Genomic DNA, 230,686 nt, shown 5'->3' with positions numbered 1-230,686 from the left:
CGCCCTGCTCGACCGTCTGCTCGCGCAGGACGACCTCAGCGTCGGGCACCGCGCGCAGGCGCTGCAGACCCGTGCGCGGGTACGCGGAGGCGGCGAGGCCTTCACCGAGGGCGCCGCGGATGCCGACGAGGCCTGCCGCCTGCTCGCCGGACTCGGCGCGACGAAGGCCCTCGCCTCAGCGCACCTGCTCGCCGGAGCCCTGTGGGAGGACGCCGGAGACCCCGAGAAGGCCGTCACGCGCTATCGCGTCACCTCTCGACTCGTCGCCCAGGAGGGCGGAGATGCGACCGGCGCGGACTTCCGCCTCGCGCGCGCCATGCTCGCGGCCGGCGACGCCGAGGAGGCGGCCGAGCTGTTCGGTCGCGTGCTCGAGCGCGAGGAGCAGTCCGAGGTCTCCGCCGCATCCCGCGGCATGACCGTGTCGCTGCTGGCCCGCGCGCTCGCCTCGTCCGGAGAGTTCGGCCAGGCCGTGGGCGCCTTCGGCTACGCCGCAGAGCTGTTCGGCGAGGCCGAGGAGCACGCCGACCACGCGGTCGCACTGACCGAGCGCGCCAAGATCCTCGCGCGGTTCGACGAGCACGACGACGCGATCGAGTCGCTCGAGGCGGCGACCGAGATCGCCCGCAAGGCTCCCGACGCCGTGGGCGCGCTCGTCGACGTGCTGCACAACCTCGGTCAGGCATACGGCGCACGCCAGGACGAGCGGGCCTTCGCCCTCTTCGACGAGGTGTCCGCTCTCGCTCGGGAGCACGAGGCCGGATGGCTGCTCGCCGACGTCACCGACTCCCGTGCGCGCGCGTTCGCCGAGTTCGGACGCACGGACGAGGCCGTCGCCGCGGCGCTGACGGCGGCCGACGGCTTCGCCGCCCTCGGCGATGCAGGTTCGGCGGGCGGGTCCGAGCTCTTCGCGGCGCGTCTGCTCGCAGGCGGCGACCGTGCCGCCGACGCGGTGCCGATCTACCGCTCGGCGATCGAGCACGCCGAGGCGCACCCGCCGCTGCGACAGGTGTCGGCGCTCGAGCTGGGCGACGTGCTCGAGGCGCTCGGCCGCCATGTCGAGGCCGCCGAGGTGCGGGCGCTCCTCGAGAGCTGACGTACTCGGGCCGCTCGGTTCGCCGCCGCAGCCGCTCCGCATCGGAAGGGCCGCACCGCGTCGGGCGGAGAACACCGCGTCGGGCGGAGAGATCGGACGGATTCCTCCTCCCGAGCGGGTGTTCTCCTCCCGGGCGGGTGCCGCGGCGAGCGCCTCAGAGGAACTGACGCCAGTTGGCGCGTGCGAGGTCGAGCAGCTCATCGCCCTTGCCCGACATGACCGTGCGGATCGCGTAGAGCGCGAACCCCTTGACCTGCGCGGCCTCGATCGCGGGCGGCATCGACAGCTCCTGGCGCTCGGTCACGACGTCGAGCAGCGCGGGGCCGTCGTGCTCGAGCACCTCGCGCACGGCATCCGGCAGATCCTCGCTGTTCTCGACTCGCCGCGCGAAGATGCCCATGGCCTCGGCGATCGCGGCGAAGCTCGGGTTCGTCAGGTCGGTGCCGTAGTTCACGAAGCCGGCGGCCTTCATCTCGAGCTCGACGAAGTTCAGCGACGAGTTGTTCACCACGATCGTCTTCACGGGCAGCCTGTTCTGCGTGAGGGTGAGCAGCTCGCCCAGCATCATCGCCAGCCCGCCGTCGCCCGCGAGCGCCACCACCTGGCGATCGGGGTGAGAGACCTGCGCGCCGATGCCGTGCAGCAGCGCGTTTGCCATCGACCCGTGCGTGAACGACCCGATCAGACGCCGCTTCTCGGTCATCGACAGGTAGCGCGCGGCCCACACCGTGGGTGAGCCGACATCGGCGGTGAAGATCGCGTCATCCGCCGCCTGCTCGTTCAGCAGCCGGGCGAGGTACTGCGGGTGGATGGGGCGGCCCGCCTTGGTCGGCGTCGCGAGGTCGTCGAGCTTCGCGCGCGTCTTGCGGTAGTGCGCGGTCGAGTCGTCGAGGTGGTCGCGGTCGCTCTTCTCGGCGAGGCGCGGCAGCAGAGCCGCGGCGGTCGCGCCGACATCGCCGACGAGGCCGAGGTCGAGCGGATGCCGCTTGCCCAGCTGCGAACCGCGGATGTCGACCTGGATGGTCGTGGCGTGCTCGGGATAGAACTGCTCATAGGGGAAGTCGCTGCCGAGCACGAGCAGCGTGTCGGCGGCCTCCATCGCGCGGTAGCCCGAGGCGAAGCCCAGGAGGCCCGTCATCCCCACGTCGAAGGGGTTGTCGTACTCGATGAACTCCTTGCCGCGCAGCGCATGCACGATCGGCGCTCCGAGCCGATCGGCCAGGGCGAGGACCTCATCGTGCGAGCCCTCGACACCCGCCCCCGCGAGGATCGTGGTCTTCTTCGAGGCGTTCAGCAGGGTCGCGGCGCGCTCGAGCTCGTCGCCGCGCGGCACCACCACCGGACGGGCGCGCTCGATGACCACGGCACGGTCGTCGGCGATCTCCGCGAGGGCCACATCGCCCGGGATCACGAGCACCGCGACGCCGCGCTGCTCGATCGCCGCACGCATCGCGATCTCGAGCAGACGCGGCATCTGCTTCGGATCGGCGACGTACTCGACGTACACGCTGCACTCGCGGAACAGCTCCTGCGGATGCGTCTCCTGGAAGTACCCGGTGCCGATCTCGGTCGTCGGGATGTGCGCGGCGATCGCGAGCACGGGCACGCGCGAGCGGTTGGCGTCGTACAGACCGTTGATGAGGTGCAGGTTGCCGGGGCCGCAGGAGCCGGCGACGACAGCGAGATCGCCGGTCAGCGCCGCATCGGCTGCCGCCGCGAAGGCCGCGGATTCCTCATGCCGCACATGCACCCAGCGGATGCTCCCGTCCTTGCGGAGCGCGTCGGTGAACCCGTTGAGGGAATCACCCGGAAGACCGTAGACACGGTCGATCCCGTTGGCGCGGAGGGTCTTGACGATGTTCGCTGCGACGGTTGCCATGCCTCCAACCTACGCCCGGGTTCCCGGGTCGGGATCGACACCGCGAGGGCAGTATTACGGTTTTCCGCACCAGGGACGACGGGCACCCGCAGTGACGGCATCCGTGCGTCTGCGTAGCGTCGGGAGCATGGCGGCCTCTGACAACCTGAACGTGTTCGCGGACTGGGCCATCGGCCTGATGGAGGCGCTCGGCAGCGTCGGCGCGGGCGTCGCCGTCGCGATCGAGAACCTGTTCCCGCCGATCCCGAGCGAGGTCGTGCTCCCCCTCGCGGGCTTCACGGCGAGCCAGGGCACGATCGTGCTGTGGGAGGTGCTCGTGTGGACGACCGTCGGCTCGGTCGTCGGTGCCCTCGCGCTCTACGGTCTCGGCGCGTGGCTCGGCCCCCTGCGCCTGCGCCGCATCGTCGACCGGATGCCGCTGATGAAGGTCAGCGACGTCGACCGCACCGAGGAGTGGTTCGCGCGGCACGGCATGAAGGCCGTGTTCTTCGGCCGCATGATCCCGATCTTCCGGAGTCTGATCTCGATCCCCGCCGGGGTCCAGCGGATGCCGCTGGCGAAGTTCACCCTGCTCACCGCCGCGGGCAGTGCGATCTGGAACACGGTGTTCGTCATGGCGGGCTTCCTGCTCGGCGAGCAGTGGCACCGGATCGAGCAGTACGCCGACGGACTGCAGGTGCTCGTGATCGGCGCCGTGATCGTGGCCGTGTCGCTGTTCGTGGTGGCGCGGGTGCGGCAGCGGGTGCAGGGAACGGATGCCCACGCCGTCGATGCCCCTACGGAGCAGGACTCCGGATCGGGCGAGGCGCACGGCGCGGAGATCGCGGCACCGCGCGGCACAATGGAGAGATGAGGTCCCCCACCGACGCCGCGGCAGCTCCGCGCTCGATCACGCGCGATGCGGTGCGGATGCTGGGTGGCACGGCCGCAGGGATCGCGATGCTCGTGCCCACGCTGATCGCCGTGGTCACCGCGCCGCGGCGGCCGGCGCCGGCGGTGGTGCGGTCCGTCGCCGCACGCCTGACCTGGATCGACGGCATCCCCCGCCGCACGCCCCCTCGCGCCCCGCGGCTCCGCGGGCTGCTCGCCCTGTCGGCGCTGCTGCAGCTCGTCGTGCTGTGCATCCTCATCCTGATCGGCGCCGGCATCGTGGTCGGCGTCCAGATGCTCGTCGCGGCGGCGACCGGCGGCCCCGTCGCCCTCTTCAGCGCACGCCCCGGCCGCGTCACGTGGACCACCGTGGGGCTCTTCGTGATCCCGGGTCTCGTGCTCCTGTTCCTCGCGCTGTCCGGCATCGGCGGCATCGCCTGGCTCGAGCGGCGGGTCTGGCAGTCGTTCCAGCGGCCGGGCGCCGGCGAGCTCTCCCAGGAGGTCGTGCGGCTGCACACCACCCTCGACGAGGTCGTCGACGCGGTGGATGCCGAGCGGCGCCGCATCGAGCGCGACATCCACGACGGCGTGCAGCAGCGGGTGGTCGCGCTGTCGATCCTGCTGGCCCGTGTCGAGCGTGCCGCCCCCGACGAGGCGCGTCGTCTGCTGAGCGGCGCGCGCGACGAGACGCAGCACGTCCTCGACGACCTGCGCGACGTCGCCTGGCGGACGTACCCCGAGATGCTGCAGCGCGACGGTCTCGCCGTCGCGCTCGAAGCCCTCCGCGACCGCGTGGCGATGCCGGTGACCCTCGAGGTCGAGGGCCCGGTGGTGGCCGATCGCGCCGCGGAGACGGCCGCCTACTTCGTGGCGAGCGAGGCCGTCACGAACGCGATCAAGCACGCGCGGGCCAGTGCGATCAGCATCCGCGTCCGCACCGGGCCCGACAGCCTCACGATGACGGTCGAAGACGACGGAGTCGGCGGCGCGGATGCCGCGGGCACCGGACTCTCGGGCATCGCGTCTCGCGTCGCCGCGCGCGACGGACGACTGCACGTGCACAGTCCTGCGGGGGGCCCGACCGTGATCGAGGCGGTGATCCCGTGCGGATAGCGATCGCCGAGGACTCCACCCTGCTGCGAGAGGGCATCGTGCAGCTGCTCGTCGCCGAGGGGCACGAGGTGAGCGCCTCGGTGTCCGACGCGGACGCGCTCCTGACGGCCCTGGCCGCCGAGGAACCCGACCTCGTGATCGTCGACGTGCGGATGCCGCCCGACTTCGTCGACGAGGGCATCCGCGCGGCGCTGCGCATCAGACATCTGCATCCCGATGTCGCGGTGCTGGTGCTCTCGCAGCACGTCGAGCGCCGGTACGCGAGTGAGCTGCTCGACGGGCGCGGCGGTGTCGGCTACCTGCTCAAGGACCGCATCTCGGACATCGCCGGCTTCCTCGACGCGATCGTGCGCGTGGCCGAGGGCGGGGTCGCGTTCGACCCCGAGGTGATCCGCCGTCTCATCGCCGACCGGTCGGGACCCGACCCGCGCATGGCCGAACTGAGCGAGCGCGAAGGCGCCGTGCTCGAGCTGATCGCCGAGGGCCACAGCAACGCGGCGATCGCCGAGCGTCTCTTCGTGAGCCAGAGCGGCGTCGAGAAGCACATCAACACGATCTTCACGAAGCTCGGCGTCGCCTCGGGGTCGGGCGTCAACCGCCGGGTGCTCGCCGTGCTCGCCTACCTCGACCAGACCGCGGGCTGACCGCGGGCTGACCGCAGGCGCCGCGACTCACCGCGGGCGCACGGCCGACGAACGAAGGGGGCGGATGCCGATGCATCCGCCCCCTCGTCGTGCCTGCCGCTCAGCCGATGCGGATGAGCTTCTTGTTGACGAACTCGTCGGCCGCGAGGTGACCCAGCTCGCGCGAGGTGCCGCTGCGCTTGATGCCGCCGAAGGGGAGCTCCGGGCTGTCGGCCAGCACGAGGTTGACGTAGACCATGCCCGCCTCGATGTTGTCGGCCACGCGCTCGGCCTGCTCCGCATCCGTCGTGAAGACGTACGAGCCGAGGCCGAAGGTGGTGTCGTTCGCGAGAGCGACCGCGGCGTCCTCGTCGGCGACGCGGTAGACGACCGCCGCGGGGCCGAAGAGCTCCTCGCGGTAGACGTTCATCTCGGGCGTCACGTCGGCGAGAACGGTCGGAGCGAAGAACGCCCCGTCGCGGGTGCCTCCGGTCAGCAGCGTCGCGCCCTGCTCGACGGCCTGGTCGATCTGCTTCTGCAGGTTCTCCGCCGCCGTCTCGGACGAGACCGGGCCGAGCACGGTGTCGTCGAGCATCGGATCGGTCGCCGTCACCGCGGCCATCGCCGCGGTGAACTTCTCGACGAACGCATCGTAGAGACCGTCGACGATGATGAACCGCTTGGCGCCGTTGCACGCCTGGCCGTTGTTGTCGAGACGCGCGTCGACGCCGGCCTGCACGGTCGCGTCGAGGTCGTCGGTCGACAGCACGATGAACGGGTCGGATCCGCCGAGCTCGAGCGCGACCTTCTTGAGGTTGCGGCCGGCGATCTCGGCGACGGCGGCACCGGCACGCTCGGATCCGGTGAGCGAGACGCCCTGCACGCGCGGGTCGGCGATCATGTCGGCGATCTGCTCGTTCGTCGCGAGCACGTTCTGGTACGCGCCCTTCGGGAAGCCGGCGTCGTGGTAGATCGCCTCGATGGCGGTCGACGACTCGGGGCACTGCGGAGCCGGCTTGAGCAGGATCGTGTTGCCGACGATCAGGTTCGGCGCCGCGAAGCGGACGATCTGGTAGGCCGGGAAGTTCCACGGCATGATGCCGACGAGCGGTCCGAGCGAGGAACGGCGGATGATCGCCGAGCCGTCGCCCAGGATCGCGATCGGCTGGTCGGCCATGATCGCCTCGGCCTGGTCGGCGTAGTACTCGGCGATGTCGGCCGCGAAGTCGACCTCCCCGAGGGCGGCCTCGCGGGGCTTGCCCATCTCGCGCACGAACACGTCGGCGAGCTCTTCGCGACGCTCGCGGTGCAGCTCGGCCGCGCGGCGCAGCAGCGTGGCGCGCTCGGCGACGGTCGACGAGCGGGACCACTCGCGGTGCGCCTCGTCGGCGGCCGCGACCGCCTCCTCGATCTGCGCATCCGTGAAGGTGTCGAAGGACGCCAGGGTCTCTCCGGTGGCGGGGTTGATGACGGCGTAATCGGTCATGTTCTCTCCTCCTCTGGGCCGACCGGTCAGGAGACCGGGATCAGCGTGTACTTGGTGGACAGGTACTCGTGGATGCCCTCGGCACCGCCCTCGCGTCCGACGCCCGACTGCTTGACGCCGCCGAACGGTGCTGCGGCGTTCGACACCACGCCCACGTTGAGGCCCATCATGCCGGTCTCGAGCTTGTCGATCATCCGCTGTCCGCGCTGCAGGTTCTCGGTGAACACGTACGAGACGAGCCCGTACTCGGTGTCGTTCGCGAGGCGCACGGCGTCGTCCTCGGTCTCGAACGTCGCGATGGCCAGCACCGGTCCGAAGATCTCCTCGCGGAGGATCGCCGATCCGGCGACGACGTCGGTGAGCACGGTGGGCTCGTAGAACGTGCCGGTGCCCTCGAGCGCCTTGCCGCCCGCGAGCAGCGTCGCGCCGCGCTCGACGGCGTCATCGACCAGCTCGCCCGCCTTGGCGACGGCATCCTCGTCGATGAGCGGACCGATGGCCACGCCCTCTTCCGTGCCGCGGCCGATCTTCATGGCGTTCACCCTCTCGGTGACGCGCTTGGCGAACTCGCCGGCGACGTCCTTGTGCACGATGAAGCGGTTCGCCGCCGTGCAGGCCTGTCCGATGTTGCGGAACTTCGCCGCGAGCGCGCCGTCCACGGCCTTGTCGAGGTCGGCATCGTCGAACACGACGAACGGGGCGTTGCCGCCGAGTTCCATCGAGACGCGCAGCACGCCCTCGGCCGCCTGGGCGATGAGCTTGCGGCCGACCTCGGTCGACCCCGTGAACGACAGCTTGCGCAGGCGCGGGTCGGCGATGATCGGAGCGGACAGTGCCGACGACTTCGAGGTCTGCACGACGTTGACGACGCCGGCGGGAAGGCCGGCCTTCTCGAGCAGCGACGTGAAGAAGATCGTCGTCAGCGGCGTGAGCGCCGGGGGCTTGATGACCACGGTGCATCCGGCGGCGAGCGCGGGAGCGATCTTGCGGGTCGCCATCGCGAACGGGAAGTTCCACGGCGTCACGAAGAACGACGGGCCGACGGGGCGCTGCGAGACCACCATGTGGCCGGTGCCCTCGGGGTTGATGCCGTAGCGGCCGCTGATGCGCACCGCCTCCTCGCTGAACCAGCGCAGGAACTCGCCTCCGTAGGCGACCTCGCCGCGCGCCTCGGCCAGGGGCTTGCCCATCTCGAGCGTCATCAGCAGCGCGAGGTCCTCCTTGTGCTCCTGCACGAGGTCGAACGCGCGGCGCAGGATCTCGCTGCGGGTGCGCGGGGCGGTGGCCGCCCACGCATCCTGCGCCGCCACGGCCGCATCCAGAGCGCGGATGCCGTCGGCCGGGGTCGCGTCGGCGATCGTGCGGATGACCGCACCGGTGGCCGGGTCCTGCACGTCGAAGGTGCCGCCGGTCTCACCGTCGATCCACTCGCCGCCGATGAAGAGTCCGGTGGGGATGCTGTCGAGCAGCGCCTGCTCTGTCTGAGTGCTCATGGGTTCTCTTTCTGTGAGGATGTACGGCCGGGTTCGGGAGGCTTCGGTCCGTCAGCGACGGCGGGCGCTCGGCGGGGCGTCGACGCCGAGCGTCTCGCCGCGGAAGAACGCGGGGCGCTTGACCGCCTGCCAGATCATCACGACGATGCCGACGCCGATGATGCCGACGCCGAGCACGAAGACGAGTCCGACGCCGCCGATGCTCGATCCGCTGCCGTAGGCGGGGTCCATCGAGTCGATCAGGGTCGTGACGAACAGGACCGCGAGGATGGCACCGCCGACCAGGGGGAACAGGAACGTGAAGAAGAAGCTCCGCGCCGAGTCGAACCACTGCTTGCGGAAGTACCACACGCACGCGAACGCGGTGAGTCCGTAATAGAAGCAGATCATCATGCCGAGCGACAGGATCGTGTCGGTCAGGACGTTCTCGCTCACCAGTCGCATCACGGCGTAGAACACGGATGCGACCACGGCCGACACGATCGTCGCGTAGCCGGGGGTGAAGAAGCGCGGGCTGACCCGGGCGAACTTCTTGGGCAGCGCGCCGTAGTGGCCCATGGCCAGCAGGGTGCGGGCGGGACCGACGGCCGTCGACTGCAGCGATGCCGCGGAGCTCGACAGCACGGCCAGCGAGACGAGGAAGGCGAGGGGGCCAAGAACCGGGTCGGACAGGGCGAAGAACACGTTGGCCGAGATGTCCTCGTTCGCGAGGCCGTACTCTCCCGAGCCGACGCCGGCGAACATGATGAGTCCGATCGCGAGCAGCAGGTACAGGGCGACGACGACCACGACGGTGACCATCGCGGCTCGCCCCGGGGTCTTCGCCGGATCCTTCGTCTCCTCGTTCATGGTCAGGACGACGTCCCAGCCCCAGAAGATGAAGATCGAGAGCGAGAGCCCGGCGGCGAAGGCGCTGAAGGTGGGCACCTCGAACGGGTTGAACCACGACCAGGAGAACGCCGTGGGCTCGGGCGCGTCACCCGAGACGGCCTTGACGATCGCGACCGTCGCGAACACGACGAGCACGAGCACCTGGAAGCCGACGAGGATGTACTGGAACTTCTGCGTGGTCTGCATGTCGCGGTACGACACCAGCGTCGCCCCCAGCATGAAGAGCAGACAGACGACCACGTTGATGATCGGGTTGAATGCCAGATCCGCGATGGCGGCATTGCCGGTCAGCTGCGCGATCAGGAGGAACAGGAACTCGACGGCGATGCCCGCGAGGTTCGACAGGACGATGACGGTGGCCGCGATGAGGCCCCATCCCGTCATCCAGCCGATCCACGGGCCGAAGGCCCGCACTCCCCAGGTGAACGAGGTGCCGGAGTCGGGCATCATGCGGTTGAGCTCGCGATAGCCGAACGCGGTCAGCAGCATCGGGATGAAGCCGACGAGCATGATCGCGGGGACCTGCGTGCCGACCTCGGCCACGGTCGGTCCGAGCGACGCGGTGAGCGTGTACGCCGGGGCGATGGTCGAGACCCCGATGACGACGGCCCCGAGAACGCCGACGGCCCCTGCGCTCAGTCCCTTCTGGGAGATGCCGGTCGTGACACCGGACACGGGCTCCGTCGCCCGATTCGAGCTGCTCATCAGCGGTCTCCTGCTTCGGCGCGGGTGCGCGGGACGACGATCATGGGGACGGGCAGCTCGTGCAGCATCTTCGCCGCGGTGGAGCCGAGGAACAGCCGGCGCGGCTGCGCCAGGCGGCTGGATCCGACGAGGACGATCTCGCCGGGCTGCCACGAGAGGTTCGAGACCGCGTCCTCGACGGTGTCGCCGGGAGCCTCCTCGATCTCTGCACCGAGCTCGTCCGGGAGGATCTCCTGGGCGACAGCGAGCACCTCGTGCGCGTGGGTCTCGCCCACGACGCGGATGGCTCCCGTGTCGAGCCCCGGCGGGACGTCGAACGGGACGAGCGACACGAGGCGCAGACCCACGCCGGCATCGCCCGCGAGCGCTGCGGCCTCGTCGAGCAGGTTGTCGGCACCGGGACGCGTGCCGATCGCGGCGGTCACCCGGGGCAGCACGTGATCGTCCTGCTCCGCCGTGCCCGCGGGCGCCAGGGCCACCGGGATCGTCGAGGAGTGCAGCAGTTCGGAGGCGACGCTGCCGAGACGGTGACGTCCGAACAGGCTGCCGCCCGCGGCGCCGACGACGATCAGCCGGGCGCCGAACTCCTCACCCGCGGCGATGAGCCCCTCGGCGAACGACTCCGCGAAGCGCACGTGGCCGCTGCGCACCAGCTCCTGCGGCAGACCGACGACGGCCTCTTCGAGCCACTGCTTGGCCTGACGGCGGAGGTGATCCTCGTAGGCGCGCTCGGGCGGCACGGCCGCGCTGCGGGTGCCCTCGAACGGGAGCACGATCACGAGATGCAGCACCGCATGCAGGCTGCGAGCGAGCCGGGCGCCGAGCGCCGCGGCATCCGCCCCCGAGTCCGTCGCCGTGTAGCCGACGACGATCGACTCGGTCATCAGCCGGCCTCGACCGCAGTGCCCGCGGCGCGGGCCGACTCGACGATGTTCTCGGCGGCGAGATGACCCATGCGGATCGCCCCGTCGACGTGCTGGTAGCCGGCGCCGGCCATGTCGCTGCACGCGAAGTGGATCGGACCGACCGCGGTACGCAGATCGGCGCCGTATCGGTGCAGTCCACCCATGTCGAAGCTCGCGGCGTACGCGCCGCGGGTCCACTCCTCGGTGCCCCAGTCGCTCTCGTAGTAGACGACCGGGTTCTTGGCCTCGGGTCCGTAGTAGTGCGACAGCGACTCGAGGATGCGCTCCTTGCGCTCCTCCGCCGAGAGGGCGAACACGTCGTCGGCGTTCTGGTCGCTCACGAATCCGACCAGGGTGCCGCGCTCGTCGCCGTGGTTGGTGTTGTCGTAGGCCTCGTGCGACAGCTCGTAGGGGCTGAACGCGGTGCCGCTGAGTCCCTGCTCGCGCCAGAAGGGACGGTCGTAGACGGCGTGCACCTTGATGACGAAGCCCATCGAGAGGTGCTGGTGCAGCTGGTGCTGGCGGCGCGGCAGCGGCGGCACGAACGAGATGCGGTCGTACAGGACCGGTGCGTGGGCGAGGATCGCGAAGCGGGCGCGCACCGTGAGGTCGTCGGTGGTCGCGACCACCGAGTCGGTCGCCGCACCGGTCGAGGGGTCTCCCCATTCGAGGGTGCGCACGGGCTGGTTCAGGAACACGTCGTCGCCCAGACGCTCGGCGAGGAGGATCGGTACCTGCTGCAGGCCGCCGACGACGCGCTTGTCGAGGATGAAGTCGGCGTCGACGAGGTTCGAGTACGAGCCGGCGGACGCCGCCATGAGCAGAGACTGCAGGAGCGAGAAGGTGTGGGTCGGCTTGGTGAGCATCGCCGAGCCGGTGGCGAACGCGAGGTTGCGCACGGCCTCGTCGTCGTCGGTCTGCTGACGCAGCCAGGCATCCCACGTGACGTGATCCCACTCCTCGGCGCGCGGGTGCTCCCACGGGCGGTCGGGGTCGATCTCGGCGACCATGGCGTCGAGACGCTCGGTGACCTCGGCGATGATCGCCTCGGTCTCGGCGGACACGGGGAACATCTCCCCGGTGAAGCGATGCACGGTGCCGTCGGGGCCGACGTAGACGCTGTCGCCCTCGCGGTAGCGGCTGTACGTCTCGAGCCCGAGCTCGGCGACCGTGTCGATGAGAGCATCCTGATCGGGCGAGACCCACTGTCCGCCGATCTCGAGCATCGCGCCCTCGATGACGTCGGTCCACAGCCGGCCGCCGACGCGGTCGCGCGCCTCGAGCACGGCGACCGACAGGCCGGCCTTGCGCAGGTCGTTCGCAGCCGTGAGCCCTGCGGCTCCCGCTCCGATGATCAGCACGTCGCGAGTGATCTCAGCCATCTGCATCCCCTTCGTTGGAAAAGTGTGCCGGTCGCGACTCGAAATCCCCCGATACGAGTCGCGACCGGACGTCTGTGGTGGCCGCCTCGGTCAGCGGCCGGTGGTCAGCGCGTGGACGCTGCGAGCGCCTCGGCGACGACGTCGAGGCCCTCGTTGAGCAGGTCGTCGCCGATCGCCAGCGGAGGCAGGAACCGGATGACGTTGCCGTACGTGCCGCAGGTGAGCACGATCACTCCCTGCGCGATCGCCGCCTTGGCGACGGCCGCCGTGAGCGCGGCGTCCGGCGCCTGGGTCTCGGGGTCGACGAACTCGGCGGCGATCATGGCACCGTGGCCGCGGATGTCGCCGATGCGGGCGTCGCCCTCCTGCATCGCGGTGAGGCGCCGCGTGAGGATCTCGCCGATCTCGCGGGCGCGCTCGATCACGCCGTCGTTCTCGAACACGTCGATCGCGGCGAGGGCCGCGGCGCAGGCGATCGGGTTGCCGCCGTACGTTCCGCCCAGTCCGCCGGCGTGCGACGCGTCCATGATCTCGGCACGGCCCGTGACCGCGGCGAGGGGCAGACCTCCGGCGATGCCCTTGGCCGTCGTGATCAGGTCGGGCTCGATGCCGAAGATCTCGCTCGCGAACATGTGTCCGGTGCGGGCGAAGCCGGTCTGCACCTCATCGGCGATGAACACGACGCCGTTCGCGCGGCACCAGTCGAGGATCGCCGGCAGGAAGCCCTCGGCCGGGACGATGAATCCGCCCTCGCCCTGGATGGGCTCGATGATCACGGCGGCGAGGTTGTCGGCGCCGATCTGCTTCTCGAGCTGCAGGATCGTGCGGGCAGCGGCCTCGGCGCCGTCGAGTCCGTCGCGGAACGGGTACGACATCGGCGCGCGGTACACCTCGGGGGCGAACGGGCCGAAGCCGCTCTTGTACGGCATCGACTTGGCGGTCAGCGCCATGGTCAGGTTGGTGCGGCCGTGGTATCCGTGGTCGAAGGCGACGACGGCCTGGCGGCCGGTGTGCTTGCGGGCGATCTTGATCGCGTTCTCGACCGCCTCGGCACCCGAGTTGAACAGCGCGCTCTTCTTGGCGAAGTCGCCGGGAGTGATGCGGTTGAGGGCTTCGGCGACCTCGATGTACGACTCGTACGGCGAGATCATGAAGCAGGTGTGCGTGAACTGCGCGGCCTGCGCGGCGACGGCGGCGGCGACCTTCGGGTGGGCGTTGCCCACCGTGGTCACGGCGATGCCCGAGCCGAGGTCGATGAGCGAGTTGCCGTCGGCGTCGACGACCACGCCACCACCGGCGGCGACGGTGGCGACCGGGACGGTGTGCCCGACGCCCGCAGGCACCGCGGCGGCCTTCCGCGCCAGGATCTCCGCCGACCGGGGGCCGGGGAGCTCGGTGACCAGGCGTCGCTCCTGGGGGAGCTCCGGTCCGCCGAGGGGAACTGCAACAGCTGCGGTGTCGAGGAGTGCCATGTCCGCGAGCGTACGGCCGCCGAACGACCGCTCGCACTCGCCGTTCTGTACAATCTGATCGAGATCATCGCCGGGTTGTACACGCTCCCTCCGGCGACGGCGCCCCGCCACGACCCGTGAGGAGACGCGATGGATGCCACAGAGCAGCCCACGCTGCGCGCCCTGCTCGGCCGCCGCGATCTGGGCCTGCGCCTCGTCTCCGATGACTCCGACCTCCCCCCGGGTGCCCTCGATCGTCCGCTGCGCTGGGTGCACAGCTCCGACCTGGGCGACCCGACGCCGTTCCTCGCCGAAGACCTCGCCCTGCTGACCACGGGCACGCAGTTCGATGCGGACGCGGATCTCGACGTCTACGTCGGGCGTCTGTCGGACCGCGGGGTGCTCGGCCTCGGCTTCGGCACCGACGTGCACCGCGCCGGCATCCCCGACGACCTGATCACCGAGTGCGCGCGCCGTGGGATGCCGCTCTTCGAGGTGCCCTACCGCACGCCGTTCATCGCCGTGGCGCGCGCGCACTCCGAGGCGATCGCAGCGCAGGCCTACGCACGCAGGTCATGGGCGCTCGACACCCAGCGCGCCCTCGCGCTGGCCGCACTCCGCCCCCGCGGCCTCGATGCGACGCTCGCCGAGCTCGGGCGCCGCCTCGGCGCGTGGGTCGGCATGTACGACACCGCCGGCATCCTGCAGATGTCGCATCCCCGCTCGGAGCTGCCGGCCAGCAGCCTGTCATCGCTGGGCGAGCGCGCCACCGAGGTGCTCGCCCGCGGCCTCGAGGCCGGCCAGTCGCTCACGATCGACGACCAGACCTTCATGCTGTTCACGGTCGGACGCGGTGGCAAGCTCCGCGGCGTGATCGCGCTCGCCGTCGACGCGCTCGACCCCGAGGCGCGCACCGTCGTGACCTCGGTCATCGCGATGGCCGGTCTGGCCCTCGAGCAGAGCGACCAGCTCGCCCGTAGCCGCAGGCGACTGCACTCGCAGCTGCTCGGCTCTCTGCTCGACGACGATCCGTCGTTGGCACGACGGGTCCTCGGCAGCATGCCCCCGGCGCCGGTCGTGGTCGCGGTCGCGGCGGATGCCCCGGCCGGACCGCTGATCGACTGGTGGGAACGGCGGCGGTCCGAGCACGGCACCGCCAGCTTCCTCGCGGAGTCGCCCGACGGCGTCGTCCTCTGCGTGGCGATGGCCGACGAGGCGCTGCTCGACGAGGTCGCCGTGCGCTTCGGCATCCGCATCGGAGCGTCGGGATCGGAGTCGTACGACGCGTTCTCGCGTGCGCACGCGCAGGCCGTCGCGGCGCTGCGGCAGCAGACGGACACCGGCGTCGCGCATTACACCGACACGGTGGGGTCCAGCATCCTCAGCGCCCTGGCCACCGACGAGGCTCGCCTCGTCGCCGAGTCGCGCCTCGCTCCGCTGCGCGATCACGATGCGCGATCGGGCGCCGACCTCGAGGGCTCGCTGCGCGTCTGGCTCGAACACGACGCCAAGGCGGAGCCGGCCGCCGCCGCGCTCGGGGTGCACCGCCACACGCTGCGATCGCGCATCGCACAGGCGGGCACGATCCTCGGCGCCGATCTGTCGACCTTCCCCGCTCGCGCCGAGCTGTGGACTCTGCTGCAGACCGCGCGCGACTGAGCGGGGTGGGCCGCCCGGGGCTACGCGCCCTCGCCGAGGTTGTCGGAGACGACCTCGAGCGCGTGGGCCCGCGCCGTGACGGCATCGGCGCCGCGTTCGGCGGTGACGGCCGCGGCGAACACCTCGGCGAAGACCAGGTACGCCACGCGCGAGGTGTGCTCGAGCTCGTCGCGGAAGCTCACCCCGGTCGGCGCGATCACGAGCGACAGCGTCGCCGCCTCGGTCAGCGCCGACGAGGCGAACGACGTCAGCGCGATGACCGTCGCCCCGCCGCGCGCGGCCGCGGTCGCGACGCGCAGGCTCGCCTCGTTCGCCCCCGATCCGCTCACGACCAGGCACACGTCCTCCGCCGTGAGGTGCCGAGCGGCGATCTGCTGCGCGATCGCATCCGCGATGAACTCGGCCGACCGGCCCGAGGCCGTGAGCCGCATGGCCAGATCGTTCGCGATGGGCGACGACAGTCCGTTCGCGAGCACGAGCAGACGGCGGGCGGATGCGGCGAGACGCACCGCCTCGTCCACCGCGTCCGCATCGAGCAGGCTCGCCAGCGCCGGGAGGGATGCCGCAAGGCGATCGATCTCGCCCCGCATCCGCCCGAGCACCCCGGGCCCGTGATCGATCGCGGCGTCTCCCCCGCCGCCGCCCAGTTCGGCGGCGAGCGCGACGCGCAGCTGCGGATACCCGCGGTAGCCGACCGTCTGACAGGTGCGCACGACCGTCGCCCGTCCGACCCCCGCCCGCTCCGCGAGCTCCTGCGCGGTCCACTCGACGACGGCGTCGGCCGACTCGACGATCAGCTCGGCGACGCGGCGCTCGGCGGGCTGCAGGGTGTTGAGCACCGCGGCGATGCGGGCGGTGGGCGGCGCGCTAGGCGAGAACACGGGCGCGGGCTCCCTCCATGATGCGTCGACGGATGGCACCCGACGCCCCGTCGATCAGCATCGTCACGACGACGACCACGATGAGCAGGACACCCACCGTCGACCACTCACGGTACTGGGTGTACGAGGTCAGCATGTCACCGATTCCGCCGACCCCGATCAGGCCGAGCACGGCCGAGGAGCGCACGTTGATCTCGAAGCGATACAGCCAGAACGACCAGAAGGCCGGTTCGGCCTGCGGCCAGACGCCCCAGCGGAGCACCTGCAGCGTGCCGCCGCCTGCGGCACGGGCGGCCTCGATCGGGCCGCGCGGCACGGCCTCGACCGCCTCGTAGCCCCACTTGCCGAGCGTGCCGACGCCGTTGATCGCCAGCGCGAGCGCACCCGTGAACGGGGTGAGGCCGGTGACAGACAGGATGACGATCGCGATGATGATCTCGGGCACGGCGCGGATCAGCGAGAACAGGCCGCGCAGCAGCGCACGCAGCCACGCCGGACCGAAGCCCCGCGCGGCGAGCAGGCTCAGCGGGGTGGCGAGCAGGATGCCGAGGATCGTGCCGACCCAGGCCATCTCGATGCTCCGCCAGGTCTGCCACAGCGCCTCGGGCAGCTTCTCCCAGTTCGGGGCGCCGAACATCAGCACCGCGTATCGCACGATCTCGGCCGGGAGGTCGGCCAGGCGACCCCAGTTGATGTCGATCGACCAGAACGCCAGCACCACGATGCCGGTGACGATGACCCAACCGGCGAGGAGCCACGGGCGCCGCGGCCTGTCGGGGACGACCGTGATCGCCGCGGACGGGGTGAGCAGGGTGGTCATACGAGCCTCCGGCGGATCGCGTCGGAGACGAGATCGATCACGATGACGACGATGAGGATCTCCAGGATGATGAGCGAGAGCTGGTCGTAGCGGTAGAAGGTGCGCACGGCGTCGATGAGCAGACCCATGCCGCCCGCGCCGACGAGCCCCAGAACGGTCGAGGCGCGCACGTTCAGCTCGAACACGTACAGCGTCTGATTGGCGAACGCGGGCCACGCGTCGGGAAGGGCCAGTGTGCGGTTGATCTTGGCCTGGGTCGCGCCGACCGCGCGGCCGGCCTCGAGCGGACCGCGGTCGTTCGTGTCGATGGCCTCGGACACGAGCTTGACGATGATGCCGACGTTGAACAGCAGCAGCGCCAGGATGCCGGGCAGCGCGCCGACGCCGACCATCGCGACGAGGATCGCGGCGTACAGCAGATCGGGGACGCTGCGGATGACGTTGAGCAGGCCGCGGACCGCGATCCGCGCCGGCGCGTTCGGATTGGTCGCGCGCGCGGCCCAGAAGCTGAGCGGCAGAGACACCGCCGCGCCGATCGCCGTCGCGATGACCGCCATCTGCAGCGTCTCGATGAGCGGAGGGAGGGTGCGCGGGAAGAAGCTCCAGTCCGGCATCAGCAGCTGGACGATCTTGTCGGCGCCGTTCTGCCAGTTGCGCGCGATCGCTCCGAGGTCGACGCCGATCCCGATGCCGGGCAGGCACATGACGACGGTCACCGCGATCACGGCCACGACGATGACGGGGCCCTTCCACGCGCCGCGGGGTCGAGCGGGGACGTCGAGGGCTCGCACACCGCGCGAGACGGGAGGAGTGCTGTCGGTCACGCGTCCAACCGGTCTTCCGGGGTGAGCGAGCGACCGTAGATGCTCTCGAAGTCCGCATCCGTCGCGCCGGTCGCCGGACCGTCGTAGACGACCTCCCCGGCGCGCATGCCGATCATGCGCGCGCCATACTCGCGGGCGAGGTCGAGCAGGTGCAGGTTGACGAGCACCGTGATGCCGAGGTCGCGGTTGATGCGTCGCAGGTCGTTCATGACGCCGTGTGCGGTCGGCGGGTCGAGGCTCGCGACCGGCTCGTCGGCGAGCACGATGCGCGGTTCCTGGGCCAGCGCCCGGGCGATCGCGACGCGCTGCTGCTGGCCGCCCGAGAGATCGGATGCCCGTGAGTGCAGCTTCTGCAGGATGCCGACGCGATCGAGTGCGTGATAGGCGAGCTGGCGGTCGGCGTCGGGGTAGGCCCCGAGCAGAGTGCGCCACAGCGAGGTGTGCGCGAGGCGTCCGACGAGCACGTTCTGCAGCACGCTGGCGCGCCCGGCCAGGTTGAAACCCTGGAACACCATGCCGATGTCACCACGCAGCCGCCGCAGGGTGCGGGGCGAGGCGCCGCTGACCCGGTGCTCGCCGACGTCGAGCGTGCCGCTCGTGACGGGCACCAGGCCGTTGATCGTGCGGATGAGCGTGGACTTGCCCGACCCTGAGAGACCGACGACCACGACCATCTCGCCCGCGGCGATGTCGAGCGACACGCGGTTCAGGCCGACCGTGCCGTTGGGATAGCGCACCGTGACCTCGTCGAGGCGGATGGACCACGGCGTGGACGCCGCAGCCGGAGCTGCGACGTCCACGTTCCGGATGAGATCGGACAACTTACTGGAGCCCCAGGGCCTGAGCGGCACGCGCGACGACGTCGAGCGACTCGGGGTCGGCCGGCGCGAGCTTGGTGATCGAGTAGATGCTGGTGAGGATCTCGGAGCCCTCCTCGGTGTTCGAGAAGTCCTCGAGCGCCGCCGTGATGCGGTCCTGCAGCTCGGGCGACAGGTCGGCGGACACCGCGACGCCGTCGTTCGGGATCTCCTCGGTCATCGCGAAGACGACGACCTTCTGCCCGACATCGGGGGTGTCCTTCTGCACGATCGTGCGAGCATCCCAGAAGCTGAAGCCGACCTCGGCGTCGCCGTTGTAGACCGCGAGCACCGAGGCGTCGTTCGCCGTCACGGGGATCTGCTGGATGTCGGTGTCGGTGTCGAGGCCGGCCTCCTGCAGAGCGAGGATCGGGTAGATGTAGCCGGCGGGCGAGCCGGGGCCGAGCACGGCGACCTTGGCGCCCTCGACCTTGTCGATGCTGTCGAGGCCCGCGGGGCCGGTCATCGCGTCGGCGCCGTTGCAGAACAGCATCCCGTCGCGCTCGACCGGCTCGTCGTCGCAGTACTTGTCGGGGTTGTTCGTCATGAACTGCGCCGGGTAGGTGATGTTGCCGTTGCGCTCGGTCTGCAGCACGACGGACGCGTCGTACATGTCGTTGGCCTGCCACAGCTGCAGCGACGGCAGGAAGCCGATCTGCGCCTGCCCCGCGCCCATGGCCTCGACCGCGGCCTGGTAGTCCTTCGACACGACACCGGTGACCTCGATGCCGAGCTCCTCGGTGAGGTAGTCGGTGAGGGGCGCGGCGGTCTCGACGAGGCCGTCCTGGTCCTGCGAAGGCACCAGGGCGAGCACGAGGGAGTCGGGGTCGGCGGCGGGGGCCGCCGAGTCCTCGGGGGCGGCCGTGCTGGCGGAGCAGCCCGTGAGGACGACGGTCAGCAGCGCGCCGGCGGCGACGAGGCCCGCGGCGGTCCGGCGGAAGGGGGAGGTAAGCATTTTCATCCTTCGATGGGTGGGGAGGTGAGGAGGGGCGGGAGGTGGGTTCAGGGGCGCAGCCACGCGTCGAGCTGAGGGATCAGCGTCGCGAAGTCGGCAGCGCGGTAGGTGGGGGTCGCGGCAGGGTCGGGGAATCCTCCGATCAGCGCCGTCGCGTGCCCCCGGGCGTGGGCGGGAGCGAGGTCGTTGTGCCAGATGTCGCCGATGCTCAGCACGCGGGTGTCGGCAGGCAGAGCGGCGAGGAAGGCATCGAGACCGGCGGGCTTGCCCGCACTCGTGACGATGCGAGTGAAGAGTCCCGCCAGACCGAGCGCGTCGAGCGCCTCGTCGATGCGGATCGCCGGGGCATTGGTGACGAGCACGAGCTCGGCGAGCGGTGCGGCCGCGCGGAGGAAGTCCGCGAGACCGTCCGGAGCGTCGACGGGGGCGTCCGCCGTCGCGAGCTGCGTGCGGCTGGCGAGGTACGCGCGGCTGAGGAGCCGGGAGTCCGCTCCCCTCGCGACCGCCGCGCGTCGCACGGCGTCGTAGCCGTCGAGCACTTCGCCGTCGGCGGAGGACAGCACCTCGCGGAGGGCGTCGACGAAGCCGTCTCGGTCACCGAGGGCGGCGCCCACCTGCGAGGCGTACGCGAGGACCGGACCGTCGCCGAGCGCGATCGTGCCGTCGAAGTCGAAGAGGAGAAGGGAGTTCACGGTGTTCTTTCCGCGTCCGCTCTCTGTGCATGCGGACGCTTCGTCCAGCATGCTGTTCGATTGTGGACAGAAAGTCCCGATCGTGTGAACGCCGTGTGAACAATCCGTCCACGCGCGTCTTGTATCGTGAGCGCCGTGTCCGAACTCGACGACCTCACGACCTCCGCGACTCGAGCCGAGGCCGACTCGGCCGAGGCGGCCCGCGCCGCCGTCGAGAGCCTCCCCTGGCTGACCACGGCGATCGACGACGACCGTGCGCACGCGCGCTTCGGCGTCTGGGGGCGATCGACCGTGATCGACGAGAACATCGGCACACCGGTGATCTCGCGGGCGCTCTTCGACGAACTGCACCGCCGCGCCGGCGCCGACGGGTCATGGCCGCACGGCAACGCCGGCCTCCTGCACTGCTACGGCTACCTCCTGTCACTCGCCGAGACGCCGTACGGGCTGAAGCGCGAACGATGGATCGGCACAGATCTCGCACACGCGTGCGGACTCGCGTCGGATGCATTCGTCCCCTGGTCGGGCGCGACGACGCTGCTCGCGCGGGCCACCGCAGCCGCCGCCGGCCTCCTCGCCGCGCCAGCGACCTCCGCCACCGGGATCGTGCACGACCGGCGCACCCGCGTCGCACTCAGTGCGCAGGAGGGACCGGCGGCCCTGGCCTACGAGGTCGCCCCCTCACCGGTCGGGCCGCCCCTGCTGATCACACTCTTCCCCGTGACTGACGCGTCATCCGTCCTCCGCGAGTTCGAGGACGAGGACGCCCCTCGCCTGCGCTGGAACGCCGCCTGATCGCGCTCAGTCGATGCGCCGCAGATCCAGGGCATCCAGCAGATCGGCCGCAGTCCCCGCGAACTCGGGTCCGTGCCCGGGGAAGATCCTGGCCTCGGGCAGCCCCCGCAGCTTCTCCAGACTGACCCTCGTTCGCGGGGCGTCATCGCTGAACGGCGCGAGTCGTGCACCCTCCGCGCCCGTGAGCACGTGCCTGGTGGTGATCGCGTCCCCGAGGAAGAGCGCACCGACGGCGCTGACGCGGATGGCGGCCGAGCCGCGCGTGTGACCGGGGATCGCGATGATCTCCGGCCTGCCGGGCAGATCGAGCACGTCGCCGTCGGCCATCGCGACGACGGCCGACGGACGCGGCGAGCGCAGCGCCCCGCGGCGCAGCCCGGTCCAGAGGAACCGCAGCGTCGGCCCGATCCGCCAGGCATCGGCCTTCACACCGCGCGCCGGCATCGCCCCGGTCGCGAGATCGGCGTCGGCCTGCAGGATGTACACCGGCACGCCGTGCCGCGCGCGAAGCGCCTCGGCGATGCCGATGTGATCGGTGTCGCCGTGCGTCAGCACGACTCCGCGGATGTCGGCGGGCGAGCGGCCCACTCCGGCGAGCGCCGCGGTGAGGATGCCGAGGTCGCCCGACAGGCCGGCGTCGATGAGCGTCACGCCCTCGTCGGTCACGATCGCGTGGATGGCGATGATGTCGTCGCCGATGCGGAGGAGGTGTGCGGTCATGTTGGCTACAGTACATAGCCTTGATGGCTACAGTCAATAGCCATATGCTGAGAGCATGCCTGCACCGCAGAGAGTGAGCACCCCCGCGCTCGTCGCCGCCGTCCGCACGATCGCCGAGCGCGACGGAGTGGATGCCGTCACCATGAGCGCGGTGGCGGCGGCCGTCGGCGTGCGAGCGCCCAGCCTCTACAAGCGCGCGGCGAACCGTCACGACCTGCTGCGGCTGGCGGCCGACGACGCGGCGGCGGAGTTGGGGACCCGGATCGACGCGGTCGTCGACGACGCGACCGACGCCCGCGAGGTGCTCGCCGGCGTGGCCCGCGCTCTGCGTGACTTCGCGACTCGATCGCCCCGCGTCACCACACTGCTGTTCAACGCGCCGACCCCCGAGGCGACGCCCTCGCCGGAGACGCTCGCGCCGCTGATGACGACGCTGCTGGGCGCCGTGAGCGCACTGACGTCAGCTGACCCGCTACCGGTCGCTCGCACCCTGACGGCATGGGCGTACGGCTTCTGCATGATGGAGCAGAACGGCGGATTCCGTCAGGGCGGCGACGTCGACGAGGCGTTCGATCGCGGGCTCGAGATCGTCCTGCGCGGCATCGAGGCCTAGACGACCCGACCGCAGCCAGGCGCACCCGGCCTCAGCGAGGCGCGTGCGCCTCGAGGAACTCGTACACGTCCGTGGTGTCGACCCCGGGGAACGCGCCCGTCGGCAGCGTGGCCAGCAGGGTGCGCGGCGTCTTCACGTTCGGCCAGGAGTTCTCGCGCCACCGCCCCTCGAGCTCGGCGGGTGCGCGACGGCAGCACACCTCGACAGAGTGCTTCGACACCCCTCGGTGCGTCGTGTCGCGCCCGACGAACCACTTCGTGTCGTCGAAGCGCACGCCCACGCTCACCGAGTGCAGTCCTTCGCTCGACGCCTCGACGCGGGCCGTGCACCAGTACGTGCCGTTGCCCGTGTCGGTGTACTGGTAGTAGGGGTTGAAGCGGTCGTCTTCGTCGAACACGACGCGCGAGGTCCACCGGCGGCAGCACATCTGCCCCTCGATCGCACCGAGGCGGTCAGTCGGGAAGTTCACGTCGTCGTTCTCGTACGCCTTCGTGATCGTGCCCGACTCGTGCACCTTGAGGAAGTGCACGGGGATGTCGAGATGGCGCGTGGCGAGATTCGTGAACCGGTGCGCGGCCGTCTCGTACGAGACCGAGTAGGCGTCGCGCAGGTCCTCGATCGAGATGGCTCTGCGCGCCTTGGCATCCTTCAGCGCCGGAACCACGTGCGACTCCGGGATCAGCAGCGCCCCGGTGAGGTAGTTGGTCTCGACGCGCTGGCGCAGGAACTCGGCATAGCTGCGCGGCTCGGAATGCCCCAGGATGCGGCTCGACAGCGCCTGCAGCACGGCCGTCCGCGCATCGCCCTTGGCGGGGACGCTGCTCGACAGGTACAGCCGACCGTTGGCGAGGTCGGCCACGCTGCGGGTGGTCTGCGGCAGATCGGGCGCGTAGTGCAGGGTGAACCCCAGGTAGGCGGCGATCTCCGACGCGGTCCGCTGGGTGAGCGGACCACCCGGATGCCCGACCGCCGCGAGGATCTCGGCGGCCTTCGCCTCGAGGTCGGCGAAGTGGTTGTCCTGCCGGCGCATCAGGTGGCGCAGCTCGACGTTCGCTCGTCTGGCCTCCTCCGGTGTGGCCGCCCGTTCATCCTTGAGCCGATCGATCTCGCCGTGCAGCGCGAGCAGCGCCTTGAGAGCATCCGTCGGCACGCTCTTGGCGATGCGGAAGGGCTCGATCCCCAGTGCCTGGAACGTCTGCCCCTTCATGGCCCGTTCGAGGGCGATCTCGATCGCGCTGCGCTCATCGAGCGGCTCTCCCTCGAGCAGCGCATCGATCGTGACGCCGAGCGCCCGGGCGATCGCCTGCAGCTGCGTGAGCTTCGGCTCGCGCTTGCCGGTCTCGATCATCGACATCTGGCTCGGGGCCCGATCGACGGCAGCGGCGAGGTCGTCCAAGGTCATCCCGCGCGCCGTGCGCAGCTGACGGATGCGACGTCCGATCGTGAGGGCGTCGGCGTCTTCTTCGACCACGGAGGTGCTCATGCCGCCGATTCTGTCACAGAAACAGAATTTCCGGCGATCTTCACACCCGGATCGGTCGGTCGAGCCCCGCTTCTTCACCCACAGTGGAAACACGCCACCCGGCTTCACGGTCCGGGCATCCAACGGAGGAGACACCATGACGAACGCTCAGAACCACACACCCCGCCCCGCCGGTCTGCGCGCCGGCGACCAGGTTCAGACGGCCGCCGAGCTCCGGGAGATCTGGGAGACGGATCCTCGGTGGGACGGCGTCGAGCGCACGTACTCGGCCGAAGACGTCATCCGCATCCGCGGATCGGTCCGCGAGGACTCCACCCTCGCGCACCGCGGGGCCGAGAACCTGTGGAACCTCCTGCACACCGAGGACTACGTGCGGGCGCTCGGCGCCTACACCGGCGGCCAGGCCGTGCAGCAGGTGCGCGCCGGTCTCAAGGCGATCTACCTCTCGGGCTGGCAGGTCGCGGCCGACGGCAACCTCGCCGGTCAGACCTACCCCGACCAGTCGCTCTACCCGGCGAACTCGGTGCCGGCGGTCGTGCGGCGCATCAACAACGCGCTGATCCGTCAGGACCAGCTCGAGCACGCCGAGGGCGAGGTCACCCAGGACTGGCTGGCCCCGATCGTCGCCGATGCCGAGGCCGGCTTCGGCGGGCCGCTCAACGCGTACGAGCTCGCGCAGTCGCTGATCCAGGCCGGCGCCGCGGCCATCCACTGGGAGGACCAGCTCGCGAGCGAGAAGAAGTGCGGTCACCTGGGCGGCAAGGTGCTCGTGCCGACGCAGCAGCACATCCGCACGCTCAACGCGGCCCGCCTGGCGGCCGACGTGGCCGGGGTGCCGACCGTCATCATCGCCCGGACGGATGCTCTCGCCGCCGACCTGCTCACGAGCGACGTCGACGAGCGCGATCAGCAGTTCACCACCGGCGAGCGCACGACCGAGGGCTTCTACCGCATCCGCCCCGGCATCGAATCGGTCATCAGTCGCGGGCTCGCCTTCGCGCCGTACGCCGATCTGCTGTGGGTCGAGACGGGTGAGCCCGACATCGAGCTGGCCCGCGAGTTCGCCGCCGCCGTCCACGCGCAGTTCCCGGGCAAGCTGCTCGCGTACAACTGCTCACCGAGCTTCAACTGGAAGCGCCACCTGTCGGACGCCGAGATCGCGACGTTCCAGCAGGAGCTGGCCGACCTGGGCTACAAGTTCCAGTTCATCACGCTCGCCGGCTTCCATGCCCTGAACCACTCGATGTTCGACCTCGCCCGCGGGTACGCCGAGCGCGCCATGAGCGCGTACGTCGAACTGCAGGAGGCCGAGTTCGCCGCCGAGGCGAACGGCTACACCGCCACCAAGCACCAGCGCGAGGCGGGCACCGGCTACTTCGACGTCATCTCCACCGCGCTCAACCCCGACAGCGCGACCCTCGCCCTCGCCGGCTCCACCGAAGCCGCGCAGTTCCACTGAACCTCTTGTGAAGGACACACGATCATGACCACTCCCACCGCTCCCCCGACCACCGCTCCGATCCAGACGGCGCAGCAGGGCCCGGCGATCACCGTCACCGGCCCGCTGCGTGAGCGCTACGACGAGATCCTCACCCCCGAGGCGATCGCGTTCCTCACCGAGCTGCACCATCGCTATGCCGCACGTCGCCACGACAGGCTGGCCGACCGCATGCGCCGCCGGTTCGAGATCGGCAACGGTCACGACCCGCGGTTCCGTGACGACACCGCGCACATCCGCCAGGATGCCGAGTGGCGCGTCGCGGGCCCCGGGCCCGGCCTCGAGGACCGCCGCGTCGAGATCACGGGGCCGACCGACCCGAAGATGACGATCAACGCCCTGAACTCGGGCGCTCGGGTCTGGCTCGCCGACCAGGAGGATGCCACGAGCCCCACCTGGAAGAACGTCATCGAGGGGCAGCTGTCTCTCCGCGACGCGATCCGCGGAGAGCTCTCCTTCACGGGTCCGTCGACCGCGTCGGGCCCCGGCAAGGAGTACCGCGTCACCGCCGAGCGCACTCCCACGATCGTGATGCGCCCGCGCGGCTGGCACCTGCCCGAGAAGCACCTGCAGTTCACCGATCGCGCAGGTCGGCGCACCGCGGCATCCGGCTCGCTCGTCGACTTCGGGCTGTACTTCTTCCACAACGCGCAGCAGCTGATCTCCGCCGGCCGCGGCCCGTACTTCTACCTCGCGAAGCTCGAGTCGAGCGAGGAGGCGAAGCTCTGGGACGACGTGTTCTCGTTCAGTGAGGAGTACGTCGGCATCGCGCACGGAACGATCCGTGCGACCGTGCTGATCGAGACGCTGCCGGCGGCGTTCGAGATGGACGAGATCCTCTACGAGCTGCGCGACCACTGCGCCGGCCTCAACGCCGGGCGCTGGGACTACATCTTCTCGATCATCAAGAACTACCGCGGTCGCGGCGCACGGTTCGTGCTCCCCGACCGCAGCGAGGTCACGATGACGGTGCCGTTCATGCGGGCGTACACCGAGCTGCTCGTGCAGACCTGCCACAAGCGGGGCGCCTACGCGATCGGCGGCATGAGCGCCTTCATCCCCAACCGGCGCGACCCCGAGGTCACGGCGCGGGCGATCGAGAAGGTGACGGCCGACAAGAAGCGCGAGGCCGGCGACGGCTTCGACGGCACCTGGGTGGCGCACCCCGACCTCATCCCCACCGCGCAGGCCGAGTTCGACGCCGTGCTCGGCGATCGTCCGAACCAGGTCGACCGTCAGCGCCCGGAGGTCACGGTGACCGCGGCGCAGCTGCTCGATCTGCACATCGGACGTCCGATCACGGCTCGGGGCGTACGCGACAACGTGTCGGTCGCGATCCGCTATCTCGAGGCCTGGCTGCGCGGCCTCGGCGCCGTCGCGATCGACAATCTGATGGAGGATGCCGCCACCGCCGAGATCAGCCGTTCGCAGGTGTGGCAGTGGATCCATCAGGACCGCACCACCGAAGACGGCACGCCGATCACGCCCGAATACGTCGAGGGCCTGATCGTCGAGGTGCTCGACGAGGTGTCGCGTCACGATGGCGATCGCTTCGACGACGCGGCATCCGTCTTCCGCGAGGTGGCGCTCCGCGAGGAGTTCCCCGCCTTCCTCACCCTCGGCGCCTACAGTCGCTTCCTCGTCGAGGAGGGCTGAGTCCCCGAGAACGCGATGACGCCCCTCGGTGCCGAGATCCGGACCGAGGGGCGTCGTCGCGTCAGGCGGGCGTAGCCTGGGACGATGAGCGACGTCTGGACCGACATCTCCTCGGAATTCCTGCACCTCTACCCGCGCGGACGACGGCTGCTCGTCGTCGCGGGAGCCGATGCCGAGCGCTCCCGCCGCGCCGCGGACGACCTCGCGGCGGCGTTGACCTCGGCCGATCAGCACGTCGAGCGCGCACACAGCGCCGACGGCTCAGAACAGCAGCTCCGCGACGAGATCGTCTCGCCGTTCCGTCAGCGCGAGGACTCGGGGTCGGTGCTGATCGTGTCGGGCCCCGCCCCGCTGCTGAGCGAGTCCACCCGAGGGATCTGGAACTACATCCTGTGGCAGCTCGCGGGCGATGAGCCTCCGCACTCGATCGCCTCCGCGATCGTCGACGTCTCGGATCCCGCGAATCCCCGCCGTCGCTTCGCCGATTACTGCGCACTGCCCGCATCGTTCGGCGCCTGACGCCCGCGACCGGCCACGGGCACGGGTCCCGCCCCGAGCTTCCGGACGGGCGTCTCCGCCACGTCCGGAAGCCGTGACCGGGAACATCGAGAGTGCCGCGGCGCCTCTCTCCTCCCCCGCCATGGCCCGTCTGGGGGCACGGGCAGGTCCAGGTTATGCAGCGGGCGAGACGCCCGGAACGGACGGGATCGGTCCTGTCACCGGACGCGCGCACGCAGGCACTCCAGAGCATGTCTGGCACCGGATCCGCGCCCGCGTGGCACCGGGGCGCGCGATCCGCGCAGCGTGTCACGCCCTCGCGCGGTCGCTCCGGTCAGGACGGGCTGCGCTCCTGCTCGTCGGAGAGCAGCATCGCCTCGGCGAGACGCGGCGGAGATGCTGCCGCCAGCCGGTACGCGCTCGGGCTCACGCCGACGTGGCGCGCGAACTGCGCACGCAGGGCGGCGGCATCGAGGAATCCCGACCTCGACGCGACCGTCGCGAGGTCCTGCATCGGGGTCGCCGCCAGCTCGTCCCTCGCGGTCTCGAGCCGACGACGCAGCAGCCTCGCCGCCAGGGTCTCGTCGGTGCCTGCGAACAGACGGAACAGCTGGCGACGACTCATGTGCAACTCCGCAGCCAGCATCTCGATCCGGAACCCGGCATCTCGATGGCGGGCGTCGATGACCCTCATCGCCTCGGCCCGGAGCTCGCTCGCCCGATCCATCTCGCCGTCGCCGGGAAGCTGCCGGAAGAGCCCGCGTACCAGCGCGACGAGGGTCGACTCCGTACCCGCGACCGTTCCGACGCCCTGGTCGGGGTCACGCATCCACTCCGAGAGCATCCGCGAGAACGCCACTCCGGCAGCCCTGGTCAGCGGGGTGTCGGGGAACACGTCCGCCCCTCTGGCCAGCACCTTCCGGTGCCCCGGGAGCGCTGAGACCGGCACGACGACACCCGTCGTCTCGCTGACCCCCCGATGCTCGACCGCCGAGGTCCCCAGGCTCGACATGAAGCCCATGCGCCCGACCGCCAGAGCCTGGACTCCGGTCGCGGTGCGCAGACGCTGCCCGCCCTGGTTCGCCATGCCGACGATCACGATGTCCTCACCACCCGGTGCGCCGCGGTCGTAGCTCACCGTGTGCGGCGTCTCGAGGGTGCTGTAGAGCATCGTCGACCCGATCGATCGGCGCAGCAGCGCCGCTTCGAACGCCGCGGGATCGTCGGCGCTCATCGTCCCGAAGTTCGACAGCTGCATCATGCCCCTGTGTCCGTCGAGTCTGATCACGTTCGCGGCCAGCCAGCGCGGGACCCCGGGTGCTCCCGCGCACTCACCCGCGCCGCCATCGCCGCCCGCCAGTCGTCGCGCCCAGGCAGTCAGCTGCCCCTCGTCGAGCATGCGCACCATCGCGTCCCCCAGAACTCCGCGCGCTCTCCCGCGACATCGCGGCCGAGCCCCGGGCTCACCCTAGACACCGCACTGAGTCGCGTGCAATATCCTGCTCAGGCGGGGGTCGGCCCCCCCCCACTGCACGCGCGTCTGCCGGGACTCAGCGGAAGGACGCGGCCACCGAATTGCGGTGGTAGTCGAAGACGATGCTCGTGCGCGTCGAGGCCACGCTGCTCTGTGCCGAAAGGTGCTCGAGCACGAACTCGCGCATCTCCGACGAGTCGGCCACCGCGATGTGCAGCAGGAAGTCGTCGTCCCCTCCGAGGAAGAAGACCTGGATCACCTGGGGCAGCCCTCGCACCCGGTCGGCGAACTCGACGATGCTCTCTCGGCGAGCGCTCGGGCGCAGGCTCACGCCGATGATCGCCTGCAGTCCGGCACCCAGCATCCGCTCGTCGACGCTCGCGTGGAATCCGGTGATGACGCCACGCTGGGTGAGCGCCCGCAGGCGCGCGTGCGCGGTGGAGGGCGCCACGCCCAGATGACCCGCGAGCTCGGCGTTCGTCATCCGCCCGTCGGCGCTGAGCAGCTGCACGATCTTGGCATCGACCGCGTCGAGGGCCGGTGCCCGAAGGGTGTTCGATGACGGGGCCTCGGGCGCTGTCTCCATGTGAACGATTATGCAGGATGATGCGGATCATCGAATCTTCTTCAGTGATTGTGGTGCTGAATCGACGTTTCTGCGATTCTGTACTGCACTGAGCTGCACTGAAAGAACTGCACGGCGCCGCACGAACTGCAGTGCGCCGCGCTGCGCCCCTGCGAGCTGTCACCTGGAGGATCGATGAAGATCGGCGTGCCGACCGAAGTCAAGAACAACGAGAACCGCACCGCGCTCACCCCCGCGGGCGCCGATCGGCTGGTTCACGAAGGGCACCGCGTCCTGGTGCAGTCGGGCGCAGGAGTCGGCTCGGGCATCTCCGACGACGCGTACCGGGCCGCCGGTGCCGAGATCGTCGCCACGGCCGAGGAGGCCTGGGGCGAGGCCGATCTGCTCATCAAGGTGAAGGAGCCGATCGCGCAGGAGTACGGGTTCCTGCGCTCCGACCTCACACTCTTCACGTACCTGCACCTCGCGGCCGACCGCGCACTCACCACCGCACTGGTCGAGGCGGGCACGACGGCCGTCGCCTATGAGACCGTGCAGCTGCCCGACCGCAGTCTGCCGCTGCTGATCCCCATGAGCGAGATCGCCGGGCGGCTCTCGGTCACCATGGGCTCGTACTCCCTGATGCGTTCGGCGGGCGGACGGGGGATGCTGCTCGGCGGCATCGCCGGAACCCCGCGCGCCGAGGTGGTCGTGATCGGCGGCGGTGTCGCCGGCGAGCATGCGGCGGCCAATGCCCTGGGCCTGGGGGCGAAGGTCACGGTCGTCGACATCTCCCTCCCCCGCCTGCGCGAGCTCGAGCACCGCTACGGCGGTGCCCTCGAGACCCGCGCGTCGAGCCGCTACGACATCGCGCACGAGCTGCTGACGGCCGACCTCGTGATCGGATCGGTGCTGATCCCCGGCGCGGCCGCCCCGAAGCTCGTGACCGATGACATGGTCGCGGCCATGAAGCCCGGCTCGGTGCTCGTCGACATCGCGATCGACCAGGGGGGATGCTTCGAGGGGTCCCGCCCGACCACGCACGACGACCCGACCTTCGCGGTGCACGACTCGATCTACTACTGCGTCGCGAACATGCCTGGCGCCGTACCCGAGACGGCGACGCGGGCGCTCACGAACGCGACACTGCCCTACGTGTCGGCGATCGCGGGCACCGGCTGGGAAGCCGCCGCCGCGGCCGATCCCGCGCTGGCGAAGGGCCTGAACGTGCAGGGCGGTCGCATCACGCTCGACGCCGTGGCCGCGGCGCACGGCTTCGCCACCGCCTGACGGCGACACAGGAGGGCGAGAACGGCAAGAATGGCCGTTCTTGATGACCGCCGCCCCCTCACGGCGCACGCTCGGCCGAGTACGCTCGTAGTCGTGACCGAACGCGCTCCTCTCTCTCGCAAGCTGTCCGCCATCGCCGAGTCGGCGACCCTCAAGGTCGATGCCAAGGCGAAGGCCCTCAAGGCCGAAGGCAAGCCCGTCATCTCGTATGCCGCCGGCGAGCCCGATTTCGCGACGCCGCAGTTCATCGTCGACGCTGCGGCCGAGGCCCTCGCCGACCCGGCGAGCTACCGGTACACGCCGGCACCGGGACTCCCGGCGCTGCGCGAGGCGATCGCCGCGAAGACGCTCCGCGACTCCGGCCTCGAGGTCTCGCCGAGCCAGGTCATCGTGACCAACGGCGGCAAGCAGTCGGTGTATCAGGCCTTCCAGGCCGTGGTGAACCCGGGCGACGAGGTGCTGCTGCCGGCACCGTACTGGACGACCTACCCCGAGGCGATCCGTCTCGCCGACGGCACCCCCGTCGAGGTGTTCGCGGGAGCCGACCAGGACTACAAGGTCACCGTCGAGCAGCTCGAGGCCGCCCGCACCGAGCGCACCACCGTGCTCGTCTTCGTCTCTCCGTCGAACCCGACCGGCTCGGTGTACACGGCGGAGGAGACCGCGGCCATCGGCGAGTGGGCTCTCGAGCACGGCATCTGGGTGATCTCCGACGAGATCTACCAGAACCTCACCTACGAGGGCGTGAAGGCGACCTCCATCGTCGAGGCCGTTCCCGCTCTCGCCGGGCAGACGATCCTCGTCAACGGCGTGGCCAAGACCTATGCGATGACCGGATGGCGCGTGGGCTGGATGGTCGGACCCGCTGATGCCATCAAGATCGCCGGCAACCTGCAGTCGCACCTGTCGAGCAACGTGAACAACGTCGCCCAGAAGGCGGCGATCGCGGCGCTGAACGGCCCGCAGACCGAGGCCGAGCAGTTCCGCGAGGCCTTTGACCGCCGCCGTCGTCTGATCGTGTCGGAGCTGTCGAAGATCGACGGCCTCGTCGTGCCGAACCCGCTCGGCGCGTTCTACGTGTACCCCGACGTGCAGGGTCTGCTCGGCCGCACCTGGGGCGGCGTGACGCCGACCACCTCCCTCGAGCTCGCCGATCTGATCCTCGACCAGGCCGAGGTCGCGGTCGTGCCGGGTGAGGCCTTCGGCCCCTCGGGATACATCCGGATGTCGTACGCGCTCGGCGACGACCAGCTCCTCGAAGGGGTGCAGCGCCTGCAGCGCCTGTTCCGCTGACGACCGGCGGGGCGCCGACGACCGCGATCAGTCCTCGTCGTGGAATCCGATGAGCCAGCGGATGCCGTAGCGGTCGACGAGCGTCCCGTCGTAGTCGCCCCACGGCCGCTTCTGCAGAGCATCGATCACGCGGCCGCCTGACGACAGCCGATCGAACCAGCTCGTCAGCGTCGTGGCGTCCGCCGTGCCGAGCAGCGACAGGAACATGCCGCTCATCTGCACCGCGTCGTCGTCGGCCCCGGCATCCGCTCCGGCCAGCTCGACGGCGCCGGACAGCTGCCCGTGCGCGATGGAGTCCCCCGGCCCGTCGTGCCGCCCCGCGGTGGCGTAGTCGAGTGTCTGCAGCTCACCGCCGAAGACCGACCGGTAGTGCTCGAGCGCCTCCGCGGCGTTGCCGGGGAACAGCAGGTAGGGGATCAGTCCGCTCATGCCGCGAGTGTACGACGCTCCGGCGCCGCTGTCAGGGTCTGCGCCGAGTGCGGACTCAGTCGGGTACGCAGCTGCGGTAGCGCCGGGGCTTGCCCTCGCCGAGATCGCTCACCCGGGCGACCCTCCGCAGCTCGACCGGCTCGCCGAGCAGGGCGGCGAGCGCGGCGCGGGCGCCGGCCTCGTCGCCTCGCGCGATCACGGCGAGGACCCGGCCGTCGGGCCCCTGACGGACCGACCACCCCTCGGCACCGTGCGCCTGCAGCTGCTGCGTGAGTTCGACGCAGGGCACGAGCGCACCGTCGTCGGCACGGAAGCGCGTGTTCTCCCGCCCCTCCAGGTCGGCGATGCCGATCGCTCCGTCGTCGAGGGTGACGAGCCGCCCGTGGTCGCCGGTGCGGTAGCGCACGAGCGGCAGCAGGGGGTTCTCCCCCGCGGTCACGACGATCTCCCCCATCTCCCCCTCGGGGACGGCGACGTCGCGGTGGGGATCGAGCACCTCGACGTGCACGCGGCGGTCGAGCACCCGGAAAGGCCCGTCATCGACGCGCACCGCGATGGGCCGCGTCTCGTGCAGGCCGTACACGTCGAACACCGGGCAGTCGAACGCCGCCTCGATCCGCGCCCGCAGTGGCCCGGACAGGGCCATGGCCCCCGAGAACACGACCCGGGGATGCAGCACGGCGTCGAGTCCCGCGTCGAGCAGCTCGGCGAGGCTCGTGGGGTGTCCGCTCAGGATCTGCGGGTCGGCGTCGGCGAGGAAGCGCTCACGGGCGTCGGGTCCGGGCCACGCCGACGGATGCAGGTTGAGCCGGGACATCGCGCGCTGGGCGAAGCTCGAGACGACCGAGACGTAGGTGAAGGCCTGGCGCTGGAACACGAGGTTGGCCACGGCCATGCGCTCGCCCTCCGCGACGATCGGGACTCCCGCCGATGCGGCGAGCGCCACGAGCAGGTGGAAGCCGCGCGCCACCTCCTCGACGTCGTCGGGGATCAGCAGCGCCGCGCCGGTCGAGCCGGAGCTGGTGCCGTGCAGCATGCGGGAGAGGTCGGCGTCGAGCGGCACGAATGCTGCCAGGTCGTCGACGAGGTCGCGCCGGGCGATCGTGGGAAAGTCGTCGAGCACGGCGTGTGCGGGCATGCCGCGATAGCGCAGCGTGCGCCGGGCGGCGTCGAGGTGCTCGGCGATCCAGCCGTCGAGGGGCAGCGGATGCCTCACCCGCTCGGCCTGCTCAGCGGTCAGGCGATCGCCGGTCGCATGCGTCCACTGCGGTGCGTCGGGGTGGGTGCGCCATCGCGCCAGGCGAGCAGCACCCGCCGGATCGAGGGTCGGCCAGCGTTCGGCATCGCTCAGCACCGCCGCCTCGCCGGGCGCGTACTCGGCGAGCGCGAGTCCCCCGAGCAGATCGGGATCGGCCGCCGTGCGAGCGTCACTCACTGGAGTACCGCGCCGCCGCCTCTCTGCGGCGCGCCTCGTCGAGCTTGCGGGCGATCTCGGCGCGATGGCGGTGACCCTCGTAGGCGTCGGCGAGCGCACGGTCGCGCGCGAGCGAGTCGCACGCGGCGAGGAGCGACGCGGCCGTCGCCGCATCCTCCCCCGCGGGAAGGTACCCGCACCAGAGCAGGAAGGTGCGCGCCGCCTCGATGCGGCGCTCGTCGTCGGAGGTCCAGGCGGCGGGATCGGCGACGGGTGCCACCCGGAGCGCCAGCGCATCGACGGCGAGTGCGGTCCGTCCGTGCGCGAGCGCGGGTTCGAGGGGTTCGATGACTCCCTCGCTGGCGACGAGCCAGAGCGCGATGCCGGCTCCTCGGCGCACCCGCGGGTCGTCGTCGAACCGCTGCGCGGCGATCGGCCCGCCGACGATGTCTCCGGCGAGCGCCCGGAGCGAAACCCGCTCGTCGAGGAACTCCTGCGGGACGCGGGAGATCCGCGCGGCGACCGATTCCAGCGACGGTCCCGTCCTCGCACGCGCCCAGGCCTCGGCCTCTCCACCCGATCTCTCGCTCCAGGCTGCGAGCAGCGCCTCGGTCTCAGCCATGCAGCGTCGCCGCCAGGGCCGCGCATGCCGCGGGAGCATCGGCCATCGTCTGCAGATAGACCACGTCGTACCCGTCCCGCTCGGCGAGCTGGGCGACCTGGCGACGGGGATCCATGAGCACGAGCGTACCGGTGGTGAGCACCGCGCGAACCGCGCGGGCGACGCCCGCGTAGGGCTCGTTGCCGACCCCGAACATCGAGACGAGACCGTCGTCGGAGAGCACGACCACGTGCCGCTGGGTGTCGTCGTCCGCCGGCGGGAGGTTCGCATACCGGGCGGCGTACAGGTCGAGCGGGAACGACGTCGACCGGCCGAAGAACAGCGAGATCGCCGCGATGATCTCCTCCGGATCGCGCCCGAACCGCGGCATCCCCGCGACCTCGCCGGTGCCCGAGAAGCTCGTGACCCGCACGCGTCCGCCGCCGCGCAGGATCGACAGCGCGAGGATCGTGCCTGCCAGCACGGCGGGCGAGCCGCGATGCGGATGAGTCATCGAACCAGAGGAGTCGATGTAGAGATCGAGCTCGAGACTCGTCTCCCGCACGAGCGGCTCGTCGTCGAGTTCGGAGCGGCGCCGCGTGGTCACCCCGGGGATCACCGCGCCCGAGCGCATCGTGACGGGCCAGTCGATGTCGCCGAGGGCGTCGCCGACCTCCCACAGCTCGAGCGGCCCGGGGATGCCCCCGGTCGGGATCGACGGCGCGGGCCGGGTGTACGGCCGCACCCACGCGGAGGCCTCGGTGCGGTACCACGCGGCGACGACGGCATCCTTCCCACTGTCGCGGTACAGCTGCAGTGTGCGTGCGAGGGTGAGATGTTGCCCGGCGCTCTTCTTCTCCCCGTCGATTCCGTCATCGGGATCGACGCTGTCGTTGCTGTCGCGCACCGTGCCCGGATGCCGCGGCAGATCGCCGCGCAGTCGCTGATCGGCGAGGAGGCGACCGAGTTCCGCGGCGGTCGCGGGCCGGTCGTCGACGCCGCACCCGACGGGAGGCTCGAGGGGCCAGCCACCGGCGGCGTCCTGCTCGGCGAGATACGGTGCCGCGATCACTCCGAACAGCGCGGCTCCCGACACCGGGTCGGTGCCGAACGTGCGCACGGCGTCGGCGACCAGGGCCGCGTCGACCGGTGGATTCGTGGCGGTCGCCCCCGCGAGCTCCGCGGCGACGCGCTCGCGCTCGGCACGGGCCTCGCGCAGCAGCCGCTCCTTCTCGCGGTGTTCCTCGGGGATCTCACTCATCGGGACCGGCCGTTGAGCCACGGGCCTGGCGACCGGACGAGCCGGCGGCTCAGGCGCGCACAGAGTGCCCTGCGGCAGCTGCCACAGCAGCTCGTACGCACGGCAGTAGACCCACCAGAGACGGTCGGCGCTGTCGGCGGGCGCGGGATACAGCGCACGTCCGAGCCGGACGATGCCCAGATCGCGCGTCGGGGTGGAAGAGCCTCCGGCCTCGGCGCGCTGCAGCTGCGCGAGACGGGTGTTCACGAGCAGATCGCTCCACAGATTGCCGAGCCGCCGCGCCCCGTCGCCGGCGTCGCGATGAGGCGACACGGTCATGATCGCCCTGGCCATCTGGTGGTCGATCTTCAGCGCGTCGATGCGGGTGCTGGGGGCGAGCACGTGGTGACCGATCTCGTGCGCGAACATGCTCCACAGCTCGTCGGCGAGTCCTCGTTCGGCGAGGTAGTGCGGATCCACGGTGACCGAGGGCGGGAAGCGGAACCAGGCGGGCGCCCCGTGCCGGGCGGCGGCACCCGGGTGCATCCGGGGGTCGTCGAGACGCACGCGCCACAGGGCGAGCGCCCGCTCCCAGGCTGCTCGCGCCTCATCGCTCAACGGCACCGTCTCCGGCGCCGGCTGCGCGCGCTGCTCGGGCTCCGCGCTCACGCGGCCTCCCGCACGTGCACCCACGCGAGGTGCGTGTCGGGGCCGATCACCACCGTCACGCCATCCTGCACCGTCACGCGCTCACCGCTCGCGAGTGCCGTGGCCGGCTCCTCTGCGAGCACGGCGAGTCGCGAGCCCCACACATCGGCGTCGAGACGCCACCAGACGCCTCCGACGAGGAAGGCGAAGGCGCCGGGGTCGGCCAGGCGCTCCACGCGCTCGGGCGGACGGATCCACGCACCGCCGATGCCGCGGAACCCGCCGACGGCCAGCACGTATCCTCGCTGATCGGCACGGCCCGGCCACCAGAAACGGTCCGTCCCCTGGCGCCGTATGAAGACGTCGAGCTGGTCGACGCCGATTCCGAGCACGGCTGCCGCCGCCACGCGCGTCTCGGCGGTCGGCAGCGCGGCGAGCCTGGTCAGTGCATCGGCACGCAGGCCGAGCGCGCCGGCGCGCCATCCGGCGATCGCGACGAGGTCGAGCGCCCGGTCACGGTCGTCGCGGGATGCCGCATCCGCCGCGACCCCTGCGGCGAGCGCCCGGGTGAACAGCTCGGCGTCGCCGTGCGCCTGCGACACCGACCTCGCCGCGAGGGCTGTGTCGAGCCCCACGGACGAGAAGTCCGGGAGCGCCGCGGGGGCGAACGGGGCCGGCGCGTTCGCCAGCTGCACGGGCAGGCGATTCACCCGCGCAGCTCCTGCCAGCGCACGTACGCGGTGTAGCGCTGATGCAGGTACTTCAGCGCAATGACGTCATCGAAGTCGCGCCCGTACAGCTTGCCGACCGTCGCGATGCGGCGCAGCTGCGCCTCGACGGCCGTGACCCGCCGCGACGCCTCGAGTGCCGAGACGCCGTCGAGTCCACGATCGAACTCGTCGAGCAGCGCCGCGACCTCGTCATCCGCATCACGTCCGAGCGAGTCGTACTGCCGGCACGACTGGGCGAACAGGTCGGCGAGCCAGCTGACCGTGTCCGTGCTCAGCTCCCGCTCCGCACCGACGTCGAAGCGAGGATGGGTGGCGTTGGCCAGCAGCTTGCCGCGCAGCACGAAAGGCAGCACCGCGGCGACGTCGTCGAGCTCGACCGCATCCACACCGCGGAACCACGCCATCGCCTTGGCGTACAGGATGAGGGTCTGCAGCGCCCGCACCGACAGTCCGTTGCGGGTCTGAGCACCGAGGTCGACGTCGAGGTCCGCGCCGCTGTTGGCCTCGATGACCTCGCCGACCCGGCCGCCCGCGGTCGTCACGACGTCCTTCGTGCGGTACTCGAACCGGCGTCCGCCGTGCTGCACGAACTCGAAGTGGCTGAGGAAGAAGCGCAGGCGGTCGCGCACGGCATCCGGGATCGGCACCGCGCGGATGGACGCGCGCATCTCCGACCGCTGCGCCGCGTCGAAGGCGAGCTCGGCGGGCAGATGCTCCTCGGGCTTCTCCCCCGCCTCGACCCGCGTGATCAGCTCGTCGAAGAAGCGGCTGTTGAATCCGGCGGCCTGCACCGTGACGTCCATGCGATCGCGCAGGGCCTGGATGACCGGGAACGTGCCGCCGCCGGCATCGTCGTTCGCGGTGAAGAACCAGCTCTCGACTCCCCCGTCCGGTGCCGTGCGGCGCATCTGGTCGTGGCTCTCGACGTAGCCCTCGGCCACCATCGTCAGCAGCGCGGACTGGGTCTTGGTCGGGATGCGGTTGTACTCGTCGATGATCTTGACCGGCAGGCCCAGCCAGTCGCGCCACGCGATGCGGATGTCCGACAGCCGCTCCGCCCCCACCAGATCACGGGGCAGCGGGATGCCCACGAGGTCGCTGACCGTGAGCTGCGGCTGCCCCTGCTGCACGGCGCGCCGCACGTCATCGGATGCGGTCCCGGCGAGCACGCCCATGAGCACCGCCACGGTGGTCTTGCCTCGGCCGGGGCCGCCGATCAGCAGGCACTTGCCTCCGACCGCGAAGGTGAGCAGGGGCACGAGCACGTTCGACGAGAACGACGCCTGCGTGGGCAGCGACACCGTGGCTCCGGCGTCGCCCAGCTCGATCGACAGCGGCTCGCCGTGGGAGAACTCCATGTCGTAGTAGGGCGAGATGACGGCCCGGTTCACGATCCAGTAGTAGACCTGGCGCAGCCGCTCGTCGAGAGGCGCGGTGCGGGCCTCCGCGGGGCGGAACAGGTCTTCCGCCGTCAGCTCGCGGACGCCGAGACCGGTGCCGGGATTCGTGGGCGAGGAGGACACTCTGTTCCACCGGTCCGGCTGGTTCCCGCGGTCTGACATGCGATTCATCCTAACGACGAGCTCTCGGCGTCCCGCTGCAGCGCGCGCTGCTCGTCGACGGGCCGCGCTTCGAGGGGCAGAGCGAACCGCAGGTGCTCGGCCAGCAGCGGCGCGAGGGCGGATGCCGCGGCGTCCACCCGCTCCGGCACGCCGCCGCGCACCTCGATCCACGGCACCGGCTGCCCGGCGAGCACGTCACGGAAACGCTGCTGCATGTCGTGACGGATGTGCTCGCCGTCTCGCATGCCGTCCTGCTCGAACGGGATCTCGTCACCCGTGAGCACGTAGAGCAGCGGTCTGTGCGCCGCGGCGGCGTCGAACAGGCGCTGCGCGGTCGTGCCGACGTAGCGCTCGTGCCACAGTGCGGTCGCCAGGACGTCGGTGTCGCACACGAGCACAGGCAGGGGCACATCGCGCAGCGCCTGCGTCTCGAGGGCGATCTGCCGGTCGACGATCAGATCGAACTCGGGGCTCTGCCACGGCGCGGTGAGTCCGCCCTCACGCGTGACCGAGTGCTCGCGCCCGTACTCCGGCACCCAGAGCGTGCCGATCCTCTCGGCGAGAGCCGCGGCGAGGGTCGTCGATCCCGTCGACTCGGCGCCCAGCACGACGACGCGCGCGGTGAGCCAGGCGCGCACGGCCGGAGCGAGCTCATGCCAGTGTCCGGCGACATCGGCGCGGATCGCGGTGCCCGACACCGGATTGATGCGCCGTCCCTCGTCGATGCGCACCCAACGGGCGTCGAGCCGCCGGGCGAGCTCGCCGCCGTAGGCGTCGCACGAGAACACCGTGTCGACGGGACCGTCGAGCAGCGCCTCGATCACGGCCATGTGCTCATCCCACGCGGACTCCGAGTCGAAGTCGACGGGGGCGTCGTCCATCGCCGCCGCGACGCGCACACCAGGGTGCGACTCGCGGATCCAGTCGGCTCGGACGTCGAGCGGGATGGATTCGACCGAGGCGCCGAGCACCTGCACCGTGACCCGGTCGCTCTGCCTCTGGGCCTGGCGGATCAGGTGCGAATGGCCGCTGTGGAAGGGGTAGAACTTGCCGAGGACGAGGCCGTGACCGCTCATGCGCGTGCGGTCGCCGTATCCGGCGCTGCGACGCGCTCCTCGCCGGCGGCCCGCCGCCAGGACCGGTAGCCGATCACGCACAGTCCGATGAAGAGCAGATACAGCGCCGCGATGACCCACAGCCCCGCGGCGATCGAGAGGCCCACGAAGGCGATGTCGACGCAGATCCAGACGAACCAGTTCTCGATCCACTTGCGGTTCAGCATGTACTGCGCCACGAGGCTCGCGGCGGTCGTGGCGGCGTCCGCGATCGCCACCTGCGAGTCGGTGAACGTGGTCAGCACCCAGACGAGCACCACGGTGCCGACGAGTGCGGCGAGCGCGAGCCACGGCCACGCCCGGCTCGGCGTGCGTGCGACGTAGGTGCGACTCTGCTCGGCGCCGCGGGTCCACCGCCACCAGCCGTGCAGGCCCATGAGCAGGTACACGACCTGCAGCGCCGACGAGGCGTAGAGACCTGCCCCGACGAACACGACGAACAGCACGACGTTGTTCGCGATGCCGATCGGGTAGTTCCACACGTTACGGCGACCCGCCAGCCAGACGCACACGGCACCCGTGACGAAGCCGAGCACCTGCGGCCATTCGGCCTGGAGCCAGTCGAGCACGAGGCGGCCTACAGCTCGACGCCGAGCAGCACCGGCTCGGGCTGCAGCACCAGGCCGAACTCGGAGTGCACCCGGCTCTGGATGAATCGTGCGAGCTCGGCGACCTCGGCGGCGGTCGCTCCGCCCCTGTTGGTCAGCGACAGTGCGTGCTTGGTCGACACCGAGGCACGGGAGCGGGGCAGCTTGAACCCCTTGCGGATGCCCGCGTGCTCGATGAGCCAGGCGGCGCTGACCTTGACGTCGGGCGCCTCGACCTTCGAGGTCGGCACGAGACCGTCGTACGACGCGAGGGGGATGACGGTGACGGCGTCGAGGTCGGGGGCCACGGGCCAGCGCGGGCACTCGGGCGGCAGCGCGCGGGCCACCGCCTCCGGCACGATCGCGTTCTGGAAGAACGAGCCGACGCTGTGCGTGTCCGGGTCGTCGTCATCGAGCAGCATCCCCTTGGATGCGCGTGTGGCGAGGATGCGCTCGCGCACCCAGGCGAGGGGCACGGGAGCGTCGGAGTCGAGAGCGAGGGCGCGCCGCAGCTGCTCTCCGCGCACGATGCGCTCGCCGGCCACGAGCAGATCGACCGTGACCGAGAGGATCACCGCACGCCGCTCGGGAACGCTGCCGTAGTGGTGCTTCAGCACCGAGGTGCGGAAGCCGAGTCCCAGCTCGGATGCCGGGGCCACCGAGACCTCTCCCGTCGCCTCGTCGATGAGCTCGACCTCGACCAGCGTCTCCTGGATCTCCTGGCCGTACGCCCCGATGTTCTGCACGGGCGATGCGCCGACGGTGCCGGGGATGCCGCTCATGGCCTCGAGCCCTGCATAACCGTGCTCGACGGCGTAGGCGACCAGATCGTCCCAGCCGTGCCCTGCCTGCACACGCAGCCGGATGCGGCCCGCGTGCGGCGACGGCAGCTCCTCGATCCCCCGCGTGAGCACCCGGATCACGGTGCCCTCGAACGTGTCGTCCCCGATGAACAGGTTCGAGCCGCCGCCGAGGACGAACCACTCGTCTCCGCGTGCCCAGACATCGCGCAGCGCGGTGACGAGCTCGTCGGTCGTCGTGGCGTCCAGCATCCGCTCCGGCGCACCGCCGGTGCGCAGCGTCGTCAACGCCGACAGCCGCAGCGGCTCGACCTCGTGCAGCACGGCGTCACCCATCAGGCGGCGATGCGCAGCTGCGCCTTGACGAGCACGGTCGTCTCGCCGAACGTGACCTTGAGGTCGACGCGCGTGGCCGTCTCGTCGACGGCGCCCACCGTCGCGATCACGTGCAGGTCGGCGCCGTTCTCGGGGTCGACGACGACCGGCTTGGTGAAGCGGACGCCGTAGTCGAGGATGCGGGCGCTCGGCTCGAGGGCCGCGACGACCACCGATGAGGCGATCCCCATCGTGAGCATGCCGTGCGCCAGCACGCCGGGGAGCCCCACGGCGGCGGCGACGTCGTCGCGGTAGTGGATCGGGTTGAAGTCGCCCGACGCCCCCGCGTAGCGGACGAGCGACTCGCGGGTCAGGTGGACGGTGCGCTCGGCGATCACGTCTCCGACGGCGTACGGCATCACGCGGCTCCCTCTTCTGCGCCGACCAGCAGCACGCTGGTCGCCGTCACGACGTGCTCGCCCGCGGCGTCCGCGATCTGGGCCTCGCTCGTGATCATGGCGTTGCCGCCCATCATCCGGATGCCGGTGACGCGCAGCCGACCCGTGAGCTCGTCGCCGGCCACGATCGGCCGCGTGTACGAGAACTTCTGCTCGGCGTGGATCGTGCGCGCCAGGACGATGCCCGAGTCGGGTTCGGCGAGCAGCTGCTGCAGCGTGTGGTCCTGGATGACCATCGCGAAGGTCGGCGGCGCGACGACGTCGTCGAAGCCCGCGGCGCGCGCGGCCTCGACGTCGGTGTGCTGCGGGGCGTCCGCGAAGACGGCGCGCGCGAACTCGCGCACCTTCTCGCGTCCGACGAGGTAGGGGGTCGTCGGCGGGAACTCCCGGCCGACCAGATCTTGGTTCACTGCCACCCCTCGATCCTACTTTCTCGGCCGAGGGGCGCGGGGCAGAGAGGGCCGGATGTAAGTCGGTCGACGCCCGGACGCGGTGCGTCAGGCCGTGTGGCGGCCCTTGACCGCCTTGATCGCCATCTGCACCGCGATCACCACGAGATATGCCGCGAACAGCATGTTGCCCACGAGCGGGTCGATGAGCGTCGCGAGCCACGCGCCCAGTGCCGTGGTCGCGCACGCCGAGATGCCGACGAACGCGGCGGCCACGAGATCGACGTTGTGATTGCGCAGATTGCCGATCGTGCCCGAGATGGCGGTCGGGATCATCATGAGCAGCGACGTCCCCTTGGCGACCAGGTCGCTCGTGCCGAAGGCCAGCATCAGCACCGGCACCACGATCACACCGCCGCCGACGCCGATGAGGCCCGCGAGGACTCCGGTGCCGACACCCACCACGAGCAGCGCGAGGCCGTTGAGCAGCTGCAGCTCGAACTCGGCGTCGCGCGAGGGGATCACGAGGAACAGGCTGACGATCACGACGATGAGGAAGCCGACGAAGAACCACCGCAACACCGTCTGGGAGATCTTGGGGAGCAGCCGGGTGCCGATCTGGGCGCCCACCACGGCGCCGGCCGCGAGGATGAGCGCGGGGATCCACGCCACCGCCCCGTTGATCGCATACGAGACCACGCCGACGGTCGCCGTCGGCACGATCGCCGCGAGCGAGGTTCCGGCGCCGAGACGCTGGTTGAAGTGCAGGAACAGCACGAGCAGCGGGACGATCACGGTGCCGCCGCCGACGCCGAACAGGCCGGAGAGGAGGCCTGCGAGCAGGCCGATCCCGATGAAGGCGGTGTAGGCGCGAGGCCCTCTGCTCAGGGTCTCTGCGTCAGTCACCCGTCCACCCTACTCCTCGGGGAGCATTCACCTCTGGGACGCAGTCCCGGAGTATGCGACACTGGATCGCACCGACGACGACGATGTCGACCGGATCGAAGGAGATCTCCATGGTGCGCAGTTCCTATCCCGACGTCGAGATCCCCGCGGTCTCCATCCACGAGTTCCTGTTCGGCGACGTCGACGAGGATCGCCTCGACGCCGTCGCTCTCATCGACGGCGTCAGCGGTGCGACGACCACCTACCGGCAGCTGATCCGGCAGATCGACCTGTTCGCGGGGGCGCTGGCCGCTCGCGGAGTGGGCGTGGGCACCACGGTCGGCGTGCTGTGTCCGAACGTCCCCGCGTTCGCGACCGTGTTCCACGGCATCCTCCGCTCCGGTGCCACCGCGACGACCATCAACTCCCTCTACACGCCGGAGGAGATCGCCAACCAGCTGACCGATGCCGGTGCGACCTGGCTCGTCACCGTCTCGCCCCTTCTTCCCGGCGCGAGAGCGGCGGCGGACTCCCTCGGCATCGATGCGGATCGCATCATCGTGCTCGACGGCGCCGACGGACATCCGTCGCTCCCGGCCCTGCTCGGCGAGGGCCGTGCCGCACCGGAGGTGTCGTTCGACCCGGCGACCCATCTCGCCGTGCTTCCGTACTCGTCGGGCACCACCGGTCGCCCGAAGGGCGTGATGCTCACCCACCGCAACCTGATCGCGAACGTCAGCCAGTGCCGCTCCACGATCTCGCTCGGCGACGACGACCGTGTTCTCGCCGTGCTGCCCTTCTTCCACATCTACGGCATGACCGTGCTGCTGAACTTCGCCCTCCGTCAGCGCGCGGCGCTCGTGACGATGCCCAAGTTCGACCTCGCCGAGTTCCTCCGTGTCGTGCAGGAGCATCGCACCACCTGGGTGTTCATCGCCCCGCCGATCGCGGTCGCTCTGGCGAAGCATCCTCTCGTCGACCAGTACGACCTGTCTGCCGTCAAGGTGATCTTCTCGGGCGCCGCCCCGCTCGACGGATCACTCGCGTCGGCCGTCGAGACGCGCCTCGACTGCACCGTGTGCCAGGGATACGGAATGACCGAGACGAGTCCCGTGACGCACGCGATCCCCTACGACCGGGCCGACATCGACCGCTCGTCGGTCGGGATGCTGCTCGCGAACACCGAGGCCCGGCTCGTCGCGGAGGACGGCACCGACATCGAGGCACCCCGCGACGGCGCGAGCGACCCCGGCGAACTGCTGATCCGCGGACCCCAGGTCATGAAGGGCTATCTCAACCGGCCCGACGCGACGGCCGAGATGCTCGACGCCGACGGCTGGCTGCACACCGGCGACGTGGCGACGGTCACTCACGACGGCGTCTTCCGGATCGTCGATCGCCTCAAGGAGCTCATCAAGTACAAGGGCTACCAGGTCGCGCCCGCCGTGCTCGAGGCGGTGCTGCTCGAGCATCCCTCGATCGCGGATGCCGCGGTGATCGGCGCGCTCGACGACGACGGGCAGGAGGTGCCCAAGGCCTTCGTAGTGCGGCAGCAGGGTGCCGACCTCGATGCGGATGCCGTCATCGCCCACGTCGCGGCGCACGTCGCTCCGCACGAGAAGGTGCGGCAGGTGGAGTTCATCGACGCGATCCCGAAGTCGGCGTCGGGGAAGATCCTGCGAAAGGACCTGCGCGCTCGGGTCTGATCCGCCGCCCTCCCCCGTCGGGAACGACGAAGCCCGCCACCCCGGAAGGGGCGGCGGGCTTCGTCGTGAGCGAGGTCCTTACTCGGACTTCTTCTCCACAGCTTCCTCGGCGGCGGCCTCAGCAGCCTCGCCCTCGGCCTGCGACTCGGCGCCGGCGTCAGCCGCGGGAGCCTCCTCGACGGGAGCCTCCTCAGCCGGAGCCTCCTCGACGACCTCGGCGGGCTTGTCAGCCTTGGCAGCCTTCTTGGTCGACTTCGCCTTGGGGGTGACGGGCTCGAGAACGAGCTCGATCACGGCCATGGGAGCGTTGTCGCCCTTGCGGTTGCCGACCTTGGTGATACGGGTGTAGCCACCCTCGCGGTCTGCGACCAGCGGTGCGATCTCGGCGAACAGGGTGTGCACGACATCCTTGTCACCGATGACCGAGAGAACGCGACGACGAGCGTGCAGGTCTCCGCGCTTGGCGAAGGTGATCAGGCGCTCGGCGAGCGGACGCAGGCGCTTGGCCTTGGTCTCGGTCGTCTTGATCGACTTGTGGGTGTACAGCGCAGCCGCGAGGTTGGCAAGCAGCAGGCGCTCGTGTGCGGGGCCGCCTCCGAGGCGGGGACCCTTAGTGGGCTTGGGCATAATCGTCTAGCTCCTGGTCAGAAAGGTCGGGTATCAGAAGGACTCGTCTTCGCTGCCGCCGTAGAAGTGGGCGCCGTCGAAACCGGGCACCGAATCCTTGAGCGACAGACCGAGCGAGATGAGCTTGTCGCGCACCTCGTCGACCGACTTCTGGCCGAAATTGCGGATGTTCATGAGCTGCGTCTCCGACAGGGCGACGAGCTCAGAAACGGTGTTGATGCCCTCACGCTTCAGGCAGTTGTAAGAGCGGACCGACAGGTCGAGGTCCTCGATCGGCATCGACAGCTCGCTGGAGTTCACAGCCTCCACCGGCGCCGGGCCGATCTCGATGCCCTCGGCCTCGACGTTCAGCTCGCGTGCGAGGCCGAACAGCTCGGTGAGCGTCTTGGCAGCCGATGCGACGGCGTCGCGGGGGCTGATCGCCGACTTGGTCTCGACGTCGAGGACGAGCTTGTCGAAGTCGGTGCGCTCACCCGCACGGGTGGCGTCGACGCGGTAGCTGACCTTGAGGACCGGCGAGTAGATCGAGTCGATCGGGATCTGACCGGCCTCGGCGTACTCGTTGCGGTTCTGCGTCGCCGAGACGTAGCCACGGCCACGCTCGATCGTGAGCTCCAGCTCGAACTTCGCGGTCTCGTTGAGGGTCGCGATGACGAGCTCGGGGTTGTGCACCTCGACACCGGCCGGAGCCGAGATGTCAGCGGCGGTCACTTCGCCCGATCCGGTCTTACGGAGGTAAGCGGTGATGGGCTCGTCACGCTCGCTCGAGACCACGAGCTGCTTGATGTTGAGGATGATCTCGGTGACATCCTCCTTCACGCCGGGGATCGTGCTGAACTCGTGCAGCACGCCGTCGATGCGAACGCTGGTGACCGCGGCGCCGGGGATCGACGACAGCAGGCTGCGACGAAGCGCGTTGCCGATCGTGTATCCGAAGCCGGGCTCCAGAGGCTCGATGATGAACCGGCTCCGGTTCTCGACGATCTTTTCCTCGGTCAGTGTGGGACGCTGTGCAATAAGCACTCTGTGTTCCTTTCGATCACATGCCCGCTATATGACATGTGGTGGGGTGAGGTCTTGAGTTGTGGAAGTCGATGCCCGCTGGCGGGCGTCGAGCCGCTCGCACCCTGAGGCACGAGCGGCTCAACAAGCCGTGTCAGACGCGACGACGCTTCGGCGGGCGGCAGCCGTTGTGCGCCTGCGGGGTGACGTCCTGGATCGAGCCGACCTCGAGGCCAGCGGCCTGGAGCGAGCGGATCGCGGTCTCGCGGCCGGAGCCCGGACCCTTCACGAGGACGTCGACCTTCTTGACGCCGTGCTCCGCTGCCTGGCGGGCTGCGGACTCGGCAGCCATGCCGGCGGCGTACGGGGTCGACTTGCGGGAGCCCTTGAAGCCCACGCCACCCGACGATGCCCAGGCGATGACCGCGCCGGACGGGTCGGTGATCGAGACGATCGTGTTGTTGAACGTCGACTTGATGTGGGCCTGGCCCAGCGCGATGTTCTTCTTTTCCTTGCGGCGCGGCTTGCGCGCGGCGGCCTTGGGTGCAGCCATGAAAGTGTTCTCCTAGTCCCTGGGGCCGCTGCTTAGCGGGCCTTCTTCTTGCCGGCGACGGTGCGCTTCGGGCCCTTGCGGGTACGGGCGTTGGTCTTGGTGCGCTGACCGCGGACCGGGAGACCACGACGGTGGCGGATGCCCTCGTAGGAGCCGATCTCGACCTTGCGGCGGATGTCTGCGGCGACCTCGCGGCGCAGGTCACCCTCCACCTTGTAGTTGCCTTCGATGTGGTCGCGGAGGGCGATCAGCTGGTCGTCGCTGAGGTCCTTCACGCGGATGCTCTCGTCGATCTCGGTCGCCTTGAGGATCTCGACCGAGCGGGTACGGCCGACGCCGTAGATGTAGGTAAGGGCGATCACCACGCGCTTGTCGCGCGGGATGTCAACGCCGGCAAGACGTGCCATGCGGTTCTCCTGAGTGTTGTGGAGGTGTGGAGCAGGATCGGTGCTCGGGCCTCCGCCCCGAGGTGTCCCCCACTCGCGTGGGATCTGATCCTGCCGTTGTGTATTGAGTTGTGAGTCAGATCCGAAGAGTCCTGTCGGCGTGGCCGACAGGGATTCAGCCCTGGCGCTGCTTGTGGCGCGGGTTGCTCTTGCAGATCACCATGACGCGGCCGTGACGGCGGATCACCTTGCAGTGATCGCAGATGGGCTTGACGCTGGGGTTGACCTTCATGATGATTCCTGTTCGCTGTCTTCGTACCGCCCCGAGCTGGGGCAGGCCGTTACTTCTCGACCGATCAGCGGTAGCGGTAGACGATGCGGCCGCGGGTCAGGTCGTAGGGGCTGAGCTCCACGACCACGCGGTCCTCGGGGATGATGCGGATGTAGTTCTGCCGCATCTTTCCGGAGATCGTCGCCAGGACCTTGTGTCCGTTGGTGAGCTCAACACGGAACATCGCGTTGGGCAGAGCCTCGGAGATCACACCTTCGATCTCGATGACACCGTCTTTCTTAGCCATAGCCTCGCTGACGCTTCTGCAGACCGGTCGATCTGCGGTGGGTGATTGGGATTGCGGTACCGCGCCGATTCAGACACGCCGAATCAGGGCGCAAGGCACCAAAGATCTATGTTAGACGACGAAAGGAGTTCCGGCAACCTGAGCAGGATGCCGGAACTCCCGTCGATCTCAGCTGATCAGGTCAGTGAACGTCTTGAAGTCAGCCTGATTCTGCAGGTCCAGGCGCGTTCCGTTCACCTCGACAGTCGGGGTGCCGGAGATCTCGTGCTTATCGGCCTGCGCCTTGCCGAACTTCCGATACGTCTCGTCCGTGATGCAGGAGACTGCGTCGTCCGCACCGACCTGCGTCGCGAAGTCCGCAAGCTGCTCGGTCGTGAGACCGGAACCGTTCTCGGCGGGCTGGTTGTCGAACAGTGTCTTCGCGTAATCGAGGTACAGCTCGGGGGTCGACTCGGCGACGCACACCGCCGCGCCTGCAGAGCGCGACGAGTACTCGGTGCCCTGCGAGTAGCGATCGAGAATCGCGATGGGGTGGTAGTTGAGCGTGATGCGGCCGTCGGCGGCAGCGGTCTCGAGAGCTTCGCCGTACTGCTCCTCGAAGCTCTTGCAGACGGGGCACTGGAAGTCGACGAAGATGGACACCTCGTCCTCGCCCTCGCCGAACGAGATCGCGCCGGTCTCGGAGTTGAACGAGTCGTTTGCCGTGGGCGTTGCTCCCGGGTCGTTCGCCTGGTTGTTCAAGAGCACCACGACGGTGGCGAGCACGGCCAGCACGACCACGACCGCCGCCGACACTCCGATCACGAACCAGTTGGTGTTGCTCTTCGCGGCTGCCATGGGTTTCCGTTTCTGTCGGGGTCCGCGAGACGGCGGACCCGGCGTGAAGTCTGCGGGTGCATGCGCACCCATACACCCATTGTGCCCGGAGATTCCTATGTGCGCGTTGTGACTATCGCCCGACGGCGCACACGGGGCGCAGCGGCGTCGAGTCAGGCGATCGGAACCGGCACCACGCCGAAGGGCGCGAGGCCCGCTGCTCCCCCGTCAGGGGCCGTGAGCACCCAGATGCCGCCGGCGTGCAGAGCGACGCTGTGCTCCCAGTGCGATCCGTCGGTGCCGTCGACCGTCGAGACGGTCCAGTCGTCGTCCTCGACGAACGTCTCATCGCCTCCGGCGGTGACCATCGGCTCGATCGCGAGAACGAGTCCGGGCTTGACCTCGGCTCCGGGGTCGGGCGTGCGGTAGTTGAACACGCTCGGCGCCTCGTGCATCTTGCGGCCGATGCCGTGTCCGACGTATTCGCGCAGGATGCCGTAGGTCTTCCCCGAGACGGCAGAGGGACCCTGAGCCTCGATGTACCCCTGGATCGCGGCTCCGAGGTCACCCAGGTGGGAGGCGGACGCCATCGCGGCGATGCCGGCCCACATCGACCCCTCGGTCACGCGCGAGAGCTCGAGGCGCTGGGCGACGAGCTCCGGGCGGCTGTCGTCCGGGACGACGACCGTGATGGCGCTGTCGCCGTTCCAGCCCTGATACTGCGCGCCGCAGTCGATCGACACGATGTCACCGGCCTGGAGCACGCGCTCACCGGGGATGCCGTGAACGACCTCCTCGTTGACGGAGATGCAGGTCGTGTGCCGGTACCCGCGTACGAGCTGGAAGTTCGACTCCGCACCGCGCGCCAGGATCACCCGGTTCGCCTCGGCGTCGAGCTCGAGGGTCGTGACCCCCGGGCGGATCAGCGGTCGCACGGCATCCAGCGCCGCAGCCGTGATGAGACCGGGCTCGACCATGGCTCGCAGCTGAGCCGGCGTCTTGTAGATCGACTTGCGGAACATCGAACTGATCAGGCGGCGAGACGCAGGCCGCGCGCCGTGAGCGCCGCGAAGACGCGTTCGGTGATCTCGTCGAGGGAGCCCACACCGTCGATGCGGTCGACGATGCCACGGGCGCCGTAGACCTCGAGGATCGGAGCGGTCTCCTTCTCGTAGATGTCCAGACGGTGCGCGATCGCCTCGTCGGTGTCATCGGACCGGCCCTGCTCGGCAGCGCGCAGCTTCAGGCGCTCGATGCTCTCCTCGCGGGGGACGTCGAGCAGGATGACGGCATCCAGCGACTCGCCACGACCGGTGAGGTACTCCTCGAGGTGAGCGACCTGCGCGGTGTTGCGCGGGTAGCCGTCGAGGAGGAACCCGTTCGCCGCATCGTCCTGGGCGAGGCGATCGCGAACGATCTCACTCGTGAGCTCATCGGGAACCAGGTCGCCCTTGTCGAGGATCGCCGTGACCTGCTGGCCGAGGGGCGTGCCCTCCTTGATGTTCGCGCGGAAGATGTCTCCCGTCGACACCACCGGGATGCCGTACGACTCGGCGATGCGAACGCCCTGCGTGCCCTTGCCGGAACCCTGCGGGCCGACGATGAGAAGACGAGCGGATGCGGTCATCGGAGGAGCCCTTCGTAGTGACGCTGCTGCAGCTGTGCATCGATCTGCTTGACCGTCTCGAGACCGACACCCACGATGATGAGGATCGATGCGCCACCGAACGGGAAGTTCTGGTTGGCGCCGACGGTGGCGAGTGCGATCAGCGGGATGAGCGCGATCAGACCCAGGTAGATCGAGCCGGGCAGCGTGATGCGCGTGAGCACGTAGTCGAGGTACTCGGCGGTCGGACGACCGGCACGGATGCCGGGGATGAATCCGCCGTACTTCTTCATGTTGTCGGCGACCTCGACCGGGTTGAACGTGATCGCGACGTAGAAGTAGGTGAAGCCGATGATCAGCAGGAAGTACGCGATCATGTAGATCGGCTGGTCGCCGGTCGTGAAGTACGTCGAGATCCAGGTCACCCACGCGGCCGGCTCGGAGCCGTCCTGCGGAGTGTTGAACTGCGCGATCAGAGCGGGGATGTACAGCAGCGACGAGGCGAAGATCACGGGGATCACACCCGCCATGTTCACCTTGATCGGGATGTACGTGTTGGTGCCGCCGTACGTGCGACGACCCACCATGCGCTTGGCGTACTGCACGGGGATGCGTCGCTGCGACTGCTCGACGAACACGACGAGCCCCATCACGATGATTCCGACGGCGAGCACCATGAGGAAGACCTCGAAGCCGCGGCTCTCCCAGATGAGCCACATGGCTCCGGGGAACGTCGCCGCGATCGACGTGAAGATGAGGAGCGACATGCCGTTGCCGATGCCACGCTCGGTGACGAGCTCGGCGAACCACATGATGAGGCCGGTACCGGCGGTCATCGCCATGATGATGAGCAGCTGCGCCCACCAGACGTCGTTCGTGAGGAGGTTCTGGCACGCCGCGATCTCGGTGGTGCCGAAGAGCTGACCGCTGCGGGCGACCGTCACGAGGGTGGTCGACTGCAGCAGCGCGAGAGCGATGGTGAGGTAGCGCGTGTACTGGGTCAGCTTGGCCTGGCCGGCCTGACCCTCCTTGTGCAGCGCCTCGAAGTGCGGGATGACCACGCGGAGGAGCTGGGTGATGATCGTCGCGGTGATGTACGGCATGACGCCGAGGGCGAAGATCGAGAGCTGGAGGAGAGCGCCACCCGAGAAGAGGTTGACGAGTCCGAGAAGTCCCTCGGTGCCTGAGTTGAGAGCGAGGCACTCCTCGACGTTCGGGAAGTTCACGAACGGAGCGGGGACGTTGGAGCCGAGTCGGTAGATCGCGACGATGGCGAGGGTGAAACCGATCTTTCGACGCAGGTCTGGCGTGCGGAAGATCCGCGCGATGGCGCTAAACAAGGACGTGCCTCCTGAAAAGGTTGCCGATCCTGAGGGACGGCTGAAAGAACAGGCTAACCCATAAGAGGGGCCGGAGAATCTCCGACCCCTCTCATGACGTGGTTACTTGACGGATCCGCCGGCCGCCACGATCTTCTGCTCGGCAGAACCCGAGACCTTGTCGACCGCAACGGTGAGCTTCACGGCGATGTCGCCGTTTCCGAGAACCTTGACCTTCTCGTTCTTGCGAACGGCACCCTTGGCGACCAGGTCGGTGACGGTGACGTCGCCGCCCTGCGGGTACAGCTCCGCGAGCTTCTCCAGGTTCACGACCTGGTACTCGACGCGGAACGGGTTCTTGAAGCCGCGGAGCTTCGGGGTGCGCATGTGCAGAGGCATCTGCCCACCCTCGAAGCCGACGCGGACTGTGTTGCGAGCCTTGGTGCCCTTGGTACCGCGACCCGCGGTCTTACCCTTGGAGCCCTCACCGCGACCGACACGGGTCTTCGCGGTGTTGGATCCGGGGACCGGACGCAGGTGGTGGACCTTCAGCACGCCGGGGCGGGATGCCGGAGCATCCTTCTTCGGCGCAGCCTTCTTGGCAGCGGGCTTCTTGGCAGCAGCCTCCGTCTTGGTGCCTGCAGCAGCTGCGGGCGCCTTCTTGGCGGCGGGCTTCTTCTCGGCGGCCGCCTTGGGAGCAGCTGCCTTCTTCGGGGCCTTCTCGGCCTCGACGGCTTCGTTCTTCTCAGCCATTAGTCGATCTCCTCAACCTTGACGAGGTGCGCGACGGTCTTGACGTAGCCGCGCGTCTGCGCGTCGTCGGGGCGAACGGTGCTGTCACCGATGCGCTTGAGACCGAGCGAACGCAGCGTGTCGCGCTGGTTCTGCTTCTCACTCACCTTGGACTTGATCTGCGTGACCTTGAGCCGGGCGGCCATCAGGCACCTACCTTCTGTGCGGCGATGGCCTCGGCCTCGGCGCGGACAAGACGCGCGGGGGCGACCTGGTCGAACTCGAGGCCACGACGTGCGGCGACCGCACGGGGCTCCTCGAGCTGCTTCAGAGCCTCCACCGTCGCGTGCACGATGTTGATCGTGTTCGACGAACCGAGCGACTTCGACAGCACGTCGTGGATACCGGCGCACTCGAGCACGGCGCGGACCGGACCACCGGCGATGACACCGGTACCGGCAGCGGCCGGACGAAGCAGGACCACACCGGCGGCCGCCTCACCCTGCACCGGGTGCGGGATGGTGCTGCCGACGCGCGGAACGCGGAAGAAGTTGCGCTTGGCCTCTTCGACACCCTTCGAGATGGCCAGGGGCACCTCACGGGCCTTGCCGTAGCCGACGCCCACCAGGCCGTTGCCGTCGCCGACGACCACGAGAGCGGTGAAGCTGAAGCGACGACCACCCTTCACGACCTTCGAGACGCGGTTGATGGTGACGACGCGCTCGAGGAACTGGTTGTCCCCACGGTCACGCGAGTTGCGGTCACGACCACCCTGGTTGCGGTCACCACGGCCACCGCCGCGGCGGTTGTCGCGCTGAGACGGCTCTGCCTGCGTGGTGCCGGCGGCAGTCTCGGAAGTGGCAGCAGCCGCTTCGGTCACTTCGTTCTCCTTGTTGTCACTCACAGTGCCAGACCCCCCTCGCGGGCGCCGTCGGCGATGGCGGCGACACGACCTGCGTAGCGGTTGCCGCCACGGTCGAACACTGCCTCGGAAACGCCTGCAGCCTTCGCACGCTCGGCGAGAAGCTCGCCGACCTTGCGGGCCTTGGCGGTCTTGTCACCCTCGAGCGAGCGCAGGTCGGTCTCGAGCGTCGATGCCGACGCGACGGTGTGACCCTTGCTGTCGTCGACAAGCTGCACGAAGACGTGGCGAGCCGAACGGTTGACGACGAGGCGCGGACGCACCTCGGTGCCGACGACCTTCTTGCGAAGGCGGGCGTGACGACGCGCGCGGGCGTCAGACTTTGACTTGAGAGCCATGGTTACTTACCACTCTTTCCGGCCTTGCGACGCACGTTCTCGCCGGCGTAGCGCACGCCCTTGCCCTTGTACGGCTCGGGCTTGCGGATCTTGCGGATGTTGGCAGCTGCCTCGCCGACAGCCTGCTTGTCGATCCCGCTGACGGTGAGCTTGTTGGTGCCCTCGACCGTGAGCGTGATGCCGGCGGGCGGGTCGATCAGGACCGGGTGCGAGAAGCCCAGGGCGAACTCGACCGAGCTGCCCTTCTGAGCCACGCGGTAACCGGTGCCGACGACCTCGAGACCCTTGGTGTAGCCCTGGGTCACGCCGATGATGTTGTTGTTGATGAGAGTGCGGGTCAGGCCGTGGAGCGACCGCGACTCGCGCTCGTCGTCGGGGCGGGTGACGAGAACCTGGTTCTCCTCGACCGCGACCTCGATGGGGTTGGCGACCGTCAGGGTGAGCTCACCCTTGGGGCCCTTCACCGCGACCTCACGGCCGGTGACCGAAACGGTCACGCCCGCGGGAACGTCGATGGGAAGTCGTCCGATACGCGACATGTTCGATTACCACACGTAGGCGAGAACTTCTCCGCCCACGCCCTTCTGCTCTGCCTGACGGTCGGTGAGAAGACCGGAGGAGGTGGACAGGATGGCCACGCCGAGGCCGCCGAGGACCTTGGGGAGCTCGGTGGACTTCGCGTAGACGCGGAGGCCGGGCTTCGACACGCGCTTGATGCCCGCGATCGAACGCTCGCGGTTGGGGCCGTACTTCAGCTGAAGCGTGAGGTTCTGTCCCACGCGAGCCTCGGAGGTCTCCCAGCCGGCGATGTAGCCCTCCTGCTGGAGGATGTCGGCGATGTGCGTCTTGAGCTTGCTCGACGGCAGCGTCACGGAATCGTGGTGCGCCGAGTTCGCGTTGCGCAGACGGGTCAGCAGATCTGCGACCGGGTCTGTCATTGTCATTGGTGTTTTCCTTTGTTCATACGGTTCCGGCTGCCGTTACACGACAGACGGCCTGCGATGAGCACGCAATCTTCGATTGTACGTGCAATTCGACGGGCTCAGTGACCACTGGCCGCTGAGCCCGTCGAAGGTGCTACGCCTGGGCGTCTTCCGACCGGAACGGGAAGCCGAGGTGACGCAGCAGAGCGCGACCCTCGTCATCCGTCTTCGCGGTGGTCACGACGGTGATGTCGAAACCGCGAACCCGGTCGATCTTGTCCTGGTCGATCTCGTGGAACACGCTCTGCTCCTGGAGACCGAAGGTGTAGTTGCCGTTGCCGTCGAACTGCTTGGCCGACAGTCCGCGGAAGTCGCGGATGCGGGGCAGTGCGAGCGAGACCAGGCGGTCCACGAACTCCCACGCACGGTCACCGCGGAGGGTGACGTGCGCGCCGATGGCCTGACCCTCGCGCAGCTTGAACTGCGCGATGGACTTGCGAGCCTTCGTGACGATCGGCTTCTGGCCGGTGATCTTGGTGAGGTCGTCGACCGCACCATCGATCACCTTGCTGTCACGAGCTGCCTCGCCGACACCGGTGTTCACGACGACCTTGACCAGGCCGGGGATCTGCATGACGTTGGCGTAGCCGAACTCGTCCTGCAGAGCCTTCTTGATCTCGGCGTTGTACTTCGCCTTCAGGCGGGGCTGGATCTTGCCAGCCACCGCAGCGTCGGTCGATGCCATCAGAGGTCCTTACCGCTCTTCTTCGCGTAGCGCACGCGGACGGTGCGCTTGACGCCGTCCTTGGTCTGCTCCTCGACCCGGTGGCCGACCTTGGTCGGCTTCTTGGTCGAGGGGTCGACGAGTGCGACGTTCGAGATGTGGATGGACGCCTCGACGGTCTCGAGGCCTCCCGTCTTGGTGCCACGCTGCGTCTGACCGACGCGCGTGTGCTTGGTGACGTAGTTCACGCCTTCGACGATGACGCGGTTCTTCTCAGCAAGGACCTCGAGGACCTTGCCCTGCTTGCCGCGGTCGCCGCCACGCTCCTGCGTGGCTCCGGTGATGACCTGAACCAGGTCACCCTTCTTGATCTTCGCCATGACTTAAATAACCTCCGGCGCGAGCGAGACGATCTTCATGAACTTCTTGTCGCGAAGCTCACGACCGACCGGTCCGAAGATACGGGTGCCGCGGGGCTCCCCGTCGTTCTTCAGGATGACGGCGGCGTTCTCGTCGAACTTGATGTACGAGCCGTCGGGACGACGCGTGGACTTGACCGTGCGGACGATGACGGCCTTGACCACATCGCCCTTCTTGACGTTTCCGCCGGGGATCGCGTCCTTGACGGTCGCGACGATCGTGTCACCCAGACCGGCGTAACGACGACGCGAGCCGCCGAGAACACGGATGGTGAGCAGCTCCTTCGCGCCGGTGTTGTCGGCGACCTTGAGGCGAGACTCCTGCTGAATCACTTGGCCTTCTCCAGAATCTCCACCAGACGCCAGCGCTTCGTGGCGCTCAGCGGGCGGGTCTCGTTGATCAGGACGAGGTCGCCGATGCCGGCGGAGTTCGCCTCATCGTGCGCCTTGACCTTCGAGGTGCGGCGGATGACCTTGCCGTAAAGCGGGTGCTTCACGCGGTCCTCGACCTCGACCACGATGGTCTTGTCCATCTTGTCGCTGACGACGTAGCCACGACGCGACTTGCGGTAGCCACGGGCGTCCTCGTCGCGGACGTCGTGTGCGGCGTGCTCAGCCTCGACTGCGGCTTCCTTCTTGGTGGCCATCACTCAGCCTCTTCCTTCACGGCGTCGTCGGCGGCATCCGCCTTCTTCGCCTTCGACTTGGACGCCTTCTTGGCCGGGACCTCGACCGGAGCGGGCGTCGCACGGATGCCCAGCTCGCGTTCGCGGATCACGGTGTAGAGACGCGCGATGTCGCGCTTGACGGCGCGGATGCGGCCGTGGCTCTCCAGCTGGCCGGTGGCCGACTGGAAACGGAGGTTGAACAGCTCCTCCTTGGCCTTACGCAGCTCCTCAACGAGGCGCTGGTCTTCGAACGTGTCGAGCTCTGCCGGAGCGAGCTCCTTGGTGCCGATCGCCATTACGCGTCGCCCTCCTCGCGCTTGATGATGCGTGCCTTGAGAGGCAGCTTGTGAATGGCACGGGTCAGTGCCTCGCGAGCGAGTTCCTCGCTCACGCCGGAGACCTCGAAGAGGACGCGACCCGGCTTGACGTTGGCGACCCACCACTCGGGGGAACCCTTACCGGAACCCATGCGGGTCTCAGCAGGCTTCTTGGTGAGGGGACGGTCGGGGTAGATGTTGATCCACACCTTGCCGCCACGCTTGATGTGACGCGTGACCGCGATACGAGCGGACTCGATCTGACGGTTCGTCACGTAGGCAGGCGTGAGCGCCTGGATGCCGTACTCGCCGAAGGAGACCTTCGTGCCACCGGTCGCCTGGCCGCTACGGCCGGGGTGGTGCTGCTTACGGAACTTGACCTTGCGGGGAATAAGCATCAGGCAGACGCTCCTTCTGCGACAGGGGCCTCGTTACGCGGCGCGCGGCGGCGGTCGCCACCACGGTCGTCACGACGGGACTTCGGTGCGTTGGCCTGCTCGCGAGCAAGCTCCTTGTTGGTCAGGTCGCCCTTGTAGATCCAGACCTTCACGCCGATGCGGCCGAAGGTGGTCTTCGCCTCGTAGAAGCCGTAGTCGATGTTCGCGCGCAGCGTGTGCAGCGGCACACGACCCTCGCGGTAGAACTCCGAGCGGCTCATCTCGGCGCCGCCGAGGCGGCCGGAGACCTGGATGCGGATGCCCTTGGCACCAGCGCGCTGCGCGCCCTGGAGACCCTTGCGCATCGCACGACGGAACGCCACGCGAGCAGACAGCTGCTCGGCGATGCCCTGTGCGACGAGCTGAGCGTCGGCCTCGGGGTTCTTGACCTCGAGGATGTTCAGCTGGATCTGCTTGCCCGAGAGCTTCTCGAGGTCGCCGCGGATGCGCTCGGCCTCGGCGCCACGACGACCGATCACGATGCCCGGACGGGCGGTGTGGATGTCGACGCGGACGCGGTCACGGGTGCGCTCGATCTCGATGTTCGAGACACCGGCGCGGTCGAGCTGCGTCTTCAGCAGGTTGCGGATCTTGATGTCCTCGGCGACGTAGTCGGCGTAACGCTGACCGGGCTTCGTCGAGTCCGAGAACCAGCGCGACACGTGGTCCGTGGTGATGCCGAGGCGGAAGCCGTACGGGTTTACCTTCTGTCCCATTACTTGCTCGCCTTCTTGTTGCTGTCGCTTGCGGCAGCCGGGGCTGCAGCAGGCGTCGAGAGCACGACCGTGATGTGGCTCGTGCGCTTCTTGATCTGGAAAGCGCGACCCTGTGCACGGGGCTGGAAACGCTTGAGCGTCGTGCCCTCGTCGACGTAGGCGTTAGCCACGTACAGGTCCTGCTCGTCGAGGTACTCGCCGTCACGATCCGCCTTGACCTGCGCGTTGGCCATGGCCGACGCGACAAGCTTGTAGATCGGCTCACTGGCGCTCTGCTGTGCGAACTTCAGGATCGCCAGAGCCTCCTGGGCCTGCTTGCCCTTGATGAGCGCGACGACACGACGAGCCTTCTGAGGGGTCACGCGGATGTGTCGCACGCGTGCGATGGACTCCACCATTTCTCTCTCCTCTATCGCCCCCGCGTCAGCGGCGGCGGCCCTTCTTGTCGTCCTTCTCGTGGCCGCGGAAGGTGCGGGTGGGCGCGAACTCGCCCAGCTTGTGGCCGACCATGGTCTCCGACACAAACACGGGGATGTGCTTGCGACCGTCGTGGACCGCGATCGTGTGTCCCAGCATGGCCGGGATGATCATCGACCGGCGGGACCAGGTCTTGATGACGTTCTTCGTGCCGGCTTCGTTCTGCACGACCACCTTGCGAAGCAGGTGATCGTCGACGAAGGGGCCCTTCTTAAGACTGCGAGGCATCTTCTCTTACTCCTACTTACGCTTCTTGCCGGCGTTACGACGACGCACGATGTACTTGTCGCTTTCCTTGTTGGCGTGACGGGTGCGACCCTCAGCCTGGCCCCACGGGGAGACGGGGTGACGTCCACCGGACGTCTTGCCCTCACCACCACCGTGCGGGTGGTCGACCGGGTTCATCGCGACACCACGGACGGTCGGGCGGACGCCCTTCCAGCGCATGCGGCCGGCCTTACCCCAGTTGATGTTCGACTGCTCGGCGTTTCCGACCTCGCCGATGGTCGCGCGGCAGCGCGCATCGACGTTGCGGATCTCGCCCGAGGGCAGACGCAGCTGAGCGAAGTTGCCATCCTTGGCGACGAGACGGACGGATGCACCGGCCGAACGTGCCATCTTCGCGCCGCCACCGGGACGGAGCTCGATCGCGTGGATGACGGTACCCGTCGGGATGTTCTTCAGCGGGAGGTTGTTGCCCGGCTTGATGTCAGCGCCGGCACCCGACTCGACGACGTCGCCCTGCTTCAGCTTCGCCGGCGCGAGGATGTAGCGCTTCTCGCCGTCGAAGTAGTGCAGCAGCGCGATGCGCGCGGTGCGGTTGGGGTCGTACTCGATGTGAGCGACCTTGGCGTCCACGCCGTCCTTGTCATTGCGACGGAAGTCGATGACGCGGTACTGGCGCTTGTGGCCACCACCGATGTGACGGGTCGTGATGCGGCCCTGGTTGTTGCGACCACCGGTCTTCGAGAGCGGGCGCAGCAGCGACTTCTCCGGCGTCGATCGAGTGATCTCGGCGAAGTCAGCCACCGACGAGCCGCGACGGCCCGGGGTCGTGGGCTTGTACTTGCGAATAGCCATTATTGTCCTTATCCCCCGGATCAGCCGATTGCCGTGAAGATGTCGATGGTGCCCGACTTCAGGGTGACGATGGCGCGCTTGGTGTCCTTGCGCTTGCCGGTGCCGAAGCGGGTGCGACGAGCCTTGCCGACGCGGTTGAGGGTGTTGACCCCTGCGACCTTGACGCCGAAGATCTTCTCGATGGCGAGCTTGATCTCGGTCTTCGAAGCGCGCGGGTCCACGAGGAAGGTGTACTTACCCTCGTCGATGAGACCGTAGCTCTTCTCGGACACGACCGGCTTCAGGATGATGTCGCGCGGGTCCTTGTTCAGGGCCGTCTGGAGAACAGATGCCTGCTCGCTCATGCGGAGACCTCCTGGTTGGCGCCGGACTTCGAGGCGATGAAGCCCTCGAGCGCGGCCTGGGTGAAGACGATGTCGTCGGAGACGAGCACGTCGTAGGCGTTGAGCTGGTCGAACGTCAGCACGTGCAGGTTCGACAGGTTGCGGATGCTCTTCAGCGTCACGTCGTCGTTGCGCTCGATCACCACGAGCACGTTCTTCGACGAGACGACGTTGGTGAGGAAGTTCACCGCGGTCTTGGTCGAAGGCGTGCCGTCGATGCCGAACGACTCGATGGCGTGGATGCGCTCACCGCGGAAGCGGTCGCTGAGCGCGCCCAGGAGGGCGGCGGCGATCATCTTCTTGGGGGTGCGCTGCGAGTAGTCGCGCGGCTTGGGGCCGTGCACGATTCCACCACCGGTCATGTGCGGCGCGCGGATGGAGCCCTGACGGGCGTTACCCGTGCCCTTCTGCTTGAAGGGCTTGCGGCCGGCACCCGAGACCTCACCGCGACGCTTGGTCGAGTGGGTTCCCTGGCGAGCCGCCGCGAGCTGCGCGACGACGACCTGGTGGATGAGCGGGATGTTCGTCTTGGCGTCGAACAGCGCGGCGGGAAGCTCGATCGAGCCAGCCTTCTTGCCGTCTGCCTTGAGGACGTCAAGCGCGAGAGTGGAGTCAGCCATGATCAGGCACCCTTCACTGCGTTGCGGACGTAGACGATGCGGCCACGAGCACCGGGGACGGCGCCCTTGACGAGCAGCAGACCCTTCTCGATGTCGACGGCGTGCACCGTGAGGTTGAGGACGGTCACGCGCTCGCCACCCATACGGCCGGCCATGCGCATGCCCTTGAAGACGCGGCTCGGGGTCGACGATGCGCCGATGGAGCCGGGCTTGCGGTGGTTGCGGTGCGAACCGTGCGATGCCGAGACGCCCTTGAAGTTGTGACGCTTCATGACACCGGCGAAGCCCTTGCCCTTGCTCGTGCCGACGACGTCGACGAGCTGTCCGGCCTCGAAGGTTCCGTCGACCGTGAGCTCCTGGCCCAGGGTGTAGTCGCCGGCGTCCGCGGTGCGGATCTCGGTGACGTGACGGCGCGGCGTGACGCCGGCAGCCTCGAAGTGAGCGGAGAGCGGCTTGTTCACCTTGCGGGGGTCGATCTGACCGTAGGCGATCTGAACGGCCTTGTAGCCGTCCTTCTCGGGGGTACGGATCTGCGTGACCACGTTCGGCGAGAGCTCGATGACGGTGACCGGAACGAGCTTGCCGTTCTCGGACCACACCTGGGTCATGCCGAGCTTGGTGCCGAGCATGCCCTTGGAAATCTTTGCGTTGATGTCAACCATGTCGAACCTCAGAGCTTGATCTCGATGTTGACATCGGCAGGCAGGTCGAGACGCATCAGCGAGTCGACGGCCTTGGGCGTCGGGTCGACGATGTCGATCAGACGCTTGTGGGTGCGCATCTCGAAGTGCTCGCGGCTGTCCTTGTACTTGTGCGGCGACCGGATGACGCACACGACGTTCTTCTCGGTCGGAAGGGGCACGGGACCGACGACAGTTGCGCCCGCACGGGTCACGGTGTCGACGATCTTGCGTGCGGACGTGTCGATGACCTCGTGGTCATACGACTTCAGGCGAATGCGGATCTTCTGTCCCGCCATTGTCTGCTCTCTCTCTTTAGGCGTCTTACCGTCCGGGGCCGGGTGACCCTGGGGCATTGGACGCACGTCGGCGCTGTTCGCGCCTCGGCACTCGAACGACTCTCGCGAGCCGATCTGCTGCACCACTGTTCTGCTGTCATCCCGCTCGCCTCTCAGCGAGCGGATGTCCGACCTCCGCCGCGCACGGCGAAGCCCTCGTGATGAAGATGTCGGGATCGTTCTGCCACCCGCGGCCTAGGTCCCTGCGCGTCTGCGCCGCCTATGCACTGTCGTGATGGTGATCCGGCCCACGCTGAGCGCGCCGGAATGTCGAACCTGTCTATTCTGCCATGGCGGATTTCCCTTGTGCAAACCCGGGCGTGTCGCGTTTGCTGAGCATCCGTTGGGCATGCCCCCGCGGCCCCGGGCTGAGTGCCTCGGAACCACGCCTCCGACCGTCAGAGAGTCGGAGAGAGCGGGGCGAGGCATCCCCATGCCTCGCCCCGCTTGGGGAGGGCGTTCGGTGCGAGGGGGCACACCGAACGCGAGGAGTCCGGCGTGAAGGGACGCCGTCTTCCTCGATCGAGGGCGCGGCGGAGTGACCGCCGCGCAGGCGGGAAGACGCTCAGGCGCACAGAGTGCGCGCGTCGCATGATGATCCCCAAAATCATTTCCCCAGTTTGTCGCGGCGAACCGCGTGATTCGGGAGGTCGAACCCCTTCGACGTCCCTGACCGCGCATTCCCCAGGCGGTCGTTCCAATCCTAGGGGATGGGAAGGCTGAAACGCGATACCGCCGAGCCGAATACCGGGTACCGGATGCAGAAGGGCGGCGACTCCCCGGTGGGGAGCCGCCGCCCTCAGACTGCCTATCGCGTCAGAACCGTTCTCGAAGAGCATCCGAGAGCTGATCGAGCTTTCCTTCTCCCCCACCGCTGTAGCTGCCATGGATGCTCGTCCCCGTGCCGATTTCATCCCAGTTGAACGGATTGACATAGTGATTCACGTCGCAGACGAGATCCCGTTCGTCGCACAGCTCGATCGTCGCGGATTTCAGGGATTCGGGATATCCCATGGCTGCGGCGTGCTGCCCGGCCTGATACCCCTCGTATGCACCCTTGAGGCTCTTGGTCATCCATGCGAAGAAAGCGGCTCCGAGAACCCCGAGCGCCAGAGTGGCCACCCCCTGACCGCCCGATGGAGCCGACCCCAGGTTCGTGAACTGCAGCTTCGGCGTGCGCAGTGGGTCGGCGATGAGTCCCACCGTCTCCACCGAGTCGAGAAGCGGTGAGTCGATCGCGCCGAGGAACTGCAACGCGGCGTGCAGCGCCCATGCGCCCTGCGAGTATCCGGCGAGGACGATCTTCTGGTCGGCCCCGCACTTGTCAAACGATGCTTCGAGCTGCTGGATCAGCATCGCGGCCCCCAGCCAGACGCTCGCCGGGTATGTCGCGAGATCCTTCACGCCCTCCCAGAAGCCGTGACCGGCGAAGAACGGCACGGCGTTGGCCGGGTAGAGCACGGCATCCCTCTGCACGTAGTGCACCTCCGTGTCGACGACCTCGCCCTCCTCTGCCGCAGCCTGCAGGCGTTCGATCTCATCTGCCTGCAGCCCCGAGTCGAGCGAGGAGAAGAGCGTGGAGAGCATCCCTCCCAGCGGTGCGGACTCCCCCGACCCTCGCAGACCTATCAGGAGGTACTTCTTGCAGGCAGGGAGCGGAGCCGGAGCGGGGATGTTCTCGACCACCGCCGGCACCACGGTGCCGACCCAGGGGAACACCTCGACCTGACCTTGGATCGCGGGGTTTCCGTCGACACCAGGTCCGAAGTCCCCGCCCCACTGCACGTCGCGCGCGTCGAAATAGCTCTGCGCCGAGACACCGGTGATGCAATCGCGTACCGCGCCGTGGAAGAAGCCACCGCCGGCAACGGTCAGACACGTGTCGGTGGTCTTCTCGATCGTGGTGGCGTCCAGCGACACCGCTGCGCCCGCTTCGCCATACAGGCCGTACTGTCCGTAGCGCAGCGTGAAATGCTCTGCTGTGATCGACCCACCGGCCGAGACTGTGAGGCCGTACCACTCCGATGAATAGGGCGCAGTGTCATCGCCGTCGGCGTTCGTGTCGCCACCGACCGAGTCATCAGTGAGAGTGGTGATGACGACGGGCGCCGCCGCCGTGCCGTTCACCACCAGTGACCCCGCCACCGTCATCCCCGCTCGGTAGTCGGTCCAGGATGAGAAATTCGCGACCTTGATCACGACGCCGGCCGGCACCGTCATCGTGACAGAAGCGGCGATCGTGAGACCGGTGTCCCAGCGGTTGCGGTCGTCGATCACGATCGGGGCTCCTGTGAACGGAACGGTCCAGTTCTCGACGAGGGTGCCCGACACGGCGAACACGTTGATCCTGTTGCCCGTGATCATGTTTCCGCCGAGGTTCGACGGGCGCAGCATGACATCGGTGACCCGCAGCGGAGAACCGTCCCCCTGGTACCCCGAGATCGCGTTTCCCGAAACCCTGAGCGCCGGTGCCGTCGTGCTGTCGTTGTCGGAGAGAACGTCCACCGCTCCGCCCTGCACGGTGTTGTTCATGACCGAGACCCCGAAGGCGTGGTCGGAACCCGCGGCGCGGGTCACGGTGATAGAGCCGCCTCGAACGGTATTGCCCGTCACCGTGACGGCGCTGTTGCCGACACCGGCGTCGATCCCTCCGTCGATGATCGACGAGGTCACGCTCAGCGCATTGCCGAGGCCCGACACGCCTCCGGCATACAGCACCCGCGCCTGAGTGAGGGTGGCAGAGCCGCCCTCGACCACGCTGATGCCGTACCACTGCGAGGTGCGCGGAGCGGTGTCGTCGCCGTCGCCGTTCGTGTCACCTCCGATCGTGTCGTCTTCGAGAGGTGTGAAGACGACGGGTGCTGTGGCCGTGCCGTTCACCTTCAGCGTGCCCGCCACCATGATGCCGCCGCTGTAGTCCGCCCACGAGATCGAGGCGTCACCGACCTTGATCACCACTCCTGCGGGCACGGTCATCGTCACTCCTGCCGCGACCGTGAAGCTGCCACCCCACTCGTTGCGGTCATCGAGCACGAAAGGAACACCCGTGGTCGGCACTGTCCAGTTCTCGACCAGAGTTCCGGCCAGCGCGACGACATCGACGCGGTTGCCCGAGATCGTGTTGCCGGTCAGGTTCGACGGTCGTAGCTTCGCGTCCCACACGCGCAGCGGGAATTCCGCAGTGTCCTGGCCGGAGATGGAGTTGCCGGTGACGGTGATCGGGGGTGCTGAGCTGCTCTCGTTGTCGGACGAGACGCGGACCGATCCGCGCTGCACCGTGTTGTTCGTCACAGTGACGCCGAACGCGCGTGCGGAGCCGAACGGGCGGTACACGGAGATCGAGCCTCCGCGCACCGTGTTGCCCGACACGGTGATCGCGCTCGTACCGACGGCCGCATCGATACCGCCGTCGATGATCGACGAGACGATCGTCGTCGCTGCCCCCTGCCCCGACACTCCGAACGCGAACAGCACCCGCGCCTGCGTCAGGGCGATCGAACCTGCGTTCACGGCGTTGATGCCGTACCACTCCCGGTCGACCGGCGCGGAGTCGTCGCCGTCACCGTTGGAGTCGCCACCGAACGAGTCGTCCGCGATCGACGTGAACACCGCCGGTTTCGCCGCCGTGCCGTTCACCACGAGAGATCCTTCGACGAACACCGTCGCGCGGACGACCTTGATGACGGCGCCGGCAGGCACCGTCATGGTGACACCGGCCGATACCAGAAGGCCTCCGTACCCCACCCCGACCCCGCTGTCGGCGCCGGCGATCGGCGGCCCCGCCGAAGGGACCGTCCAGTTCTCGACGAGCGCCCCTGCGAGGGCGAACGCGTTCACGCGGCTTCCCGTGATCGTGTTCGCGGTCAGATTCGACGGTCGCAGCTTGACGTCGCTCACCGACAGCGGGAAGGCAGCGTCAACGAAGCCGGACACGGCATTGCCGGAGACCCTGATCGGCGGCGCCGAGCTGCTCGTGTTGTCGGAGGCGACACGCACCGCGCCGCCCTGCACGGTGTTGTCGGTCACCGTGACCGCGAACGCACGCGCCGAGCCCGCAGGTCGGTAGACGTCGATCGAGCCGCCTCGCACCGTATTGCCCGTGATGGCAACCGCACCGGTGCCGACTGTGCCTGTGACGCTGCCGTCGACGATCGACGCGGCAACAGTGAGTGATGCTCCCTGCCCCGACACTCCTCCGCCGAAGAGGACGCGAGCGTGCGTCAGGCTGGCGGTTCCGCTGTCGACCACGCTGATCCCGTACCACTCGAATGCGTGCGGAACGGTGTCATCGCCGTCGCCGTTCGTGTCGCCTCCGAACGAGTCGTCGGTCAGTGATGTCAGGGCCACGGGTGCCGCTGCCGTGCCCTGGACGATCAGCCTGCCCGCGACAGTGATCCCGAGGCGCGTCTTGATCGTCGCCTTACCGCCGACGGTCAGCGTCGCTCCTTGCGCGACGGTGACAGCGTCGTCGATGACGTAGACGGTCGGCTGCGTGGGTGACCAGGTCGTGTCGACCGTGATGTCGCTCGTCACGTGGATCGTCGCGATGTCGACGGTGACCACCACACCGACGCTCTTGGTCGTCGCGGTCGTGTAGCCGGACTTCTTCGCCGTAGCCGTCACGGTGATCGTCGCCCCGGCATCCGCGGCGACGAGCCGGTAGGTAGATGAGGTCGCCCCGGCGATCGCAGTGCCGCCGCGCATCCACTGATACGAGAGCGTCGTCGGCGCGGGCGACCACGCACCGGCCCCTGCGGTCAAGGTCGATCCCACCTTGGGCGTGCCCGAGACGGTCGGCGCCGGCGCGGTCGTGAAGATCGACTCGACGGTCACGACGGCGCTCGTCTTCGTGGTCGTCGTGTACGTGGCTCGGGTGGCGGTCGTCGACACGGTGATCTTGGTGCCGGCATCCGCCGCGACCAGCTTGTAGGTGCTCGCCGTCGCACCCGCGATCGCGATGCCGTTGCGCTTCCACTGGTAGGTGAGTGACGAGGGAGCCGGCGCCCAGGTGCCGGCCGCAGCCTTCAGGGTCGACCCGGCCGCGGGCGTACCGGAGACCGTGGGGAGCGGTGCCGTGGTGAAAGGAAGCGTTGCGATCCCCTTCGCCGCGCTCGTGGTCGCGCCGTTCGAGTACCCACTCTTGGAGGCCGTGACCGTGACCGTGATGTTCGCCCCGGCATCCGCGGACATCACCTTGTAGGTCGTCGCTGTCGCTCCCGCGATCGCGGCTCCGTCTCGCTTCCACTGATACTTCAGCGTCGTCGGCACCGGAGCCCAGGTGCCCGATCTGACCGTCAACGTCGATCCGACGGAGCCTGTGCCCGAGATCGTCGGTGTCGGTGCGGTCGCGAAGATCAACGGGATGCTCTTGGCGGCACTCGTGCGTGTCGTCGGCGTGTAGCCGGCTGCGGTCGCCGTCACCGACACGGTGAGGCTCGTCCCTGCGTCCGCCGCCGTGAGCTTGTAGGCGGCAGAGGTGGCTCCGGAGATCGTTGATCCGCCCCGCTTCCACACGTAGGTTACCGTCGTGGGGGCAGGAGTCCAGGTGCCGAGAGTCGCCGTCACCGTCGACCCCACTGCTGCGGTGCCTGTGATCGTCGGCACCGGCGCCAGCGTGAACTCGAGCGTGGCTATAGCCCTCACGGCACTGGTCTTCGTGACGCTCGTGAACCCGGGGCGTGCTGCGGTCGTGCGCACCGTGATGCCGGCTCCCGCGTCGGCGGCGACCAGCTTATACGTGCTCGCGGTGGCTCCTGCGATCGGCGAGCCTGCTCGCAGCCATTGGTAGCCGATGGATGCAGGAGCCGGCGCCCATGCCCCGGCCGCGGCCGTCAGCGTGGAACCGACCTTCGCTGTTCCGGAGATCGTGGGCACGGGCGCAGTCGTGAAGATCGACGGGACTGCGGCTGGGGCGCTGGTTCGCGTCGACGTGCCGTTGCCGCTGCGCGAGGCGCGAACCGTCACGGTGATCTGCTTCCCTGCGTCCGCCGCGGTGAGCCCATAGGTCTGCGCGGTCGCTCCGCTGATCGGGATGCCCGCACGAGACCACTGGTACGTGAGAGTCGTGGGCGAGGGTGCCCACACCCCCGGGGCGGCGGTGAGCTTCGACCCGACGGCAAGCGTGCCTGACACGGTGGGAGCAGGAGAAGAAGTGAACGCCGCCCCCACGGCGGCAGCGGCACTGGATTTCGTCGTGTTGACGTACCCCGGCTTGGCAGCGGTGACGACGACCGTGATCGCGGCGCCGGCATCCGCTGCGACCAATATGTACTTGTTCGCGGTCGCGCCCGGGATGGCCGCGGCTCCGCGCTTCCATTGATAGGTGAGGCTCGCCGGGGCCGGCTGCCAGTCGCCGACCGCGGTCGTCAGCGTCGACCCCACGACGGCGGAACCGGTGATCATCGGCGCGGGGGCCGCGGCGAACGGAAGGTCGGCAGCGTAGGCGGGCGAGGCCACCAGAGACCCCGCGATCAGAGACAGGCAGGCCACCAGAGCGAGGGAGAGTCGCCGGATCCGATCGCGCGCGTGCGGTCGTGTCGGGCGCACCCGCTCGGTTCGAGGCGAGGACGAGTTCTGAGTGCGCACGAGGCTCCTGTCGCGATGTCGGGTCGACGATCAGCGGTCACCGGCGTACGGGCACGCTCGACGATCGCTATGTCTCGAACCCTTCCCATCGGGTGCGAGGCGGTAGTGCGATGCGCGTAGCTGTCCCCTGATCGAGCGGCTTTCAGATGCCCAAATGTCGACCTGCTCTGCGCTAATCGACACGATAGAGCCAACGCGCCCCAGCGAACAAGCTTTCAGATGAATATTTCGCGAGGCCCGATCCCATGCGAAAGGCGGCGACTCCCCCGGTGGGGAGCCGCCGCCCTCAGACTGCGCGATGCGTATTACTGGTTGCCGACTGCCTTGTCGGCCTGGTCGCGGATCTCGTCGATCTTGTCTGCAGCACCCGGTGCGATCTTCTTCGCGAAGTCAGCGACACCGTCGAGGACCTTGTCGCTGATGTCCTCGGCCTGCTCGCTCTTGACGGCCTCGGCGATCTTGTCCTTGTTCTGCTCGTACAGGTCCTTGCCCTTGTTGACGGTTTCCTCGATACCCATGGCGGGCCCCCTTTTCTGCGAGCGAACGCGCCCGATGCGCGACGCACGTACATTCTGCACGGAACGGGAGTGCGGGGGAAGATCGCCGTCGCAGGGCGTCTCAGGCGGATACGCCGTACGCGGACGGGCACTACTCCAGCGGGACGATCCCTGCCACCGCCTCGCGCAGCACCGGCCCCAGCATCTCGGCGTAGAGCTTGGACGTATGCACATCGTCATGCTTCAGCGCGACACTGCCGACGAAGGTTGGGCAGCCGTTCTCCGCGCAGTACCACTCCTCGGTCTCCACGTACGGGACCCCGGCGGTCTGCGCGGCAGCTCTCTCCGCCTCGTAGACCGCGTCGTAGATCTCGTCGGGCGCCATCTCGCACGCCTCCGGGGACTTCCCGGGAACGGCGCACTCCGCCAGCACCGCTCCCTTCGGCGGCGACTGGACGAGGATCACCGTCCCCGCGTGCTTCTGCAGTTCGGCGAGCAGCTCGGAGGTGGCGAGAGCCCATTCCACCGCGGCTCCCTCCTCAGGCTCGGCGTCCGAGTTCGCGCGCGTCACGTGACGGTAGATGTCCTGCACGAACACGACATCGGGGCGCTCCTCGGCGACGAGCTGGAGAGCGGCATCCTGGTGCGCTGCGCAGCTCTCCCCCTCCGCCTCCGTGGGGAACCACATGTCGAACTCGACCTGCGGACACGCGGGCTTCGTGGTCCCTCGAACATTCCAGTCGTCACCCAGCGCGTGCCGCACGGTGGAGATGAGAGTGATCGCGGTGGAGTCCCCCATCACGAAGGCCGTGTGCTCGGCCCCGTCGGAGGGGAACCAGCAGCTCTCCGGGTCCCGCACGTCGGCGGGCGAGCACTCCGTCTTCTCGTCGACCCGTGCACGCTCGCTGAGGTCGCCGGGAGCCGGGTCGAGTGCGGGCCATTCCTCCGCCTCTCCGGCGTCAGCCAGGACCTCGGTGAGCTCCGCCTGAGTGTCCGGCGTGTCCGACACGGCGGGACTGGACGACGCGCTCACCTCTGCCGGGCGAGCGAAGGTCACCACTGACGTCGCCGCGATCAGGGAGACGACGACGACACTGGCCGCGAGGGTGAAGAGATGCGAGGGGCGTCCGGCTCCCCGCTCGAGCCAGGCCGACCTGCGGATCGGGTCCTCGACGAGGTGGTAACTCGCGATCGACAACAGCGCGGTGATCGCGAGGACCGACAGCAGGAAACGACGCTCGTGGTGAGCGAAGTACGGCCCGAGGAAGACGATGACGGGCAGGTGCCACAGGTAGAGCGAGTACGAGATGTCGCCGATATAGCTGCTGACGCGGTTCGACAGCGGCCACACCGCCGATTCGTCATCCGAGCCTGTGCCGGCGGCGATGATGAGTGCGGTGGCGAGCACCGCGACGATCGCGCCGGGGACCGGCATCCCGTCGCTCTCGCTCACAGTGACGAGCGCGTAGCCGAGCGCTGCGATCCCGACCCAGGCGAGGTACGGCCGCAGGGCCTGAGGGATGCGCCCGAGCTGGGACGCGCCCACGGCCACGAGCGCGCCGACCGCCAGCTCCCACGCGCGGGTCAGCGTGGAGAAGTACGCCCACATCGGAGCCGCGTCCGTCTCGTGCGCCGCCCACAGAACCGACGCTCCGGCGATGAGCAGCAGCACCACCGCGAGAACGGGCTTGAGCGCACGACGGCGGTGCAGGATCAGCGCGACGAGTGCGATCAGCAGGGGCCAGACGATGTAGAACTGCTCTTCCACTCCGAGCGACCAGTAGTGCTGCAGCGGCGACGTCGTGCCGTCGTCGGCCCAGTAATCCGTGCCCGCCGCCGCGAAACGCCAGTTGCTCACGAAGAACGTCGCCGCAAGGGCATCGCCGGCGATCTGGCGTGCGCGCTCGCCGCCGATGAGGATGTAGCTCGCCACCACGGTGACGATGAGGACCAGGGTGGCGGCCGGGAGGATGCGCTTCACGCGACGCTTGTAGAACCCGACGAAGGAGATGCGCCCGGTGCGCTCCACCTCGCGGATGAGGAGCGCGGTGATGATGAACCCGGAGATCACGAAGAAGACGTCGACACCGAGGAAGCCACCGGTGAGCGCCCCCACCGCGTGGTTCACGATCACGGCGAGGACCGCGACAGCGCGCAGCCCCTGGATGTCTCTGCGGAACCCGGGCTTCCTCACGCCGCCCGAGACCGGAGTACTGGTATTTTGCACTCGCATAACACTAGGGCGAACGGGCACCGCTCCGGAACCGTCACGGAGTCACAGGCGGCCGGAGAGGATCATCCCCGGCCCGACGATCAGGACTGCCAGTAGTTCTTCTTGACGATGACCTGCTGAATGGTGGTGCCGGCATTGAGCGCGCGCACCTCTGCGAACAGCCGGATCGATCCGGAGAGGAAGTACGGCAGCGTGTAATGCCCGAACGTCGATGCGTTCGCCGCCGACGCCGAGGTCGCGGGTATCTCCATCACCGGCTGGGGAGATGTGCTGACGACGCCGCCGGCGTAGTTGAACACTTCGGCGACCGCGCGCACCTGGAGACCGCGCGTCACGCCGAGCGCCTTGAGGTAGATCGTGAGGTCTCCTGTCTCCCTGTTGTTCCCGGCGCTCTGGGCCAGGTAGATCTGACTCGAGCTCACCTGGATCTTCGTCCACACGTTCGCGGGCACCGGGGCGTTCCAGAAATAGGTCGACGACTGATGGATGGGCACGGGATCCTCCGGTTGGACGTAGTTCTCGAAGTCGACTGAATTGGTGAATCCCAGCTGCAGCGGCGTACCGCCGATCCACAGCGAGACATGGACGTGGGCGCCGTACCCGGCCTCGCTTCCGAAGCCCGAGGCCCCCGATACGGCGATGACCTGCCCCCGCGTCACTCGCGTCCCCGGGAGGACGGCGCTCGACTGCAGGTGGAGGTAGCGGATGTAGTTGCCGTCGTCGGCACGCAAGGCCAGATACCGGCCGGTCGCCGTCGTCGTGGAGTCCTTGCGGTCGACGATCACCCCGTCGGCGGCGGCACGGACCGGCGTGCCGGTGGGGACCGCGTAGTCCGTCCCCGGCTCGCCGGACGGGGGCGTCCTGTTCCTGTGCCCCTGCCAGCTGCTCGAGATCTGCGAGTCTCCGCAGGGCCGCAAGTACGTCCCTGCGGCCGTCGCGGTGAGGTCCGGGGAGACCAGATCCCACCCGATCGCGGCCGCTCCGAGCGCGGCCCCGGCCCCGATCAGCAGTGCTCGACGCGAGAAGAACGGGTTCGCGTGGTGATCGGACGAGGGCTCGGCGTCCCCCGCGTCGCACACTAGCGATCGCCCCCCTCGTTCTCGCCGCGGATCAGGTTCTGGATCTGCTCTTCGGGAAGCTTCTCGATCGACCCCGAGCTGAGCTCGATCTGCGGGTCGGCCGGCGTTCCCCCGATGGTGCACACCGACTGCCCCTCGTATCCGGACGTCGTGACCGGAACCAGCACGAGCCATTCCGGCTCCACGAGCCGCTGCTCGATCCGGGTGCCCTCCGTGTCGAAGACGACGTCCGGCGCGTAGTTGGAGGTCGTCACATCGACGCAGATACTCGTCAGATCCTCGAAGCTGAAGGCGCCGTACTCCGGCGCGGGGGCTTCGGTGGGCTCGGCGGTCGGCGATGGCTCAGCCGTCGGAGCGTCGGTGGTGGGCGTCGGATCGGGGGTCGACGTGGCCGTGGAGGTGGGGACGGGGTTCGACGCTCCCGCATCCGCCGCGCACCCGGCTGCTCCTGCGAGGACGCCGATGGCCAGAGCACTCGCAGCGAGACGCGTCGCAAGGGGGGATCTCATGATCTTGAATGTACCCAGACAGCTGCCGCGGACGCGGTTACCGCTCGGTCAGTCGCGGGGATCGTTACCGAGATGACTCAGTGCGCGCTCGCACCCGGGGCGACGACGGCCCGGATGGTGCGGAAGAGGATGACGACGTCCTGAGTGAGCGACCAGTTCTCGACGTAGTACAGGTCGAGGCGGATCGTCTCCTCCCACGACAGGGTCGATCGCCCGCTGACCTGCCACAGGCCGCTCATGCCGGGCTTGACGGCGAGACGACGCAGAGCGATGTCGTCGTAGAGAGCGACCTCCGCCGCGCGCTGCGGTCGCGGGCCGACGAGGCTCATCTCGCCGCGCAGCACATTGATGAGCTGCGGGAGCTCGTCGATCGAGTGCTTGCGCAGGAACCGACCGATCTTGGTGATGCGCGGGTCGTCCGACACCTTGAAGAGCGGTGTCTCGCTCGACCCCTGCAGATCGAGCAGGCTCGCGAGCTGGTCGTCGGCGTTGGCGACCATCGACCGGAACTTGCGCATGCCGAAGGTCCGCCCACCGCGGCCGATGCGCTCCTGGTGGTAGAACACCTTGCCCGGTCCATCGATCTTGATGGCGATAGCCGTGACGAGGAAGACCGGTGAGAAAAGCAGCAGAAGCCCCGCCGAGCCGATCAGGTCGAAGACGCGCTTGAGGAATCGGCTCGATCCCTCCATGCGCGGGAAGTCGACGTGCACGAGGGGCAGGCCCGCGACGGGGCGAGAGTGCAGGCGGGGGCCGGCGACGTCGGTCAGGGCCGGGGCCATGATCATCTGGATGTCGCGATCGGCGACCGCGTAGCCGAGGCGGCGCATGGTCTCGGGGTCCATGTCGTCGGACCCGACGATGATCAGCGCGTCGATGTTCGCCGCGTCGAGCGCTTTGTCGGCGCTGCGGATGTCGCCGAGAACCTCGAGCTGAGGCATTCCCTCGGACGGAACGCCGTCGGTGATCACGCCGACGATCGTGTAGCCGCTGTCCTTGCTGCGACGGATCTGCTGCGCGACGTGCTTGACCTTGCTGCGCTCGCCGATGATGACGGAGCGATGCGTGTAGTCGCCCCTGCGCTGACGTCCTCGCAGCCACTGACGCCAGATCCACCGCGAGACGAGAAGGAGGATGAGCCCGACCGGGAAGATCACGGCGAGAAGGAGGCGGGAGATCTCCATACCGAGGAAGAAGGCGACAGCGACGGTGAAGGCGAACACGGCGATCGTCGCGTCGACGAGCCGTCGATACTCGAGCACCCCGTGCCCGACGATGTGGTGGTCGCGGGTGTCGATCGCGTCGAGACCGATCAGCCAGGACACGCCGATGATGGCGAGGACCACGACGTAGCTGACCTGGGGGCCGTCGCGCCAGGAGACGTCGTCGGTCATGCTCGGACCGGCGAGAAGCCATGCGGACACGATGGTGACGGCGAGCACGAAGACGTCACTGTAGAAGAGTCGACTGGCGTACCTCCTCGGCCACTCACCGCGGCGACGTCGATGCGCCTGAGGACGGGCGACCGTCGCCTGACGACCGTTCGACTGCCTTGGTACAGCGTCCACAGCTATGCCGACCACCCCTGTCCCTCCGATATGAATCCACTGGTTCTCAGCGGATTCACCAAATCGGCAGTCAGTTTACTCCAGTCAGTGTGATTTCCGGTTCACCGGCATATCACCCGCAGGAATCCTGCAGGGTGGGCTGCACCGTGTTGATCATCGGGTTGGTCTGCACGGCCAAGGGACCGAAGTCACCGGTTCCGGTGAATGCGGCCGCGACCTCCACTCGGCCCTCCGGCTCGAACCACGCCTCGAAACGCGCCGTCGGCCGCCCGAGATCGTCGATTCCGTGCGACAGGATGTCGACACGCTCACCGTTGACCGCCACGTTGGAGATCGTCGTTCCGGGAGGGCCGTAGATGTAGATCCAGTCGCGGAATGTCGTGCCGAACGTCATGCTCTGCACATAGCGGGGAAGGTCTTCGGCCTGAGCCTGACTGATCGGGAGCGCCAGAGCGGCATTCACGGTGAAGGTCGTGGCGTCGGCCTCGCAGACCGCGTCGACGGTGACGGCCGTGCGCGTGTAGTAGTCGATCTTCGACCCGTTGCTGTTGTTGAAGTACACGCCGATGGTGGTGGAGTCCTCGTTGTCCGTCGGCAGCACCCCGCTCACACGCTGACCGTCGATCGCCTCGGTGACCTTCGCGTCTTCGCTCCAGACGAGGATGCTTCCCTGCTCGGCGCTCTCTGCCAGCGCCGTCGCCATCTCCTTCAGATCGAACTGGCCGGACGACACCTTCTCGAAGACGGCACCGGCCGCGGCCGCGAAGAAACCGTCGACGAGCTCGGGGTGCTTGTAGCTGTCCCAGCGCTGATAGACATCGCTCAGCAGCAGCGAGACCGCGTTGTCGGCACTCAGCACGTCACCGGTGACGAGGGTGATCGGTCCGGTCGCGACCAGGATCTTGGAGAGCGCGAGAGGGTCGATCGAGATGACGCCGTCGATCTGGTCGGGGGCGATGTCACGCTGCCACCATGCCCTCATGATCTGCGCCGCCGTCGGGAAGTCGGGGCGGCTCATGCTCGTGTTGACGTGATCGACGAGGTAGCTGGAGTAGAGGTCGATCGCACTCTGGTCGACCGGGACATCGACGGCCACCCCGTTCTCGTAGCTGCTGCTGCTGCCCTGGGTCCCCATCGCGATCGCGCCGTTGTCGACGTGGATCAGGGTCTGCGAGGCGGCGCTGCCTCCCAGCGCGAGCGACTCCGCGTTGTTCTGGAAGACGAGCAGGTAGTTCCGCGGACCGTCGGAGCCGAGGAGAGTCGGAAGCAGATCCACCGCGGGCGCCGCGGCCTCCATGACCTCGGCGACCTGATCGACGCCTCCGCGCACGGGGCCCACGAGCGCCGTGGACTTCTTCACCTCGGAGATCTCGTCGGCGAGCTGGCCGATGCGAGACGCCTGCCCCTTCGCCACGTCGAGCACCTGGGTGATGAGGGAGCCGCTCGCGGGATCGGCGGCGAGCACCGGAATGGCCACGTCGTTGACGAGCACGTCGAGCGACTGGGCCGCGAGCCGCACGCCGCGGAGGTTCTCACCGGCGACCGGGATCCACTCGAGCGCACCCCACACCGGATCGGATGCGGCATCGGCGGCGCTCTGTGCGGGCTCGGCGATCTTCTGCACGGTCTCCTTCGGATCCGCGCCGTTCTGCAGCTCCCCGATCAGCTGCTGGCTCTCTTCGAGCCCGTTCTTCACCGTGAGCGCCTTGAGCGCGACCCAGCAGGCGACTCCGAGCAGCACGATGACGACGATGGCGACGACGAGCCACGTGATGCGCGCACGCCTGCGTCGACGGTGAGTGACGTCGGGGGCGGTGGTCTGCCGCCCGGCGGCCTCGCGCTGTTCTTGCTGCTTCTGTGCAGCTTCGCGGGCTGCTCTACGGGATTCGTGGGGCACGACTGGATCTTAGCGTCGCGACGCTGAGCGGACGCTGACCCGGGCACGTAGGGGAGACTGGACGCGTATGGGAGAATGACGATGGTCGACACGACGGGGGACGGTCGACCTCACGTGATGGGCCCCCGAGGCGATGAAGGAGTTACCGACTTGGAGCCGAGCATCCTGGTCGTTGCACCATGGCTTCAGGGCGGCGGTGGACAGAAGGCTCTTCAGGGAATCCTGGCGGCGATGCCTCGCGAACGCATCCGCTTGGTGGTCCTCTTCACCGGCAACAAGAACTCCGAACCGCTGCACGAGCATGTGGCGGAGGCCGTCTATCTCGATGCGCCGAGGACGCCGCTGGGTGTGCTGGAAGCGCGTCGCAGGCTGGCTCCCTACCTCACGGCCGCGACGAGCGTGTACTCCCTCATGCGTGCCAGCCACGTCGTGCTCGGGATCGGATCCACCCGCGTCCTGAAGAGCCGCCGCTTCGCGGCGACGTTCCACCAGCTGCCCTCCGAAGACGACTCCGCACGAATCGGGCGCGTCGAGAACGTCTTCGTGCGACGTGCGGTGCGTCATGCCGGCCTGGTAACGGCGCCGAGCCCGCGTGCCGTCGAGGAGATCGCCGACCGGCGTTTCGCGGCGAGGGAGCGGATCCGCTTCGAGGCGAACGCCAGCGACGCGACCTCCGAGGGCTCCGTGGCACCCCGCGACGGCGAACTGGGAACCGTTCGGCTGCTCTTCGCCGGGAGGCTCACCGAGCAGAAGGGCCTCGATCGCATCGCCGATCTGCTCGCCGCGAGCCGACTCCCCATCCATCTGAAGATCGCCGGCGACGGCGAGCTCCGCTCCTCTGTCGAAGCCCTCGCGGGTGCCGCGCCCGCCCCTCACCGCATCGACTACATCGGACACACGGATGATCTGCCCGCAGAGCTCGACTGGGCCGACGCCCTCTTCATGCCGAGCCGGTGGGAGTTGAACCCCATGACCGTCTGGGAATCGTGGGCACGCGGCCGCCCCGTCATCGCTTCCTCCCTCGACGTCTTCCACGACCTCTCGACCCAGGGTCCCGTGCTCGTCTTCGACGACGCGCACGACTTCGCAGAGCAGGTCGTCGCCGTGAGCGCCGACTCCCCACTGCGGACCCGCACCTTCGAGGAGGCACTCGTGGCCTTCGACCGACATTCGAACGAAAGGCGAGAACTTGCCGCCTACCTCGCCGGCTGACCGGGCACCACGCGTGCTCATCCTGCACGCATACAGTCCGTCCAACTCCGGAGACGGTCTCCTCGTCGATCTCGCGATCGATCTCGTGCGCCGGGTCTCCCCGAACGCCACCTACCTCGTCGTCGCCTCCGACGCCGCGGGTTTCGACGACCCCCGCTATCTGCAGTGGACGTCTCCGCTCCCCCTGCCTCGCGCCCTCCGCCGTGTCGCGATGGCTCTGACCGGTGTGCTCGGCCCGACCAGGGGCATCCGACGCGCCGCTGCCGAGGCCGACCTCATCGTCGCCGTCGGCGGTGCCTATCTTCGGGGCGGCGGCGCCGTCGAGTCGTTCAAGAGCTGGGGAGCGCACCACGGCCAGGTCAGGCTCGCCGCGCGCCACGGCGCCAAGAGCGTGTACCTCCCGCAGAGCATCGGCCCATACGGCGCGAGCTACGGCAGACGCACACGAGAACTCCTCTCGCGGATGCGCCGGGTGTACGTGCGCGACGATCGGACGGCGAGTGATCTGAGCGAGCTGCCCAACATCGACCGGGTCCCCGACATGGCGATCCTCGAATGGGCGAGGAACGACCGGCAGCCTCTCGACGGGGAACTCGGACGTCCGGTGTTCGTCGCGCGGAACCTCGGCGAACCGCGCCGATACTACGAGCTGCTCGCCGAGGTGCGCGACTCGGGCGCCTTCGACTGGGCCGTCCAGGCCACGGGCAGCTCGAACAACGACGCCCCCGTGACGGCACGCTACGGAGGGCCGGATGCGCCGCTGCTCTCGACCGTGCTGGCGACGCGATCCCCCCGCATCGTGGTGAGCACGCGACTGCACGGATCGCTCTCGTCGCTCATCGCGGGATATCCGACGATCCACCTGAGCTACGAGAGAAAGGGCTACAGCGCCTTCGCGGACCTCGGCATCCCCGACTTCGCGATCTCGGCACGGGATGCGACCGTCGAGCAGATCGACGCCCTCATGCAGCGGATCATCGACGATCCTGAGGCCTACTGGGCCGCGATCGACGCGAAGCGCACGGAGATCAGCGCCGCCGAACGACGGATCGAAGCGGACGCCGCCGCTGTGCTGGCCGCCGGGTCCCGATGAGCGTCGCGGCGATTCCGCGGGTCCTCCATGTCACCGAGGCACTCGGCGGCGGTGTCCAGTCGGCGATCGCCCATTTCGTCGATCAGACTCCCGGCGCCGAGCACACGATCTACGGACGCGTCAGGGACGGCGAGGAGACGAAGACCCCCGCCGGCGCGGCGACGATCCCGCACACCGGGTCGTTCCTCGACTTCTCCCGGGGTCTGCGCAGGGTGATCGCGGAGGTCGACCCCGTGGCCGTGCACTTCCACTCCAGCCTCGCCGGCGCGCTGCGCCCCTTCGCGGGCGGAGCGCGCGTCATCTACTCCCCGCACTGCTTCGCGTTCCGGCGCTCGGATGTCAGTGGTCTGCAGCGGACGGTGTTCCGCACCGTCGAGAGGCTCATGGGGCGGTTCACCGACGGCATCGTCGCGGTGAGCCCGTATGAGGCGGAGGATGCCGCCCGCTTCGTCGCACCGTCGAAGGTGTCGATCGTGTCGAACCTCGCCCCGATCGACACCTTCGAGCCGGCGCCGGTGCACGGACGACGTGTCGTGACCGTCGGCAGGATCGCCCCGCAGAAGGATCCCGGGTTCTTCGCCGAGGTCGCCAGGAACACCCCTGACACGCTGTTCACCTGGGTGGGCGACGGCGATGCGACGGCGCGCCGTCAGCTGGAGGATGCCGGGGTGGAGGTGACCGGTTGGCAGTCGCCCGACCAGATCGACGCCACCCTCAGGAAGTCGGACCTCTACCTCCACACCGCCGCCTGGGAGGCCTCGCCGATGTCTCTCGTCGAGGCGCTCGCGGTCGGGCTTCCCGTCGTCTGCCGGGAGGAGCCGTCGCTGCGGTCGCTCGGCTACCTCTGTGTCGAGGACTCCCCCGCCCGTGTGGCGACCACGGTGCAGTCCTTCTTCGACGACGCGCCCGTCGCGCACCAGGTGACCGAGCGCGCTGCGGCGGTCGTGGAATCGCTCAGGCACATTCCCAGTGGAGAGCGGCTGATGCACGCCTACCTGGGCGACACGGAGGTGACGAAATGACCACCGCTGTCGATGTGATCATCGCTGCATACAACGCCGAGCCCACGATCCGCGCCGCGGTCGAGAGCGCGCAGAAGGTCGACGGCGCCGCCGTCACCGTGGTCGACGACGGATCGACGGACGGCACCGCGGATATCGCCCGCTCCCTCGGCGCGACTGTCATCGAGCAGCAGAACAGCGGCGCATCCGCCGCACGGAGCAGAGGGCTCGCCGCATCGACGGCGCCCCTCGTCGTCTTCCTCGACGCGGACGATGAGCTGGTCGCGAACGGTGTGCACCGTTCGATCGCGCTTCTCGAGGACTCCCCGACGGCCGTCGTGTCGGCGGGCAGGGTCGAGGGTTTCACCGCGGCGGCGTCGACCGTCGGTGTTCTCCCACGCCGCTACGACTCGGTCACGACGACCTCGCTGATCCGCACGGGGTTCGGTCCGTGGCCGCCGGCGGCGTCGGTGATCCGACGCGCGGCGCTGGTCGAGGCGGCCGACCTCGAACCGTCGGCGCTGAGCACCCGCTACGCGGAGGACTACGAGATGATCATCCGCCTCTCGCTCCTCGGAGACGTCGTCATGCACGATGCCGTCGCGATGCGCTACCGAATGTACGATGGCAAGTCGAGCAACGCGGCGGAATCCGCTCTCCGCGACAAGGAACGGATCCGTCGACACTACGCTGATGCGCTTCGCATCGACGCGGACCTCATGGACGAAGGGCAGCTGCGCGCCGCCACTCGAATCCGCATGGCGAGGGTGGCGTTGTCGCGGAAGCGCTACGTCAACGCTCTCGCACTCGTCGCACGTGTCATCGTGACGAACCCGATGTTCATTCTTCGAAAGGTCATGAGATGACCCCGGGCACCTCATCCCTCCCCACGCCCTCGCGCAGGTTCCGATCGTCCTCGCTGTGGATCACCGGGCAGGACGACAACATCGGCGACTCCCTCCTCCGACGCCCCTACGCACGCGCCTTCGCCGAGCGCGCGCCTCTCGCCGTCTGGGTGAGAGAGGCCTCCGACGACTTCATCACCGGCCTGCGGCTCGACGAGCACGCGACCGTCGATCGCTCGTGGTCGCGCTGGTACGGCCGCTCGTTCGCCGCGGCCCTCCGCGGCCGAGCGCTGGTGGGGATCAACGCCGGCGAGATGCGCGTCTCGGCCCGAGGCGCCCTGAAGCTGCTCGCGCTGCTTCCCCTTCTCGCGACCACTCGCGCCCGTCGAGGACGTGCCGTGTGGATCGGGGCCGAAGTGCCGCGCACGAGCCGCCGACTCCGCGGGATCTACCGGATCGCGAGCCGTGCGACGTCGCCGCTCTCCTGGCGCGAGAGCGAGAGCCGTGAGCAGATGGGGCGAGGCGCGGTGACCGCGGACTGGGCCTTCTCCGAGGGAACGACATCATCCGAATGGACGCCGCGAGCCGACCGCGACCTGCTCGCGGTGGTCCTGCGGGGCGACAGGGACTTCCCCGCCGAGCAGTGGTGGCGCTGGGTGAGGCAGACCGCCGATCAGCTGTCGCTCACCCCGACCGTGGTCGTTCAGGTGCGCCGCGACTCCGCCCATGCGCAGCGAGCCGCCCGCGAGTACGGATTCGACGTCGTGGAATGGCCCGAGGACACCGTGCACTGGGACCAGGAGACAGTGGTCCGCGCGGCCTACTCCCGCGCCCTGGTCACGATCGGCGATCGCCTGCACGGCCTCGTCGTGGCCGCGACCGAGGGTTCTGTGCCCCTCGGCTGGGTCACGAGCTCGACGGGCAAGACCGGCCGGCACTTCCGCACCGTCGGCCTGGACTTCCCCTCGCTCCACGAAGGATCCTCGGCGGCGGACCTGCCGGTCGTCGACGGTGACGCCGTCGACGTCTGGCGCGCGGAGCTGCGCTCCGCCGTCGACACGGCGCGCACGCAGATCACCGCCCTCGTCGCATCCCTGGACGCCTGATGGTCGAGATCGTCCACTGGAACCCCAGAAGATTCCGCGCGTCCGGCCCCCTGCACCGGCTCCCGGCCGTCGGACCGCGCATCAACAACTTCGGCGACCTGCTCGGTCCGTTCATCGCGAATCGGATCAATGAGAGCGAGGGACGTGTCTCGTCCTCCCGCTCCAGGCCGGAACCGCGTCTGCTCACCGTCGGATCGATCCTCACCCTCGCAAGGCCGGGCGACACCGTGTGGGGCACCGGCGTCAACGGGAAGTCGATCGACCGCGATCTGTCGCTCGGCGAGGTCGACATCCGCGCCGTCCGCGGCCCGCTCACGCGGGACTGGGCGAACCAGCGCGGAGGATCCGCGCCGTCCGTCTTCGGCGACCCCGCGCTGCTCCTCGGCCCGCTGTTCGGGCGCGAGGAGCTCGCCGGTGGCGCGACGTCCGTGCCGATCTCCGTCGTCCCCAACTTCCACGACTACGCAGCGACCCGCGACGACCGCTCGACCATGGTGAATCCCCGTGACTCACTCCGAGCGGTGCTCCGCCGCATCGCGAGCAGCGATTTCGTGTGCGGGTCCTCGCTCCACGGGGTCATCGTCGCCGAGGCGCTGGGGATCCCCGCGCGATTCATCGCCTCGGATCACGAGCCTCGGTTCAAGTACGACGACTACATGCTCGGCACCGGTCGCGAACCCGCGGTGTTCGCCACCTCGGTCGAAGAGGCGCGTGACATGGGCGGGCAGACTCCGCCGGTGTTCGATCACACGCCGCTGCTCGACGCCTTCCCCAGAGACCTGTGGCCGTGAGCGGCGTGGATGACCCCGAGAACCCCGACATAGGACGCCACGCATCGCGGGGCGCCACCTTCACGGTCGGCGCGCAGCTCGTGCGACTGGTCATCCAGCTCGCCGGCATCGTGGTCCTCGCGCGCCTCCTCTCCCCCTCCGACTACGGCTACCTCACGATGGTGGTCGCGATCATCGGCGTCGCCGAGCTCTTCCGCGACTTCGGTCTGTCGTTCGCCGCCATCCAGGCGAAGACGCTCACCCATCAGCAGCAGAGCAACCTCTTCTTCATCAACACGGGCATCGGCGCACTCGCCTCGGTGGTCACGGCATGCCTCGCGCCGTTGATCGCCGGACTCTACGGCGAACCGCAGCTGGTCCCCATCGTCCTCGCACTCAGCGTCACCTTCCTGATCAACGGCGTGACCACGCAGTTCCGGGCCAAAGCGGCACGTGACCTCAAGCTGGCCGCTCTCGCCGTCACCGAGACCATCGCTCCGCTCGTCGGCCTCGTGATCGCCATCGGGATCGCGCTCGCTCAGGGCGGCTACTGGTCGCTCGTCGCTCAGCAGATCGTCACGGCGCTCGCCACCCTGGCCGGCTCGATCGTCATCGCCAAGTGGTGGCCGTCGCGCTACCGCCGCGGTGCGGGTGTGCGATCGCTCCTGGGTTTCGGCGGCAGCGTCTTCACCTCGCAGGTGATCACCTACGTCAGCCGGAACGTGGATTCGGTCATCGTCGGCGCCTTCTTCGGACCGAGCCAGCTCGGAATCTACAACCGTGCCTTCCAGCTGCTCCTCCTCCCGCTGAACCAGCTGAACGCTCCCGCCAACCGGGTGGCCATGCCGGTCCTGTCCCGCCTGCAGGACGATCCCCGCCGGTTCCGAGACTTCCTCCTCACCGGCCAGACGCTCCTCCTCCACCTGATCATGGTGACCTTCGCCGTCGCCTGGCTCGTCGCCGACCCCCTGGTCCCCCTGCTCCTGGGAGATCAGTGGACCGGAGTGATCGACATCTTCCGCATCCTCGCGATCGCCGGATGCTTCCAGGCCGCGGGATTCGCCACCTACTGGTGCTTCCTCGCTCTCGGGCTGTCGAAGCGACTGCTCTTCTGGTCGCTGACCACGCGCCCGTTCATGATCGCCGCCATCGCTTTCGGCGCTGCGGTCGGAGGAGTCGAAGGGGTGGCCTGGGCCTACACGATCGCGACGGCGGTGCTGTGGCCGCTGGGCATCGTGTGGGTCGCGCACCGCACGGAGGTGCCCGCGCTCGCGGTGTTCGTGAACGGCCTGAGGATCATCGCACTGTATGCCGTCGCGGCCACCGTCGCGGAGCTCCTGCGGCGCCTGCTCGACATCGACGGGCTGCTCGGCGCCGGGGTCGCCTTCGCCGCCTTCGCCGTCGCCGTGGTGGCGCTCGCCCTCCCGTTCCGCGTGTTCCGCGGCGATGTGAAGACATTCAAGAAGGCTCTGAAGAGGGGATTCTCATGAGTTCGCGCCGTCGAACCACATCCACGAGCCCGATCACGGTGCTCCAGTCGACGAACGCCCCCGATGGCACCACCCGCTACATCGATCAGATCGTCACCGACGCGAGCGACGCCACGAGGTTCGTGTACTTCTCCTGGAGCGAGGCCCTCTTCGGCAGGTGGGACGCGTTCCACGTGCACTGGCCGGAGACCCTCGTCACCTCACCCCGCCCCGCGGTTCGGGCGATCAAGTCCGGGCTCGTGTGGGTTCTCGTGCAGCGTGCACGGCTCCTCCGACGCCCCATCGTCCGGACTCTGCACAACCTCGAGCCGCACGAATGGCACAGCCGCATCGAGCACGCGGCGATGCGGCTGATCGACCGCCACACGACCACCTTCATCCTGATCAACCGCCACGGCTCGGGCGAGGGCCCGAAGAACGCGGTGACGATCATGCACGGTCACTACCGTTCTCGGTTCGCGTCCCACCCCCGTTCGACGACAGAGCCGGGCCTCGCGATCTTCTTCGGCATGATCAAGCCCTACAAGAACGTGGGGAAGCTGATCGAGGCGTTCCGCGGGATCCCGGCTGACGGCGCGCACCGGCGACTGCGCGTCGTCGGCAAGTCCGATCCTCAGACCAGACAGCAGCTGACCACCGTCGCCGCAGACGACGATCGCGTGAGCTTCCGCTTCGAGTTCGTCGACGACGAGTCGCTCGTCCGCGAGGTCACCGCGGCCTCGCTCGCCGTGCTGCCCTACACCGAGCTGTACAACTCGGGAGTCGCGCTCGTCGCTCTCTCCCTGGGCATCCCGATCCTCGTGCCCGCCTCGGCATCCGCCACCGAACTGGCCCGTGAGGTCGGCGAGGGCTGGGTCCACACGTTCACGGGTGAGATCGACTCGATGCAGCTGGCGGCCGCGCTGGAAGCCGCGACTCTCCACCCGCCTACCGCGGAGCCGCAGCTCGATGGGCGAAGCTGGGAGACGGTGGCAGCCCAGCATGAGGCTGCCTATCGCCAGGCGATCGCGATCAAGAGAGGGGACGACTGATGGATGATGTCGTTCTGTACGCCATCGGCGCCGTGGCCTTCATCGTCATCTGGTTCGCCTTCTCCTTCAAGACGGCCGCCTTCGCGGGCCTGCTCTTCGCGGCCGCCGTGGTGCCGCGCACCGTCATCACGATCGTCCACGGCAGTGCGAACCACTCCGGAATCGCCAGCCCCGGCGTCGACATCCACACGTACTCGATCCTCGCGGTCGTGCTCGTGCTCTCGCTCGGGTTGGCCCTTCTGCGCGGCAGCATCCCCATCGCCTACATGGTTTTCGCCGCGCTCTCGGTGATCCTCCTGATCTTCTACTGGGAGCCGAGCGTCGCCCGGGTGTCCGGCGTCCTCCTGTTCTTCGTCGGCATCGCCGCGTTCATCGGGGCATTCGGCTTCGCCAGGGCCTTCCGGCAGAGCCCACGGATCCAGCAGGGCCTCGCTCTCGTGCTGTTCATGATCGCCCTGGCCCAGGCCGGCAAGAGCCTGCTCCAGCTGCTCAGCATCCGGTCCGTCGGAACGCTCGTCTCGGGCGGCGAGGTGATCACCCGCGTCAACGGCACGCTCGGTCACCCCGGGACCCTCGGCAAGGTCCTCTTCTTCCTGATCCTTCTGGCGCTTCCCCTCACTCGTTCGGCGACCAAGAGCGTGCGGATCCTGTCATGGGTGACGGTGGGCCTGGCATCGGTGACTCTCGGTCTGACCTTCGGTCGGGCCAACATCGCGGCGGCCGGAGTGCTCCTCCTCGCCTGGATCCTGTTCGCCATCAAGACCCGCCTCTGGGTGCGGCTCGCCGTGCTGGGTGCGATCATCGTGGCTGCGGTGCCCGTCCTCGCGGTCGTGATCCAGAGGTCGACCTTCGATCCCTTCGGCGGCTCGCGCCCCAAGCTCATCCCGGCCGCTCTCGAGCAGATCTCGCGGGAGCCGTGGTTCGGCATCGGCCCGAACTCCTACGTCTCGGTGGTGTCGGCCTTCGATGTGCACACCAAAGAGAATCTGCCCGTGCACAACTCCTTCCTGCTCCTCACCGCCGAGATGGGCATCGTGCTGGCCGCCCTGTTCCTCATCCCGCTCGTGACGGTCGTCGTCCGCGCGGTCATGAGCCTGAAGCGCGAACCCCTCGTGAGCGGCTACGCACTCTCGCTCCTCGGCGCCGTGCCGGGCATCGTGCTCACCGCCTTCACCGGATGGGGGCTGTTCGCGCAGTCGATCCTGCCCCTGGTCCTCCTCTGCTTCGGGTTCGTCGCAGGGATGATGAAGGATGCCGACGATGCTCCGGCGTTCTCCGCCGTCGAGGCGAACGCCGCCGTGAGCTGGCGATTCTGGCGCCGCGAGTTCTGGACATGGCGCTCGCCCGCCGGGCGGTCGTCGGTCCGCGACCGGGAAGCGACGGATGCCGGCGCGGAGTCCTCTCCGCCGCTGTCGGCGTGACCGCGCCGAACACGCCCGCCACCTGCATCTACACTGGAAACAGCACACCGAGGGGTCGTGCGTGACCACTCGACTCGGGGGAACAATTGCGACTTTCAGTGATCGGCTGCGGCTACCTGGGAGCAGTGCACGCTGCGACGATGGCTTCGATCGGACACGACGTCATCGGCATCGACGTCGATTCCGCGAAGATCGAATCGCTCGGCAAGGGTGACACCCCGTTCTTCGAGCCCGGCCTCGAGGAGATCCTCAACGAAGGCCTGAAGTCCGGTCGGCTGCGCTTCTCCCAGGACTTCGCGGACGCCGCCGATGCCGACGTGCACTTCCTCGCGGTCGGCACTCCGCAGCAGCAGGGCAGTGACGCCGCAGATCTGCGGTTCGTGCATGCGGCCCTGGACAGCCTGCTCCCCGTCCTCCGCGAGGGCGCGCTCGTGGTCGGAAAGTCGACCGTCCCGGTCGGCACCGCCGAGGACCTTGCGCGCCGCATCGAGCACACCGGCGCCACGCTGGTCTGGAACCCCGAGTTCCTTCGCGAGGGGTGGGCTGTGCAGGACACACTCGCACCCGATCGGATCGTGGTCGGAGTCCCCCAGGGAGCAGCCGGCGCCGAGGCGGCGGACACGCTCCGCGAGGTCTATCGCGCGGCATCGACGCCCACGACTCCGTTCATCGTGACCGACTACGCGACCTCCGAACTCGTCAAGGTCGCGGCGAACGCGTTCCTGGCGACGAAGATCTCCTTCATCAATGCGATGGCCGAGATCGCCGAGGTGACCGGCGCAGACGTCTCGACGCTCGCCGACGCGCTCGGCCATGACACCCGCATCGGGCGTCGCTTCCTCGGAGCGGGCATCGGCTTCGGCGGTGGATGCCTGCCGAAGGACATCCGCGCCCTCACCGCCCGCGCAGAGGAGCTCGGCGTGGGCGAGGCCGTGGCGTTCCTGCACGAGGTCGATCAGATCAACCTGCGCCGCCGCGACCGCGTGGTCCAGCTGGCTGAAGCATCGCTGGGGGGCTCGGTCTATCAGCGCCGCATCGCCGTCCTCGGCGCCGCCTTCAAGCCGCACAGCGACGATGTGCGCGACTCTCCCGGGCTCGACATCGCCGTGCGTCTCCACGGCCTCGGCGCCGACGTCATCGTCACCGACCCCGCCGCCACGGAGAACGCTCGACAGCGTCATCCCCAGCTGACATACACGACGAGCCTCGACGATGCTCTCCGCGACGCCGAGATCATGATCCTCGTCACCGAGTGGGACGAATACCGTCGCGAGCTCTCCCCCACCCACGCCGCGTCGCTCATGCGGGGGTCGTACGTCATCGACGGGCGCAACGCGCTCGATCCCGTCGACTGGCGAGGTGCCGGATTCGAGTATCAGGGCATGGGCCGCCGCTGAACAGAGAGAAAGCCGGGTGCATCCGCACCCGGCTTTCTTCGTACCCTGCGACGGAGGCTACTCGTCGGTGGAGTCCTCCTTCTGGGTCGGTGTCGGCGACGGGCTCGCGGAGTCCGAGGCGAAATCGCCCTCGAGGATCACCGGATCGAGACCGACCGCGACCGTGACCGCCCCGTCGACCGGCTCATACGTGACGACCTGGCCACGAGTGTTCGTCGCGGTGACGGGCCCCTCGGCGGCGTACGTCGCGGTCTCCACGCCCTCCGTCGACCAGGCGAACCGCAGTTCCTCATCGTCGGCGGCGCTGAACGCATAGGAGAAGACTCCGGGGATCTCGTCCGTCGAGACGTACTCTCCGCCGTTCAGCCTGGAGACGAGCAGCGCCTGGGTGAACGCGGCCGGCTTCGGCGGGTACGCCGCCACACCGTCGATGCGCTGCGTGTACAGACCGAAGTTGCCTTCGTGGTCGGCGCGATCGGTCTTGTCGTTGACGAGGTCGTACCAGAAGTACCGCTCGACCCCCTTCATGAGCGCGGTGATCTGCGAGCGGATCAGCATCTCGCCCTGCTGCTCGAGAGACACGTCGCCGGTCTTGGAGCTCCACCCGAGCTCGGTGATCCAGATGGGCTTCTCGGCGCCCTGCGCGGACGAGTCCAGGCGGGACTCGTCGATCAGCGCCGCGAGGTCCTCGGCGCGAGCGAGCGTCTGGTACGGGTGGAAGCTCACGGCGTCGAGCGAGGTGATGCCTCCGGCCGCCCAGAGCTGCTGGAAGAACCCTCTGTCGAAGTTCCCCGTCACACCGCCGATCACGGGGATGTTCGGCTTCACGGACTTCACGCCTTCGTAGCCGGCGCGAAGCACGGGCTCGTAGCACTCGCCCGTGCGGCATCCCTTGTTGAACGACGGGATGTTCCACTCGTTGTAGACCTCCACGGCCTGCACGTCATAGTGGCTCGCGAGCGCCGCGGCATAGTTCCTGTACGCCTCCAGAGCCGCAGGACTGGACGGGGGCATCGCCTTGTCGTACGCCTTGTTCGTGCGCCCGACGACGATCATCTTGTCCATGCCGTTCACCGTGGCTTCACCCATCGCCTGGGCGAACGGCTCATTCCAGAAGTACTGTCCGGGGCTCGGCTCGGTCGTCTGCCAGTTGTCGCCGAGTCGGATCAGGCCGATGCCGAGCGCGGCTGCCGACGGCGTCGCGTCCTGCGCGAAGTCCTTGGCAGCGTGCACGTGGGTGCCGAAACGCGTGTCGACCGGCACGAAGGTGTCCGGCATGTCGATGAGGCCCACGGGGGCGGCGATGCTCCTGCCCGCCGCGTCCGTGACCGTCACCTGGTAGTAGCCCTGGGCGAGCCCCTCCAGGCGCACCGGCGACAGACGATCGGTGAGCGTCGCCGTTCCTGAGGCGGCTTCCGACCCGTCGGCGTTCTGCGCCACCCAGGTGGCCGCGCCCGGCCCGAGCTTCACAGCGAGAGTCGCAGTGCTCTGCTGCAGGATCAGCGAGTCGTTGCGGATGCCGCTCGGGGCGTCGATCTCTTCGAAGGACCCGTTCGCGACCGCCTCTGTGCCCGCCTCGTCGACGAGGCTCACGGTGTCGACGGAGAGTCCGCGCACCGCTCCGTTGACGACGACGCTGAGATCGACCGCCGTCTCCGCGGCCCCGGTCGTGTAGGCGACGGAGACTTCTTCCCAGTCGGCGTCGAGCTCGGGCAGGGGCAGCACCGTCGCGCCGATCCTGATCTCGGCCGGCACTTCGACAGGAAGTTCCTCCGGAACCCGCACCTGGGCGGAGAACGTGTACTCCGTCTCCGGCACCACCGCGACCGTCGAGGCGACGGCCGTCGTGGGTCCCGACACGACCGGCGCGTCGATCGAGATCGACACGTCGCCGTCCGCAGCGTCTCCGATGCGGGGCAGGACACCGGCGAGCGTGGTGCGGGGGGCGAGAGACCAGTTCAGTGCCCCGCCCTGCGCGATCGCCGCGGGCTCCACCACTGCGGGCGTGGGCGTCGGTGTGGGGGTCGGAGTCGGCGTGGAGCGTTCCTCGGCCTGCGGCGCCTCCGCTGCGTTCATGTTGTTGATCGCGAAGGCGGCGGCTGCGCCGGCGCCTCCGAGCACGAGCACCGCCGAGGCGATGATGATCACGGTCTTGCGAGAGAAGCGGGACTTCTGGGGCATGGGGATTCGAGTGTCCTTTCGACCGGGCATCCCTACGATCCTACGGGGGTTGCTCCGCGCCGCCCGCCGCCCCGGTCACATCAGACCGGGATCCTCACCGTCGGAGCATCGCCGGTCTCCCAGAAGTCGGCGTCCAGCACGCGCGTCACCGGGTCGGGCTCGTCGACCCGCGCGTAAGCGGGTGCTCCCTGCGGAGCGCGGGCTGCGGCGCGTGCCGCGTTCTGACGCTGCAGCTCGGCAGCCGCGGCGCGGCGCTCCCACAGTTCGCGCTCGATCTTGGTGCGGTCCCTGACGTGGATCATCGCACGCAGGATCATGGCGAGCAGGAGGCCGATGTAGCCGCCGACGGTGTTGGCGAGAACGTCGAGCACGGTCGAGACGCGCGCGTCGAGAGCGATGCCCTGGGTGAACTCGATGGCTCCGGAGAAGGCCGGCAGCAGGAAGATCGCCACCCACCAGGCCTTGCGGGCGAGGGCGAGCCCGAGCAGGAATCCGAGCGGCACGAACATGCCGATGTTGGCGACGAACTCGATCTCGTTGTAGTCGAACGACTCGGGCACGCCGAGGTTGTGCAGCGCACGGAGCACGCGGGAGGCGATGCTGCCGAACTCGAGCTGCTCGGGCTGCGGCCACATCGTCACGACCAGCACGAATCCGGTGTACACGATCAGCAGCAGAGTCGAGACCCACAGCCGCGCGTAGCTGCGGGGCGGCGGCGGACCCACGTGGATCTGTGACATGGTCGCGTTCCTCTCCTGCCCGAGGTCGGGCGACGGCTGGCTCTGCGTGCGAGCTCGAGCCATGCTACCGAGCGCAGATCACGGATCACCGCGAAGACGCCCAGAGCGAAGATCAGGGGCCCGGGAACTCGCGTCCCCGGGCCCCTGATCGTCCGTCACTCGGCGGCGACTGCCTCACGGCCTCGGCGACGGTAGGTCGCGAAGAGTCCGCCCGAGAGCATCAGCAGCAGCGCCATGACGACGAGCCCCCCGCTCAGCTCGCCACCGGTGGTGGCGAGCGGGTCGGCGGCCGTGACCGTGGCGGTCGCGTCGGCGCTCAGCTCGGCGTCGTCGGTCTGCTCGGTGGGCGACTCGACGACGACCGTGTTGGTCACCGACGGGTATGCCGCCTCGCCGATGCTGACGCGCACCGTGAGCGTGACCTCCTCGTCGACGGCGAGGCCGTCGGCGAGCGTCCAGGTCACGACCTGACCGTCGACCCGCACGCCGTCATCAGGCGACGACACGAAGGTGAGTCCCTCGGGCAGGGCGTCGGTGACCGTGATGGCCCCCGGGTCTGCCGTGGGTCCGTCGTTGCGGACGGTGATCTCGAACTCGCCGGTACCGCCCACCTGGAAGGTGCCGACCGCGCTCTTGGCGACGACCAGGGTCGCCATCGGGGGCACGGTCACGACGTCGTCGGTCCGATTGTCCTCGGGCGTGCGGTCGGGGCGTTCCGCGGTGATCTCGGCGGCGGTCACGTCGGCGACGTTGACCACCTCCGGGTAGGCACCGGCGAGCACCCGCGTGTCCACGACCAGGATGCTCGTGACCTCTCCCGGCGCGACCGCGTCGGCGTACCGCGCGACGACGTGGGTTCCCGCGGAGGCATCCGCGGAGTCGACCGGGGCGATCGACTCGATCGTCCAGCCCTCTCCCACCTGGTCTCCGACGGCCGTGACGACCTCGAGCCCCGCGGGCACGGTGTCGGTGACGACGACCTCGGTCGCCTCGGAGGGCCCGGCGTTGCGCACCGTGATCGCGAAGGGCAGCACGTCGCCGATGCGCACGGCATCCGCCAGGTGGCTCTTCGTGATCGAGAGGTCGACCTCGCGGGCGACGGTCACGTCGGCCGTGTCGGTGTCGTTCTCGGGGTTCGCGTCGGGCGTGCCCGATGCGACGGTGGCCGAGTTGGTGAGCACCGCGCCGTTCGCGACCGATGCGTCGACGAGCACGTCGAACTCGATCGCGGGGGCGTTCCCGCCGGCGGCGAGGCCGGTCGAGGCCGGGGCCAGCGTGAACGTCACCGTCTGCGGGTCGGCGCCGTCGATCTTCGCGGTCCAGGCCGCTGCGGCTTCTCCGACGAGGGCGCCGAAGCGCACACCGGAGGGCAGCTGATCCGCGACGGTGATCGAACCGACGGCATCGCTGGTTCCGAGGTTCGAGACCTCGATGCGATACCGAGCGCTCTCTCCGGCGACAGCGGATGCCGTCTCCTGTCCGTCGGCGTCGATCGCCGTCTTGATGAGGCGCAGGTCGGCGTTCGTGGTGACGTCGATCACGGCATCGTCACTGACCTGGTGCGGCTCGGTGGAGCGGCTGTCGGTCCACGAGACGGTCGCCGTGTTCGTCAGCGCCGTGCCGGTCGGCACGTTCGCATCGACCCGCGCGACGACCGTGAGCACGCTGTCGCCCAGGGGATGCGCCTCGCGGAGGCAGCTCTGAGCCGTGTCGCACGTCCATCCCTCTCCCTCGATCGAGACCGGAGTGAGCCCTGCGGGCAGCACATCGGTGACGAGCGCGTCGGCGAACGACGGTCCGTCGTTGCGCACCGTCAGCGTGTACGCGACCTCGGTGCCCGCGATCCAGGGACCGTCGGCGACGACCTTGGTGATCGTGAACTCGGCGAGCGTCACGACGTCGATGGCCGCCTCGGCGTGGTTGTTACGCGCATCGGCATCATCCGGGCCCGCGACATCCGCCGCGTTCACCAGGCGCTGCGCCCGCACGTCGGGAGCGACATCCGCCGTGACCTCGATCACGATGGTCGCGCCGACCGCGAGCACATCACCCGCGCCGAGCACCGACCAGGCGATCGCGCGCCCGTCGTCGCCCACGGCGGGGGCGGCGTCCACCGCACCGGCACCGGCCACATCGACCGTCGACGACACGTACGTGAGCCCGGCCGGCAGCTGATCGATGATCTCGATCGGCGCGCTCGAGAGGCTCGGACCGTTGTTCGTTACCGTGAGCAGGAATCGCGTCTGCGTTCCCGCCGTCACCTGCGGCACGACGCCGTCGGCCACCGGAGCGCCGTCCTCGCCGATCGCCTGCTTGACGATCGAGAGATCGGCGACCCGATCGGATGCGGTGGTGTCGAGGTCTTCCGGAGTGTTGGTCGAGTTCTCGGCGCTCGCCACGACGACGTTGCGCACCTCGGTCCCCGGCTCCAGCTCGACGGGCAGCGCGTAGGTCACGATGAACGATCGCGTGTTGTCGTCGATCGCCGCGGGCAACGTGCCCGCCAGCGTGAAGACGTCATCGCCCGCGACATCCGCCTCGCCCTCGGCGGCAGCCGTGCGTGTCCACTCTCCGCTCTCGTCCGTCACCTCGACATACGTCAGGAGCTCGGGGGCCTGATCGGTGACCACCACCTCACGAGCATCCGCCGGTCCGTTGTTCGTCACGACCACGCGATAGCTCGCGGTGCCGCCTGCGACGACCTCGGGCAGGGCGCCGCCGAACTGCGCGGCATCCTTCCACTCGCCGCCGTCGAGCACGACCCGCGTCTTGGTGACCGCGAGGCTCGTCTGGTCACCGGGGGTGACCGTGACCGCATCCTCGTTGTTCTCGGGTGTCGGATCGACCGTCACCGGGGAGTCGACCACGGCGGAGTTGGTGATCTCGCCACCGGTCCACGCCGCATCGACGGTTCCCGTGAGGAACAGCTCCTGCGCGGCACCCACCGGCATCTGCGATCCCGTGTAGGTCCAGGTGATCACGTCACCCGCACTCGCGGGCCAGCCGTCGGAGGCCGCGACGGTCCACTCGGTGAGACCGGCAGACGGATCCAGCACCTCGCCGATGCCCGCGGGCACGGTGTCGGTGACGGTGATCGGCGTGACGTTCTCCGCAGCCCTGCGCTCCGGCTCCGAGCTCGTGGTCGACGCCGCGGACGGACCGTCGTTGCGCACCGAGATGCTCCACGTGATCGGGCGACCGGCGCCGACCTCGGTCGTGGTGACGGCCTTGGTCAGAACCAGGTCGGCAGCACTCGCGAGGGGCTTGGTCACCTGTGCGGTGTTGTCCTTCGCGATGTCCTCCGGGCGCTCGAAGGTGCGACCGGCGACGCTGGCCGTGTTGGTCGCTGCTCCGACAGCCGACTCGTCGATGTCGACGTCGGCGATCAGCACGATACGGTCGCTGCCGTCGGCGTTCAGCGTGAAGGTCGAACCTCCCACGACGAACGGATCGGATTCCGTGCCGGCACCTCCGACCGCGAGGGGCTCGCCGTCGGCGTCATCCGCGTCGGTGAAGTACTCCGCGCGGAACTGGCCCACGGTCACGCCGTCGGGCAGTTCTGCCTCGTCGACGATGCGGAACGGTCCGTTCGCGGCATCCGGTCCCTGGTTGGTGACCGTGATGCGCCACTGCGGCTGCGTGTAGCCCTCGCGCAGGCTCTCACCCGCGGTCCAGGCACCGTCCGCGTCGCCTCCGATCGCCTGCTTGACGATCTTCAGGTCAGCGCGGGCGATGTGCGCCTCGGCCGTGGCCGGGTCGCCGACGTAGGGTCCGTCGGCGTTCTCCTCGGCACCGGCGGTGTCGGTCGCCACGCCGCTCACCGTGTTGGTGTGCGAGTACTCGAGCCCGGCGCCCGCCGTCATGGTGGCGCCGAACTCGGGCTTCGAGGAGAACTTGACGGTCAGCGTGCGCTGAGTGTCGGTCGCCCCGTCGATCGTGCCCGGAAGCAGCGGGTCGCCGGTGTTCTCGCCGAGCACCCAGGTGACCGTCTGACGGTCGCCGTCCTCGCCGAGGACCGGGTCGCCGAGGTCGGCGGCCGGCTGCCCGCCGACGGCCAGAACGGGCCGGACGGTCGGGTCGTACGCCCAGTTCTCGGGCAGCGTGTCGGTCAGGGTCACCGTCTGCGCGGCCCCGTCACCGGTGTTCGTCGCCTGCAGCGTCCACGAGAAGGACTCGCCGATGAAGGCGGGAACGTCGTCCGTGGCCTTCTTTCCGAGCGCCACCTGCGGGAAGTGCGGGGCGATGTCGGCCTCCGCCTCCTGCGGCGTCAGCGTCACTCCGCCCGGGGTCTTCCCGGAGGGGCGGGTGCGGTCACCCGGGACGTAGGTCCATCCGCCGTTCGGCGACGACGTGTACTCGTTCACCGCGACGGCGTTCGTCAGAACCGCATCCTTCGACATCCCCTTCGAGTCCGAGAACGTGCCGTAGTAGACGATCTGCTGGGTGTTCGAACCGTCCACGTTGCTCAGCGGGCCGGGGATCGTCCAGGTGATGGTGCCGCCCTTGCCTGCCAGCAGGGCTTCGCGGTCGTCGACCGTGGTGCCCGCGAAGACCTCCTGCGTCGTGTCGACGCTGATGCCGGCCGGAACCGTGTCGGTCACGACGATGCCGTATGCCGGAACCGCTCCGGTGTTCTTCACCTCGATGCGGTACGCGAACGACTGATCCGGGTTGCCGGATGCCGTCGACGCGAAGGCGTCCGGCGCCGTGCCCGTCGCCCGCACCGTCTTCGCGACCGTGATCTTCGGGTCGACGACGGTGACGTCTGCCGGGTCGTCGAGCGTCACGCGGTCACCGTCGACGGTGGATCCGTCGACCTTGCTCCACGCGAAGTGCGCGACGTTCTGCGGTGTCGCGGACGTCACGTCCGGGGTGAGGCGCGCCTGATACGTGACCGTGATGCTGCGTGGGGTCTCGGCATTCCAGGCGAGGATGTCGTTCGACGAGATCGCCCACGACAGCGTCCGCCCGTCCAGGGTCGGCGCGCCGATGGTCGGGACGCGGGTGTCGCCGGCCCACTGCACCGACTCCGAGTGCGTACCCGTGGGAACGAACTCGACTCCGACGGGCAGCACGTCGGTGAGCGTCACGTCGTAGAAGTTCGTGTTGGCCGGCAAGGTGGTCGTCACCGTGTAGGTCACCAGGTCACCCACCGCGGCGGATGCCGGGCTGACGGACTTCTGGATCACCGCGTCGGGCATCCTTACGGTGGCGTTCGCGTTCGCGGTGTAGGTGCCGCGCCGGTCGGTCGTGTCGGTGTCATCGCCCACGACGGTGGGCAGGGTGTGACCGGTGAGGGTCGCCCGGTTGACGAACTGCGCGGCGCCGCCGGCCTGCTGGTCGACAGTTCCCGTGTAGGTCAGGGTCGGAGCCGTGCCCGTGCCCAGGAGCATCGGGATCGTCCACTCGATCACCTTTCCGGTGCCCGAGCCGCGTGTGATGACGCCGGCGCTGGTGGCCGAGCACGACTCGTCGAGGATCTCGACCTCGCCGACGGATGCGAACGGGTCACTCGCCACGAGCTCCTTGGGCACGCAGTCGATCACGACGACGTCGTACAGCGCCGGGCGCCCCGAGGTGTTGCTGGCCGTCAGCGTGAAGCCGACCGTGCCGTTCGCGCCGACCTGGGCCGACGATGCGGTCTTCTTCAGGGCGGGAACCGGCTCGACGAACGTCACGTTCGCGGACGCGGTCTTGGTGAGACGCGCTGCCCCGGTGGCGTTGGGGTCGAGGAACGAGAACGTCGCCGTGTTCGTGAGGCGCGCGTTGTTGGCGAGGTTCACGACACTCGGGTTCGAGACGTCCCGGTCCTTCACCCACATCGTGATCTGGACGCGGAACTGCTGCGCCTGGTTCGTGTCGTTCGTGTAGGTGTCGGGGAAGGTGAGCACACCGTGCGACGCCCCCTGCGTCTGCGAGACGCGGAAGTCGGTCGACGTCGTGCCGATCGCCAGTTCGGTGCCGTCCGGACCGAAGTACCTGTCGCTGTCCTGCACGTACTGGTACGTCACGCGTCCGGACGAGAGGGCGAACTGGCCGTCGTCCGACAGCACCGCACCCTTCACGGTGGTGTGAGCGGGGATCGTCACGGCGTACTCGAACGTCGAGTACTCGCCCTGCACGATCTGCGTCGCGGAGTTGCGGGTGCCGTCGCCGAGGTCGGTCGCGCCCGGAGTGACGGGGCTGGCCGGGGCCACCTCGGTCGAGATCAGCTTCTTCGCGACCACCACGTCGGGCAGGTACACCTCGGCGATGTCGACGGTGTCGACGTCGGATGCCGAGACCTCGCCGTCGGCCGGCGTGCGGGTGGTCAGCTGCTGACCCCCGCCGTCACGCTGCGGAACGACCGTGGTCGTGCCGCCGCCCGCGTTCTCGACGGCGTAGTCGACGATGCCCGCGGTGTTGGTGTACTTCTGGGTCAGCTGCGCGGCTTCTCCGCCGTCGGCGACCGTGCCGTCGGGCACCGTGACCGTGTAGCCGAGGCTGAAGCCGCTCACGGTCTCGGGCGTCGTCTCGGTCGCCGCGACGGAGCCGGCGATCGATGCGCCGATCTTCCAGACGATCACCGAGCGACCCGCGAAGGCCGAGTTCAGCGTGATCCCGTCGGGCAGGGTCTCCCCCGCGTCGTACATCGTGGCGACGGCATCCGTCGCGCTCAGGCGGGTTCCCGCCGGGTGCAGCTCCGCGAGCGGCGCCGACACGTCGGCCTTCTTCACGCCTGCGGGCAGAACATCCCACACGACGTAGTCGGTGGTGGAGTTCTGGGGTGCCTTCACGTCGATGCGGTACTCGACCTCATCGCCCTGCACGACCTGCTCGCTCTGGTCGCGATCGCCGAACGAGCCTGCGATCGCACGACCGTTGACCTCGACGATGCCCTTCGTGAGGGTCGACCCCCAGTCGAGGTCGATTCCGGCATCCGATCGCTGGAAGTCGAGCACGCCGTCGACGTTGACCTGCTGGTACTTGGCCTGGTTGAGGGGGTTGTCGACCTCGTCCTGAGACGCGGACTGCGCCTTCACGGTGCCACGCACGAAAACGGTGAGCGTGCTGCCCTCGGGCATGAAGCGATCACCGCTCGCGCCACGGTTGCGCGCCCCGAGCTCCCATGTCATCGACGTGCTGCTGGGCGCGACGTTCGGGATGTACGCGGTCGGGAAGTCGCCGGTGCCGTATGCCACCGGGCCCATCACGTCGTCGACCCCCGGGATGCCGGTGTAGGCGTAGCGGAGCTCCTGCACCTCGATGCCCTCGGGCAGGTAGTCGGTGAGCAGCGGATTGCGGCTGTCGATGCCGTCGGCGAAGTCCACGAACAGGCGATACCAGACGTCATCCCCCGGCGAGAAGGGCTTGGTCGCCTGCTTCAGCAGCTCATCCGGCTGCTCCATGTCGGGTGTGGTGCCGCGCTCGAGCACGGTCTTGTCGAGGATCGTCCGGTCCGAGCCGATGACGGCGGCGGAGTCGTCGAAGACGTAGCGAGTGCCGCCCACGCGGTCGCGCAGGGTCGGGTCGTTCGCGATCGCGGCGATCGGTTCGGTCTTCGCGGTGACGGAGACCGTGTTGACGAAGCTGTCACCCGAGCTCGTGCCCCCGCCGGCGCCCGTGTAGTTCGGGCGCTGCGTCACGGAGTACTGCGCGGTGAACGACGTGCCGGCCGCGAGGGGGTCGACATCGAAGACGACCGTGAACGTGCCGTCAGCCGGGGCGTAGGTGATCGAGGCGAGCTGCAGCTGCGGCGAGAGCACCGCCGCAGGCTCCGTGGTCGGGTAGTTGCACGCATCGCCGGGCGCCTGCGCGTTCCACGTCGCCTGCGAGACGACCTCGGATCCGATGATGAGGTCCACGCCGTCGAGCGATCCGGGGAATGCGGGGCAGAGACCGTTGGGGATGACGTCGGTCAGCACGATATCGCTGGCATCGACGTACTCGCTCACCTTCACGTCGACCGAGTAGGTGGCCACCGAGCCGGTCGAGAAGAGCCCGCCCGTGTCGACGCGCTTGAGCACGCGCACGTCGACGGCCTCGATGATCTCGTCATCGTCATCGTGGGCGGCACGGAGCGCCGGGTCGTCGTTCAGCACGGGGCCCTGGTACTGCCCGTCCACCATCGCGACGTTGCGGAAGACCTGCGCCGACTCGGGTTCGGACTCGCCGCCGTGACGCGTCGACGCGCCGGTGTTGTTGTCGAGGTTCGCTGCCTGGGCGCCGGTGGCGGGGTCGGGCGCGGTGCCCTCGGGCCACAGCGCGTTCGCGAGCAGCGGCACCGCCGCGTGATACCGGATGACCCGGGTCTCGCCCTCGCCCATCGGCGTCAGCGTCCAGACGATCTTCGTGTAGACGCCCGCGCCCGGCAGACCGAGAGCGGCCGCGTCGGATGCGGAGAGCTGCACCGTGTCGACGGTCTCGCCGACCGTCGCCCCGCCGGTGATCGCCGGAGCGCCGGGGTACTCGCGGCCGGCGCTGTTGTCGCCGACCTCGGCGAGACCCAGGTACTCGAGTCCTGCGGGCAGGTAGTCGGTGACGGTCACGTCGTTCGTCGCACCGCGGGTCGTGTTCTCGACTGTGAGCGAGTACGTGGTGACGGTGGTGTGCACACCGCGCAGCAGCTCGCTCTCGGCGCTCGGCTCGTCCTTGACGATGCGCAGCGCCTGGACGGGCACGTCGTCAGTGGCCGCTCCGGCACCCGACGTGTGGGTGGTCGTGCGCGAGACGCTCGGCGAGCCGTCGAAGGTGGGGAGACGGGTCGGATCGTTCGACGTGTAGGCCTTGATCGAGAAGCCGACCTTGCTGCCCACGGGGTAGTCGTCGTCGGGGGCGACCGTGATGGTCGGCGCGACGGTGCCGCCCTGCGGCAGGTCGTTGACGTTCGACCAGACCCACACCTGCTGTCCGGCCGGCACGGCGCACAGCGGCGCCTGTCCCGGAGCGTTCACGAGGCCGAGGGAGACGCAGGAGGCATCGGCCGCCGTGCGCGAGCGGTTCGGGAGGACGTCGCCCGCAGCGTAGATCTTCGGAGCCGCGAGCTCGGTGCCGCTGACCACGCCCGAGACGTACGACACGTTCGCGGGCAGGGTCGCGACGAGCCCGAGGTTGAACTGCGCACCACCGCTCGTGTTCGTCACATCGACGGCGAACTCGACGTTCTCACCCGCGAGGACGAAGTCCTTGCCGGCGCCCGTCGGATCGACGTTCTGGGCCGACACGCTGGGCGCCCAGGCCGCTGCCGTCGCCATCTGCGCGGCGACCCCGAGAGCGAGGGCTCCCGTGATCAGTGAGACGACGGTGGCGATGGCCGTCAGTCTCCGGGCGCGCGAAAAAGTCCTTCGACGCAGGGTCGAACGCATGCTGAAACTCCCCTTAACCCTGCGCGCCGCTCCCCGGTGCGCAGGTACTCCCCTGACGCAGACACCGTCGAAGGCAGTTCAGGGAAGCGTGGGGCCATCCTGAAGCGTCAACGGCTCGCGTCCGTCCTTGACCTCGGACGCGCGCCTACGTGCTGCGTGTGCGCAGCAGTCCTCAACCTATATGACACTTCGAGTTATATTCAAGCCCATATTCTCAAGCGGCACCGAGAACGGCCCGTGGGCAGGGCCGGAGGGTACGACAAAGGGGCCGGACCCGAAGGTCCGACCCCTGTGCCAGGAAGCAGATGCTTACTTGATGATCTTCGTGACCGTACCAGCGCCGACGGTACGTCCACCCTCACGGATGGCGAAGCCGAGGCCCTCCTCCATGGCGATCGGCTGGATCAGCTCGACCGTCACGTCGGTGGTGTCGCCGGGCATGACCATCTCGGTGCCCTCGGGCAGCGTGATGACGCCGGTGACGTCGGTGGTGCGGAAGTAGAACTGCGGGCGGTAGTTCGTGTAGAACGGGTTGTGGCGGCCACCCTCGTCCTTCGACAGGATGTACGCGGTGCCAGCGAAGTCGGTGTGCGGCGTGACCGAACCCGGCTTGACGATGACCTGACCGCGCTCCACGTCCTCACGCTTCGTGCCACGGAGCAGGAGACCACAGTTCTCGCCGGCCCATGCCTCGTCGAGCTGCTTGTGGAACATCTCGATACCCGTGACCGTGGTCTTGACGGTCGGACGGAGTCCGACGATCTCGACCTCGGAGTTGATGGCCAGCGTGCCACGCTCGGCGCGGCCGGTGACGACGGTTCCACGACCGGTGATCGTGAAGACGTCCTCGACGGGCATCAGGAACGGCTTGTCCTTGTCGCGCACCGGGTCCGGAACGTTCTCGTCGACGGCTTCCATGAGGTCGAGGATGGACTGGGTCCACTTCTCGTCGCCCTCGAGGGCCTTCAGAGCGGAGACGCGGACGACAGGAGCGTCCTCAGCGAAGCCCTGCGAGGCGAGCAGCTCGGAGACCTCGAGCTCGACGAGCTCCAGGATCTCCTCGTCGTCGACCATGTCGGACTTGTTGAGCGCGACCAGCAGGTACGGCACGCCGACCTGCTTGGCGAGCAGCACGTGCTCACGCGTCTGAGCCATCGGGCCGTCGGTGGCGGCGACCACGAGGATCGCGCCGTCCATCTGAGCCGCACCGGTGATCATGTTCTTGACGTAGTCGGCGTGGCCGGGGGCGTCAACGTGTGCGTAGTGGCGCTTCGGGGTCTCGTACTCGATGTGCGAGATGTTGATGGTGATACCACGCTGGCGCTCTTCCGGCGCCGAGTCGATGGAAGCGAAGTCGCGCTGCACGTTGGTGTCGGAGGGGTACTTGTCAGCAAGCACCTTCGAGATCGCTGCGGAGAGCGTGGTCTTGCCGTGGTCGACGTGACCGATCGTTCCGATGTTGACGTGCGGCTTGGTCCGCTCGAACTTGGCCTTAGCCACTGGGTCCTCCTCAGGACGTCGTGTAGAGGTGTCCGGGCACTGGATTGCGACCGGATCTCTACGGGTTTAGGTTCTCAGTTTAGTAGAGAGGGAATGTGAAGTTGTAGGTGACCTGAGAGCCGAGCCGGAGCCCGGCTCTCAGGCAAGTGTTACTCGCCGCCCTGGTGCTTCTGGACGATCTCGTCCGCCACAGCGCGGGGAACCTCAGCGTAGCTGTTGAACTCCATCGAGTAGACGGCGCGACCCGAGGTCTTCGAGCGCAGGTCGCCGATGTATCCGAACATCTCGGACAGCGGGACATGTGCACGGACGACCTTGACGCCTGCGGCGTCCTCCATCGACTGGATCTGGCCACGACGCGAGTTCAGGTCACCGATGACGTCACCCATGTACTCCTCGGGAGTACGCACCTCGACCGCCATGAGCGGCTCGAGGAGCACGGGGTTCGCACGACGCAGAGCTTCCTTGAAGCCCATGGAACCTGCGATCTTGAACGCCATCTCCGAGGAGTCGACGTCGTGAGCGGCACCATCGACGATCGTGGCCTTGACGCCGACGATCGGGTAGCCGGCGAGCACGCCGACGTTCATGGCGTCCTGGAAACCGGCGTCGATCGATCCGATGTACTCACGCGGGATGCGACCACCGGTCACCGCGTTGACGAACTCGTACGTCTTCTCGTCGTCGAGGTCGAGCGGCTCGATGTTGAACTGGATCTTCGCGAACTGACCCGATCCACCGGTCTGCTTCTTGTGCGTGTAGTCGTGCTTCTCGACGGCCTTGCGGATCGTCTCGCGGTACGCCACCTGCGGCTTGCCGACGTTGGCCTCGACGTTGAACTCGCGCTTCATGCGGTCCACGAGGATGTCGAGGTGCAGCTCGCCCATGCCCTTGATGGTCGTCTGACCGGTCTCGGGGTTGAGCTCCGTGCGGAAGGTCGGGTCCTCTTCAGCGAGCTTCTGGATGGCGACACCCAGCTTCTCCTGGTCGGCCTTGGTCTTCGGCTCGATGGCGACCTCGATGACGGGCTCGGGGAACGTCATCGACTCGAGGACGACCGGCGAGGCCGGGTCGGTCAGGGTGTCACCGGTGGTGGTGTCCTTCAGACCGATGACGGCGTAGATGTTGCCCGCCGTGACCGAGGGGACCGGGATCTCCTTGTTGGCGTGCATCTGGAAGATCTTCCCGATGCGCTCCTTCTTGCCCTTGGTCGAGTTGATGACCGCGGCACCGGAGTCGAGCTGACCCGAGTAGACGCGCACGTAGGTGAGGCGACCGAAGAACGGGTGCACCGCGACCTTGAACGCGAGAGCTGCGAACGGGTCCTTCGCGTCGGGGTGACGCTCGATGATCGTGTCGTAGTCCTTGGGGTCGTGCGCCTGGATCGAGCCCACGTCGAGCGGGTTCGGCAGGTAGTCGACGACGGCATCGAGCATCGGCTGGACGCCACGGTTCTTGAACGCCGAGCCGCAGAGCACGGGGTAGATCTCGGAAGCCACGGTGAGCTTGCGGATCGCGCCCTTGATCTCGGCGACGGTCAGCTCTTCGCCACCGAAGAACTTCTCGAGCAGCGCGTCGTCGGTCTCGGCGACGGTCTCGAGGAGCTGCTGACGGTACTCGTCGGCCTTGTCCTTGAGGTCGGCCGGGATCTCCTGGATCTCGTAGGAGGCGCCCATGGTGACGTCACCCTTGGAGTCACCGGCCCAGACGAGGGCGCGCATCTCGACGAGGTCGATGACGCCGATGAAGTCGTTCTCCGAGCCGATGGGCAGCTGGATGACCAGCGGCTTGGCGCCGAGGCGGTTGATGATGGTGTCGACGGTGAAGTAGAAGTCCGCGCCGAGCTTGTCCATCTTGTTGACGAAGCAGATGCGGGGGACGTTGTACTTGTCGGCCTGACGCCACACGGTCTCGGACTGGGGCTCGACGCCCTCCTTGCCGTCGAACACGGCGACGGCACCGTCGAGGACGCGGAGCGAGCGCTCCACCTCGACCGTGAAGTCCACGTGACCGGGGGTGTCGATGATGTTGATCTGGTTCTTGTTCCAGTAGCAGGTCACGGCGGCAGACGTGATCGTGATGCCGCGCTCCTTCTCCTGCTCCATCCAGTCGGTGGTCGAGGCACCGTCGTGGGTCTCGCCGAGCTTGTGGTTGACGCCCGTGTAGAACAGGATGCGCTCGGTCGTGGTGGTCTTGCCAGCATCGATGTGAGCCATGATGCCGATGTTCCGAACCTTGCTCAGGTCGGTGAGCACGTCTTGTGCCACAGGAGTGTCCTTATCTTTTGGGCAGTCGTACTGCGAAGAGGGGGGTGCCCGCCCCCGGCGTGTGGCCGGGGGCGGGCGGAGCTGTTACCAGCGGTAGTGAGCGAACGCGCGGTTCGACTCGGCCATCTTGTGAGTGTCTTCACGGCGCTTGACCGCGGCACCCAGGCCGTTCGACGCGTCCAGGATCTCGTTCTGGAGACGCTCGGTCATCGTCTTCTCACGACGACCCTTGGCGTAGCTGACGAGCCAGCGCAGTGCGAGGGTGTTCGCACGGTGCGGCTTGACCTCGACCGGAACCTGGTAGGTCGAGCCACCGACGCGGCGGCTCTTGACCTCGAGAGTCGGGCGCACGTTGTCGAGCGCCTTCTTCAGAGTGGCGACGGCGTCCTGACCGTTCTTCGCCTCGACGCCCTTGAGGGCGTTGTAGACGATCGACTCGGCGAGCGACTTCTTGCCGTCGACCAGGATCTTGTTGACCAGCTGGCTGACGATCGGAGCGCCGTATACCGGGTCGTTGACGACGGGACGCTTCGGGGCGGGACCCTTACGAGGCATTGGACTCAGCCCTTCTTCGCGCCGTAGCGGCTGCGAGCCTGCTTACGGTTCTTGACGGCCTGGGTGTCCAGGGCGCCACGGACGATCTTGTAACGGACACCGGGGAGGTCCTTGACACGGCCTCCACGCACGAGCACGAGCGAGTGCTCCTGCAGGTTGTGACCCTCACCGGGGATGTACGCGGTGACCTCGGTGCCGTTGCGGAGCTTCACACGAGCGACCTTGCGCATCGCCGAGTTCGGCTTCTTCGGGGTGGTGGTGTAGACGCGGGTGCAGACCCCGGCCTGCTGCGGGTTCGACTTGAGTGCAGGCGCCTTGGTCTTGGTGACCTTGGGCGAGCGACCCTTGCGAACCAACTGCTGAATGGTTGGCACGTTCTCTCCTCATAGTGCTGCACGGTGACAGCGTGATGGGTTTCACATCATGACCCTCCGGCACGCCGGAACCGACGAGCTTTTGTGGTGGAGGGTATGCCGTGGGGGCGGACCGGCTATGGAGCCGACGCCCAGCGCACACGTCAAGACGTGCACACACCTGATCAAGTGTAATGCCGCGTAACCTGAGCGGTCAAATGGGAGCCCTCTTCATCGCAGGTCGCGGATCCTGGCGGCGACGGAGCCGCTCTCCCCCGCGCGCCTCTCGGACGTGACCGCGATGATCAGCAGCACCGCCCCCATGACCGCCAAGGTGATCCACCAGGGCATCGACTCGATGCCCCGACCGATCTGCACCGAGAACACGAACACGTTCTCGATCGGCAGCACGACGAGGCCGATGAGGAAGGGCGCCGCGAGCCGCGCCCGCGATCCGACGAGGATCGCCGCCAGCGCCAGCACCATCACGAGGATCGCCCGCCACGTCAGCGGATCGGTGAAGGTCGACACGATGGAGGCGCTCATCATCGTCACGAGACCCGGCGCCAGCAGCGCCCACGAACCGCTCCACCGCGCTGGCCAGCTGTCGAGTGTGCCGGCAGCGCCGTGGCCGTCTCGCACCGCACCCTCATCCGCGCCTCTCAGGACCACGACTCCCGCCCACAGCAGGAACGCGCCCAGCGGCAGCGAGAACCACTCGACGCGCAGATCGCGGGGGCTCCACGCCACGACCGCCGTGACGAACGCGATCGCGAACAGGAACCAGACGGGTGGCAGCACCGTGTCGCCGCGGCGCAGGCGGGATGCCGTCACGACGACCATCACGAGGTAGCCGATCATGAGCGCCCACATGGCCCAGATCGAGAACCAGTCGCGTTCGATCGCGAACCACACGCCGAGCGCGAGCGCGAGAGCGGCCGGTGCCCCCAGCCACCGGCTCGTGCGCAGAGCCGAGCCGGCCGCCGCCGCCCGTCGGATGCCGTGTGCGGCCAGCGCGAGCGCCACCGCGCCGACGGCGCTCACACCGAGGCAGGCGAGGAACAGCCCCGCGCCGTGCACGGTCTGCTGGTCCGCTCCGAGACCGAGACGGATGCCCTGCACGGTCGCGACCGTGGCCGCGAGGGCGGCACCGAGGAGCGTCGGGATGCGCAGGACGCGAAGCCGGCGCATCCGCGGGCCTCCGTCCGATCTGCGGACGGCCGTCTCGAGTGCCAGCAGGGTCCAGGCCGCCGCGAGAAGCCCGATCACGCGCCAGGTCACGTCACCCTGCACCAGAGACCCCTGCGTCGCCTCCGGTTCGATCACGGCGACGAGCGCGACGATCGGTCCGATCGCCACCAGCAGGCCGGCACCGTAGAGCGCGGTGGCGCGGTGTCCGCGCAGGGTGAGGAGCAGTGCGGTGAGTGCGGCGCCGAGCGTGGGCGGCAGCAGGTAGGCCTCGAAGACGTCGACGCCGGCCATGCCCCAGACACTCCAGAGCGCCCCGGTGAACGCGGCGCCGGCGACACCCCAGGCGTAGCGTCGTCCGGCGAAGAGCGCTTGCGCGGCAGCTCCGAGGCCCAGGATCAGCAGCACCAGGAAGCTGGTGCCGAGACCCGCCGCCTCGCGGCCCACCGCCAGCGCGGTCGCGATCGCCCCGGTCACCAGCGCCGACGCCTCGATCGCGACGCGTGCCGCATCGGCCGTCGCCGCGGAGTGTCCTCGACCGTGCAGCGCGGCGCGGGTCATCGACGTCGACGGCAGCACGAGTGCGACGAGCACGGCGATGATCGGCAGCACCACCGGAGATCCGCTCGAGTCGAGCAGCTGCGCACCCAGGCACACGATCATCACCGCGAGCGTCGGCACCAGCATGGCGGCGGCGGCCGTGCGCACGAGCAGGGTGAGGCCGGGTCTACGGGTGAGCATGAGCGACAGCGCCAGCGCGAACATGAGTCCGGTCGAGAGTGCAGTCCACCCGCTGCGCTCGACGACGACCTGCAGGATGCCGATGCCGAACGGCACGGCCGAGACGACGAGCACCGCCTGCCACGCGCGGGCACCGATCGACGGAAGGTAGGTCGCGACGATGGCGGCGAGGAGACCGGCCGATACGGTCAGCGACAGCTGTGCCACTCCCCCGACGCCCGCGAGTCCCAGCGCTGTCGCGACGAGCACGAGCGCATAGCCGAAGCCTGCCGCCACGTACACGAAGCGCCAGGCGGCCGGCAGCACGGCCACGAGAGCGGCCAGCGCGACGAGAGCGGCCGCACCCGCGAGCGGGACGACCGCAGGATCGCGCCACGCGATCATCACGGCCGCGACCACGGCGACGTGCGCGGCCGTCAGGGCGGTCGCGCGCAGCCCCCGTCCTTCGAGCAGCGTCGGAAGGATCCACAGCGCTGCGGCGAGCAGGACGACCGGGCCCGTGAGGACAGCGATCGCGGCCGGCAGCACGAGCAGCGGACCGCATCCGATCACGAGCACCGCGACGGCTCCGACGCAGAGAGCGAGCAGCGCGGTCGGGTTCGCGAACCGGCGGATGCCGTCGCGACGCCGCGCGAGCACGCTGAACACGCCGAGCCCCGCGCACATCGCCAGCAGCCCGAGCGGAAGCCCCCAGCCGGGCATGCCCACCGGGCCGATCTCGTCGTTCACGCGCAGGAACTCGCGCACGGTCGACAGGCCCGTGATCGCCGAGGGCGCGAGCACCAGCAGCGCGGGGCCCGTGAGCACCGTGAGCGAACCGGCAGCGACGAAGCCGCGCGGCACCGCCCGCGGCAGTGGCACGAGCGCGCCGACGAGCACGAGGGCGAGAGCAGCGGATGCCGGGATGACGGCGAACACCGCCGAGCCGTCGAACAGCGCCGCGGTCGCGAATGCGTCGGTCCCGGTGAGGGCGAACACCGCGATGATGAGCGCCGCAGACCCGACGCCACCCGCGACGAAGGCCCAGAGCCCCGCGAGCATCCGCCGCGCGGCGATGACGGCGTGGGCCGCGATCAGCACGAGCAGGGCGCTCACGGTCAGCAGGTACGGCAGGGTGTCGGCCGCGCCGACCCGCCACACCAGCACGAGCGCGGTGAGGCTCGCCGCCAGCTGCACCCCGGTGAGCGTCACGACCTCGACGATCGGCAGGCGCAGCCACTCGATGAGCGCCGCCCCCGCGAACGCGACGCCGATCGCACCGAGGGCGGCGGCGAGCGGCGTTCCGCCCGCGGCACCCAGCATCGCGGGGGTGAGTGCCATCGCCAGAACAGCGGTCCACTGCCAGATGCGGATGCCGCGTCGCACCCCGCCGCGCAGCATCACTCCACCGGCGACCGCCGTCGCCAGCGCCGATGTCAGCCACGGCTCGACGGCCGGGGCCGCGAGTTGGGCGAACGCGTGGATGTCGAGTCCCGCGAACACGAGCCCGAGCCCGCCCACGGCCTCTGCCGAGAAGCGCAGTCCGCGACGCGACAGCAGCCAGGCTCCGCCGAGGAAGAGCAGGGTGATGAGGCCGACGATCACGCTGCGCAGAGCTCGATCGGCGAGATCGGGGTTGAAGTAGGTGAAGACGATCGCTGCGACCGCGAAGAGCCCCGCACCCGCGGTGGCGAGCACCGACTGCAGCGTGGCACTCCCCTGGGGATCGACCTCTCCCCCGCGCGCGGCTCCCCCGACGGGCGGGGTGGGCGGCGACGATGCCGTCCGCGACGGTACCGCCGACGCGACAGCCGATGACGTCGCCGATGCCGGACTCACGATCGGGATGCGGCGAAGCAGCGCGTCGCGGGCGCGCAGCGCCGTGGCGGCGGCGAGCGACGACTCCCAGACGGTGATCCCGATCGTCCCGCGCAGGTCGGAGCCGCATCGCGGGCAGCATCCGGCATGCAGCTCGGCGTGGCAGACAGGGCAGGCGCGCTCATCGAGCAGATGCCGGGCGACGGATTCACCCCAGGTCACGGGCGCCGTCGTGGCGCCCGTGGAGGTCGATGCGGTCACCGGCGCCCTCATGATGCCTCCTCGGAGTCGGGCACCCACCGGAGGATGTCGCCCGGCTGGCAGTCGAGCACACGGCAGATCGCCTCGAGCGTGGTGAAGCGCACGGCCTTGGCCCGACCGTTCTTCAGCACCGCGACGTTCGCCGGGGTGATGCCGATGGCGTCGGCGAAGTCCTGCACGCTCATCTTCTTGCGGGCGAGCTGCACGTCGAGGTCGATCACGATGGGCATCAGACGACCTCGGAGAGATCCTGCTCGAGCTCGAGCGCCTTGCGCAGCAGGCCGCGCAGCACGACGACGAGCAGAGCGAGTGCCGCGCTCACGACGACCCCGAGGATCGCGAGCAGAGACAGCGAGAGCGACACGGCACGATTGGCCAGGATCACGAGATACGCCGCGAGGATCAGCACTCCTGCCGCGACCAGCGCACCGAGGATGATGTCGACGTACCTGAAGGCCTCGACTCGGAAGATGCGGTCGGTCTGCACGAGCGACAGCAGGAACCAGACGCACACCAGCGTGACCTCGACGAGTCCGAGGAACAGGACCGCTCCGATGATGCCGGGGATCTCGAGCTGCACGACGTCGGGATTGCGCAGTGCGGTGATGCGAGCGACCTCGGGGATCACCAGGATCTGGCTCGCGAGCAGCAGGGCGAGCAGGACGACGATCAGCGCCTTCAGCGCGCGGGAGACTCGAGGATGCATGGCGGCCCTATCGATGAGCAATGGATATCTATCGAAAAACGATACCCATGGCACAGCGTGGACGACAACGCCATCCGCCGTCTCTCAGCCGATACGCAGGTCGGATGCTCCCGGTGAGGCGTCGCCCTGCGCGAGCGTCAGGGCGTGTCCGGGTCGAACGGCGAGTCGAGAGACTGCGTGAGCTCGGCGAGCATCGCCTCGATCTGCGGTTCGACGTGCTGCGAGATCGCCGCCTGGATGTAGAGGCGATGGCGCAGCAGGATGCCGCAGATCTCGCGTCCGACGAGGTTGGCGTACTCGTCGGCCAGCCCGACCTCCTGTCGCAGCGCGCTCTTCTCCTCGTCGCTCAGCGGCGGGAGCGGCGGCAGCTCTGCGGCCGCGTCGTCGGCGAGACCCGCGATCGTGAAGAGGAACGGCGCACCGGGAACCGGATCGGGGTCCAACGGCATCCCGTCGAACTCGGGATCCAGATCCTCCGACGGCCGATAGGCGCGAGCGCGGTTACGGGCGGCCTGCTGGTCGAGCTCGCGCTGCAGGACTGGCAGATTGCGCTCGGTGTACTCGGCCACCGCGTGGTCGACGATCGTCTTGATCCGCGTCGACAGACCGTGCTGCACGCCGTGCGGGGTGTTGCCCGCGATGCCCGCCGCCGAGAGGATCGGCGAGCCGAGGCACCGGCGGCAGGGCGCGACACGCCCTCGATGGGTGGCCGGCTCCCAGCGCGGCACCCAGCGCAGCCAGGCCTGGACAGCCTGGTCGACCTGCGTCTCCAGCGAGCGCTCCACACGTAGAGCGTACGACGCGCAGGCCCGCCACGCGCCGATTGACTGACGGGCCGCAATCCCGCGTCCTACTCGTCTTCGTCCTTCTCCCACGGCCACTGCGGGTGGCTCGCGCGGGTGCGCCGCAGCGCGATGCCGCCCCATGCGGCCACCGCCGCGGCGAGCAGCAGGACCAGGCTGGCCCCTCCGCGCACCAGATCACCGGTCACGGCGGTGGCGATCACGAGATCGCCGGTGGCGAGCACCACGCCGACCCACACCGCGACCAGGTGCGCGAGGCCGACCCCCACGCCGATGCCCGGAACGGAGAGGAAAGACGGGTGCGCTCGGCGCAGGGCCATCCAGAGGCCGAGCGCGAAGGCCAGCACCGCGACGAGCATGCCTGCGGCGCCGGGGAGCTGCCCGAGCCCTGGGACGGCGATGATGTCGGTGTCGGTCGCGACCGTCAGCGCGCCGAGCCCGAACACCGCCAGGGCGAAGAAGCCGACCGTCGCGAGAACCAGCGCCAGGACGGCCGAAACCCCCGCAGACTCGGGTCCACGGGGGTTCGGCGATGACATGTTCGTGACTACCTCGACAGCGTCGGGCCGGCCTCGAGCGTGCGCTCGTACTCGCGCTGCGCCTCGGCGTTGAGCTCGGTCTTGCGGGCGCCGCTGCGGGCGACCCACGCTCCGAACCAGATGGTCAGCTCTCGCGCGAAGATGAACGCGGCGATCGCCAGCGGCGCGAGCAGCTGGGATCCGACGAGCTCGTTGCCCTCGCTGGCGCTGAGCTGCCAGAACGGCGCCTGGAACAGCTGACCGAGGATGTGGCCGCCGTAGGCGATCGCGCCGACGATGATGCCGAAGACGACCCACAGTCCCCAGCGTCCGCGGTTGATGAAGGCGCCGAGCAGCCAGAAGCCGAGGAAGAACACGACGACCGGAACCCAGTAGCCCCAGGTCACGAGCGGGGCGATGGCCGCATCAGCGATGTTCGCTCCGGTGACCTCGCCCTCGAAGGCGCGGACCCCGAGCGTCGCCGCCAGGTACAGGACGGCGAACGCGAGCGTGGCCAGCAGGCCGATGGCCCCGGCGGTACCGCGGTTGCCTCGCTCGCGCGGCGGCTCGGGAGCCTGCACGAAGATCGGCTGCTGCTGGACGGGCGCGATCACGGTCTCTGCCGGGGCGGGTTCCGAGGCGAGGGGCTCGGACGGGACGATGCGGGTGTCGGCGGCCGATGCGCCGGCGTACGCTGCGCCGGCCATGGCCGACTCCTCGTGCAGACCACGGTTCGCCGCCGGCGGTGCGGGCGCGGTGAAGGCCTCCGTCGCCGCGGCATCGGATGCGGCGGCGTCCGTCGTCGTGTCGTCCGCCGTCGTGTCCCACTTCGCGTCGGCGTCCGGATCGGCGTCGAGGAAGGCAGGGTTGTTGAGCTCGGGCGTCGCGAAGGTGCCCGGGTGGTCGCGCTCGGCGGCCTCGAAGGCCGCGAGATCGGGGTCGACCGCAGGATCGGCGGTCGGGGTGGCGGCTTCTGCCGCGGTGGTCTCGGCCGGAGTGGCGGCGACGTCTGCACGCGCGGCCTCGGCGGCTTCGAGACCAGCGTTCGCGCTGTCGACGACGTCGTTGACGTCCTTCGGCCGCTCGGGCTGGGGAACCTCGGGGTCACTCATGGGGTGCGCCTCTCATCGGGTGTGTGCTCTGCGAGGTTACCGCCGCAGGACCGCGCCCGAACGCAGGCGTGCCGACGTGTCGCCATACCGCGTGATCACAGGGCAGGAGGCGTCTCGACGCCTCAGGGGAACAGTGAACGGAGCCCGTCGCCGATGAACGTCTCCAGCGTCGGGAACATCGGGATGGCGAACCAGATCAGAGCCGCGACGACGCCCGTGCAGAACACCGCGGCGATCCAGCTCATCGCCGAATTGCGTCCCCCGATCCGTGCCATGACACCACCGTACGACCACGCCCCGACGACCGCCCGTTCGCAACGCCGAGACGATCTGCGCACTCAGCCCTTCGTCGCTCCGGCCGTCAGACCGCCGACGATGTAGCGCTGCAGGAAGAGGAAGAGGATCATCACCGGGATGGCCGCCATCACGGCGCCCGCCGAGAACGCCGACCAGTCCGCATACCGCGGGTTGGCGACGAGCTTCGTGAGGCCGACCACGAGGGTCTGCTGCTCGACGTCGACGAGCATGACGCTCGCGATCACGTACTCGTTGACCGTGCCGATGAACGACAGCAGCGCGACCACCGCGAGGATCGGAGCCACCAGAGGCAGGATCATCGTGAAGAAGATGCGGGCGTGACCCGCGCCGTCGATGCGGGCGGCCTCGTCGAGCTCCATCGGGAGCGTGTTGAAGAAGCCGTACATGAGGTAGGTGTTCACGCCGAGAGCGCCGCCCAGGTACACCAGGATCAGACCCGTGTGGGTGTTGAGGCCGATCGCAGGGAACCAGTCGCCGAGCGTCGTCATCAGCAGGAAGATCGCGACCACGGCGAGCAGCTGCGGGAACATCTGCACCACGACGATCGTGACGAGTCCGATCCGGCGTCCGGCGAACCGCATGCGCGAGAAGGCATACGCGGCGCATGCGCCGATGAACACGGTCACGGCACCCGTCACGACCGCGACGAGCAGGGTGTTCAGGAACCACAGCCCGTACGGATTCTGCGGGTCGCTGAGGATGCGCACGTAGCTGTCGATGCCGAACGCCGAGAACAGCTGGTTCGACCCGGTGAGCGTGCCGTTCGGGTTGAGCGACGCCGAGACGACGTAGAGCAGGGGGAACAGCGCGAACGCGCTGACGATGATCGCGACGACGTGGCGCCATCCGGTGTCGGCGAACCAGGAGCCGAGGCGGCGACGACGGGGACGCGCAGGGCGGCCGGGAGCGACGGTCACGGAGGCGGCGGTGCTGAGGTCGGTGGTGCTCATGTCAGTTCAGCTCCTCGAGAGCCTTGGTCTTGCGGAAGCTGATGATCGAGATCGTCGCGACCACGATGAAGATGAGGATCGTGAACGCGGAGGCCAGGCCGTAGTCGCGGGACTGGCCCGTGAACGCCACCTTGTAGACCATCGAGATCAGGATGTCGGTATGCCCGACGGGGATGCTCACATCGTCGAACCGCGGCCCGCCCTTGGTGAGCATGTAGATCAGGTTGAAGTTGTTGAAGTTGAACGCGAACGACGAGATCAGCAGCGGTGCCACCGTCACGAGCAGCAGAGGCAGCTTGATGCGACGGAAGATCTGCCAGGGATTCGCGCCGTCCATCACCGCCGCCTCGTTCACCTCCTCCGGGATGCCCTGCAGCGCCCCCATGCACACCAGGAACATGTAGGGGAACCCGAGCCACAGGTTGACCAGGAGCACCGACACCTTCGCGAGGGTCGGGTCGGTGAGCCACGGGATGTCGGCTCCCCCGAAGATGACCTGGTTGATGAAGCCGAAGCTCTCGTTCATCATTCCGGCCCACACCAGCGCCGAGAGGAACGCCGGGAAGGCGTAGGGGAGGATCAGGATGATCCGGTAGCCGTTGCGGAACCGCATGCGGTTGTTGTTGAACACCAGCGCGAGCAGGAGCCCGAGGAAGAACGTGGTCGCGACGGACAGCAGCGCGAACACGAACGTCCAGATGGTCACCGAGATCAGCGGTCCGCGGATGTTCTCGTCGGTCACCGCACGGATGAAGTTGTCGAATCCGACGGTCGTCTGCCAGCCCGGCAGGAGCGTCGCGCCGTCCTCGGCGGCGAAGGCTCCCTCTCCGGTGTCGGAGTAGACCACACCGGACTCGGTGTCGGTGATCGTGTCGGCATCCGCGTCGTACTCGAGCGTCGAGACGTACAGGTAGCCGCTCTGACCGTCGGGAGCGCGGAGGCTGCCGTCGTTGGGATCGTCGCTGAACGGCACCGAGAGCGCTTCGAGCTCTTCCGAGAGCGTGAAGACGGTCGCGAGCGGGAGCGTCGTCCAGCCGTCGACGGCGACGGCCCTGCCGCCCTCGAATTCGGCGTCGACCTCCTGCAGCGGCTGCTCGCTCGTGCCGAGCAGCGCGTCGCCCGACTCCGGATCGGTCACGAGCAGGCCGTACGTGCCGAACTGCTCGACCACGGTCACGGGGTAGGTCGGGGAGTCCTCCACCCGCTCCTGCGCCGAGGCGAGCAGCGACGAGATCGCCTGGTCCTTGGTGCCGTTGTGGCCGGTGCCGTAGTTCGTGAACCCGATGTAGCCGGTGTACAGCAGCGTGAACACCTGGAAGATCACCAGGAAGATGATGCCCGGCGTCAGGTACTTGGCCGGAACCCGCTTGCGGGAGAAGTAGATGTAGTTGACGAGGATCGTGACGGCGACCACGAGTCCGAGGACCAGCCACTCCTGCTGGCCGACGAGCACGAACACGGCATAGAGCGCGATCGCGTCGACGACGGCGAGGAGCAGGATCTTCAGCAGCATCCACCCGATGGGTCCGGATGCCGCCTCGGCGATCTTCGCCGCCTGGCGCTGGCGCTTGTTCAGTGGAGCCGTGGGCTCAGCGGTTTCTGTCATGTCGTCCCCGTCGTCGAGCTGCCGGGGCGGACGAGGTCCGCCCCGGCAGGGATCGTGCTGAGTGTTACTTGATCGCGGCGGTCACGTCGTCGACGAGCTTCTGCCACGTCGTCGTCGGGTCCGAGCCGTTGATGATGCCCGCCTCGGCGACGCCCCAGAACTCCCAGACGGAACCCATGGCGGGGATCGCGGGCATCGGAACCGCATCTGCGCCGACGGCCTGGAAGCCCGCGATGATCGGGTCGGATGCCGCGGTGTCGGCGGCCGCCGTCAGCGCGGGGAGGACGTTGCCCGCCTCGAACAGGGCGAGCTGCACCTCTTCGGTGCCGAGGTAGTTCACGAGGAAGTCGTTCGCGGCGACCTTGTTCTTCGACTCGGAGCTGACGAAGAAGCCCTTCACACCGGCGAACGGCGAGGCGGTCTCCCCGGTGGGGCTGGGCACGGGGTCGATCGCGACGTTGATGCCCGCGTCGGTGGCGGCGCCGACGTTCCACGGGCCGGTCAGCCAGAATGCGGCGGTGCCGTCGAGGAACTGCTGCTTGGCGATCTCGCCGTCGATGTCGGTGTTCAGCGTGCCGGCAGCGCCCTGGGCGGCGAGCCAGTCGGCGAAGGCGAAGCCGCCCTCGCTGCCGAGCTGCAGGTCGGCCGAGTCGTAGCTGCCCGAGTCGTCGGTGCCGAAGACGGGGGCGCCGAAGGCGGTCTGGAACGGGTAGAGGTGGTACGGGTTGCCCTCGGTGCCCTGCTCGACCACGAACGCGCCCTTCGACACCATGTCGTCGAAGCTCGCGGGCGCGGCGGGGACCAGGTCGGCGTTGCGCAGCACGGCGATGTTCTCGACCGCGTACGGGAGCATGTAGACCGTGCCGTCGTAGGTCGCGGCCTGCAGCGCGACGGGGAGGTAGTCGGCGGCGGAGTCGCCGAGCTCGAGCGGGGCCACGACACCGTTGGTCGACAGCTCGCCGAGCCAGTCGTGCGCACCCATGACGACGTCGGGGCCCTTGCCCGTCGGCACCTGCTGGATGAAGTCGTCCTTCATATCATCGACGGACTTGCCGACGAGTTCGACGGCGACGCCGGTCTTCTCCTCGTACGAGTCGGCCGCATCCTGCAGCGCATCGACGCGCTCCGCGTCGACCCAGACGGTCAGCGTGCTGCTGCTGCTCTCTGCTGCGTCGTCGCCTGCGCCACCGGTCGAGCAACCGGCGAGCGTCAGAGTCGAAACGATGGCGATGGCGCCAGCGGCGGCGATGCCCCTCTTGTTCACCTTCATTGGTGTGTGCCTCTCTGAGTGCTGTTGACCTGCACGGAAACTGCAAGCGCTTACAGTATGCACAAGATTCAATCCGATTCACAATGAATCCGAGCGTCGATATCAATCCGTGACCGGGTATACCGCGGCGGCGCGTCGTGAAAACGCTTCCAGATCAGCGTGGAATCGGCCGGGTCGATACACTTTCGGGTATGGCTGACAGTTCCTTTGACATCGTCTCGAAAGTGGATCACCAGGAGGCCGAGAACGCCCTGAACCAGGCCCGCAAGGAGATCGAGCAGCGCTACGACTTCAAGGGCACCGGCGCCTCGATCGCCTGGAGCGGCGAGCAGATCCTGATCATCGCCGGCACCGAGGAGCGCGCGAAGGCCGTCCTCGACGTGTTCCAGAGCAAGCTCATCAAGCGCGGCATCTCGCTCAAGAGCCTCGAGTCCGGCGATCCCTTCGCCAGCGGCAAGGAGTTCCGCATCGTCTCGACGCTCAAGGACGGCATCTCCTCCGAGAACGCGAAGAAGATCAACAAGATCATCCGCGACGAGGGACCCAAGGGCGTCAAGAGCCAGATCCAGGGCGACGAGCTGCGCGTGCAGTCCAAGAGCCGCGACGACCTGCAGTCGGTGATCGCGCTTCTCAAGGGCGCCGACCTCGACCTCGATCTGCAGTTCATCAACTACCGCTGAGTCGGGTAGCTGCCCCTCTCATCGCACGAGACGACTCAGCGCTCGCACATGATCCCGTCCCGATCGGCATCGCGAGCGATCGACTGCAGGTTGTACATCGGGGTCGATTCATAGGGGGTGCCCACGAGAGGCTTCGCGACGCCGGACTTCCTGTCGGTGGTGATTCCGTTCTTGCGGATGCCGTCAGGGTAGTCCGCGTTGAGCGCGGTGCAATTCGCGTACACCTTCCCGGCCGCCGGCGCGGTCGAGGCGCTGGACTTCGTCGCCGAGGCGTATCCGGACTTGCCACCGACGACTCTGACCGACACCGCCGCGTAGGCGTCTGTCGGACGCACCAGGTAGGTGGAAGCCGTCGCACCCGAGATGGCGATGCCGTCGCGGTACCACTGGTAGGTGAATGCCGTACCGGTCGTCCAGGTACCGGTCCTGACCGTCAGCGTGCTGCCCACCGCGGCGGTGCCGCTGATGGTCGGTGTCGTGGCGAGCAGGACCTTCGCGGTCTTGGCCGAGGTCCGCGACACGGTCGTGTACCCGGTGAGCTTCCCCGTGACCTTCACCGAGATCTGCGCGCCGGCCTGAGAGGTGGTCAACGTGTAGGTCTTCGCGGTGGCTCCCGCGATCGCCGTAGAACCCGCGTACCACTGATAGGCGAACGCCGTGCCCGTGGCCCAGGTGCCGGTCTTGGCCGTGAGCGTGCTGCCTACCGCCGCGGTGCCGCTGATGGTCGGGGTGGCGGCCAGCAGAACCTTCACGGTCTTGGCCGAGGTCCGCGACACGGTCGTATACCCGGTGAGCTTCCCCGTGACCTTCACCGAGATCTGCGCGCCGGCCTGAGAGGTGGTCAGCGTGTAGGCCTTCGCGGTGGCTCCCGCGATCGCCGTGGAACCCGCGTACCACTGGTACGCGAACGCCGTACCGGCGGTCCAGGTGCCGGGCGTGGCCGTCAGCGTGCTGCCCACCGCTGCGGTGCCGCTGATGGTCGGCGTGGCGATGACCGCCAGCTTCGCCGTCCGCGCCGACGACATGGTGACGGTCGGATAGCCGGTCGCAGATCCAGCGACCTTCACCCAGACCTGCTTTCCCGAGAGAGTGGAGGGCGGCACGAACGTGGACGCCCTCGCCCCGCTGATCGGGGCGCTGTCGGCGTACCACTGGTAGGTGAAGGTCGTTCCTGTGGTCCAGGAGCCAGGCGTCGCCGTCAGCGTGTATCCCACGGCCGCGGTGCCGCTGATCGTCGGCGCTGCGGCCCGCGCCAGCTTCACCGTCTTCGCCGACATCGCGCTGACGGTCGGGTACCCGCCGAGCGTTCCGGTCACCTGCACGGAGATCTGTGTGCCGGCGTGGGCGGCCGTGGGGCTGAAGGTGGAAGCCGTGGCGCCGCCGATCGCGACGCCGTCTGCGTACCACTGGTAGCTGAAGACGGTACCGGTGGACCACGTCCCGGGATTGGCCGTCAGCGTCGATCCCGTCGCGGCCGTGCCCGAAATCGTCGGTGATCCCGGGAGCAGGACCTTCTCCGTCGGCCGAGACGTCCCGCCGTTCGACGCGTACCCGGGAATCGACCCGATGACCGAGACCGAGATCGCTTTGTTCGCCTGTGCAGCGGTGAGCGTGAACGTCGCAGCGGTCGCGCCCGCGATGACGACCTCGTCGGCGTACCACCGGTACGTCGACGTCGTGCCGTCCGCGAACCAGTGAGCGTTCGCGGTCAGGGTGCCTCCGACCGCCGGGATTCCCGTGATCCGCGGGCGCTCCCCCTGGACGCGAGGGGTGAGCGTGAAGTCGATGCCACTCACGGCCTCGTCTGCCCCGACGCGCACAGATGTGGCGCCGGCGAGGCTCGGGGAGTTCTGGAAGTACTCCTCCACCCAGGGCGCGCCGGGCAACTGATCGGGGCCGCCGCAGTCGCATCCGTATCGGAACTGGACGGTGTAATCGCCGGCCGGGAGGTCGGTGATGGTGTACCTGCCGTCAGTGATCACCGACCACCAGGAGTCGACGCCGGGTGCGTACGGATCGCCTCCCGCCCCGACGGGGATCGCATACATCCACCCGAAGCTGCCGCTGTCGATGCGCGCGCCGCTGTCGGAGGTGACGGTGCCCGAGATGGTCGCGCCGGAGGACAGGGTCGCGTCGACGATGCCACGACTCCCTCCGGATGCGGCCATCGCCGGCGGTGCCCACAGGGCGCCCAGCACAGCGATCGAGGCGATAACGGCTGCTGCGCTCGCGCGCCACGGCAGAGTGTGCATACGTCCCCAAACTTCAGCGAGCGAAGTATGGCGACGGCCTCGGAGCGGCCACCGAATCCTCGTCCGAATCCCTTCACAGATATAGCAGATTCGGAGGTCCGTCGTCACGCAGAGCGGGTGCCCGATCCCGCGCCGACGCACGGCGGGAAGTTCGCGCTGCGACCCGCGCGCTCCCACCGCGGTCATCCCATTCCGATATATGGGCTGGGGTGGCCGAGACTGGTTACTGCCGCATCCCGATGCGGCAGACGATGCGTCGATGCATGACGCGCTGCCGAACCACGGTCCGCGTGTGCGGATCGCGGCTCCCGCCCTGTGGGGACTGGGCGCAGTGCAGCTCCGTGCCCGACATCGTTCGTGGCCGGCGGGCGTCCCACGCCCGCCGGCCACAGAATTCCTGTCATCGAAATCCCAAGAGGATGCGCTGCCGAGGGGTCCCGAAGGCCCGCCGGAAAATGCACCTGTGGATTATTGGCATCGCGACCGAGTTCGTGATGTAGTGAGCGTCCGGGCACATCATGGGGGCTCGGATAGGGAAATGCAACTGGGGGCAATCCATGATCAGCAACAGCTCGACGACGAGTCTTCGAGAGAGCAAGCAGCTACTGGCCGAGGAGGTTTTCCAGCACATTGGGGCGCAGATCGTCGAAGGCGTGCTGGAGCCCGGGCACCGCATCCGCGATGTCGATGTCGCTGAGGAACTGCATGTGTCGCGCACTCCGGTGCGCGAGGCGCTGCAGCGACTCGAGCGACTCGGACTCGTCACCATGTATCCGAGCAGATACACCGAGGTCACCACCGTCACGCCGGAGCTGGTCGAGCAGACGCTCGAGTTCGCGGGCTACCAGGCCGGCGTCTCCGCCCGCATGGGGGTGAGCCGGATGACGCAGGAGGAGCGCGGGGAACTCGCTGCTCTCGTCGACAGGATGTGCGAGGCACTCGAGAGCGGCGAGCCACTGGCCGACGAACGCTGGGAGATGTTCTCGTTCCTCAGCGATCGCAGCCGCAACCTCCAGCATCAGGTGCTGATCAACGACGCCAGCATGGCCCTGTTCCGCAACCTCCGCTCGTGGGCCCTGCCCGACGGCGACCGCGACCGGATGCTGCAGGTGTACCGCGACTTCCGAGCGGCAGTCATGCGCGGCGATGCGGATGATGCCGAGCGCCTCGCCCGCGCCATGTACTACGTGTGACCCCGCTCAGCCCGCGGCCGACCATCCTCTGACCCACCGGTCGAGACGCCGATACGCTTCCTCTCTCGCCTCATGGCGGGAGAGGAAGACATCGTGCAGGGCGCCGTCGATCCGCTCGACCGTCACCGAGGCGCCGAGCTTCAAGGCCGCACGTGCGATGTCATCGACCACCAGCACCGAATCGCTGCGGGTCAGGTCTTCCGACCACCGCGTGGGGGTCGCCGACCTGGCCGAGAGCAGGACGCAGACGGGCGCATCGATCGCGAGTCCTGCCGCCACCGTGGCATGCCCCGTGAGGATCGCGTGGAACCATCCGGCATGGACGGCCATCGTCTGGGCGGGGCGCCACAGCGGGTTGGTCTCGACCGGGTCGTCAGGATCCGCGACCTCCTGCTGAGCGCGAGTGTAGAAGCCGAGGTCGACCTGGGGCGCCACCTCACGCGGGGCCCAGCGGGCCTGGAGCTCCGCGACCGGGGCGATGAGGGGCCTCGCCGACGCGACCTGGAACTCCAGCCACGGGCTGTTCAGGATCACCGCGTCCGCGGTGCCCGGGTAGCGCGACGCCCACAGACTCAGCGTGAGTCCGCCGGTCGAGTGGCCGAGCAGCACGAGTCGGCGCACGGACCCTGTGCCCTCCGTCCCGCGCCCCATGGCATCGAGCGCCGCAGCGATGTCCTCGTCATAGGTCGTGAGGGAGGTGATGTAGCCCGGGGTCTGGCCGTCACGCAGGCTTCGGCCGTACTTGCGCAGGTCGAGCGCGAAGAAGCGCGCACCCCGCGCCGTCCAGAACCGGGCGAGCCGCTTCTGGAAGAAGTAGTCCGACCACCCGTGCACGTAGAGGACGTCGACGTCGTCGAGCGGTCGGCGGCGGGCACGGATATCCCACCAGGGCCTCTCGGCCGGCAGCGCACGCACGAGGGTGGCGAAGACCGCCCCCTCGTCGTCATCGCCGAGTTCGAGCGTCAGCTGCTCGAACTCGTCGCCGAGGACGTCGGTTCTCCAGTCAGCCATGCGGCCAGGCTAGCCCACGACGCGACGACTACTGGGGAGCGGGCTGTCCCACGGTGAGGCTGCGGACCACCTGCTCCGCGAGGGGCGCGGGGTCGGGCGCGCCGGATCCGTCGTCGAAGGTCATCACTCTGATCCAGTCCGGCCCGACCCGCACGTCGAGGATGCTCTCGCCGTGCTCGCCGGCACTCGTCTTCGCCGCATCCGCTCCCTCGACCGTGGCAGGCGTGCCTGACTGACCGTCGAATGCCCAGGCACCGCCCGGGAGTGTGGTCATCAAGAGGTAGCTCGGGCCTTCGTACTCGCTCGCCGAGGTGCGGAAGAAGCAGATGTCCGACCCGTTCACGACGTGGTAGATCTCCGCGGGGATCCCCCACCCGCCGAAGTCCGTGTAGAGGGACGCATCGGAGACGCCGAGCAGCTCGTCGACCTGCTGCGCGGTGATGAGCCGATCGCAGGGGAGCCCGACGATGTCGCTGTCGGCGCGCTCGACGTCGTGCACGGTCGAGGCCGCCGCGGCGGCGAGGCCGCGCAGGGACTCCGCGATGCGCGCGGTGTCGGCAGGTCCGATGCCGGGCTCGGAGACCGTCGCCGAGAGCAGCACGTCGCCGTCGGGCACCTCGAACGTGCATCGCCCGTCGCCGCACTCGGCCTGCTCTCCCCAATACCCCTGACGCTCGGTCGCGCCCGCGATCACGGTCGACGCATCGGGGACGATCGTGACCTCCCAGCTGCGACTCTCATCACCGGCGGAGCACGCGATGCCGCCGGCTCGCTGGAACATGTGCTGTCCCGGTCCCGGGATCCAGCTCATCGTCGACACCACGGACAGCACCGGTTCGACCGGAGTCGACGGCTCACCGACGAGATCCGCCATCGCGGCGGCGGCATCGTCGCAGGTCACATCGAACGCCGTCTCCGGCGCCGTGAGCGGCTCGGGCGTCGGCGTCGGCGTCTCAGACGCCGACGCCGTGGGACGAGCAGTCGGCTCCGGGGTCGGCGTCGGCTCAGCCGAGCATCCGGCGAGAAGAATCACGGCGGCGGTGCCGAGCACGAGGAGAGAACGCAATGGCATGCGCCCATCGCTAGAGTGATGTGCCCCCCGCCGAGCGAAGCGCACACGAGGACTCTGTGACGGTCACTCCCCGCGGGAGACGCGCACCATCTCGTCACGCGGCACGACCTTGACGCGGGCGCGCTCCTGCGGTGCGCCGAGGGAGACCTCGTGCTCGTCGAGACGGTGCCAGCCGTCGAGGTCGGTCCACTTCACACCGCGCTCCTGCAGCAGTGCGGGGATCGCCTCTTCGGACGGGTCCTCCGGGTGCCACCACGACCCCTGGTCGTTGATGATGTGACGCACGGTCTCCATCGCATCCGACTTGGTGTGGCCGATCAGGCCGACCGGGCCGCGCTTGATCCAGCCGGTCGCGTAGATGCCGGTGACCGGCTGGTTCGAGTCCTTCGCGAGCACCTGGCCCTCGCGGTTGGGGATCACGCCGTGCTTCTTGTCGAAGGGCACACCCGGCAGCGGCGATCCGAAGTATCCGATCGCGCGGTACAGCGCCTGCAGCGGCACCTCGCGCATCTCGCCGGTGCCCACGGCACCGCCCTGACCGTCGGGCTTCGTGCGCTCGTAGACGAGTGCGGCGACGCGGCCCGACTCGTCGGTGCGGACCTCCACCGGGCGAGCCCAGAAGTGCAGGTGCAGACGACGGGATGCCGTGCCCCCGGCGTTGTTGACCGAGTCGCGCTTGCGCCACGACTGCAGGATGCGGTCGATGACCATGACCTGCTTGTTGCTCGACACCGCGTCCTTCGACGCCTCGTCGTAGTCGAAGTCCTCGTCGTAGACGACCATGTCGACGTCACGCAGCTCGCCGAGCTCGCGCAGCTCGAGAGGGGTGAACTTCACCTGCGCGGGTCCGCGTCGTCCGAAGACGTGCACGTCGGTGACCTCGCTGGCCTTGAGCCCCTCGTAGACGTTCTCGGGGACCTCGGTGACCAGCAGATCCTCGGCGTGCTTCGCCAGCATGCGCGCGACGTCGAGCGCGACGTTGCCGTTGCCCAGGACGCCGACGGACGCGGCATCCAGCGGCCACTCGCGCGGCACGTCGGGATGCCCGTCGAACCAGCTGACATAGTCGGCCGCGCCGTACGAGGCGACCGCGTCGATGCCGGGGATCTCGAGGGTCGTGTCGCGGATCGCACCCGTCGCGAAGATCACCGCGTTGTAGTGCTTCTTGAGGTCGTCGAGGGTGATGTCCTCGCCGAAGCGCACATTGCCGAACAGACGGATGTCGCCGCGGTCGAGCACGTCACGCAGCGCGTTGACGATGCCCTTGATGCGCGGGTGGTCGGGGGCGACGCCGTAGCGGACGAGGCCGTAGGGAGCCGGGAGCTGCTCGAACAGATCGATGGAGACATCGAACTTGCGCTCGGCCTTCAGCAGGATGTCGGCGGCGTAGATGCCTGCCGGGCCCGCTCCGACGATGGCCAGTCTGAGCTTGGTCATAGGGGGTCCTTTCGTGGGCCGTCACGTCAGGTGCATGCGGCGCAGCGCCGCGGCACGATCAGCTGGAGCGTTCGACGAGGGTTTCGGCGAAGCGCGTCAGCGCCTCGCGCACGGTGCCACGCGGGAGCGGGGCGAGCGCGTCGATCGCATCCTGAGTCCAGGAATGCGCGAGCGCGAGGGTCTTCTGGGTGCCGGTGTGATCGCGCAGCTCGGTGAGCGGACCGTCGAGGATCGACGGGTCGGCGCCATCGGCGATGCGGGCGACGCCGTCGTCGATGCGCGACGCGAGGTCGATCGAGGCGTCATCGGTCTCGGCCTTGAGCAGCAGATACGGCATGGTCGGCACACCGGCGCGCAGGTCGGTGCCGGGAACCTTGCCGGTGTCCTCGGGCTTCGCCGAGAGGTCGATCACGTCGTCGAGCAGCTGGAACGCGACGCCGATCTTCTCGCCGTAGACGCGCAGCGGCTCTTCGTACTCCGACGGGGCGTTCGAGAAGATCACGCCGCCCTGCGTCGCCGCGGCGATGAGCGAACCGGTCTTGTCGGCGAGCACCTGGATGTAGAACTCGATGGGGTCGTCGTCGGGCTGCGCCCCGATGGTCTCGTGCATCTGACCGAGCACCAGACGCTCGAACGTGTCGGCCTGCAGACGGATCGCCCGCTCTCCCAGGCGCGACATCAGCTGGCTGGCACGCGAGAACAGGATGTCGCCGGTGAGGATGGCGATGTTGTTGCCCCACACGGTCTGCGCGGCGGGGACCCCCCGGCGGCGGTCGGCACCGTCCATGACGTCGTCGTGATACAGCGAGCCGAGGTGCGTGATCTCGAGCGCCTTGGCGACGTCGATCACCTGCTCGGTGTTGCCGTCGCCGAGCTGGGCCGCGAGCAGGGTGAGAACGGGACGGATGCGCTTGCCCCCGGCCTCGTACAGGTAGCGGCTCGCGGCGTCGGCCAGCGGATCGGCGACGCGCACGTCGTCTGCGAGACCCGTCTCGACCTTCTCGAGTCCGTCTTCGATCGCCCGCGCGACGCGACGGCCCGCGGTGCCGATGAAGACACGGTCGCTGAAACCGAGACGGCTCGCCAGTCGCGAACCCGGGGCTACGCGGCTCGAAGTCACGCTCTCACCCTATCGTCGTCAGGGGTGCGGGATCTCGACGTGCTCACGCGGACGCGCTCGCGTCGGGCTTACGCGCACGGTGGAGGGCCACGATGCCGAAGGAGAGGTTGCGGTACGCGACGTCGGTCCACCCGGCCTCGCGGATCCACGAGGCGAGCTTCTTCTGGTCGGGCCAGTCGCGGATCGACTCGTTGAGGTAGTCGTAGGCGTCGCCGTTGGTTCCCGCCACCCGGGCCACGCGGGGCAGCACCTGGGAGTTGTAGAACCGGTACCCGGCGCGGAAGAGACCGCTCGGCGGCGTGGAGAACTCGTTGATCACCAGACGTCCGCCGGGCTTCGTGACGCGGAGCAGCTCGCGCAGTGCCTTCTTCGGGTCGTTCACGTTGCGCAGCGCATATGACATCGTGACGGCGTCGAACTCGTCGTCGGCGAACGGGAGATCGGTGGCATCGGCCTGCACGAACGAGAGATTGCGGATGCTGCCGTGGCGGCGCTGCCCCTCGGCGAGCATGCCCGGCGAGAAGTCGGCCGCGACGACATCGGCTCCGCTGCGCGCGAGCGATGCGGACGACGACGCGGTGCCCGCGCCGAGGTCGAGGATCTTCTCCCCCGGCTTCGGTGCGACGGCGCGGGTCGTGGCCGCGCGCCAGAGGGCGTCGTTGCCGACGGTCATCGCCGTGTTCGTGCGGTCGTAGCCGGCGGCGACCTGGTCGAACATGCCGCTGACGCGGGCGGGGTCCTTGCCGAGATCGGCGCGGTTGGCTTCGTTCGGGGTCACGGGTCCAGTCTAGGCGCGAGCCCTGGGCGCGAGCCGCAGAGCATCCAGACGATCGAGCCAGAGATCGGCCGTGGCATCGTCGAACGGCGCGGTCTGCGCGCGGACCCGGTGCTCGAGGTCGAGCGCGAGGTCCTCGAGGCGCGTCATGATCTCTGCGGGGTAGCCGAACTGCGCGCTGTGCTCGGCCCACTCGTCGCGGTCGTCGACCCAGGTGCCGCGCTCGCCCACGACGCGCACGACGTCGAGATCCATGTCGATCCCGGTCGCGAGCAGCGGGTCGTCCGACCAGCCGACGTCCCAGCCGAGGTCGATGTAGACGCGCATGCCCTTCGGGTGGTCGCGATTGACCGTGAGCGCGTAATCGGGCTGTCGCGGTATCAGGGTGACGTTCGGCGTCGCCGCGACGAACGCCGCTCCGGGCCGTGCGCTGTGCCACCCGGTGGGCTGCCCCACCCAGTCGCCCCAGTCGTCGGATCCGAGGTAGACGCACTCGTGACGCCAGTGCGGCGAGCCGTCCCATTTGCTCCACTGGAAGACCATCTCGGCGCCGGGGGCGGGACGTGCATCGCTCATGGCCCCAGCGTAGGCCGCGGCGGTGCGGGCGCGGCGGCGCGATGCCGGTCGGGGGCCGGGGAACTAAGCTGGAGGGGTGAGCAGCAGGCTGGTCGTGGAGACCCGTGAGATCGATCCGGTCGAGGATCTCCTGGCCTATGCCGACCCGGCGAATCCCCTGGCGTGGCTGCGCCGCGGTGAGGGGATCGTGGCGGTCGACTGCGGCATCGTGGCGACGATCCGGGTGCCCGCGGGCACTGATCGGCTGCGCTCCGCGGCGATAGCGAGCGCCTGGCGCGACCTCGCGCAGGACGCAGAGGTCACCGATCCGCTGGGCCTTCCGGGGACCGGACTCGTCGCCTTCGGCGCGCTGACGTTCGACGAGGACTCCGCAGCCGACAGCGTGCTGATCGTGCCCTCGCTCGTGATCGGCAGGCACCGCGGTCGCGCGTGGCTCACCCGCATCCGCCGCACGGATGATCGAACGGATGCCGACACTGCCCGGCCTGCGACTGCCGAGACCCAGGCCTACGGTCCGCACTGGGCGGGCACGGTGGGCCCCGGCGACCAGAGCCCTCAGGGGTACCAGGATTCCGTGCGACGAGCACTCGAGCGCATCGCCACGGGTGAGCTGAGCAAGGTCGTGCTGGCGCGCGACCTCACCGGCAGCATCCCTGCCGGGTCGGACCTGCGCCGACTCGTGCGCGCGCTCTCGACCGGCTACCCCGACACCTGGGCGTTCGCGGTCGACGGACTCATCGGAGCGAGCCCCGAGACCCTCGTCACGGTGCAGGAGCGCACGGTGACCGCGCGCGTGCTGGCCGGGACGATCGGACGCGGCGCCGACGCGGATGCCGACACCGCGGCATCCGCTCAGCTGGCCTCGAGCACCAAGGACCTGGATGAGCACCAGTACGCCGTGCAGAGCGTGCTCGCCTCGCTGCGTCCGCATACGCGCGCCCTCGCGGCGAGCGAGCAGCCGTTCCTGCTGAAGCTGCCCAACCTCTTCCATCTGGCGACCGACGTCGAGGGCGAACTGGCCGACGGCGGATCGTCGCTCGACCTCGTGGGCGCGCTGCATCCGACCGCAGCCGTCGCCGGCACCCCGACCCCTGCGGCGATCGCGGCGATCCGCGAGCTCGAACCCTTCGACCGCGGGCGCTACGCGGGCCCGGTCGGCTGGGTCGACGCCGCCGGCAACGGCGAGTGGGCGATCGCGCTGCGCTGCGCGCAGTTCACGACCGCCGGCGAAGGCGCCGAACTCGCCGTCACCGCCTACGCGGGTGCCGGAATCGTGGCGGGTTCGGATCCCGAGTCCGAACTGCTCGAGACGCGGGTGAAGTTCCGTCCGCTGGTCGACGCGCTCGCCTGAGTCCGCTCAGCTCGCGGCGAGGCGCTTCTTCTCGGCCGCGACGTCGAAGTCGGCGGCCGGCCACTGCGGGTCGATGCCCTGCAGAGCGGCGAGAAGCAGCTCCTGCACTGCGAGACGCGCGTACCACTTGTGGTTCGCGGGGATCACGTGCCAGGGCGCCGCGGCGGTCGAGGTGCGATCGAACACCGTCTGATACGCCGCCATGTACTCGTCCCACAGCAGACGCTCGTCGACATCGCCCGGGTTGTACTTCCAGTGCTTGTCGGGCCGGTCGAGGCGCTCCATGAGACGCGACTTCTGCTCGTCGGGCGAGATGTGCAGCATGACCTTGACGATGCGGGTGCCCGCGGCGGCCGCCTGCGCCTCGAAGTCGTTGATCGCGTCGTATCGGCGCTCGATCTCGTCGGCCGGGGCGAGCGAGCGCACCCGCCCGATGAGCACATCCTCATAGTGCGAGCGGTCGAAGACGCCGATGTAGCCCGGCGCGGGCAGCCTCGGAGCGACCCTCCAGAGGAAGTCATGGGCACGCTCCTCGTCGGTGGGCGCCTTGAACGCGGTGAGCATCACCCCCTGCGGGTCGACGCCGCCGACGACGTGCCGCACGATGCCGCCCTTGCCCGCGGAGTCCATGGCCTGCAGGATCAGCAGCACCGAGTCCTTCGCGACGCCGACACGGCTCTCGGCGAACAGGCGCTCCTGCAGGTCGTTGAGCTCGTCGAGGCCGCTCTTGAGGTCGCGAGCCCCGTCGGACTTGCCCCCGTGATAGCCCGGGGTGCTTGCGGGATCGACGTCATCGAGACGGAACCCCTCGGCCACCTGCAGGATCCGGGACCACGCGTGCGCATTCATCCGTTCATCCTGCCGGTGCGAGCCGCCGACCACAACGTCCGACCGCAACGTCGGGCCACGACATCGAGGTCGGATCAGCGCGGGAGCGGAACCTCGATCAGCTGCCGTCCGCCGGCCGGGGTGGTGAGCGCCTGATCGAGCGCGGTGCGCGTCGTGATCCGCTGATACTCCCACCCGTAGGCGAGGGCGAGCTGTTCGAGCCGCACCGTGTGCGGGGTGTAGAACGCACGGTCGAGGTCGGAGCGGGGCGCGGTCGAGGCGACCTCGAGGCCGTCGAAGATCGTGCCGCCGCCGTCGTTGCCGACGATCACCTGCAGACGCGGCTCGTCCTCGTCGGGCGGCAGCAGCAGCGCACCGACGTCGTGTAGGAACGCGAGGTCGCCGAGCAGCACCCGCGTCACGCCCGGCGCTCCCCCCGCCTGGCTGGCGAGCGCGACGCCGGTCGCCGTGGCGATCGTGCCGTCGATGCCCGCGAGTCCGCGGTTCGCGTGCACGGGCACCTTCTTGCCGCCGAGCACGCCGTCGGCCACGCGCACCAGTCGCGACGACCCGAACACGAGCCGGTCATGGGGCCAGGTCGCCCGCCACACGGCATCGGCCAGGAGTTCGCGATCGAGGGGACGGCGCACGGCCGCGAGCTCGGCCTTCACGGCATCGCGGCGCGCGGTGAAGTCGGTCGACGCGAGCCCCTCCGGATCCGGCGCACGCTCACTGAGGTCGACGGCGCGGGCAGCGGATGCCGTGAGCCACGCGCCGAGCCAGTCGCGGTCCGCGGGGCCTGCGGCGACGGAGACGGCGGCCACCGCCGTGGTGCGGCCGTTGAGGTCGAGGTCTTCGCCGCCGCGACGCACGGCGATCACATCGACATCGGGGCGCGACAGCAGGCGGGTGACCTCGCGGCTGAGGGTCGGATGACCGAGCACGACCGCCCGCTGGATGCGCCCTCCGAGATCGTCGTCGCTGAGCAGGGCGCGGTAGCCGTGCACGATCTGACGACCGAACCGGGCGCCGCTGACGATCTCGGCGATGAGCGGCCAGGATCCGGCGTGCGCGATCTCCTCGGCGTCCGCTCCGGCATCGGCACCGGCGATCACGACGGTGCGCGGGCCCCGGTCGAGCACCAGCGGCGCCGCGAGCACGGGGCGCGGCGGCTCACCTGGCGCGACCTCGATCGCGGGGATCCGTCCCGACAGGGGCTCGCGCGAGGGGAGGTTCAGGTGCACGGGTCCGGCGACGCCCGGATGGCCGTGCGGAGCATCCGCCCCCATCGCGATCTCGACCGCACGGGCGGCGAGACCCGACCAGTCGCCGTCGCCCGGCACCGGGGCATCGATCTGCTCGCGCGCCCACGGTGAGAACATGCCCGGCTGGGTGGTGGCCTGGTTGGCGCCGACCCCGCGCAGCTCCGGTGGACGATCTGCCGTGAGCAGCAGCATCGGCACGCCGGAGTGGAAGGCCTCCATGGCGGCGGGCAGCAGGTTCGCGGCGGCCGTTCCCGACGTGCAGAGCACTGCCGCGGGGACTCCGCTCTCACGCGCGAGGCCGAGAGCCGTGAAGCCGGCGACGCGCTCGTCGATGCGCACGTGCACGCGCAGATGGCCTCCGGTCGCAGCGTGCACCGCGGCGAGGGCGAGCGACTGGGATCGCGATCCGGGCGAGAGCACGAGATCACGGACGCCGTGCGCGACGAGGTCGGCGATCAGCGATGCCGCGGCATCGCTCGCGGGTGATGCCGTCACGGACGCGGTTCCGGCGCGGGGCCGTCGTCGGTCTCGTCCTCGAGGCGCGCGAGCTCCTCCTCGAGACGGCGGATGCGGGCATCCTGCTCGCTCTTGCTGATCGTGCGCAGGAACTTCGGGTCGTCGTCGGGACCCACGATGCGGATGGCGTCGCCGGGGTCGTTCGCGCGGCGGCGACCGATGACGAACCAGAGGATGCCGCCGATGACCGGGATGAGGACGACGATCGCGACCCAGACGGCCTTGCGCACGCCTCGGTGCCGCGTCGACGGCTGCACGGCGCAGTCGACGATGCTGTACACCCAGAAGATGGCGGCCAGGAAGCCGCCCACGATCAACAGTCTCGCCACACCTCCAGTGTAGGCGGGTCACGGAGCCGCGGCTCGGCGAGGCCGGATTGTTAGACTGCGCGGACCATGCCTGCTCCGTCGTCGCACGCCCGAGACGGCCGGGCCGAGCAGACGCTCCTGCTGCGAGTCGTCCTCGCACTCGGCCTCGCCCTGCTGCTCGTCGTCGGCGCATGGTCGACCTCGCACGGCCCCGGAGACGTGCACGCGACCCTCTGTCTGGCGCCCGGTGTCTCGGCGACGAGCGGCGGCGACCATCATGAGGGCGACGCCGCCGTCGTGCACGCGATGTCGCCGGACTCGGGCATCGCCGTGGTCGGTGCCCTCTGCGGCATGCTGCTGGTACTGCTGCTGCTTCTGCGCTTCGGCCGCGGGACCCGCCTCCTGATGACCCGCCAGCGGTGGGCGGCATCCGCTCCGCCCCGCGCCGGCCCGCGCCGCCGCGTCCCCGCACTCACGCTCGCACAGCTCTCGCTCTCTCGCACCTGACTCAGGCACGGGCGTGCCGCGACGACCCCGGTCGCCGCCGCACACCTCACCCTTCAGCACCCCTGAGCGCCCCGCCATGACCCGCGGCGCGCTCGTTTCTGCCTGACTCACACCGTTGGAGAACCCCATGAAGACCCCCGTGAAAGCGACCCTGATCGCCATCGCCGCCGCTCTCGCCCTCGCGATCGTCGGCATCCTGTACGCCATGTCGCAGGGTGCGACCGAGACCGCTCCGCCCGAGGGCGAGAAGCTGCAGACCGTCCGCACCGACTCGCACGTGCTCGACGAGGGCGGAGCCGACGCCGTGACCGTGGTCGAGTTCCTCGACTTCGAGTGCGAGGCGTGCGGCGCGTTCTATCCCCTCGTCGAGGACCTGCGGGAGCAGTACTCCGGCGACATCACCTACGTCGTGCGGTACTTCCCGCTGCCCGGCCACATCAACTCGACGCAGGCCGCACTCGCCGCCGAGGCCGCAGCCCGGCAGGACCGGTTCGAGGACATGTACCACCGCCTGTTCGAGACGCAGTCGCAGTGGGGCGAGCGGTCCGAGGAGACACCCGAGGTCTTCCGGGGCTTCGCCGAAGAGCTGGGGCTCGACATGGCGGCCTTCGACGCGGCCGTCGCCGACCCGGCCACGCTCGAGCGCGTGCAGGCCGACAAGACCGACGGCGAGAGGCTCGGCGTGAGCAGCACCCCGAGCTTCTTCATCGACGGCGAGCCCGTGGTGCTCGAGGCCTGGGGCGATCTGGAAGCCGCGATCGAGAGGGCGGTGAACGGCTGAGCCCTGGCGGCTCGGCTCCGGATCAGTCGCGGCCGAGGCGGAGGATGCGGTCGTCGCCCTCGGAGGGGCTCCCCCGCCCGTCGGTGTTGTTCGTGAGGACCCAGAACGTGCCCCCGGGCCCGATCGCGATGTCGCGCAGGCGACCGTGCTCGCCGACCCACTGCTCCGTGCTCTCGGTCAGGTCGTCGAGCGGGACGACGCGCAGGCGCTCGCCACGCAGGTTCGCGATCAGGATGTCGGAGCCGTCGACCGCGATGCCGCTCGGGCTCGCGTCGCCCGGCGACCACTGCTGCACGGGGTCGATGAAGTCGTCGGCGTCGGCGATCCCCTCGACCTCGGGCCAGCCGTAGTTGCCACCGGCCTCGATCACGTTGAGCTCGTCCCAGGTGTCCTGACCGAACTCGCTCGCGTACATCGCGCCGTCGGCGTCCCAGGCGATGCCCTGCGGATTGCGGTGCCCGTAGCTGTAGACGGGTGACCCCTCGAAGGGGTTGTCCGTCGGTACCGCACCGTCGGGTGTGAGCCGCAGGATCTTGCCCGAGAGGGCGTCGACGTCCTGCGCGCTGTCGCGGTCGCCCGCGTCGCCGGTCGTCACGTAGAGCATCCCGTCGGGTCCGAAGGCGATGCGTCCGCCGTTGTGGTTACCCGCGGCCGGGATGCCGTCGATCACTGTCGTCGGCTCGCCGAGCGACAGATCACCCTTCTCTCCGGCGATCTCACGCCTCTCGACCCGATTCTCATCCTGCCCGGTGAGGTACGTATACAGCTGGCCGTCGTGCACCGCGAGCCCGAGCAGGCCGCCCTCGCCACCGGGTGCGACGCCGTCGATCACGTCGACCTCGCGGGTCGTGCCGTCGTCGGCGATCTCGAGCACCCGCGCGCTGTCGCGCTCGCTGACCAGCGCGATGTCGTCGTGGAAGGCGATCGACCAGGGTGCGTCGAGGCCTTCGACGAAGGACTCGACGGCGGGCACCGACGTCGAGGTCGGCTCGCCGGAGCAGGAGACCAGCAGGAGTGCCGACGCGGATGCTGCGGCGAGCGCGACCGCCGCACGTCGCAGCGAGGCGGTGGGGCGGGATCCGGAGTCGAGGCGCATGAGTCCATTCAAAGCGCTCTCGCGTCGCAGCGGTACCGATCGGCCGGAATCGCATCCCGCGCGCACCGACGCACACGATCGCGCACCGTCTCCGACGTCGCACTCCTCAGGGCACGGGGTCCTCGCTACGCTGAGCGCATGACCGAGACGCGAACCCCCGCGCATCCCGTTCTCGCCGTCGTGCGGAGAATCCCGGCGACGCTGACCATGGTGCTGCTCATCCTGATCGTCGGCGTGGTGTGGCAGGGCCTCTGGCGTCCGTTCGAAGACACCCCGCTGTTCGAGACCGTCGCCTACGGGCTGCCGAACTTCCTCGACGGCAAGTGGTGGACGCCGGTCACCGGCACGTTCTTCGTGAACGCCCCCTGGGTGTATCTCTTCACGATCTCGGGGTTCTGGGGCATGGCGTACCTCGAGTTCCGCCGCGGAAGCCGTGTCGCGCTCGCGTACTACTGGATCGGCCAGCTGTTCGCCATGTTCGCCACCGCGCTCGTGCTCGCCGTCGCCTCGCAGCTGCCGTGGGCGTGGGCCGAGGCGCAGGCTCAGGCGCTCGACGTCGGCGCATCCGGCGGCACGATGGCGTGCATCGCGGCCGCCGTGGGCCTGTTCCGTCCGCCCTGGCGCGTGCGCGGCTGGCTGGTGCTGCTCGCGTTCGTCTTCGTGGCGATGCTGTTCTGGGGCGCGCTCGCCGACCTCGAGCATCTGCTCGCGGTACTGCTGATCCTGTTCGCCGACCGCAGCCTGCGCGTGCAGCGGACGACCGTGCGAGAGCAGCGCCTCATCGCGGTCATCGCGCTGCTCGTGCTGGGAGCTGTCGAGATCATCACGACCTTCGTGGCCACGGACGGGCCGTTCGGGCCCACCGAACCCGCGTCCGGCGGATTCATCGATCTGGCGCTCGACATCGTCGTCATCGTCGTGCTCATGAACGGCCTCCTGCGCGGCCGTCGATGGGCGTGGGTGCTCGTCCTGCTGCTCGGCCTCTTCAACATCCTCATCGCGGCACTCGTGCTGACGCTCATCACCGTGTTCTCCCAGGCCCAGATCGACCTGCGGTGGGACGGCGAGACCGAGCTCGCCCTCGCCAACGGCTTCCTCTGGGTGATCCTGCTCGTCTACCTGATCGCGGTGCGCCGGGCGTTCCGTGCGAAGAGGAAGTCGCTTCTCGGCTCCCAGCCCGCCCCCACGGTCGACGACGTGAAGACCGCGCTGCGCGCCCACGGCGGCGGCACGCTGTCGTGGATGACGACGTGGGAGGGCAACAGCTACGCGCGCACCGCCGGCGGCATCGTCGCCTACCAGCGACGTGCCGGAGTCGCGCTGGCGCTCGCAGACCCGATCGGGCCGCCGGATGCTCGCGCGGAGGGGGTCGCCGACTTCATCCGCACCGCCGAGCTGGCAGGACTCGTGCCGTGCTTCTTCAGCGCCGACGATGCGACGCGGGATGCCGTGCCCGCGGGGTGGCGGAGCATCGTCGTCGCCGACGACACCATCGTCGATCTGCCCGGCCTCGAGTTCACGGGCAAGCGGTGGAACTCGGTGCGCAGCTCGCTCAACAGAGCCGGTCGGGAGGACATGACGTTCCGGATGACCCGGCTGGCCGATGAGCCGTGGGGCGTGCGGCAGCAGCTGCGCGCGATCTCGGAGGCCTGGGTCGGAGACAAGGATCTGCCGGAGATGCGGTTCACGCTCGGCACGCTCGAGGAGGCGGAGGACCCCGAGGTGCGGCTCGCCCTGGCCCTCGCGCCGAACGGCGACGTCGACGGCTTCCTGTCGTGGCTGCCCGTCTACGGCGCCGGCGACGGCATCCGCGGGTGGACCCTCGACCTGATGCGGCGGCGCGACGGGGGCTTCGCCCCGGTGATGGAGTATCTGATCGGATCGTCGGCGAAGCAGTTCTCGGAGGAGGGAGCCGAGATCATGTCGCTCTCGGGCGCTCCACTCGCTCACGACTATCCGCCGGACGCCGGGATGATCGCGGCCCTCAGCGACCGTCTGGCCGACGCCCTCGAGCCGGTCTACGGCTTCGGCTCGCTGCACCGCTTCAAGCAGAAGTTCCACCCGCGCTACGAGACGATGTACCTGCTGTTCCGCGACGAGAGCGACCTCGCCGCGATCGGCACGGCGTTGACTCGGGCGTTCCTGCCGGATGCGACGCTCCGGCAGTTCGCGGGTGCGGGGCTCGAGCTGGTGCGCGGCACGAAGGACTGACTCCCCGCCGTCCCGCTCCCCCGTCCGGATCCGTCGCCTCAGACGTCCCGCGGTCGCTTGCGCATCTGCTTCACGTCGGTGCGGCGTTTCTTCGCGGTCAGCCTCCGCTCCTTCGAACCGCGGCTCGGCTTCGTCGCCCGGCGCTGCGGCGCCGGCGGACGCAGCGCCTCAGCGACGAGGGTCGCGAGTCGCTCGCGTGCGGCGTCGCGATTGCGCAGCTGCGCACGGTGCTCGGATGCCGCGATGGTCAGCACCCCGTTCACGAGGCGTCCGTCGAGCCGATCGAGGAGCCTCTCGCGCTGATGCGGCGAGAGCACGGCGCTCTGCGCGGCGTCCCACACGAGCTCGACGCGGGAATCGGCCGTGTTCACGCCCTGCCCGCCCGGCCCCGACGAACGCGAGAAGCGCCACGACAGCTCGGACTCGGGAATCGTCAGAGCCGCCGAGACCCGGAGACCGGGACGATGGGGCGTGGGCATGCATCCATCATCCCGCGCTCCGGGCTCGGCGGCTCTCAGACCTCTCGCGCTCGTTCGGGCTCAGCCGTCGGCGTGCGCGAGAGCGGGCTGAGCATCTGCTGCGCTCTCGCCGGGCCCGCGCTTCGCCGTGTTCGCGATGTGCGCGCGACCGACGACGATCGCGGCGACGACCATGAGCGCGGCGCCCAGCCAGTAGGGGGCCGCGTGGCTGACGGTGACGTAGAGCGCACCCGCGATCAGCGGGGCGACGGTGTTCATCGCCGCGGCGAGCGACTGGGTCGCTCCGCCCAGCCACCCCTGCTCGTCGTCGCCGACCGCGTTCGACATGGCTCCGTCGATCGCCGCGGTCGACGCTCCCTGACCTGCCGCGAGGATGAGGGCTCCGACGATGAACACCCACGGCTGGGCGAAGATCGACGCCACGACCGCGAGGCCGATCAGGCCGATCATCTGCGCGACGATGCCGCTCACGATCACGCCGCGCTCGCCGATACGCGGCAGCAGGATGCCGAGCAGCACCCCCTGGATGACGATGTCGATGATGCCGACGGCGGCGGTGAGCAGACCGATCTGCGTGGGGCCCCACTGGATCGAGTCGAGCGCGAGAACGCTGAAGTTGTTGACGAAGAAGCCGAACGGCAGCGCGAGCAGACCGAAGCCGATCATCAGGCCCCGGAGCTCCGTGCGGCGGAAGGCGTCTGCGAACACGGCGAACGGCTGCAGATCGCGCACGGCGATGCGTGCGATGCGGTTCTCGGGCTTCAAGCTCTCGGGGAGCAGGAAGATGCTGAGGATCGCGATCGTGAGCCCGACGGCTGCGGTGAGGAAGACCGGGAGCTGCAGGCTCACGGAGGCGAGGAGGCCGCCGATCGCCGGGCCGATCATCATGCCGATGCCCGACAGCGCACCGAGCAGGCCAAACCTCTGAGCGCGCTTCTCGGGCGGGGTGATGTCGGCGAGATACGCGAAGAGCGCGGGCATGTCTCCCGCGGTCAGTCCCTGGATGACGCGCGCGAGGACGAGCACCCAGAGCGCCCCGCCGATGCCGAAGAGGGCCATGGCGAACGCGGCGCCGAATGCGGCGGCGATGATGACGGGTCGCCGACCGAAGCGATCCGACAGACGTCCGAGGAACGGGGCGACGAGGAAGGCGCAGAGTCCGTTGACCGCTTCGAGGATGCCGACCCAGATCGCGAGATCGCCCTCGTGCGACACGTACTGCAGCACGACGAAGGGCAGGACGGGGAGGACGACGGTCATGCCGATGACGGTGAGCATCGTCAGCACGATGAGCATGACCCAGGCGCGCTTGTCGCTGCGCGCGGGCGGGTTCGTTAGTGAAGTCACTCCGAAACTGTATCAATACCAGTTTTGTTGTCAAGCCAGTTCTGTATCGAGTTCGCGATACAGTGGAGGCATGACGAATCCTGAGCCGCTCGGGCGCCGCGAACGCAAGAAGGCCGCGACCCGCAAGGCGATCTCCGACGTCGCGACGATGATGTTCCTCGAGCGGGGCTTCGACAACGTCAGCATCCGCGAGGTCGCGGACGCCGCCGACGTCTCCCCCACCACCGTGTTCGCGCACTTCCCCCAGAAGGAGGCGCTCGTGTTCGACGAGGACGACGAGCAGCGCGATCGCCTCGTCGCCGCCGTGCGCGATCGCGCGGAGGGCCTCACGATCAACCAGGCGATCCGCGACTTCTACACGGCGGAGGTCGGCGCCAACATCGACGAGCACGGCGACGACGTCACCCGGATCTTCCTGCGCTTCCTCACCGAGACACCGGCGCTGCGCGACTACGCCGCGAAGATGTGGCTCCGCCACGAAGACGCCCTGGCCGAGGCCATCGCGGCGGAGCTCGGACTCGCCGACCCCCCGGCCGAGATCCGCGTGTACTCGCGCTTCGTCCTGCAGATGCAGCTGCTCGTCAACGAGCACGACGACCAGCTCGGCATCCTCGACGCAGGCTTCGCCGTGCTCGAGAACGGCTGGGCTCCGGTGGAGGCCGCCCTCACCGCGGGCGACGGTCGGTAGCGCTCGATGCAGAGCACGACGTGAACTCCTATCGACCTGAGGAATGGGGCGCGAGCCCGGAGCAGCCCTCGACGATCCGACCGCCGTATCTGATGGGCACCGGCGTCGTGACCGGCGAGGACACCGACACCCGACCGCTCGCCCCGCCGCACTCGCACCCCGACGCGATGCTCGCCTGGTGCTACCGCGGCACGGTCTGGGTGCAGCTGCAGGAGTCGATGTGGCGCCTCGCCCCCGGGCAGGGGGTGTGGATCCCCGCGCACACCCCGCACACTGCACGCCACGAACGCGATTCGACCGGCTGCTACACCTACATCGGAGACTCGTCCCTGATCACCCCGATCGAGGACGTCACCCAGGTGCTGGTCCCCCGGGCCGTGCAGGAGATGCTGCTGCACCTCGGCATCAACGACATGCCGACCGACCTCCGCGTGCGCATCCAGTCGGTGCTCATCGAGATGCTGCAGCACCCGTCGGCCGAGGCCGCGGACGGGTGGGGCGAGGTGCCGCTGCCGGCCGACGAGCGCGTGCGACCGCTGGTGCAGGCCGTGCTCGCCGATCCCGGCGACCACCGCAGCGCGAATGAGCTGTTCCTCGCCCACGGCCTGCACGAGCGCACGGTGCTGCGCGTCTTCCAGCGCGATGTGGGCATGACCTTCACCCGGTGGCGCACCGGGGTGCGGATGACTCTGGCGGCACGGCTGATCGTCGACGGCACACCCATCGGCGCCGCCGCGCATCGCTGCGGGTACGCCACGACGAGCGCGTTCTCCGCGGCGTTCAAAGAGCGCTTCGGCCTCACCCCTCGACAGCACGTCGCACGCGTGCAGGCCGACTCCGCACACCAGCTCTACTGGCGATGACGCTCCCGGGATGAGGGCATCGTGTCGATTCTTCGACACAAGTCGTCTGCCTGGCGACACTCCGAGGCGAGTCCGCGTTCTAGCATCGATCCGTTAGGGCATGCTTACCTAACTTCTCGCCGCGTGGACGCGGCACACCCGCCCCCTTTCTCTGAAGGAGAATCATGACGCACGCTTCTGCGCGCCCGAAGACCCGCCGTGGTGCCACCCTCGTCGCGGCCGCCCTCGCGGCAGCCCTCACCCTCGCCGGCTGCTCGGCCCCCGCCGAGACCGCAGAGCCCGCCTCCGCCGCCACCGACGGCGTGGTCATCGAGCACGCCCACGGCGAGACCGTGATCCCCGAGAAGCCGCAGCGCATCGTGACCCTGGGGTGGATGACGTCGGACATCGTCGCCGCGCTCGGCACGAACCCGGTCGGGATGGAGGAGGTCTGGGGCGCAGACGAGAGCGGCTTCCAGCCCTGGTTCGAGGACTTCGTCACCGAGGAGTACGGCGAGACCCCCGAGATCATCCCCTTCACCGACGACGGCCCCAACTACGAGGCGATCAAGGCGCTCGAGCCCGACCTCATCCTGAGCCTCTACTCGGGCATCACCGACGTCGAGTACGAGCGTCTGACCGAGATCGCCCCGACGGTTCCCTACATCGAGCGCGCCTGGGACCCGAGCACGTGGGAGGACATGACCCGCACGATCGGCACCGCGATGTCGGAGGAGGAGAAGGCCGAGGAGCTGATCGCCGAGACCGAGGAGATGATCACCACCCTCGCCGACGCGCACCCCGAGTTCGACGACAAGACGTTCGTCTGGGGCCTGACCCTGAACGAGGGCGGCACCGACCTCGGCGTCTACCTCGAGTACGACCCGCGCGTGCGCATCACCGAGGCGCTCGGATTCACCTCGACATCGGCGATGGACAGCTTCCTCGCGACCGCCGAGGGCGACAACTGGTACACCGGCGTCAGCCTCGAGAAGCTCTACGACGTGCAGGCCGACCTGTTCGCCGCCTGGGGCAGCAGCGTGGACGAGGGCACCTACACCGTCGAGAACAAGGTCGTCTCCCGCTGGGAGCCCATCGCCGCGGGGTCGTACGTGATCTACGCCGACGATGCCCAGGCCTCCGCGATCAGCGCGCCGACCGTGCTCTCGCTGAAGTACATCCTGCCGACCTACGTCGCCGACCTCGCAGCCGCGCTGCAGGGCGAGCCGACGATCGCAGGCGAGTGATCCGAGAGATGTCCCTGGCGACGGAAGACGGCACGGACGTCTCGAACACGGGCGCGGGGGGTCGTGCAGACGACTCCCCGCGCCGCACCGGCGCGCTGACCGCGGGCCTGATCGTCGCGGTGATCGTGCTGATCGCCGCAGCCATCGCCTCGCTCGCGGTCGGAAACCGCGCGATCGACCCGGTGACGGTCGTCACCGCGCTGTTCGCCTACGACGACGACGACCCGCTGCACCTGATGGTGGCGGAGCTGCGCGTCCCCCGCACCCTGCTCGGCATCGTCGTGGGAGCGGCGCTGGCCGTGTGCGGCGGGCTCATCCAGGCGTTCACCCGCAATCCCCTCGCAGACCCCGGCATCCTGGGCGTGAACGCCGGAGCATCCTTCGCCGTCACGTTCGCCGTCGGCATCCTCGGGCTCACCACCCCCGGCGCCTACGTGCCCTTCGCGCTGCTCGGCGCCTTCGTGCTCACCGTGCTCGTCTCCGTGCTCGGCTCGTTCGGGCGATCCGGTGCGACCCCGATGAAGCTGACCCTCGCGGGCGTCGCGCTCGGCGCCGCGTTCACCGGCTTCACCACCGCGATCGTGCTCCGCGACCTCGGCACCCTGCAGGTCATGCGCTTCTGGGGAGTCGGATCCATCGGGGGCCGCACGCTCGACCAGCTCGCCTGGGCGGCCCCGCTCATCGCGGTCGGGCTGATCATCGCGCTGCTGTGCGCGCGCCCCCTCAACGCCCTCGCCCTCGGCGACGACCTGGCGCAGTCCCTCGGCGCCCGCGTGCGCGTGACGCGCGTGCTGGTCATCATCGCCGTCACGATCCTCGCCGGCACGAGCGTCGCCGCCGCCGGTCCGATCGCGTTCGTCGGACTCATGATCCCGCACGTCGTGCGCTGGTTCACCGGACCCGATCAGCGGTGGGTGCTCACGTACTCGATGGTCATCGGCCCGGCCTTCCTGCTGCTCGCCGACGTCCTCGGCCGCATCGTGCTGCCCAGCGGCGAACTGCGCGTCGGCATCGTCACGGCCCTGCTCGGCGCGCCGATCCTCATCATCCTCGTGCGTCGCAAGCGGGTGAGCGGACTGTGAGCATCGATCAGCGCCAGCGGCCCTCTCACGACCGGCGCACCCCCGAGTTCACCCCGGTCGACCACGGTCGGCGCCTCGTGCGCATCGAGACGTCCCGCATCGCCGCCCTCATCCCGGTGCGCGCGATCGTCGTCAGCGCGGTGCTCGTCGTCGTGATCATCGCAGCCGGTCTCGCATCGATGACGATCGGCGCCTACGAGGTCGACTTCCCCTCGGTCATCCGTGCGATCGTCGACCCGTCGTCCGACCCCGACATCCGCCAGGTCGTCTTCGAGTGGAGACTGCCGCGCGTGCTGTTCGCCGTGCTCTGCGGCGCCGCGCTCGCCCTCGCCGGGGGCATCTTCCAGTCCCTCACCCGCAACCCCCTCGGCTCCCCCGACATCATCGGCTTCGGCGTCGGCGCGCAGTTCGGGGTGACGCTGATGATGGTGGTGCTCGAGCTGAACACCTACATGTTCAAAGCGGTCGGCGCGCTCGTCGGCGGACTGCTCACGGCGCTGCTCGTCTCCGTGCTCGCCAGCAAGAACACCCTGTCGTCGTTCCGCCTGATCATCGTGGGCATCGGCGTCTCGGCGGGGCTCGGCTCGCTCACCTCCTGGATCCTGATCTCGGTCAGCGTCGAGAAGGCGATGATGGCGGCGACCTGGGGAGCCGGCTCGCTCGCCTCCCTCGGGTTCGACCAGCTCGTCCCCGCCGCGATCGTCTTCGCGGTCGTGACGCTCGCGTCGCACCCGCTGAACCGCACGCTGCCGGTGCTCGAGATGGGCGACGACGCGGCGACCGCTCTCGGCATCAGCCCCGGGCGCACGAGGCTCGCCGCGATGGTCTTCGGCGTCGCCCTGGTCGCGCTGGTCACGGCCGCCGCGGGCCCGATCTCGTTCATCGCCCTGGCCGCGCCGCAGATCTCACAGCGGCTCACCCGCTCGAACACGCCCATGGGCACCGTCCCCGTCATGCTCACCGGCGCGGCGCTCGTCGTCGTCTCCGACGCCGTCGCCCAGCTCGTCGCCGTGCCGGTCGGCGTCGTGACCGTCTCGGTCGGCGGCCTCTACCTCGCCTGGCTGCTCGCCGCCCAGTACGCGCGTCGCGCCTGAAAGGAACATCGATGACCACCTCGCTGCTGGCCCGCGACATCACCCTGGGCTACGGAGACACCCCGATCGTCTCGCACCTGTCGCTGGAGGTGCCGGACGACTCGTTCACGATCATCATCGGCCCCAACGCCTGCGGCAAGTCGACTCTCCTCCGCGGCTTCGCCCGTCTGCTGCGCCCGAGCACCGGCACCGTGCTGCTCGACGGCGCGGAGCTGCGCACTCTCAAGCCGAAGGAAGCCGCGCGCAGGCTCGGGCTCCTCCCCCAGTCGTCGATCGCCCCGGACGGCATCACAGTGGCCGATCTCGTCGGCCGCGGTAGGTTCCCGCACCAGAGCGCGATGCGCACCTGGAGCAGCGCCGACGAGCGCGCGGTATCGGAGGCGATGGCCGCCACCGGTGTCACCGACCTCTCGCGCCGGCTGGTCGACGAGCTCTCGGGCGGTCAGCGGCAGCGCGTCTGGGTGGCGATGGCCCTGGCCCAGCAGACCAGGCACCTGCTGCTCGACGAGCCGACGACCTTCCTCGACATCGCGCACCAGATCGACCTGATGGAGCTGTTCGCCGACCTGCATCGCAGCGGAACCACGCTGGTCGCCGTCCTGCACGACCTCAACCACGCCGCGCGCTATGCGACGCACCTCGTGGCGATGCGCGACGGGGAGATCGTCGCGCAGGGGGATCCCCGCGAGATCATCACGGCGGAGCTCGTCGAGGCCGTGTACGACCTGCCGTGCCGGGTGATCACCGATCCCGTGTCCGGCACCCCGCTCGTGCTGCCGCTCGGACGGCGGACGCCGTGACGACCACCCCTCGACGGCTCTTCGCGCTGGCTCTCACCTCGCAGGGCCGCGGGCTGACGCTGGCGGCGGCCACGACGCTGCTCGTGGTGCACTCGCTCGCCGAAGCCGCGATCCCGATCATCATCGGCGCCACGATCGACCGCGCCGTGCTCCCCTCGGACACCGCCGCTCTGGCGCTCTGGATCGGCATCCTGGTCGGCACCTTCCTCGTGCTCACCGCGAGCTATCAGGCGGCCTCGCGGCTGATGGTCGGCGTCTACGGGTACGGCGAGCAGGCGCTGCGCCACCTCACGCTGTCGAGGATGCTGCGCCCACGCCTCTCGCGACGATCGGTCACCCCGGGGGAAGCCCTCACCTACGTGACGTCCGACACGTACCGCATCGCGGGCGTCGCGTGGTCGGTCGCGCAGCAGTGCGCCACGATCGCGGCGATCGTCGGCGCGGCGCTCGCGATGCTCGTGATCTCGCCGATCGCGACGCTCGTGGTCTTCGCCTCGACGATCGCGATGATGGTCGTGATGCGGATCGTCTCCCGGCCGCTCGAGCGGCGAGGATACGCCGAGCAGCACGCGGCGACCGAGGCGGGTGCCGTGGCCGCCGACTTCATGTCGGGGTTCCGGGTGCTCGTCGGCATCGGCGCCCGCGAGGAGGCGGTGCGACGCTACGTCGCCGCGAGCGACACCAGCCGCATCGCCGCGACGGCGGCCGGCCGATCGCTCGCGGCCTACGAGGCCGTGAGCGCGACCCTCGCCGCGGTGGCCACGACGGCGCTCGCGGGGCTGTCGGCCTGGTTCGCCGCCGAGGGGCAGATCAGCATCGGCGAGCTGGTGACCGTGCTGGGCCTCGCGCAGTTCCTCAGCGGCTCGCTGGCGTACGCCGGGTCGTTCCCCTCGAACTGGATCCACAAGGTCGCCTCGGCGAAGCGACTCGCCGGCATGATCAACGCCGACGACCTCCTGCACGCCCCCTCGGCGCCGACGCCCGAGTCCGCTTGCCGCCCCGCGGGCGACGTCGCTCTGACCTTCCTCCCCGACCCCCACGAGTCGTCGCGGATCGACGTGCGGACGGGCGAGCTGCTCGGCATCCGGCCCGCCGACAGCGACGCGGCTCGTGCGCTCTCGCGTCTTCTGGGCATGCGGATGCCGCCTGGCCGCGGCAGGGTGTCGATCGCGATCGACGGCGCCCTCCACGACCTGAGCGATCTGGATGCCGCGGGCTACCGCCGCCGCGTCGTGGCCCTGCCGCACCGCCACACCATCGTGAGCGGCACGATGCGCGAGGCCGTGCGCGGCCCCGGTGCCGCGACGGCGCCGACGCCGGAGCTCGTCGACGCGGCGTCCCTGCACGACACCGTCATCGCGGTGGGCGGGTGGGACGCGCAGGTCGGCGAAGCGGGCCGGCGCCTCTCCGGCGGGCAGCGGCAGCGCATCGGCATCGCGCGCGGCCTGCACACCGAGGCCGACATCCTGGTGCTCGACGAACCGACCTCCGCGGTGGACGCGATCACCGAGGCGCACATCGCTCGTGCGCTCGGCCGGCTCGACAGGACGACCGTGGTGATCAGCACCTCCCCCGCCCTGCTCGGGGCATGCGACCGCGTCATCGATCTCGCAGACGACCGATCGGAGACCCGTGATGAGTGAGACCTCGACACCTCTGCTGCCCATCGCGACGGGCGCGAGGGTGCGCGCCGTCATCGGGATGCTGGTGCGCCGCCACCGTGCGCGTACCGTCGGCGTCGCGGTGCTGTTCCTCGTGGCATCCGCTCTCGGCGTCGTGCTCCCCGCCTGCCTCGGTCGGATCGTCGATGCCGTCTCGACCGACGCGGGGTTCGCCGTGATCGCGGGCTGGGTGGCTGGAGCCGGAGCCGGAGCTATCGGCGCGGCAGTCGTGATGCTGTGGGCGGCTCGCGTGCTGACCGGGCTCGTGCAGGATGTGCTCGCCGATCTGCGGGAGGACGTGTTCTCCTCGGCGATGCGCCTGCCGGTGAGCACGGTCGATGACGGCGAGACAGCCGATCTGCTCTCCCGCGTCACGGGCGACGTCGACGCGGTCGCCGAGGCCGGCGGCAACGTCGTGCCCGTGCTGCTGTCGGCCGGCTTCGCGATCGGCGTCTCGGTGATCGCGCTGACCGCTATCGACCCGTGGCTCGCGCTCGCGGGCGTGGCATCGGCACCGCTCTACGTGCTCGGCACCCGGGCCTTCCTCCGCCGCTCCCGGGCCGTGTTCCGCGAGGTGCGGGTGCGCGAGGCCGCGCGCAGCCAGGCGGTGCTCGAGGCCGTCGAGGGCATCGAAACGCTCACCGCACTGAACGAGCAGGACCACGCCCTCGAACGGGTCAGGGTGCGGGCCGAGCAGTCCATCCGGATGCAGATCGAGGGCGTGCGGGTGCGCAACCGGCTGTTCCGCTGGATCAACGGCGGCGAACTGGTCGGCCTCGGGGCGATCCTCGTCACCGGCTTCCTGCTGCACGCGAACGGTGCGATCAGCGTGGGGATGGTCACGGCGGCCGCGCTCGTGTTCCACCGCCTGTTCGATCCGGTCGGGCAGCTGATCTTCGGGCTCGACGACATCCAGCGGGCGGCGATCGGCCTCGCGCGTCTCGTGGGCGTGATCGACATGACCCCGGAGCAGAGACCGACGGCATCCGGGGCTGCACGCCCGACCGGCGACCGTGAGGCGGTCGCCGTGGATCTGCAGGATGTCGGCTACCGGTACCCGACGACCGGACGGGGCATCAGCGATGTCACGCTGCGGGTGGAGCCGGGCACGACCGCCGCGCTCGTCGGGTCTTCCGGATCGGGCAAGAGCACGCTCGCCCGGGTCATCGCCGGACACCATCCGCCGTCGTCCGGCCGCGTCGCCTTCACCCCCGAGACGACCGCTCCCTACTACGTGTCGCAGGAGCTGCATCAGTTCCGCGGGTCGATCGCCGACAATCTGCGCCTCGTCGCGCCCGATGCGAGCGACGACGAGATGGTCGCCGTGCTCGTCGCGGTGGGAGCCGACTGGGCGGTCGGATCCCTGACATCCGTCGCCCTCGACGATCCGCTCGACGAGGGCCGCATCCAGCAGCTCGCCATCGCCCGGGCACTGCTCGCCGACCCTGCGGTGGTGATTCTCGACGAGGCGACGGCGGATGTCGGACTGCACCACCGCGATGCGGTCGAGGCAGCGATCGGCGTGCTGCGCCGGAACCGCACGACGGTGCTGATCGCGCATCGTCTCGACCCCGTGTCGACCGCCGAGCAGATCGTCGTCTTCGACGACGGGCGAGTGGCGCAACGCGGCACGCACGACGATCTGCTCGCGAGCGAAGGGCTGTACCGCAGCTTCTGGCTCGCCCAGAGATCGACGGCCGGGTTTCGGTGACCGTCCCCCCGGGCGGACGCGCGCGCTTCTGAACGCGTGCATCGAGGTCTCCTCAGCGATGCCAGGATGGTCGCATGGCATTCGGGATGACCCGTGACGTGCTGCGCCCCACGAACTCTCCGCGCGCGGACCGAGTGACCTATGTCGAGCTGTTCTTCGACCTCCTGTTCGTCCTCGCGCTGACGCAGCTGTCTGCCTACCTCTATGAGAACCAGACGCCGCTGGGGGCCTTCGAAGGCGTCATCATGGTGTGCGCACTGTGGTGGGCGTGGGTGTCGACCACCTGGGTCACCAACTGGCTCGACCCCGTGAAGCTCCCCGTGCGCGGGGCGGTGATCGCGCTGGCCTTCGTGGCGCTCGTGATGAGCGTCTCGATCGCCGAGGCTTTCGGTGATCGCGCGTGGGCGTTCGCGATCGCCTACGTCGTGCTCCAGGTCGGGCGCACGGTCTTCATCGTGTGGGCGACAGCCCGTCACGACCGGCGGGCGGCCCGCGACTTCTCGCTCATCCTGTGCTGGACGGTCGCCGGTGGCGCGTTGTGGATCGTCGGCGCACTGCTGCCCCTCGGATGGCAGCTGCCGCTGTGGACCGCAGCCCTGGCACTCGAGCTGCTGGGCACCGTTCTCGGTTTTCCGGTCCCCGGGCGAGGGAAGGTTCAGCTGCGCTCCTGGGATCTCTCCGGTCCGCACATCGCCGAGCGCACGTCTCTCTTCGTTCTCATCGCGATCGGCGAAGGCCTGCTGGTCACCGGCTTCGCGTTCGTCGACAAGGAATCGTCCGTCGCATCCATCGCGGCGATGTCGACGGCGTTCGTGGCTGCAGCGGCGGCCTGGTGGATCTACTTCGATCACGGCGAACGCGTCGGCGCCGAGGCGATCGAGGCGTCAGAGGAACCGGCCCGGCTCGCCCGCACCGCCTATACGTGGGTGCATCTTCCGATCATCGCCGGCATCGTCCTCATGAGCGTGGGCGACAAGGAGATGCTCGCTCTTCCCGACCAGAGCGGCCTCGCGGCGACGATCGTGATCGTCGGCGCACCGATCCTCTTCCTCACCGGCACCGCGCTGTTCCGTCGCGTGCTCGAGGGGCGCTGGGTGCGTGCTCAGCTCGCCGGTCTGGCGGCTCTCGTCCTGCTCGCCGGTGCCGGGCTCGCGGGCTTCGCCGTCAACGCCCTCACGCTGTCGATCACGACCGCCGTGGTTCTCGTCGGAGTCGCCGCCGGCGAGACCGTCGAGCGACTGCATCGCGGTCGCCGCTCCGGAGGGTGAACGCGAACGACGTGGACGCGGACAGAGTGGACGCGACGGCGGGAGTCGAACCCGCAACGCCGTCAGATATGAGCTGAGGCCCGGGACCGCCCGGATCGCCGCGATGGGGATGACGTTACCTCGCGCCGTACCGGAACACCAGGATCGTTGCGGGGATTGACAGAGTGAGTCCGCGCGTGACGCGAGACGTCACGCCGCGTCATCCGGCTCCGTCCGCGCTGCGGTGTACGGTCGCCTCATGGCAGGCGCAGACTCCCCCGCGACGACCGGACAGAAGACCCACCGCTACCTGCGTCTCTCCCTGGTGCTGATCGTGTTCACGCTTCTCGTCAGCGTCGCACTGCAGAGCATCGTCGTCACGTGGGAGCCGCTCATCGTCGGCTGGCACCCGCTCTCCTCGATCAGCCATGCGTTCTACACCCCGGCGCGCGACATCTTCGTCGGAGCGCTGATCGCGGCATCCGTCGTGCTCCTCGCCCTCTCCGGGCGCAGCAGGGCGACGACCCTCCTCGATGTGTGCGCGGTGTTCGCGCCTCTCATCGCGATCGTGCCGACGGGTCTCGCCGACTCCCGCGCGGTCGGTCACCTCACCTGCCCTGTCCTGACGGACTGCCTCCCGTCGGAGAGCATCGGAACCGCCAAGGCAGGGATCGCCGTCTACGCGATCGCGGTCGTCGCCGTGACGGTGACGATGGCGATGATCCGACGCCGCACCCGAACGCCGAATCGCTCCGCGCGCCTGGTGTCGATCATCGCCATCGTCACCACCGTCATCGTCGTGGCTCTCGCCTTCTGGCCCGCGCTGAACGAGAACTTCCCGTTCAACTTCTGGCCGGTGCACAGCATCCACTTCGCGGTGACCCTGGTGTTCTTCGGGGTGTTCGCCGCAGTGCCGATCCTCTACGCCGGCGGCCCGCTCGAACCCGGAGAGACCCCGCCCACCCCACGCCAGCGTTCGATCTACCGCTGGATCGCCGGGCTGCTGATCGCCGACCTCCTGCTGCTCGTGGCGGCTCTGCTCTTTCGCCAGGCCTTCGGCGAGACCCCTGTCGTGCTCGTCGGCGAGGCCGTGGCGCTGATCCTGTTCGCCGCGTTCTGGTGGGTGCAGACCTTCCAGCGGTGGGACGACGCGGACCCGCCCTCGATCATCGCGCGCCGATCGCTACCCGCGTGAACCGGGGGCCGGTGCCTCGAGAGCCCGCAGCAGCCGCTGCACCGCCTCCCTGAGTTCCGCGCGATACGGTTCGGGGAAGCTCGTCGTGTATTCGACGCCCTCAGGAATCCAGAGCAGCGCGTACATCGCCTCCCGCCAGTCCGACCCGCCGAACGGCCACCGGGTGCGGTCCTCGCCCTCTGCCGTCGCTCCCTCGGACCACGGGCCGAACACGGCCTCCATGGTCGACAGCGGCAGGTCCATCACGGCGTCCGCCTCGATCTTCTGCGGAGTCCACGACGCGGCGATGAGCACCCGCTCCTCGATCTCCTCCTCGGTGATCTCCCGACGGGTGAACAGCACCCGCGTGTGCTCGACCGACACGATGCGGTCGACGCGGAAGGTCCGCCAGTCGTCGCGATCGAGGTCCCAGCACAGCAGGAACCACTTGCGCCCTGAGGGCGCGAGGGCATGCGGTTCGACCCGGCGGATGCTCTCGGCACCCGCCCCGTCGACGTACCGCATGCGCAGTCGCTCGTGATCGCGCGTCGCCATCGCGATCTCGCCCAGCACCGCGGGTGAGACGACCGGCCCGTCACCGATCCGCGGCGGCTGCACGGAGGCGGCGAGCGCATTCACCCGCTGGCGCAGCGCCGACGGGAGCACCTGCTCGAGCTTCGCGAGGGCGGTCAGAGTGACCTCCGCGCCTCCGACGAGCTGCTGTGTCGCCGCGACGCGCAGGCCGATCGCCATCGTGACGGCCTCGTCGTCGGTGAGCAGCAGCGGCGGCACCGCGCTGCCGGCTTCGAGGCGGTAGCCGCCGGCCGCTCCCGGCGTCGACTCGACCCGGTACCCGAGCTCGCGGAGCCGGTCGACGTCGCGGCGCACGGTGCGTTCGGTGACCCCGAGGCGCCCCGCGAGCTCGGTGCCGGGCCAGTGCCGGTGCGTCTGCAGCAGGTTGAGCAGTGCGAGAGCGCGTGAGGTGGTGTCGGACATGATGTCAGATTGCCAGATATCGCGGACAGGATCTGTCCTGGTTCGTTTCTACTCTCGAGTCATGTCGAACGAATCCATCATCGAAACAGAAGGCCTGACCAAGGTCTTCACCGTCAAGAAGACGCCGGTCCCTGCAGTCACCGACCTCTCCTTCACCGCGGTCCGCGGCGAGCTCGTCGCGTTCCTCGGCCCGAACGGCGCGGGCAAGTCCACGAGCCTGCGGATGCTGACGACACTGATCCCTCCGACGTCGGGCACCGCCCGGGTGGTCGGCCACGACATCCATGCGGATGCCGCCGGGGTGCGCGCCCGCATCGGCTACGTCGGCCAGCTCACGAGCGGAAGCTTCTCCCAGCGTGTGCGCGACGAGCTGCTCAGTCAGGGGGCGTTCTACGGCATGAGCCGGCGCGACAGCATCCGCAGAGCCGACGAGCTGATCGAATCGCTCGATCTCGGGTCGTTCTCGACGCGGACGGTGCAGCAGCTCAGCGGCGGGCAGAAGCGCCGGCTCGACATCGCGCTCGGGCTCATGCACGCTCCGCCGCTGATCTTCCTCGACGAGCCCTCGACCGGACTCGACCCGCAGAGCCGAGCGAATCTCTGGGAGCACATCCTCGACCTCCGCACGCAGCACGGCACGACGGTCTTCCTCACCACCCACTACCTCGAGGAGGCCGATCGCTATGCCGAGCGCGTCATGGTCATGGACAGAGGCCGCATCATCGCGGACGATGACGCGGCCTCGCTCAAGGCGACACTCGCCGGCGACGTGCTCACCTTCGGCTTCGCGAGCGAGGCGGATGCCGCGTCCGCGCGGGCCGTCGTGGCCCGCGTGAGCTCGGTCGACGTCGCACTCGACGGCGACGCGGTGTCGCTGGCCGCGCCAGACGGCGATCAGCTGCTGCCGGTGATCGTCCGCGAACTGGACTCCGCCGGCATCCTCGTGCGTCGAGCGACCGGCGTGCCGCCCACGCTCGACGACGTCTTCCTCGCGCTCACCGGCCGCACGCTGCGCGAGGCGGGCGAAGGCAGCACCGACGCATCCGATGGCGATGCATCCGACACCGATGCCGACGCCGCCAGCGGCGCTGCGGCCGACAAGACAGGAGTCCTCTCATGACCACCACCGCCCTTCCCCACACCGACACCCTCGTGCGCCCCAATCTCGCGCGCGACACCAAGAACGTGCTGACCCGTGAGCTCAAGCCCGTGCTGCGCGATCCGTTCACGCTGATCTTCAGCCTGCTGCAGCCGCTCGTCTTCCTGGGTCTGTTCGCGCCGTTGCTGATCGGCGGTTCCGGTCAGCCCGCCGGCGAGACGCTGGCCTGGTTCGTGCCCGGCGTGCTCGTGATGATCGTGCTGTTCGGCACCGGGGCGACCGGCTCGAACCTGCAGTACGAGATGATGACCGGCTCGCATGAGCGCACCCTGGTCGCTCCTCTCGCCCGCTCGTCGCTGCTGGTCGGACGCGCCCTCAAGGAGATCGCCCCGATCGTGGTCCAGGCGCTCGTGATCGTGCTGATCGCCTGGCCCTTCGGGTTCGCGATCAACGTACCGGGGCTGCTCATCGGCCTCGCGCTGCTCGCGGTGTTCGGGGTCGGGCTCGGCTCACTCTCATACTCGCTGGCACTCGCGACGAAGGACAGGGAATGGCTGTTCTGGGGAGTGCAGCAGTCGCTGATCTTCCCGCTGCTGATCCTCTCGGGCATGCTGCTTCCGCTCGACGACGGCCCCGCCTGGATGCGCGCCGTCGCGTCGGTCAACCCGGTCAACTGGGTCGTGCAGGCCGAGCGGGCGCTGTTCGCGGGCGACCTGGGCGATCCGACCGTGCTGTGGGGCTGGATCTCGGCTCTGGCCGTCGCGGTGATCGGCCTCGTGGTCGGCGTCAGGGCGATCCGCCGCAGCAGCTGACACCGACGGGACTCCGGCTCCGCGCTTCCTCGCCCGATCGGGCGGGAGGCGCGGAGCCGGCGCGGCGTTCATTCCTCGAGCGTGGCCACGATCTTTCCTCGACCGCCGCCGGCTGCGAGATCGGCGAGGGCCGCCGGGATCTCCTCGAACGGGTAGGTCTTCGTGACGACGGGCGTGATCACGCCGTCGTCGACCAGCGTCGCGAGGCGACTCAGCTGGCGGCCGTCGGCCCGCATGAACAGGAACTCGTACGTGACCCCGAGGCGCGACGCCTGGCGCCGGATCTTTCGGCTCAGCGCGGCGATCGCGAGGCGCACGACGGCGTTCAGCCCCGCGCGCTTCGCGAACGCGGGGTCGGGCGGTCCCGAGATGCCGATGGCCAGACCCCCCGGTCTCAGCACCCGCAGCGACCTTTCGAGGTTCTCGCCGCCGAGGCTGTCGAGCACGAGGTCGTAGTCCGAGAGCACCTCTTCGAAATCCTCGGTGCGATGGTCGATCACGACATCGGCACCCAGGCGGCGGACGAAATCGGCATTCGCGGCGCTCGCGGTCGTGGCCACGGTGGCTCCGAGATGCTTCGCGAGCTGGATGGCGATCGAGCCGACACCGCCCGCGCCCGCGTGGATCAGCACCTTCTGGCCGGGCTCGACCCGCCCCCGCTCGACCAGCGCCTGCCAGGCCGTGAGCCCCACGAGCGGCAGGGAGGCGGCCTCCGCCGCGGTGATGCGCGTCGGGACGAGAGCGAGATCCGATTCGGCGACGGCGATGCGCTCGGCGAACGCCCCCATGCGCCGCTGATCCGGCCGGGCGAACACCCGGTCTCCGGGTCGGAAGGACTCGACGAGTCCGCCGACGCGGATCACGGTGCCGGCGACGTCGTTGCCGAGCACGACCGGCAGGTCGTACGGCAGGATCCGCGCGAACTCCCCCGCGCGGATCTTCTCGTCGAGCTGGTTGAGGCCCACCGCCTCCACCCGGATCAGGACGTCTCGGTCACCGACCTCCGGCTCGGCCGTCTCCCGCAGTTCCAGCGGTTGCGTGTACTTCGTGAGCACGAATGCGCGCATGGTCGTTCTCCTTGCTTCTCAGGGCAGCGGTCAGACGGCCGAGGCGCGCAGCTGCGGATAGACCGCATCGAGCGGTGCACTCAGCGCGGCCTTGAGCTGCACCGAGGTCGCGTCGGCGAGCACCTCGTATTCGTCCCGTTCCGTCGCGTCGAAGATGGCGCGCACGAGATCGGCGGGGTCGGTCTTGGGATCGGAGACATGCTCGGCCATCGCCGTGTCGACGTAGCCGACGTGCACACCGACGACGTGCACGCCCGCGGGAGCCAGTTCGAGACGCAGCGAGTTGGTCGCCGACCAGAGCGCCGCCTTCGTGGCGCTGTAGATGCCGCCGACCGCGAACCACGCGAGAGCCGAATGGATGTCGATGATCGCCGCTCCGTCACGACCAGACAGCAGCGGGGCATACGCGCGCGCCAGGAACAGCGGACCGAGGAAGTTGGTCTCGACGTTATGGCGGATCTCGTCGTCGGTGTGCGTGAGGATGCCCGCGGTCGGCACGGATGCGCCGGCATTGTTGATCAGCACGGTCACGTCGGGCGCCGCCTCCACGGCATCGCGGACGGACTGCGCATCGGTGACGTCGAGCGTCAACGGCACGACCCGGGCGTCGTCCCACTCCCGCGGCGTGCGGGCGCTGGCGTAGACCTTGGCAGCGCCGCGCTCGAGCGCCTGTCGGACGAACTGCGTGCCGATACCCCCGTTCGCGCCGGTGACGAGGACGACTGCTCCGTGGAGTGAAGGCATGGACCGCTCTTTCTTCTTTGCGACAATGAGGGGATGATCGCTGAGCGTGTGCACAAGCGACTCCAGTCATAACCGACTGTACTCAGTTTCTATTCCGAGGGGATTCCCGATGTCGACCCAGGCCACACCTCTCGGGCGCCGCGAGCGGAACAAGCAGCAGAAGCTCGAGAGGATCACGGCGGCCGCCGCCGAGCTCTTCGCCGCGCACGGCATCGACGACGTCACCACCCAGCAGATCGCCGAGAAGGCGGATGTCGGCACCGGAACGCTGTTCCTCTACGCCAAGACGAAGGGCGAGCTGCTGCTGCTCGTGCAGAACGCGCACTACGCCGAGGCGCTGGAGACCGGACGAGAGGCGGCCGCGGCCACGTCGGACATCGTCGACGCGATCATGTCGCTCCTCCGACCGATCATCGAGTGCAATCGCGTGCACGTCGAGAACGGCCGCACCTACCTCCGCGAGATGGTGTTCGGCAGACCGGTCGATTCGCACCACCTCGAGGCGCTCCGGATCGTCGGGGACACCGAGAGCGCCCTCAGCGGCATCCTGCTCCGCGACCCGCAGATCGACGAGCAGCGTGCGCCCGTCCTCGCCCGGATCGTGTCCGCGGCGATGTTCGTCACGATGGCGGCGAGCGTGAACGCGGAGGCGGGCATCGACGAGATCGCCGACGACGTCAGAACGCAGGTGGGCGCACTGCTCGGCCGCTGACGCTCAGCGACGCCGACGCTCAGCGTCGGATCGAGTCGTGGAACGGGTTGGGCTCGAGCGTGAAATCGGTGGCCGCATCGGCCCAGGTGCCGCCGCCCGCGGTGCGTCGCCGACGGACCGCCCCGAGGATCCTCGTCGCCGGCACGCCGAGCGTGAGGACGGCCGCGCCGCCGAGCGTGCGGTCTTCGGATCCGAGCACGCTCGCGCGGTGCCACGCCTCGTGCATGGCTCCGCCGCGCGCGGCGGGCACGCGTCGCACCGGCAGGGCGCCTGCCCGGCGCAGCGCCACGAGCTGTTCGACATGCCTCCACCAGGTCGATTCGGCCGCGGGATGGAAGTAGTTGTCGCGCAGCCAGTCGGGGTGCGCGTGCCGGAAGCGACCCGCCACGACCTCACTGCGTCCACCGAGCAGCCCGCTGCCGACGAACACGGTGTTGAGCAGGCTCTTGCTCACCCCGAACGAATCGAGTGCGATCACCGGAACTCCGAGAGCCACGGCCTCGACCGCCGCTGTCGAGCTGACCGTGACGAGACCCGCAGCGGTCGAGAGCGCCTGCGCCATCGAGTCGTACGAGACGACGAGGTTCTGCGGCCGCCGCACCGGCAGCAGTTCGAGATAGGGATCGCGCTCCAGGTGCGTCTCGGACTCGCCGGGCCGCGAGCGCAGCTTCACCACCACGCGGCGGTTCGGGTCGGCCTCGGCCGTGCGCACCAGCGTCGCCGCGATCTCCGCACGCTCGTCGCGGCCGACGGGCACGAGCGCCTGGGCCGCGAAGACGATGTCGGTCGCCGGGGCCCGCACCGGGCGCGGCACATCGGGGCGTTCCGCGACGAGCGTGCCCGCCGGGCGGCCGGCGTCTGCGGCGAGCACGCGCGCACGGTCGGCCTGGAGCATCCGAGACCTCGACCGCGCGAACGGGAGGGTCGCGAGCGCGGTCGGCACGCGCACTCCGATGCGGCTTCCGAGTTCGGTGAACGCACGCTCCTCCCGATGCGAGTGCACGACGAGCAGGTCGGCGTGCCTGCGATAGTCCAGCGCACCGCGCTGGGCGGGGATCGCCATGCCGGGCAGCCCCGCCACGACGACGGGTCGGTGGGTGAGCGCGTCGACGACCCGGCCCATCAGGCGCACGAACGGCCCGCGCCCGGCCAGCAGGACCACATCGGGTCGCTGGCCCTCGAGCCACGCCGCTGCACGCGCGAACGCGATGCGCGTGACGTTCTCGGTCGCCAACCCCGTGCCGGCGAGCGCCGTACGCTGCTGCTCGACGCTCGCGGTCAGCGGCGTCGCCACGAGCAGCAGGTGCGGGCGGATGCCGGGCACACCGCCGAGCAGCGACGCCGACCACTTCACGAACGAGTCGGCGTCGGCGATCGCGACGACCCGCAGCCCTTCCGACCTGCTCATGCCCGCACCGCTCATGCCCGACCCGGTCACGCCGAGACGCGACGCAGCTTGGCCATCGGCGCGCGCTCGCTGTCGAACACGCGCTTGACCCCGTCGCCCAGCGCCGCCTCGATCACCCGGATGTCGCGCACGAGGTGATCGAGACCGGTCGGCTCGAGCGAGGCCGCATGGTCGGAGCCCCACATGGTGCGGTCGAGGGTGATGTGACGTTCGACCGCCACGGCCCCGATCGCCACCGCCGCGAGGGAGATCTGCAGACCGCGCTCGTGCCCCGAGTAGCCGACCGGGACTCCGGGGTAGCGGTCGCGCAGCGTGGCGATGGCGCGGAGGTTCGCCTCCTCGGGCTCCAGCGGATAGGTCGACGTCGCGTGCATGAGCACGACGCGGTCGGTGCCGAGCGTGGCGAGCGCGCGGTCGATCTGCTCGATCGTCGACATGCCGGTCGAGAGGATGATCGGCTTGCCCGTCTCGCGCAGCGCGACGAGGAGCTCGGTGTCTGTGAGGCTGGCCGAGGCGACCTTGTGGGCCACCACGTTCAGGTCTTCGAGGAAGTCGACGCTCGGCACGTCCCACGGCGAGGCGAACCAGTCGAGGCCCTGCATCGTGGCGTGGTCGCCGATCGCGATGTACTCGTCGCGGCCGAACTCGACCCGGCGGCGATAGTCGAGGTAGCTCATGGTGCCCCACGGCGTCTCGCGCGGCACATCGCGCATGTGCTCGGGGGTGGAGATCTCGGGGGTGCGCTTCTGGAACTTCACGGCGTCGGCGCCCGCCTTCGCCGCGACGTCGATCAGCCGCTTGGCGATGTCGACGTCACCGTTGTGGTTCAGGCCGATCTCGGCGATGAGATAGGCGGGGTGACCGCCTCCGATGACGCGCGAGCCGATGCTGACAGTCATGATTCCTCCGGTGGTCGAAATGGCCTTCTCCCCTGGGTACGCGCCGAGTGTGAACGACGGGAGGCCTGACGGTTACCGGCGGCGGTCAGGCCGGCAACACCCGTTCGATCAGCTCGCGGACGGCCCCCTGCCCGCCGACCCGACGCAGCACGACGCGTGCCGCGTCGATCACGAGCGGATGCGCGTTGGCGACCGCGACGGGCCATCCGACGATGCGCAGGGCGGGCAGGTCGTTGACGTCGTTGCCGAGGTACGCGATCTCGGCGAGCGGGATGCCGTTCTCCGCCGCCCAGCCCCGCAGCGCCGACTCCTTGTCGTCGATGCCGTGCAGCACCGGCACGCGGAGCTTGTCGGCCCGCGCCCGCACGACCGGGTTCACCTCGGTCGACAGGATGAGCATCGGGATGCCGGCTGTGCGCAGCAGCGACACCCCCATGCCGTCCTCCCGACTGACCCGCACCCTCTCGACGCCGTCGGCATCGATGGTCGCCGTGTCGTCGGTGTGCACCCCGTCGAAGTCGGTCACGACCGCGCGCACCGGGATCCGCTCGGGCGACTCGTACAGGGCGGCGAGCGCTCGGGCCATGCGCAGCTGCTGCTCGTCGTCGATCTCGATCGCCGACCACTCGGGCACCTCGACGATGCGGACGCGCCCGAAGAAGCGGTGCTCCGCCTCGCGGAATCCGTCGGCACGGAACACGTAGAACGCACCGGTCTCGAGGAAGTGCGGTTCGCGATCCTGTCGGCGTGGGCGGTGGGCGGCGTCGTGGTTGAGCGCGACGGCGGCGCCGGCGTCGGGTGTCTCCTGGCCGGCGCGCCGCCACAGGAACCCGAAGGTCTCGGCGGCGGAGAGGACGCTGTCTGCTCGCCCCTCTGTCACCTCGGTCACGGCTTCCGACAGGGCGTCACTCGGGATGAACGGCGAGGTGGCCTGCAGGAAGGCCACGACATCGACCTGCTCCCCCGCCCGCGCGAGCTCGTCCAGCACGTGCAGGATCGCGCTCTCGGATGACGCCGTGTCGCCGGAGATCTCGGCAGGGCGCCGCACGATGCGCGCCCCGGCGGCCGCGCTCACCGCGGCGATCTCGTCGTCGTCCGTCGACACGACCACGAGGTCGATGCCGTCGGCCGCGAGCGCGCTGCGCACCGCACGCTCCACGAGAGGCACCCCGCCCACGCGCCGCACGTTCTTGCGCGGGACGCCTTTCGATCCACCCCGCGCGGGGATGATCGCGACCGTCACCGCCGCCGCTCCTGTCGACGCACTCCTGCCTGCGGGGGTCTCCGTCGCCTCGGGGGTCGTCGTCGTCTCGGGGGTCGTCGTCGCGGGGGTCATCGTCGTCTCGGGGGTCATCCCGTCACCGTCCTCTGATAGCTCGCCATGCTCTGACGAGACGCCGTCGTGCGCCGAGTGCGGTGAGCCGAAGCTCCTCGACACGGCCGATCCCGCCCGCCGGACGCAGCGCACGTCGCACCACTCTCTCGGCGGGGGCGCCGGGCAGGCGCAGCTCGGTCAGCCGCTCCGCGCTGAAGTATCGCTCGCGTTCCCCCGCGGGCAGGTCGGCGAGCAGGGCCTCTGCACGCGGACGCAGATGCCTGGCCACGGTCGGCTGCATCGCATACCCGACCGCGTCGACCAGCAGCTGCATCCGCGCGGGATCGCGGTGGGGCGAGTCGCGCCGGGTGAGCGCGTCGACGATCGTCGCCGGCACCCGGTTGCTGTTCTCATACGGCGAGAGGCGCGCGAGAACCGTGTCGGCACCCACTGCGTCGATCTCGCGACCGAACACGGTCTGCACGGTCGGGAGCGCGGTGGAGAAGCCGGCGATGACCGCGACGGCGTCGAGGCGTTCGGCGAGCATCTCGGCAGAGAGCGCGCCTCGATACTCGTGGAACGCGATCTCGTGGAACGCGGCCCGATCGCGCAGCGCGTCGGTGAGACGCGGCGGCGCCGACGGGTGCGGCTTGAAGACGATGCGCTGCGGATCGCGGGTCGCTGCCCGGTCGATCATCGCGCTCTGCAGCGCGACCTCCTCCGACTCGCTCACGAGCCCGAGCGCCGACAGGTACTGCCCGAGCACGAGCACCGTCGACCGGTCGTCGCGGTCGACGGCGCCGTCGCCGTCGGTGTCGCCCACGGCATCGGCCACCTCGCGCAGCACGGCGCCGAACAGCCCGGGTGGCACCGGCACGGGCTCGGCGTGCGGAGAGGCGACGAGCGGCACGACCCCGGGCACCACGTCGGCGTGCACGACCCGTCCGATGCGCGCGGTCACGGTGTGCGGCAGCGCGATGCGCATCGGCGAGTACGTCATCAGGCCGTCGCCGATGATCGTGATGCGCGCGTGCGGGAAGACCAGCATGAGGGTGCGCGCCGGGGCCACCTGGGGACTCTGCAGCAGGATCTCGAGGTCGTCGTCGAGGCCCCATGCGCGTGTCAGCAGGCGCCGCAGCAGGGGAAGATCGTCGGGCTCCGGTGCCCACGACCCGGGATGCCGTGGCCCGAGCAGCTCGTCGAGATCTTCGGCGCGGTCGAAGCGGGCGCGCAGGCCCGCGAGGGCGGGGTCCGCGACGATGCCGATCGAGGTCTCGGGCACACGTGACGAATGGAACGGCACCAGCAGTCGCTCGCCCCGTTCGCCCAGCAGCCCCCCGTCGAGGGCCGCGGCGGCGGTCGCGAGCCCGTAGGCGCTGTGCAGCGCGAAGAGCTGGGTCATGCGCGCGCTCCGGCCGCTCCGACGTCCGCCGAGCCCGCTCCCACCGACCGCAGCAGGGACGCCAGCACCCGGCGGCGTGGACCGTCGAGCCGCGCCAGCACCGCTCCCGTGTCACGGTCGGGCAGGCGCCCGAGAAGACCGCGGATGCCGCTGCGCATCTCGGCGCGCAGTGCCGGGGTCATGCGGCGAGCGCGCACCAGGTGGCGGGAGCTCAGGGCGAGCACCGTCCACACCGCCTTCGGCAGGAAGCGCTCCGCCTCGGCATCGGCCTCGACGATGTCGAGGACCTCGTGCATCGCCCGCACGAAGTCGAGCTGCCGCCGATCGCGCACCTGCGTGAGCGACGACGAGACTCCGCGCCGATACAGCAGCGCCGGCGCATCGACCACCGCGAACGAGCGGGCCTGCAGGTGCAGGCGCCAGATCCACGGGCGGTCCTCCGCTGTGAACAGCCCGGGTGTGAACCTGGCCAGGCCGTCGTCGAGCACCCGGCGATGCATGATCCCGGCCCAGGCGAACGGATAGTCGACCATGGTCGGCTCGTCTTCGGGGAGGATCGCGTCCCGCGGCGACGCGACGGCGTCTCGCCACGGATACGGCGCAGGCTTCAGCGCGCGCACGCCGTCGGTGACCGTCACATGGTCGGTGCGGAGGAGGTCGCAGCCGAGGTCGCCGAGTCGGCGAGCGAGCACGTCGAGGCGCCGCGGCTGCATCCAGTCGTCGCCGTCGAGAAAGCAGAACGCCTCGCCCTCGACGTGCGCGAGTCCCTGATTGCGTGCGGTCGCGAGCCCGCGAGGGGTCGTATTGGCGATGACCTCGGCGTGCGGGAACCTCTCGGCGTACCGCCGCATGAGCGTGCCGGTGTCGTCGCGCGAGCCGTCGTCGATCGCCACGAGCTTCAGTGCCGCGGGGTCGTCGAACTGGCGGGTCAGCGTCTCGAGCGTCGTGCCGATGTACGCACCCGCGTCCTTGGCAGGAAGGATGACGGTGACGAGCGGTGTGCGCACGGAACTCCCGGGGTGGACGGTCTCGGCATGGTGCCAGGCGTTCCTTGCCGATCGGGGACGCCGAGGTGAACGCGCGGTGTCTCGCACCGGTGTCTCGCACCGTGGGCTCGCGCTCCGGTTCGCGTCTCCGGTTCCGATCGGCGACGATGGGTCACATGCTGTGGCCGTTCGGAACGACGTGGCGCCCGGTGCGCCAGAGACACCGCGGCACCGTCGACCTGCGCTGGCTCAGTGCGCGCACCTGGACCCGCCGCTGGTATCCCCAGGGCGTCGACCTCGGCGAGTGGCGGGGCAGGCGCACTCTGGCCGTGAGCTGGTTCCGGCAGAAGCTCGACGGCACGCATCTCGCCTCGCGGATCGCGTTCGTCGACCTCGAACGCTCCCGGCACCTCGACGTGCTGCTCGCGATCGACGAGGACGGGATGCTGCAGCCCGCGCCGATCCACGCCGGAGGTCTGGCGTGGTTCGGCGATCGACTGTTCGTCGCTGCCACGGGGCGAGGCATCTGGGAGTTCGACCTGTCGGCGATCCGTCGGGTGCGCGGGGCCGATGCCCGCCGGGTCGCCGGACTCTCGGGGCGGGGCGTGCGCGCATCCGCTCTGGTCGCGGTGCGCACGCGCGTGCATCCCGTCGACCTGCGCTGCTCGTATCTCGGCCGGGTCTTCGACGCCGACGGCGCTCCCCTGCGGCGGGTGCTGATCGGCGAGTATCTGACGGCGGACTCCGGGAGGATCGCGGAGTTCACGGTGCCCGACACCGCCGACGGCCGCTTCGAGGAGCAGGAGCGCTTCTCTCCGGGCCTCCCCCGGATGCAGGGCGCGGTGCGCTGGGGCGAGCGCCATTTCGTGTCGCAGTCCGACCGGATGCACCCGGGAGCCCTGTGGACCGGACCCCGAGACGCCCTGGAGCGCGACCGAGTACCGCTGCCGGTCGGCTGCGAGGACCTCGCGCTCGACCTCGACGCGAAGCTGCTGTGGTCTCTCGGCGAGCATCCGTGGCATCGCGTGGTGCGCGGCATCCCGTTCAGCGCCCTCGGAATCGACCCGTAGCGATCGGGCTCTCAGCCGGAGCCTCAGACCGCGAACGTAGACTGTCCGGGTGAAGAACCGTGCGCCTTTCCTCGTCTACACCGTGCTGCGGCTGTTGGCCTTCCTCGTCCCGCTGGCCGTGCTGTGGTTCTTCTTCCCGATCTTCCGCGAGTTCTGGTGGCTGGCCGCGATCTTCGCCGCCCTCATCGGCGTGAGCATCTCGATGCTGTTCCTGCGGGCTCCTCTCGCCGACGCCTCGGCCCGTCTCGTCGAGCGTCGGGGCGGACGCAGCGAGGCCGCTCAGGCCGACGCGGATGCCGAGGACGAGGCGATCGACGGCGCCGGGCGTCCCGATTCCGACAGCGCGGGGACTTCGCCGCGCGGCTGAAGGCGAACCGCCGCGCCCGGGCCGCCCTCCCGTTCCACGACGACGTCGACCGTGGTTCTCAGCCGGCGAACGCCCAGAACAGCGCGCCCGCATACAGAAGCGCCGTGAGCGAGGTCAGCGCCAGGGCGATCACGAGCTCTTTCGCCTGACGGTAGGTCCAGACGATCAGGATCGCCGGGAGTCCGGCGAGCAGCGCCAGCAGTCCGATCCACGCGATCGGGTACAGCAGCGCCAGGAAGATCAGGATGCCGAAGGGCACGAGCACGAACAGCGTGAAGAGCACCTGCGTGGCGCGCTTGCCGATCAGAACAGTCAGGGTGCGCTTGCCGACCACGCGGTCCTGGTCGATGTCGCGCAGGTTGTTGGCGAGCAGCACGGCACAGGCGAACAGCCCTGCCGCGATGGCTCCGAGCCACGCCTGCTGCGGCAGCTCGAAGGCCTGCACCCAGGTGGTGCCGAGGGTCGCGACGAGTCCGAAGAAGATGAAGACGAAGACCTCGCCGAGGGCGTTGTACCCGTAGGGGCGCTTGCCGCCGGTGTAGAACCAGGCGGCGATGATGCAGGCCGCGCCGACCGCCAGCATCCACCACTGCTCCGTGCGGATGACGATCGCGACACCGACCGCCGCGGCGAGCGCGAAGAACACGAGCGCCGCGATGAGCACGGTGCGGGGCTTCACCCGACCCGAGGCCGTGAGGCGGGCCGGGCCGACCCGCACCGCATCGGTTCCGCGGATGCCGTCGCTGTAGTCGTTCGCAAAGTTGACACCGATCTGCAGCAGCACCGCGACCGCGAGGCAGGCGAGGGCGATGACCCAGTGGAACTCCGGACCCGTGCTGCGCGCGGCGCCGGTGCCGATCACGACCGGGGCGATCGCGAGCGGGAGCGTGCGCACTCGAGCGGCGCCGATCCAGTCGCCGACCGTGACGGGACCCGCGTCGACGACGGGTCGGTTGGCGGGGTTGCCGCCGGCGCGCCTGGCGGGGTTGCCGCTCACGCGGGCCTGGGTCTTCTTGCGCTTCGAGGATGCTGCCACGCAGGGAATCCTACTGGCCGATGCCATGTCCGCCGGCGCGCGGAGCCCTTCAGCGACGCGCGAAAGTGAGGTGCGTGACCCCGCTCTCGGCCACCTCGGAGCGGAACTCGTAGCCGTTCTCGAGGCCGCGGAGTCCGTCCCAGATGCGCTCCCCGCTGCCGAGCACGAGGGGCGCCACCGCGAGATGCACTCTGTCGACGAGTCCCGCGCGCAGGAACTGCCTCACCACGTTCACCCCTCCTCCGATGCGCACGTCGCCACCCTCGGCGGCGTCGACCGCGCGGGGCAGGATCTCCTCCGGTGCGGCATCGACGAAGTGGAACACGGTGCCGTTCTCGAACTCGATCGAGTCGCGCGGCGTGTGCGTGAGCACGAACACCGGCACCTCGAAGGGCGGAGTGTCTCCCCACCACCCGCGCCACTGCGGGTCATCCGGGTTCTGGTGCAGACCGAACATGCCCGCGCCCATGATCTCGGCGCCGATGCCCTCGAAATACGCATGCGCGTACTTCTCATCGACGCCGGTCGTACCGGCGCCCGAGTCGTCGCCCAGCACCCGACTGCGGAACGTCCGCGTCGCGGTGTAGGCGGCGACCAGACGGGGCCAGTCGTCGCCGAACGGATTCTCCGGCGTCTGGTCTGTGGTGGTCGCGAATCCGTCGAGGGAGACGTTGAGATCGACGCGAACGGCCATGTGCGCTCCTTGCCTGTTCTCAGGTCGCCGATCAGGGATTCGGGTTGCTGTCTTTGCCGTCGAGCCAGAGGGTGTCCGACGCATCGCCGTGCGCGCCGCCCTTGCCCACATGCTTGTCGCTGATCTTCGGCCCCTTCAGGATCACGTGCACCATGGCCTGGGCGTGCCCGTGGCCGAGGCTGTAGTCCTGCTTGAGCCAGTTGAGCACGACGGTCGACTTCGTGGTCTCGTCGAAACCCTGCTCTTTGGCGAGCTCGATGAACTGCCGCGGCGTGAGGCCGGTCTGGGTCTCGACCTTGTCGAGATATGCCTGGAAGGACATGGATACTCCTGTGGTGTTCGCGGAATCAGTCTTCGGAGAGGAAAGTCTGGATGATGGTGGCGGATGCGTGGATGCAGATGATCCGCAGCACTCCGTCACCGACGTTCGTGAAGCAGTGCGGCACGAACGCCGGACCGGTCGCCGTGTCTCCGGCCTCCGCGACGAAGGTGTCGTCGCCGACCGTGATCTGCGCCGTGCCCTCGAGCACGACCCAGGTCTCAGAATACGGATGCCAGTGCAGACCAGGCCCCTCACCCGGCCGATTCTCGACCGAGAAGTATGAGATGTCGGCGCCGTGCTCGGCACCGACGAACTTGCGGCTGCGTCCCGTGCCGATGCGGATGTCACCGCCTGGGACGACCCCGAGAGGAGCGGATGTGCTGTTCATGCACTCAGTCTCGACACGCTGAGCCACTCGTCCTAGAGTTTCGATGTGGATCGAAACTCAGGAGCGCTATCGCCTGGTCCGCCGGTCGAGGGCGCTGAGCACCCCGACCATCGGGTCGAGTTCCAGCTGAGCCCGGGCGACATCCAGGCGGTGAGATTCGGCATCTCCCCCGGTCACGAACTCGCGCATGCGGTGCGGGTGCTGTTGCGCCCCCAGCAGCATCCACTGCAGTGGGGCTGGCTTCGCGCCGTGCGCGACAGGATGCCCCGAGAGAGCTTCCGACTGCTCGAGGCGATCATCGGCGATGACGGCTACCTGCCCGACTTCCTCACTGCGACGCCACGGTGGGATATGACACCCGAGGCCGAGCTCGACGCGCTACGCGTCACCGCGCTCTCCCCCATGCGCGTCGACCTCGGCAAGATGGTCGCGCGCTCGACCGGTGCACGTCAGAGCGCACTGCGGGAGATGCAGGAGAGTCCCGCCCGAGCACGACAGATGATCGCGGAGGCCTGGTCGGAGGTGTGGGACGCGGCGCTCGCGCCGGTGTGGCCTCAGCTCGAACGGCTGCTGCGCGCCGACATCTCCGTGCGCGCGCGGATCATCGCGACCTCCGGGATCGCCGGGATGGCCGGCGGACTGCACCCTGCGGTGAGCTGGGGCGACGGGGCGGTGCGCGTGTCGCTCCGGCGCCACAGCGAGCAGGTGGACTGCCACGGCAGCGGACTGGTTCTCGTGCCGTCGGTGATGTCGTCGTGGGGATGCATGGTGCTCACGGAACCTCCCGCGCAACCCACCCTGTTCTACCCGGCACGCGGGGTGACGGCGGGCTGGGCGCGGGACGCGACCGCGATCTCCGATGCCCTGGGCGCTCTGCTCGGGCCCGCCCGCGCGGGGATCCTGCTCGGCGCCGGCTCCGCGCGGACGACCTCGCAGGTGGCGATGGATGCGGGGATCGCGGTGTCCACCGCATCCCACCACCTCACGGTGCTGCGCGAGGCGGGGCTCGTCTCGAGCGAGCGAGCGGGAGCCCGGATGCTGCATCTGCGCACGCCGCTCGGTGAGGCGATGGTCGGCGCTGTGCTGTGATGCGCCGTGCGGCGCGGGTCAGATCTCTTGGTCGGCCGCGATGATCGGCCGGTGCTCGTAGTAGGTCTGCAGCACGACCGTCGTGCGGGTGCTGACGTTGGCCGCGAGCCGGATGTCACGCACGAGCTCTTCGAGTGCACGAGGAGACGCGACGCGCACGAACAGCATGTAGCTGGCGTCGCCCGCGATCGAGTGGCACGCCTCGATCGCGATCAGGTGCTCCAAGAGCTCCGGCGCATTGTCGGGCTGCGCGGGATCGAGCGGGGTGATCTCGATGAACGCCGACAGCGGAGTGCCGACCAGTTCGGGGTCGAGGATCGCGCGGTAGCCCGTGATGATGCCGCGGGTCTCGAGGCGCCGCAATCGCGACTGCACGGCCGAGACCGAGAGTCCGACGGCATCGGACAGCTGAGAGAGCGTCGCCCGGCCGTCACGGGAGATCTCGGCGAGGATCGCGCGGTCGACAGAATCATCCATGGATGTAAGATTATCGTCAGGATTCCGTATATGCCGGAATCTTTCCGTCAATCTCTCCGATCGGAGGTCCCGATGTCCATCATTTCCGCCCACAGCACCGCTGTCCAGGCCATCGTCGGCGAACCCGAGGTCGTCGAGGACGCGTCGATCGCCGAGCAGAGCGCCGCGTGGGCGCAGCTCAAGGACGCCGCGATCGCGATCCGCGAGATGCAGATCAAGGACGGCTCGATCCCGGATGCGGCGCACCATGCCGCCGCCCGCGACCTCGTCGCCGCGATCACCGCCGGCATCCGCGCCCTCTCCCCCGCCTTCCCGCACGATGCCGAGTACCTCGCCGCCTCCGTGGCGGACTTCGACCGCTGGGTCGCGGAGGGCTTCGGAGTACCCGACTTCCTCGACTCGCTCCTGGCCTTCCAGCCGCAGCAGCACCGCGTCGACGGCACCCGCCACCTCGTGGTCTTCCCGATGTACACGCAGAACGGCTCGAGCGACCGCCTCGTCGAAGCGCTCATCGTCGAGACGATCTGGCCCGAGTTCATCGCCGCCCTCGAGGCGGGCGACTACGGCAACAAGCTGTTCGTCTCGCTGCGCCTGGTCGACTTCACGCCCGGGTACGACACCAACTCGGCCGTGCTGTTCCCCGAGACCGTCGCGATGCGCGAGATCCCCTCGTTCACCTGGGGTGCGATCTTCCAGGACCGCGAGGCCGCCCGCTACCGCCGCGTCACCCGCGCCGCGGCCGAGATCACGAAGCTCGATCTGCCCGAGCGCGCCGCCGCGATGCTCGACGACCAGGCGCTCACCGAGCGCGCGTTCGTGATGTGGGACATCATCCACGACCGCACGCACATGCGCGGCGATCTGCCGTTCGACCCGTTCATGATCAAGCAGCGGATGCCGTTCTTCCTCTACTCGCTCGAGGAGCTGCGGTGCGACCTGACCGCGTTCCGCGAGTCGGTGAAGATCGAACGCACGCTCGGCGCGCGCTCGGAGGCCGGTGACGCTCTGACGGCATCGGAGCAGGAGATGCTCGAGCACGCGGGCCTCGTGCAGTACGCGGTGATCTTCGACCGCATCTTCCGCTTCGCGATCACCGGGTCGCGTGTGCGCAACTACGACGGCCTCGGCGGACAGCTGCTGTTCGCGTGGCTGCACCAGCGCGGCGTGCTGCACTGGACCGACACGGCGCTCGCCTTCGACTGGGCCGCGGTGCCCGACGCGGTCGTGGCTCTCGGCGACGCGATCGACGAGCTGTACTGGCGCTCGATCGACCGCCCGAAGACGGCGCATTGGCTGGCCGCGTACGATCTCGTGCGCTCGGTCCTCACGCCCAACCCGGCCTCGCGGTGGGCCCGAGGCCTGCCCGACGAGATCCTCGCCGGCGCGCCCAAGGGATACACCGACGCGGTGCTGGACGACGAGTTCCCCCTGTCCATGTTCTTCGAAGCCCTCGACAAGAAGATGAAGCCGGTCATCGAGTCGACCGTCGGCATCCGGGGCACCGACCACTGATCCGCGCATTTCTGGGGTCCGGTCGCGGGGGCGATCGGACGCGGCGTCTGCGGCCATTCCTGCCCGGGGTGGCCGCAGCGCTGTTTCTGCACGAGAGTTGTTCTGAACGGGAGTTGAGCACATGAGCGTCACGGATCGCACGATCGTCCTCGCCGGAGCCACGAGCGGATCGGGGCTGGCCCTGGCCAGGACACTTGTCGACGGCGGTGCCCGGGTGATCGCGACCGGTCGGTCGGCCGAGCGGCTGGAGCCGCTGCGCGCGATCGGCGCGGAGGTCGAGGTCGCCGACGCGACCTCGCTCGAGGAGATGACGCATCTCGCGTCGCGCCTCGACGCGGTCGACGCCGTGATCCCGCTGGTGGGCGGGTGGCGAGGTGGCGGCGGACTCGCCGGACAGACGGACGATGACTTCTCCGCGCTGCTCCCCGCGCTGGAGGCGGTGCGTGCGAGCAGCCGGGCGTTCGACAGCGCCCTGCGTGCCTCGGATGCCGGCCGCTTCGCGATCGTGTCGTCGACGGCCGTCGGACGCCCTCTCGCCGGGGGCGCGAACTATGCCGCAGTCAAGGCGGCGGCCGAGGCCTGGACGCGGGCCGTCGCTCAGGGCTTCGCGAAGTCCGCGCGGGATGCCGGCGAGCCGCTGCGTGCGGCATCCATCGTCTTCCGAGCGAAGGCGCTCGACCCGGCATCGCTCGCCCCCCGGGTGCTGGCTCTGTGGAACGCCGACGCCGCCACCCTCAACGACCAGATCATCACCCTCGACTGAGCCTGACGGCCGACGACGGTCAGCGCCGCGCCTCCGGGATCTCCGGCGGCAGCCCGCGCACCCGCGGAGGAGCCCCGCCCTCGTCGCCCTGCCCCGACGGCTCCGCCGTGCTGCCCTCGCGAGCATCGCCCTCGCGAGCATCGCCGTCGCCCTCGCCGAGGTCCTGCTCCGGGGCGTTCGCGTAGAGCGCGGTGAGCTTGCGGTACGACTTCGTGAAGAACGCCAGCGTTCCGACGACCACCATGATCAGCCCGGCGAACAGGCAGATCAGCGCAATGCCGCGGGCGTCGCCTTCGCCGAGCAGCCACCCCCACCGCTCCTGTCCCGCGTCGGTCCTCATGTACGGGATGATCAGGAACTCGGCGATCGGGGCGATCAGGAACGCCGTGACCGGAGCCGCCGCCGCCTCCATCGCGGCGGCGACGCCGAACACCCGCCCCTGCCGGTCGTAGCGCACGACCTTCTGGATGATGGTCTGCTCGGCCGCTTCGGCGGGGGGCACGAGCGCCATGTACACCCACATGCCGATCACGTAGAGGGGCCACCACTCGCGCAGCATGAACACGGATCCGAGCAGGCCCATCGCGATCACCACGAGGAGCAGGGTGCGCATGGGTTTCACGCCCAGGCCGAACTTCGCGACCAGCCCGCCGCCGATCAGGAACCCCGTCGAGGAGAACGCCAGCGCGAAACCCCACATCTGAGCATCGAACAGGGTCAGGCCGTAGGGGTCCATGAGCGCCATGTAGACGCCGCCGATGAGGTTGTTGAAGGTCGAGAAGATGATCAGCGCGAACAGCCCGGGAGCGAGCCTGATGGCCGTCACACTGCCACGGAAGTCGAGTGCGCTCGTGGCATCCGGATCGGGCTTGGGTGCCCCCTCGGGAATGCGGATGAAGAGCAGATGCACGAACGTCAGCACCATCGCCGCGATCGCGATCGCCAACGTCCACCCCATGCCGAGGAAGCCGATCGACAGACCCGAGAAGACGCTCGTGACGAGGAAGGCGAGCCCCTGCACGGTGCCGACGAGCCCGTTCGCGTTGGCCCGCCGCTCTTCGGGCACGAGCAGCGTCACCGTCGTCGACAGCGCGATGTTGCGCAGCTGCTCGATCACCCCTCCGAACAGGATGACGACCGAGAACAGCCAGAACCACGGGCCGCCGAGATCGAGCAGCGCCGATTCGGGCTGCCAGACGTAGAGCAGGCCGGCGATCAGGAACGCGACGGCCGAGATGACGCTGGAGAGCAGCATCACGGTGTGCTTGCGGTTGCGATCGACGATCGTGCCGAAGATCATCGCGAAGAACGCGATGAACAGCATGTAGGCACCGCCGATGATGCCCGTCGCGAGAACCGACTGAGTCTCGATGTACACCCAGAAGGTCAGGGCGAACCACAGGAAGCTCGTCGTCACGTTGGCGATGAGCGTGTTGACGAGGACGTTCGCGAAGGCGGTCTTCGCAGCGGTGCGCTCCATGGCTTCGAGGGTAGGCGCGGCCACCGACATTCGGTAGGCCCAGACCGCAGATCACGCTCTCATCCGGCAATAGGCTTGTGCGGTGAGCATTCCGCATGACCCCGCGATCCGGGGCTTCGCCAGTGACAACTATTCCGGCGTCCACCCCGAGGTCCTCGCGGCCATCGCGGCGGCCAACGGCGGCCACCAGGTCGCCTACGGCGAAGACGCCTACACCGAGCGCCTGCAGGAGGTCTTCCGCGAGCACTTCGGCGAGGGCGTCCAGGCGTTCCCGGTCTTCAACGGCACCGGGGCCAACGTCACCGGCCTGCAGTCGATGCTGCCGCGCTGGGGTGCGGTGATCGCGGCATCCACCGCGCACATCAACGTCGACGAGGGCGGAGCCCCCGAGAAGATCGGCGGCTTCAAGATCCTCGCCGTGCCGACCGACGACGGAAAGCTCACCCCCGAGCTCGTCGACCGCGAGGCCTGGGGCTGGGGCGATGAGCACCGCGCGCAGCCGCTCGTCGTCTCGATCACCCAGTCGACCGAGCTCGGCACCCTGTACTCGGTCGATGAGATCCGGGCGCTCGCAGACCACGCGCACGAGCGCGGCATGACCCTGCACCTCGACGGCGCGCGCATCTCGAACGCGGCCGCCGCCCTCGACGTGCCGCTGCGCGCGTTCACCCGCGACGCCGGGGTCGACGTGCTGAGCTTCGGCGGCACCAAGAACGGCGCGATGCTCGGCGAGGCCATCGTGGTGCTGAACCCCGAGGCGTCGAACGGTCTGCAGTACTCGCGCAAGTTCAACATGCAGCTGTCGTCGAAGATGCGCTTCGTGTCGGCGCAGCTGATCGCCCTGCTCGAGGGCGACCTGTGGCTGCGCAACGCCCGGCATGCGAACGCGATGGCCCAGCGCCTGCGCGGCTCGATCGAGGCCGGCATCGCCGCCGGCACGATCAACGGCGTCGCCTTCACGCAGCCCACGCAGGCGAACGGCGTCTTCGCGCAGCTGCCCGACGGCATCGCCGACCAGCTGCGCGAATCGTTCCGCTTCTACGACTGGGATGCCGCGCGCAACGAGGTCCGCTGGATGTGCGGCTTCGACACCGAGGAGGCCGACGTCGACGCGTTCGTCGCCGAGCTCGCCCGTCTCACCTCACGCTGAGGCGACCGAGCTACCGGAGCAGACCGAGCTACCGGAGCAGCCCGAGGTTCGCGAGCGCCTGACGGATGAGCGTGCCTCGGCCGCCCTCCATCTCGGCGGAGACCGCGTCGGACCCTGCGGCCTCGGGCGAGAACCAGGTGACCTCGAGCGCGTCCTGACGCGGCTCGCAGGTGCCGGTCACGGGAACCACGAACGCCAGCGACACGGCGTGCTGCCGGTCGTCGTGGTAGGCGCTCACACCCGGGATCGGGAAGTACTCGGCGACCGTGAACGGCAGCGGCTGCGGCGGCAGGAGCGGGAAGGCCATGGGCCCCAGGTCGTTCTCGACGTGGCGGAAGAGCGCGTCGCGGATCGTCTCCCCGAAGCGCACGCGCCCCGACACGATCGTGCGCGTCATCTCTCCGAGAGGGGTGGAGCGCAGCAGGATGCCGATCTCGGTCACCTGCCCCGACCCATCGGTGCGCACCGGGATCGCCTCGACGTAGAGCATCGGCAGATGACGGCGTGCCTCTTCGAGCTCGAACTCGCTCAGCCAGCCCGGGTTCGTGTCTCGAGCGGGAGGCTGCGCGGAACCGAAGCCCTCGATCCCGTCGTCGGGCTCAGGGTCGGGATCAGGTGTGCGGACGGCCATGTCTCCTTTCTACCAGCCGCACCGTCGGGTCGACACGGACTTGACATCGCTCACCGGCATACGCTTCACCCGGCCGACGGCGCGAGTGTCCGCCCCCGCTGGCAGGATGGTGCGGGTGAGCGAAGAACTGACGATCGACGACACCCTCACGCGCTGGTCCGCCGCGGATCGGGCGGGGACGCCGCTGCTGGTGCTGCTGCACGGCTACGGCGCCGATGAGCACGACCTCTTCGGTCTGACGCCGTATCTGCCCGACGGGGTCGCCGTGGCATCGGTCGCCGCTCCCCTGTCGCCCCCGTGGCCGATGCCCGGTCGCTCCTGGTACGCCATCGAGGGGCTCGACGGACGCAGCTCCGACTCCGTCACCTCCGCCGCCGAGGCGTTCCTCCGCTGGCTCGACGATGCCGCGGCCGATGCTCCGGCTGTCGCGCTGCTCGGCTTCTCCCAGGGTGCGGCCGTCGCCCTCCAGGCCATGCGCCTCGCTCCCGAACGGGTCGACACGGTCGTGGCCCTCAGCGGATACGTCGCCGCGGGAGAGCTGCCGAACGACGAGGCGCTGACCGCGCTGAAGCCTCACGTCTTCTGGGGCCGGGGCACGAACGACCAGGTGATCCCCGAGGCGCGCATCGTGCACACCGCCCAGTGGCTGCCTGCCCACTCCGAGCTGTCGGGCCGCGTCTACACCGGGCTCACGCACAGCATCTCGGAGGACGAGCTCGGCGACGTGCACACGTTCCTCACGAAGTGGCTGGAGCGCACCACGAAGGGCTGAGCGCTCAGCCCGCTCCACGACGATGACACGCCCGGGGTTGCACTCTCGCGACACGCCCGGGTATCGTCGTGGAGTCCTGTCCGCCGTGTCTGGAAGTCCTTTGATCTGATCCGTCGCCTCCGCGCTCATCCTTCCGCGCGCTGACCCGACGATCGCCGACTCCACGGCAGACCACCGCCCGCTGTCCTTCGCGACGGCCCGCCCCGCTCCGACGGGGCCCTCGGGCGACCGGTGTCAGTGCACCCCGCACTCGACAGGAGACACCATGTCAGTCCCCACGCTTCACTCCTCGGTCACTCTCGACCGTCTCACGTTCACCTGGCCCGACGGCACGACCGCACTCGATGCGGTGTCCGGATCCTTCGGTACGGGCCGCACCGGGCTCGTCGGCCGCAACGGCGCAGGCAAGTCGACGCTGCTGCGTCTGATGGCCGGCGAACTGACCCCGACATCGGGGTTCCTCACGGCGACCGGCGCCGTCGCCTATCTGCCACAGCAGCTCACGCTCGACGTCGATCGCAGGGTCGCCGATCTCCTCGGTGTCGCCGCGCCCCTGGACGCCGTCAGGGCGATCGGAGCCGGCGATGTCGATCAGGCGCACTTCGATGCGGTCGGCGACGACTGGGACATCGAGGCGCGCGCCGAGATGTCTCTCGCCGAAGCGGGCCTCGCCCCGGAGTTCCTCGACCGCAGGATCGGCGAGCTGTCGGGCGGTGAGGCGGTGCTGGTCGCGATCGCCGGCATCCGGCTGCGGCGCGCGCCGATCACGCTGCTCGACGAGCCGACCAACAACCTCGACCGCGACGCCCGCGCGAAGCTGGCGGCGATGGTCAGCGCCTGGAAGGGCACGCTCATCGTGGTCAGCCACGATCTGTCGCTGCTCGAGCTCATGGACGACACCGCCGAGCTCTATGCGCAGACGCTGAGCGTCTTCGGCGGTCCGTACTCCGAATGGCGCGCCTGGTTGGATGCCGAGCAGGAGGCGGCGAGGCAGGCCGAGGTCACCGCCAAGCAGGAGTTCCGCAAGGAGAAGCGTCAGCGCATCGAGGCCGAGGTGAAGCTCGCCCACCGCGCCCGCACGGCCAAGAAGGCCGAGATCGAGAAGCGGGTTCCGAAGATCGTCGCCCACGGAAGGAAGATGGCTGCCGAGGTGTCGGCGGGACGGCTGCGCACCGAGGTCGGAGCGAAGGAGGATGCCGCCCGCACCGCGCTCGACGAGGCCGGGCGGCGCCTGCGTTCCGACGCGTCGATGAAGATCGAGCTGCCGGACCCGCAGGTGTCGCGCAGCCGTCGAATCGCGACGATCGGCGACGGCGATCGCTCGTGGATCATCCAGGGGCCGGACCGCGTCGCGCTGACCGGGCGCAACGGCGCAGGGAAGACGACGCTGCTCGAACGGCTGGTGCGCGACGCCGCCGTCGACAGCTCCGCAACGATGCCGGACATCGGGGCGGGCTCGGAACGCCCCACCCTCTCGGCCACGGCCCTCACCGACCGCGTCGGCTACCTGCCGCAGCGGGTCGACGGACTGGCGGAGGACCGCTCGGTGTTCGAGAACATCGCGGTTGCCGCGCCCCAGGTGCCGGAGAAGGAGCTGCGCAACCGACTCGCGAGGTTCCTCATCCGCGGCGCCACCGCAGACCGGCCCGTCGCGGCGCTGTCGGGCGGTGAGCGGTTCCGCGTGGCGCTGGCGACGCTGCTGCTCTCGGATCCGACGCCTCATCTGGTGGTGCTCGACGAGCCGACCAACAACCTCGACATCGACACCGTCGACCAGCTGGTCGACGCGCTGCGCGCCTACCGCGGTGCCGTGCTCGTCGTGAGCCACGACGACGCGTTCCTCGCGCGGCTCGACCTCGATCTCACGCTCGAGATCGACGCGGACGGATCTCTGCGGGAGGTGGGGTGACCGCGATGCTCAGACCAGTCCCGCCTCGTAGGCGAAGATCACCGCCTGCACGCGATCGCGCAGATCGAGCTTGTGCAGGATCCTCCCGACGTGCGTCTTCACCGTGGACTCCGACACGAAGAGGGCCTCGCCGATCTCCGCGTTGCTGAGACCTTTCGCGATCGCGAGCAGGACGTCCTGCTCGCGATCGGTCAGCGCGCCCACCCTGTCGCCGTCGGGCTCGGTCCCCCGGGGGAGCTTGGTGGCGAAGAGATCGAGCATGGCCCTGGTCACACGCGGGGAGACGAGCGCATCTCCCGCGGCGATCGAGCGGATCGCGGTCATCAGCTGGGCCGGTGGCGTGTTCTTCAGGAGGAACCCGCTCGCTCCCGCACGCAGGCTCCCGAACGCGTACTCGTCGAGGTCGAAGGTCGTCAGCACCAGCACGCGGCTGCCGGGAGAGCCGCGCACGATGCGACGTGTGGCCTCGATGCCGTCCATCTCGGGCATCCGGATGTCCATCAGGACGACGTCGGGTGAGAGTTCGGCTGTGAGGTGCACAGCCTCCGCACCGGAGGCCGCCTCGCCGACGACGTGCATGTCGGACTCCGCGTCGAAGACCATGCGCATGCCGCGGCGGATCAACTCGTGGTCGTCGACGAGCAGCACTCGGATGGGCGGGGATGTCATCGCTGTTCCTCCTGGTCGGGGGCGTGCTGCCCGGGGATCACGGCGTGCACGCGCCATCCGCCGCCCGGCATCCTCCCCGCATCGACGCTGCCCTCGTACAGCCGCACGCGTTCACGGATGCCGATGAGTCCCCGCCCTGTGCCGACCGACACGGGGCGGGGGCCCGGCTGCCCGTCATCCGTCACGTCGATCACGACTCCGGCGCCGTCGAAGTCGAGAGTGACCAGGACCTCGCGGGGCTCTCTCGCATAGCGGAGGGCATTGGTGAGGGCCTCCTGCACGATCCGATGGATCGCATTCTGGAGGGCGGGTGAGACGGGCGGAGATCCGAGGGTGCGCACCGACACCGGCAGCCCGGCCGCACGGAAGGTCGCAACGAGCGCCGGGATCTCCTGCAGACCCGGGTTCGGTCGGAGCGGATCGGTTTCATCGCCGGAGTCCGGGTCGTCGCCGAGCGCGCCGAGCAGCTGGCGCATCTCGACGAGTGACTGCCTGCCGACATCGCCGATCTCGCCGATCGCGCTCCGCGACCGCTGCGGGTCCTTCTCTGCGAGCGCGCCGGCCCCGTCGGCCAGCGACACCATCACGGACAGGCTGTGCGCGACGACGTCGTGGATCTCGCGCGTGATGCGCGCTCGTTCGGCCAGCGTGGCCAGCCGCGCCTGCTGATCGCGCTCCCGAGCGAGCTGATTCGCGCGGTCGAGGATCGCGCCGATGTAGCGCCTCCGATCGCCGACCGTGATCCCGAGCAGCGCGGCGATCAGCAGGACGACGAGCGAGATCGCGTCGATCGGGGCGAGAAGAGCGAATGCACGGTCGCGCAGCAGAGAGTCCGCGAGGGGGATGACCAGCACGGTGATGAGTGCCAGGACACCGAAGGCGATCCAGCCGCTGCGGTTGGATCGGTACACGAAGACGGCGTAGAGAGCGAGCGCCCCGCCCAACGGCTCGGGCACGACCCCGACACAGGCCGAGGCGACCGAGAGGGCCGCGAACACCGCCACCGCGCCCCAGGGCCGGTGCCGACGGAACAGCAGCGCCACGGCTCCGACGACGGTGCCGATGACCGGGAACACGATGTCGACGCTCGGAGTCCAGACACCCGACGACAGCGGCGTGAGCACCGCCAGGAACGTGCCGATGATCAGGTAGGCGCCCGCCACGACTCCGTCACCCAGCCGGGGATGACCGCTCCAGAAGCGGCGGACCGCTCCCGCCGGACGCGGGAGCTCGGCCGTCACCTCGGACGCGGGCGGTGACTCTGGCATGCCACGACTCTACGCATCGCGCCGGTCAGCGTGCGAAGACGAGGGGATGACGAGCGGAGCGGATCCGGTCCGCTCCCCTCTCCTTCCTGACGACGCCGTGCTGCTCCTGAGCGGCGTCGAGCGCCGACGCGTGCGAGATCGCGAATCCGAGGATCATGAGCCAGCCCATCCCGATCGTGGTGGCGACGAGTTCGAGGATGCTTCCGACGTCGGTGCGGAATCGCAAGAGGGAGAGGAGTCCTCCGGCGGCGGCGACGACCGCCGTGGAGATGCCGGCGCCGAGTGACAGCGTGCGCAGCACCCGACGACCGTCGACGAACGACGTCTGCAGCATCGCGACCGCGGCGAGGGCGAAGGCGAGCACCGCGGCCGTGGTGTGCACGAGGTCCTGCCAGCTGAAGGTGTCACCCACAGGCAGCGGACATCCCGCGGTGCAGGGCACCTGAGATGCGAGCAGGAACAGCGCCGAGGCGATCACGATCGACAGGGCGGGCGTCCACGCCCTGAGCACGGGAGCGGTCGCTCGCAGCCCGCGTGCCGCCGCCGCGACGCAGAACCCGCCCAGGGCGAGCAGGACGAGGGCGATCTCGAAAGCACCGGCCGTCGGCTCGCCGTCGGCCCCGAGGCCGCTCACGTAGAGGACCCTGTCGGTGCTCAGACGGGCGAGCCAGATGAGTGCGAGCGCCACCCCGACCAGCACGCTCCCGATGAGGGCGGCGGCTGCTCGGGCGACGACGGATGCGGAGGGGAAGGAGCGGGGAGGGGTCTCGGTGAAGGGCATACTGCGACGCTAAAATCGGCCCGCTGTCCGTCGCGTCGGCCTGGAAGCCCCCTTTCCGCCCGGTGTCGTACCTGAGGATGACCCCGATCGCGGTGCGACGTCAGGCCCGCCGGCTCCGCATCGCCCGGGTGTGGCTGATCGCGGGGTCTGCGGCGAGCAGCGCGTACTCCTCCGAGTCGCGAGGCACGAGGGCGACCCTCCCCTCGGCGTCGTGCGCGATGCCCCAGCCGTAGCGCTTGCCCAGCGGCGAGGAGCGCAGGCAGGGCTGCCCCTTCGAGAAGAACTCCTCGCGCGCCGCGGTGTCGTCGGGGTCGAGCCCGTGCCGCAGCGCATGGGTCGCGAAGATCACGTCGTCGGAGGTGCGCGCATACGGCTCTTCCGCGATCAGCCGATGGTGCAGAGCGGCGATCGTCGGCTTCTCCCCGGCGGGCGGCTCTTCGGCATGATCGACCGGGCAGTCCTCGGCCACCTCGATGAAGGTGCTCGCATAGTTCGTGGTGTGCGACGCCATGCGTACAGCATGCCCTCCCCCTCGGACAATGGCGACCCCGATGTCGGTGGCACGGGTGATGATGGAGGGATGAGCGACGTGCTCGACCGCTTCACCCCTGCCACACAGGACTGGTTCCGGGGTGCGTTTCCCGCGCCCACCCCCGCCCAGGCGGGTGCGTGGAACGCGATCTCCGCGGGCAAGCACGCGCTCGTCGTCGCCCCGACCGGCTCGGGCAAAACCCTCTCGGCGTTCCTCTGGGCGATCGACAGCGTGTTCCGCGAGCGCAGCGAGAGCACCGCGCAGAAGGGCGCCGAACGGGCGAAGGACGCCTCGCGCACCCGCATCCTCTACATCTCGCCGTTGAAGGCGCTCGGCGTCGACGTCGAGCGCAACCTGCGCTCCCCGCTGATCGGCATCGGCCAGTCCGCGCGCCGCCTGGGCGTCGATGCCCCGTCCGTGACCGTGGGCGTGCGCTCGGGCGACACGACCTCGAGCGATCGCCGCAAGCTCGTCTCCGACCCGCCCGACATCCTCATCACGACCCCCGAGTCGCTGTACCTGATGCTCACGAGCCGCGCCGGCGAGACGCTGCGCGACGTGCACACGGTCATCATCGACGAGGTGCACGCGGTCGCCGCGACCAAGCGGGGCGCCCACCTCGCGGTGAGCCTCGAGCGCCTCGACGCGCTGCGCCGCACCCACGGGCATGACGAACCGGCTCAGCGCATCGGCCTGTCGGCCACGGTGCGGCCGATCGACGAGGTCGCCCGATTCCTCGGCGGCGCGGCACCGGTCGAGATCGTCGCCCCTCCCGCATCCAAGACCTTCGAGCTCGGCGTCGTCGTCCCGATGGACGACATGACGAATCCGCCCCCTCCGCCCGGCGCCTCCGCCGTGTCCGGCGATGCGGTCGACGCCGAGTACACCGAGGTCACGGGTTCGGTCTGGCCGCACGTCGAAGAGGCGATCGTCGACCGCATCCTGCAGAACAGCTCCACGATCGTCTTCTCGAACTCGCGGCGACTCGCCGAGCGCCTCACCGGACGCCTCAACGAGATCTACTCCGAGCGCCTGGGTCTCGCGCTTCCCGAGAGCAGCGTTCCCGCGGCGATGATGGCGCAGGCGGGTGCGACGGCCGGTGCCGATCCCGTGCTCGCCAAGGCGCATCACGGCTCGGTGTCGAAGGAGCAGCGCGCGCAGGTCGAAGAGGAGCTGAAGTCCGGCGTGCTGCGCTGCGTCGTGGCGACGAGCAGCCTCGAGCTCGGCATCGACATGGGCGCGGTCGACCTCGTGATCCAGGTCGAGGCGCCGCCCTCTGCGGCATCGGGTCTGCAGCGCGTCGGCCGTGCCGGACACCAGGTCGGCGAGATCAGCCGGGCGGCGCTGTTCCCCAAGCACCGCGGCGACGTGCTGCACACCGCGATCGTCACGGAGCGGATGCTGGCCGGCAAGATCGAGGCGATCCAGGTGCCGCGCAACCCGCTCGACATCCTCGCGCAGCAGACCGTCGCCGCCAGCGCGCTCGGGGCGATCAGCGTCGAGGAGTGGTTCGAGACGGTCCGCCGGTCGGCGCCCTTCCAGTCGCTTCCGCGCTCGGCCTACGAGGCGACCCTCGATCTGCTCGCCGGCCGCTTCCCCTCCGACGAGTTCGCCGAGCTGCGCCCCCGTCTGGTGTGGGACAGAGATGCCGGCACGCTGACCGGCCGCCCCGGTGCGCAGCGCATCGCCGTCACGAGCGGCGGCACGATCCCCGATCGCGGGCTGTTCGGCGTGTTCGTGGCGGGCGAGTCGACCGGCGCCCGCGTGGGCGAGCTCGACGAGGAGATGGTCTACGAGTCGCGTGTCGGCGACGTGTTCACACTCGGCACCACGAGCTGGCGGATCGCCGAGATCACGCATGACCGGGTCAATGTCATCCCGGCATACGGGCAGCCGGGCAAGGTGCCGTTCTGGCACGGCGACGGCATCGGCCGCCCGTTCGAGCTGGGCGAGGCCCTCGGGCGGTTCTCGCGCGAGGTGGCCGCCGCGACGCCCGAGAAGGCCGCGCAGCGACTCATCGAGGCCGGCCTCGACGAACAGGCCCGATCGAACCTCATGGCGCATCTCACCGAACAGCGCGAGGCGACAGGCACCCTGCCCACCGATCGCACGCTCACGGTCGAACGCGGACGCGACGAGGTCGGCGACTGGCGCGTCATCCTGCACTCGCCCTACGGCATGAAGGTGCACGCGCCGTGGGCGCTGGCGATCAACGCGCGCATCCGCGAGCGCCTCGGCGTCGAGGGATCGGCGGTCGCGAGCGACGACGGCATCATCGTGCGCATCCCGGATGCCGAGGCCGAGCCGCCCGGCGCCGAGCTGTTCGTCTTCGATCCCGACGAGCTCGAGCAGCTCGTGACGCAGGAGGTCGGCGGGTCCGCTCTCTTCGCCTCCCGGTTCCGCGAATGCGCGGCCAGGGCGCTGCTGATGCCGCGCACGAACCCGAACCGGCGCACGCCGCTGTGGCAGCAGCGCCAGCGCTCGGCGCAGCTGCTCGAGGTGGCTCGACGGCATCCGACCTTCCCCGTGATCCTCGAGACCCTGCGCGAGGTGCTGCAGGACGTCTACGACCTGCCGTCGCTGCGGCGGCTCGCGACGTCGATCGCCGACCGGCGCATCCGACTCGTCGAGACCCAGCCTTCGCAGCCCTCGCCGTATGCGCGCGACCTGCTGTTCGGCTATGTGGGCGCGTTCATGTACGAGGGCGACTCGCCGCTCGCCGAGCGCAGGGCCGCGGCACTCTCCGTCGACCCCGCCCTGCTCGGGGAGCTGCTCGGCACGGTCGAGCTGCGCGAGCTGCTCGACCCGGCCGTCATCGCGCAGTTCGAACGCGAGGCGCAGCGGCTCGACCCCGAGCGGCACGCGCGCGGCCTCGAGGGTGTCGCCGACCTGCTGCGAATGCTCGGGCCGATGGACGCGGCCGAGATCGACCAGCGGCTCTACCCCGACACCGGGACCGCCGCCGCGCATCTCGATGCGCTCGTGGCCGCGCGTCGAGCCATCCCCGTCACGATCGCGGGGACCACCCGCATCGCCGCGATCGAAGACGCCGGCCGGTTGCGCGATGCGCTGGGAGCGGCGTTGCCCACCGGCATCCCCGTCGCCTTCCTCGAGCCCCTCGCCGACCCGCTCGGCGACCTCGTGGCGCGGTACGCCCGCACCCACGGACCCTTCACGACGGATGCCGTCGCGGCGCGGTTCGGCCTCGGCGCGGCGGTCGCACGGCACACGCTGCAGCGGCTGGAGCACTCCGGGCGCCTGACCAGCGGATACTTCCTGCCGGAGGCCTCGGGGGCGGCGAACGAGACCGAGTGGTGCGACACCGAGGTGCTGCGACGTCTGCGCATGCGATCGCTCGCCGCGATCCGGGGCAGCGTCGAACCGGTGTCGCCGGAGGCGTACGCGCGCTTCCTGCCGGAATGGCAGCACCTCAGCCGTCCGCTCGAAGGGCTCGACGGCGTCCTCACGGTGATCGAGCAGTTCGCCGGCGTCCCCATTCCCGCGAGCGCCTGGGAGTCTCTCGTGCTGCCCTCGCGCGTCCGCGACTACTCCCCCGCGCTGCTCGACGAGCTCACCGCGGCCGGCGAGGTCATCTGGTCGGGGCACGGCACGCTGCCGGGCCGCGACGGATGGGTGTCGCTGCATCCCGCCGATCTCGCTCCCTTCACGCTGCCGGAGCCCGACGACGAGATCGCCGACGACTCGCTCGAGGCGCGGGTGCTCGGCGCGCTCGACGCCGGAGGCGCGTACTTCGCCTCGCAGCTCAAGGAGATGGCCGGAGCCGAGAACGAGCAGTCCGTGCTCGAGGCCCTCTGGTCTCTCACCTGGGCGGGCAGGGTGACGAACGACACGTTCGCGCCGATCCGGTCGCTGCTCGCCGGCGGATCCCAGGCGCACCGAGTGACCCGGCGTGCCCCGCGCGCTCGCACATATCGCGGAATGTCGCTCACCCGCACCGCACCGCGGCCGACGTCGGTCGGCGGCCGGTGGTCGCTGCTGCCGACGGCGGAGACGGAGGCCGCGCGCCGCGCGACCGTGACCGCGGGACTGCTGCTCGACCGATACGGCGTCGTGACACGCGGTGCCGTGCAGGCCGAGGGGGTGCCTGGCGGCTTCGCGCAGGCGTATCGCGTGCTCGCGGGCTTCGAAGAGGCCGGGCACTGCCGTCGCGGCTACGTGATCGAGAAGCTCGGTGCCGCGCAGTTCGCGGCCTCCGCCACGGTCGATCGGCTGCGCACCTTCGCGGGTCTGGCCGACCCGCCCCCGCGCGACGCCGTGACCCTCGCCGCGACCGACCCGGCGAACCCCTACGGCGCCGCGCTCGGGTGGCCGCGACGCGAGGAGGTCTCGCACCGTCCGGGACGCAAGGCGGGCGGCCTGGTCGTCCTCGTCGACGGATCCCTGGTGCTCTACCTCGAACGCGGGGGCCGCACGGTGCTGTGCTTCACCGACGACACCGACATCCTGAAAGCGGCTGCCACCGACCTCGCCACGACCGCCAGGGCCCGCCGGCTCGACACGCTCACGGTCGAGAAGGTGAACGGCGACGGCGTCTACGGCACCGAACTCGCGCTCGCCCTGCAGGAGGCGGGATTCGTCGCGACGCCCCGCGGATACACGCTGCGCAAGACGATCTGACGCACGAAGGAGATCTCGCGCGGCGAAGGGGGAATCCGGGATGCGGTCCTTCGCTGCGCGAGATCTCCGTGTCAGCGCGGCGCGATCATGACCTCCGCGCGCGGATGCGACGCAGCGCGACCAGGCCGCCGCCCAGCCCGATCATGACCAGTGCCACGATCCAGGCGATGCCCGGGTCGACGCCCGTCGCGGCCAGGTCGTCACGGTCACGGTCGGGATCCGCGACCACGTCGTCGGACCCGCCGCCCTGACCCGCGCCGGCAGCCGCACCACCGTCAGACCCCTCACCAGCACCGGCGCTGCCTTCAGCCCCAGCACCAGCACCACCATCCGCACCAGCACCAGCACCAGCACCGCCATCCGCACCAGTCCCAGCACCGCCGTCAGCGCCGCCGTCCGCGCCGCCGTCCGCACCGCCGTCCGCACCGCCATCCGCGTCGGCATCGGCTCCCGGGGTCTCGTCCACGGGGACGAGTCCGTCGATCGCCGTGCGCAGCGCCGCGGCCATCGCGTCGACCTCGGCCTGATCCGCCGCGGTCAGGTCGCGCTCGACGGCGGCGATCGCTCGGTTCAGCGCCTCGACGCTCTCGGCGGTGAACCTCTCGAGGTCAGCCGGCACGCGCCGCAGCTCGGCGTCGACGGCGCTGTAGTCCGCGGGCCGTTCCTCGGCGGGAACGACATCGGCCGCGTAGGGTGCGAGCGGGTTGCGGATCGTCACCTCACGGATCTGCTGATCGGTGAAGAAGTCGTACGCCCTGACCACGAGTCGGTCGCCGTACGATTCGACGACGAGCCCGTTGTTCACGTCGCCGATCGTGACCTCGCTGATGCCGTCGGTGTTCTCGCCGCGAGCCTCCCAGCCGACGTGCATCGCCACCGTGTTGACGGCCCAAAAGCCGTCGGGGTGGCCGTCGGCCGTGCGGCGCTGCACCGCCCAGTCGCCGAGCGATGCCGGGTAGTGCGTGTGGCCGCTGAACACGACCGCGTTCGGGTAGTTGCCGAGGATGCTCGTCAGACGATCGTTCATGAGGTGGTGGTCGTGGTACCACGGGATCCACGACGCCGAGACGGTGTCGCCGAGCGGGAAGTGCGTGTTGACGATCACCTGCGATCCCTGAGCCGTCCAGTAGGCGAGGCGCTCCTCGAGGAACTCGACCTGCTCGTCGGTCATCGCGACGTCGGAAGGTCCGCTGATCTCCTGGCCGACGGTGATCACGGGGACGTCGCCGCCCGCCCCGCGCAGCACATACTCGCCGTAGGCGGTGTCGCGCTCGGCGAAGGCGAGGAACCGCTCGAAGTTCGCCGCGAAGCCGCCGCTCGCGTATCGCTCGTGGTTGCCGATCGACGAGACGGTGGTGTCGGGCCGGATGCCGACGGTGTTGTCCATGACGTCGTAGATCTCGCGCCATTCGGTCTCGGTGCCCGAGTTCACGAGGTCGCCGACGATGAGCAGTCCGGCGGGGTCGGGCGCGAGGGTGCTCAGATCGTTGAGTCCGTGCTCGAAGTCATGAGGGTGCCCCTGGATGTCGGACACCGTCCACAGCCGCGTCGGTGTCTCGTCGTCGACGAGCTCGCCCTGATGCACCGCGACCGAGTCGATCGCCCAGTACCGCGAGTCCTCGCCCGGGGCGTCGAGCTGCCACTGGAAGCGCACCTGCGCCGCATCCGACGGCACGTCGACCGCGATGTCCTGCATGTAGTTGAGCTGCAGGGGGTCGTAGCCGTCGGCGACGGATGCGGAGTCGAGGCGCAGCACCTCGGTCCACTCCCCTCCGTCGAAGCTCGCCCGCACCACGCCGGTCTGCCCGGCCGCACCGCGGTAGTGACTGTCGAACGACAGCCGCAGCGAGCGGAGGAACTCGACGTCGACGGGGGCGCTGGTGAGGGTCGACGAGAACGGAGCCGCACCGGACTGCTGGGCGTCGGCCACGAGGAACCCGGCGAGGGGGCGGGCGAAGCGCCCGCGCATCTCGTCGACGTCGGCCGTCCATTCGGCTCGCGTCGTGGGCACCCAGCCGTGATAGTCGGCGACGGCATCGACCGCGTCCGCGGTGTCGACCGACCAGCCGGCGGGCAGGCCGTCGGCGAAGCCCTCACGCAGCAGCACGCCGTCGGTGCTGAGGTCGGTGCCGACGGGATCGATGTCGACGGATGCCTCGGGGTCGCCGGGCGTCAGCTCGGCCGCACCCCCGGTCACGGCGACGGTCTGGCTGTCGGCGAGCGGCTCGTAGCCGTCTCTCGCCAGGAACCACACCGTGTACGTGCCCGGCGTGGTCGGCGCGGCGACCGAGACGGAGCCGGATGCCTCGGGCGCATACGCCCACGAGGCCGACAGGTCGCCCTCGCCGCCCGGCACCTCGCCGTCGCGGTAGAAGCCGATCCAGTTCTTCGGGTCGGCCGCGTCGGTCTCGTATGCGATGTCGACCGTGACGCCCGCGACGAGACTGCCGCCGGGCAGCGAGAACGACGAGCCGGCGGCCGCGGCGGTCACGTCGCCGGCCGTCGGCGCGGGGTCCACGACCTGGGCGCTCGCGGCGATCGGCGCGGCGAGCAGCGCTGCCGTGAGCGCGACGCCGGCGAAGGCTGCGCCCCGCGAGCGGGTGAGGGGGCGAGAGGGATGCATGGGGGTGTCGTCCTTCCGAGAGACGAGGGGTGGATGCCTCGACGATCGACGCCGATGCCCAACCGCGCGTGCACGGAAGGTGAACGAGAGACCAAGGATGACGCGAGCGGCCGGATCGGTGTGGACGCGTGCGCACACGAGTCCAGGCCCGATGCCGCCCGCTACTCAGTGCGACCGGCGGGTGAGTTCGGTGCCCTGCAGCGATGCCTGCACCTGGAACGACATGGTATCGGCGAGGTAGCGATCGTCGCCGGCTTCGATGGCGCTCCCGTCGGCCGCGTAGCTCACCCTGTTCACACGCAGCAGCGGACTGGACCGCCGCACCTCGAGGAGGCGGGCGTCGTCACTCGACGCGGCGATCGCGTCGATCGAGTGCTCGCCGTGCACCATGCGCACGCCATGACGCTGCTCGAGCGCGCCGACGACCGAGGGCTCGTCCGGCGGGAGGGCTTCGATGAACGGTGCGATCCAGGGCGGGTACACGGTGCGCTCGAGCATCACGTTCCTCCCGTTGAGCTGTCGGAGCCGCACGACCTCCACGACGTCGCCGGTGCGTGTTCCGCCCCGGAGCCGGCGCACCTCGACGGCGGTGGGCGCACGACGGTGCTGCGAGACGACCAGGCCGCCCGGCTCCATGCCCCGACTCCACGCCCACTGGGCGAACGAGCGCAGCTCCGAGAACCGCTGGCTCTGCAGGGTCGTGCGCACGAGCCAGCCCGAACCGCGTCTCGGGGCGATGGTGCCCTGTCGGGCGAGCAGCACGAGCGCGTTGCGCACGGTGCCGCGGGAGACCTCGTAGGTGCGCGCGAGCTGATCCTCGGCGGGCAGCATGCCGGTGGCGTCGAACCGGCCTTCGACGATCTGCGTCGACAGGTCGCTCGCGATCTCGCGGTACCGGTGCACGACGGACTCCCCTCCGGCGGCGCGCTCGATCGAGGCGGTCTCGGGGCGCGATCCGCCGCCAGCGTACCCACGGCGAGGGGGCTCTCTCCGCCGCCGTCGCGCCGTGGCTGCACACGTGCACGCAGCTGTCCATCGGGTTTCCCCCGGCGTCCCTCCGCTGTTCATCCGCCGTTTCCCTCGCGTCCGCGCGACGTCCTCGTCCGGCCGACGGGATGGACGCAGCGAACCATCCGGATCGTGGCGGCGAGAGGATCCCCATGCACGACGACTCTCCGGCCTGGGCGGTGCTGAGCGACATGGACGGGACACTCCTCGACACCGAGCGCACATGGCTGCTCGTGATCGAGCGCTTCGTGACCGAGCGCTCGCCCGCCGTTCCGAGCGCGCCCGCAGCCGTCGCCGTCTCCGTCGCCGACATCGTGGCCGCGGCCGAGGGCCTCGATCTCGTGGGAGCGGCGACCCTGCTGCACACCCGCCTGCGCCTTCCCGAGCCGATCGCCGAGGTCGCCGCCGACCTCGACCGCCGTTCCCTCGAGGCGTACTCGCACGACGTCACCTGGCGTCCCGGCGCCGAGCGGCTGCTCCATGCCCTGAGCGCGGCCGAGGTGCCCGTGGCACTCGTCACGTCGTCGCCTCGGCACTGGGTCGATCGCTTCGCCCTCTCCGTCGACCTGTCGTCGTTCCGTGCGACGGTGACCGCCGATGACGCGACCCGCCTCAAGCCCGCGCCGGATCCCTACCTGCAGGCCGCCGCGGCGCTGGGGCTGCCCGCACGACACTGCATCGCCCTCGAGGACTCGCTCGTGGGCGCCACCGCCGCTCTGGCTGCCGGATGCACGACGGTCGTCATCGGGGATTCGACCCGCGCACGTCCCGGCGGCGTGCACGCGGTGCGCTCGATGCTCGATCTCGATGTGCGGATGCTGCGCGATCTCGTGCCCGACGCGACGGTTTCCTCATCCGCCTCCTAGGCTGAGGGGATGATCGGCGAGTTCTTCGAGGGGATCCGCACCCTCCTGCGCGGATTCGGCACGTGGCGACGGCGTCCCGGTCTCATGGCGCTCGGGCTCGTGCCCGCGCTGATCGCCGCCGTGCTGCTGATCGCGGTGCTCGTGCCCCTCGCCCTGTCGCTCGGGCTGATCTCCGATGCGCTGACGCCGTTCGCCGACCGGTGGCTCGAGCCGTGGCGGTCGCTGTTCCGCGGTGCCGTGAGTCTGGTCGTGCTCGTCGCGGCTCTCGCGCTCGCGAGCGCGGTGTTCAGCGCCCTCGCCCTGGCCATCGGCGACCCGTTCTACCAGCGGATCTGGCAGGCGGTCGAGAAGGACCTCGGCGACGCGCCCGACTCCGAGGGGGGCGGGTTCTGGACGGCCCTCGGCGAGGGCATCCGTCTCGTGCTCCTCGGCGTCCTCGTCGCGGTCGTCGTGCTGCTGATCGGGCTCATCCCGCTGGTGGGCGGCGTGCTCGGCGCGGTGCTCGGCGTGGCGCTCTCGGGGCGGCTGCTGGCGCGCGAGCTCACCGGACGCGCGTTCGACGCCCGCGATCTGAGCCCCGCCGACCGCGCCGCGCTCTTCCGCAACAGCCGCGCCCGCGTGCTCGGGTTCGGGGTGGCGACGCAGCTGTGCTTCCTGATCCCCGGGGGTGCAGTGGCCGTCATGCCCGCGGCCGTCGCCGGTTCGACCCTGCTCGCGCGCACCATGCTGCAGCGCACCCCGCTCGCCGCGACCGCACCCGAGCAGCCGGGACCGGCCTGATGCCCGAGGGCGACACCGTCTTCCGCACGGCGAAGCGTCTCGAAGAGGCGCTGGTCGGGTCCGAGGTCGCCCGCTTCGACCTGCGCGTCCCGCGGTTCGCGACGGTCGATCTCACCGGCCAGCCGATCATCGCCTCGATCCCGCGCGGCAAGCATCTGCTGCTGCGCATCGGCGACACCACTCTGCATTCCCATCTGCGCATGGACGGCGCGTGGCTGACCTATCGGTCGGGCGAGAAGTGGCGGCATCCTGCCTTCAAGGTGCGCGCCATCGTCGGCACGGCCGACCGTGACGCCGTCGGCATCGACCTGGCCGAGATCAAGGTCGTGCCGACACGCGACGAGCAGGACCTGGTGGGGCACCTCGGGCCCGATCCGCTCGGTCCCGACTGGGATGCCGCCGAGGCCGCGCGCCGCCTGAGCGCCGACACCCGCGCGATCCACGTCGCCCTCCTCGATCAGCGCTCCGTCGCCGGCTTCGGGAACGAGTACGCGGCCGAGCTGCTGTTCCTCCGTGGGATCCTGCCGACCACGCCCACCCCCGAGGTCGATGTCGTGGCCCTGCTCGCCCTCGGCGTGCGCACGATCCGCGCGAATCGCGACCGTCGGCACCGCACCTTCACCGGGGTCGATCGACCGGGTCAGGGCACGTGGGTCTACGGACGCGCCGGGCGGCCGTGCCGACGCTGCGGCACCCCCATCCGTCGGGGCGAGCTGGGCGCGGATCCGACCCGCGAGCGCATCACCTTCTGGTGCCCCGTCTGCCAGCGATGACCTGATTCCATGCTCGGGAATGAATCGAGCGGTCCCGTGGTTGTTGATATATCCGAACAGGTTCGGAGCAGGTTCGGAGCACGGGGAGGAATCGTGGGTAAGAACTACATCGACATCGAGAACGACCAGGGCGCCACGCTGCGATACCGCAAGCACGCCAACGGTCGCGGTCTCGTCGCGCACGGCGCGAAGGTGCACCCCAAGGCGCACGTCGAAGCAGGCGCGTACGTCGAACCCGGCGCACGCGTCGGGGCCGGCGCGACCGTCGCACGCGGTGCGTGGATCGAACCGGATGCCGTGATCGGCGAAGGCGCGCACATCGAGGCGCACGCGCACATCGGCCAGGGCGCCGCGGTGGGCGACAACGCCCACGTCGGAGTCCGCACCGAGGTCGGCGCGGGCGCGCGCATCGTGCGCGGTGCGCGCATCGGCGACGACGAGACGGTCGCCGCGGGACTCACCGTCGCCACCGATCGCCGAGGCCTCTGGCTCGCGGCCTGACCCCGAAGACCCGGATCGGCCCGGCGGGCAGCACCCCGCCGGGTACTCTGGCCTGATGGCGAAGCAGCAGCGGCGACCCTCGCGCCCGACCGGACCGGTGCGGCGCAGCAAGGCCGCGCCCGCGCAGCGCTTCCCCCCGCCGAAGCCGCCGAAGAAGACCGCCAAGGTCGCCTTCGACGCTCCCGCGCCCGAGCCCGAGGAGCCGCGCTCCTTCCGCCTCGGCACGGTGCCCGGCGCCACTCCCGGCAAGTGGATCGACGCCTGGAAGCAGCGGATGCCCCAGGTGCCGCTCGAGCTCGTGCCGATCACTGTCGCAGCGCAGCAGACGGCTCTCTCCGACGTCGATGCGGCGCTCGTGCGACTGCCCCTCGATGACGAGGCTCTGGCGGCCGCCGGTCTGAGCCGCGACGCGGTGCACGTCATCCCCCTGTACGACGAGCTTCCCGTGGTCGTCACCTCGATCGAGTCGCACCTGCTCGCGGCCGACGAGCTCACGCTCTCCGACCTGGCGGGCGAGGTCGTCATGACGCCCTCCGACGACGCGCTCGTGCCGTTCACGGTGCCCGGCGCGCTGGCCCCGGCCTTCGCGCCGCTGCCGACCGCCGAGTCGATCGCGACCGCCGCGACGGGCATCGGCATCGTGATCGTGCCGATGTCGCTCGCCCGCGTGCATCACCGCAAGGACGCCGATCACCGGGTGCTGGCCGACGGCCCGACGTCGACCGTCGCTCTGGCCTGGCCGCGCGAGCGCACCACGCCCGACGTCGACACGTTCGTGGGCATCGTGCGGGGACGCACGGCGAATTCGTCGCGCTGACGCTCGTTAGACTCTCGTGGTGGTCTCGCTTCTCTACGTCTGCGTGCGTCCCGAGCTCGGGGCGGCAGACGCCGAGCACGCCTCGTTCCGGCGCGCACTCGGCGTCGACGTCGTCGACCGTCTCGACCTGTTGACCGAGCGCCTGGACCCTGCTCGTCTCGCCCGCTACCGCGGCGTGGTGGTGGGCGGTTCGCCGTTCAACGTCACCGACCCCGCGAAGTCGCCGGTGCAGCGCCGTGTCGAGGGCGACCTCGAGCGGATCGCGCGCAGCGCCATCGCCGGTGAGATCGCCGCCTTCTTCACGTGCTTCAGCATCGGCGTGGTCACGCGCATGCTGGGGGGCGAGGTGACCTCGGCGACACCCGAGTCCGCGAGCGCCGCCGTGATCGAGACCACCGCCGCGGCAGCCGACGACCCGATTTTCGGGCCCAGCGCTCCCGCACTCACGGTGTTCACGGCGCACAAGGAGAGCGCGGTCGCCGTGCCCGACGGCGCGGTGCTGCTCGCCACCAACGCGACCTGCCCTGTGCAGGCCTACCGGGTCGGCACCCACCTGTACACGGCGCAGTTCCACCCTGAGCCCACTCCCCGCGACTTCGCCGACCGCATGACCTTCTACCGCACGACCGGATACTTCGACCCGGAGGAGTTCGATCTCGTGCAGCGGCAGGTGCTCTCGGCATCCGTCACCGAGGGGGCCGCCCTGCTGCGCCGCTTCGCGCAGACGTTCGCGGACTGAGCTTCCGCACCCCACCGCACCCGCACCCGCACCGCGATCGGTCGCGTGGGCTCGCGTGATCACGCCACGGCGTCGCGCAGCAGCTGCACCCTCTCACGAAGATATGCCTCCAGCGGCATCCATCCGCCCGCGGTGCTCCATCGTACGGAGGGCACGCCGTCGATGACGGCCAGCGGACCCGACGATCCGCCGGCGTCGACCGCATCCACGTCGATGACGCTCCAGCCGATGTGCGCGACCTCGCCCTCGCCGAAGCCTCCCCGCAGCGCGAGCGCCCGGCGCGCGGCGCGCTCGCGGGCCGACTCGGCCGTGTATCCGCGTCGCCCCGGGTCGGCGGCGCGCAGCACCTCGGCGGTGGCGAGAGTGTGCTCTTCGGTCAGCAGCAGCACTCCGAGGTGCCAGGCCTCGCCGATCCGCACGATCCGGTGCCCGCGCCAGCGTGACTCGCGCTCCTCGCCGAGTCCTTCGCGGGGCGCCCCCGCGAGCCCGGCCCGCGCGCTCGCGAGCAGCGCCGATGCGGTCGCCCCCTGCATGTCCATCCCTCCAGGGTAGGTCCGCGATTCGCTCGGCGGGCGCCCGGCACGGCAGAATCGATGCACACCCTCGAGGAGTCCCCATGTCTCAGCCCGACACCGCCCGTCTGCTCATCGCCTGCGACGACCAGCCCGGCATCGTCTCCGCCGTCGCCGGCGTGCTCGCGCAGCACGGCGCGAACATCATCTCGCTCGACCAGCACTCGACGGACTCCGAGGGCGGCCGCTTCTTCCAGCGCACCGTGATCCACCTCCCCGGCCTCTCCGCCGCGCGTCCGGCTCTCGAAGCCGACATCGCGGCGGTCGCCGAGCGATTCGGCATGGAGTGGTCCCTGCACGACACTGCCCGCCGCAAGCGCGTGGCGATCTTCGTGTCGAAGTACGATCACTGCCTGATGGAGCTGCTGTGGCGCACGCAGCGCGGACAGCTCGACATCGACGTCACCATGGTCGTGTCGAACCACCCCGATCTCGCCGAGTCGGTGCGTTCGTTCGGTGTGCCGTTCGTGCACATCCCCTCGGGAGACAAGCTGGCGATGGAGCAGCGTCAGCTGGAGCTGCTGCGGGGCAATGTCGACCTCGTCGTGCTCGCGCGGTACATGCAGATCCTCACCGATGACTTCATCGAGGGCGTCGGTGCGCCGATCATCAACATCCACCACTCGTTCCTGCCCGCCTTCATCGGCGCGAACCCGTATGCGCGTGCGAAGGACCGCGGGGTCAAGCTGATCGGCGCGACCGCGCACTACGCGACCGCCGACCTCGACGAGGGCCCGATCATCGAGCAGGACGTCACCCGCGTCACGCACTCCGAGTCCGCCGCCGAGCTGCAGCGTCGCGGAGCCGACGTCGAGCGCCTGGTGTTGGCGCGCGCGGTGCAGTGGCATGCCGAGGACCGCGTGATCGTGCACGGCCGCTCGACCGTCATCCTCTAGCCGGCGGCCGGCACTCCCGCGAGCATCTCCGCGAAGGTCTCGGCGGCGGTGCCGTGCGCCACGAGCGGCGCACCCTGCCCCATCCACAGCGACTGCAGCTCGCCGAGGTTCTGCTCGCTCGCCGCGGCACGGAACCGCCCGGTGAGCCAGTTCTGCATCGGGAACGGGGCGATCGTGCCACTCGCCTCGATCGCCCGCACCGCGCGGTTGCGGGCGCCGCGCGCCAGCCGGCCGCTCATCGCGCGGGTCAGCACGGTGCCGTCGGCCGCCGTCGAGCGGATCGCCGCGCGGTGCGCGTCCGTCGCGGCCGATTCGACGGTGGCCAGAAAGGCCGTGCCGATCTGCACGCCCGAGGCGCCGAGCGCGAACGCGGCGGCGACCCCGCGACGGTCGGCGATGCCGCCGGCGGCGATCACCGGCACGTCGACCGCGTCGACCACCTGGGGCACGAGCGCGAGGGTGCCGATGAGCGACTCCTCGGCGGGCCGCAGGAACGACACCCGGTGCCCTCCGGCCTCGAGTCCGGTCGCCACGACGGCATCGACCCCCGAGTCGGCGAGCGCCACCGCCTCGGCGACGGTCGTGGCGGTGCCGACGATGCGGATGCCGCGGCGATGCGCCTCGGCGACGACCTCCTCCGAGGGCACCCCGAAGACGACGCTCAGCACGGGAGGAGCCGACTCCCAGATCGCGTCGAGCTGCTCGTCGAGCGGCGGAAGGTAGCGCGCGGGTCGGGGCGGCATCTCGACGCCGACCGCGTCGTAGAACGGCTGCAGCGCCTGCGCGAACACGGCGTGCTGGGCGTTCGGCTCGACCTCGTCGCCGGTCGGGATCCAGATGTTCACGGCGAAGGGTCGTGCGGTCGCCCGGTGCAGCTCGGCGACGGTCGCCCGGATGCGGTCGCCGTCATAGCCGTAGAGACCGTATCCGCCGAGCCCGCCTGCCTCGCTCACCGCCGCGGCCAGCGCCACCGACGAGAGCCCGCCGAACGGGCCGAGGACGATCGGATGCTCGATGCCGAGAAGCGCACGCAGATCAGTCATGCTCCGAGGTTACGCCCGCGCGACGGTGCTACCCTCGCGGTGAGGGAGGCGCGCATGAGCGAGTGGTTCGGGCAGATGCTCGGCTTCGTCGCGTCCGCGCTCGGCGTGATCGCCGTGCCCGATGCCGCAGCCCTCGGTGTCGCGATCGCGCTGATCGCCCTCACCACCCTGACGATCGCCCTGGCTCTCAGCCTCGTCCCTCCGCGTGAGGGCACGACGCCGCATCCGCTGCGGGCGATCGACATCTCGACTCTGCTCGCACAGAGCGATCCGGATGCCGCGGGGCATCCGCGTCCTCGTGCGCCGGGAGTCGCCGTCGCCGCGTAGTCCGTCTCGCACGGGATCGCGCGGCTTCGCCGACCCTTCCCGACACACGAACGGACTTCCATGGACATCTTCGCCTTCCCACCCCTCGCCGCTCTGCTCGACGCGGCCTACGGAGCCCTCGCGGGGCTCTCCTCACTCCTCGAACCGCTGGCCGGAGCTTCGGCCGCCGCCCTCGCGGTCATCCTGGTCACCCTGCTGGTGCGCGCCCTGCTGATCCCCGTGGGCTTCTCCCAGGCGCGCGCGGAACAGACCAGAGCACGACTCGCCCCGAAGCTGCGCGAGATCCAGCGCCGCCACAAGAAGAACCCCGAGCGGCTGCAGAAGGAGATGCTCGAGCTGTACCGCCGCGAGAACACCTCGCCGTTCGCGGGCATGCTGCCGGTGCTCGCACAGGCCCCCGTCGTCGGCCTGCTGTACACGCTGTTCCTGCGCCCCGAGATCGCCGGGCACCCGAACGACCTGCTCACGCACGACCTGTTCGGAGCGCCGCTGGGCACGAGCGTCGTGTCGGCCGTGTTCGGAGGCACGGCCTCGCCGGCGACCCTTCTGGTGTTCGGCGCTCTCGCGGTGATCATGCTCGTGGTGGCCGACATCAGCCGACGCGTGTTCCGTCCGGCGCCGGTGCCCGAGGGTGCCGAGGACTCGCCGCTCTCCTCCCCCGCGATGCTGCGGATCGCGGGGGCGCTGCACTACCTGACGGTCGTGTTCGCCGCGTTCGTGCCGCTGGCCGCCGCGCTCTACCTGACGGTCACGGTCATCTGGACCCTGGTGCAGCGGATGCTGCTGCGCCGCCGGTACCCGCTGCCCGACGTCACGCCGGCCACCCCGGCCACGTCATCGGCGAAGACGTCGGCAACTGTGCGCAGAGGCTAATCGGGCAGCGGAAGGGGACCGGTGAACGGTCCGGGGTCGTCGCCGACGCGATCGTCGCCCCGGTCGCCGATGCGCGCGTCATCCTGGTCGCCGACGCGATCGGATGCCGCGGCATCGGCATCCGATCGCCGCTGCTGGCGCCGGGCCCCGAGGGTCGTCCCCACGCTGGCTGCGATCACGAGGGCGATCGCAGCCACCTTCAGCACGGTCGCGTCCTGCGCGAGGATGAGCCAGCCGGCGAGCGTCGCGAAGGCCGGCTCGAGACTGAGCAGCACGCCGAACACGCGCTGGGGCAGGCGACGCAGCGCGGCGAGCTCGAAGCTGTACGGGATCACGGATGACAGCACCGCGGTGACCGCCGCCAGCACGAGCAGCTGCATGTCGCCGGCGACCGTCGTCGCGGCGGGGACGCCGACGGGCAGCAGCACGACGGCCGCCACCAGGAGCCCCACCGCCAGCCCGTCCGCGCCGGGGATCAGCGCGCCGACGCGGGCGCTCATGCGGATGTACAGCGCCCAGAACCCGGCGGCGACGAGCGCGAACACGACGCCGAGCGGATCGAGCGCATCCGCTCCCGTCAGGCCGTCGACTCCGAGCAGCACCATGCCGAGCAGGGCGACGCCGACCCAGGCGGCGTCGGCGCGACGACGGGTGAGGGCCGCCGCCAGGACCAGCGGCCCGAGGAACTCGATCGCGACCGCGGGTCCGAGCGGGATGCGGTCGATCGCGGCGTAGAAGAACCCGTTCATCGCGGCGAGCGCCAGACCGAAGAGCACGGCGGCGGACCACTGCCCGCGGGTCCAGCGCCGAGGGCGCGGACGCACGATCACGAGCAGCAGCAGCGCCGCGATCGCGACCCGCAGCGACGTCACACCCCAGGGACCGAGAACGGGGAAGAGCTGCGCGGCGACCGCCGCGCCGAAGGGCAGCGAGAGGCACGAGCCGACGACCAGCGCCACGCCCACGAGAGCACGGGATGACGCGGATTGCTGCACCGGACCAGCCTACGGGGGCGAGGTACGTGCGCGAGGTACGTGCGGGCGGGTGAGCCGCCCCGCACCGTGTCAGAGGTGCTTACCGCCGGTGACCGCGATCACCGATCCCGAGGTGAACGACGACTCGGCGGATGCCAGGTACACATAGGCACCGGCGAGTTCGGCCGGCTGCCCGGCGCGGCCGAGAGGAGTGTCCTGCCCGAACGTCTGCACCCGCTCGTCGCTCCAGCCGGTCGCCGGGATCAGCGGCGTCCAGATCGGGCCGGGGGCCACGGCGTTGACGCGGATGCCGCGTTCGCCGGCCTCCTCGGCCAGCGCCTGCACGAACGCGACCTGGGCCGCCTTCGTCATCGCATAGTCGATGAGCGCGGGCGACGGCTGGTAGGCCTGCACGGATGCCGTCACGATGATGCTCGCGCCCGGTTCGAGTCGCGGATAGGCGGCGCGTGCCGTGTAGAGGAGTCCGAACAGGTTCGTCTCGAACACCCGACGCAGACGGTCGGTCGCGAGGTTCTCGAAGCCGTCGATGTCGTGCTGGTACGCGGCGTTGAGCACGACGATGTCGAGGCCGCCCAGCGCATCCGTCGTCCGGCTGACGATGTCGGTGGCGAAGCCCTCGTCGCGCACGTCTCCGGCGAGACCGAGCGCGGTGCGCCCCTCGGCGCGGATCAGCGCGAGCGTGTCGTCGGCATCCGCCTGCTCCTCCGGCATGTGCACGATCGCCACGTCGGCGCCCTCGCGCGCGAAGGCGATGGCGACCGCTCTGCCGATGCCGGAGTCTCCGCCGGTGATCAGGGCGCGGCGGCCCTGCAGACGACCGCTGCCGACGTAGCTGTGCTCGCCGTGGTCGGGTGCGGGGCGCATCTCGCCGGTGAGGCCGGGCTGCTCCTGCTGCTGCCCGGGGAACTCCTGGTCGCGGTGCTGCGTGCGGGGGTCGGGAGTGATGTCGGTCATGCACTCAGAGTCGCCGACACGGCGCGATCGCAGCAGGGGGTTGACAGCCCCAGGCGCGATCGACGAACGACGGGTCCTGCGACCGGAACCGTCTCAGAGCTGCGGACTCGAGTCGAGGGAGGCGTTCTCGGCCGCCGCTGCCGCCGCGCCGTGTGTCTCGCTCGGCTCGGGCACGACGTGGAGGCCGCTCGGGGCGTTGGCGGTGAAGGCGAGGGCTTCGATCCATGCGCGGTTGATCGACGGCTGCCGGCTTCCGTAGTACTTGAAGACCAGGGCGCTGCCGGGCTGGATCCACACGGTGGTGCGCCCTCCCCCGACGCTGGAGTCCTCACGCCAGCTGAACGGGAACGGCTCGGCCCTGCGCAGCTTGGCGGTGATGACGAGCTGCAGGTGGGTGAGGGTGCGATCCTCGATCTCGGTCTTGACGCTGCCCTCGTAGATGAACTTTCCCATGCAGGCCTCCCTCTGCCCCACGCGAGTGCCCCGTGCTGCCCACCGACACCTTCTGCCGGACCGACGGTCATCTGCGTAGCCCGATCATAATCGAGGGATACTCCGGAATGCTCGTCGGAAGTCAACCCCCTGACACGGACCTCGCCGAGCCTCTAGCGTCATCCGTGACTGCGAGGAGGCCTGATCATGGCACGACACATCGACGATCGTCCCGACGAGGGATACACGCCCACGACGACCCACGCCGAGTTCGGTGCGGGCAACCCCCGACTGCGTGTCACGCGCGACGACGAGCGGAGCGAGTTCGCCCTCGAGGCCGAGGTCGTGCGCATCGGATCCGCGGCGGACCTCGAGCTGCGCCTCGACGGGGCCGACCCCGTGCACGCGACGATCACGCACGACGAACGCGACGAGTACGTCCTCGAACTGCACGGCGAGGGAGAGATGAACACCAATCCCTCCGCCGATGCGACGCACCCCGGCGAGCGCACCCAGACGCTGCGCACCGGTGCCCGGTTCACGGTGGGCGCCTGGGAGCTGGTCTTCGCCCGCGACGAGTTCGCCGACCACGGCCGACCCTTCGGCGGACGCCAGGGTGGAGAGTACTCCGACCAGCCGCTGCAGCCCGATCGCCCCGACTACTCCGACGAGGCCAGCGCGACGACCGACTCCCCGACCCCCACGACCGACGGGGCGGAGACGACGGACGAGGCGGGGTCGACGGACGAGACCGCGCGGTGACCGCCGAGGAGAGGGCGGAAGAGGTCACCGAGGCGGAGCAGGTCACCGAGGCAGAGGTGAACTCCGCATCCTTCGTTCTCGAGAGGCTCGGCGAGGTGGCGCGCGATCGAGGACTGCGGGTGTGCGTCGTCGAGTCGCTGACCTCGGGACGCCTCGCGAGCACGGTCGGGGCTGTCGAGGGCGCCGGCGACTGGTTCACCGGCGGGGTCGTCGCATACCGCACCGACATCAAGGAGCGAGTGCTCGGGGTGACGCCCGGCACCGATCCCGTATCGGCGGTCTGCGCCGAGCAGCTCGCCGACGGGGCACGCCGGCTCTTCGACGCCGACCTGTGCGTCTCGACGACAGGCGTGGGCGGCCCGGATGCCGAGGGCGGCCACGATGCGGGCACCGTCTACCTCGGCTGGGCCTCGAACGACGGCATCGGGCACCGGATGCTCGCGCTCACGGGCGACCCGGGGGAGGTTCTCGACGAGACCGTCGAGATCGCCGTGCGGCTGCTCGCCTTCCACGCCGAGAGCCTGCACCCGGCGGGACCGCGTCGCGGCGACGCCCAGCGGCTCTGAGGCTCTGAAACTCTGACGCCCTGACGCCCTGACGCGAGCGCGCCTGCTCAGCGACCGGGAACGAGTCCGATCCGCAGCGGAGCGTCGCTCGCGGCTGCGGCGAGCAGTGCCTCGTCGATCGCCGAGAGCTGGCGCACCTCGCCTACGGCATCCGCGAACGGGTAGGCCCTCCCCCGGCCGGCGAGGAAGGCGACCGCGTCGGCGAGTTCCGTGCCGGTGTAGTTGTGCACGCCGGTCACCGTGACGAGACGTCGCACGACGCTCTCGGCATCGAACGGCACCGGATCGGCGGGGAAGACGCTGCCGACGAGCACGACGGTCCCGCCGGTCGCGACTCCGGCGAGGGCGTCGGCGACCGCGTGGCCCGAGGCCTCGATGACGATCTCGGGCTCGCGCTCGAGCGGTGCCGCACCGAAACGCGCCGCGAGCGCGAGGCGCGTCGGGTTCGGGTCGAGCACCTCGACCGCGGCGCCGCGCTCGGCGGCGATCGCCGCCGCCGAGAGCCCCACGAGACCGGCACCGTGCACGCGCACCGAGGCGCCGTCGAGATCATGATCACGCGCGGCCCTGGCCACCGCCGCCCACGCCGTCGCCGTGGCGCAGGACGCCGGCGCGAGCACCGACGCCGGCAGCGACTCGGGAACCCGGACGACGGCGGTGCCGGCACGCACCTGCACGTGGCTGCCGAAGGCACCCGTGAGATCGCCGTTCGCGCCGACGCGGTCATGGCCGTACTTTCCCAGCGTGCGGCACTTCTGTGTCAGGCCCCGCGCACACCGGTCGCACGTGCCGCACGAGACCGTCACCGACCATACGACGCGGTCGCCTATCCGCAGCGGACTCCCGTCGACGGCCGCCGCACCGCCGTCGCCCATCGCGATCACGCGCCCGACGCTCTCATGTCCGAGCACGAGCGGCGCCGGTGCCGAGCGACGCCCCTGCACGGTGTGCACGTCGGAGCCGCAGATGGTCGACAGCTCGACCGCGACGAGCACATCGCCGTCACCGAGGGCCACCCCGGGCACGGCGATCATCTCGTGCGGGTGCCCCTCGCCGATCCAGACCATGGCCGTGGCGGCCGGGCGCAGCGCGACATCCCGACGGTGACCGGGAGGGCGCACCAACAGCGTTCCCATGATGTCGTCCACTCAGCCGGTGACGGAGAGCGCGAGCAGACCGCGCTCGGCGAGAGCGGAGCGCAGCGCGGTCACGTCGGCCAGCACGGCATCCGCACCCGCGGCGGTGAGCGCCTCGACGTCGTGGGCGCCCGTGAGGACCCCGGCGACGAAGCCCGCGCCCGCCCGGAGCCCCGACTCGACGTCGCTGACGGTGTCGCCTGCGACCGCGACCGCCGCGACCGACGAGGCCCGGGTGCGCAGCAGCGCCGTGAGCACGAGGTCGGGTGCGGGGCGGCCCCGCCCCGCGTCGACGGGAGACAGGGCGAGGTCGATGAGACCGCGCCACCCGAGCCCGTCGATCAGGGCATCGCGGGTCACCGGCGCGAAACCCGTCGTCAGCACGACGGTGAGGCCGGCATCCTTGAGTCCCTGGATCGCATCGGCGGCCCCGGCGATCTCGGTGACGCCCTGCTCGCCGACGATCTCGGCGTACGCGCCCTCGAACGCGGCGGTCGCGCGCTCGGCGGCGATCCGGTCTCCGCCCGCGAGGTGCGTGAAGACGTCGATCTTCGACTGCCCCATGGTGTCGCGCACATACGTGAGCGCCTCGTCCCACGGCATCCGATCGGCGACCCCGGTGCGTTCCGCGGCGCGCTGGAACGCCTGCTCGACGACGCCGTCGTCGAGCACCGTGGTGCCCGCCATGTCGAGCACGACGAGTTCGGTGCGGATGGTGTCGAGAATGGTCATGATGTTCCTTCCATTGCGGATGCCCACCCGAAGGCGGCTGCGAGATTCTCTTCGGCGAGCCCCAGCCCCGTGGTCATCCCGATGCCGGTGGTCGCGGCGAGCACCAGCACCCCCTCCTCGCCCCGTTCGATGAGGAAGTCCTTCGGGCCCTTCGCGTAGACGCCCTGCCAGCGCTCGAGCACCCGCGGTGCGGGCATGTCGAACAGCGCCTGCGCCTCGGCGAGGAACGCCGTGAACGCGGCCTCGGGCTGGAACGGCGCCGGCGCGACGGCCGTGGCGTGCGAGTCGCCGATGATGAGGGTGCCGTCGGGCAGCTGGGTGTACATCTGGTTGAGGTCCAGCGCCGCGAGGTCGGGACGCTCGGCGTGCAGACGCTCACGGAGGATCGCGGCCGAGGCGCTGTCGGCGAACCGCCCGTATCGCACGAGCGACCACCCGGTCAGCAGCGGGGCGGCGAGCGGATGCCCGACCGTCACCGCCGCCCGCATCATGTCGAGGGCGCAGCGCACCACGCCGACGCGTTCGGCGATCTCGGGCAGCAGCTGATCGATGTCGTGATTCACCGCGACGACCACGGCATCGGCCTCGATCGCCCCGCGGGTCGTCTCGACTCGGGAGCTGCCACCGCGGCGACCACGGATCGCCGTGACGGCGGTGCGGAACCGGAACTCGACTCCGAGAGCGGCGAGGTGCCGCACGATCGCGGCCGCCGCGGTGCGCGGGTCGGTCTGCAGATCGGTCTCGATGTGGGCTCCGCCGAGCAGTCCCTCAGCGCGCAGCGGTGCGAGGCGCAGGAGCTCGTCGGCATCCAGCATCCGGATGCCGCCGTCGCGCGCGGCCTCGTCGAGCACCGCGATCTCGTCGGGGTGACGCGCGGCGACGAGCGTGCCCGACTCGCGCAGCCAGAATCCGGCGTCGCGGGCGAGCCGCAGCCAGAGGTCGCGCGAGGCGTCAGCGTAGCGACGGGCATCGCCCGCCTGCGCGCCGATGCAGAGATGGCCGAAGTTGCGGACCGTCGCACCGATCGGGCCGTCGGTGCGGTCGACGACGATCACGCGCATCCCGCGCCGCACCGCCGCGTAGGCCGATCCGAGGCCGACGATGCCGGACCCGACGACCACGACATCGGCGCGGTCCGCCGTCTGACCTTCGCCGCTCACCGGAACACCTTGCGCATCCACATCGCGAGCCCTTCGACGACGAGCACCGTCACGAGGATCATCAGCACGATCGCGGTGACCGTCTCGTAGCGCGAGCCCTGGCTGGCGTTGAGCAGGTAGTAGCCCACACCGCCGCCGCCGACGATGCCGAGGATCGTCGCCGCGCGGATGTTGGTGTCGAGCATGTAGAAGCTGTGGCCGATCAGCGCCTGCACGCCCTGAGGCACCGTGGCCGAGGTGTAGGTCTGCAGTCGGGTCGCGCCGACGGCGCGCAGCGCGCGCTCGGGTCCGCGATCCACCTCTTCGAACGAGTCGGCGATCAGCTTGCCGAGGAGTCCGACGCCGCCGATCGCGAGCGCGATCACACCCGCCTGCGCGCCGAGTCCGGTGATGACGACGAGTACGATCGCGAGGATCAGCTCGGGGATGCCGCGGATGCCGACGAGCAGGAAGCGCGCGGCGCCGCGAATGCCCGAGCTCGGGGCGACGTTGCTCGCGGCGAGCGAGCCGAGCACCAGCGACGGCAGGAGCGTCAGCACGGTGGCGGCCAGCGCGATCGCGACCGTGTCGACCATGGCCGAGACCATCGCGGCGGTGTCGTAGTTGCCGAACGACGGCGGCCAGAACCTCGCCGCGACGTCGGGCAGCTTGGCCCAGAAGGTGAAGAAGTCGCCCCAGTTGATCTGGCTCACCACGACGCTGCCGATCACGACCAGCACCGCGATCAGCCCGCCGATCGTGTGGCGCACGCGCTCGGCGGTCCACGGGCGATGCACGGCGGCCTGCGGGGTGGCGGCCCACGCCGGACGCCCGGTCTCGATGCCGGCGGAGCCGGAGTCGCGCAGACGCGGGTGGATGATGCGGTCGATCCACGAGCGGGTGTGCTTCTGCTGGCCGAGCATCGCGCCGCGCACCATGCTCGACACGATCTCCATCGCGATGCACAGGAGGAAGATCACCAGGGCGATGCCCAGCCCCTTGCCGTAGTTGAGCGCCTTGAACGCATACGACATCTCGAGGCCGAGGCCGGCGACGCCGACGTAGCCCAGCACCACGCTGCCGCGCAGGTTGATGTCGTTGCGGTGCAGCACCGTGGCGACCCAGCTCGGCAGCACCTGAGGCAGGATGCCGGAGGCGAACTCCTGCATCTTCGAGCCGCCCGCGGCGCGGATCGCGAGACGCGGTCCTTCGTCGATCTGCTCGATCGCATCGGCGAACATCTTCGAGATCATGCCGATCGAGTGGATGCCGATGGCGAGGATGCCGGGCAGCGTGCCCAGCGAGAACATGAGCACGAAGGCCATCGCGAGCACCACGTCGGGAAGCGCGCGGGTGAGCACGCCCACGAACCGGGCCGCGGCTCGCCAGCCGTTGCCCGGCGTCGTGTTCGACGCCGCGAGGTAGGCGATCGGCACCGACAGCACCGCCGCGAGCAGCGTGCCCACCAGCACGAGTCCGACCGTGAGGGCGATCAGCCAGGCGAGGTCGGCGGGCTCGGGGAAGGAGAGTCCTCCCACACGCGCCATGAAGTTCTCGGCGTTGCCCCAGCTCTGCACCATCGCCGGGATCGAGATCCCCACGTCGTTCACGGCGAGGACGCCGAGCACGACGAGGGCGAGCAGCGTGAGGGATGCCGCGATCCGCTCCGGGGAAACGGGGCGCCGCGGTGCGCGCTCGCCGGCCGTGCCACCGCCCGGGCGGGTCGCGGATCCTGCGGGGGTGTCGAGGAGCGTCACGAGACGCGGGCCTTGTCGGTGGAGAGCACGGCCGAATCCTCGGTGAGCTCGATCGCGACGGCCTGGATCTCGGCGGTGGTCGTCGCGACGCGGCCGTAGATCTCCATGACCTCGGCCTTGGTGAGGGCGGTGGTCGGGGTGTCGAGCACGACCTCGCCGTGCCGGAGGCCCACGATGCGATCGGCCCACGAGATGGCGAGGTCGACCTGGTGCAGGCTGCACACGACCGTGAGACCTTCGTCGGCGGCGATCTCGCGGATCAGCGCCATGACCTGGTCGCTGGACTCGGGGTCGAGCGAGGCGACGGGCTCGTCGGCGAGGAGGATGTCGGGCTTCTGCATCAGGGCGCGCGCGATGGCGACGCGCTGCTGCTGACCGCCGGACAGGGTGTCGCTGCGCTGGTAGGCGCGATCGAGCAGACCGACCCTGTCGAGGTGCTCGAGCGCGCGCAGCTTCGATGCCCGCGAGTACCCCCACAGGCCGAGGCGGGGTCCGGCGACCGACGACAGCGATCCGGTGAGCACGTTCTCGAGCACCGTGAGCGAGGGCACCAGCTCGAACTGCTGGAAGATGAAGCCGACCCGGCTGCGCAGCGAGCGCAGCGCCTTGCCCCGGAGCGTCGGAACCTGCTGGCCGAGCACCTCGACCGACCCGGACGTGGGGGTCTCCAGGCCGTCGAGATGACGCAACAGAGTCGACTTGCCGGAACCGGAGAGGCCGAGCAGCACGACGATCTCGCCGCGAGCGACCTGCAGAGAGGCATCCTTCAGTGCGGTGGTCGACCCGAAGGTCTTGGTCACGCCGTCGAGGCGGATCAGGGCATCGGATGCCGCGTTCATGTCAGGTGTCTCCTGTGGTGTCTCGTGCTCGGGTGACTGGTCGTGCTCGGATGGCTGTGGGTGAGCGCCCTCCGCCGGGCGGGACGGAGGGCGCTCGGCGACCGTGCGGTCAGTGGGGCCCGGTCAGGCCTTGCACTGCTCGGCTTCGGTCTCCTCGCAGATGTCGCGGATCAGGTCGTAGTACGCGTCGTCGACCGGCTTCGTGGCGTAGAACACGCTGCGGAAGGAGTCGGTGTCGGCGCCGTCGATGCCCGCGGCGATGATGTCGTCGATCGTGATCTCGGCGAGGCCGTCGATCAGCGTCTTCGAGACGTCGTCGGGAAGCGTCGAGGAGTAGACGAGCGGGGCGCCGGGCACCATGGTCTCGTCGATGACCTTGACGGCATCCGACTTCTCGACCTCGGAGTCCTCGGCGAAGCCGACCTCGCACTCGACGCCCTCGCCGACCTTCTGCACGCTGACGTCGTGCTTGCCCGCGAACACCGGCGTGATGTCGGTCGTGGGGTCGATGCCCGCCTCGAGCAGGTTGTAGGAGGGGAAGAGGTAGCCCGAGGTCGACGACGGGTCGACGAAGCAGACCTTCTTGCCCGCGAAGTCCTCGTAGCTGTCGATGTCGCTGTCGACCGGGACGATCGCCTGCGAGTAGTACCCGGGCTCCTGGCCCTCTTCCGTGACGATCGACGAGATCGGGGTGAGCTTCGCGCCGTTGTTGGTGGCCGTCACGTAGGTGAAGCCGGAGAAGGAGGCGACGTCGACCTTGCCCGCGACCGCGGCCTCGATCAGGGCGGCGTAGTCGGTGGACTCGTGGTACTCGACGGTCTTGCCCGAGATCTCGGCGATGTAGTCCATCAGGGGCTGGTAGTTCGTCTCGGTGTCGACCGAGTCGGGCACGACGCCGAAGACGAGAGTGTTCTCATCGACCGCGAAGCCGCCGGCGGAGGACGACTCTGCGGCACCGGAGTTGCCGGTGGCCTCGGCGGCACCGGAGCACGCGGAGAGGCCGAGCGCGAGGATCGCGGCGCCGGCGAGAACGGGGAGAGCACGGAGCTTCATGAGGACCTTTCGAGGGTGAGGGAGGTGATCCGTCAGCCACTCTGACAGGCGAGAGGTCGAGATATATACCTAACTCGGAAGAGTTCAGAGCTCGTTCACCCAGACTTTCCCAGGATGAACACGACAAGAACGCGTCCGCATGGCGATCACTGCCGAGGTAGTATGCCTATGTGGCCGAAGCTGTATACACCCAGATCGCCGAGGACCTGCGTACCCAGATCCAGGCGGGCACGCTGCGCCCGGGAGACGACGTCCCGACCGAGGCCGAGCTCGCCGAGCGCTGGCACACCTCGCGAGGACCGATCCGCAACGCCCTCGCCACCCTCAAGGCCGAGGGGCTGATCGACACCGGGCGGGGGCGTCCCGCTCGCGTGGTCTCACAGAAGGCGAGCCAGGCCGTCGACGTGTCGGTGCCGTTCACCCGGTGGGCGCGGGAGCTGGGCGTCGAGCCGGGCGCGCAGACGCAGGAGCTGAGCCTGAGGCGCGCAGGCGACCGCGCGGAGCTGCTCGGAGTCTCCCCCGACGACATCATCGTCAGCGTCGTGCGGCTGCGCCTGCTCGATGGCCGTCCGACCATGCTCGAGAGGCTGTTCTTCACTGAGGATGTCGGTCGCGCCCTCTTCGCCGTCGATCCCGACGAGATCTCGATCACCGAGTACCTGGGGTCGCGGGGGCATCCCATCGTCGGCCTGCAGCACCAGATCGACGCGGTGGCGGCAGACGAACAGGATGCCGCGCTGCTGCAGGTGCCGCAGGGAACGCCGATCCTGCGCCTGAGCCGCATCTCGCGCGATGCCGACGGGCGGATCTTCGAGGCGTCGGAGGACCGATACCTCAGCGAGGTGGTGCGCTTCACGGTGGCGGCATCCGGAATCTCGACGGACGGTCACTACATGAGGGCGGTCGGCGGCTGAGCCGAGGCGACCGCTTCGCCGTCGGATCGCTCCGACAGAAGAGAAGCTGATCGCGAGCGCGATGGGGATCAGATTCCAAGGACCGCGCTCGCGATCACAGCGCTGGGGATGCGCTATTTCTGGGGTATTACCAATGTAAACCGCGTATTCACCGGCGGCGTACGGTCTAACGTCGAGAGATGACCTAGACCTTTGTCTAGTCTTGCGGGATAACCCGGAAGTGAGGCGAGGACGGCGGTCCGCAAGGAGCGGATCAGACGCGTGCGATGGGCAGATGAGCCGAGACGACCCACCGTCCGTCGATCTCGCCGGCGTCGAACGTTCCGCTCGCGCCGAGGACGCGCTCTGCCATCCGTCCGATTCCCGTGCGGCTCGAGGAGAGCTCGCGACGCGGGGTCGCGGAGAGCGGGCTGGCCACGGTGAGCGCGGCGGATTCGTCGCTGACGTCGAGGTCGATGGAGATCTCCCCCTCGCCGGCGTACTTCAGGGCGTTGGTGGCCGACTCGCGCATGATGCGCGCGAGGATGATCTCGGCCGCACGCGGGATCCGCTCGTCGGTGGGATCGCCGCTGAGGTGCACGGGGTGCCCTGCCGACTCGAACTCCTCTTTGGCTTCGTCGATCGACGCCGCGAGGTCGCCGGACGGCATGCCCGTCGAACGGGGACCGTCATCGGCCAGGTCGATCACGAAGCGGAGGTCGGTCATCGCCTTGCGCGCGGCGATGCGGATGGCCTCCTGAGAGGACGAGGTCGCTCGATCGTCATCGAGCATCTGCACGTGCAGCGACACCACCGTGAGGTGGTGAGCGATGCTGTCGTGCAGCTCGCCGGCGATCCATCGTCGCTCGGCGAGAACCGCCTGCCGTTCCTGCTCGGCCTTCTCGGCCAGTTGCACCTCGAGCTTTCGCTCGCGGGCGAAAGCCATGCGCAACGCGAAGCCGATGGCTCCGGAGACAGCAGCGGCGATGAGGAAGATGCCGAGGTTGATCGGCGATCGTGAGTCCCCCAGCGCGACCAGAGCGGTCGCGACGAGGAACACTCCGGCATAGGAGAGGACGAGGGCGTTCCAGCCCAAGCGGACGATCAGTCCGGCCGCGAAGGCCGAGACGATCAGTACCTGAGTCTCACTGCCGGTGAGAAAGGAGAGTGCGAAAACGAGTCCGAGTGCGCACGTGGCGATGAGGGGCGACCAGAGATACAGGGCGAGCACCGCGGTGGATGCGAATCCGACCGCTGCGACCAACGGGTCGAGAGGCCCTTCCTCCGAGGGGAGGAACCAGCCGATGACGTCGACGGTCGCGATGATGCCGATGATCACGAGAACGGCGATGCGTTCGATCGTGCTCAGCTTCTCGCCTTTTCCGAGACGAGCAGCTTCGGTTGCGCCACTTCTTCTCGGACTTAAAGCCATGCTTCAGTATCTCCTATTCGCCAGGTAGATTAGCGAGTGAAGCCAAAGAACTGGCCGACAGCCTGCCAAAAAGTCATAGTGATTCACCTCCGGAATTGAACTTTTGTTGTGTAATGCATTCATCTTCTCGGTGATCTGCACGCGGCACATCTGTCTCTTAGCTAGACCTTGCTAGCCAAAGGTCTATACCGTCGCCTCTGCGGTCGACCCCGGTTAGGCTTCCTCCATGCCCGAAATCCGCGTAGTGATCGTCGACGACGATCCTTTGGTGCGCTCCGCGCTCTCCCACTTCGTCTCCCGCGACCCTGAGATCACCGTCGTGGCCGAGGCCGAGTCGGGGCTGGAGGGCATCGACACCGTCGAGCGCGAGCGACCGGACGTCGTGATGATGGACGTGCAGATGCCCGAGATGAACGGCATCGAGGCGACGGCGGTGATCAGTGAACGCTGGCCCGACGTCAAGATCCTGGCGGTGACGACTCTCGACGGCAGCGATACCGTGCTGCCGATGCTGAGCGCCGGCGCATCGGGGTACATGCTGAAGGACTCGAGCGCTGCGAGCATCGTCGCCGCGGTGCGTGAGGTCTACAGCGGCGCCAGCTCACTGTCGCCGCGCATCGCGTCTCTGCTGATCAAGCACGTGCGGGACACCGAGCCGATCGGCGGCGACGGGACGCTCGAGGAGCTCACCGACCGCGAAGAAGAGGTGCTCCAGCGCCTGGCTCAGGGCATGTCGAACGCCGAGATCGCCCGCGCACTGATCGTCTCGGAGGGCACGGTGAAGGCCCACCTCGGACGAATCATGTCGAAGTGGCATGTGCGCGATCGCGTGCAGATCCTGGTCACGGCAGCGCACGCGGGTCTCGTCGAGTTCCGCTGACCCTCGCCCGGCCCGCCGGTGCCCCGGCGCTCGTCAGCTGCGGAGCGCCCGCGAGACGTTGTCTGCCTTGCCTCGCAGGTGAGCGCGGACGACGACGCGGCGAATCGGTGCGAGCAGCAGGGCGCGTATGGACCGATGACGCGCACCGTCTGTGGAGGCGTCGCTCGCGGCTCGACGCAGTGAGAGCACCAGGTCGGTTCCTGTTCCGCGCGGCAGGAGCTCGATGCGCAGGATCTGGTTCACGGACTGTGGAGCCAGCGGAAACGAGCGCTCCCATTCGATGCGACTCGAGCGGACCTGGGAGCGGATGCGGTGATCGGTGGTGGCGTACGCCGGTCGGACTCGGGCCGGCCGCCCGTCGATACGGCGCTCACGGGTCTGCGCGTGCACCGTCCCGCTCGCACTCACGGTCGCCGCCTGCGCCTCGAAGTCGTTCCAGTCCAGCCAGCGCTCCGGACTGGACACGAGCGACCGCACCTCATCCATCGGGAAGGGCACGAAGCGGCGGTACTCGCGCGGGGCGCCCGGCCGCGCCTCGCGAGCGCCGGTGTCCTCTCGGACCACCGCGTCGGAGATGCCCGATGCGAGGGCATCGGTGCCGGTGTCGATGCCTGTGCCTATGTCGATGCCTGTGTAGGCGTCTGTGCCGGTGCCTGTATGGGTGCCGATCCCGAGCTCTCGGAGCACTTCGCGCACGTGTCCTGACGGCTCGTCCACCAGCGCGGCGAAGAGCGCACGATCCGGGTGCGGGTCTGCCGCCGCATTCTCGAGCATCACGCGAACACCGTCTCGGTAGACGAAGCCGCCGCGGGTGGTGCCCTCGGGGATCCGTCGGTCGGCATCGCGCCCCTCTGGTGACACTCCCAGCCGGGCGAGACGGTTCGCGTGCAGGGTTTGGAACGCGGTCCGCGCTGCGGCGAGCGTGACCCCGTCGCGTGCGAGGGCATCCGTCACCGGCCCGCCGATGCTGAGGAGGGCGAGGAAGAGGTGCTCGACATCGATCTCAGGATGCCTGAGGCGGCGCTGCTCGTCTTCGGCGAGGACGCTCATCTCGCGGAACCACTTCATGGTGCGGACGATGCGACTCATGAGCGGCTCCGTCTCGGGATCTCGATGCTCGGGTCGACGCGCTTGCCGTACTTCTTGTGCACGGCCTGCCGGGTCACCCCGAGCAGTTCGGCGATCTGGGTCCAGCTGAATCCCGCTCGCAGAGCCGCTTCGACCTGCTGGAACTCGAGCGCCTCGACGTGCAGTCGCAGCGCCGCGACAGCGCGGAGCCCCTCGCGGGGGTGCAGGAGATCGTCGGCGGCCGCCGCCAACTGGGTGGAATGCATGGTTAGCAACGTACCTTGCTAAGCATGTATTAGCAACCTTGGTTGCTGCGATCATCCGACGCCCGCCCTCGCGGGGCTCGTCCGGGTGTCATCAGCAACGGTGCTATCGCGGAAGGCGTCGCTGGGAAGGGTCTTGTCGGGGAGGCTGGGTGTGGGGGTGTGCCAGTGCTGGTGGGGGTCCCACCAGGGGGGTCCTTGGATTTGGGGGGTGCCGTTGTGCATGCGGATGTGCCATCCGGATCCGTTGAGACTGCGGTGGTGGTAGTAGCAGAGGGGGACGCCGTTGTCGGTGTGGGTGGGGCCGCCGTGGGCGTGTTCGGTGACGTGGTGGATTTCGCACCAGGTTGCGGGGGTGTGGCAGCCGGGGATGAGGCATTCGTGGTCGCGGGCGATGATCGCGAGGCGTTGGTGGGCGGTGAAGACCCGGTTCGTGGTGCTGAGGGAGATGATGCGTCCTTCGTCCATGACGACGCGGTGGATCGTGCCGGTGCAGCCGGTCTGCGCGGCGACGCGGGCGGGGGTGTGGGCGAACGGGTGCCCGTGCGCGCCGGGGAGCCGCGCCCACCCGGTCCCGCCCGCGAGGTCTGTCGCGTCGATCGTGACGACCAGTGTCGGGGAGGCCCCGGCGACGGTGGGCATCGAGCGGTGACGGGCCGCGATACCGATCGCCGCGGCGAACGCGTCGTGGCGTTTCTGGGACGCGGAGCGTGAGTCGATCACCGCACGCGGATCACAGTTGAACCGGTCCTCGGTGTCCGGAAGACCCTCGGCTGCGGGATCGAACCCACCCTCGGCGTGGGTGTGAGTCCGGTCAGTGCGAGTGCCAGTGCGAGTCGTGGGGCGGTGCGCCTCGCCAGCGGCCGCGGGATCGAATCCGCCCTCGCTGTCGCCGCTGTCGTCCTCCGGTGTGAACCTGACTCCGGGTTCGGGTGCCCCGTCGCCGCGCGGGTTGTTGATCGCGTCGAAGATCGCCTCCAACTGTGCCGCGACCTCCGGCGACAACCAGCCCCGGATCGACCGCAACCCGTCCTTCAACCGTCCGAGCGTGACCCCGCGATGGTGCTGGGCGTTCTTGTCATCGGGTTCCGCGCCGTCCGGGTCCAGGATCGCGGCGAGGGCGTGGGCGAGGATATGCAGATCCGCGGGCGTCGGCTTCGGCCCCCGCGGCGCGTCCTGCCCCGCATCGACATCCCGGACGCCGCGGGCCTGTTCGGCGAGGAACTCATCCGCCCCGAGTCGCTCCTCGAGCGTGATCCGGTCGCGGCACTTCTCCAGGGGGCCGACCGCGGCGAGGAACCCCGCCACGCTCACCGCCCCCTCCAACAATGCTTCCCGCAGGGCCGGCCACCGGGCCGGCAGCCGCTCCCCGGACACGAGACTCACTTCCCGGCGTGTCAGGTCGGCGACGCGGCCGATCCGCGTCGCCGCCGATACGTCCGTGAGCAACGTGCGTTGCAGCAGTTCGTTCTCCGACCGGCATCCCGCCGCCTGCGCCAGATCCGTCCCGTTCGTGGTCGCGAGGGTCTCCACGACCACCGCCTCCACCCGCCGGAACACCGCCCCCGCCGACACCAGCACGTCGACACGCTCCGCCTCGGTCAACCCCGCCAACGACGTGTCGGCGAGCACCTCATCGAGGCAGGCGACGGCCTGATCCAGGAGCATGCGAGTGCGGGTGGGCATGACCCCATCCAACCCGCCACCACCGACATTCCCACCCCGAAACCCGCCACTAATCGGCCAGATCAGAAGCATATTCCGGAACACCACACCACCGTCCCAGCATCCCGAAAAACACCCCCCGACACGGGGCGACACGGCGCGAAACACCTCGACGCCCCGCCTCAACGCACCGTCACCCCACAGGCCGTCCCGACGGAGTCAGCTCACCGACGTCCGCAGCATGAACACATCCACGTCGTCGTCGCTCTCGACGACGAAACCGTGACGCTCGTACAGACGTCGTGCCGGACTCCCCTGCAGCACGTTCAGCCGATATCGCCCGGGTCGCACCCCGACGGGGGCGTCGTCGAGGACCGCCGCGAGCACCGCCCCACCGAGACCCCGGCCCTGCCACTCGGGCGCCAGGTAGAAGTGCTCGATCCACAGGGCATCCGCGTCAGCCCGCACGGCGATCGATCCCACCTCCGCGCCGTCGACGACGATCACGCGCGTGTTGCTCGGGACGAACGAATCCAGGAATCTCCGCCGCACCCGCTCGGGATCGAACCGGCCGAGCCGTTCGAGGTCGGGTCGCATCACGACGGCGCGCAGCTCCGCCATCCACGACGCGTCAGACGGGACACTCGGGCGATACGACCAGGACACGACCACGGCATCCATTCTCACAGCGCCAGCAGCACGATCCCCGCCGCGACGACCGCCGACGCGGCGATCCGCCATCCCGGCCGGCTCTCCTTCAGGACGAACACCCCGAACAGGCTGACGAGCACCACGCTCACCTCGCGCAGCGGCGCGACGAGAGCGACCGGAGCGATCTGGATCGCGGTGAGCACCAGGATGTACGACAGCGGCGACAGGATGCTGAACGCCACGATGCGTCTCCACTGGGTGCGCCCGAGCGTCCACACCGCACCCCAGCGACCTCGCACGCCGATCGAGTAGAAGGGGATCTCGAGCAGCATCGTGCCGACCATGAACGCCACAGGCGACAGACTCCAGGTGCGCACGGCGTTCGCATCCCAGATCGTGTACACCGCGATCGCGACACCCGTCAGCAGACCGAAGACGAGCCCCGGATCGATCCGACGCCGCGACGATGCGGACGACCTCCCGCGGTCCACGAGCCCGATCGCCACCACGCCGAGGATGATCGCCGCGACACCGATCAGCGCGATCTCCGACGGCCGCTCCCCCAGCAGCAGCACCGCGACGAGCACGGACAGGAAGGGCCCGGTGCCCCGCGCCGTCGCGTAGACGGTCGAGAGGTTGCCCTCGCGGTAGCCCCGCTGCAGCACGGCCATGTAGACGACGTGCATGACCGCCGACACCCCGACGCCGAGCAGGAACGCGAGCACATCGTCGGTGCCGAGGCCGCCGGTGAACGGGATCACGCCGATCCACACCGCGGTCCCGCCGACCGCTCCCCACCAGAGGAACGGCATCCCCGCCCTGCTCACGCCATGCGCGATGACGTTCCACCCGGCGTGCGTGACCGCCGCAGCGATGACGAGCGCGAACGCGAGAGGTGACATGACCGACCCTTCTGCCCGTCGCGAGGCGCGACGAACGGGGTCCTCCGGGCTTTTGTCCTGTCAGATGACGGCGCTCCTGCGGAGGAGCACCGTGGCGCCGCTCGGACCAGACGGGACGTCGCACTCGAAGAAGTGCACGCGTGCCCCGGAACCCTAGGCGCTATCGAGACCGACGATAGACGATGCAGGTGTCCGGCCGGTGAACGGCGGACACCTGCATCGTCATGGCGGCGGAACGCGTCAGGCGGCGACCTCGCGGCGTCGGATGCGCGAGATCAGCAGCACGAGACCGCCGATCGCGAGCAGAGCCAGCGCCCACCCGAGTCCTGTGATGAGGCCGCCGGTGGTCGCCAGCACGTCGAGCTCGACGGTCGCGGTGGCCGCACCCGAGACGACGATGCCTCCCGCGCTCGCTGTCACGGTCGCGACGTTCACCACCTTGCCGCTCGCGATGTCGGCCGCGGTGAGCGTGTAGGCGATGGGACCGCACTCCGCCGTGTCACCGGGTGCCAGTGCGGGGATCTCGCAGTCGAGCTGCCCACCGAGCATCGGGTCGTCGACCGACGCCGACGTCACCGTCCGTGACCCCGTGTTCGTCACGGTGAAGCGGAACCGCACGGTGTCGCCCGCATCCATCGTGCCGGTGCCGTTGGTGTCGGCATACTCGCCGCCGGTCTTCGCCAGGGCGATCGCGGGCTGCGCGTCGAGCGGCGTGGTCACGGTGACCTCGACGGACGGCGGGACTGTTCCCGTCCCGGTTCCCGTGGCCGTCGCCGTGTTGACGATCTCGCCGGCGTCGATCTCGGCCTGCGTGAGCACCGCCGCGGGCCCCTCGCACACGATCGCCTCTCCGGGGGAGAGTTCGGTCGTGTCGCAGACGACCGCGCCGTCGAGCCGGGGGTCCTCGACCGCGATGTCGCTCAGGGTCGTGGTTCCCGTGTTCGTGACGGTGAACGTGTAGGCGATGGTGTCGCCGGCATCCGTCCGCCCGCTTCCGTTCGCGTCGACGACCGCAGCCGCCGACTTGAGAAGGGTGAGCGCGTCGGTGCCGATCACCGTCACGTCGGCCTGGGCGGAGTCCGTGACCTCGCCGCCGACCGACTGCGCGGCGATCGTCGCCGTGTTGCGCACGATGCCGGCATCGACGTCGCCCTGCGCGAGCACATAGTCGACCGGACCGCAGTCGACCGTCTCACCCGGGGCGAGAGCGAGGTCGGACAGAGCGGGGCAGTCCACGACTCCGCCGAGCAGCGGGTCGTCGAGCACCAGGGCGGTCAGCGCGATCGTGCCGGAGTTGCGGATCGTGAACGTGTAGCCGATCGTGTCACCCGCTCCGATCATCCCGTCGCCGTTCGCGTCCACCGGAGCACCCGGGGTCTTCGTCAGCTCGACACCCGGAGTCCCTGCCAGCACGACGTCGACGGAGGACTCGTCCCCCACGCCGCCGAGCGGACTCGTACCGGCGACGGTCGCGGTGTTCGTGCGGCCGCCGTTCTCGATGTCCTCCTGGGTGAGCAGGTAGGTGAAGGGCCCGCAGTCCAGCGCCTCACCGACGGTGAGCGTGCCGACGGTGCACAGTGCGCCGTCACCCAGCAGCGGATCGACGACGGTCACGTCGCTCAGCGTCGTGGTGCCGGTGTTGCGTGCGCGGAAGGTGTACTCGACCGTGTCACCGGCACCGACGACGCCGTCGCCGTTCGCGTCCTGCACCTGGCCGACGCTCTTCCGCAGCTCGACGCCGGCGGTGCGGTCGATGTCCGCCGAGACGGATGCGGTGTCGGACACGGTTCCCACGGGTGCATCCGCCGTGACCGTGGCGGTGTTGCGGACGATGCCCTCGTCGATGTCCCCCTGGGTCAGGGTGTGATCGACGGGAGCGCAATCCACGGACTGCCCCGGCGCGAGGGAGATCCCGTCGAGGGCCGCGCACGGGACCGCCCCGCCGAGCAGCGGGTCGGAGATCTGCGCGTTCGTCAGCGTGGTCGTGCCGCTGTTCGTGACGGTGAAGCCGTAGGCGATGGTGTCGCCCGCGCTCGCTGCACCGTCGCCGTCGGCATCCACCACGGCGCTCGCGGACTTCGTCAGCACGATGCCGTTCACGGCAGGCACGAGCACGGTGGCCTCGGCGTCGTCGGATGCCGGGCCCTGAGCGGACTCCGCGGCCACCGACGCCTCGTTGCGCACCGTCGCCGCGTCGAGGTCCTGCTGCGTGAGCACGTGCTCGACCGGCCCGCAGACGACCTCGTCGCCCGGGGCGAGAGGAGTCTCGAGGGCCGCACAGGTGAGCGCGCCGCCGAGCATCGGGTCGGTGATCGCCGCCGACGTCAGGGTCACGTCACCGGTGTTGCTCACCGTGAAGGTGTACGCGACCGTGTCCCCGGCGTCGATGCGCCCTGAGCCGTTGGCGTCGACCGGGGCCGAGACCTCCTTCAGGAGCGCGACCTGCGGGGTGCCCGACACCGGCACCTCCACCGTCGAGGAGTTGTCCGACCCGTCGGGGTCCGGCGTCGTCGAGGTCACGGTCGCGGTGTTCGCCAGCGTGGCGTCGGCGAGCGCGGGATCCACCGTGCCGCTCACCGTGGCGGTGAACGTCGCGCCGAGCGCCAGCTCACCGACCTGGCAGTCGAGCTGTCCGCCCGTGATCGCGCAATCCTCGGTCGGCGTGGTCGCGTCGAGCAGACCGGCCGGCAGGGCATCGGAGACCGCGACGTCGGATGCCGCCCCGGGGCCGTCGTTCGTGACGACGATCGTGTACGTGATCGCCCCGTTCAGCGGAGCGGGCGACACCGAGCTGGTCTTCACGATCGAGAGGTCCGCCGACGGGGTGACCGTGACCGGAGTCGTGTCGGTGTTGTCGGTCGGGTCGGGGTCGGGCGTCGGCGAGGTCACCGTTGCCGTGTTCTCCGGCGCGCCGATGCCCGTGGCCCGTGCCGTCACCTCGAGGGTGGCGGTGTCACCCGGAAGCAGGGTTCCGACGGTCCACTGCTGGTCGGCCTCCGACCACGTCCCGGTCGACGGGGTCGCGGCGATGATCGCGAGCCCCGCGGGTGCGGCCTCGGACACGACGACGCCCGCCGCAGCAGACGGCCCGTCGTTGCGCACGGTGATGACGAAGCTCGCCTGGCCGCCCAGGGGGACGCTCGGAGTCGAGGTCGTCTTCTCGACGCTCACATCGGCGCTCGGGGTCAGATCGACGCCCACGGTCGACGTGTTGTTGCCATCCGTGGGATCGGGGGTCGCCGACGTGGTCGTCGCCGTGTTCTCGATGCGCCCGGTGGCGGTCGCGCTCCAGGTTCCGACGATGTCGACGGTCACGGTCGCCGATGGCGCGAGGTCGCCCACCGTGCACGAGACCGTTCCCGCACTGATCAGGCAGCCGGCGTCGCTCGTCGACTCTGCGGTGAAGTCGGCGGGCAGGGTGTCGGTGAGGGTCACGGCACGCGCGACCGACGGGCCGTTGTTGGTCACCGCGAGGGAGTACGTGAACGCGCTCCCCGGCGTACCGGTGGCCGGTGCCGTCTTCGCGATGCCGAGGTCGGCGCTCTGCACGATCTCGACCTCGGCGGAGTCGGAGTTGTCCGTCGTGTCGATGTCCTGCGCCGGCGACGCGATCGACGCGGTGTTGATCACGGTGCCGGCCGGTGCGTCGGGTGAGACGACCGTCGACACCACGATCTCGGCGGTGGCCTCGTTCACCAGCGTCGCCCAGGTGCAGCGGACCGCGGCGTCGGTGAACGAGCAGTCGGCGCCTGCAGGGGTCGTGACGCCGGTCACGGTGAAGCCGGCGGGCACGGTGTCGTCGAGCACCGCGTTGACGGCATCCGAGTCGCCGTCGTTGGTGACGGTGATGGTGAAGTCGACCGTGCCTCCGGCGGCGACCTGGGTCACCGACGGCGTCTTGGTCACTGCGAGGTCGGCGACGACGTCGGGCTGGAAGCTCGTCGACGTGACGTTGTTCGTCGGGTCGGGATCGGGAGTGCTGCTCGTGACGCTCGCCGAGTTCTGCACGACGGCAGCGCCCGAGGCGATCGTGACGACGATGGTCGTGGTCACCACGGCACCCGGAGCCAGCGTGCCGAGGTCGCAGTCGACGATGCCCGTCGTCCCGGGGTCCGCGCACGTGCCCTGGTCGGTCGAGACGCTCACGAAAGCGGTGTCGGGATCGAGCGGATCGGTCAGGCGCACGTCTCGCGCCTCGGAGGGGCCGTCGTTACGCGTGATCAGCGTGTAGGTGACGTTCTGCCCGGCGATGGGCGTGGCCGGAGCATACGACTTGGTCACCGACACATCGGCGGAGGTCTCGAGCGTGCCGACCGCGTTCGCCGTGTTGTTCGCCGGGTCCGGATCGGTCCTCGATCCCGTGACGGAGGCGTTGTTCGCCAGTCCGTCTCCCGGGCTGAAGGACGGTGAGACCGTGCCTGTCACGGTGATGGTCTCGCTCGCGCCGACCGCGAGGTCGGGGAGCGCGCAGCTGATCGACCCGCCGACGGTGCACGTGCCCGCGCTCGACGTGGCGGTCGCGCCGGTCAGTCCGCCCGGGACGGCGTCGTTCACCGTCACCCCCGTGCCGACCTGCGGTCCGTTGTTCGTCACCGCGATCGTGAAGGTCGCCGGCTCTCCCGCGACGAGCGGGCTGGTGTCCAGGGTCTTCGTGATCGCGAGGTCGGCGGCCGGGTTCACCGGCGTCTGCGTCTCCTGGCTGATCGAGGTGCGGTTCTGGTTCACGACCGCATCGCGGAAGGCGACGCGCGCCTCGTTGAGCACGACTCCGTCCGCGGCCGAGGTGTTCACCTTGGCGTCGAAGGTGTACGTCGTGCTCGCGCCCACGCCGATCGATCCGCCGGCAGTCGCCGTGCCGCTGTCGCCGAGACGCACCCTGACGGTGCGGTCGCCCGCGGTGTAGTCACCGCGATCGTCGTTCGCGGGGTCGGTCAGTGCTCCCGCGCCGGGGCCCGAGACGATGCGGATCGAGCCGGGGACGAAGTCGATGCCCGACGCCAGCTGATCGGCCGACACCGACTCGAGAGCGGGGTTTCCGCCGTCGTTGCGCGTGGTGACGGTGTACCGCAGCACGTCGCCGACCTCGGCCGTGGTTCCGCCGCGGGTGAGGTTGGCGACCGTCTTCGACGTGATGAGACACGGTCCCGTTCCGAAGGTGATGTCGTCGAGGAAGTTGCCCTGCGAGGCGCCGCCGGTCGCGCTGACGGCCTCGAAGGCGAAGCGGGTCGTGGTCTGTCCGGCAGGCACGGTGTACGTGCCCGTATGGGTGCCCCACGCGGCGGTTCCGTCGGTGAGGTTCGGACCGTTCTGCACGAGTGCGCCCGAGGGCGATCCGATCAGCACGCGCATCACGTCGGTGCCGCTGCGCCCCCGGTGCTTGAGCGACCACGAGAGCGTCTGGCCGGGCGTCGTCGCGACGTCTTGGAAGAGGCGGCTCGCGCTGTTCGCGTTCAGCTCGGCGAACTGCCGTCCGGCGGCGGACGGCACCCCGAGGAAGCCGCTGCTCCAGATCTCGATCTGGTTCTGGCTGTCATTGGTCGACCAGCCGGGCACCTGCGCCTGAGGGATCAGCTGATACGTGGCGTTCCCGATCGTCGGAGCCTCGAATCCGCCGTTCGTCAGCGCGACGGTGTTCTGGCAGACCGTCGGATCCTGGGCTGCTGCCGCCGGAAGCGGCGCGACCGTCTCGGTCACCACGGTGAGTCCGACCGCGAGCAGCACTGCGGCGGTCGCTCCCGCGATGGCGCGACGGATGGACGAGTGAGCGTGTGCAGACACAGCTGTCCTCTTGTTTCTCCCCGGAGGTCTCCCCGCACCGTTCCGAACGATGCACCTCTGAGCCGACCCTAGCGACGACGTTCCGACACGAACACCCCCGGAATCGGGGCCGATACCGGATCGATACCGGAATATCGGGGCCCCGATTACGATCGAAGAACCGCATCAGCAGGAAGGTCGCCATGCCCGTCACCCCGGACGCTCTCGCCCACGCCGAGGATCTCGCCGACTTCGTCGCCGCCTCGCCCTCGAGCTATCACGCCGCCGCCGAGGTGGCGCGGCGCCTGGAGGATGCCGGTTTCGGGCGCCTCGCCGAGGAGGACGCGTGGGACCTCACCCCGGGCGGACGATACGTCGTCGTCCGCGACGGCGCGGCCATCGCCTGGACGATTCCGGCGGATGCGGTCGCCACGACACCCGCGCACGTGTTCGGTGCGCACACCGACTCCCCCGGGTTCAAGCTCAAGCCGCAGCCGACCACCGGTTCGAGGGGTTGGCTGCAGGCGGCCGTCGAGGTCTACGGCGGACCGCTGCTGAACTCCTGGCTCGACCGCGAGCTGCGCCTCGCCGGACGTCTGGCGCTCGCAGACGGTCGGGTCGTGCTCGCCGACACCGGTGCGATGCTGCGCCTCCCCCAGCTCGCGGTGCACCTGGACCGCGAGGCGAACACCGGACTCGCCCTCGACAAGCAGTACCAGACGCAGCCGGTCTGGGGTCTGGGCGACCCGTCGCAGGCCGACATCCTGGCCGAGCTCGCGGAGTCGGCCGATGTCTCGGCATCCGACATCCGCGGCTACGACGTCGTCATCGCCGATACCGCGCGCGGTGCCGTGTTCGGCAAGGACGACGCGTTCTTCGCCTCGGGCCGTCTCGACGACCTCGCCTCGGTGCACGCCGGGGTGGTGGCGCTGGCGGCCGCCGACGTCGCGGAGGGCGCACCGATCGCCGTGCTCGCCGCCTTCGACCACGAGGAGCTCGGCTCGAACTCGCGCTCCGGCGCGGCGGGACCGTTCCTCGAGGACGTCCTCGGGCGCATCTACGACGGGCTCGGCGCCGATGCGTCGGAGCGTCGGCGCGCGCTGTCGTCGTCCTGGTGCCTCTCGAGCGACGTCGGGCACTCGGTGCACCCGAACTACGCCCACAAGCACGACCCCGTGGTGCAGCCCGTGCTCGGCTCGGGACCGATCCTCAAGCTCAACGCCAACCAGCGGTATGCGACGGATGCGGTCGGCTCCGCCGCCTGGCGCCGCTGGTGCGACACCGCCGACGTCGTCACGCAGGAGTTCGTGTCGAACAACACGGTGCCCTGCGGCTCGACGATCGGCCCGATCACGGCGACGCGCCTCGGCATCCGCACGGTCGACGTCGGCATCCCGATCCTCTCGATGCACTCGGCGCGGGAGCTCGCGGGCGTCTCGGACCTGCACGACCTGACCCGCGTCGCGGGAGCGTTCTTCGCCGGCTGAGCTCGACGACGCTCGCGCAGCGCCCCTGCACGGCCCGCGCAGTGCCAGGATGAGGGCATGACGGACATCAAGCCTGCTCTCATCGAGCGCGCGGGCATCGAGATCATCCCCGAATCCGAGCGCACCGCGAAGCCGCGCGACCTCTTCTGGCCGTGGTTCGCGGCGAACGTGTCGGTGTTCGGCATGTCGTACGGGTCGTTCGTGCTGGGCTTCGGCATCTCGTTCTGGCAGGCGACGATCGTGTCGGTCGTCGGCATCGTCGTGTCGTTCCTGCTGTGCGGGTTGATCGCCATCGCAGGCAAGCGCGGTTCGGCGCCGACCATGGTGCTGTCCCGCGCCGCCTTCGGCGTGCAGGGGCAGAAGGTGCCCGGTATCGTCTCGTGGCTGACCTCGATCGGCTGGGAGACGTTCCTCGCGATCATGGCCGTGCTCGCGACCGCGACCGTCATCACGCAGCTCGGCGGCGACGGCGAGAGCATCGCGCTGAAGATCACCGCGACCGTCATCGTCGCGGCGCTCATCGTGGCGGCCTCGGTGCTCGGGTATCACACGATCATGAAGCTGCAGTCGGTCCTCACCTGGGTCACCGGTGCCGTGACGATCCTGTACATCGTGCTCGCCGCCCCGAGCATCGATCTCGCCGCCGTCATGGCGCGCCCCGACGGGGGTCTCGGACAGGTGATCGGGGCACTCGTGATGGTCATGACCGGGTTCGGGCTCGGCTGGATCAACATCGCCGCCGACTGGTCGCGCTATCAGAAGCGCACGGCCTCCGACGGCGCGATCGTCGCCTGGAACACGATCGGCGGTTCGATCGCGCCCGTCCTCCTCGTCGTCTTCGGTCTGCTGCTCGCCGGATCCGACGACGAGCTCAGTGCCGCGATCGCCGCCGACCCGATCGGCGCTCTCGCCACGATCCTGCCCCTCTGGGTGCTCGTGCCGTTCCTCCTCACCGCGGTGCTCGCGCTGGTCTCCGGCGCGGTGCTCGGCATCTACTCGTCGGGCCTCACTCTGCTCAGCCTCGGCATCCGCATCCCGCGTCCCTCGGCCGCCGCGATCGACGGGGTGATCCTGACCATCGGCACGATCTACGTCGTGTTCTTCTCGACCGACTTCCTCGGTCCGTTCCAGAGCTTCCTCATCACGCTCGGAGTTCCGCTCGCGTCCTGGGCGGGCATCCTGATCGCCGACATCCTGCGCCGCAGGAAGGACTACGACGACGAGGCCCTGTTCGACAGCCGCGGCCGCTACGGCGCCTGGGACTGGACCTCGATCGGCACGATGGTCGTCGCGAGCGTGATCGGCTGGGGCTTCGTGCTCAACGGCTTCGCGGATGCGGCACCGTGGAACAACTGGCAGGGCTACCTGCTCGGACTCGTCGGCGGCGTCGACGGCGACTGGGCGTACGCGAACCTCGGGGTGTTCTTCGCGCTGGTCCTGTCGTTCGTGGTCACCTGGTTCGCGCGGGCGGGGAAGATCCGCCGGCAGGAGGCGACCGCGTGACCCGCGCCCGTGCGGCCTCGGTGGCGGAGGCGTGGCTGGTCGTGATCGACCCGCAGGCGATCTTCGCCTCACCGGACTCGGCATGGGGCTCGCCCTTCTTCGGCGACGCGATGCCGAAGATCCGCGAGCTGGCCGAGAGCTTCGGCGACCGGGTGCTGGTCACCCGCTGGATGCCGACCGCCGACCGTGCGACCTCATGGGGCCCGTACTTCGCGGCCTGGCCGTTCGCCGACCGGCCGCCGACGGATCCGCTGTTCGACCTCGTGCCCGAGGCGGTCGATCTCTCCCCGCATCCGACGCTCGACCTGCCGACTTTCGGCAAGTGGGGTCCGCAGATCGAGGCCGTCGTGGGCCGCGGGGCGCATGTCGTGCTGGCCGGCGTCTCGACGGACTGCTGTGTCATCTCGACCGCCCTCGCCGCGGCCGACGCCGGGGCGCACGTCACGGTCGCAGCCGACGCGTGTGCGGGGTCGACCGCCGAGAACCACGCGGCCGCCATGCAGGTGATGGGCCTGTATCCGCCGCAGATCACGATCAGCGACACGGCCGGAGTGCGGGCGGGGCGCTGACGCGGCCTCACCAGGCCGTCCAGGCCTCCCACAGCTCGGCGTAGGGGCCGGGCGTCGCCACGAGTTCGGCGTGCGATCCCGACTGCACGATGCGCCCGTCTCTCATCACGAGGATCCGGTCGGCGGTGGCCGCCTGACTCAGCCGGTGCGCGATCACGATGCCGGTGCGATCGCCGATCGCCCCCAGCGATGCGAGGTCGAGCACCTCCGAGTCCGCCGACCCCGCCTCGGCCGTCGCCTCGTCGAGGATCACGACGGATGCCGCCGACAGCGCCACCCGCACGAGGGCGAGGTGCTGGGCCTGCCCGGGTGTGAGCGGGTGCCCTGCCTCACCGATCTCGGTGTCGAGGCCGTCGGGGAGGCGGAGCATCCAGTCGGCGCCGAGCTGCGCGATCACGGCCCGCATCCGCGCATCGTCGGCATCGCTGAAGAGGGCCAGGTCGTCGCGCACGGTGCCCGCGAAGACGTGGGGCTCCTGACTGAGCATCACCACGGCGTCGCGAAGATCGTGCGGATGCCACTGCTCGATGTCGACCCCGTCGTGCCGCACCTCTCCGTCATCGACCGGCAGCGCGCCGGCGAGCACGCGGGCGAGCGTCGTCTTGCCCGCCCCGCTCGCGCCCACGATCGCGATCCGCTCGCCCGGAGCGATCGAGAGCGACACCGCGTCGAGGTCGCGCCGATCGGCGCGGTGGCCGAAGCTCAGCCCGTCGACCTCGATCGTCCCCGGCAGCACCCCGCGCCCCGCGGCATCCGCACCCTCCGCACCCTCGGACCGGCGCGCACCCGCGGACCGGCGCGCGCCCTCGCGCTCGGGCGGAGTCGGCAGTCCGATCACGCCGAACAGGCGCGCGAGGCTGGCCCCGGCATCCTGCAGGTCGTCGATCCGGTAGAGCAGGCTGCCCATCGGACCGAAGAGTCCGAGGAAGTACAGTGCCGCCGCGGTCGCGGCCCCCAGTTCGACCTCGCCGCCGGTGACGAGCAGGTAGCCGACCGTGAGCACCGCGGCGAGGCCGACGAGCTCGGCGCCGTTGAGGAACACGTTGAAGTCGTTGCGCACGCGGGTCGCCCGCACCTCGAGCGCGATGGCGTCTTCGCTCGATTCCGCGATCCGCGCGAGGTGCTGCTCCTCGGTGCGCAGGGCACGCACCGTGTCGACTCCGCGCACGGCCTCGATCGTGCGCTGACCGCGCTCGGCGACCACGACCCTGTGGTCGCGGTAGACCGGCGCCGAGCGGCGCAGGAACCAGCGCAGCGAGAAGTACTGGATGGGCGCGACGAGCAGGGCGGCGAGCGCGAAGCGCCAGTCCATCAGCCCCATGCCGAGCAGGCTCAGCACGATGCTGAAGAACGCGGTGAGGAAGGCGGGCAGAGCATCTTCCACGACCTGCCCCACGGCCCGGACGTCACCCGAGAGCCGGGCCACGAGGTCTCCCGTCCCTGCCCGTTCGATGCGGGCGGAGGGCTGTGCGAGCGCGGTGCGGAAAGCGTGCTCGCGCACGTCGCGCACGGTCCCCTGACCGAGCCGGGCGAGAAGCACCCTGCCCGCCCAGGTCAGCACGGCGCCGACCGCGATCGACCCCGCCAGTGCGAGCCCGAACGGCAGCAGTGCAGCCCCACCCGAGACGATGTCGTCGACCATCAGCCCGATGATCCAGGGGGCCAGGAGCGCGGCGCCGACACCCGCGCACAGCGTCACGACGGCGGCGACGCAGAGTCCGCGTCGGCGACCGAGGGCGGCGGCGAGTCCCCGTGCCGTCTCACGACGCGGGGCGATCGGGAGCCTGTCGTCGGTCATGCGTCGGCTCCCCGGAGATCGTGCACGCGATGGCAGCTCGACAGCAGCGACGCACGATCGGTGAGGAGCACGATCGTCCGCCCCTCGGCGGCCAGACCGGCGGCGACCTGCGCCTCGGTGATCGGATCGATCGCGGTCGTCGGCTCGTGCAGCACGACCAGTCGCTGCGGCTGGTGCAGGGCGCGCGCGAGCAGGAGGCGCTGACGCTGACCTCCCGACAGCCGCAGACCCCGCTCCCCCACCTTCTCGTCGAGACCGTCGGGCAGTCGCTCGATGACCTCGTCGAACGCGGATGCCGCGAGACGGGCGTGGTCGATCTCCGCCGCGATGTTCTCGGCGGCCGATCCGGTGAACACGGCCGCATCGTGCGGCGGTGCGAAGACCTCGGCTCGGAGCCCTTCGTGCCCCAGATTCACGGCGTCGCGCTCGCCGATCACGAGCTCTCCGGGCGCGGGTTCGCGCAGCCCGCCGAACAGGCGGGCGAGATCGACGATGCGCTCGGGATCCGCGCGGATGCCGGTGACGCGGCCTGCGGGGATCTCGAGCGGCTCTCCGTCGACGGTGAGGCGGGCGACGATGTCCGCAGGGTCCGTCGGGGTGGCAGGGTTCGTCGGGGCGGCAGGGTTCGTCGGGGCGGCAGGGTTCGTCGGGGTGGCGGGGATCGGCTCGGCGGCGGGGAGCGTCGGGGCCGGCCCGGCGAGAGCATCCGTCGCCGCGCCGGCCTCGGCGGTGAACTCCGCGATGCGGGTCGCCGAGCCGTGCTTCGACGCGATCTGCGCCGGCAGGTAGCCGAGCGCCTGCAGCGGGCCCCGGATCGTCTGGGCGAGGCCCATCGCCGTCACGAAACCGCCGATCGTGATCACGCCGTCGAGCGCGAGACGCCCGCCGAGCACCGCGATGCCGGTGAACACGAGTCCGCTGACGAGGATGTTCAGCGCGGTGAGCCCGGCGGCCGCCTTCTCGGCGCGATAGGCGGCCTCGGCGGCGACGGCGCTCTCGGTGACGTAGCGATCGGCCGCACGCGATGCGCCGCCGAGCGCGCCGAGAACCCGGAGCCCGGTGGCGAAGTCGGTGCTCACGGCATCGAGCTTCGCCGCCCGCTTCTGCGCCTCATAGCCGCGGCGCCGCAGCCCTCCGCTGACCGCGTTGACGACGAGCGCCTGCACCAGTGTGCCGATCACGACCGCGATCGCCAGCGGCCAGGCGATCACGAGCAGCGTGATGCAGGCGGTGAGCACCGCGGTCGCCGCGGCCGCCTGCTCGGCGATGACCCAGAAGAAGCCCGCCGTCTCGCCCGCATCCGACGACGAGATGGTCAGCACCTCGCCGGCCGGGCGTCGGGTGCGCCGGCGCAGCGCGAGTCCGAGGATGCCCTGACGCAGCGCGTGCTCACCCTGCGCGTAGGCCTTGGTGCCGGCCCTGCCGCCCACCTGCCACGAGCAGATCAGCACCGCGAAGACCACGACGAGGAAGGCCAGCGCCCACCCCAGAGCCACCGGGTCTCCGGGCGCGATCGCGCGATCGATCACCACTCCGACCGCGACGGGGACCATCACCTCGGCCAGCTGATGACCGCAGAATCCGACGATCGAGAGCGTGGAGCGCGCCCGGCGTCCCCGGCCCCAGACCCCCTCGCGGAAGACCTCCCCGACGGTCGTCACAGCGAGGCGGGTTGCGGGCGCGCGGACGAGGACATCAGAAGCTCCAGGGGATGATCGGGCGAACACGACGGTGTCGAGCCCTCGTGTTTCACCGTAGGCGATCGTGATGTCGCGCAGAGGCCAGGTGGTGCCTGCCTCCCGCCGGAGTCACCGGAATGCTGCCAGGATGAGGCGCGGAGAGGGGTTTCCATGACCACGAGTGCGCCCGAGGGCGAGACCGCCCGTCCGCTGAGGATTCGTCGTCCGTGGCACCGCACGAAGGTCGCGCTCGGCCTCATCGTCGCCGTCACCGCCGTGATCGCCCTCGTCGGCGCGCTCACACCGTGGCCCTCCGCCATGCTGATCCGCGCGGTGTTCACGAAGGGCGGCGACGAGACCGCCGCCGAGATGGACAAGCATGTGCCCGACACGGCGCTCACCGAGCAGCTCGATGTCGCCTACGCCGACGGCGGCGCCGACACCACGATGGACGTCTTCTCACCGGCATCCGCCACCGGCCCCCTCCCGACGGTGGTCTGGATCCACGGCGGCGCCTGGATCTCGGGGGCGAAGGAGAACGTCGACCCGTACATGCGCATCCTCGCGGCCGAGGGGTTCACGACCATCGCGGTGAACTACACGATCGGCCCGGAGGGCGTGTATCCGCTCGCGGTGCATCAGCTCAACGACGCACTCGCCTACATCGATGCGCATGCCGACGAGCTGGGCGTCGACCCCGACCGGATCGTGCTCGCGGGCGATTCCGCCGGTGGCCAGCTCGCCAGTCAGATGGCGACGCTGATGACGAGTGCCGACTACGCCGACATCATGGGCATCACCCCCGCGCTGAGGGATGACCAGGTGGTGGCGACCGTGCTCAACTGCGGCGTCTACGACCTCGCGGCCCTCGCCGCCCTCGACGGGGTGGTCGGCTGGGGCCTCAAGACCTCGATGTGGGCGTACTCGGGCACCAAGACGTGGGCCGAGGACTCGACCGGCGCGACGATGTCGACGATCGACTGGGTGACGGCCGACTTCCCGCCGACCTACATCTCGGGCGGCAACGGCGATGGGCTCACCTGGCTGCAGTCCATTCCGATGGCGAAGCGGCTGGACGAGCTCGGCGTAGACGTCACCACGCTCTTCTGGCCGGCGCCGCATGAGCCGGCGCTGCCGCATGAGTACCAGTTCCATCTGGACATGCCCGACGCGCAGACCGCGCTGCAGAAGACGATCGACTTCGTGAACGCGCACACGACGTGAACGCGCACACGACGTGAACGCGCACACGACGCGCTGAGCGCGCTCAGCCGGCGGGCAGCTCAGCTCAGCTCAGCTCAGCTCAGCTCAGCTCAGCTCAGCGCATGGTGTCGAGGATGCCGACGAGGTCGTCGAAGGTCGTGAGCGGGTTGAGGATCGCGAAGCGCGTGTTCGGTCGCCCCCGGTGCGAGCTCGGCACGACGAACGCGCGCTGCGAGTCGAGCAGCTCGTCGGACCAGCGGTCGTAGTCCTCGCGCTGCCACCCCTCGCGCTCGAACACCACGACCGACAGCTGCGGGTCGCGCACGAGGCGCAGTTCGGGACGGTCGGCGATCTCGGCGGCGATCCGCCGGGTGAGGGCGAGCGTCGCGCTCACGGCGTCGCGGTAGGCCGTCACCCCGTAGGTCGCGAGCGAGAACCACAGCGGTAGCCCGCGCGGGCGTCGCGTGAGCTGGATCGAGTAGTCCGACGGGCTGAAGTCGCCCGCGTCGGTGAGGGTGTCGAGGTATTCGGCGTGCTGCGTGTGCGCGCGGCGGCCCGCATCGGGGTCGCGGTAGATGAGCGCACAGCAGTCGAACGGCGCGAACAGCCATTTGTGCGGATCGACGATCACCGAGTCCGCGCGCTCGACGCCGGAGAAGATCGCGCGCGCCTCGGGAGCCAGCATCGCGGTGAGCCCGTAGGCACCGTCGATGTGCAGCCAGAAGTCGAACTCGTCCTTGAGCGCGGCGATGCCCGCGATGTCGTCGACGATGCCGAAGTTCGTCGATCCGCCGGTCGCCACGACCGCGCAGATCTCGTCGCCGTGCTCGCGCAGCGCCTCACGCACGGCATCTGCGCGCAGCACGCCGTCGTCACCGGCGGGCACGAGCAGCACATCGGCATCCATGACCTTCGCGGCCGACTTGTTCGACGAGTGCGCCTCGACGCTGCACACGATCTTCCAGCGCCGCGGGAGATCCTTGCCCGCCTCGAGCAGCTTCGCCTTCGCCGACTCGCGGGCCGCGACCAGCGCCGAGAGGTTGCCGATCGTGCCGCCCTGCACGAACACTCCCCCGGCCGTGTCGGGGAGGCCGAACTCGGACGCGAGGAACGAGAGCACCTCGTTCTCGGCGTGGACGGCGCCTGCTCCTTCGAGCCAGCTGCCGCCATAGAGCCCCGATGCCGACACGACGAGGTCGAACGCGATCGAGGCGATCGTCGGCGCGGTGGGGATGAACGACAGGTACGACGGATGGCTCGTCGTCAGGCACGCGGGGGCGAGGATGTGCTCGAAGACGCTCAGGGCGCGCTGCGATCCGAGCCCGGAATCCGTGATCGTGGTGCCGACCAGCCGGTTGAGCTCGGCGGGCGACTGGGGTTTGTCGAGCGGCACGTCGGCGGCGAGCATCCGTCGTCGCGAGTAGTCGAGCACGGCATCGACGATCGCCGTCGATTCGGCCGATGCCGCGTGCATGCGTTCTGCTCCCATGAGCTGTCCTTACCTGTGGGTTCCTGCGAGCTGTGTGGGCGTGGGCGCGGCCTCGACGGGGACGTCGAGCACGGCCGAGAGAGTGCGGCGGGCGAGATCGGCCCGATCGCGCGGCGCCCAGTGCACGAGCGAGTGCGCGCTCATGCCGTCGACCATGGCGAGCAGCATCCATGCCGAGGAGGCGGGGTCGATCGGCGCCTCGGGGCGGCCGTGCAGCGCCGGGTCCTCGGCGATCGCGCGGGCGATGAGGTCTTCGAGGGCGCTGTGCCACAGGTCCATCTCGGCACGGACCCGCGCGCCGAGCGCCTCGTTGCGCGCACCCAGCGCCCACGACTGCACCCACACCATCGCCACGTCGTCACGCGAGTCGTCGAGCAGCGTCTCGATCAGGCGCAGCAGGTTCGTGCGCAGGTCGACGCCGGGGTCGTACGACGCGATGACCTCGTCACGCTCGGCCGCGACGATGGTGGTGAACACCTCGGCGACGAACGACTCCATCACGGGACGGTAATGCGCGACGAGAGCAGGGGTGACGCCGACGCGCGCGGCGATCGCCCGCACCGTGAGGGCTTCGAGACCGCTCTCGGTCGCCAGCGTGACCGCACCGCGGAGGATCGAGCGCTCGCGCTCTTCCGGGGGCAGCCGGCGAGGCGCTGCGGCTCTTGACGTGTTCTCCATCACGGGCTACCGTAGCACTCGTTGGACACGTGTTCAATAGCGATCACGAATCCTCATCCGTGAGGTCGCGAGCAGCGAGGGAGACAATCATGGCCTGGCACATGCCCGCCGAGACCGCACCGCACGACCGCACCTGGATGGCGTTCCCCGCCGAGGGGCCGACCCTCGGCGAGACCGCCGCCGAGCGCGACGAGGGCTACGCCACCTGGGCCGCCGTGGCCCACGCGGTCGCCGAGTTCGAGCCCGTCACGATGATCGTCGACCCCGCAGAGATCACGCGCGCCCGACGCATGCTGACCGGGGCGATCGACATCGTCGAGGCGCCCGTCGACGAGTTCTGGATGCGCGATTCGGGCCCGACCTTCGTGATCGACGACGAGCGCCCCGGTGTGCTCGGAGCGGTCGACTGGATCTTCAACGGCTGGGGCGCACCGGCCTGGGCGCAGTGGCAGAAGGCGGCTCAGCACGCGCGCATCATCGCGGGCGCCGTGGGTGCCGAGCTCGTGAGCTCGACGCTCGTCAACGAGGGTGGCGGCATCCACGTCGACGGCGAGGGCACCGTGCTGCTCACCGACACCGTGCAGCTCGACCCGCGGCGCAACCCCTTCGCCGACAGGCAGCGGGTCGAGGCCGAGATGGCCCGCACGATCGGCGCCACGAAGGCCGTCTGGCTGCCCCGTGGGCTCACGCGCGACTACGACGACTTCGGCACGAACGGACACGTCGACATCGTCGCCACCCTCGTGTCCCCCGGGCGCCTGCTGCTGCACGATCAGCAGGATCCCGAGCACCCCGATCACGCCGTGACGCGCGAACTGCGGGCGCACCTCGCCGAGCAGACGGATGCCGCGGGCCGCCGCTTCGACATCATCGACCTGCCCGCACCCGCGACCCTGCGCGACGCCGAGGGATTCGTCGACTGGAGCTACGTCAACCACCTCGTGACGAACGACGGCGTGGTCGCGTGCGGGTTCGGAGACGAGCGGGCGGATGCCGCGGCCCGGGACATCCTCGCCGACGTCTATCCCGGTCGCCGCGTGGTCACGGTCGATGCACGCCCGCTGTTCGACCGCGGCGGCGGCATCCACTGCATCACCCAGCAGCAGCCGAGCGTGGCGGTGCACTCGTGATCGACGTCGTCGAGGCATCCATCGCCGACCTGCGGCGAGCGCTCGAGACCGGCGCAGCCACGGCGGTCGGGCTCGTCGATGCGTACCTCGCTCGCATCGCCGCCTACGACCGCGCCGACACCGAGACGGCACTGAACGCGGTCGTGGTGTCGAATCCGGAGGCCCGCGCGGAGGCGGAGGCATCAGATGCCCGTCGCGCGCGCGGCGAGACGCTCGGGCCGCTCGACGGCATCCCGTACACCGCGAAGGACAGCTACCTGGTGCGCGGACTCACGGCCGCCGCCGGCAGCCCCGCCTTCGCCGACCTCATCGCGCAGCGCGACGCCTTCACGATCGAACGGCTGCGTGCGGGTGGGGCGATCTGCCTGGGCCTGACGAACATGCCTCCGATGGCCAACGGCGGCATGCAGCGCGGTGTCTATGGCCGCGCCGAGAGCCCCTACAACGCCGACTACCTCACCGCCCCCTTCGCCTCCGGGTCGTCGAACGGCTCGGGCACGGCGACCGCCGCGAGCTTCGCCGCCTTCGGGCTGGGCGAGGAGACGTGGTCGAGCGGGCGGGGTCCCGCCACGAACAACGCGCTGTGCGCCTACACGCCCTCGCGCGGTGTGATCTCGACCCGCGGCAACTGGCCGCTCGTCCCGACGATGGATGTCGTCGTGCCGCACACCCGCTCGATGGCCGACCTGGTCGAGGTGCTCGACGTGATCGTCGCCGACGACCCCGAGGTGCGCGGCGACTTCTGGCGCGCGCAGCCGTGGGTGACGCTGCCGTCGGCGTCCGAGGTGCGCCCCGAGTCGTATCGGGCGCTGCTCGACGACGCGGGTTTCGCTCTCCGCGGCGCGCGCATCGGCATCCCGCGCCTGTACATCAACGCCGATCCGGAGGCCGGCACAGCCGAGGACCCCGGCATCGGCGGCCCGACCGGCCAGCGCATCGAGACGCGCGCCTCGGTGATCGCCCGCTGGGAAGCTGCGCGCCGAGACCTCGAGGCCGCCGGCGCGACGGTGGTCGAGGTCGACTTCCCCGTGGTGTCGAACTACGAGGGCGACCGCCCGGGCGCACCCACCATCGCGACCCGCGGACTCGTGTCGCCCGAGTACCTGCACCGCGAGATCGTCGACCTGTCGGCGTGGGGGTGGGAGGACTTCCTGCAGGCGAACGGCGACCCGCGGCTGAACACCCTCGCCGCGGTCGACGGGGCGACGATCTTCCCGCATCCCGACGGCGCACTCCCCGACCGCTACACGGGCTTCGACGACGACATCGCCGAGTACCCGGGCTGGGTGCGCGACAACCCGGGCGTCGGATTCGAGGACATGCCCGAGCTCCCCGACGGCCTGCGCGGACTCGAGGAGACCCGTCGCGTCGACCTCGAGGAGTGGATGGACGCGCACGAGCTCGACGCCGTCGTCTTCCCGGCCGTCGCCGATGTGGGGCCCGCCGACATGGACGTGAACGAGGCGTCCGCCGACCTCGGCTGGCGCAACGGCACCTGGATCGCGAACGGCAACCTGACCGTGCGGCACCTGGGCATCCCGACCGTCACCGTGCCGATGGGGCTGATGGCCGACATCGGCATGCCGATCGGCCTGACGTTCGCGGGGCGCGCCTACGACGACTCGACGCTGCTGCGGCTCGCGGCCGGCTTCGAGGCGATCGGAGCGCCCGGCCAGCGCCGCACGCCTCCCCCGCGCACGCCGAGGCTCTGAGCCGGATCGTCCCTTCCACACCGCAACATTTCACTATTGTGACGCTCGACACGATTGTTATATGTTCGTCCTGTCCCCCACGACAGGAAGCGACCCATGAGCACCGAGAAGAACGAGCGCGAGCTCGAGGCCGGCATCGTCACCGACCTGGCCGGACGCATGACCTACGGGTCGTATCTGTCGCTCGACCAGCTGCTCACCGCGCAGAACCCGGTCAGCGTGCCCGAACACCACGACGAGCTGCTGTTCATCATCCAGCACCAGACCACCGAGCTCTGGCTCAAGCAGCTGCTGCATGAGCTGTCCTCCGCCCGCGAACTGCTCGCGAGCGACGATCTGCGCGAGGCCCTGAAGCGGGTCGCGCGCGTCAAGCGCATCCAGGACGTGATGACGCAGCAGTGGTCGATCCTCGCCACGCTCACCCCCACCGAGTACGCGCAGTTCCGCGGTGCGCTC

The 230,686-nt window shown here is 69.6% G+C and carries 210 protein-coding genes and 1 pseudogene (2 of these 211 only partly in view); 71 read left to right on the top strand and 140 right to left on the bottom strand.

Annotation, left to right across the window (positions count from 1 at the left end; translation table 11 throughout):
• Positions 1-1,093: the 3' end of a hypothetical protein gene (locus HWD99_RS11600; protein WP_241796381.1), read on the top strand. Its footprint begins 1,706 nt before the window's first position; 1,093 of the gene's 2,799 nt are visible here — the last part of the coding sequence; its start codon lies beyond the left edge, outside the window; its stop codon occupies positions 1,091-1,093.
• 154 nt (positions 1,094-1,247) lie between these two features.
• Here HWD99_RS11600 and poxB read toward each other — a convergent pair whose 3' ends face one another.
• Positions 1,248-2,972, bottom strand: a complete 1,725-nt coding sequence (gene poxB / locus HWD99_RS11595; RefSeq protein WP_241796380.1) for a ubiquinone-dependent pyruvate dehydrogenase — start codon at positions 2,970-2,972, stop codon at positions 1,248-1,250.
• Positions 2,973-3,099: 127 nt separating this feature from the next.
• On the opposite strand from poxB, the gene HWD99_RS11590 reads away from it, so the two are divergent.
• The 3 genes from HWD99_RS11590 to HWD99_RS11580 are packed head-to-tail and all read left to right on the top strand — an operon-like array spanning position 3,100 to position 5,599.
• The gene (locus tag HWD99_RS11590; protein ID WP_241796379.1) at positions 3,100-3,825 is read left to right on the top strand and encodes a DedA family protein; all 726 of its coding nucleotides are present in this window, start codon (positions 3,100-3,102) and stop codon (positions 3,823-3,825) included.
• A complete protein-coding gene (locus HWD99_RS11585; RefSeq protein WP_241796378.1) occupies positions 3,822-4,955 on the top strand; it encodes a sensor histidine kinase in 1,134 nt (377 codons plus the stop codon). The genes HWD99_RS11590 and HWD99_RS11585 overlap by 4 nt, the downstream gene beginning before the upstream one ends.
• Positions 4,946-5,599 (top strand): response regulator transcription factor, encoded by a 654-nt coding sequence (locus HWD99_RS11580; protein WP_241796377.1) that lies wholly within the window; start codon positions 4,946-4,948, stop codon positions 5,597-5,599. The genes HWD99_RS11585 and HWD99_RS11580 overlap by 10 nt, the downstream gene beginning before the upstream one ends.
• A 100-nt stretch (positions 5,600-5,699) precedes the next feature.
• On the opposite strand, the gene HWD99_RS11575 is transcribed toward HWD99_RS11580, so the two are convergent.
• The 6 genes from HWD99_RS11575 to gabT all read right to left on the bottom strand — a co-directional run bounded on the left by HWD99_RS11575 (position 5,700) and on the right by gabT (position 13,912).
• On the bottom strand, positions 5,700-7,064 hold the full coding sequence (locus tag HWD99_RS11575) for an NAD-dependent succinate-semialdehyde dehydrogenase (protein ID WP_241796376.1): 1,365 nt from the start codon (positions 7,062-7,064) through the stop codon (positions 5,700-5,702).
• 26 nt (positions 7,065-7,090) lie between these two features.
• Positions 7,091-8,557: an NAD-dependent succinate-semialdehyde dehydrogenase gene (locus HWD99_RS11570; RefSeq protein WP_241796375.1), complete on the bottom strand. Its 1,467-nt coding sequence runs from the start codon at positions 8,555-8,557 to the stop codon at positions 7,091-7,093.
• Between the two features lie 51 nt (positions 8,558-8,608).
• Entirely contained in the window at positions 8,609-10,153 is a 1,545-nt protein-coding gene (locus HWD99_RS11565) for an APC family permease (RefSeq protein WP_241796374.1), read from the bottom strand.
• Positions 10,153-11,037 (bottom strand): universal stress protein, encoded by an 885-nt coding sequence (locus HWD99_RS11560; RefSeq protein ID WP_241796373.1) that lies wholly within the window; start codon positions 11,035-11,037, stop codon positions 10,153-10,155. The genes HWD99_RS11565 and HWD99_RS11560 overlap by 1 nt, the downstream gene beginning before the upstream one ends.
• On the bottom strand, positions 11,037-12,440 hold the full coding sequence (locus tag HWD99_RS11555) for an NAD(P)/FAD-dependent oxidoreductase (protein ID WP_241796372.1): 1,404 nt from the start codon (positions 12,438-12,440) through the stop codon (positions 11,037-11,039). Before HWD99_RS11555 ends, HWD99_RS11560 begins: the two co-directional genes overlap by 1 nt.
• Positions 12,441-12,544: 104 nt before the next feature.
• Positions 12,545-13,912: a 4-aminobutyrate--2-oxoglutarate transaminase gene (gene gabT, locus HWD99_RS11550; RefSeq protein ID WP_241796371.1), complete on the bottom strand. Its 1,368-nt coding sequence runs from the start codon at positions 13,910-13,912 to the stop codon at positions 12,545-12,547.
• Positions 13,913-14,041: 129 nt separating this feature from the next.
• On the opposite strand from gabT, the gene HWD99_RS11545 reads away from it, so the two are divergent.
• Positions 14,042-15,550 (top strand): PucR family transcriptional regulator, encoded by a 1,509-nt coding sequence (locus tag HWD99_RS11545; protein ID WP_241796370.1) that lies wholly within the window; start codon positions 14,042-14,044, stop codon positions 15,548-15,550.
• A gap of 20 nt (positions 15,551-15,570) precedes the next feature.
• On the opposite strand, the gene HWD99_RS11540 is transcribed toward HWD99_RS11545, so the two are convergent.
• Genes HWD99_RS11540 through HWD99_RS11515 form a run of 6 tightly spaced genes read right to left on the bottom strand, consistent with a single transcriptional unit; the run spans position 15,571 to position 20,579 of the window.
• Entirely contained in the window at positions 15,571-16,431 is an 861-nt protein-coding gene (locus HWD99_RS11540; protein ID WP_241796369.1) for a MurR/RpiR family transcriptional regulator, read from the bottom strand.
• Positions 16,418-17,251, bottom strand: coding sequence for a phosphonate ABC transporter, permease protein PhnE (phnE, locus tag HWD99_RS11535; RefSeq protein WP_241796368.1), 834 nt, complete (start codon positions 17,249-17,251; stop codon positions 16,418-16,420). The genes HWD99_RS11540 and phnE (HWD99_RS11535) overlap by 14 nt, the downstream gene beginning before the upstream one ends.
• Positions 17,248-18,075 carry a phosphonate ABC transporter, permease protein PhnE gene (phnE, locus tag HWD99_RS11530; RefSeq protein ID WP_241796367.1) on the bottom strand — a complete coding sequence of 276 codons (828 nt, stop codon included), beginning with the start codon at positions 18,073-18,075 and terminating at the stop codon, positions 17,248-17,250. The genes phnE (HWD99_RS11535) and phnE (HWD99_RS11530) overlap by 4 nt, the downstream gene beginning before the upstream one ends.
• Positions 18,072-18,875 carry a phosphonate ABC transporter ATP-binding protein gene (gene phnC / locus HWD99_RS11525; RefSeq protein WP_241796366.1) on the bottom strand — a complete coding sequence of 268 codons (804 nt, stop codon included), beginning with the start codon at positions 18,873-18,875 and terminating at the stop codon, positions 18,072-18,074. Before phnC (HWD99_RS11525) ends, phnE (HWD99_RS11530) begins: the two co-directional genes overlap by 4 nt.
• A 22-nt stretch (positions 18,876-18,897) precedes the next feature.
• Entirely contained in the window at positions 18,898-19,887 is a 990-nt protein-coding gene (locus tag HWD99_RS11520) for a phosphate/phosphite/phosphonate ABC transporter substrate-binding protein (RefSeq protein ID WP_241796365.1), read from the bottom strand.
• Between the two features lie 47 nt (positions 19,888-19,934).
• Positions 19,935-20,579 carry an HAD family hydrolase gene (locus HWD99_RS11515; RefSeq protein ID WP_241796364.1) on the bottom strand — a complete coding sequence of 215 codons (645 nt, stop codon included), beginning with the start codon at positions 20,577-20,579 and terminating at the stop codon, positions 19,935-19,937.
• 135 nt (positions 20,580-20,714) lie between these two features.
• Between HWD99_RS11515 and HWD99_RS11510 the strand changes: the two genes are divergently transcribed.
• Positions 20,715-21,374 (top strand): amino acid deaminase, encoded by a 660-nt coding sequence (locus HWD99_RS11510; RefSeq protein ID WP_241796363.1) that lies wholly within the window; start codon positions 20,715-20,717, stop codon positions 21,372-21,374.
• 6 nt (positions 21,375-21,380) lie between these two features.
• On the opposite strand, the gene HWD99_RS11505 is transcribed toward HWD99_RS11510, so the two are convergent.
• On the bottom strand, positions 21,381-22,094 hold the full coding sequence (locus tag HWD99_RS11505) for an MBL fold metallo-hydrolase (RefSeq protein WP_241796362.1): 714 nt from the start codon (positions 22,092-22,094) through the stop codon (positions 21,381-21,383).
• A 55-nt stretch (positions 22,095-22,149) separates the two neighbouring features.
• Here HWD99_RS11505 and HWD99_RS11500 point away from each other — a divergent pair, with 55 nt between their 5' ends.
• Positions 22,150-22,707 carry a TetR-like C-terminal domain-containing protein gene (locus HWD99_RS11500; protein WP_241796361.1) on the top strand — a complete coding sequence of 186 codons (558 nt, stop codon included), beginning with the start codon at positions 22,150-22,152 and terminating at the stop codon, positions 22,705-22,707.
• A gap of 31 nt (positions 22,708-22,738) precedes the next feature.
• On the opposite strand, the gene HWD99_RS11495 is transcribed toward HWD99_RS11500, so the two are convergent.
• Positions 22,739-24,190 (bottom strand): helix-turn-helix domain-containing protein, encoded by a 1,452-nt coding sequence (locus HWD99_RS11495; RefSeq protein ID WP_241796360.1) that lies wholly within the window; start codon positions 24,188-24,190, stop codon positions 22,739-22,741.
• A gap of 136 nt (positions 24,191-24,326) precedes the next feature.
• Here HWD99_RS11495 and aceA point away from each other — a divergent pair, with 136 nt between their 5' ends.
• From aceA to HWD99_RS11480, 3 genes are all read left to right on the top strand, one after another.
• Positions 24,327-25,649: an isocitrate lyase gene (gene aceA, locus HWD99_RS11490; RefSeq protein WP_241796359.1), complete on the top strand. Its 1,323-nt coding sequence runs from the start codon at positions 24,327-24,329 to the stop codon at positions 25,647-25,649.
• 24 nt (positions 25,650-25,673) lie between these two features.
• Positions 25,674-27,344, top strand: coding sequence for a malate synthase A (gene aceB, locus HWD99_RS11485; RefSeq protein WP_241796358.1), 1,671 nt, complete (start codon positions 25,674-25,676; stop codon positions 27,342-27,344).
• An 84-nt stretch (positions 27,345-27,428) separates the two neighbouring features.
• On the top strand, positions 27,429-27,863 hold the full coding sequence (locus HWD99_RS11480; protein ID WP_241796357.1) for a hypothetical protein: 435 nt from the start codon (positions 27,429-27,431) through the stop codon (positions 27,861-27,863).
• A gap of 313 nt (positions 27,864-28,176) precedes the next feature.
• Here the strand turns inward: HWD99_RS11480 and HWD99_RS11475 are convergent, their stop codons facing one another.
• Together HWD99_RS11475 and HWD99_RS11470 are read right to left on the bottom strand one after the other, a co-directional pair.
• A complete protein-coding gene (locus HWD99_RS11475) occupies positions 28,177-29,250 on the bottom strand; it encodes a helix-turn-helix domain-containing protein (protein WP_241796356.1) in 1,074 nt (357 codons plus the stop codon).
• A gap of 142 nt (positions 29,251-29,392) precedes the next feature.
• Positions 29,393-29,902 (bottom strand): Lrp/AsnC family transcriptional regulator, encoded by a 510-nt coding sequence (locus tag HWD99_RS11470; RefSeq protein WP_241796355.1) that lies wholly within the window; start codon positions 29,900-29,902, stop codon positions 29,393-29,395.
• A gap of 174 nt (positions 29,903-30,076) precedes the next feature.
• On the opposite strand from HWD99_RS11470, the gene ald reads away from it, so the two are divergent.
• Complete coding sequence (ald, locus tag HWD99_RS11465) at positions 30,077-31,171, top strand: alanine dehydrogenase (RefSeq protein ID WP_241796354.1); 1,095 nt, start codon at positions 30,077-30,079, stop codon at positions 31,169-31,171.
• Positions 31,172-31,264: 93 nt separating this feature from the next.
• Complete coding sequence (locus HWD99_RS11460; RefSeq protein WP_241796353.1) at positions 31,265-32,464, top strand: pyridoxal phosphate-dependent aminotransferase; 1,200 nt, start codon at positions 31,265-31,267, stop codon at positions 32,462-32,464.
• 27 nt (positions 32,465-32,491) lie between these two features.
• Here HWD99_RS11460 and HWD99_RS11455 read toward each other — a convergent pair whose 3' ends face one another.
• The 12 genes from HWD99_RS11455 to HWD99_RS11400 all read right to left on the bottom strand — a co-directional run bounded on the left by HWD99_RS11455 (position 32,492) and on the right by HWD99_RS11400 (position 43,659).
• A complete protein-coding gene (locus HWD99_RS11455) occupies positions 32,492-32,893 on the bottom strand; it encodes a glyoxalase/bleomycin resistance/extradiol dioxygenase family protein (protein ID WP_241796352.1) in 402 nt (133 codons plus the stop codon).
• Between the two features lie 55 nt (positions 32,894-32,948).
• Positions 32,949-34,328, bottom strand: a complete 1,380-nt coding sequence (locus tag HWD99_RS11450) for an AMP-binding protein (protein WP_241796351.1) — start codon at positions 34,326-34,328, stop codon at positions 32,949-32,951.
• Positions 34,321-34,929: a phosphohydrolase gene (locus HWD99_RS11445; protein ID WP_241796350.1), complete on the bottom strand. Its 609-nt coding sequence runs from the start codon at positions 34,927-34,929 to the stop codon at positions 34,321-34,323. Before HWD99_RS11445 ends, HWD99_RS11450 begins: the two co-directional genes overlap by 8 nt.
• Positions 34,922-36,817, bottom strand: a complete 1,896-nt coding sequence (locus tag HWD99_RS11440; protein WP_241796349.1) for a VWA domain-containing protein — start codon at positions 36,815-36,817, stop codon at positions 34,922-34,924. Before HWD99_RS11440 ends, HWD99_RS11445 begins: the two co-directional genes overlap by 8 nt.
• Positions 36,814-37,506 (bottom strand): potassium transporter Kef, encoded by a 693-nt coding sequence (locus tag HWD99_RS11435; RefSeq protein ID WP_241796348.1) that lies wholly within the window; start codon positions 37,504-37,506, stop codon positions 36,814-36,816. The genes HWD99_RS11440 and HWD99_RS11435 overlap by 4 nt, the downstream gene beginning before the upstream one ends.
• The gene (locus HWD99_RS11430) at positions 37,503-39,089 is read right to left on the bottom strand and encodes a MoxR family ATPase (RefSeq protein ID WP_241796347.1); all 1,587 of its coding nucleotides are present in this window, start codon (positions 39,087-39,089) and stop codon (positions 37,503-37,505) included. Before HWD99_RS11430 ends, HWD99_RS11435 begins: the two co-directional genes overlap by 4 nt.
• Positions 39,090-39,094: 5 nt before the next feature.
• Complete coding sequence (locus HWD99_RS11425) at positions 39,095-40,165, bottom strand: AAA family ATPase (protein ID WP_241796346.1); 1,071 nt, start codon at positions 40,163-40,165, stop codon at positions 39,095-39,097.
• Positions 40,162-40,773, bottom strand: a complete 612-nt coding sequence (pnuC, locus tag HWD99_RS11420; protein ID WP_241796345.1) for a nicotinamide riboside transporter PnuC — start codon at positions 40,771-40,773, stop codon at positions 40,162-40,164. Before pnuC ends, HWD99_RS11425 begins: the two co-directional genes overlap by 4 nt.
• An 8-nt stretch (positions 40,774-40,781) precedes the next feature.
• Positions 40,782-41,927, bottom strand: coding sequence for a UDP-N-acetylmuramate dehydrogenase (locus HWD99_RS11415; RefSeq protein WP_374205464.1), 1,146 nt, complete (start codon positions 41,925-41,927; stop codon positions 40,782-40,784).
• Entirely contained in the window at positions 41,927-42,325 is a 399-nt protein-coding gene (locus HWD99_RS11410) for a MaoC/PaaZ C-terminal domain-containing protein (protein WP_241796344.1), read from the bottom strand. Before HWD99_RS11410 ends, HWD99_RS11415 begins: the two co-directional genes overlap by 1 nt.
• Complete coding sequence (locus HWD99_RS11405) at positions 42,325-42,780, bottom strand: MaoC family dehydratase N-terminal domain-containing protein (protein WP_241796343.1); 456 nt, start codon at positions 42,778-42,780, stop codon at positions 42,325-42,327. Before HWD99_RS11405 ends, HWD99_RS11410 begins: the two co-directional genes overlap by 1 nt.
• An 81-nt stretch (positions 42,781-42,861) precedes the next feature.
• Positions 42,862-43,659 (bottom strand): sulfite exporter TauE/SafE family protein, encoded by a 798-nt coding sequence (locus HWD99_RS11400; protein ID WP_241796342.1) that lies wholly within the window; start codon positions 43,657-43,659, stop codon positions 42,862-42,864.
• Positions 43,660-43,769: 110 nt separating this feature from the next.
• Here HWD99_RS11400 and HWD99_RS11395 point away from each other — a divergent pair, with 110 nt between their 5' ends.
• Positions 43,770-45,344: an AMP-binding protein gene (locus HWD99_RS11395; protein ID WP_241796341.1), complete on the top strand. Its 1,575-nt coding sequence runs from the start codon at positions 43,770-43,772 to the stop codon at positions 45,342-45,344.
• 78 nt (positions 45,345-45,422) lie between these two features.
• Here the strand turns inward: HWD99_RS11395 and rplQ are convergent, their stop codons facing one another.
• The 37 genes from rplQ to HWD99_RS11210 all read right to left on the bottom strand — a co-directional run bounded on the left by rplQ (position 45,423) and on the right by HWD99_RS11210 (position 76,373).
• Entirely contained in the window at positions 45,423-45,971 is a 549-nt protein-coding gene (gene rplQ / locus HWD99_RS11390) for a 50S ribosomal protein L17 (RefSeq protein ID WP_241796340.1), read from the bottom strand.
• 33 nt (positions 45,972-46,004) lie between these two features.
• The gene (locus tag HWD99_RS11385) at positions 46,005-46,994 is read right to left on the bottom strand and encodes a DNA-directed RNA polymerase subunit alpha (RefSeq protein WP_060927221.1); all 990 of its coding nucleotides are present in this window, start codon (positions 46,992-46,994) and stop codon (positions 46,005-46,007) included.
• A 133-nt stretch (positions 46,995-47,127) separates the two neighbouring features.
• Positions 47,128-47,526, bottom strand: coding sequence for a 30S ribosomal protein S11 (rpsK, locus tag HWD99_RS11380; protein ID WP_017829189.1), 399 nt, complete (start codon positions 47,524-47,526; stop codon positions 47,128-47,130).
• 32 nt (positions 47,527-47,558) lie between these two features.
• Entirely contained in the window at positions 47,559-47,933 is a 375-nt protein-coding gene (gene rpsM / locus HWD99_RS11375) for a 30S ribosomal protein S13 (protein WP_017829190.1), read from the bottom strand.
• A gap of 154 nt (positions 47,934-48,087) precedes the next feature.
• Positions 48,088-48,204 (bottom strand): 50S ribosomal protein L36, encoded by a 117-nt coding sequence (rpmJ, locus tag HWD99_RS11370; protein WP_005050492.1) that lies wholly within the window; start codon positions 48,202-48,204, stop codon positions 48,088-48,090.
• A gap of 64 nt (positions 48,205-48,268) precedes the next feature.
• Complete coding sequence (gene infA, locus HWD99_RS11365) at positions 48,269-48,490, bottom strand: translation initiation factor IF-1 (RefSeq protein WP_028496510.1); 222 nt, start codon at positions 48,488-48,490, stop codon at positions 48,269-48,271.
• Positions 48,491-48,658: 168 nt separating this feature from the next.
• Positions 48,659-49,327: a thioredoxin domain-containing protein gene (locus tag HWD99_RS11360; protein WP_241796339.1), complete on the bottom strand. Its 669-nt coding sequence runs from the start codon at positions 49,325-49,327 to the stop codon at positions 48,659-48,661.
• Positions 49,328-49,479: 152 nt separating this feature from the next.
• Positions 49,480-50,328, bottom strand: a complete 849-nt coding sequence (gene map / locus HWD99_RS11355; protein WP_241796338.1) for a type I methionyl aminopeptidase — start codon at positions 50,326-50,328, stop codon at positions 49,480-49,482.
• Between the two features lie 8 nt (positions 50,329-50,336).
• Positions 50,337-50,933, bottom strand: coding sequence for an adenylate kinase (locus HWD99_RS11350; protein ID WP_241796337.1), 597 nt, complete (start codon positions 50,931-50,933; stop codon positions 50,337-50,339).
• Entirely contained in the window at positions 50,930-52,252 is a 1,323-nt protein-coding gene (secY, locus tag HWD99_RS11345) for a preprotein translocase subunit SecY (RefSeq protein WP_241796336.1), read from the bottom strand. The genes HWD99_RS11350 and secY overlap by 4 nt, the downstream gene beginning before the upstream one ends.
• A gap of 102 nt (positions 52,253-52,354) precedes the next feature.
• Complete coding sequence (gene rplO, locus HWD99_RS11340) at positions 52,355-52,984, bottom strand: 50S ribosomal protein L15 (RefSeq protein WP_241796335.1); 630 nt, start codon at positions 52,982-52,984, stop codon at positions 52,355-52,357.
• The gene (gene rpmD / locus HWD99_RS11335) at positions 52,984-53,169 is read right to left on the bottom strand and encodes a 50S ribosomal protein L30 (RefSeq protein WP_067121122.1); all 186 of its coding nucleotides are present in this window, start codon (positions 53,167-53,169) and stop codon (positions 52,984-52,986) included. Before rpmD ends, rplO begins: the two co-directional genes overlap by 1 nt.
• Entirely contained in the window at positions 53,169-53,867 is a 699-nt protein-coding gene (gene rpsE / locus HWD99_RS11330) for a 30S ribosomal protein S5 (protein ID WP_201471267.1), read from the bottom strand. The genes rpmD and rpsE overlap by 1 nt, the downstream gene beginning before the upstream one ends.
• Positions 53,864-54,223: a 50S ribosomal protein L18 gene (gene rplR / locus HWD99_RS11325; protein WP_029260926.1), complete on the bottom strand. Its 360-nt coding sequence runs from the start codon at positions 54,221-54,223 to the stop codon at positions 53,864-53,866. The genes rpsE and rplR overlap by 4 nt, the downstream gene beginning before the upstream one ends.
• 2 nt (positions 54,224-54,225) lie before the next feature.
• Positions 54,226-54,762 (bottom strand): 50S ribosomal protein L6, encoded by a 537-nt coding sequence (gene rplF / locus HWD99_RS11320; RefSeq protein WP_194765138.1) that lies wholly within the window; start codon positions 54,760-54,762, stop codon positions 54,226-54,228.
• Between the two features lie 6 nt (positions 54,763-54,768).
• Complete coding sequence (gene rpsH / locus HWD99_RS11315; RefSeq protein ID WP_194765137.1) at positions 54,769-55,167, bottom strand: 30S ribosomal protein S8; 399 nt, start codon at positions 55,165-55,167, stop codon at positions 54,769-54,771.
• A 133-nt stretch (positions 55,168-55,300) separates the two neighbouring features.
• Positions 55,301-55,891, bottom strand: a complete 591-nt coding sequence (gene rplE, locus HWD99_RS11310; protein ID WP_241796334.1) for a 50S ribosomal protein L5 — start codon at positions 55,889-55,891, stop codon at positions 55,301-55,303.
• Entirely contained in the window at positions 55,891-56,250 is a 360-nt protein-coding gene (rplX, locus tag HWD99_RS11305; protein ID WP_067121114.1) for a 50S ribosomal protein L24, read from the bottom strand. Before rplX ends, rplE begins: the two co-directional genes overlap by 1 nt.
• Positions 56,251-56,253: 3 nt before the next feature.
• A complete protein-coding gene (rplN, locus tag HWD99_RS11300) occupies positions 56,254-56,622 on the bottom strand; it encodes a 50S ribosomal protein L14 (RefSeq protein WP_053097479.1) in 369 nt (122 codons plus the stop codon).
• A complete protein-coding gene (gene rpsQ / locus HWD99_RS11295) occupies positions 56,619-56,936 on the bottom strand; it encodes a 30S ribosomal protein S17 (RefSeq protein ID WP_194765135.1) in 318 nt (105 codons plus the stop codon). Before rpsQ ends, rplN begins: the two co-directional genes overlap by 4 nt.
• Complete coding sequence (gene rpmC / locus HWD99_RS18550) at positions 56,936-57,253, bottom strand: 50S ribosomal protein L29 (RefSeq protein ID WP_194765134.1); 318 nt, start codon at positions 57,251-57,253, stop codon at positions 56,936-56,938. Before rpmC ends, rpsQ begins: the two co-directional genes overlap by 1 nt.
• Positions 57,253-57,672, bottom strand: coding sequence for a 50S ribosomal protein L16 (rplP, locus tag HWD99_RS11285; protein ID WP_056312870.1), 420 nt, complete (start codon positions 57,670-57,672; stop codon positions 57,253-57,255). The genes rpmC and rplP overlap by 1 nt, the downstream gene beginning before the upstream one ends.
• The gene (rpsC, locus tag HWD99_RS11280) at positions 57,672-58,427 is read right to left on the bottom strand and encodes a 30S ribosomal protein S3 (RefSeq protein WP_042538759.1); all 756 of its coding nucleotides are present in this window, start codon (positions 58,425-58,427) and stop codon (positions 57,672-57,674) included. The genes rplP and rpsC overlap by 1 nt, the downstream gene beginning before the upstream one ends.
• A complete protein-coding gene (rplV, locus tag HWD99_RS11275; RefSeq protein ID WP_194765133.1) occupies positions 58,427-58,825 on the bottom strand; it encodes a 50S ribosomal protein L22 in 399 nt (132 codons plus the stop codon). Before rplV ends, rpsC begins: the two co-directional genes overlap by 1 nt.
• Positions 58,826-58,850: 25 nt before the next feature.
• Positions 58,851-59,132: a 30S ribosomal protein S19 gene (gene rpsS / locus HWD99_RS11270; RefSeq protein WP_017829205.1), complete on the bottom strand. Its 282-nt coding sequence runs from the start codon at positions 59,130-59,132 to the stop codon at positions 58,851-58,853.
• A 12-nt stretch (positions 59,133-59,144) separates the two neighbouring features.
• On the bottom strand, positions 59,145-59,984 hold the full coding sequence (rplB, locus tag HWD99_RS11265) for a 50S ribosomal protein L2 (protein ID WP_067121105.1): 840 nt from the start codon (positions 59,982-59,984) through the stop codon (positions 59,145-59,147).
• 20 nt (positions 59,985-60,004) lie between these two features.
• Positions 60,005-60,328, bottom strand: a complete 324-nt coding sequence (rplW, locus tag HWD99_RS11260) for a 50S ribosomal protein L23 (protein WP_017829206.1) — start codon at positions 60,326-60,328, stop codon at positions 60,005-60,007.
• The gene (rplD, locus tag HWD99_RS11255; protein WP_194765132.1) at positions 60,325-60,987 is read right to left on the bottom strand and encodes a 50S ribosomal protein L4; all 663 of its coding nucleotides are present in this window, start codon (positions 60,985-60,987) and stop codon (positions 60,325-60,327) included. The genes rplW and rplD overlap by 4 nt, the downstream gene beginning before the upstream one ends.
• A gap of 2 nt (positions 60,988-60,989) precedes the next feature.
• On the bottom strand, positions 60,990-61,649 hold the full coding sequence (gene rplC, locus HWD99_RS11250; protein ID WP_241796333.1) for a 50S ribosomal protein L3: 660 nt from the start codon (positions 61,647-61,649) through the stop codon (positions 60,990-60,992).
• Between the two features lie 8 nt (positions 61,650-61,657).
• Positions 61,658-61,966, bottom strand: coding sequence for a 30S ribosomal protein S10 (rpsJ, locus tag HWD99_RS11245; protein ID WP_017201594.1), 309 nt, complete (start codon positions 61,964-61,966; stop codon positions 61,658-61,660).
• A gap of 855 nt (positions 61,967-62,821) precedes the next feature.
• Positions 62,822-68,590, bottom strand: coding sequence for a cutinase family protein (locus HWD99_RS11240; protein ID WP_241796332.1), 5,769 nt, complete (start codon positions 68,588-68,590; stop codon positions 62,822-62,824).
• Between the two features lie 305 nt (positions 68,591-68,895).
• The gene (locus HWD99_RS11235) at positions 68,896-69,108 is read right to left on the bottom strand and encodes a hypothetical protein (protein WP_194765130.1); all 213 of its coding nucleotides are present in this window, start codon (positions 69,106-69,108) and stop codon (positions 68,896-68,898) included.
• Positions 69,109-69,238: 130 nt separating this feature from the next.
• The gene (locus tag HWD99_RS11230; protein ID WP_241796331.1) at positions 69,239-71,314 is read right to left on the bottom strand and encodes an acyltransferase family protein; all 2,076 of its coding nucleotides are present in this window, start codon (positions 71,312-71,314) and stop codon (positions 69,239-69,241) included.
• A gap of 86 nt (positions 71,315-71,400) precedes the next feature.
• Positions 71,401-72,399 (bottom strand): M23 family metallopeptidase, encoded by a 999-nt coding sequence (locus HWD99_RS11225; RefSeq protein ID WP_241796330.1) that lies wholly within the window; start codon positions 72,397-72,399, stop codon positions 71,401-71,403.
• Positions 72,399-72,908 (bottom strand): hypothetical protein, encoded by a 510-nt coding sequence (locus HWD99_RS11220; protein WP_241796329.1) that lies wholly within the window; start codon positions 72,906-72,908, stop codon positions 72,399-72,401. The genes HWD99_RS11225 and HWD99_RS11220 overlap by 1 nt, the downstream gene beginning before the upstream one ends.
• Before the next feature lie 77 nt (positions 72,909-72,985).
• Positions 72,986-74,350 (bottom strand): sugar transferase, encoded by a 1,365-nt coding sequence (locus HWD99_RS11215; RefSeq protein WP_241796328.1) that lies wholly within the window; start codon positions 74,348-74,350, stop codon positions 72,986-72,988.
• Between the two features lie 238 nt (positions 74,351-74,588).
• Entirely contained in the window at positions 74,589-76,373 is a 1,785-nt protein-coding gene (locus HWD99_RS11210; RefSeq protein ID WP_241796327.1) for a DUF4012 domain-containing protein, read from the bottom strand.
• Positions 76,374-76,523: 150 nt separating this feature from the next.
• Here HWD99_RS11210 and HWD99_RS11205 point away from each other — a divergent pair, with 150 nt between their 5' ends.
• From HWD99_RS11205 to HWD99_RS11160, 10 genes are all read left to right on the top strand, one after another.
• Positions 76,524-77,585, top strand: a complete 1,062-nt coding sequence (locus tag HWD99_RS11205) for a glycosyltransferase family 4 protein (RefSeq protein ID WP_241796326.1) — start codon at positions 76,524-76,526, stop codon at positions 77,583-77,585.
• 13 nt (positions 77,586-77,598) lie between these two features.
• Positions 77,599-78,678, top strand: a complete 1,080-nt coding sequence (locus HWD99_RS11200; protein ID WP_241796325.1) for a polysaccharide pyruvyl transferase family protein — start codon at positions 77,599-77,601, stop codon at positions 78,676-78,678.
• Complete coding sequence (locus tag HWD99_RS11195; RefSeq protein ID WP_241796324.1) at positions 78,675-79,700, top strand: glycosyltransferase; 1,026 nt, start codon at positions 78,675-78,677, stop codon at positions 79,698-79,700. The genes HWD99_RS11200 and HWD99_RS11195 overlap by 4 nt, the downstream gene beginning before the upstream one ends.
• Complete coding sequence (locus tag HWD99_RS11190) at positions 79,697-80,545, top strand: glycosyltransferase family A protein (RefSeq protein ID WP_241796323.1); 849 nt, start codon at positions 79,697-79,699, stop codon at positions 80,543-80,545. The genes HWD99_RS11195 and HWD99_RS11190 overlap by 4 nt, the downstream gene beginning before the upstream one ends.
• Positions 80,542-81,630, top strand: a complete 1,089-nt coding sequence (locus HWD99_RS11185; protein ID WP_241796322.1) for a hypothetical protein — start codon at positions 80,542-80,544, stop codon at positions 81,628-81,630. Before HWD99_RS11190 ends, HWD99_RS11185 begins: the two co-directional genes overlap by 4 nt.
• On the top strand, positions 81,630-82,421 hold the full coding sequence (locus tag HWD99_RS11180) for a polysaccharide pyruvyl transferase family protein (RefSeq protein WP_241796321.1): 792 nt from the start codon (positions 81,630-81,632) through the stop codon (positions 82,419-82,421). Before HWD99_RS11185 ends, HWD99_RS11180 begins: the two co-directional genes overlap by 1 nt.
• Complete coding sequence (locus HWD99_RS11175; protein WP_241796320.1) at positions 82,418-83,890, top strand: lipopolysaccharide biosynthesis protein; 1,473 nt, start codon at positions 82,418-82,420, stop codon at positions 83,888-83,890. Before HWD99_RS11180 ends, HWD99_RS11175 begins: the two co-directional genes overlap by 4 nt.
• On the top strand, positions 83,887-84,921 hold the full coding sequence (locus HWD99_RS11170; protein ID WP_241796319.1) for a glycosyltransferase: 1,035 nt from the start codon (positions 83,887-83,889) through the stop codon (positions 84,919-84,921). The genes HWD99_RS11175 and HWD99_RS11170 overlap by 4 nt, the downstream gene beginning before the upstream one ends.
• On the top strand, positions 84,921-86,342 hold the full coding sequence (locus HWD99_RS11165) for an O-antigen ligase (RefSeq protein WP_241796318.1): 1,422 nt from the start codon (positions 84,921-84,923) through the stop codon (positions 86,340-86,342). Before HWD99_RS11170 ends, HWD99_RS11165 begins: the two co-directional genes overlap by 1 nt.
• An 86-nt stretch (positions 86,343-86,428) precedes the next feature.
• A complete protein-coding gene (locus HWD99_RS11160) occupies positions 86,429-87,739 on the top strand; it encodes a UDP-glucose/GDP-mannose dehydrogenase family protein (RefSeq protein WP_241796317.1) in 1,311 nt (436 codons plus the stop codon).
• Positions 87,740-87,796: 57 nt separating this feature from the next.
• Here HWD99_RS11160 and HWD99_RS11155 read toward each other — a convergent pair whose 3' ends face one another.
• The 17 genes from HWD99_RS11155 to HWD99_RS11075 all read right to left on the bottom strand — a co-directional run bounded on the left by HWD99_RS11155 (position 87,797) and on the right by HWD99_RS11075 (position 115,949).
• Positions 87,797-89,920, bottom strand: coding sequence for a glycosyl hydrolase (locus tag HWD99_RS11155; RefSeq protein ID WP_241796316.1), 2,124 nt, complete (start codon positions 89,918-89,920; stop codon positions 87,797-87,799).
• Positions 89,921-90,000: 80 nt separating this feature from the next.
• Positions 90,001-90,660: a VanZ family protein gene (locus HWD99_RS11150; protein WP_241796315.1), complete on the bottom strand. Its 660-nt coding sequence runs from the start codon at positions 90,658-90,660 to the stop codon at positions 90,001-90,003.
• Between the two features lie 155 nt (positions 90,661-90,815).
• Positions 90,816-100,004 (bottom strand): isopeptide-forming domain-containing fimbrial protein, encoded by a 9,189-nt coding sequence (locus tag HWD99_RS11145; protein ID WP_241796314.1) that lies wholly within the window; start codon positions 100,002-100,004, stop codon positions 90,816-90,818.
• Positions 100,005-100,313: 309 nt separating this feature from the next.
• Positions 100,314-101,504 (bottom strand): elongation factor Tu, encoded by a 1,191-nt coding sequence (gene tuf, locus HWD99_RS11140; protein WP_241796313.1) that lies wholly within the window; start codon positions 101,502-101,504, stop codon positions 100,314-100,316.
• Between the two features lie 149 nt (positions 101,505-101,653).
• Positions 101,654-103,771 (bottom strand): elongation factor G, encoded by a 2,118-nt coding sequence (fusA, locus tag HWD99_RS11135; RefSeq protein ID WP_308220718.1) that lies wholly within the window; start codon positions 103,769-103,771, stop codon positions 101,654-101,656.
• Between the two features lie 84 nt (positions 103,772-103,855).
• Positions 103,856-104,326, bottom strand: a complete 471-nt coding sequence (gene rpsG, locus HWD99_RS11130) for a 30S ribosomal protein S7 (RefSeq protein WP_042538706.1) — start codon at positions 104,324-104,326, stop codon at positions 103,856-103,858.
• Positions 104,327-104,331: 5 nt separating this feature from the next.
• Positions 104,332-104,700, bottom strand: a complete 369-nt coding sequence (gene rpsL / locus HWD99_RS11125; protein ID WP_017201609.1) for a 30S ribosomal protein S12 — start codon at positions 104,698-104,700, stop codon at positions 104,332-104,334.
• A gap of 210 nt (positions 104,701-104,910) precedes the next feature.
• On the bottom strand, positions 104,911-108,678 hold the full coding sequence (locus tag HWD99_RS11120; RefSeq protein WP_241796312.1) for an SCO7613 C-terminal domain-containing membrane protein: 3,768 nt from the start codon (positions 108,676-108,678) through the stop codon (positions 104,911-104,913).
• On the bottom strand, positions 108,675-108,896 hold the full coding sequence (locus HWD99_RS11115; protein ID WP_241796311.1) for a helix-turn-helix transcriptional regulator: 222 nt from the start codon (positions 108,894-108,896) through the stop codon (positions 108,675-108,677). Before HWD99_RS11115 ends, HWD99_RS11120 begins: the two co-directional genes overlap by 4 nt.
• Positions 108,896-109,372: a DUF2975 domain-containing protein gene (locus tag HWD99_RS11110; RefSeq protein ID WP_241796310.1), complete on the bottom strand. Its 477-nt coding sequence runs from the start codon at positions 109,370-109,372 to the stop codon at positions 108,896-108,898. The genes HWD99_RS11115 and HWD99_RS11110 overlap by 1 nt, the downstream gene beginning before the upstream one ends.
• Before the next feature lie 137 nt (positions 109,373-109,509).
• Positions 109,510-110,157, bottom strand: coding sequence for a spermidine/putrescine ABC transporter substrate-binding protein (locus HWD99_RS11105; protein ID WP_194765104.1), 648 nt, complete (start codon positions 110,155-110,157; stop codon positions 109,510-109,512).
• Positions 110,158-110,222: 65 nt separating this feature from the next.
• Positions 110,223-110,714 carry a hypothetical protein gene (locus HWD99_RS11100; RefSeq protein ID WP_241796309.1) on the bottom strand — a complete coding sequence of 164 codons (492 nt, stop codon included), beginning with the start codon at positions 110,712-110,714 and terminating at the stop codon, positions 110,223-110,225.
• Positions 110,715-110,722: 8 nt separating this feature from the next.
• On the bottom strand, positions 110,723-111,805 hold the full coding sequence (locus HWD99_RS11095) for an ABC transporter (protein ID WP_241796308.1): 1,083 nt from the start codon (positions 111,803-111,805) through the stop codon (positions 110,723-110,725).
• 122 nt (positions 111,806-111,927) lie between these two features.
• Entirely contained in the window at positions 111,928-112,080 is a 153-nt protein-coding gene (locus HWD99_RS11090; protein WP_241796307.1) for a hypothetical protein, read from the bottom strand.
• A 63-nt stretch (positions 112,081-112,143) separates the two neighbouring features.
• Positions 112,144-113,073, bottom strand: a complete 930-nt coding sequence (locus HWD99_RS11085) for a sugar ABC transporter permease (RefSeq protein ID WP_241796306.1) — start codon at positions 113,071-113,073, stop codon at positions 112,144-112,146.
• A gap of 1 nt (position 113,074) precedes the next feature.
• Complete coding sequence (locus HWD99_RS11080; RefSeq protein ID WP_241796305.1) at positions 113,075-114,679, bottom strand: ABC transporter permease subunit; 1,605 nt, start codon at positions 114,677-114,679, stop codon at positions 113,075-113,077.
• 64 nt (positions 114,680-114,743) lie between these two features.
• The gene (locus HWD99_RS11075; protein WP_241796304.1) at positions 114,744-115,949 is read right to left on the bottom strand and encodes a maltose ABC transporter substrate-binding protein; all 1,206 of its coding nucleotides are present in this window, start codon (positions 115,947-115,949) and stop codon (positions 114,744-114,746) included.
• A gap of 191 nt (positions 115,950-116,140) precedes the next feature.
• Between HWD99_RS11075 and HWD99_RS11070 the strand changes: the two genes are divergently transcribed.
• Entirely contained in the window at positions 116,141-116,629 is a 489-nt protein-coding gene (locus HWD99_RS11070; protein WP_201471232.1) for a YajQ family cyclic di-GMP-binding protein, read from the top strand.
• A 35-nt stretch (positions 116,630-116,664) separates the two neighbouring features.
• On the opposite strand, the gene HWD99_RS11065 is transcribed toward HWD99_RS11070, so the two are convergent.
• Positions 116,665-118,881: an excalibur calcium-binding domain-containing protein gene (locus HWD99_RS11065; RefSeq protein WP_241796303.1), complete on the bottom strand. Its 2,217-nt coding sequence runs from the start codon at positions 118,879-118,881 to the stop codon at positions 116,665-116,667.
• 557 nt (positions 118,882-119,438) lie between these two features.
• On the opposite strand from HWD99_RS11065, the gene HWD99_RS11060 reads away from it, so the two are divergent.
• Positions 119,439-120,074 (top strand): GntR family transcriptional regulator, encoded by a 636-nt coding sequence (locus HWD99_RS11060; RefSeq protein WP_241796302.1) that lies wholly within the window; start codon positions 119,439-119,441, stop codon positions 120,072-120,074.
• 6 nt (positions 120,075-120,080) lie between these two features.
• On the opposite strand, the gene HWD99_RS11055 is transcribed toward HWD99_RS11060, so the two are convergent.
• From HWD99_RS11055 to HWD99_RS11030, 6 genes are all read right to left on the bottom strand, one after another.
• Positions 120,081-121,085 carry an alpha/beta hydrolase gene (locus HWD99_RS11055; protein WP_241796301.1) on the bottom strand — a complete coding sequence of 335 codons (1,005 nt, stop codon included), beginning with the start codon at positions 121,083-121,085 and terminating at the stop codon, positions 120,081-120,083.
• A 28-nt stretch (positions 121,086-121,113) separates the two neighbouring features.
• The gene (locus HWD99_RS11050) at positions 121,114-122,157 is read right to left on the bottom strand and encodes a hypothetical protein (RefSeq protein WP_241796300.1); all 1,044 of its coding nucleotides are present in this window, start codon (positions 122,155-122,157) and stop codon (positions 121,114-121,116) included.
• A 63-nt stretch (positions 122,158-122,220) separates the two neighbouring features.
• Positions 122,221-123,594, bottom strand: a complete 1,374-nt coding sequence (locus HWD99_RS11045; protein WP_241796299.1) for an FAD-dependent oxidoreductase — start codon at positions 123,592-123,594, stop codon at positions 122,221-122,223.
• Between the two features lie 58 nt (positions 123,595-123,652).
• Entirely contained in the window at positions 123,653-124,714 is a 1,062-nt protein-coding gene (locus HWD99_RS11040; protein ID WP_241796298.1) for a polyprenyl synthetase family protein, read from the bottom strand.
• Between the two features lie 43 nt (positions 124,715-124,757).
• Positions 124,758-125,492, bottom strand: coding sequence for a class I SAM-dependent methyltransferase (locus HWD99_RS11035; protein WP_308220716.1), 735 nt, complete (start codon positions 125,490-125,492; stop codon positions 124,758-124,760).
• Between the two features lie 9 nt (positions 125,493-125,501).
• Positions 125,502-126,065 carry a hypothetical protein gene (locus HWD99_RS11030; RefSeq protein ID WP_241796297.1) on the bottom strand — a complete coding sequence of 188 codons (564 nt, stop codon included), beginning with the start codon at positions 126,063-126,065 and terminating at the stop codon, positions 125,502-125,504.
• 76 nt (positions 126,066-126,141) lie between these two features.
• Here HWD99_RS11030 and HWD99_RS11025 point away from each other — a divergent pair, with 76 nt between their 5' ends.
• Positions 126,142-127,416, top strand: a complete 1,275-nt coding sequence (locus HWD99_RS11025) for an isochorismate synthase MenF (RefSeq protein ID WP_241796296.1) — start codon at positions 126,142-126,144, stop codon at positions 127,414-127,416.
• A 6-nt stretch (positions 127,417-127,422) separates the two neighbouring features.
• Here the strand turns inward: HWD99_RS11025 and HWD99_RS11020 are convergent, their stop codons facing one another.
• The 3 genes from HWD99_RS11020 to HWD99_RS11010 all read right to left on the bottom strand — a co-directional run bounded on the left by HWD99_RS11020 (position 127,423) and on the right by HWD99_RS11010 (position 130,354).
• A complete protein-coding gene (locus HWD99_RS11020) occupies positions 127,423-128,265 on the bottom strand; it encodes a polyphosphate kinase 2 family protein (protein WP_241796295.1) in 843 nt (280 codons plus the stop codon).
• Positions 128,266-128,339: 74 nt separating this feature from the next.
• The gene (gene menD, locus HWD99_RS11015; protein ID WP_241796294.1) at positions 128,340-130,004 is read right to left on the bottom strand and encodes a 2-succinyl-5-enolpyruvyl-6-hydroxy-3-cyclohexene-1-carboxylic-acid synthase; all 1,665 of its coding nucleotides are present in this window, start codon (positions 130,002-130,004) and stop codon (positions 128,340-128,342) included.
• Complete coding sequence (locus HWD99_RS11010) at positions 130,001-130,354, bottom strand: PLD nuclease N-terminal domain-containing protein (protein WP_241796293.1); 354 nt, start codon at positions 130,352-130,354, stop codon at positions 130,001-130,003. The genes menD and HWD99_RS11010 overlap by 4 nt, the downstream gene beginning before the upstream one ends.
• 66 nt (positions 130,355-130,420) lie before the next feature.
• On the opposite strand from HWD99_RS11010, the gene HWD99_RS11005 reads away from it, so the two are divergent.
• Both HWD99_RS11005 and HWD99_RS11000 read left to right on the top strand, forming a co-directional pair.
• The gene (locus HWD99_RS11005; protein ID WP_241796292.1) at positions 130,421-130,840 is read left to right on the top strand and encodes a hypothetical protein; all 420 of its coding nucleotides are present in this window, start codon (positions 130,421-130,423) and stop codon (positions 130,838-130,840) included.
• A gap of 127 nt (positions 130,841-130,967) precedes the next feature.
• Positions 130,968-131,621 (top strand): thioredoxin domain-containing protein, encoded by a 654-nt coding sequence (locus tag HWD99_RS11000; RefSeq protein WP_241796291.1) that lies wholly within the window; start codon positions 130,968-130,970, stop codon positions 131,619-131,621.
• Between the two features lie 22 nt (positions 131,622-131,643).
• Here the strand turns inward: HWD99_RS11000 and HWD99_RS10995 are convergent, their stop codons facing one another.
• The gene (locus HWD99_RS10995) at positions 131,644-132,717 is read right to left on the bottom strand and encodes a sorbosone dehydrogenase family protein (protein WP_241796290.1); all 1,074 of its coding nucleotides are present in this window, start codon (positions 132,715-132,717) and stop codon (positions 131,644-131,646) included.
• Between the two features lie 138 nt (positions 132,718-132,855).
• On the opposite strand from HWD99_RS10995, the gene HWD99_RS10990 reads away from it, so the two are divergent.
• Positions 132,856-134,928, top strand: a complete 2,073-nt coding sequence (locus HWD99_RS10990; RefSeq protein ID WP_241796289.1) for a bifunctional lysylphosphatidylglycerol flippase/synthetase MprF — start codon at positions 132,856-132,858, stop codon at positions 134,926-134,928.
• A 38-nt stretch (positions 134,929-134,966) separates the two neighbouring features.
• Here the strand turns inward: HWD99_RS10990 and arfB are convergent, their stop codons facing one another.
• On the bottom strand, positions 134,967-135,407 hold the full coding sequence (arfB, locus tag HWD99_RS10985; RefSeq protein ID WP_241796288.1) for an alternative ribosome rescue aminoacyl-tRNA hydrolase ArfB: 441 nt from the start codon (positions 135,405-135,407) through the stop codon (positions 134,967-134,969).
• Positions 135,408-135,467: 60 nt separating this feature from the next.
• On the bottom strand, positions 135,468-136,754 hold the full coding sequence (locus HWD99_RS10980) for an MFS transporter (RefSeq protein WP_241796287.1): 1,287 nt from the start codon (positions 136,752-136,754) through the stop codon (positions 135,468-135,470).
• 70 nt (positions 136,755-136,824) lie between these two features.
• Between HWD99_RS10980 and HWD99_RS10975 the strand changes: the two genes are divergently transcribed.
• From HWD99_RS10975 to HWD99_RS10935, 9 genes are all read left to right on the top strand, one after another.
• Positions 136,825-137,442: a TetR/AcrR family transcriptional regulator gene (locus tag HWD99_RS10975; protein ID WP_241796286.1), complete on the top strand. Its 618-nt coding sequence runs from the start codon at positions 136,825-136,827 to the stop codon at positions 137,440-137,442.
• Between the two features lie 20 nt (positions 137,443-137,462).
• Entirely contained in the window at positions 137,463-138,305 is an 843-nt protein-coding gene (locus HWD99_RS10970; RefSeq protein ID WP_241796285.1) for an AraC family transcriptional regulator, read from the top strand.
• Positions 138,306-138,469: 164 nt separating this feature from the next.
• The gene (locus HWD99_RS10965; RefSeq protein ID WP_241796284.1) at positions 138,470-139,531 is read left to right on the top strand and encodes an ABC transporter substrate-binding protein; all 1,062 of its coding nucleotides are present in this window, start codon (positions 138,470-138,472) and stop codon (positions 139,529-139,531) included.
• Between the two features lie 8 nt (positions 139,532-139,539).
• Positions 139,540-140,613, top strand: a complete 1,074-nt coding sequence (locus tag HWD99_RS10960; protein WP_241796283.1) for an iron ABC transporter permease — start codon at positions 139,540-139,542, stop codon at positions 140,611-140,613.
• Complete coding sequence (locus HWD99_RS10955) at positions 140,610-141,707, top strand: iron chelate uptake ABC transporter family permease subunit (RefSeq protein ID WP_241796282.1); 1,098 nt, start codon at positions 140,610-140,612, stop codon at positions 141,705-141,707. Before HWD99_RS10960 ends, HWD99_RS10955 begins: the two co-directional genes overlap by 4 nt.
• A gap of 11 nt (positions 141,708-141,718) precedes the next feature.
• Complete coding sequence (locus tag HWD99_RS10950; protein ID WP_241796281.1) at positions 141,719-142,507, top strand: ABC transporter ATP-binding protein; 789 nt, start codon at positions 141,719-141,721, stop codon at positions 142,505-142,507.
• Positions 142,504-144,150, top strand: a complete 1,647-nt coding sequence (locus HWD99_RS10945) for an ABC transporter ATP-binding protein (protein WP_241796280.1) — start codon at positions 142,504-142,506, stop codon at positions 144,148-144,150. Before HWD99_RS10950 ends, HWD99_RS10945 begins: the two co-directional genes overlap by 4 nt.
• Positions 144,143-145,879 carry an ABC transporter ATP-binding protein gene (locus tag HWD99_RS10940; protein WP_241796279.1) on the top strand — a complete coding sequence of 579 codons (1,737 nt, stop codon included), beginning with the start codon at positions 144,143-144,145 and terminating at the stop codon, positions 145,877-145,879. The genes HWD99_RS10945 and HWD99_RS10940 overlap by 8 nt, the downstream gene beginning before the upstream one ends.
• Before the next feature lie 74 nt (positions 145,880-145,953).
• On the top strand, positions 145,954-147,147 hold the full coding sequence (locus tag HWD99_RS10935) for a low temperature requirement protein A (RefSeq protein ID WP_241796278.1): 1,194 nt from the start codon (positions 145,954-145,956) through the stop codon (positions 147,145-147,147).
• 27 nt (positions 147,148-147,174) lie between these two features.
• Here HWD99_RS10935 and HWD99_RS10930 read toward each other — a convergent pair.
• Positions 147,175-147,250 (bottom strand): annotated as a pseudogene (locus HWD99_RS10930).
• Positions 147,251-147,385: 135 nt separating this feature from the next.
• On the opposite strand from HWD99_RS10930, the gene HWD99_RS10925 reads away from it, so the two are divergent.
• Entirely contained in the window at positions 147,386-148,321 is a 936-nt protein-coding gene (locus HWD99_RS10925) for a hypothetical protein (RefSeq protein ID WP_241796277.1), read from the top strand.
• Here the strand turns inward: HWD99_RS10925 and HWD99_RS10920 are convergent.
• A complete protein-coding gene (locus tag HWD99_RS10920) occupies positions 148,310-149,296 on the bottom strand; it encodes a YafY family protein (RefSeq protein ID WP_241796276.1) in 987 nt (328 codons plus the stop codon). The genes HWD99_RS10925 and HWD99_RS10920 overlap by 12 nt on opposite strands.
• Positions 149,297-149,357: 61 nt before the next feature.
• On the opposite strand from HWD99_RS10920, the gene HWD99_RS10915 reads away from it, so the two are divergent.
• Both HWD99_RS10915 and HWD99_RS10910 read left to right on the top strand, forming a co-directional pair.
• Entirely contained in the window at positions 149,358-150,416 is a 1,059-nt protein-coding gene (locus HWD99_RS10915; protein WP_241796275.1) for an ATP-binding cassette domain-containing protein, read from the top strand.
• Positions 150,413-151,207: an ABC transporter permease gene (locus HWD99_RS10910; protein WP_241796274.1), complete on the top strand. Its 795-nt coding sequence runs from the start codon at positions 150,413-150,415 to the stop codon at positions 151,205-151,207. Before HWD99_RS10915 ends, HWD99_RS10910 begins: the two co-directional genes overlap by 4 nt.
• 68 nt (positions 151,208-151,275) lie before the next feature.
• On the opposite strand, the gene HWD99_RS10905 is transcribed toward HWD99_RS10910, so the two are convergent.
• On the bottom strand, positions 151,276-152,274 hold the full coding sequence (locus HWD99_RS10905; protein WP_241796273.1) for an NADP-dependent oxidoreductase: 999 nt from the start codon (positions 152,272-152,274) through the stop codon (positions 151,276-151,278).
• A gap of 30 nt (positions 152,275-152,304) precedes the next feature.
• On the bottom strand, positions 152,305-153,018 hold the full coding sequence (locus HWD99_RS10900) for an SDR family oxidoreductase (protein WP_241796272.1): 714 nt from the start codon (positions 153,016-153,018) through the stop codon (positions 152,305-152,307).
• A 109-nt stretch (positions 153,019-153,127) separates the two neighbouring features.
• On the opposite strand from HWD99_RS10900, the gene HWD99_RS10895 reads away from it, so the two are divergent.
• Entirely contained in the window at positions 153,128-153,730 is a 603-nt protein-coding gene (locus tag HWD99_RS10895; RefSeq protein ID WP_241796271.1) for a TetR/AcrR family transcriptional regulator, read from the top strand.
• Positions 153,731-153,749: 19 nt separating this feature from the next.
• Here the strand turns inward: HWD99_RS10895 and HWD99_RS10890 are convergent, their stop codons facing one another.
• From HWD99_RS10890 to HWD99_RS10870, 5 genes are all read right to left on the bottom strand, one after another.
• Positions 153,750-155,138: a DUF6716 putative glycosyltransferase gene (locus HWD99_RS10890; RefSeq protein ID WP_241796270.1), complete on the bottom strand. Its 1,389-nt coding sequence runs from the start codon at positions 155,136-155,138 to the stop codon at positions 153,750-153,752.
• A gap of 26 nt (positions 155,139-155,164) precedes the next feature.
• Positions 155,165-156,037 (bottom strand): N-acetylneuraminate synthase family protein, encoded by an 873-nt coding sequence (locus tag HWD99_RS10885; protein ID WP_241796269.1) that lies wholly within the window; start codon positions 156,035-156,037, stop codon positions 155,165-155,167.
• An 85-nt stretch (positions 156,038-156,122) separates the two neighbouring features.
• Positions 156,123-157,391, bottom strand: coding sequence for an acylneuraminate cytidylyltransferase (locus HWD99_RS10880; RefSeq protein ID WP_241796268.1), 1,269 nt, complete (start codon positions 157,389-157,391; stop codon positions 156,123-156,125).
• Positions 157,392-157,395: 4 nt separating this feature from the next.
• Positions 157,396-158,754: an alpha-2,8-polysialyltransferase family protein gene (locus HWD99_RS10875; protein WP_241796267.1), complete on the bottom strand. Its 1,359-nt coding sequence runs from the start codon at positions 158,752-158,754 to the stop codon at positions 157,396-157,398.
• Positions 158,751-159,761 (bottom strand): glycosyltransferase family 2 protein, encoded by a 1,011-nt coding sequence (locus HWD99_RS10870; RefSeq protein ID WP_241796266.1) that lies wholly within the window; start codon positions 159,759-159,761, stop codon positions 158,751-158,753. The genes HWD99_RS10875 and HWD99_RS10870 overlap by 4 nt, the downstream gene beginning before the upstream one ends.
• A 155-nt stretch (positions 159,762-159,916) precedes the next feature.
• Between HWD99_RS10870 and HWD99_RS10865 the strand changes: the two genes are divergently transcribed.
• Together HWD99_RS10865 and HWD99_RS10860 are read left to right on the top strand one after the other, a co-directional pair.
• Positions 159,917-160,810: a hypothetical protein gene (locus HWD99_RS10865; RefSeq protein ID WP_241796265.1), complete on the top strand. Its 894-nt coding sequence runs from the start codon at positions 159,917-159,919 to the stop codon at positions 160,808-160,810.
• 49 nt (positions 160,811-160,859) lie between these two features.
• On the top strand, positions 160,860-161,177 hold the full coding sequence (locus HWD99_RS10860; RefSeq protein ID WP_241796264.1) for a DUF4229 domain-containing protein: 318 nt from the start codon (positions 160,860-160,862) through the stop codon (positions 161,175-161,177).
• Positions 161,178-161,235: 58 nt separating this feature from the next.
• On the opposite strand, the gene HWD99_RS10855 is transcribed toward HWD99_RS10860, so the two are convergent.
• Genes HWD99_RS10855 through HWD99_RS10840 form a run of 4 tightly spaced genes read right to left on the bottom strand, consistent with a single transcriptional unit; the run spans position 161,236 to position 163,617 of the window.
• Positions 161,236-162,213 (bottom strand): 1,4-dihydroxy-2-naphthoate polyprenyltransferase, encoded by a 978-nt coding sequence (locus HWD99_RS10855; RefSeq protein WP_308220715.1) that lies wholly within the window; start codon positions 162,211-162,213, stop codon positions 161,236-161,238.
• Between the two features lie 49 nt (positions 162,214-162,262).
• On the bottom strand, positions 162,263-162,907 hold the full coding sequence (locus HWD99_RS10850; RefSeq protein WP_241796263.1) for a dihydrofolate reductase family protein: 645 nt from the start codon (positions 162,905-162,907) through the stop codon (positions 162,263-162,265).
• A gap of 31 nt (positions 162,908-162,938) precedes the next feature.
• Positions 162,939-163,229: a DUF4287 domain-containing protein gene (locus tag HWD99_RS10845; protein ID WP_241796262.1), complete on the bottom strand. Its 291-nt coding sequence runs from the start codon at positions 163,227-163,229 to the stop codon at positions 162,939-162,941.
• Between the two features lie 25 nt (positions 163,230-163,254).
• Positions 163,255-163,617, bottom strand: a complete 363-nt coding sequence (locus tag HWD99_RS10840) for a cupin domain-containing protein (protein ID WP_241796261.1) — start codon at positions 163,615-163,617, stop codon at positions 163,255-163,257.
• A gap of 45 nt (positions 163,618-163,662) precedes the next feature.
• Here HWD99_RS10840 and HWD99_RS10835 point away from each other — a divergent pair, with 45 nt between their 5' ends.
• Positions 163,663-164,706, top strand: coding sequence for a DUF5937 family protein (locus HWD99_RS10835; RefSeq protein WP_241796260.1), 1,044 nt, complete (start codon positions 163,663-163,665; stop codon positions 164,704-164,706).
• A gap of 18 nt (positions 164,707-164,724) precedes the next feature.
• Here the strand turns inward: HWD99_RS10835 and HWD99_RS10830 are convergent, their stop codons facing one another.
• A complete protein-coding gene (locus HWD99_RS10830; RefSeq protein WP_241796259.1) occupies positions 164,725-165,183 on the bottom strand; it encodes an Lrp/AsnC family transcriptional regulator in 459 nt (152 codons plus the stop codon).
• 72 nt (positions 165,184-165,255) lie between these two features.
• On the opposite strand from HWD99_RS10830, the gene HWD99_RS10825 reads away from it, so the two are divergent.
• Complete coding sequence (locus HWD99_RS10825; RefSeq protein WP_241796258.1) at positions 165,256-166,695, top strand: DUF6421 family protein; 1,440 nt, start codon at positions 165,256-165,258, stop codon at positions 166,693-166,695.
• 121 nt (positions 166,696-166,816) lie between these two features.
• On the top strand, positions 166,817-167,458 hold the full coding sequence (locus HWD99_RS10820; protein WP_241796257.1) for an SDR family NAD(P)-dependent oxidoreductase: 642 nt from the start codon (positions 166,817-166,819) through the stop codon (positions 167,456-167,458).
• Between the two features lie 19 nt (positions 167,459-167,477).
• On the opposite strand, the gene HWD99_RS10815 is transcribed toward HWD99_RS10820, so the two are convergent.
• The gene (locus HWD99_RS10815; protein ID WP_241796256.1) at positions 167,478-168,938 is read right to left on the bottom strand and encodes an MFS transporter; all 1,461 of its coding nucleotides are present in this window, start codon (positions 168,936-168,938) and stop codon (positions 167,478-167,480) included.
• Positions 168,939-169,020: 82 nt separating this feature from the next.
• Here HWD99_RS10815 and HWD99_RS10810 point away from each other — a divergent pair, with 82 nt between their 5' ends.
• Positions 169,021-170,088: a low specificity L-threonine aldolase gene (locus HWD99_RS10810; protein ID WP_241796255.1), complete on the top strand. Its 1,068-nt coding sequence runs from the start codon at positions 169,021-169,023 to the stop codon at positions 170,086-170,088.
• A gap of 28 nt (positions 170,089-170,116) precedes the next feature.
• Here the strand turns inward: HWD99_RS10810 and HWD99_RS10805 are convergent, their stop codons facing one another.
• On the bottom strand, positions 170,117-170,719 hold the full coding sequence (locus HWD99_RS10805) for an NUDIX hydrolase family protein (RefSeq protein ID WP_241796254.1): 603 nt from the start codon (positions 170,717-170,719) through the stop codon (positions 170,117-170,119).
• A gap of 106 nt (positions 170,720-170,825) precedes the next feature.
• Between HWD99_RS10805 and HWD99_RS10800 the strand changes: the two genes are divergently transcribed.
• Entirely contained in the window at positions 170,826-171,491 is a 666-nt protein-coding gene (locus tag HWD99_RS10800; protein WP_241796429.1) for an alpha/beta hydrolase, read from the top strand.
• A gap of 265 nt (positions 171,492-171,756) precedes the next feature.
• Positions 171,757-173,400, top strand: coding sequence for an ABC-F family ATP-binding cassette domain-containing protein (locus tag HWD99_RS10795; RefSeq protein ID WP_241796253.1), 1,644 nt, complete (start codon positions 171,757-171,759; stop codon positions 173,398-173,400).
• A 9-nt stretch (positions 173,401-173,409) separates the two neighbouring features.
• Here HWD99_RS10795 and HWD99_RS10790 read toward each other — a convergent pair whose 3' ends face one another.
• The 4 genes from HWD99_RS10790 to HWD99_RS10775 form a co-directional block, all read right to left on the bottom strand.
• Positions 173,410-174,069, bottom strand: coding sequence for a response regulator transcription factor (locus tag HWD99_RS10790; protein ID WP_241796252.1), 660 nt, complete (start codon positions 174,067-174,069; stop codon positions 173,410-173,412).
• On the bottom strand, positions 174,066-175,337 hold the full coding sequence (locus HWD99_RS10785) for a sensor histidine kinase (protein ID WP_241796251.1): 1,272 nt from the start codon (positions 175,335-175,337) through the stop codon (positions 174,066-174,068). The genes HWD99_RS10790 and HWD99_RS10785 overlap by 4 nt, the downstream gene beginning before the upstream one ends.
• Positions 175,338-175,362: 25 nt before the next feature.
• On the bottom strand, positions 175,363-176,118 hold the full coding sequence (locus tag HWD99_RS10780; protein ID WP_241796250.1) for a DUF998 domain-containing protein: 756 nt from the start codon (positions 176,116-176,118) through the stop codon (positions 175,363-175,365).
• A gap of 100 nt (positions 176,119-176,218) precedes the next feature.
• A complete protein-coding gene (locus HWD99_RS10775) occupies positions 176,219-176,629 on the bottom strand; it encodes a DUF6157 family protein (protein ID WP_241796249.1) in 411 nt (136 codons plus the stop codon).
• Positions 176,630-176,698: 69 nt separating this feature from the next.
• On the opposite strand from HWD99_RS10775, the gene HWD99_RS10770 reads away from it, so the two are divergent.
• Positions 176,699-181,288: an ATP-dependent helicase gene (locus tag HWD99_RS10770; RefSeq protein WP_241796248.1), complete on the top strand. Its 4,590-nt coding sequence runs from the start codon at positions 176,699-176,701 to the stop codon at positions 181,286-181,288.
• Positions 181,289-181,373: 85 nt separating this feature from the next.
• Here HWD99_RS10770 and HWD99_RS10765 read toward each other — a convergent pair whose 3' ends face one another.
• Positions 181,374-183,911: a DUF4073 domain-containing protein gene (locus tag HWD99_RS10765; protein ID WP_241796247.1), complete on the bottom strand. Its 2,538-nt coding sequence runs from the start codon at positions 183,909-183,911 to the stop codon at positions 181,374-181,376.
• Between the two features lie 165 nt (positions 183,912-184,076).
• Positions 184,077-184,814 carry a GntR family transcriptional regulator gene (locus HWD99_RS10760; protein WP_241796246.1) on the bottom strand — a complete coding sequence of 246 codons (738 nt, stop codon included), beginning with the start codon at positions 184,812-184,814 and terminating at the stop codon, positions 184,077-184,079.
• Positions 184,815-185,071: 257 nt separating this feature from the next.
• Here HWD99_RS10760 and HWD99_RS10755 point away from each other — a divergent pair, with 257 nt between their 5' ends.
• The 6 genes from HWD99_RS10755 to HWD99_RS10730 all read left to right on the top strand — a co-directional run bounded on the left by HWD99_RS10755 (position 185,072) and on the right by HWD99_RS10730 (position 189,395).
• Positions 185,072-185,785, top strand: a complete 714-nt coding sequence (locus HWD99_RS10755) for an HAD family phosphatase (RefSeq protein WP_241796245.1) — start codon at positions 185,072-185,074, stop codon at positions 185,783-185,785.
• Positions 185,786-185,794: 9 nt separating this feature from the next.
• On the top strand, positions 185,795-186,565 hold the full coding sequence (locus HWD99_RS10750) for an EI24 domain-containing protein (protein ID WP_241796244.1): 771 nt from the start codon (positions 185,795-185,797) through the stop codon (positions 186,563-186,565).
• Positions 186,565-187,338, top strand: a complete 774-nt coding sequence (locus tag HWD99_RS10745) for a DNA-formamidopyrimidine glycosylase family protein (protein WP_241796243.1) — start codon at positions 186,565-186,567, stop codon at positions 187,336-187,338. The genes HWD99_RS10750 and HWD99_RS10745 overlap by 1 nt, the downstream gene beginning before the upstream one ends.
• 93 nt (positions 187,339-187,431) lie before the next feature.
• The gene (locus tag HWD99_RS10740; protein ID WP_201471186.1) at positions 187,432-187,839 is read left to right on the top strand and encodes a DapH/DapD/GlmU-related protein; all 408 of its coding nucleotides are present in this window, start codon (positions 187,432-187,434) and stop codon (positions 187,837-187,839) included.
• Between the two features lie 55 nt (positions 187,840-187,894).
• Positions 187,895-188,656: a LysR substrate-binding domain-containing protein gene (locus HWD99_RS10735; RefSeq protein ID WP_241796242.1), complete on the top strand. Its 762-nt coding sequence runs from the start codon at positions 187,895-187,897 to the stop codon at positions 188,654-188,656.
• 19 nt (positions 188,657-188,675) lie between these two features.
• Positions 188,676-189,395: a GMP synthase gene (locus HWD99_RS10730; RefSeq protein WP_241796241.1), complete on the top strand. Its 720-nt coding sequence runs from the start codon at positions 188,676-188,678 to the stop codon at positions 189,393-189,395.
• A 59-nt stretch (positions 189,396-189,454) separates the two neighbouring features.
• Here the strand turns inward: HWD99_RS10730 and HWD99_RS10725 are convergent, their stop codons facing one another.
• Positions 189,455-189,934: a glutaminase gene (locus HWD99_RS10725; RefSeq protein WP_308220713.1), complete on the bottom strand. Its 480-nt coding sequence runs from the start codon at positions 189,932-189,934 to the stop codon at positions 189,455-189,457.
• 77 nt (positions 189,935-190,011) lie between these two features.
• Here HWD99_RS10725 and purU point away from each other — a divergent pair, with 77 nt between their 5' ends.
• Positions 190,012-190,863, top strand: coding sequence for a formyltetrahydrofolate deformylase (purU, locus tag HWD99_RS10720; RefSeq protein WP_241796240.1), 852 nt, complete (start codon positions 190,012-190,014; stop codon positions 190,861-190,863).
• On the opposite strand, the gene HWD99_RS10715 is transcribed toward purU, so the two are convergent.
• Complete coding sequence (locus HWD99_RS10715) at positions 190,860-191,906, bottom strand: nitronate monooxygenase family protein (protein WP_241796239.1); 1,047 nt, start codon at positions 191,904-191,906, stop codon at positions 190,860-190,862. The two genes, purU and HWD99_RS10715, sit on opposite strands and share 4 nt — an antisense overlap.
• Before the next feature lie 54 nt (positions 191,907-191,960).
• On the opposite strand from HWD99_RS10715, the gene HWD99_RS10710 reads away from it, so the two are divergent.
• Positions 191,961-192,233 carry a DUF6412 domain-containing protein gene (locus tag HWD99_RS10710; RefSeq protein WP_241796238.1) on the top strand — a complete coding sequence of 91 codons (273 nt, stop codon included), beginning with the start codon at positions 191,961-191,963 and terminating at the stop codon, positions 192,231-192,233.
• 60 nt (positions 192,234-192,293) lie between these two features.
• A complete protein-coding gene (locus HWD99_RS10705; protein ID WP_241796237.1) occupies positions 192,294-193,106 on the top strand; it encodes a membrane protein insertase YidC in 813 nt (270 codons plus the stop codon).
• Here the strand turns inward: HWD99_RS10705 and HWD99_RS10700 are convergent.
• The 3 genes from HWD99_RS10700 to HWD99_RS10690 all read right to left on the bottom strand — a co-directional run bounded on the left by HWD99_RS10700 (position 193,103) and on the right by HWD99_RS10690 (position 195,508).
• Entirely contained in the window at positions 193,103-194,101 is a 999-nt protein-coding gene (locus tag HWD99_RS10700) for a DMT family transporter (protein WP_241796236.1), read from the bottom strand. The genes HWD99_RS10705 and HWD99_RS10700 overlap by 4 nt on opposite strands.
• A 69-nt stretch (positions 194,102-194,170) precedes the next feature.
• Positions 194,171-195,055, bottom strand: coding sequence for an SDR family oxidoreductase (locus HWD99_RS10695; RefSeq protein WP_241796235.1), 885 nt, complete (start codon positions 195,053-195,055; stop codon positions 194,171-194,173).
• A 93-nt stretch (positions 195,056-195,148) separates the two neighbouring features.
• Positions 195,149-195,508, bottom strand: a complete 360-nt coding sequence (locus HWD99_RS10690; protein ID WP_241796234.1) for an ATP-dependent DNA ligase — start codon at positions 195,506-195,508, stop codon at positions 195,149-195,151.
• Between the two features lie 186 nt (positions 195,509-195,694).
• Between HWD99_RS10690 and HWD99_RS10685 the strand changes: the two genes are divergently transcribed.
• Positions 195,695-196,249, top strand: a complete 555-nt coding sequence (locus HWD99_RS10685; protein ID WP_241796233.1) for an FHA domain-containing protein — start codon at positions 195,695-195,697, stop codon at positions 196,247-196,249.
• Positions 196,246-196,815: a CinA family protein gene (locus HWD99_RS10680; protein ID WP_241796232.1), complete on the top strand. Its 570-nt coding sequence runs from the start codon at positions 196,246-196,248 to the stop codon at positions 196,813-196,815. The genes HWD99_RS10685 and HWD99_RS10680 overlap by 4 nt, the downstream gene beginning before the upstream one ends.
• A gap of 47 nt (positions 196,816-196,862) precedes the next feature.
• On the opposite strand, the gene HWD99_RS10675 is transcribed toward HWD99_RS10680, so the two are convergent.
• From HWD99_RS10675 to phnD, 6 genes are all read right to left on the bottom strand, one after another.
• Entirely contained in the window at positions 196,863-197,951 is a 1,089-nt protein-coding gene (locus HWD99_RS10675) for an alcohol dehydrogenase catalytic domain-containing protein (protein ID WP_241796231.1), read from the bottom strand.
• Positions 197,952-197,963: 12 nt separating this feature from the next.
• Entirely contained in the window at positions 197,964-198,683 is a 720-nt protein-coding gene (locus HWD99_RS10670) for an HAD family hydrolase (protein ID WP_241796230.1), read from the bottom strand.
• Complete coding sequence (locus HWD99_RS10665) at positions 198,680-199,843, bottom strand: TIGR03364 family FAD-dependent oxidoreductase (RefSeq protein ID WP_241796229.1); 1,164 nt, start codon at positions 199,841-199,843, stop codon at positions 198,680-198,682. Before HWD99_RS10665 ends, HWD99_RS10670 begins: the two co-directional genes overlap by 4 nt.
• Positions 199,840-201,579, bottom strand: a complete 1,740-nt coding sequence (gene phnE / locus HWD99_RS10660) for a phosphonate ABC transporter, permease protein PhnE (protein ID WP_241796228.1) — start codon at positions 201,577-201,579, stop codon at positions 199,840-199,842. Before phnE (HWD99_RS10660) ends, HWD99_RS10665 begins: the two co-directional genes overlap by 4 nt.
• A complete protein-coding gene (gene phnC, locus HWD99_RS10655) occupies positions 201,576-202,418 on the bottom strand; it encodes a phosphonate ABC transporter ATP-binding protein (protein WP_241796227.1) in 843 nt (280 codons plus the stop codon). The genes phnE (HWD99_RS10660) and phnC (HWD99_RS10655) overlap by 4 nt, the downstream gene beginning before the upstream one ends.
• Positions 202,419-202,541: 123 nt before the next feature.
• A complete protein-coding gene (phnD, locus tag HWD99_RS10650; protein ID WP_241796226.1) occupies positions 202,542-203,471 on the bottom strand; it encodes a phosphate/phosphite/phosphonate ABC transporter substrate-binding protein in 930 nt (309 codons plus the stop codon).
• Between the two features lie 170 nt (positions 203,472-203,641).
• Between phnD and HWD99_RS18680 the strand changes: the two genes are divergently transcribed.
• Complete coding sequence (locus HWD99_RS18680) at positions 203,642-204,385, top strand: GntR family transcriptional regulator (protein WP_241796225.1); 744 nt, start codon at positions 203,642-203,644, stop codon at positions 204,383-204,385.
• 253 nt (positions 204,386-204,638) lie between these two features.
• Here HWD99_RS18680 and HWD99_RS10640 read toward each other — a convergent pair whose 3' ends face one another.
• Positions 204,639-205,796 (bottom strand): histidine kinase, encoded by a 1,158-nt coding sequence (locus HWD99_RS10640; RefSeq protein ID WP_241796224.1) that lies wholly within the window; start codon positions 205,794-205,796, stop codon positions 204,639-204,641.
• Positions 205,797-206,022: 226 nt separating this feature from the next.
• On the opposite strand from HWD99_RS10640, the gene HWD99_RS10635 reads away from it, so the two are divergent.
• A complete protein-coding gene (locus HWD99_RS10635; protein ID WP_241796223.1) occupies positions 206,023-206,676 on the top strand; it encodes a response regulator transcription factor in 654 nt (217 codons plus the stop codon).
• A 33-nt stretch (positions 206,677-206,709) separates the two neighbouring features.
• On the opposite strand, the gene HWD99_RS10630 is transcribed toward HWD99_RS10635, so the two are convergent.
• The 6 genes from HWD99_RS10630 to HWD99_RS10605 all read right to left on the bottom strand — a co-directional run bounded on the left by HWD99_RS10630 (position 206,710) and on the right by HWD99_RS10605 (position 217,003).
• On the bottom strand, positions 206,710-207,765 hold the full coding sequence (locus tag HWD99_RS10630; protein ID WP_241796222.1) for a Clp protease N-terminal domain-containing protein: 1,056 nt from the start codon (positions 207,763-207,765) through the stop codon (positions 206,710-206,712).
• Positions 207,762-208,010, bottom strand: a complete 249-nt coding sequence (locus HWD99_RS10625) for a hypothetical protein (protein ID WP_241796221.1) — start codon at positions 208,008-208,010, stop codon at positions 207,762-207,764. The genes HWD99_RS10630 and HWD99_RS10625 overlap by 4 nt, the downstream gene beginning before the upstream one ends.
• A 51-nt stretch (positions 208,011-208,061) precedes the next feature.
• Positions 208,062-209,858: an HNH endonuclease signature motif containing protein gene (locus HWD99_RS10620; RefSeq protein ID WP_274618177.1), complete on the bottom strand. Its 1,797-nt coding sequence runs from the start codon at positions 209,856-209,858 to the stop codon at positions 208,062-208,064.
• 33 nt (positions 209,859-209,891) lie between these two features.
• Positions 209,892-210,293, bottom strand: a complete 402-nt coding sequence (locus HWD99_RS10615) for a GNAT family N-acetyltransferase (RefSeq protein WP_241796220.1) — start codon at positions 210,291-210,293, stop codon at positions 209,892-209,894.
• A 62-nt stretch (positions 210,294-210,355) separates the two neighbouring features.
• Positions 210,356-211,225, bottom strand: a complete 870-nt coding sequence (locus tag HWD99_RS10610; protein WP_241796219.1) for an EamA family transporter — start codon at positions 211,223-211,225, stop codon at positions 210,356-210,358.
• 240 nt (positions 211,226-211,465) lie between these two features.
• Positions 211,466-217,003 (bottom strand): DUF11 domain-containing protein, encoded by a 5,538-nt coding sequence (locus tag HWD99_RS10605; protein ID WP_241796218.1) that lies wholly within the window; start codon positions 217,001-217,003, stop codon positions 211,466-211,468.
• A gap of 182 nt (positions 217,004-217,185) precedes the next feature.
• On the opposite strand from HWD99_RS10605, the gene HWD99_RS10600 reads away from it, so the two are divergent.
• The 3 genes from HWD99_RS10600 to HWD99_RS10590 are packed head-to-tail and all read left to right on the top strand — an operon-like array spanning position 217,186 to position 220,541.
• The gene (locus tag HWD99_RS10600; RefSeq protein WP_241796217.1) at positions 217,186-218,469 is read left to right on the top strand and encodes a M18 family aminopeptidase; all 1,284 of its coding nucleotides are present in this window, start codon (positions 217,186-217,188) and stop codon (positions 218,467-218,469) included.
• 57 nt (positions 218,470-218,526) lie between these two features.
• Complete coding sequence (locus HWD99_RS10595; RefSeq protein ID WP_241796216.1) at positions 218,527-219,972, top strand: cytosine permease; 1,446 nt, start codon at positions 218,527-218,529, stop codon at positions 219,970-219,972.
• Positions 219,969-220,541: an isochorismatase family protein gene (locus tag HWD99_RS10590; protein WP_308220709.1), complete on the top strand. Its 573-nt coding sequence runs from the start codon at positions 219,969-219,971 to the stop codon at positions 220,539-220,541. Before HWD99_RS10595 ends, HWD99_RS10590 begins: the two co-directional genes overlap by 4 nt.
• Positions 220,542-220,548: 7 nt before the next feature.
• Here the strand turns inward: HWD99_RS10590 and HWD99_RS10585 are convergent, their stop codons facing one another.
• The gene (locus HWD99_RS10585; protein WP_241796215.1) at positions 220,549-222,339 is read right to left on the bottom strand and encodes an ABC transporter ATP-binding protein; all 1,791 of its coding nucleotides are present in this window, start codon (positions 222,337-222,339) and stop codon (positions 220,549-220,551) included.
• On the bottom strand, positions 222,336-224,000 hold the full coding sequence (locus HWD99_RS10580) for an ABC transporter ATP-binding protein (RefSeq protein WP_241796214.1): 1,665 nt from the start codon (positions 223,998-224,000) through the stop codon (positions 222,336-222,338). The genes HWD99_RS10585 and HWD99_RS10580 overlap by 4 nt, the downstream gene beginning before the upstream one ends.
• A 189-nt stretch (positions 224,001-224,189) precedes the next feature.
• Between HWD99_RS10580 and HWD99_RS10575 the strand changes: the two genes are divergently transcribed.
• Positions 224,190-225,242, top strand: coding sequence for an alpha/beta hydrolase (locus HWD99_RS10575; protein ID WP_241796213.1), 1,053 nt, complete (start codon positions 224,190-224,192; stop codon positions 225,240-225,242).
• Between the two features lie 94 nt (positions 225,243-225,336).
• On the opposite strand, the gene HWD99_RS10570 is transcribed toward HWD99_RS10575, so the two are convergent.
• Together HWD99_RS10570 and HWD99_RS10565 are read right to left on the bottom strand one after the other, a co-directional pair.
• The gene (locus tag HWD99_RS10570; RefSeq protein ID WP_241796212.1) at positions 225,337-226,710 is read right to left on the bottom strand and encodes an aminotransferase class V-fold PLP-dependent enzyme; all 1,374 of its coding nucleotides are present in this window, start codon (positions 226,708-226,710) and stop codon (positions 225,337-225,339) included.
• Between the two features lie 9 nt (positions 226,711-226,719).
• On the bottom strand, positions 226,720-227,388 hold the full coding sequence (locus tag HWD99_RS10565; RefSeq protein WP_241796211.1) for a TetR/AcrR family transcriptional regulator: 669 nt from the start codon (positions 227,386-227,388) through the stop codon (positions 226,720-226,722).
• Between the two features lie 89 nt (positions 227,389-227,477).
• Here HWD99_RS10565 and HWD99_RS10560 point away from each other — a divergent pair, with 89 nt between their 5' ends.
• The 3 genes from HWD99_RS10560 to HWD99_RS10550 all read left to right on the top strand — a co-directional run.
• Positions 227,478-228,518, top strand: a complete 1,041-nt coding sequence (locus HWD99_RS10560; protein ID WP_241796210.1) for an agmatine/peptidylarginine deiminase — start codon at positions 227,478-227,480, stop codon at positions 228,516-228,518.
• Complete coding sequence (locus HWD99_RS10555; protein WP_241796209.1) at positions 228,515-230,230, top strand: amidase; 1,716 nt, start codon at positions 228,515-228,517, stop codon at positions 230,228-230,230. Before HWD99_RS10560 ends, HWD99_RS10555 begins: the two co-directional genes overlap by 4 nt.
• A gap of 96 nt (positions 230,231-230,326) precedes the next feature.
• Positions 230,327-230,686: the 5' portion of a tryptophan 2,3-dioxygenase gene (locus tag HWD99_RS10550; RefSeq protein WP_241796208.1), read on the top strand. 495 nt of this gene lie beyond the right edge of the window; 360 of the gene's 855 nt are visible here — the first part of the coding sequence; it begins with the start codon at positions 230,327-230,329; its stop codon lies off the right edge, out of view.

The organism is Microbacterium sp. C5A9, from assembly GCF_022627955.1.
GTDB lineage: Bacteria > Actinomycetota > Actinomycetes > Actinomycetales > Microbacteriaceae > Microbacterium.
Note: the sequence above shows the minus strand (reverse complement) of the source record. Positions and strands in the feature narration are given on the sequence as shown.

Coding starts and splice junctions, on each gene's coding strand:
- poxB (WP_241796380.1), bottom strand. CDS start 2,972: ATGGCAACCGTCGCAGCGAACATCGTCAAGACCCTCCGCGCCAACGGG.
- HWD99_RS11590 (WP_241796379.1), top strand. CDS start 3,100: ATGGCGGCCTCTGACAACCTGAACGTGTTCGCGGACTGGGCCATCGGC.
- HWD99_RS11585 (WP_241796378.1), top strand. CDS start 3,822: ATGAGGTCCCCCACCGACGCCGCGGCAGCTCCGCGCTCGATCACGCGC.
- HWD99_RS11575 (WP_241796376.1), bottom strand. CDS start 7,064: ATGACCGATTACGCCGTCATCAACCCCGCCACCGGAGAGACCCTGGCG.
- HWD99_RS11570 (WP_241796375.1), bottom strand. CDS start 8,557: ATGAGCACTCAGACAGAGCAGGCGCTGCTCGACAGCATCCCCACCGGA.
- HWD99_RS11565 (WP_241796374.1), bottom strand. CDS start 10,153: ATGAGCAGCTCGAATCGGGCGACGGAGCCCGTGTCCGGTGTCACGACC.
- HWD99_RS11560 (WP_241796373.1), bottom strand. CDS start 11,037: ATGACCGAGTCGATCGTCGTCGGCTACACGGCGACGGACTCGGGGGCG.
- HWD99_RS11555 (WP_241796372.1), bottom strand. CDS start 12,440: ATGGCTGAGATCACTCGCGACGTGCTGATCATCGGAGCGGGAGCCGCA.
- gabT (WP_241796371.1), bottom strand. CDS start 13,912: ATGGCACTCCTCGACACCGCAGCTGTTGCAGTTCCCCTCGGCGGACCG.
- HWD99_RS11545 (WP_241796370.1), top strand. CDS start 14,042: ATGGATGCCACAGAGCAGCCCACGCTGCGCGCCCTGCTCGGCCGCCGC.
- phnE (WP_241796368.1), bottom strand. CDS start 17,251: ATGACCACCCTGCTCACCCCGTCCGCGGCGATCACGGTCGTCCCCGAC.
- HWD99_RS11520 (WP_241796365.1), bottom strand. CDS start 19,887: ATGCTTACCTCCCCCTTCCGCCGGACCGCCGCGGGCCTCGTCGCCGCC.
- HWD99_RS11505 (WP_241796362.1), bottom strand. CDS start 22,094: ATGACCGCACACCTCCTCCGCATCGGCGACGACATCATCGCCATCCAC.
- HWD99_RS11500 (WP_241796361.1), top strand. CDS start 22,150: ATGCCTGCACCGCAGAGAGTGAGCACCCCCGCGCTCGTCGCCGCCGTC.
- HWD99_RS11495 (WP_241796360.1), bottom strand. CDS start 24,190: ATGAGCACCTCCGTGGTCGAAGAAGACGCCGACGCCCTCACGATCGGA.
- aceA (WP_241796359.1), top strand. CDS start 24,327: ATGACGAACGCTCAGAACCACACACCCCGCCCCGCCGGTCTGCGCGCC.
- aceB (WP_241796358.1), top strand. CDS start 25,674: ATGACCACTCCCACCGCTCCCCCGACCACCGCTCCGATCCAGACGGCG.
- HWD99_RS11480 (WP_241796357.1), top strand. CDS start 27,429: ATGAGCGACGTCTGGACCGACATCTCCTCGGAATTCCTGCACCTCTAC.
- HWD99_RS11475 (WP_241796356.1), bottom strand. CDS start 29,250: ATGGTGCGCATGCTCGACGAGGGGCAGCTGACTGCCTGGGCGCGACGA.
- HWD99_RS11470 (WP_241796355.1), bottom strand. CDS start 29,902: ATGGAGACAGCGCCCGAGGCCCCGTCATCGAACACCCTTCGGGCACCG.
- ald (WP_241796354.1), top strand. CDS start 30,077: ATGAAGATCGGCGTGCCGACCGAAGTCAAGAACAACGAGAACCGCACC.
- HWD99_RS11455 (WP_241796352.1), bottom strand. CDS start 32,893: ATGAGCGGACTGATCCCCTACCTGCTGTTCCCCGGCAACGCCGCGGAG.
- HWD99_RS11445 (WP_241796350.1), bottom strand. CDS start 34,929: ATGGCTGAGACCGAGGCGCTGCTCGCAGCCTGGAGCGAGAGATCGGGT.
- HWD99_RS11430 (WP_241796347.1), bottom strand. CDS start 39,089: ATGTCAGACCGCGGGAACCAGCCGGACCGGTGGAACAGAGTGTCCTCC.
- HWD99_RS11425 (WP_241796346.1), bottom strand. CDS start 40,165: ATGAGCGGTCACGGCCTCGTCCTCGGCAAGTTCTACCCCTTCCACAGC.
- HWD99_RS11415 (WP_374205464.1), bottom strand. CDS start 41,927: ATGGGTGACGCCGTGCTGCACGAGGTCGAGCCGCTGCGGCTGTCGGCG.
- HWD99_RS11410 (WP_241796344.1), bottom strand. CDS start 42,325: ATGCCGTACGCCGTCGGAGACGTGATCGCCGAGCGCACCGTCCACCTG.
- HWD99_RS11395 (WP_241796341.1), top strand. CDS start 43,770: ATGGTGCGCAGTTCCTATCCCGACGTCGAGATCCCCGCGGTCTCCATC.
- rplQ (WP_241796340.1), bottom strand. CDS start 45,971: ATGCCCAAGCCCACTAAGGGTCCCCGCCTCGGAGGCGGCCCCGCACAC.
- rpsK (WP_017829189.1), bottom strand. CDS start 47,526: ATGGCTGCACCCAAGGCCGCCGCGCGCAAGCCGCGCCGCAAGGAAAAG.
- rpsM (WP_017829190.1), bottom strand. CDS start 47,933: ATGGCACGTCTTGCCGGCGTTGACATCCCGCGCGACAAGCGCGTGGTG.
- rpmJ (WP_005050492.1), bottom strand. CDS start 48,204: ATGAAGGTCAACCCCAGCGTCAAGCCCATCTGCGATCACTGCAAGGTG.
- infA (WP_028496510.1), bottom strand. CDS start 48,490: ATGGCTAAGAAAGACGGTGTCATCGAGATCGAAGGTGTGATCTCCGAG.
- HWD99_RS11360 (WP_241796339.1), bottom strand. CDS start 49,327: ATGGCAGCCGCGAAGAGCAACACCAACTGGTTCGTGATCGGAGTGTCG.
- map (WP_241796338.1), bottom strand. CDS start 50,328: ATGTTCCGCAAGTCGATCTACAAGACGCCGGCTCAGCTGCGAGCCATG.
- HWD99_RS11350 (WP_241796337.1), bottom strand. CDS start 50,933: ATGACCGCATCCGCTCGTCTTCTCATCGTCGGCCCGCAGGGTTCCGGC.
- rplO (WP_241796335.1), bottom strand. CDS start 52,984: ATGGCTGAGAAGAACGAAGCCGTCGAGGCCGAGAAGGCCCCGAAGAAG.
- rpmD (WP_067121122.1), bottom strand. CDS start 53,169: ATGGCCGCCCGGCTCAAGGTCACGCAGATCAAGTCCAAGGTGAGTGAG.
- rplR (WP_029260926.1), bottom strand. CDS start 54,223: ATGGCTCTCAAGTCAAAGTCTGACGCCCGCGCGCGTCGTCACGCCCGC.
- rplF (WP_194765138.1), bottom strand. CDS start 54,762: ATGTCGCGTATCGGACGACTTCCCATCGACGTTCCCGCGGGCGTGACC.
- rpsH (WP_194765137.1), bottom strand. CDS start 55,167: ATGACAATGACAGACCCGGTCGCAGATCTGCTGACCCGTCTGCGCAAC.
- rplE (WP_241796334.1), bottom strand. CDS start 55,891: ATGGCATCGACCGACGCTGCGGTGGCTGGCAAGATCCAGCCCCGCCTG.
- rplX (WP_067121114.1), bottom strand. CDS start 56,250: ATGGCGAAGATCAAGAAGGGTGACCTGGTTCAGGTCATCACCGGAGCC.
- rpsQ (WP_194765135.1), bottom strand. CDS start 56,936: ATGGCCACCAAGAAGGAAGCCGCAGTCGAGGCTGAGCACGCCGCACAC.
- rpmC (WP_194765134.1), bottom strand. CDS start 57,253: ATGGCGATCGGCACCAAGGAGCTCGCTCCGGCAGAGCTCGACACGTTC.
- rplP (WP_056312870.1), bottom strand. CDS start 57,672: ATGCTTATTCCCCGCAAGGTCAAGTTCCGTAAGCAGCACCACCCCGGC.
- rpsC (WP_042538759.1), bottom strand. CDS start 58,427: ATGGGACAGAAGGTAAACCCGTACGGCTTCCGCCTCGGCATCACCACG.
- rplV (WP_194765133.1), bottom strand. CDS start 58,825: ATGGTGGAGTCCATCGCACGCGTGCGACACATCCGCGTGACCCCTCAG.
- rpsS (WP_017829205.1), bottom strand. CDS start 59,132: ATGCCTCGCAGTCTTAAGAAGGGCCCCTTCGTCGACGATCACCTGCTT.
- rplB (WP_067121105.1), bottom strand. CDS start 59,984: ATGGCTATTCGCAAGTACAAGCCCACGACCCCGGGCCGTCGCGGCTCG.
- rplW (WP_017829206.1), bottom strand. CDS start 60,328: ATGAGCGAGCAGGCATCTGTTCTCCAGACGGCCCTGAACAAGGACCCG.
- rplD (WP_194765132.1), bottom strand. CDS start 60,987: ATGGCTGACTCCACTCTCGCGCTTGACGTCCTCAAGGCAGACGGCAAG.
- rplC (WP_241796333.1), bottom strand. CDS start 61,649: ATGGTTGACATCAACGCAAAGATTTCCAAGGGCATGCTCGGCACCAAG.
- rpsJ (WP_017201594.1), bottom strand. CDS start 61,966: ATGGCGGGACAGAAGATCCGCATTCGCCTGAAGTCGTATGACCACGAG.
- HWD99_RS11235 (WP_194765130.1), bottom strand. CDS start 69,108: ATGGGTATCGAGGAAACCGTCAACAAGGGCAAGGACCTGTACGAGCAG.
- HWD99_RS11220 (WP_241796329.1), bottom strand. CDS start 72,908: ATGAGATCCCCCCTTGCGACGCGTCTCGCTGCGAGTGCTCTGGCCATC.
- HWD99_RS11195 (WP_241796324.1), top strand. CDS start 78,675: ATGAGCGTCGCGGCGATTCCGCGGGTCCTCCATGTCACCGAGGCACTC.
- HWD99_RS11190 (WP_241796323.1), top strand. CDS start 79,697: ATGACCACCGCTGTCGATGTGATCATCGCTGCATACAACGCCGAGCCC.
- HWD99_RS11185 (WP_241796322.1), top strand. CDS start 80,542: ATGACCCCGGGCACCTCATCCCTCCCCACGCCCTCGCGCAGGTTCCGA.
- HWD99_RS11180 (WP_241796321.1), top strand. CDS start 81,630: ATGGTCGAGATCGTCCACTGGAACCCCAGAAGATTCCGCGCGTCCGGC.
- HWD99_RS11170 (WP_241796319.1), top strand. CDS start 83,887: ATGAGTTCGCGCCGTCGAACCACATCCACGAGCCCGATCACGGTGCTC.
- HWD99_RS11165 (WP_241796318.1), top strand. CDS start 84,921: ATGGATGATGTCGTTCTGTACGCCATCGGCGCCGTGGCCTTCATCGTC.
- HWD99_RS11155 (WP_241796316.1), bottom strand. CDS start 89,920: ATGCCCCAGAAGTCCCGCTTCTCTCGCAAGACCGTGATCATCATCGCC.
- HWD99_RS11150 (WP_241796315.1), bottom strand. CDS start 90,660: ATGTCACAGATCCACGTGGGTCCGCCGCCGCCCCGCAGCTACGCGCGG.
- HWD99_RS11145 (WP_241796314.1), bottom strand. CDS start 100,004: ATGCGTTCGACCCTGCGTCGAAGGACTTTTTCGCGCGCCCGGAGACTG.
- rpsG (WP_042538706.1), bottom strand. CDS start 104,326: ATGCCTCGTAAGGGTCCCGCCCCGAAGCGTCCCGTCGTCAACGACCCG.
- HWD99_RS11120 (WP_241796312.1), bottom strand. CDS start 108,678: ATGAGGGCGCCGGTGACCGCATCGACCTCCACGGGCGCCACGACGGCG.
- HWD99_RS11115 (WP_241796311.1), bottom strand. CDS start 108,896: ATGCCCATCGTGATCGACCTCGACGTGCAGCTCGCCCGCAAGAAGATG.
- HWD99_RS11110 (WP_241796310.1), bottom strand. CDS start 109,372: ATGCATCCTCGAGTCTCCCGCGCGCTGAAGGCGCTGATCGTCGTCCTG.
- HWD99_RS11100 (WP_241796309.1), bottom strand. CDS start 110,714: ATGTCATCGCCGAACCCCCGTGGACCCGAGTCTGCGGGGGTTTCGGCC.
- HWD99_RS11095 (WP_241796308.1), bottom strand. CDS start 111,805: ATGAGTGACCCCGAGGTTCCCCAGCCCGAGCGGCCGAAGGACGTCAAC.
- HWD99_RS11090 (WP_241796307.1), bottom strand. CDS start 112,080: ATGGCACGGATCGGGGGACGCAATTCGGCGATGAGCTGGATCGCCGCG.
- HWD99_RS11085 (WP_241796306.1), bottom strand. CDS start 113,073: ATGAGCACCACCGACCTCAGCACCGCCGCCTCCGTGACCGTCGCTCCC.
- HWD99_RS11080 (WP_241796305.1), bottom strand. CDS start 114,679: ATGACAGAAACCGCTGAGCCCACGGCTCCACTGAACAAGCGCCAGCGC.
- HWD99_RS11075 (WP_241796304.1), bottom strand. CDS start 115,949: ATGAAGGTGAACAAGAGGGGCATCGCCGCCGCTGGCGCCATCGCCATC.
- HWD99_RS11070 (WP_201471232.1), top strand. CDS start 116,141: ATGGCTGACAGTTCCTTTGACATCGTCTCGAAAGTGGATCACCAGGAG.
- HWD99_RS11065 (WP_241796303.1), bottom strand. CDS start 118,881: ATGCACACTCTGCCGTGGCGCGCGAGCGCAGCAGCCGTTATCGCCTCG.
- HWD99_RS11060 (WP_241796302.1), top strand. CDS start 119,439: ATGATCAGCAACAGCTCGACGACGAGTCTTCGAGAGAGCAAGCAGCTA.
- HWD99_RS11055 (WP_241796301.1), bottom strand. CDS start 121,085: ATGGCTGACTGGAGAACCGACGTCCTCGGCGACGAGTTCGAGCAGCTG.
- HWD99_RS11050 (WP_241796300.1), bottom strand. CDS start 122,157: ATGCCATTGCGTTCTCTCCTCGTGCTCGGCACCGCCGCCGTGATTCTT.
- HWD99_RS11045 (WP_241796299.1), bottom strand. CDS start 123,594: ATGACCAAGCTCAGACTGGCCATCGTCGGAGCGGGCCCGGCAGGCATC.
- HWD99_RS11030 (WP_241796297.1), bottom strand. CDS start 126,065: ATGAGCGATGCACGTCCCGCCCCCGGCGCCGAGATGGTCTTCCAGTGG.
- HWD99_RS11020 (WP_241796295.1), bottom strand. CDS start 128,265: ATGAATGCGCACGCGTGGTCCCGGATCCTGCAGGTGGCCGAGGGGTTC.
- HWD99_RS11005 (WP_241796292.1), top strand. CDS start 130,421: ATGCCTGCTCCGTCGTCGCACGCCCGAGACGGCCGGGCCGAGCAGACG.
- HWD99_RS11000 (WP_241796291.1), top strand. CDS start 130,968: ATGAAGACCCCCGTGAAAGCGACCCTGATCGCCATCGCCGCCGCTCTC.
- HWD99_RS10995 (WP_241796290.1), bottom strand. CDS start 132,717: ATGCGCCTCGACTCCGGATCCCGCCCCACCGCCTCGCTGCGACGTGCG.
- HWD99_RS10990 (WP_241796289.1), top strand. CDS start 132,856: ATGACCGAGACGCGAACCCCCGCGCATCCCGTTCTCGCCGTCGTGCGG.
- arfB (WP_241796288.1), bottom strand. CDS start 135,407: ATGCCCACGCCCCATCGTCCCGGTCTCCGGGTCTCGGCGGCTCTGACG.
- HWD99_RS10975 (WP_241796286.1), top strand. CDS start 136,825: ATGACGAATCCTGAGCCGCTCGGGCGCCGCGAACGCAAGAAGGCCGCG.
- HWD99_RS10965 (WP_241796284.1), top strand. CDS start 138,470: ATGACGCACGCTTCTGCGCGCCCGAAGACCCGCCGTGGTGCCACCCTC.
- HWD99_RS10960 (WP_241796283.1), top strand. CDS start 139,540: ATGTCCCTGGCGACGGAAGACGGCACGGACGTCTCGAACACGGGCGCG.
- HWD99_RS10950 (WP_241796281.1), top strand. CDS start 141,719: ATGACCACCTCGCTGCTGGCCCGCGACATCACCCTGGGCTACGGAGAC.
- HWD99_RS10940 (WP_241796279.1), top strand. CDS start 144,143: ATGAGTGAGACCTCGACACCTCTGCTGCCCATCGCGACGGGCGCGAGG.
- HWD99_RS10935 (WP_241796278.1), top strand. CDS start 145,954: ATGGCATTCGGGATGACCCGTGACGTGCTGCGCCCCACGAACTCTCCG.
- HWD99_RS10925 (WP_241796277.1), top strand. CDS start 147,386: ATGGCAGGCGCAGACTCCCCCGCGACGACCGGACAGAAGACCCACCGC.
- HWD99_RS10920 (WP_241796276.1), bottom strand. CDS start 149,296: ATGTCCGACACCACCTCACGCGCTCTCGCACTGCTCAACCTGCTGCAG.
- HWD99_RS10915 (WP_241796275.1), top strand. CDS start 149,358: ATGTCGAACGAATCCATCATCGAAACAGAAGGCCTGACCAAGGTCTTC.
- HWD99_RS10910 (WP_241796274.1), top strand. CDS start 150,413: ATGACCACCACCGCCCTTCCCCACACCGACACCCTCGTGCGCCCCAAT.
- HWD99_RS10905 (WP_241796273.1), bottom strand. CDS start 152,274: ATGCGCGCATTCGTGCTCACGAAGTACACGCAACCGCTGGAACTGCGG.
- HWD99_RS10900 (WP_241796272.1), bottom strand. CDS start 153,018: ATGCCTTCACTCCACGGAGCAGTCGTCCTCGTCACCGGCGCGAACGGG.
- HWD99_RS10895 (WP_241796271.1), top strand. CDS start 153,128: ATGTCGACCCAGGCCACACCTCTCGGGCGCCGCGAGCGGAACAAGCAG.
- HWD99_RS10890 (WP_241796270.1), bottom strand. CDS start 155,138: ATGAGCAGGTCGGAAGGGCTGCGGGTCGTCGCGATCGCCGACGCCGAC.
- HWD99_RS10885 (WP_241796269.1), bottom strand. CDS start 156,037: ATGACTGTCAGCATCGGCTCGCGCGTCATCGGAGGCGGTCACCCCGCC.
- HWD99_RS10880 (WP_241796268.1), bottom strand. CDS start 157,391: ATGACCCCCGAGACGACGATGACCCCCGCGACGACGACCCCCGAGACG.
- HWD99_RS10875 (WP_241796267.1), bottom strand. CDS start 158,754: ATGACCCAGCTCTTCGCGCTGCACAGCGCCTACGGGCTCGCGACCGCC.
- HWD99_RS10865 (WP_241796265.1), top strand. CDS start 159,917: ATGCTGTGGCCGTTCGGAACGACGTGGCGCCCGGTGCGCCAGAGACAC.
- HWD99_RS10850 (WP_241796263.1), bottom strand. CDS start 162,907: ATGGCCGTTCGCGTCGATCTCAACGTCTCCCTCGACGGATTCGCGACC.
- HWD99_RS10845 (WP_241796262.1), bottom strand. CDS start 163,229: ATGTCCTTCCAGGCATATCTCGACAAGGTCGAGACCCAGACCGGCCTC.
- HWD99_RS10840 (WP_241796261.1), bottom strand. CDS start 163,617: ATGAACAGCACATCCGCTCCTCTCGGGGTCGTCCCAGGCGGTGACATC.
- HWD99_RS10830 (WP_241796259.1), bottom strand. CDS start 165,183: ATGGATGATTCTGTCGACCGCGCGATCCTCGCCGAGATCTCCCGTGAC.
- HWD99_RS10825 (WP_241796258.1), top strand. CDS start 165,256: ATGTCCATCATTTCCGCCCACAGCACCGCTGTCCAGGCCATCGTCGGC.
- HWD99_RS10820 (WP_241796257.1), top strand. CDS start 166,817: ATGAGCGTCACGGATCGCACGATCGTCCTCGCCGGAGCCACGAGCGGA.
- HWD99_RS10815 (WP_241796256.1), bottom strand. CDS start 168,938: ATGGAGCGCACCGCTGCGAAGACCGCCTTCGCGAACGTCCTCGTCAAC.
- HWD99_RS10805 (WP_241796254.1), bottom strand. CDS start 170,719: ATGGCCGTCCGCACACCTGATCCCGACCCTGAGCCCGACGACGGGATC.
- HWD99_RS10800 (WP_241796429.1), top strand. CDS start 170,826: ATGGTGCGGGTGAGCGAAGAACTGACGATCGACGACACCCTCACGCGC.
- HWD99_RS10795 (WP_241796253.1), top strand. CDS start 171,757: ATGTCAGTCCCCACGCTTCACTCCTCGGTCACTCTCGACCGTCTCACG.
- HWD99_RS10790 (WP_241796252.1), bottom strand. CDS start 174,069: ATGACATCCCCGCCCATCCGAGTGCTGCTCGTCGACGACCACGAGTTG.
- HWD99_RS10785 (WP_241796251.1), bottom strand. CDS start 175,337: ATGCCAGAGTCACCGCCCGCGTCCGAGGTGACGGCCGAGCTCCCGCGT.
- HWD99_RS10780 (WP_241796250.1), bottom strand. CDS start 176,118: ATGCCCTTCACCGAGACCCCTCCCCGCTCCTTCCCCTCCGCATCCGTC.
- HWD99_RS10775 (WP_241796249.1), bottom strand. CDS start 176,629: ATGGCGTCGCACACCACGAACTATGCGAGCACCTTCATCGAGGTGGCC.
- HWD99_RS10770 (WP_241796248.1), top strand. CDS start 176,699: ATGAGCGACGTGCTCGACCGCTTCACCCCTGCCACACAGGACTGGTTC.
- HWD99_RS10765 (WP_241796247.1), bottom strand. CDS start 183,911: ATGCATCCCTCTCGCCCCCTCACCCGCTCGCGGGGCGCAGCCTTCGCC.
- HWD99_RS10755 (WP_241796245.1), top strand. CDS start 185,072: ATGCACGACGACTCTCCGGCCTGGGCGGTGCTGAGCGACATGGACGGG.
- HWD99_RS10750 (WP_241796244.1), top strand. CDS start 185,795: ATGATCGGCGAGTTCTTCGAGGGGATCCGCACCCTCCTGCGCGGATTC.
- HWD99_RS10745 (WP_241796243.1), top strand. CDS start 186,565: ATGCCCGAGGGCGACACCGTCTTCCGCACGGCGAAGCGTCTCGAAGAG.
- HWD99_RS10735 (WP_241796242.1), top strand. CDS start 187,895: ATGGCGAAGCAGCAGCGGCGACCCTCGCGCCCGACCGGACCGGTGCGG.
- HWD99_RS10725 (WP_308220713.1), bottom strand. CDS start 189,934: ATGGACATGCAGGGGGCGACCGCATCGGCGCTGCTCGCGAGCGCGCGG.
- purU (WP_241796240.1), top strand. CDS start 190,012: ATGTCTCAGCCCGACACCGCCCGTCTGCTCATCGCCTGCGACGACCAG.
- HWD99_RS10715 (WP_241796239.1), bottom strand. CDS start 191,906: ATGACTGATCTGCGTGCGCTTCTCGGCATCGAGCATCCGATCGTCCTC.
- HWD99_RS10710 (WP_241796238.1), top strand. CDS start 191,961: ATGAGCGAGTGGTTCGGGCAGATGCTCGGCTTCGTCGCGTCCGCGCTC.
- HWD99_RS10705 (WP_241796237.1), top strand. CDS start 192,294: ATGGACATCTTCGCCTTCCCACCCCTCGCCGCTCTGCTCGACGCGGCC.
- HWD99_RS10695 (WP_241796235.1), bottom strand. CDS start 195,055: ATGACCGACATCACTCCCGACCCCCGCACGCAGCACCGCGACCAGGAG.
- HWD99_RS10690 (WP_241796234.1), bottom strand. CDS start 195,508: ATGGGAAAGTTCATCTACGAGGGCAGCGTCAAGACCGAGATCGAGGAT.
- HWD99_RS10685 (WP_241796233.1), top strand. CDS start 195,695: ATGGCACGACACATCGACGATCGTCCCGACGAGGGATACACGCCCACG.
- HWD99_RS10675 (WP_241796231.1), bottom strand. CDS start 197,951: ATGGGAACGCTGTTGGTGCGCCCTCCCGGTCACCGTCGGGATGTCGCG.
- HWD99_RS10670 (WP_241796230.1), bottom strand. CDS start 198,683: ATGACCATTCTCGACACCATCCGCACCGAACTCGTCGTGCTCGACATG.
- phnC (WP_241796227.1), bottom strand. CDS start 202,418: ATGAACGCGGCATCCGATGCCCTGATCCGCCTCGACGGCGTGACCAAG.
- phnD (WP_241796226.1), bottom strand. CDS start 203,471: ATGAAGCTCCGTGCTCTCCCCGTTCTCGCCGGCGCCGCGATCCTCGCG.
- HWD99_RS10640 (WP_241796224.1), bottom strand. CDS start 205,796: ATGGCTTTAAGTCCGAGAAGAAGTGGCGCAACCGAAGCTGCTCGTCTC.
- HWD99_RS10635 (WP_241796223.1), top strand. CDS start 206,023: ATGCCCGAAATCCGCGTAGTGATCGTCGACGACGATCCTTTGGTGCGC.
- HWD99_RS10630 (WP_241796222.1), bottom strand. CDS start 207,765: ATGAGTCGCATCGTCCGCACCATGAAGTGGTTCCGCGAGATGAGCGTC.
- HWD99_RS10625 (WP_241796221.1), bottom strand. CDS start 208,010: ATGCATTCCACCCAGTTGGCGGCGGCCGCCGACGATCTCCTGCACCCC.
- HWD99_RS10615 (WP_241796220.1), bottom strand. CDS start 210,293: ATGGCGGAGCTGCGCGCCGTCGTGATGCGACCCGACCTCGAACGGCTC.
- HWD99_RS10610 (WP_241796219.1), bottom strand. CDS start 211,225: ATGTCACCTCTCGCGTTCGCGCTCGTCATCGCTGCGGCGGTCACGCAC.
- HWD99_RS10600 (WP_241796217.1), top strand. CDS start 217,186: ATGCCCGTCACCCCGGACGCTCTCGCCCACGCCGAGGATCTCGCCGAC.
- HWD99_RS10595 (WP_241796216.1), top strand. CDS start 218,527: ATGACGGACATCAAGCCTGCTCTCATCGAGCGCGCGGGCATCGAGATC.
- HWD99_RS10585 (WP_241796215.1), bottom strand. CDS start 222,339: ATGACCGACGACAGGCTCCCGATCGCCCCGCGTCGTGAGACGGCACGG.
- HWD99_RS10575 (WP_241796213.1), top strand. CDS start 224,190: ATGACCACGAGTGCGCCCGAGGGCGAGACCGCCCGTCCGCTGAGGATT.
- HWD99_RS10570 (WP_241796212.1), bottom strand. CDS start 226,710: ATGGGAGCAGAACGCATGCACGCGGCATCGGCCGAATCGACGGCGATC.
- HWD99_RS10565 (WP_241796211.1), bottom strand. CDS start 227,388: ATGGAGAACACGTCAAGAGCCGCAGCGCCTCGCCGGCTGCCCCCGGAA.
- HWD99_RS10560 (WP_241796210.1), top strand. CDS start 227,478: ATGGCCTGGCACATGCCCGCCGAGACCGCACCGCACGACCGCACCTGG.